The organism is Nocardia sp. CA-084685 (assembly GCF_050955785.1).
GTDB lineage: Bacteria > Actinomycetota > Actinomycetes > Mycobacteriales > Mycobacteriaceae > Nocardia.
Genome location: NZ_CP192094.1, coordinates 8156820 through 8387505, shown reverse-complemented (window position 1 = coordinate 8387505; position 230686 = coordinate 8156820). Strand labels below are relative to the sequence as shown.

Annotated in this window: 170 protein-coding genes, 3 tRNA genes and 1 pseudogene (2 of these 174 only partly in view); 98 read left to right on the top strand and 76 right to left on the bottom strand. The window is 65.8% G+C overall.

The window, feature by feature from the left end:
- A protein-coding gene (locus ACQP2U_RS36990; protein ID WP_433711793.1) for a peptidoglycan DD-metalloendopeptidase family protein crosses the window boundary here: on the bottom strand, nucleotides 1-788 show its start. The gene continues 1018 nt to the left of window position 1, outside the view; 788 of the gene's 1806 nt are visible here — the first part of the coding sequence; it begins with the start codon at nucleotides 786-788; its stop codon lies beyond the left edge, outside the window.
- A gap of 799 nt (nucleotides 789-1587) precedes the next feature.
- Entirely contained in the window at nucleotides 1588-2673 is a 1086-nt protein-coding gene (locus ACQP2U_RS36985) for a M23 family metallopeptidase (protein WP_433711792.1), read from the bottom strand.
- 712 nt (nucleotides 2674-3385) lie between these two features.
- On the opposite strand from ACQP2U_RS36985, the gene sucC reads away from it, so the two are divergent.
- Nucleotides 3386-4552: an ADP-forming succinate--CoA ligase subunit beta gene (gene sucC, locus ACQP2U_RS36980; RefSeq protein ID WP_433711790.1), complete on the top strand. Its 1167-nt coding sequence runs from the start codon at nucleotides 3386-3388 to the stop codon at nucleotides 4550-4552.
- Between the two features lie 11 nt (nucleotides 4553-4563).
- Nucleotides 4564-5478, top strand: a complete 915-nt coding sequence (gene sucD / locus ACQP2U_RS36975) for a succinate--CoA ligase subunit alpha (protein WP_433628498.1) — start codon at nucleotides 4564-4566, stop codon at nucleotides 5476-5478.
- Nucleotides 5479-5540: 62 nt separating this feature from the next.
- On the opposite strand, the gene ACQP2U_RS36970 is transcribed toward sucD, so the two are convergent.
- Complete coding sequence (locus ACQP2U_RS36970) at nucleotides 5541-6482, bottom strand: undecaprenyl-diphosphate phosphatase (RefSeq protein WP_433711789.1); 942 nt, start codon at nucleotides 6480-6482, stop codon at nucleotides 5541-5543.
- Between the two features lie 321 nt (nucleotides 6483-6803).
- Between ACQP2U_RS36970 and ACQP2U_RS36965 the strand changes: the two genes are divergently transcribed.
- The 5 genes from ACQP2U_RS36965 to ACQP2U_RS36945 all read left to right on the top strand — a co-directional run bounded on the left by ACQP2U_RS36965 (nucleotide 6804) and on the right by ACQP2U_RS36945 (nucleotide 12908).
- A complete protein-coding gene (locus tag ACQP2U_RS36965; RefSeq protein WP_433711788.1) occupies nucleotides 6804-7853 on the top strand; it encodes a DUF5336 domain-containing protein in 1050 nt (349 codons plus the stop codon).
- A gap of 83 nt (nucleotides 7854-7936) precedes the next feature.
- Entirely contained in the window at nucleotides 7937-9478 is a 1542-nt protein-coding gene (locus ACQP2U_RS36960) for a cell division protein PerM (RefSeq protein WP_433711787.1), read from the top strand.
- A gap of 59 nt (nucleotides 9479-9537) precedes the next feature.
- Nucleotides 9538-10227 carry a phosphoribosylglycinamide formyltransferase gene (purN, locus tag ACQP2U_RS36955; protein WP_433716709.1) on the top strand — a complete coding sequence of 230 codons (690 nt, stop codon included), beginning with the start codon at nucleotides 9538-9540 and terminating at the stop codon, nucleotides 10225-10227.
- Nucleotides 10228-10307: 80 nt separating this feature from the next.
- A complete protein-coding gene (gene purH, locus ACQP2U_RS36950; RefSeq protein WP_433716708.1) occupies nucleotides 10308-11888 on the top strand; it encodes a bifunctional phosphoribosylaminoimidazolecarboxamide formyltransferase/IMP cyclohydrolase in 1581 nt (526 codons plus the stop codon).
- 561 nt (nucleotides 11889-12449) lie between these two features.
- Entirely contained in the window at nucleotides 12450-12908 is a 459-nt protein-coding gene (locus ACQP2U_RS36945) for a group II intron maturase-specific domain-containing protein (protein WP_433711785.1), read from the top strand.
- Between the two features lie 472 nt (nucleotides 12909-13380).
- Here ACQP2U_RS36945 and ACQP2U_RS36940 read toward each other — a convergent pair whose 3' ends face one another.
- The gene (locus ACQP2U_RS36940) at nucleotides 13381-13836 is read right to left on the bottom strand and encodes a hypothetical protein (protein WP_433711784.1); all 456 of its coding nucleotides are present in this window, start codon (nucleotides 13834-13836) and stop codon (nucleotides 13381-13383) included.
- 243 nt (nucleotides 13837-14079) lie between these two features.
- Here ACQP2U_RS36940 and ACQP2U_RS36935 point away from each other — a divergent pair, with 243 nt between their 5' ends.
- Nucleotides 14080-14664, top strand: coding sequence for a LysM peptidoglycan-binding domain-containing protein (locus tag ACQP2U_RS36935; protein ID WP_433711783.1), 585 nt, complete (start codon nucleotides 14080-14082; stop codon nucleotides 14662-14664).
- 61 nt (nucleotides 14665-14725) lie between these two features.
- Here the strand turns inward: ACQP2U_RS36935 and rpsR are convergent, their stop codons facing one another.
- From rpsR to rpmB, 4 genes are read right to left on the bottom strand one after another with little or no spacing between them, the layout of a single operon-like run.
- Nucleotides 14726-14980 (bottom strand): 30S ribosomal protein S18, encoded by a 255-nt coding sequence (gene rpsR / locus ACQP2U_RS36930; protein ID WP_040695439.1) that lies wholly within the window; start codon nucleotides 14978-14980, stop codon nucleotides 14726-14728.
- Nucleotides 14981-15011: 31 nt separating this feature from the next.
- Entirely contained in the window at nucleotides 15012-15317 is a 306-nt protein-coding gene (gene rpsN / locus ACQP2U_RS36925) for a 30S ribosomal protein S14 (protein ID WP_433711781.1), read from the bottom strand.
- Entirely contained in the window at nucleotides 15317-15487 is a 171-nt protein-coding gene (gene rpmG / locus ACQP2U_RS36920) for a 50S ribosomal protein L33 (RefSeq protein ID WP_397037302.1), read from the bottom strand. The genes rpsN and rpmG overlap by 1 nt, the downstream gene beginning before the upstream one ends.
- A 10-nt stretch (nucleotides 15488-15497) precedes the next feature.
- Complete coding sequence (gene rpmB, locus ACQP2U_RS36915) at nucleotides 15498-15770, bottom strand: 50S ribosomal protein L28 (protein WP_433711779.1); 273 nt, start codon at nucleotides 15768-15770, stop codon at nucleotides 15498-15500.
- A gap of 163 nt (nucleotides 15771-15933) precedes the next feature.
- On the opposite strand from rpmB, the gene mrf reads away from it, so the two are divergent.
- The 3 genes from mrf to rpmF are packed head-to-tail and all read left to right on the top strand — an operon-like array spanning nucleotide 15934 to nucleotide 17700.
- Complete coding sequence (gene mrf, locus ACQP2U_RS36910; RefSeq protein ID WP_433711778.1) at nucleotides 15934-17253, top strand: ribosome hibernation factor-recruiting GTPase MRF; 1320 nt, start codon at nucleotides 15934-15936, stop codon at nucleotides 17251-17253.
- Nucleotides 17250-17525, top strand: a complete 276-nt coding sequence (locus ACQP2U_RS36905) for a type B 50S ribosomal protein L31 (protein WP_397037298.1) — start codon at nucleotides 17250-17252, stop codon at nucleotides 17523-17525. Before mrf ends, ACQP2U_RS36905 begins: the two co-directional genes overlap by 4 nt.
- A gap of 1 nt (nucleotide 17526) precedes the next feature.
- Nucleotides 17527-17700: a 50S ribosomal protein L32 gene (rpmF, locus tag ACQP2U_RS36900; protein ID WP_433711775.1), complete on the top strand. Its 174-nt coding sequence runs from the start codon at nucleotides 17527-17529 to the stop codon at nucleotides 17698-17700.
- 451 nt (nucleotides 17701-18151) lie between these two features.
- On the opposite strand, the gene ACQP2U_RS36895 is transcribed toward rpmF, so the two are convergent.
- The gene (locus ACQP2U_RS36895; protein ID WP_433711774.1) at nucleotides 18152-19156 is read right to left on the bottom strand and encodes a glycoside hydrolase domain-containing protein; all 1005 of its coding nucleotides are present in this window, start codon (nucleotides 19154-19156) and stop codon (nucleotides 18152-18154) included.
- Between the two features lie 125 nt (nucleotides 19157-19281).
- Between ACQP2U_RS36895 and ACQP2U_RS36890 the strand changes: the two genes are divergently transcribed.
- Nucleotides 19282-20094, top strand: coding sequence for a VOC family protein (locus ACQP2U_RS36890; protein ID WP_433711772.1), 813 nt, complete (start codon nucleotides 19282-19284; stop codon nucleotides 20092-20094).
- A 19-nt stretch (nucleotides 20095-20113) separates the two neighbouring features.
- Here ACQP2U_RS36890 and ACQP2U_RS36885 read toward each other — a convergent pair whose 3' ends face one another.
- The 5 genes from ACQP2U_RS36885 to ACQP2U_RS36865 form a co-directional block, all read right to left on the bottom strand.
- The gene (locus tag ACQP2U_RS36885) at nucleotides 20114-20950 is read right to left on the bottom strand and encodes an MHYT domain-containing protein (protein WP_433711771.1); all 837 of its coding nucleotides are present in this window, start codon (nucleotides 20948-20950) and stop codon (nucleotides 20114-20116) included.
- The gene (locus tag ACQP2U_RS36880; protein ID WP_040695543.1) at nucleotides 20943-21500 is read right to left on the bottom strand and encodes a GTP-binding protein; all 558 of its coding nucleotides are present in this window, start codon (nucleotides 21498-21500) and stop codon (nucleotides 20943-20945) included. The genes ACQP2U_RS36885 and ACQP2U_RS36880 overlap by 8 nt, the downstream gene beginning before the upstream one ends.
- Before the next feature lie 88 nt (nucleotides 21501-21588).
- Complete coding sequence (locus tag ACQP2U_RS36875; RefSeq protein ID WP_040695427.1) at nucleotides 21589-21963, bottom strand: DUF742 domain-containing protein; 375 nt, start codon at nucleotides 21961-21963, stop codon at nucleotides 21589-21591.
- A gap of 7 nt (nucleotides 21964-21970) precedes the next feature.
- Nucleotides 21971-22378 (bottom strand): roadblock/LC7 domain-containing protein, encoded by a 408-nt coding sequence (locus tag ACQP2U_RS36870; RefSeq protein WP_397037289.1) that lies wholly within the window; start codon nucleotides 22376-22378, stop codon nucleotides 21971-21973.
- A complete protein-coding gene (locus ACQP2U_RS36865) occupies nucleotides 22375-25179 on the bottom strand; it encodes an ATP-binding protein (RefSeq protein ID WP_433711770.1) in 2805 nt (934 codons plus the stop codon). The genes ACQP2U_RS36870 and ACQP2U_RS36865 overlap by 4 nt, the downstream gene beginning before the upstream one ends.
- Before the next feature lie 357 nt (nucleotides 25180-25536).
- Between ACQP2U_RS36865 and ACQP2U_RS36860 the strand changes: the two genes are divergently transcribed.
- From ACQP2U_RS36860 to ACQP2U_RS36820, 9 genes are all read left to right on the top strand, one after another.
- Entirely contained in the window at nucleotides 25537-26223 is a 687-nt protein-coding gene (locus tag ACQP2U_RS36860) for a response regulator transcription factor (RefSeq protein ID WP_397037287.1), read from the top strand.
- Between the two features lie 15 nt (nucleotides 26224-26238).
- Nucleotides 26239-27711, top strand: a complete 1473-nt coding sequence (locus ACQP2U_RS36855; RefSeq protein WP_433711769.1) for an ATP-binding protein — start codon at nucleotides 26239-26241, stop codon at nucleotides 27709-27711.
- Nucleotides 27712-27898: 187 nt separating this feature from the next.
- Nucleotides 27899-29323: a S1C family serine protease gene (locus tag ACQP2U_RS36850; protein ID WP_433711768.1), complete on the top strand. Its 1425-nt coding sequence runs from the start codon at nucleotides 27899-27901 to the stop codon at nucleotides 29321-29323.
- 80 nt (nucleotides 29324-29403) lie between these two features.
- Nucleotides 29404-29898 carry a MogA/MoaB family molybdenum cofactor biosynthesis protein gene (locus ACQP2U_RS36845; RefSeq protein WP_157187336.1) on the top strand — a complete coding sequence of 165 codons (495 nt, stop codon included), beginning with the start codon at nucleotides 29404-29406 and terminating at the stop codon, nucleotides 29896-29898.
- Nucleotides 29899-30084 carry a hypothetical protein gene (locus tag ACQP2U_RS36840; protein WP_397037495.1) on the top strand — a complete coding sequence of 62 codons (186 nt, stop codon included), beginning with the start codon at nucleotides 29899-29901 and terminating at the stop codon, nucleotides 30082-30084.
- A 494-nt stretch (nucleotides 30085-30578) separates the two neighbouring features.
- Nucleotides 30579-31247, top strand: a complete 669-nt coding sequence (locus ACQP2U_RS36835; RefSeq protein ID WP_433711766.1) for an MspA family porin — start codon at nucleotides 30579-30581, stop codon at nucleotides 31245-31247.
- 62 nt (nucleotides 31248-31309) lie between these two features.
- Nucleotides 31310-31978: an MspA family porin gene (locus tag ACQP2U_RS36830; RefSeq protein WP_433711765.1), complete on the top strand. Its 669-nt coding sequence runs from the start codon at nucleotides 31310-31312 to the stop codon at nucleotides 31976-31978.
- A gap of 310 nt (nucleotides 31979-32288) precedes the next feature.
- A complete protein-coding gene (locus ACQP2U_RS36825) occupies nucleotides 32289-32963 on the top strand; it encodes an MspA family porin (protein ID WP_433711764.1) in 675 nt (224 codons plus the stop codon).
- A 148-nt stretch (nucleotides 32964-33111) separates the two neighbouring features.
- The gene (locus tag ACQP2U_RS36820; protein WP_433711763.1) at nucleotides 33112-33783 is read left to right on the top strand and encodes an MspA family porin; all 672 of its coding nucleotides are present in this window, start codon (nucleotides 33112-33114) and stop codon (nucleotides 33781-33783) included.
- Between the two features lie 138 nt (nucleotides 33784-33921).
- Here ACQP2U_RS36820 and mscL read toward each other — a convergent pair whose 3' ends face one another.
- The 4 genes from mscL to ACQP2U_RS36800 form a co-directional block, all read right to left on the bottom strand.
- The gene (mscL, locus tag ACQP2U_RS36815) at nucleotides 33922-34329 is read right to left on the bottom strand and encodes a large conductance mechanosensitive channel protein MscL (RefSeq protein WP_433711762.1); all 408 of its coding nucleotides are present in this window, start codon (nucleotides 34327-34329) and stop codon (nucleotides 33922-33924) included.
- A gap of 108 nt (nucleotides 34330-34437) precedes the next feature.
- Entirely contained in the window at nucleotides 34438-35136 is a 699-nt protein-coding gene (locus ACQP2U_RS36810; protein ID WP_433711760.1) for an SAF domain-containing protein, read from the bottom strand.
- 111 nt (nucleotides 35137-35247) lie between these two features.
- Nucleotides 35248-35544 carry an FmdB family zinc ribbon protein gene (locus ACQP2U_RS36805; protein ID WP_433711759.1) on the bottom strand — a complete coding sequence of 99 codons (297 nt, stop codon included), beginning with the start codon at nucleotides 35542-35544 and terminating at the stop codon, nucleotides 35248-35250.
- A 69-nt stretch (nucleotides 35545-35613) separates the two neighbouring features.
- Nucleotides 35614-36201 carry a 5-formyltetrahydrofolate cyclo-ligase gene (locus ACQP2U_RS36800; protein WP_433716707.1) on the bottom strand — a complete coding sequence of 196 codons (588 nt, stop codon included), beginning with the start codon at nucleotides 36199-36201 and terminating at the stop codon, nucleotides 35614-35616.
- Nucleotides 36202-36287: 86 nt separating this feature from the next.
- On the opposite strand from ACQP2U_RS36800, the gene ACQP2U_RS36795 reads away from it, so the two are divergent.
- From ACQP2U_RS36795 to ACQP2U_RS36775, 5 genes are all read left to right on the top strand, one after another.
- Nucleotides 36288-37244 carry a UTP--glucose-1-phosphate uridylyltransferase gene (locus tag ACQP2U_RS36795; RefSeq protein WP_397037269.1) on the top strand — a complete coding sequence of 319 codons (957 nt, stop codon included), beginning with the start codon at nucleotides 36288-36290 and terminating at the stop codon, nucleotides 37242-37244.
- A 126-nt stretch (nucleotides 37245-37370) separates the two neighbouring features.
- Entirely contained in the window at nucleotides 37371-38630 is a 1260-nt protein-coding gene (glp, locus tag ACQP2U_RS36790; RefSeq protein WP_433711758.1) for a molybdotransferase-like divisome protein Glp, read from the top strand.
- Between the two features lie 12 nt (nucleotides 38631-38642).
- A complete protein-coding gene (locus tag ACQP2U_RS36785; RefSeq protein ID WP_433711757.1) occupies nucleotides 38643-39293 on the top strand; it encodes a GNAT family N-acetyltransferase in 651 nt (216 codons plus the stop codon).
- 326 nt (nucleotides 39294-39619) lie between these two features.
- Nucleotides 39620-40681, top strand: coding sequence for a divisome protein SepX/GlpR (gene sepX / locus ACQP2U_RS36780; protein WP_433711756.1), 1062 nt, complete (start codon nucleotides 39620-39622; stop codon nucleotides 40679-40681).
- 87 nt (nucleotides 40682-40768) lie between these two features.
- Nucleotides 40769-40844 (top strand) — tRNA-Ala (locus ACQP2U_RS36775).
- Between the two features lie 151 nt (nucleotides 40845-40995).
- Here the strand turns inward: ACQP2U_RS36775 and ACQP2U_RS36770 are convergent.
- The 3 genes from ACQP2U_RS36770 to ACQP2U_RS36760 all read right to left on the bottom strand — a co-directional run bounded on the left by ACQP2U_RS36770 (nucleotide 40996) and on the right by ACQP2U_RS36760 (nucleotide 43065).
- Complete coding sequence (locus ACQP2U_RS36770; RefSeq protein ID WP_433711755.1) at nucleotides 40996-41373, bottom strand: hypothetical protein; 378 nt, start codon at nucleotides 41371-41373, stop codon at nucleotides 40996-40998.
- Nucleotides 41374-41417: 44 nt separating this feature from the next.
- Nucleotides 41418-42362 (bottom strand): NAD-dependent epimerase/dehydratase family protein, encoded by a 945-nt coding sequence (locus ACQP2U_RS36765; RefSeq protein WP_433711754.1) that lies wholly within the window; start codon nucleotides 42360-42362, stop codon nucleotides 41418-41420.
- Nucleotides 42363-42423: 61 nt separating this feature from the next.
- On the bottom strand, nucleotides 42424-43065 hold the full coding sequence (locus ACQP2U_RS36760; protein WP_433711753.1) for a TetR/AcrR family transcriptional regulator: 642 nt from the start codon (nucleotides 43063-43065) through the stop codon (nucleotides 42424-42426).
- 69 nt (nucleotides 43066-43134) lie between these two features.
- On the opposite strand from ACQP2U_RS36760, the gene ACQP2U_RS36755 reads away from it, so the two are divergent.
- Nucleotides 43135-43785, top strand: coding sequence for a 2-oxoglutarate/malate transporter (locus tag ACQP2U_RS36755; RefSeq protein ID WP_433711752.1), 651 nt, complete (start codon nucleotides 43135-43137; stop codon nucleotides 43783-43785).
- Between the two features lie 199 nt (nucleotides 43786-43984).
- Here ACQP2U_RS36755 and ACQP2U_RS36750 read toward each other — a convergent pair whose 3' ends face one another.
- The gene (locus ACQP2U_RS36750; protein WP_397037240.1) at nucleotides 43985-44608 is read right to left on the bottom strand and encodes an antibiotic biosynthesis monooxygenase; all 624 of its coding nucleotides are present in this window, start codon (nucleotides 44606-44608) and stop codon (nucleotides 43985-43987) included.
- A 116-nt stretch (nucleotides 44609-44724) separates the two neighbouring features.
- Between ACQP2U_RS36750 and ACQP2U_RS36745 the strand changes: the two genes are divergently transcribed.
- Nucleotides 44725-45168: a hypothetical protein gene (locus ACQP2U_RS36745; protein WP_433711750.1), complete on the top strand. Its 444-nt coding sequence runs from the start codon at nucleotides 44725-44727 to the stop codon at nucleotides 45166-45168.
- 103 nt (nucleotides 45169-45271) lie between these two features.
- Here the strand turns inward: ACQP2U_RS36745 and ACQP2U_RS36740 are convergent, their stop codons facing one another.
- Nucleotides 45272-46075 (bottom strand): SDR family oxidoreductase, encoded by an 804-nt coding sequence (locus ACQP2U_RS36740; RefSeq protein ID WP_433711747.1) that lies wholly within the window; start codon nucleotides 46073-46075, stop codon nucleotides 45272-45274.
- 80 nt (nucleotides 46076-46155) lie between these two features.
- On the bottom strand, nucleotides 46156-47043 hold the full coding sequence (locus tag ACQP2U_RS36735; RefSeq protein ID WP_433711746.1) for an alpha/beta fold hydrolase: 888 nt from the start codon (nucleotides 47041-47043) through the stop codon (nucleotides 46156-46158).
- A 392-nt stretch (nucleotides 47044-47435) separates the two neighbouring features.
- Between ACQP2U_RS36735 and ACQP2U_RS36730 the strand changes: the two genes are divergently transcribed.
- Both ACQP2U_RS36730 and ACQP2U_RS36725 read left to right on the top strand, forming a co-directional pair.
- Nucleotides 47436-47942: a DoxX family protein gene (locus ACQP2U_RS36730; RefSeq protein ID WP_433711745.1), complete on the top strand. Its 507-nt coding sequence runs from the start codon at nucleotides 47436-47438 to the stop codon at nucleotides 47940-47942.
- Between the two features lie 32 nt (nucleotides 47943-47974).
- Complete coding sequence (locus ACQP2U_RS36725) at nucleotides 47975-48823, top strand: GNAT family N-acetyltransferase (protein WP_433711743.1); 849 nt, start codon at nucleotides 47975-47977, stop codon at nucleotides 48821-48823.
- Here ACQP2U_RS36725 and ACQP2U_RS36720 read toward each other — a convergent pair.
- Entirely contained in the window at nucleotides 48820-50070 is a 1251-nt protein-coding gene (locus tag ACQP2U_RS36720; RefSeq protein WP_433711741.1) for a KasA/KasB family beta-ketoacyl-ACP synthase, read from the bottom strand. The two genes, ACQP2U_RS36725 and ACQP2U_RS36720, sit on opposite strands and share 4 nt — an antisense overlap.
- 452 nt (nucleotides 50071-50522) lie before the next feature.
- On the opposite strand from ACQP2U_RS36720, the gene ACQP2U_RS36715 reads away from it, so the two are divergent.
- On the top strand, nucleotides 50523-51143 hold the full coding sequence (locus tag ACQP2U_RS36715) for a hypothetical protein (protein ID WP_433711739.1): 621 nt from the start codon (nucleotides 50523-50525) through the stop codon (nucleotides 51141-51143).
- 8 nt (nucleotides 51144-51151) lie between these two features.
- Here ACQP2U_RS36715 and ACQP2U_RS36710 read toward each other — a convergent pair whose 3' ends face one another.
- Entirely contained in the window at nucleotides 51152-51901 is a 750-nt protein-coding gene (locus ACQP2U_RS36710; RefSeq protein ID WP_433711738.1) for a uracil-DNA glycosylase, read from the bottom strand.
- Nucleotides 51902-52071: 170 nt separating this feature from the next.
- On the opposite strand from ACQP2U_RS36710, the gene ACQP2U_RS36705 reads away from it, so the two are divergent.
- The 7 genes from ACQP2U_RS36705 to ACQP2U_RS36675 all read left to right on the top strand — a co-directional run bounded on the left by ACQP2U_RS36705 (nucleotide 52072) and on the right by ACQP2U_RS36675 (nucleotide 61094).
- A complete protein-coding gene (locus ACQP2U_RS36705) occupies nucleotides 52072-52515 on the top strand; it encodes a GyrI-like domain-containing protein (protein WP_062986487.1) in 444 nt (147 codons plus the stop codon).
- Nucleotides 52512-52946, top strand: a complete 435-nt coding sequence (locus ACQP2U_RS36700; RefSeq protein WP_364341071.1) for an effector binding domain-containing protein — start codon at nucleotides 52512-52514, stop codon at nucleotides 52944-52946. Before ACQP2U_RS36705 ends, ACQP2U_RS36700 begins: the two co-directional genes overlap by 4 nt.
- A 256-nt stretch (nucleotides 52947-53202) precedes the next feature.
- The gene (locus ACQP2U_RS36695) at nucleotides 53203-53967 is read left to right on the top strand and encodes a hypothetical protein (RefSeq protein WP_433711737.1); all 765 of its coding nucleotides are present in this window, start codon (nucleotides 53203-53205) and stop codon (nucleotides 53965-53967) included.
- Nucleotides 53964-56111 (top strand): Rv1355c family protein, encoded by a 2148-nt coding sequence (locus tag ACQP2U_RS36690; protein WP_433711736.1) that lies wholly within the window; start codon nucleotides 53964-53966, stop codon nucleotides 56109-56111. The genes ACQP2U_RS36695 and ACQP2U_RS36690 overlap by 4 nt, the downstream gene beginning before the upstream one ends.
- A gap of 13 nt (nucleotides 56112-56124) precedes the next feature.
- Nucleotides 56125-57996 carry a putative bifunctional diguanylate cyclase/phosphodiesterase gene (locus ACQP2U_RS36685; RefSeq protein WP_433711735.1) on the top strand — a complete coding sequence of 624 codons (1872 nt, stop codon included), beginning with the start codon at nucleotides 56125-56127 and terminating at the stop codon, nucleotides 57994-57996.
- A 178-nt stretch (nucleotides 57997-58174) separates the two neighbouring features.
- Entirely contained in the window at nucleotides 58175-59302 is a 1128-nt protein-coding gene (locus ACQP2U_RS36680) for a glycosyltransferase (RefSeq protein WP_433711734.1), read from the top strand.
- A gap of 190 nt (nucleotides 59303-59492) precedes the next feature.
- Nucleotides 59493-61094 carry a dolichyl-phosphate-mannose--protein mannosyltransferase gene (locus ACQP2U_RS36675; RefSeq protein ID WP_433711733.1) on the top strand — a complete coding sequence of 534 codons (1602 nt, stop codon included), beginning with the start codon at nucleotides 59493-59495 and terminating at the stop codon, nucleotides 61092-61094.
- A 3-nt stretch (nucleotides 61095-61097) separates the two neighbouring features.
- On the opposite strand, the gene ACQP2U_RS36670 is transcribed toward ACQP2U_RS36675, so the two are convergent.
- Nucleotides 61098-61457, bottom strand: coding sequence for a GntR family transcriptional regulator (locus ACQP2U_RS36670; RefSeq protein WP_433716706.1), 360 nt, complete (start codon nucleotides 61455-61457; stop codon nucleotides 61098-61100).
- A gap of 7 nt (nucleotides 61458-61464) precedes the next feature.
- Nucleotides 61465-62781 (bottom strand): arginine deiminase, encoded by a 1317-nt coding sequence (arcA, locus tag ACQP2U_RS36665; protein ID WP_397037212.1) that lies wholly within the window; start codon nucleotides 62779-62781, stop codon nucleotides 61465-61467.
- Between the two features lie 110 nt (nucleotides 62782-62891).
- On the opposite strand from arcA, the gene soxR reads away from it, so the two are divergent.
- Nucleotides 62892-63377 carry a redox-sensitive transcriptional activator SoxR gene (soxR, locus tag ACQP2U_RS36660; protein ID WP_397037214.1) on the top strand — a complete coding sequence of 162 codons (486 nt, stop codon included), beginning with the start codon at nucleotides 62892-62894 and terminating at the stop codon, nucleotides 63375-63377.
- On the opposite strand, the gene ACQP2U_RS36655 is transcribed toward soxR, so the two are convergent.
- From ACQP2U_RS36655 to ACQP2U_RS36640, 4 genes are all read right to left on the bottom strand, one after another.
- Nucleotides 63346-64224 (bottom strand): SDR family oxidoreductase, encoded by an 879-nt coding sequence (locus ACQP2U_RS36655; protein WP_433711732.1) that lies wholly within the window; start codon nucleotides 64222-64224, stop codon nucleotides 63346-63348. The two genes, soxR and ACQP2U_RS36655, sit on opposite strands and share 32 nt — an antisense overlap.
- A 67-nt stretch (nucleotides 64225-64291) precedes the next feature.
- A complete protein-coding gene (locus tag ACQP2U_RS36650) occupies nucleotides 64292-65485 on the bottom strand; it encodes a hypothetical protein (protein ID WP_433711731.1) in 1194 nt (397 codons plus the stop codon).
- Between the two features lie 6 nt (nucleotides 65486-65491).
- Nucleotides 65492-65998 (bottom strand): hypothetical protein, encoded by a 507-nt coding sequence (locus ACQP2U_RS36645; protein WP_433711730.1) that lies wholly within the window; start codon nucleotides 65996-65998, stop codon nucleotides 65492-65494.
- 54 nt (nucleotides 65999-66052) lie between these two features.
- Nucleotides 66053-66304 (bottom strand): hypothetical protein, encoded by a 252-nt coding sequence (locus ACQP2U_RS36640; protein WP_433711729.1) that lies wholly within the window; start codon nucleotides 66302-66304, stop codon nucleotides 66053-66055.
- A 788-nt stretch (nucleotides 66305-67092) separates the two neighbouring features.
- Between ACQP2U_RS36640 and ACQP2U_RS36635 the strand changes: the two genes are divergently transcribed.
- The 3 genes from ACQP2U_RS36635 (at nucleotide 67093) to ACQP2U_RS36625 (ending at nucleotide 70254) form a co-directional block, all read left to right on the top strand.
- Nucleotides 67093-68226 carry a helix-turn-helix domain-containing protein gene (locus tag ACQP2U_RS36635; protein WP_433711728.1) on the top strand — a complete coding sequence of 378 codons (1134 nt, stop codon included), beginning with the start codon at nucleotides 67093-67095 and terminating at the stop codon, nucleotides 68224-68226.
- 330 nt (nucleotides 68227-68556) lie between these two features.
- Nucleotides 68557-69414 (top strand): 16S rRNA (cytidine(1402)-2'-O)-methyltransferase, encoded by an 858-nt coding sequence (gene rsmI, locus ACQP2U_RS36630; protein WP_397037209.1) that lies wholly within the window; start codon nucleotides 68557-68559, stop codon nucleotides 69412-69414.
- An 87-nt stretch (nucleotides 69415-69501) separates the two neighbouring features.
- Entirely contained in the window at nucleotides 69502-70254 is a 753-nt protein-coding gene (locus tag ACQP2U_RS36625; RefSeq protein ID WP_433711727.1) for an isocitrate lyase/PEP mutase family protein, read from the top strand.
- Between the two features lie 185 nt (nucleotides 70255-70439).
- Here ACQP2U_RS36625 and metG read toward each other — a convergent pair whose 3' ends face one another.
- Nucleotides 70440-72026 (bottom strand): methionine--tRNA ligase, encoded by a 1587-nt coding sequence (metG, locus tag ACQP2U_RS36620; RefSeq protein ID WP_433716705.1) that lies wholly within the window; start codon nucleotides 72024-72026, stop codon nucleotides 70440-70442.
- A 145-nt stretch (nucleotides 72027-72171) separates the two neighbouring features.
- Here metG and ACQP2U_RS36615 point away from each other — a divergent pair, with 145 nt between their 5' ends.
- From ACQP2U_RS36615 to rsmA, 3 genes are all read left to right on the top strand, one after another.
- Nucleotides 72172-72999, top strand: a complete 828-nt coding sequence (locus ACQP2U_RS36615; RefSeq protein ID WP_433711725.1) for a TatD family hydrolase — start codon at nucleotides 72172-72174, stop codon at nucleotides 72997-72999.
- Between the two features lie 205 nt (nucleotides 73000-73204).
- Complete coding sequence (locus tag ACQP2U_RS36610) at nucleotides 73205-74332, top strand: transglycosylase family protein (RefSeq protein WP_433711724.1); 1128 nt, start codon at nucleotides 73205-73207, stop codon at nucleotides 74330-74332.
- A 31-nt stretch (nucleotides 74333-74363) separates the two neighbouring features.
- A complete protein-coding gene (rsmA, locus tag ACQP2U_RS36605; RefSeq protein WP_433711723.1) occupies nucleotides 74364-75245 on the top strand; it encodes a 16S rRNA (adenine(1518)-N(6)/adenine(1519)-N(6))-dimethyltransferase RsmA in 882 nt (293 codons plus the stop codon).
- Between the two features lie 1052 nt (nucleotides 75246-76297).
- Here the strand turns inward: rsmA and ACQP2U_RS36600 are convergent.
- Together ACQP2U_RS36600 and ACQP2U_RS36595 are read right to left on the bottom strand one after the other, a co-directional pair.
- A complete protein-coding gene (locus ACQP2U_RS36600; RefSeq protein ID WP_397037199.1) occupies nucleotides 76298-76504 on the bottom strand; it encodes a heavy-metal-associated domain-containing protein in 207 nt (68 codons plus the stop codon).
- A 154-nt stretch (nucleotides 76505-76658) separates the two neighbouring features.
- Complete coding sequence (locus ACQP2U_RS36595; RefSeq protein ID WP_433711721.1) at nucleotides 76659-77264, bottom strand: TetR/AcrR family transcriptional regulator; 606 nt, start codon at nucleotides 77262-77264, stop codon at nucleotides 76659-76661.
- Between the two features lie 76 nt (nucleotides 77265-77340).
- On the opposite strand from ACQP2U_RS36595, the gene ACQP2U_RS36590 reads away from it, so the two are divergent.
- Together ACQP2U_RS36590 and ACQP2U_RS36585 are read left to right on the top strand one after the other, a co-directional pair.
- Nucleotides 77341-78105 carry an SDR family oxidoreductase gene (locus tag ACQP2U_RS36590; protein ID WP_433711720.1) on the top strand — a complete coding sequence of 255 codons (765 nt, stop codon included), beginning with the start codon at nucleotides 77341-77343 and terminating at the stop codon, nucleotides 78103-78105.
- Between the two features lie 76 nt (nucleotides 78106-78181).
- Nucleotides 78182-79117 carry a 4-(cytidine 5'-diphospho)-2-C-methyl-D-erythritol kinase gene (locus tag ACQP2U_RS36585; RefSeq protein WP_433711718.1) on the top strand — a complete coding sequence of 312 codons (936 nt, stop codon included), beginning with the start codon at nucleotides 78182-78184 and terminating at the stop codon, nucleotides 79115-79117.
- Between the two features lie 58 nt (nucleotides 79118-79175).
- On the opposite strand, the gene ACQP2U_RS36580 is transcribed toward ACQP2U_RS36585, so the two are convergent.
- Entirely contained in the window at nucleotides 79176-80024 is an 849-nt protein-coding gene (locus ACQP2U_RS36580; RefSeq protein WP_433711716.1) for an LLM class flavin-dependent oxidoreductase, read from the bottom strand.
- 271 nt (nucleotides 80025-80295) lie between these two features.
- On the opposite strand from ACQP2U_RS36580, the gene ACQP2U_RS36575 reads away from it, so the two are divergent.
- Nucleotides 80296-82158 (top strand): ABC-F family ATP-binding cassette domain-containing protein, encoded by a 1863-nt coding sequence (locus ACQP2U_RS36575; protein WP_433711715.1) that lies wholly within the window; start codon nucleotides 80296-80298, stop codon nucleotides 82156-82158.
- Nucleotides 82159-82307: 149 nt separating this feature from the next.
- Here the strand turns inward: ACQP2U_RS36575 and ACQP2U_RS36570 are convergent, their stop codons facing one another.
- Nucleotides 82308-83231: an Abi-alpha family protein gene (locus ACQP2U_RS36570; RefSeq protein WP_433711714.1), complete on the bottom strand. Its 924-nt coding sequence runs from the start codon at nucleotides 83229-83231 to the stop codon at nucleotides 82308-82310.
- Nucleotides 83228-84502, bottom strand: a complete 1275-nt coding sequence (locus ACQP2U_RS36565; RefSeq protein WP_433711713.1) for a DUF445 domain-containing protein — start codon at nucleotides 84500-84502, stop codon at nucleotides 83228-83230. Before ACQP2U_RS36565 ends, ACQP2U_RS36570 begins: the two co-directional genes overlap by 4 nt.
- A 380-nt stretch (nucleotides 84503-84882) precedes the next feature.
- Between ACQP2U_RS36565 and ACQP2U_RS36560 the strand changes: the two genes are divergently transcribed.
- Nucleotides 84883-85761, top strand: a complete 879-nt coding sequence (locus ACQP2U_RS36560) for an Abi-alpha family protein (protein ID WP_433711711.1) — start codon at nucleotides 84883-84885, stop codon at nucleotides 85759-85761.
- A gap of 99 nt (nucleotides 85762-85860) precedes the next feature.
- Nucleotides 85861-86415 (top strand): nuclear transport factor 2 family protein, encoded by a 555-nt coding sequence (locus ACQP2U_RS36555; RefSeq protein WP_433711710.1) that lies wholly within the window; start codon nucleotides 85861-85863, stop codon nucleotides 86413-86415.
- Between the two features lie 59 nt (nucleotides 86416-86474).
- Here the strand turns inward: ACQP2U_RS36555 and ACQP2U_RS36550 are convergent, their stop codons facing one another.
- On the bottom strand, nucleotides 86475-88118 hold the full coding sequence (locus tag ACQP2U_RS36550; RefSeq protein WP_433711709.1) for a peptide chain release factor 3: 1644 nt from the start codon (nucleotides 88116-88118) through the stop codon (nucleotides 86475-86477).
- A gap of 301 nt (nucleotides 88119-88419) precedes the next feature.
- Here ACQP2U_RS36550 and ACQP2U_RS36545 point away from each other — a divergent pair, with 301 nt between their 5' ends.
- Both ACQP2U_RS36545 and pth read left to right on the top strand, forming a co-directional pair.
- The gene (locus ACQP2U_RS36545; RefSeq protein WP_433711708.1) at nucleotides 88420-89028 is read left to right on the top strand and encodes a 50S ribosomal protein L25/general stress protein Ctc; all 609 of its coding nucleotides are present in this window, start codon (nucleotides 88420-88422) and stop codon (nucleotides 89026-89028) included.
- A gap of 24 nt (nucleotides 89029-89052) precedes the next feature.
- Entirely contained in the window at nucleotides 89053-89634 is a 582-nt protein-coding gene (gene pth / locus ACQP2U_RS36540; protein ID WP_433711706.1) for an aminoacyl-tRNA hydrolase, read from the top strand.
- 12 nt (nucleotides 89635-89646) lie between these two features.
- On the opposite strand, the pseudogene ACQP2U_RS36535 reads toward pth, so the two are convergent.
- Together ACQP2U_RS36535 and ACQP2U_RS36530 are read right to left on the bottom strand one after the other, a co-directional pair.
- Nucleotides 89647-91165, bottom strand: a pseudogene (locus ACQP2U_RS36535) (fatty acyl-AMP ligase).
- A gap of 125 nt (nucleotides 91166-91290) precedes the next feature.
- Nucleotides 91291-91971, bottom strand: a complete 681-nt coding sequence (locus ACQP2U_RS36530; protein ID WP_433711705.1) for a lysophospholipid acyltransferase family protein — start codon at nucleotides 91969-91971, stop codon at nucleotides 91291-91293.
- A gap of 114 nt (nucleotides 91972-92085) precedes the next feature.
- Here ACQP2U_RS36530 and ACQP2U_RS36525 point away from each other — a divergent pair, with 114 nt between their 5' ends.
- A complete protein-coding gene (locus ACQP2U_RS36525) occupies nucleotides 92086-92673 on the top strand; it encodes a TetR/AcrR family transcriptional regulator (protein WP_433711704.1) in 588 nt (195 codons plus the stop codon).
- Nucleotides 92674-92718: 45 nt separating this feature from the next.
- Here ACQP2U_RS36525 and ACQP2U_RS36520 read toward each other — a convergent pair whose 3' ends face one another.
- Nucleotides 92719-93651, bottom strand: a complete 933-nt coding sequence (locus ACQP2U_RS36520) for a ribonuclease Z (protein ID WP_433711703.1) — start codon at nucleotides 93649-93651, stop codon at nucleotides 92719-92721.
- Nucleotides 93652-94830: an aminotransferase class V-fold PLP-dependent enzyme gene (locus ACQP2U_RS36515; protein ID WP_433711702.1), complete on the bottom strand. Its 1179-nt coding sequence runs from the start codon at nucleotides 94828-94830 to the stop codon at nucleotides 93652-93654.
- 267 nt (nucleotides 94831-95097) lie between these two features.
- On the opposite strand from ACQP2U_RS36515, the gene egtA reads away from it, so the two are divergent.
- The 4 genes from egtA to egtD all read left to right on the top strand — a co-directional run bounded on the left by egtA (nucleotide 95098) and on the right by egtD (nucleotide 99745).
- On the top strand, nucleotides 95098-96429 hold the full coding sequence (egtA, locus tag ACQP2U_RS36510) for an ergothioneine biosynthesis glutamate--cysteine ligase EgtA (RefSeq protein WP_433711701.1): 1332 nt from the start codon (nucleotides 95098-95100) through the stop codon (nucleotides 96427-96429).
- Nucleotides 96430-96484: 55 nt separating this feature from the next.
- Nucleotides 96485-97825 carry an ergothioneine biosynthesis protein EgtB gene (egtB, locus tag ACQP2U_RS36505; protein WP_433711700.1) on the top strand — a complete coding sequence of 447 codons (1341 nt, stop codon included), beginning with the start codon at nucleotides 96485-96487 and terminating at the stop codon, nucleotides 97823-97825.
- A gap of 118 nt (nucleotides 97826-97943) precedes the next feature.
- A complete protein-coding gene (gene egtC, locus ACQP2U_RS36500; RefSeq protein ID WP_433711699.1) occupies nucleotides 97944-98777 on the top strand; it encodes an ergothioneine biosynthesis protein EgtC in 834 nt (277 codons plus the stop codon).
- A complete protein-coding gene (gene egtD / locus ACQP2U_RS36495; RefSeq protein WP_433711698.1) occupies nucleotides 98774-99745 on the top strand; it encodes an L-histidine N(alpha)-methyltransferase in 972 nt (323 codons plus the stop codon). The genes egtC and egtD overlap by 4 nt, the downstream gene beginning before the upstream one ends.
- A 28-nt stretch (nucleotides 99746-99773) precedes the next feature.
- On the opposite strand, the gene ACQP2U_RS36490 is transcribed toward egtD, so the two are convergent.
- The 6 genes from ACQP2U_RS36490 to ACQP2U_RS36465 all read right to left on the bottom strand — a co-directional run bounded on the left by ACQP2U_RS36490 (nucleotide 99774) and on the right by ACQP2U_RS36465 (nucleotide 104408).
- The gene (locus tag ACQP2U_RS36490; protein ID WP_433711697.1) at nucleotides 99774-100424 is read right to left on the bottom strand and encodes a DUF2461 domain-containing protein; all 651 of its coding nucleotides are present in this window, start codon (nucleotides 100422-100424) and stop codon (nucleotides 99774-99776) included.
- 111 nt (nucleotides 100425-100535) lie between these two features.
- Nucleotides 100536-101237 carry a hypothetical protein gene (locus tag ACQP2U_RS36485; RefSeq protein WP_433711696.1) on the bottom strand — a complete coding sequence of 234 codons (702 nt, stop codon included), beginning with the start codon at nucleotides 101235-101237 and terminating at the stop codon, nucleotides 100536-100538.
- A 31-nt stretch (nucleotides 101238-101268) separates the two neighbouring features.
- Nucleotides 101269-101529 carry a hypothetical protein gene (locus ACQP2U_RS36480; RefSeq protein WP_397037154.1) on the bottom strand — a complete coding sequence of 87 codons (261 nt, stop codon included), beginning with the start codon at nucleotides 101527-101529 and terminating at the stop codon, nucleotides 101269-101271.
- 218 nt (nucleotides 101530-101747) lie between these two features.
- On the bottom strand, nucleotides 101748-102728 hold the full coding sequence (locus ACQP2U_RS36475; RefSeq protein WP_397037153.1) for a ribose-phosphate diphosphokinase: 981 nt from the start codon (nucleotides 102726-102728) through the stop codon (nucleotides 101748-101750).
- Nucleotides 102725-104215, bottom strand: a complete 1491-nt coding sequence (glmU, locus tag ACQP2U_RS36470) for a bifunctional UDP-N-acetylglucosamine diphosphorylase/glucosamine-1-phosphate N-acetyltransferase GlmU (protein ID WP_433711695.1) — start codon at nucleotides 104213-104215, stop codon at nucleotides 102725-102727. Before glmU ends, ACQP2U_RS36475 begins: the two co-directional genes overlap by 4 nt.
- Nucleotides 104216-104337: 122 nt before the next feature.
- A tRNA-Gln gene (locus tag ACQP2U_RS36465) sits at nucleotides 104338-104408 on the bottom strand.
- 410 nt (nucleotides 104409-104818) lie between these two features.
- On the opposite strand from ACQP2U_RS36465, the gene ACQP2U_RS36460 reads away from it, so the two are divergent.
- The 6 genes from ACQP2U_RS36460 to ACQP2U_RS36435 all read left to right on the top strand — a co-directional run bounded on the left by ACQP2U_RS36460 (nucleotide 104819) and on the right by ACQP2U_RS36435 (nucleotide 113505).
- Entirely contained in the window at nucleotides 104819-105433 is a 615-nt protein-coding gene (locus tag ACQP2U_RS36460; protein WP_397037258.1) for a TetR/AcrR family transcriptional regulator, read from the top strand.
- A gap of 181 nt (nucleotides 105434-105614) precedes the next feature.
- Nucleotides 105615-106262 (top strand): TetR/AcrR family transcriptional regulator, encoded by a 648-nt coding sequence (locus ACQP2U_RS36455; RefSeq protein ID WP_364341149.1) that lies wholly within the window; start codon nucleotides 105615-105617, stop codon nucleotides 106260-106262.
- Nucleotides 106263-106479: 217 nt separating this feature from the next.
- Nucleotides 106480-110145 carry a transcription-repair coupling factor gene (gene mfd / locus ACQP2U_RS36450; protein ID WP_433711694.1) on the top strand — a complete coding sequence of 1222 codons (3666 nt, stop codon included), beginning with the start codon at nucleotides 106480-106482 and terminating at the stop codon, nucleotides 110143-110145.
- Nucleotides 110146-110303: 158 nt separating this feature from the next.
- Nucleotides 110304-110936 carry a MazG family protein gene (locus ACQP2U_RS36445; RefSeq protein ID WP_433716704.1) on the top strand — a complete coding sequence of 211 codons (633 nt, stop codon included), beginning with the start codon at nucleotides 110304-110306 and terminating at the stop codon, nucleotides 110934-110936.
- A 162-nt stretch (nucleotides 110937-111098) separates the two neighbouring features.
- Nucleotides 111099-112190 carry a glycerol dehydrogenase gene (locus tag ACQP2U_RS36440; RefSeq protein ID WP_433711693.1) on the top strand — a complete coding sequence of 364 codons (1092 nt, stop codon included), beginning with the start codon at nucleotides 111099-111101 and terminating at the stop codon, nucleotides 112188-112190.
- 364 nt (nucleotides 112191-112554) lie between these two features.
- A complete protein-coding gene (locus ACQP2U_RS36435) occupies nucleotides 112555-113505 on the top strand; it encodes a phosphodiesterase (RefSeq protein ID WP_433711692.1) in 951 nt (316 codons plus the stop codon).
- Here the strand turns inward: ACQP2U_RS36435 and ACQP2U_RS36430 are convergent.
- The gene (locus tag ACQP2U_RS36430; RefSeq protein WP_433716703.1) at nucleotides 113456-114898 is read right to left on the bottom strand and encodes a stealth family protein; all 1443 of its coding nucleotides are present in this window, start codon (nucleotides 114896-114898) and stop codon (nucleotides 113456-113458) included. The genes ACQP2U_RS36435 and ACQP2U_RS36430 overlap by 50 nt on opposite strands.
- Nucleotides 114899-115554: 656 nt before the next feature.
- On the opposite strand from ACQP2U_RS36430, the gene ACQP2U_RS36425 reads away from it, so the two are divergent.
- Nucleotides 115555-116040 carry a hypothetical protein gene (locus ACQP2U_RS36425; protein ID WP_433711691.1) on the top strand — a complete coding sequence of 162 codons (486 nt, stop codon included), beginning with the start codon at nucleotides 115555-115557 and terminating at the stop codon, nucleotides 116038-116040.
- 75 nt (nucleotides 116041-116115) lie between these two features.
- A complete protein-coding gene (locus tag ACQP2U_RS36420; RefSeq protein ID WP_364384267.1) occupies nucleotides 116116-116691 on the top strand; it encodes a TerD family protein in 576 nt (191 codons plus the stop codon).
- Here ACQP2U_RS36420 and ACQP2U_RS36415 read toward each other — a convergent pair.
- The 6 genes from ACQP2U_RS36415 to ACQP2U_RS36390 form a co-directional block, all read right to left on the bottom strand.
- Nucleotides 116673-117590, bottom strand: a complete 918-nt coding sequence (locus ACQP2U_RS36415) for a putative PEP-binding protein (RefSeq protein WP_433711690.1) — start codon at nucleotides 117588-117590, stop codon at nucleotides 116673-116675. The genes ACQP2U_RS36420 and ACQP2U_RS36415 overlap by 19 nt on opposite strands.
- A gap of 67 nt (nucleotides 117591-117657) precedes the next feature.
- Entirely contained in the window at nucleotides 117658-119064 is a 1407-nt protein-coding gene (locus ACQP2U_RS36410) for an MATE family efflux transporter (protein ID WP_433711689.1), read from the bottom strand.
- A gap of 150 nt (nucleotides 119065-119214) precedes the next feature.
- Nucleotides 119215-120246 carry a PLP-dependent cysteine synthase family protein gene (locus ACQP2U_RS36405; protein ID WP_433711688.1) on the bottom strand — a complete coding sequence of 344 codons (1032 nt, stop codon included), beginning with the start codon at nucleotides 120244-120246 and terminating at the stop codon, nucleotides 119215-119217.
- A 51-nt stretch (nucleotides 120247-120297) separates the two neighbouring features.
- Nucleotides 120298-121659, bottom strand: coding sequence for a Y4yA family PLP-dependent enzyme (locus ACQP2U_RS36400; RefSeq protein WP_433716702.1), 1362 nt, complete (start codon nucleotides 121657-121659; stop codon nucleotides 120298-120300).
- A 149-nt stretch (nucleotides 121660-121808) separates the two neighbouring features.
- Nucleotides 121809-122819: an ornithine cyclodeaminase family protein gene (locus ACQP2U_RS36395; protein WP_433711687.1), complete on the bottom strand. Its 1011-nt coding sequence runs from the start codon at nucleotides 122817-122819 to the stop codon at nucleotides 121809-121811.
- Nucleotides 122791-123984 carry a TauD/TfdA family dioxygenase gene (locus ACQP2U_RS36390; protein WP_433711686.1) on the bottom strand — a complete coding sequence of 398 codons (1194 nt, stop codon included), beginning with the start codon at nucleotides 123982-123984 and terminating at the stop codon, nucleotides 122791-122793. Before ACQP2U_RS36390 ends, ACQP2U_RS36395 begins: the two co-directional genes overlap by 29 nt.
- A gap of 301 nt (nucleotides 123985-124285) precedes the next feature.
- On the opposite strand from ACQP2U_RS36390, the gene ACQP2U_RS36385 reads away from it, so the two are divergent.
- The 9 genes from ACQP2U_RS36385 to ACQP2U_RS36345 all read left to right on the top strand — a co-directional run bounded on the left by ACQP2U_RS36385 (nucleotide 124286) and on the right by ACQP2U_RS36345 (nucleotide 133838).
- Nucleotides 124286-125803 (top strand): ABC transporter substrate-binding protein, encoded by a 1518-nt coding sequence (locus tag ACQP2U_RS36385; RefSeq protein WP_433716701.1) that lies wholly within the window; start codon nucleotides 124286-124288, stop codon nucleotides 125801-125803.
- On the top strand, nucleotides 125803-126726 hold the full coding sequence (locus tag ACQP2U_RS36380; protein ID WP_433711685.1) for an ABC transporter permease: 924 nt from the start codon (nucleotides 125803-125805) through the stop codon (nucleotides 126724-126726). Before ACQP2U_RS36385 ends, ACQP2U_RS36380 begins: the two co-directional genes overlap by 1 nt.
- Before the next feature lie 28 nt (nucleotides 126727-126754).
- Complete coding sequence (locus tag ACQP2U_RS36375) at nucleotides 126755-127612, top strand: ABC transporter permease subunit (protein ID WP_433711684.1); 858 nt, start codon at nucleotides 126755-126757, stop codon at nucleotides 127610-127612.
- A complete protein-coding gene (locus ACQP2U_RS36370; RefSeq protein ID WP_433711683.1) occupies nucleotides 127609-129201 on the top strand; it encodes an ABC transporter ATP-binding protein in 1593 nt (530 codons plus the stop codon). Before ACQP2U_RS36375 ends, ACQP2U_RS36370 begins: the two co-directional genes overlap by 4 nt.
- Before the next feature lie 209 nt (nucleotides 129202-129410).
- Complete coding sequence (locus tag ACQP2U_RS36365; protein ID WP_433711682.1) at nucleotides 129411-130136, top strand: lytic transglycosylase domain-containing protein; 726 nt, start codon at nucleotides 129411-129413, stop codon at nucleotides 130134-130136.
- Nucleotides 130137-130293: 157 nt separating this feature from the next.
- Entirely contained in the window at nucleotides 130294-131580 is a 1287-nt protein-coding gene (eno, locus tag ACQP2U_RS36360) for a phosphopyruvate hydratase (protein ID WP_397037127.1), read from the top strand.
- Between the two features lie 17 nt (nucleotides 131581-131597).
- Nucleotides 131598-132233, top strand: a complete 636-nt coding sequence (locus ACQP2U_RS36355; RefSeq protein WP_433711681.1) for an FtsB family cell division protein — start codon at nucleotides 131598-131600, stop codon at nucleotides 132231-132233.
- Nucleotides 132230-132760: a DUF501 domain-containing protein gene (locus ACQP2U_RS36350; protein WP_433711680.1), complete on the top strand. Its 531-nt coding sequence runs from the start codon at nucleotides 132230-132232 to the stop codon at nucleotides 132758-132760. Before ACQP2U_RS36355 ends, ACQP2U_RS36350 begins: the two co-directional genes overlap by 4 nt.
- 130 nt (nucleotides 132761-132890) lie before the next feature.
- The gene (locus tag ACQP2U_RS36345; protein ID WP_433711679.1) at nucleotides 132891-133838 is read left to right on the top strand and encodes an exopolyphosphatase; all 948 of its coding nucleotides are present in this window, start codon (nucleotides 132891-132893) and stop codon (nucleotides 133836-133838) included.
- Nucleotides 133839-133946: 108 nt separating this feature from the next.
- Here ACQP2U_RS36345 and ACQP2U_RS36340 read toward each other — a convergent pair whose 3' ends face one another.
- Nucleotides 133947-134759: a neutral zinc metallopeptidase gene (locus tag ACQP2U_RS36340; RefSeq protein ID WP_433711678.1), complete on the bottom strand. Its 813-nt coding sequence runs from the start codon at nucleotides 134757-134759 to the stop codon at nucleotides 133947-133949.
- A gap of 296 nt (nucleotides 134760-135055) precedes the next feature.
- Between ACQP2U_RS36340 and ACQP2U_RS36335 the strand changes: the two genes are divergently transcribed.
- The 3 genes from ACQP2U_RS36335 (at nucleotide 135056) to ACQP2U_RS36325 (ending at nucleotide 138258) form a co-directional block, all read left to right on the top strand.
- Nucleotides 135056-136522 (top strand): peptide MFS transporter, encoded by a 1467-nt coding sequence (locus tag ACQP2U_RS36335; RefSeq protein WP_433711677.1) that lies wholly within the window; start codon nucleotides 135056-135058, stop codon nucleotides 136520-136522.
- 42 nt (nucleotides 136523-136564) lie between these two features.
- Nucleotides 136565-138079, top strand: a complete 1515-nt coding sequence (locus tag ACQP2U_RS36330) for an amino acid permease (protein ID WP_433711676.1) — start codon at nucleotides 136565-136567, stop codon at nucleotides 138077-138079.
- A 105-nt stretch (nucleotides 138080-138184) separates the two neighbouring features.
- Nucleotides 138185-138258: transfer RNA gene (locus ACQP2U_RS36325), tRNA-Leu, on the top strand.
- A 323-nt stretch (nucleotides 138259-138581) separates the two neighbouring features.
- On the opposite strand, the gene ACQP2U_RS36320 is transcribed toward ACQP2U_RS36325, so the two are convergent.
- Nucleotides 138582-138872 carry an SDR family NAD(P)-dependent oxidoreductase gene (locus tag ACQP2U_RS36320; protein ID WP_433711675.1) on the bottom strand — a complete coding sequence of 97 codons (291 nt, stop codon included), beginning with the start codon at nucleotides 138870-138872 and terminating at the stop codon, nucleotides 138582-138584.
- A gap of 882 nt (nucleotides 138873-139754) precedes the next feature.
- On the opposite strand from ACQP2U_RS36320, the gene ACQP2U_RS36315 reads away from it, so the two are divergent.
- Entirely contained in the window at nucleotides 139755-157967 is an 18213-nt protein-coding gene (locus ACQP2U_RS36315) for an amino acid adenylation domain-containing protein (protein ID WP_433711674.1), read from the top strand.
- Nucleotides 157968-157973: 6 nt separating this feature from the next.
- Here the strand turns inward: ACQP2U_RS36315 and ACQP2U_RS36310 are convergent, their stop codons facing one another.
- From ACQP2U_RS36310 to ACQP2U_RS36300, 3 genes are all read right to left on the bottom strand, one after another.
- Entirely contained in the window at nucleotides 157974-158645 is a 672-nt protein-coding gene (locus ACQP2U_RS36310) for a hypothetical protein (protein WP_433711673.1), read from the bottom strand.
- A gap of 252 nt (nucleotides 158646-158897) precedes the next feature.
- A complete protein-coding gene (locus tag ACQP2U_RS36305) occupies nucleotides 158898-159866 on the bottom strand; it encodes a hypothetical protein (RefSeq protein ID WP_433711672.1) in 969 nt (322 codons plus the stop codon).
- Entirely contained in the window at nucleotides 159820-161313 is a 1494-nt protein-coding gene (locus tag ACQP2U_RS36300; protein WP_433711671.1) for a hypothetical protein, read from the bottom strand. The genes ACQP2U_RS36305 and ACQP2U_RS36300 overlap by 47 nt, the downstream gene beginning before the upstream one ends.
- Before the next feature lie 272 nt (nucleotides 161314-161585).
- On the opposite strand from ACQP2U_RS36300, the gene ACQP2U_RS36295 reads away from it, so the two are divergent.
- Nucleotides 161586-162137: a hypothetical protein gene (locus ACQP2U_RS36295; RefSeq protein WP_433711670.1), complete on the top strand. Its 552-nt coding sequence runs from the start codon at nucleotides 161586-161588 to the stop codon at nucleotides 162135-162137.
- Between the two features lie 80 nt (nucleotides 162138-162217).
- Here the strand turns inward: ACQP2U_RS36295 and ACQP2U_RS36290 are convergent, their stop codons facing one another.
- Nucleotides 162218-163096: a hypothetical protein gene (locus tag ACQP2U_RS36290; protein WP_433711669.1), complete on the bottom strand. Its 879-nt coding sequence runs from the start codon at nucleotides 163094-163096 to the stop codon at nucleotides 162218-162220.
- 636 nt (nucleotides 163097-163732) lie between these two features.
- On the opposite strand from ACQP2U_RS36290, the gene ACQP2U_RS36285 reads away from it, so the two are divergent.
- Both ACQP2U_RS36285 and ACQP2U_RS36280 read left to right on the top strand, forming a co-directional pair.
- Nucleotides 163733-164074 carry a hypothetical protein gene (locus tag ACQP2U_RS36285; RefSeq protein ID WP_433711668.1) on the top strand — a complete coding sequence of 114 codons (342 nt, stop codon included), beginning with the start codon at nucleotides 163733-163735 and terminating at the stop codon, nucleotides 164072-164074.
- A 138-nt stretch (nucleotides 164075-164212) separates the two neighbouring features.
- On the top strand, nucleotides 164213-164374 hold the full coding sequence (locus ACQP2U_RS36280; protein ID WP_433711666.1) for a hypothetical protein: 162 nt from the start codon (nucleotides 164213-164215) through the stop codon (nucleotides 164372-164374).
- A 14-nt stretch (nucleotides 164375-164388) separates the two neighbouring features.
- On the opposite strand, the gene ACQP2U_RS36275 is transcribed toward ACQP2U_RS36280, so the two are convergent.
- Nucleotides 164389-165102, bottom strand: a complete 714-nt coding sequence (locus ACQP2U_RS36275; RefSeq protein ID WP_433711665.1) for a DsbA family oxidoreductase — start codon at nucleotides 165100-165102, stop codon at nucleotides 164389-164391.
- A gap of 268 nt (nucleotides 165103-165370) precedes the next feature.
- Between ACQP2U_RS36275 and ACQP2U_RS36270 the strand changes: the two genes are divergently transcribed.
- The gene (locus ACQP2U_RS36270) at nucleotides 165371-165994 is read left to right on the top strand and encodes a hypothetical protein (RefSeq protein ID WP_433711664.1); all 624 of its coding nucleotides are present in this window, start codon (nucleotides 165371-165373) and stop codon (nucleotides 165992-165994) included.
- Between the two features lie 9 nt (nucleotides 165995-166003).
- On the opposite strand, the gene ACQP2U_RS36265 is transcribed toward ACQP2U_RS36270, so the two are convergent.
- Nucleotides 166004-166939: an alpha/beta hydrolase gene (locus ACQP2U_RS36265; protein WP_433711663.1), complete on the bottom strand. Its 936-nt coding sequence runs from the start codon at nucleotides 166937-166939 to the stop codon at nucleotides 166004-166006.
- Between the two features lie 46 nt (nucleotides 166940-166985).
- Between ACQP2U_RS36265 and ACQP2U_RS36260 the strand changes: the two genes are divergently transcribed.
- Nucleotides 166986-167366 carry a MerR family transcriptional regulator gene (locus ACQP2U_RS36260; RefSeq protein ID WP_433711662.1) on the top strand — a complete coding sequence of 127 codons (381 nt, stop codon included), beginning with the start codon at nucleotides 166986-166988 and terminating at the stop codon, nucleotides 167364-167366.
- Nucleotides 167367-167518: 152 nt separating this feature from the next.
- Here ACQP2U_RS36260 and ACQP2U_RS36255 read toward each other — a convergent pair whose 3' ends face one another.
- Nucleotides 167519-167851: a hypothetical protein gene (locus ACQP2U_RS36255; RefSeq protein ID WP_433711660.1), complete on the bottom strand. Its 333-nt coding sequence runs from the start codon at nucleotides 167849-167851 to the stop codon at nucleotides 167519-167521.
- Between the two features lie 401 nt (nucleotides 167852-168252).
- Here ACQP2U_RS36255 and ACQP2U_RS36250 point away from each other — a divergent pair, with 401 nt between their 5' ends.
- From ACQP2U_RS36250 to ACQP2U_RS36240, 3 genes are read left to right on the top strand one after another with little or no spacing between them, the layout of a single operon-like run.
- The gene (locus ACQP2U_RS36250; RefSeq protein WP_433711659.1) at nucleotides 168253-169302 is read left to right on the top strand and encodes a helix-turn-helix domain-containing protein; all 1050 of its coding nucleotides are present in this window, start codon (nucleotides 168253-168255) and stop codon (nucleotides 169300-169302) included.
- The gene (locus tag ACQP2U_RS36245; protein ID WP_433711658.1) at nucleotides 169299-170747 is read left to right on the top strand and encodes a pyridoxal phosphate-dependent aminotransferase; all 1449 of its coding nucleotides are present in this window, start codon (nucleotides 169299-169301) and stop codon (nucleotides 170745-170747) included. The genes ACQP2U_RS36250 and ACQP2U_RS36245 overlap by 4 nt, the downstream gene beginning before the upstream one ends.
- On the top strand, nucleotides 170744-171673 hold the full coding sequence (locus ACQP2U_RS36240) for a hypothetical protein (RefSeq protein ID WP_433711657.1): 930 nt from the start codon (nucleotides 170744-170746) through the stop codon (nucleotides 171671-171673). The genes ACQP2U_RS36245 and ACQP2U_RS36240 overlap by 4 nt, the downstream gene beginning before the upstream one ends.
- A 56-nt stretch (nucleotides 171674-171729) precedes the next feature.
- Here the strand turns inward: ACQP2U_RS36240 and ACQP2U_RS36235 are convergent, their stop codons facing one another.
- The 3 genes from ACQP2U_RS36235 to ACQP2U_RS36225 form a co-directional block, all read right to left on the bottom strand.
- Nucleotides 171730-172884: a permease gene (locus ACQP2U_RS36235; RefSeq protein ID WP_433711655.1), complete on the bottom strand. Its 1155-nt coding sequence runs from the start codon at nucleotides 172882-172884 to the stop codon at nucleotides 171730-171732.
- A 32-nt stretch (nucleotides 172885-172916) separates the two neighbouring features.
- Nucleotides 172917-174041, bottom strand: a complete 1125-nt coding sequence (locus ACQP2U_RS36230; RefSeq protein ID WP_433711654.1) for a metallophosphoesterase — start codon at nucleotides 174039-174041, stop codon at nucleotides 172917-172919.
- 118 nt (nucleotides 174042-174159) lie between these two features.
- Complete coding sequence (locus tag ACQP2U_RS36225; RefSeq protein ID WP_433711653.1) at nucleotides 174160-175008, bottom strand: esterase/lipase family protein; 849 nt, start codon at nucleotides 175006-175008, stop codon at nucleotides 174160-174162.
- Nucleotides 175009-175279: 271 nt separating this feature from the next.
- Here ACQP2U_RS36225 and ACQP2U_RS36220 point away from each other — a divergent pair, with 271 nt between their 5' ends.
- The 4 genes from ACQP2U_RS36220 (at nucleotide 175280) to ACQP2U_RS36205 (ending at nucleotide 180467) form a co-directional block, all read left to right on the top strand.
- On the top strand, nucleotides 175280-176476 hold the full coding sequence (locus tag ACQP2U_RS36220) for a lipase family protein (protein WP_433711652.1): 1197 nt from the start codon (nucleotides 175280-175282) through the stop codon (nucleotides 176474-176476).
- A 107-nt stretch (nucleotides 176477-176583) separates the two neighbouring features.
- The gene (locus tag ACQP2U_RS36215; protein ID WP_433711650.1) at nucleotides 176584-178605 is read left to right on the top strand and encodes an ArnT family glycosyltransferase; all 2022 of its coding nucleotides are present in this window, start codon (nucleotides 176584-176586) and stop codon (nucleotides 178603-178605) included.
- 164 nt (nucleotides 178606-178769) lie between these two features.
- Nucleotides 178770-179342 (top strand): TetR/AcrR family transcriptional regulator, encoded by a 573-nt coding sequence (locus ACQP2U_RS36210; protein ID WP_397037073.1) that lies wholly within the window; start codon nucleotides 178770-178772, stop codon nucleotides 179340-179342.
- A gap of 102 nt (nucleotides 179343-179444) precedes the next feature.
- Complete coding sequence (locus ACQP2U_RS36205) at nucleotides 179445-180467, top strand: medium chain dehydrogenase/reductase family protein (protein WP_433711649.1); 1023 nt, start codon at nucleotides 179445-179447, stop codon at nucleotides 180465-180467.
- An 8-nt stretch (nucleotides 180468-180475) separates the two neighbouring features.
- On the opposite strand, the gene ACQP2U_RS36200 is transcribed toward ACQP2U_RS36205, so the two are convergent.
- Entirely contained in the window at nucleotides 180476-180919 is a 444-nt protein-coding gene (locus tag ACQP2U_RS36200) for a hypothetical protein (RefSeq protein WP_433711648.1), read from the bottom strand.
- Between the two features lie 9 nt (nucleotides 180920-180928).
- A complete protein-coding gene (locus tag ACQP2U_RS36195; protein ID WP_433711647.1) occupies nucleotides 180929-181591 on the bottom strand; it encodes a DJ-1/PfpI family protein in 663 nt (220 codons plus the stop codon).
- 178 nt (nucleotides 181592-181769) lie between these two features.
- Between ACQP2U_RS36195 and ACQP2U_RS36190 the strand changes: the two genes are divergently transcribed.
- Entirely contained in the window at nucleotides 181770-182714 is a 945-nt protein-coding gene (locus tag ACQP2U_RS36190; RefSeq protein ID WP_433716700.1) for a GlxA family transcriptional regulator, read from the top strand.
- 344 nt (nucleotides 182715-183058) lie between these two features.
- Entirely contained in the window at nucleotides 183059-183385 is a 327-nt protein-coding gene (locus tag ACQP2U_RS36185) for a hypothetical protein (RefSeq protein ID WP_433711646.1), read from the top strand.
- A gap of 153 nt (nucleotides 183386-183538) precedes the next feature.
- Here ACQP2U_RS36185 and ACQP2U_RS36180 read toward each other — a convergent pair whose 3' ends face one another.
- The 4 genes from ACQP2U_RS36180 to ACQP2U_RS36165 form a co-directional block, all read right to left on the bottom strand.
- Nucleotides 183539-184081, bottom strand: coding sequence for a hypothetical protein (locus tag ACQP2U_RS36180; RefSeq protein WP_433711645.1), 543 nt, complete (start codon nucleotides 184079-184081; stop codon nucleotides 183539-183541).
- Between the two features lie 210 nt (nucleotides 184082-184291).
- Nucleotides 184292-184987, bottom strand: coding sequence for a DUF305 domain-containing protein (locus ACQP2U_RS36175; RefSeq protein WP_433711644.1), 696 nt, complete (start codon nucleotides 184985-184987; stop codon nucleotides 184292-184294).
- An 81-nt stretch (nucleotides 184988-185068) separates the two neighbouring features.
- Nucleotides 185069-185473, bottom strand: coding sequence for a DUF6153 family protein (locus ACQP2U_RS36170; protein WP_433711643.1), 405 nt, complete (start codon nucleotides 185471-185473; stop codon nucleotides 185069-185071).
- A gap of 64 nt (nucleotides 185474-185537) precedes the next feature.
- Nucleotides 185538-186116 carry an AMIN-like domain-containing (lipo)protein gene (locus ACQP2U_RS36165; protein WP_433711642.1) on the bottom strand — a complete coding sequence of 193 codons (579 nt, stop codon included), beginning with the start codon at nucleotides 186114-186116 and terminating at the stop codon, nucleotides 185538-185540.
- A 128-nt stretch (nucleotides 186117-186244) separates the two neighbouring features.
- Here ACQP2U_RS36165 and ACQP2U_RS36160 point away from each other — a divergent pair, with 128 nt between their 5' ends.
- The gene (locus ACQP2U_RS36160; RefSeq protein WP_433711641.1) at nucleotides 186245-187393 is read left to right on the top strand and encodes a class I SAM-dependent methyltransferase; all 1149 of its coding nucleotides are present in this window, start codon (nucleotides 186245-186247) and stop codon (nucleotides 187391-187393) included.
- Nucleotides 187394-187551: 158 nt separating this feature from the next.
- Nucleotides 187552-188397, top strand: a complete 846-nt coding sequence (locus ACQP2U_RS36155) for a Bax inhibitor-1/YccA family protein (protein WP_433711640.1) — start codon at nucleotides 187552-187554, stop codon at nucleotides 188395-188397.
- Between the two features lie 59 nt (nucleotides 188398-188456).
- Here ACQP2U_RS36155 and ACQP2U_RS36150 read toward each other — a convergent pair whose 3' ends face one another.
- Nucleotides 188457-189677, bottom strand: coding sequence for an acetyl-CoA C-acetyltransferase (locus tag ACQP2U_RS36150; RefSeq protein ID WP_433711639.1), 1221 nt, complete (start codon nucleotides 189675-189677; stop codon nucleotides 188457-188459).
- A gap of 69 nt (nucleotides 189678-189746) precedes the next feature.
- Nucleotides 189747-190601: an SGNH/GDSL hydrolase family protein gene (locus tag ACQP2U_RS36145; protein ID WP_433711638.1), complete on the bottom strand. Its 855-nt coding sequence runs from the start codon at nucleotides 190599-190601 to the stop codon at nucleotides 189747-189749.
- A gap of 642 nt (nucleotides 190602-191243) precedes the next feature.
- Between ACQP2U_RS36145 and ACQP2U_RS36140 the strand changes: the two genes are divergently transcribed.
- The 4 genes in view from ACQP2U_RS36140 to ACQP2U_RS36125 are tightly spaced (at most 40 nt apart) and all read left to right on the top strand, a layout consistent with a single transcriptional unit that may run on beyond the window.
- On the top strand, nucleotides 191244-192758 hold the full coding sequence (locus ACQP2U_RS36140; protein ID WP_433711637.1) for a hypothetical protein: 1515 nt from the start codon (nucleotides 191244-191246) through the stop codon (nucleotides 192756-192758).
- Nucleotides 192759-192798: 40 nt separating this feature from the next.
- Entirely contained in the window at nucleotides 192799-193140 is a 342-nt protein-coding gene (locus ACQP2U_RS36135) for a hypothetical protein (RefSeq protein ID WP_433711636.1), read from the top strand.
- Nucleotides 193137-193616, top strand: coding sequence for a YbaB/EbfC family nucleoid-associated protein (locus tag ACQP2U_RS36130; RefSeq protein WP_433711635.1), 480 nt, complete (start codon nucleotides 193137-193139; stop codon nucleotides 193614-193616). The genes ACQP2U_RS36135 and ACQP2U_RS36130 overlap by 4 nt, the downstream gene beginning before the upstream one ends.
- A gap of 8 nt (nucleotides 193617-193624) precedes the next feature.
- On the top strand, nucleotides 193625-230686 hold the beginning of the coding sequence (locus tag ACQP2U_RS36125) for a LacI family DNA-binding transcriptional regulator (RefSeq protein ID WP_433711634.1). The gene runs 63582 nt beyond the window's last position; 37062 of the gene's 100644 nt are visible here — the first part of the coding sequence; its start codon is at nucleotides 193625-193627; its stop codon lies off the right edge, out of view.

Below are 230686 nucleotides of genomic sequence, written 5' to 3'. Positions count from 1 at the left end.
TTGGCTGGGCGTGCGTCGCGGCTCGGGCGTGCGTCGTTCGCGGGGCGTGCGTCGTGGGCGGGGCGTGCGTCGTGGGCGGGGCGTGCGTCGTTGGCTGGGCGTGCGTCGTGCTCGGGAGTCGTGCCGTGCCCCAGGCTTGCGCCGTAGCTCAGGCGTACGTCGTATTCCAGACTGTCGTCGTAATCCTGGCGTGCGCAGTGGTCTTGGCTTGTGCCGTCGTTTCGGCTTGCGCTGTCGTTTCGGCTTGCGCTGTATTCCTGGTTTGGGTGGCTCAGCACGATGCCCTGAGCCTGGCCTGCGTCGTAGTTCCGGTCCCAATTCAAGTCTTGATCGCGGTTATCGCCGAGTTCGTGCCAACTGCGATTGCCTGGGCTGTCGATCAGGCTGTGGCTGTAATCGTGGCGGGCGTCGTGTTCTTGGCTTGTGCCGTAGCCCCGGCTTGTGCCGTAATCCTGGCTAGCGGCGCCGTTCCAGCCCAGGCTCTCGTCATGACCGTCGCCGAACTCGCGCCGGGCGCCCGCGCTGTGGTCCAGGCTGTGGCCGTAATCCTGGCTTGCGTCGAAGGAAGCCCTGCGAGTGCCGTCGCTCTGGATTTCGCCCGGATTCTGCGGCCCGTATTCGTGCCAGTCCACGCCCTGATCGCGGCCATTGGGCAACGCGTGCCAGTCGGCATTGTCCGTGCTGTAAACCAGGCTGTCGCCGTAATCCATGCCCGCGTTGTAGTCCTGGCCTGCGGCATAATCCGGGCGTTCGCCATTTTCCTGGACAGCGGGGCCGTTCCAGTCCAAGCTCTCATCGCGGCCGTCGCCGAACCCGTGCCAGCTTCCGAAGCCGTGCCAGTTGCCGTTGCCCCCGCTGTAAACCGCACTATCGTCATGATCCCGGTTTGCGACGTAAATCTGGCCAGCACTCTGATCGTGGCCTGAGCCGTAACCCTGGCCTGTGTCGTAACCCTGGCCCGTGTCGTAACCCTGGCCTGTGTCGTAACCCTGGCTCGAGCCGTAATCCTGACCGCCGCCGTAGCTCTGCCACGCGTCGCCCTGCTCCGCAGCGTAATTCCGGCCCCCGGGGGAGCCCTGACTACCACTATCGAACGGCGAATTCGCTTGCGACCCTGGATCATTCAGCTTCGGAGATTCGACGCCGCTGGACTGTCCTGAAGATTGCCAAGAATTATCTAGGTATTGCTGAACTGGCACTCCTCGCTCATCGGAGCCCGAGAGCCACTCTCGTGTCATCGCTGCAACCGCATTGAACCACTGGCATGCCCGAATTGTCCTGAACGCGAGGAAAGTTCGAAAGTTCCTGGTCTTCGAGTGTCGTGCAGGGCGCTCGGGGTGTTCGCAACGCGCATCGAGATCTACATCCTCAGGGCACAACTAGTGAAGGGGAACGGCTCCACCGACGGTAACGGATCGATTGCGGTCCCGCAACCAGTCGTTCAATGAATCCGATTGCTGCACTTCGAATTTGGAGCCGAACGCATGGAGAAGCATCGAAGCGAATGCCGCCGGCTTTTTTTACGCCCCGCCGACCGCTAGCCGCGATGCGTTCGTGCCCATATCCCGCTGTCCAGCGGTGGAGCACTCAGTCGCGCTGTGGACCCAAGCTGATACCGCGAGTAGCCAACCACGGCAACGGATCGACCTTGTCGACCCCGTTCAACCACACCTCGAAATGGCAGTGCGGACCGGTGGAGAAACCGCGGTTGCCGATGGTGGCGATCTGATCACCGGCCAGCACGCGCTGCCCCGCCGACACCGTGGCGGTGTCGATGTGGCCGTAGATGGTGATGGTTCCGTCGTCGTGCAGCAGTCGCACCCACATGCCGAAACCGGATGCCGGACCAGCTTCGACCACGGTGGCGTCGGCGACGGCGTAGATGGGTGTGCCGATCGGGCCCGCGATATCGATGCCGAGATGCTGTACACCCCAGCGAGCACCGAATCCGGAGGTGAAATTACCCGCGGCGAACTTGGTGAACAGCGGGCGGAGTTTCGAGGCTTCCTGCGCCGCCATATCGTCGGCGAACTTCTGCCCTTTTTGCAGCATGTCGCCGAACTGACTGAGATTCGTCGGGGCCGAAACATTCAGCACCTGAGGCGAATCCGGCGAAGTATTCGGATCGGCCACACTGACCGACTGCGCCGCGATTTCGTGAATCTGTCCGGCGGCCTCATAATCGACGGCCTGCGAAGGCTGTTCGGGCGAGGCGAAAGCTGCCTGTCCGGCGGCGACCACCGCACCAGCGGCAACGGCGACGACCGCGGCGCGGCCCTTGAGCGAAGCGGGGGGCGCGGGCATCCGATGTGCGCCACCATTACCGCGGTTCGCGCGGCGGCCCGGGATCACAGTGGGGCGGGCCGGACCTTCCGGCTCCTCGGACTCCCAGGGAGAGCACTGACCATCCCACGATCCGTCGCCATCCCAGGACTCCTCGGCGTTCCAAGACCCGTCCGCCTCCGGCGTCCATGACGCCTCGGAGTCGGCATCCCAGGTCTCGTTGCTTTCGGGAGTCCAAGAATTTTCGGACGCCCACGCACCGCCGTCGGACCAGGAATCGCCGTGCGACCAAGCCTGCGACTGCTCCCACGAATCAACTTGCGGCGACGAGTCGGCCCGCGACTGCCCCCAAGCGGAATCGGACTGTGCCCAAGAATCATTCGCACTCAACGAGCTGTCCTCGTGTCCACTGGCCGGGTACTGATGTCCACCGGCACGCCGTGACGAAGTTCCGAAAGGATTTACCGCAGCATTGGAATGTCCACCGAACGACTCATCGTCATCGGGCCGGTAACGCTGTCCGGAGCGAGCGCGATTTTCGGTTGCGAAGGTAGAGCGATGGTTCATCGGTGGTGCCACATCATCATCGTCGAGTGAGCGATCACGGTGTCGAACTGCCTGCTCAGAGGCGTTAAGGAGCGGCTCTCCGTATGCGGAGCGCTGTGCTGCGTCAAAGCTTGCCGTCCTCCTAGTCGTGACCGTGTTGTGACATCGACCGCAATGACGGTAACGAAACGATTGCGAGGTCCGCAAGCGCTACGTGCGATCAATCCAAACATGTGAGATTGATCACGGTAACGCACCGGAATAACTCACTGCGATCGGGGCACGCGGGTGAGGCTGAGCGACGACGAACCGTAGTAGAAGGCCCTCGGTCAACCGGTTCGGTGGCTCTACCTGGCGCGCCGTCAGCAACCTACTGGCGAGTAGCCTTGGCCAGGCATTTTCCCGCCCTGGGCAACAGCCCGTGACCTGCGCCACTTAGGATGAATGTGGCCGTTTGGCCCTCCATGTGACTGGTTAAAGTCCGACCCGACCCGCTTCCGACGTCGGGCCGCCAACAAAGACGTTGTCATCACAACGCAGACGAGACGGTGAGTACATGGATCTCTTCGAATATCAGGCGAAGGAGCTCTTCGTTAAGCACGGAGTGCCTTCGTCCGAGGGCCGCGTCACGGACACGGCCGAGGACGCCCGCGCCATCGCGGACGAAATCGGCAAGCCGGTGATGATCAAGGCTCAGGTGAAGGCCGGTGGCCGCGGCAAGGCGGGTGGCGTCAAGTTCGCCGCCACTCCGGACGACGCGTTCACGCACGCGCAGAACATCATCGGCCTGGATATCAAGGGCCATATCACCAAGAAGATCCTTGTCGCCGAAGCCAAGGACATCGCGGAGGAGTACTACATCTCCTTCCTGCTCGACCGCTCCAACCGCACCTACCTGGCCATGTGCTCGGTCGAAGGCGGTATGGAGATCGAAGAGGTCGCCGCGACCAAGCCCGAGCGCCTCGCCAAGGTGCCCGTCGACGCCGTCAAGGGTGTCGACCTCGCATTCGCCCGCTCGATCGCCGAGCAGGGCCACCTGCCCGCCGACGTGCTCGATGCCGCGGCCGTGACCATCCAGAAGCTCTGGGAGGTGTTCGTCGGCGAGGACGCCACCCTGGTGGAGGTCAACCCGCTGGTCCGCACCCCCGACAATGAGATCCTCGCGCTCGACGGCAAGGTGACCCTGGACGAGAACGCCGAATTCCGCCACGCGGACCACGAGGCCTTCGCGGACAAGGACGCCACCGATCCCTTGGAGCTCAAGGCCAAGGAGAACGACCTCAACTACGTCAAGCTCGACGGCGAGGTCGGCATCATCGGCAACGGCGCGGGTCTGGTCATGTCCACCCTCGACGTGGTCGCCTACGCGGGTGAGAACCACGGCGGCGTCAAGCCCGCCAACTTCCTCGACATCGGTGGTGGCGCCTCGGCCGAGGTCATGGCCGCCGGCCTCGATGTCATCCTGGGTGATGCCCAGGTCAAGAGCGTGTTCGTCAATGTTTTCGGTGGGATCACCGCCTGTGACGCGGTCGCCAACGGCATCGTGAAGGCACTGGAAATCCTTGGCGCCGAGGCGAACAAGCCGCTGGTCGTCCGTCTCGACGGCAACAAGGTGGACGAGGGTCGCAAGATTCTCGTCGATGCCGCGCATCCGCTGATCACACTTGCGCAGACAATGGACGAAGGCGCCGACAAGGCCGCCGAACTGGCAGCGGCCAAGTAAGGAAACCGGAAATGTCTATCTTCCTCAACAAGGATTCCAAGGTCATCGTCCAGGGCATCACCGGCGGTGAGGGCACCAAGCACACCGCGCTGATGCTCAAGGCCGGCACCCAGGTCGTGGGCGGGGTCAACGCGCGCAAGGCGGGCACCACCGTCGCGCACACCGACAAGGACGGCAACGCGGTCGAGCTGCCGGTCTTCGGCACTGTCGAAGAGGCCATCAAGGCGACCGGCGCCGACGTGTCCATCGCGTTCGTGCCGCCGAAGTTCTCGAAGGACGCCATCATCGAGGCCATCGACGCGGAGATCCCGCTGCTCGTGGTCATCACCGAGGGCATCCCGGTGCAGGACACCGCCTACGCATGGGCCTACAACGTGGAGAAGGGCAACAAGACCCGGATCATCGGCCCGAACTGCCCCGGCATCATCACCCCCGGTGAGTCGCTGGTCGGCATCACCCCGGCCAACATCACCGGCAAGGGCCCGGTCGGGCTGGTGTCGAAGTCCGGCACCCTGACCTACCAGATGATGTACGAACTGCGTGACTTCGGCTTCTCCACCGCCATCGGCATCGGTGGCGACCCGGTCATCGGCACCACCCACATCGACGCCATCGAGGCGTTCGAGAAGGACCCGGAGACCAAGCTGATCGTGATGATCGGTGAGATCGGCGGCGACGCCGAGGAGCGGGCCGCGGCCTACATCAAGGCCAATGTCACCAAGCCGGTCGTCGGCTACGTCGCGGGCTTCACCGCGCCCGAGGGCAAGACCATGGGCCACGCGGGCGCCATCGTGTCCGGTTCGGCCGGTACCGCCCAGGCGAAGAAGGATGCCCTCGAGGCCGCCGGTGTGAAGGTCGGCAAGACGCCGTCCGAGACCGCCGCGCTGGCGCGGGAGATCCTGGAGAAGGCAAGCGTCACCGCCTGATTCGCTGACTCGCACGAAGGCCGCCGTCCCCATTGGGGTGGCGGCCTTCGTCGTATTGCCGTTCAGAGGAAGTGGACTACCGAAGCGATCCCGAATACGAGGCTGTACACCGCGAAGGGCAGTAGCGAATTCGATGTGAAGTAGCGCTCGAGGAATCGGACAGCCAGATACGCGGCACCACCGGCGACGATCGATCCGACCAGCACCTGACCGAGGATGCCATCGCCCTGCGGACCGGCCAGCATGGGCAGCTCGAGCACGCCAGCGGCCAGAATGACCGGAGTGGCAAGCAGGAAGGCGAATTTCGCCGCGTCCTCATGGTCCAAGCCGCGCAACAGGCCGCCGATCATCGTCATGCCGGAGCGGCTGATGCCCGCGAACAGCGCGCCCGCCTGCGAGCCACCGATGATCAACGCGTCTTTGATCGATAGGTCGCCGAGGCCGGTCGGCTCCTCCACCGTCGCGACGAAATATCCCTCTTCGATGGCCTTGGCCCGTGCCTCGGCCTCGGCGAAGCGGCGGCCGTAATCCGATAGCGTCGGCTGGCCGCGGCGACGCATCACCTCGCCGGTGCCGAGCACGACTCCGTTCAACGTCAGAAATAGGCCTGCCGCAAGGGGGTTCGCGAATAAGGTGCGCAGCGGATGCTCCAGCAGCAACCCGAGCACACCGACCGGCACGGTTGCCAGCACCACCAGCCAAGCCAGGCGCTGCGTCGAAGTCTCGACCCGACGAGTACGCAATGTGGTGAGGAAGCCGACCACGATATCGACCCAGTCGCGCCGATAGAACACCAGCAGTGCGATCGCGGTCGCCACATGCAACCCGACCACGAACGCGAGATACGGTGTGCCGGAATCGGAATCGCCCTGGCTGACCAGTTCGTTCCAGGACCCACCCAGCCATGCGGGCACCAAAACGGAATGACCGAGGCTGGAAATCGGGAACAGTTCGGTTATGCCTTGCAGTGCGCCGATAACAACGGCTTGGGTATAGGTGAGCATCGCCTGACAGCTTGGCACGCCAACCCTGCCCCGACACTGCCCTGAAACAGACCTGTGTCCGTTTTGGAATTTGACGCTCGGGCAGCGCAGGAGGGGATTCGGCCCACAGCGACCTGCTCCTGGCCGAAGTGCGTTCCCATCGGAGGTGGTAGCGCCGAATTGTTATCGGTCGGCGCAGATCCACACAGGACCAGCGTAGACGCGGTTTTTCGGCCGCCGGGCCGGCTGGTTAAGGGTGACCTGAGCCAGCGAGTGCAGTAGCGTCGGGTAGAGATCCAGCCGTTCAGAATTACGTACGACTCGACCTAGGAGACGACGACCATGTCATACCCGACCGGGGGCTCCGGGTACAACGCACCCGCGACGCCGCCCGCACCTTCCAGCTCCGGCCAATCGGCTGGTACCGGTGCCGAGTCCACCGCGAAGGGCCTGCCGTACTTCCTGGTGGTCGGTGTCGCCGCGCTCGGTGTGCTCAACTTCCTGCTCGGCTTCCTCCCGTTCTTCGGTCAGAAGCCGCGCAGGGGTGCCTCGGTCGACGGTAGCGACACGCTCAGCCTCTTCCAATACTTCGGTGCCGCGGGCCTGCTGGCGATCCTGCTGCTCGGCGGTCTGCTCGCCGGACTCACCCTGCTGCCCAAGCAGAATTGGACCGGCGCTGCGGCCGCGGCATCCGCCGCCGGGTTCCTCGGCACGCTGTTCCTTTCTTTCACCACGCCCGACGATCTGAACGTCGAGCTGAAGTGGGGGGCGTATGTATTGCTGTTCCTGGCTTTCGTGCAGACGGCCGTCGCTATCGTCGCGGTGCTGTTCGAAACCGGCATCCTGACTCCGCCCGCGCCGAAGCCCGCGACCCCGCAGGGTCCGCAGGGCGGTTTCGGCGCCGGCGGTTACGGCCAGCAGGGTGCGTTCGGTCAGGGGCAGCCCTCGGCCTTCGGTCAGGGGCAGCCGGGCCAGTACGGTCAGGGTCAGTTCGGCCAGAGCCAGCCGGGTCAGTTCGGCCAGGGCGGGCCGCAGTACCAGCCGCAGCAGCCCTACGGTCAGAGCCAGCCGAGCCAGCCAACCTACGGTCAGGGCCAGCAGCCGTCCTATGGGCAGCAGCCGCCTTCCTATGGTCAGCAGCCCGGATACGGTGCGGCGCAACAGGGTTCGCCTTATGGTTCCGCACCCGCCGCACAGCCGCGCCCGGATGAGAGTGCCACCCAGCACTTCGGGACCCCGCAGTCCGGACAGCAGTACGGCACACCAGGTTTCGGCCAGAGCCAGCAGGGGCAGCAGGGCAATCAGGGCCAGAACCAGCCCTTCGGCGGTGAAACCGGTTCGGACCCGTCCTCGGACGCCACCCACGCATTCCGTCCGGACGAGAACAAGTAATTCTTCGGCTCTCCCGGCGCGTCCCAGACCGGGTCGGCGCGCCTGACCCGGTTGCGCCGGGGGAGCTGCCACGCTGAATTTTCATGAGCTCCTCGAGATCCTCTCTTGGTCGCCGGACCGCTGAGTCCCGCGGCGCGCCGCAACGTTCGGCACGGAGCGACCGATCGACGCCGCGCACATCCGCGGACGTTTTCGACGAGGCCGGATTCCTCTCGCTCACCCCCGAGCGCGCCCGCGTGCTGCTGTTGGTCGCGGCCAGGCCGACGACCTACGCGCTCGTCGCAGTCGTCGTTCTCATGCTGGCCGCCTTGTTGTCCTCGGGCAGCAACCTGGCCGGTACTTCCGGTGCGATCGCCGCGGGTTGGCTTGCGGCACATCAGGTTCCGCTGGTGATCGGCAAAACCCCACTCGAACTCCTACCGCTGCTGCCCACCGGCCTGCTGGTCTGGCTGACGGCCCGCGATTGTGCCCGCGCGGTCGAATCGGACAGTTCCCGTGCGGATCTCGGTTGGCTCGTCGGCGCGGCGCTGGCCGGACCGCTGCTGGTCACGGCCGTCTGTCTGGCGGTCGCCGAGGACGCCTCCGGTGTGGTCGCATTGCAGCCGCCGAATACGCTCGCCGCCTTCGGCTGGGTGGGCGCCGTACATCTGGTCGGTGCCGCTGGTGGCATCGCGAGCCGGAACCGGCGTCGGCTGTTCATCGCGGCACGGCTGCCGGATTGGGCGATCGCGGGCATCTTCGCTGCTGGCCGAACCGCGGTTCGCCTACTGGTCTGCGCTGCCGCGGTCGTCATCGTGTCGTTCTTCGCGCACTGGTCGCGCATCGGTGACACCTTTCACGCCGCGGGCAATGCGGCCGGGGTGCTCGGGCTGATTCTGCTGTCACTGGCGTATCTGCCGAACGTGGTGGTCGCGACGGTCGGTGTGCTCGTCGGCGCCGGCGCACAATTCGGGGACGCATCGATCAGCGTGTTCTCCGTTGTCGGCGGCCCGATTCCGGCTCTTCCGCTCATGGCGGCGGTGCCGACCGGTCCCGCCGAAGGCTGGTGGCCGGTGCTGCTGGTGATTCCGGCCGCGGTGGGTGTGCTCGGCGGGCTCGATATCGGACGGACCTCGCACGACCGGGCCGCCGCGCCGTGGGCGACGTTGTGCTCGGCGGCGCTGGCCACTGTGCTGTTTGTGGTGCTCGGCGTGGTCGCGGGGGGTGACCTCGGGAGCTTCGGCCACCTGGGGCTGGATCCGATCTTCGTGGTGGTGAGCTTCGTGTGCTTGGCCACAGCCGGATATGTGGGTCTGGTGTTCGCGCGCTGGTTCGTCGTTCCGATCGGCGCACCGATGCCCGCGCACGAAGACGATTACGACGACCACTACTACGAAGACGACTACTACGACGACAGTGATCACTACGACGATCATTACGAAGACGAATACGACGAATACGACGACGAATACGAGGACTACGTCGGTCCCGACTTCGAGGCGGAACTCGTCGACGGCGAACTGGTCGAGGAGCAGCCCGCCATCGCCACCTCACGCGCCGCGGGCAGCAATACCGTGCCCGACATCGTCGATGCCGAAGTGGTCGAGGCGGACCTGCCGGAAAGTGACCGGGTGGACGGTCGTTAGGCTCTACCCGGCGGCGTAACACCGCCCCAGCCATTCGACCGAACCGCAGGAGTGGACCGCTGAGCTCACCCACCCCGCCCGCTGCCGCCCCCCAGCCGTCTTCGAATGCCCCGTGGGTGCCGACCGCCACCCCGGCCACCGTTGTCGTGCTGGCTTCCGGCACCGGTTCGCTGTTGCGCGCCCTCATCGAGGCCGCCACCGCTCCGGAGTATCCGGCGACCGTCGTCGCCGTCGGGGTCGATCGCGTCTGCCAGGCCACTGAACACGCGGCCGCAGCGGGTATTCCGGCCTTCCGGATGGCGGTGCCGGACTTCCCCGACCGCGCCGCCTGGGATGTCGCGCTGACCGATGCGGTCGCCGCCTACGAACCCGATTTCGTGGTATCGGCCGGATTCATGAAGATCCTCGGCCCGGTCTTCCTGGCCCGCTACGGCGGTCGGATCATCAACACCCACCCCGCGCTGCTGCCCGCATTCCCGGGCGCGCACGGGGTCCGCGACGCACTCGCCTACGGGGTGAAGATCACCGGTTCGACCGTGCACCTGGTCGATTCCGGCATCGATACCGGACCGATCCTGGCTCAGGAGGCTGTACCGGTGCTCGACGATGACGACGAGGCCACCCTGCACGAGCGCATCAAGGTTGTCGAGCGACGGTTGCTGGCGGAGGTTGTCGCCGCCGTCGCCACCAGAGGCATTGTCTCCGACGGACGAAAGGCAGTTATTCCAGATGAGCGGGTACTTCGGTGAGTGAGCGCAGCGAACGGCCAATCGACTCAGCTGAGCGCAGCGAACGGCCAATCGACTCAGCTGAGCGCAGCGAACGGCCAATCGACTCAGCTGAGCGTAAGGGGATTCTCCGGGCGCTGATCAGCGTCTACGACAAGACAGGGCTCATCGAGCTCGCGACTGGACTGAACGCCGCGGGCGTCGAATTGGTCTCCACCGGGTCGACCGCGGGCAAGATCGCCGATGCGGGCATTCCGGTGACCAAGGTCGAGGATCTGACCGGATTCCCGGAGACCCTGGACGGCCGGGTCAAGACCCTGCACCCGCGCGTGCACGCGGGCATCCTCGCCGATACCCGCAAGGCGGAGCATGTCGACCAGCTGGTTGAACTCGGTGTCGAGGCCTTCCAGCTCGTGGTGGTTAATCTGTACCCGTTCACTCAGACCGTGGCCAGCGGCGCGAGCAATGACGAATGCGTCGAGCAGATCGATATCGGCGGTCCGTCCATGGTGCGCGCGGCCGCCAAGAACCATCCGTCGGTCGCGGTGGTCGTCGACAGCGGTGACTACGACGATGTACTGGCCGCGGTGCAGGCGGGTGGGTTCACCCTGGCTCAGCGGACCGCGTTGGCGGCCAAGGCTTTCCAGCACACCGCAAGCTATGACGTCGCGGTCGCGAGCTGGATGACCAGCGTGCTCGCTCCGGCGTCCGAGCCGAATGAGACTGTCGCGCGGCAGTTCCCGAACTGGATCGGCGGCTCGTGGCAACGTGCCTCGGTACTGCGCTACGGCGAGAACCCGCACCAGTCCGCCGCGCTGTACACCCAGAACGACGGCAGCCGAGGGCTTGCACAGGCAAAGCAGTTGCACGGCAAGGAAATGTCGTACAACAACTACACCGATGCCGACGCCGCGTGGCGCGCCGCCTACGACCATTCGGCACCAGCGGTCGCGATCATCAAGCACGCCAACCCCTGTGGCATCGCGATCGGCGCGGATCTCGCCGAGGCGCACCGCAAGGCGCACGCATGCGATCCGGTGAGCGCCTACGGCGGTGTGATCGCCGCCAATGGCGAGATCACCGTGGAGATGGCCGAACAGGTCGCCGAGATCTTCACCGAGGTGATCGTCGCACCGTCCTATGCCGACGGCGCCATCGAGGTGCTGCAGCGCAAGAAGAATGTGCGCATCCTGGTCGCCGAGCCGCCGCGCCGCGCCGGTGCGGAGCTGCGCCCGATCAGCGGCGGCGCGCTGCTGCAGAGCCGCGATATCCTCGACGCTCCTGGCGACAACCCGGAGAACTGGACCCTGGTCGCAGGTGAGGCAGCCGATGCGGAAACTCTCGCCGATCTCGAATTCGCTTGGCGCGCCTGCCGTGCGGTGAAGTCCAACGCGATCTTGCTCGCCCATGACGGCGCCTCGGTCGGTGTCGGCATGGGCCAGGTCAACCGGGTCGATGCGGTCGGTCTGGCGGTGCAGCGCGCCGGTGACCGGGCCAAGGGCTCGGTCGCCGCATCGGATGCGTTCTTCCCATTCTCCGACGGCCCCCAACAACTCATCCAGGCCGGTATCCGAGCCATCGTGCAGCCCGGCGGCTCGGTGCGCGACCAGGACACCATCGACTTGGCCCGCGAGGCTGGAGTCACTCTCTACCTGACGGGCTCGCGCCACTTCGCCCACTGAGTTGCCCGCCGAAGAGGGCGGGACCCGCCGGGTCCCGCCCTCTTCGTGGTGGTTTGCCCGGCATGGGCAGTTGCTTGGGGGTGTGAGTCCCGTGGAGGAAGAGGTGATGCTAACTCCGAGGCGGAGGCAAGGGCGTCGTGGTGAGGCGGGGTCTGAAGGAAGCCCGAGGCGAAACCCTGCACCGTGGAACACGAATCGCGTATGAGGCCGGATGGATCTGGGTGAGCCTGCCACGGAAGGTGAAGCCCGTCATCATCGACAGGATCGTCAGGTAGACGCGGCGGCGGCAGGGGGAAAGTGACTGTTCTTAACCGGGGAGGTCTGTTCGGGTGTCGGTTGTGCTCGAGGTGGTCGCCGCGCCGACGGTCGTGGTCGTGAGGTCGTGACTGGCCGGGCAGAAGTCAGCAGAGGTCGTAGTACCGGTGAGGGGAACGGACAATCAGCCGGGAAGGACCGAACGTGGAGTGGGACAGAGGAATTGGTATTGCTCGTGCTGGTCGCGATGATCGCAGCCATCCCGCGTGAACGCGGGCCCATGGTGGGAGGGGCTGGTGAATCCCGGTGAGTACCACGGTGGAGCGTAGCGGCCGGTCGGCGCATGCCGAGGAAGATGTTCTTCCGGGGCTGGAGATCTCGTTGTGGGAGCGGTTGCTTTCACCGGAGAACCTGTCGCGGGCGTTGAGGCGTGTCGAAGCCAATCGGGGCGCGTCTGGTGTGGACGGTGTGACCACGGAGGCGTTGCGGCCGTGGTTGCGCGAGCACTGGGCGGGTGTCCGGGAGGCGTTGGACGCGGGCACCTTTGAGCCCTCGCCTGTCCGCTGGGTGGTGATTCCCAAGCCCGGGGGCGGACAACGGTTGTTGGGGGTGCCCACTGTGCTGGATCGGTTGATCCAGCAGGCGATCGCGCAGATCCTGACGCCGATCTTCGGATGGATGGCCTACTTCCGGCTCGCCGATCTGTCACACCGGTTACGCGAGCTGGACAAGTGGCTTTATCGCCGGATGCGGCAGATCCGTTGAAAGGAATGGAAACGCTACTCGGCCAGACGCCGGAACCTGCGCCAGCTCGGCATCGGTGACCGCACCTCGCGGGAATGGGCTGCCAGCAGCAAAGGTTACTGGCGCATAGCCGGGTCGGCCATCCTCCAACGATCGCTGACCAAGTCCTACTGGGACGACCTCGGCTGCTGGGAATGCAAGGAACCTGGCGCAGGCTCAGAACAACGGCTTGACGAACCGCCGGATGCGGGCCCGCATGTCCGGTGGTGTGAGAGGGGGGCCGGGCAACCCGGCCCTCCTACTCGATTCAGCTCAACCGGTCGACGCCTACCTCGGCCTGATCAACTGGGGTGCCGTAATCGTGCGCACAGGCAAACGTCCGCGCATCTGGAACGCCGGACTACACACTCGCGCAGGAACCATCAGCGCCCACCGCGATATCATCGTCGACTACTGGATTCGCCGCCCCCGCTGCCGCGATCGCCGAACCCGTCTAGATCGCGCTGAGCACCTGTCGACTTCCGACGGGCGCTTTCAGTGGCACTTCGAGGGTGCCGAAAACAGCAATCATGGTGCACATTCGGCCGACGGCATCGGCGCGCGTGCCCGATCGAAGTTCCACGGTGACCGTCGAATCGGTCTCGGTCACGCTGGCATCCACGCCGTAGCACTCCGGCGATCCGATCTCGAAGTTGACCGCGATCCGGTCATCGGCGACTCGGGACCACGACGTGAACGGAATCGGGTGTGCGCCAACGATCGTCGGATCGGCGACGAACATCCGGCCCGCGTCGGCCGGTGTACCCTCGGTCGGCGTACTCTTCACCGCACTGGTGGTCGTCTTTTGTTGTGCCCCACCGTTATCGGAGCCACCGCATGCGGTGACGGCGAGGCCGACGAACAATGCGACGGCGACTGCGGCGGGCCGAACTCGCGACATCCGATACATACCGACCACCCTAAACGACGCCGCGACGCCTCGGTGCGAGCCGTACCAGCAAATCCCGAGACGCGTCGGTTAGATTGTGCGACAAGATGTTACCGCGATAGTGCCCACACAGTGAACATTCGGCTAAGCCTGCGCGTAATATCTACGCACCGCCCGCTCGCCCAGTAGATTCGGGGGCCGATGCGTGCGAGCGGTACGTATCGAGTCGAAATGCTCGGCACAGTAAACCTTGAAAGGAAGAACGTGGGCGACACGCTGCGCGTTGGTGAAGAACTCGGGCTCGGTCACACGCTGGTCGGCGGTGCGTACACACTTACCCTGCAGCCCGACGGCAATCTGGTGCTGTCGGAACCGGATGGAAATGTCGTGTGGTCCACCCTGACTCACGATCAGGGTGTCGAGCGGGCCGTCCTGCAGGAGGACGGCAACTTCGTGCTCTACAAGGGTGAGGGCGCCGCCTGGGCCACCGACACCAACGGCCGGGAAGCGGACCGGCTGACCGTACAGGCCGACCGCAATGTGGTGCTGTACGGTGCGGACGGCAGCGCGCTGTGGGCGTCGGACACTCGAACCGACAACCCGCTGCCCGCCCCGGAGCCCGAGCCGGTTGCCGAGCCGGTTGCCGAGCCGGTCGCCGAGCCCGCCGCCGAAGAGGTTGCGCCCCCGCCGCCGGCCGTGCAGAACTACACGGTCGAGCCGGGCGACACGCTGTGGGCCATCGCCGAGCGCTTCTACGGCGACGGCAACCGCTACCAGGAGATCGCCGACACGAGCGGTATCGACAACCCGGATGCCATCAACCCCGGCCAGGTGCTCACCATCCCGTGACGTGCTGACGACGAAGGGCCCCGAGGCTGATTCTCAGCTTCGGAGCCCTTCCGCGTGGTTGCTACCGGCTGGTGAACGGCAAAAGTGCCATCTCGCGGGCATTCTTCACCGCGACGGCGACCTGGCGCTGCTGCTGCGGGGTGAGCCCGGTGACCCGGCGGCTGCGGATCTTGCCGCGATCGGAGATGAAGGTGCGCAGCAGGTTGACGTCCTTGTAATCGACCGTCTCGACGCCCGCCGCGATCAGCGGGTTCTTCTTCGGGCGACGGGCCTGCTCGGCGCGAACCTTCTTCGAGGGTGCTCGCTTGACTGCCATGTGACGGTTCCTTCTCGAGATCGGTGGTTGTCTACCAGCTCGATTTGTGCACACCGGGGAGCTCACCCCGATGGGCCATCTCGCGTACACGTACGCGGGAGAGTCCGAACTTCCGGAGATGTCCGCGCGGTCGTCCGTCCGCGGCGTCCCGATTGCGCAATCGTACCGGACTGGCATCGCGTGGCAGCCGCTGAAGCGCCGACCGTGCCGCTGCGCGGTCTTCCTCGGAGGTGGTCGGCTTGCGGATCAACTCCTCGAGTTCCGCGCGCCGCACCGCATGGCGGGCGACGACCTCCTTGCGCTGCTCATTGCGTGCGATTTTCGACTTCTTGGCCATCAGCGTTCCTCACGGAACTCGACGTGCCTGCGCACCACCGGATCGTATTTGCGCAACACCATGCGGTCCGGATCGTTGCGCCGGTTTTTCCGCGTTACGTACGTATATCCCGTTCCCGCAGTGGATTTCAGCTTGATGATCGGCCGGATCTCGGTCGATTTCGAGGCCATGGCGCTCCTTTCAGATCTTGTCGCCGCGAGCTCGGCTGTGTCTTTTCGACCGCTTCGCTTCGCTCCCGCGGATCCGGGCCACCACGGCCTCGATCCCGTCCCGGTCGACGGTCTTGATGCCCTTGGTGGAGACGGTCAGCGTGATGCGCCGGTCCTCGCTGGGCAGGTAGTAGGTCTTGCGCTGGATATTGGGATTCCAGCGCCGGCTCGTCCGCTTGTGCGAGTGCGATACGGACTTGCCGAATCCCGGCTTGCGCCCGGTGACCTGGCAGTGTGCCGACATGCGGACTCCTTCCAGTATTTGATAATCATTTTCGACAACAGCTGTTCGACAATGTACCGTTGCTCGACGGCAAATGAAAATCGTTTCCGATATGAGCGGTTCTGCCTGCATAACGAGGTCGGGCAGCTGCTCATGCCGAACTGGATTCCGAAAGGGGTGCCGCGTGGAACCCGCCCTACTCCCGCCCGGGAGGCAGTCCGACCGGAGAGCGCCCGTCGTGGTGCTCGCCGGATGTTCCGGAGCAGCCGCCGCGGGCGTGGCGCGACTGGCCGCCGCGCTGCGCGAGACGCCGGGCACCGTTACCATCCGCCACGACCTCAGCGGGCTCGGTGAAGGCATCGTGCATCGCTCGGTGCGCATCGGCGAGCAGGAGACCACGACCGTGCTCGAATTGGCGCACGGCTGTGTCTCCTGCACGTTGCGCATCGATCTGCTGCCGCTGCTGTGCGTGCTCGCCGCCCGAGAATCGGTGGAACGCATTGTGCTGGAACTGGATCCGGCCTTCGAGGCGGAAGCGGTATGCCAGGCGATCGAGAATATTGTCGTCACCGGTGTGGTCGGTCGCGTCGACGGCCCGGCCGGTCGCGACGTGCGGCTCGAGGCCGTGCTCGCCTGTATGGACGCGCGAACCTGGTTGGCCGATGCCACCGGCGAGGACACCCTCGCCGAGCGCGGATTGGCGAACGCCGATGACGACCGAACTGTGGCCCAGGTTGCGGTTCGTCAAGCCGAATTCGCGGATGCTGTTGTGGCACAGGGTAATATCGGTGACCCGGTGGATCGGGCGCGGCTCGCCGCGGTGCTTTCCCGGCTCGTACCCGAAGCGCCGGTGGCCTGGATCGACGATATCGATCTGCTCGACTCGGCCGATGTCGAGGCATTGCTCGCGCGCATCCCGGCTGATGCGCGGCGCGGCCGCGTCTTCGATGCCCATGCGCCGCTGCTGCGTGGCCAGCCGCCGCTGGGCGCCGAATACGGTGTCGTACTCATCGAATTCGCCGCGAGCCGCCCGTTCCATCCGGCCCGCCTGCACGAGGCCCTCGACGTGCTCTTCGACGGAGTCGTCACCGCGCGTGGCCGGATGTGGCTGGCCACCCAGCCGAACGAGGTGGTGTGGCTGGAATCGGCTGGCGGCGGATTACGCGTCGGCGGCGCGGGACTGTGGTTGGCCGCGATGAGTCCGAGCGAGTTGGAACAGGCCGTCCCCGCGCGCCGCGCGATGGCCGCGCTGCGCTGGGACGAGCGGTTCGGCGACCGCGATATTTCGCTGGCCATCCTGGCCCACGACGCGGACCCGGCCGAGATCCGGCGAGCCCTGCACTGGGCCCTGGTCGAGGACGACGAACTGCGCCTGGTGGAACGCGCGCCCGAGCGGGTCGCGCAGTGGGAGGACCCGTTCGGCGAATGGCATGCCGACCCTTGCGAACCTACCGGCCTGCCGATCGACGGCCAGGCGAAAAGCCCGAGAGGAGAAGCGATATGAAAGTCGGCATACATCCGGACTACCATCCGGTGGTATTCGAGGATTCGAGTACCGGAAAGCGGTTCCTGACCCGATCCACCGCCACCAGCGCGCGCACCGTCGAGTGGGAGGACGGCAATACCTACCCGCTGCTGGTCGTGGACGTCACCTCCGATTCGCACCCGTTCTGGACCGGCGCACACCGTGTGCTGGATACCCAGGGCCGGGTGGAGAAGTTCGAGCGCAAATACGGCAAGCGGGCCTCGTCCCGGCTCTCACGAGGGGAGGGCTGATATGGCGGTGCCCAAGCGCAGGATGTCGCGGTCGAATACCCGCTCCCGCCGCTCGCAGTGGAAGGCGACCCCGCCGGACTTGGTGCCGGTCACTGTCGGTGGGGTCGTACACAAGGTGCCGCGCCGTTTGGTGCAGGCGGTGCGGCGCGGACTCATCGATCCGGAACGGATCTGATACGCGCTCGAACGAACGGCGGCCCGGCCGAAAGTATCTGCCGGGCCGCCGCGAAGCCATGCGAACTCCGTCGAACGAACCGGAATGTGCGAGCCGACGATAACTCGCGCGCTGCTGACGTGGGACCGAACGTAGGGGGCCGACGGTTGATCGACCGGAATGGCGCGTTGACGCCATCGCTGCGGTCTCGATCGAGACCCGCTCGGCACTGTGGCAATTACTTGGCTATCCATCTGGCGTGCACAACATGGTAATTTCGCAATAATCCGATTGCGTTGTGATAGCTCTCTCTTCAATTACGTACTGTGAGTTGGTTTTTCGTGTCCGTAAAAGTCCTGGCGCAGTGATGATTTCGTGCTCTCGCGCCGGTACCCTCATCCGGGAGGGCGGGTTCTCGGAACCCCGGTTCACCGGATCTCCGGGAACCCGCTCATCGCCAAACTTCCGGCAGCTAAGCCGATTTCCCCACTTCCCGGTTACCGGGCAAACCTGGCAAGTCCGATAAAACGGACTCCAGTCGGGCCAGTTGTTCGCCCACGAAATCGGCCGGACCCTCGATCAGTGAGAGCGGCCACGGCCAATGCGGCCCTTCCAACCGCTTGACCTCCTCGACCAGATCAGCGGTGGTCGCTTCGAGTTCGCTGATCTCTGTGCGCAATTCGCCGACTTGCGTACGCAAATCGGCCGATTCGTCCTCCAGCTCCTTGATCCGCTGCAGTGCCGCCGCCACACCATCGACCAGGGTGCGGTAGCGGCCCTGGGCATCGGTGCCGAGCTGCGGCCAACCGGACAGCTCCGGACCGCGCAGCTGGATCTGGATATCGCGCAGCACTGCCTCTTGTTCCGGGGTCACATCCGGTTCCTCCCGTACGAAGTCCCACTGGCCGAAATCTACTGTCTCGGATTCGTTTACATCGCAGAGCACGCCGCCGACGACCACCTGCCGCAATGTCTGACGGATATTGCGCCTGGCCTCCACATTGGTGCCCGACCAGGCATCGGTCTGCCACGACCAGCTCGCGACGCCCGCGTCCAGTGCCCGGCTGATCGACCAGAACCCGCCGTAGATACCCACATTCGCGGCGCCGAGCACGGTAGCCGCGCCTTCGAGATAGCCATTGATCGCCACCTGATCCTGCGGCGTCGAATCGAAATCCGCAGAGAAGTAGATCGGCCGATCCGAGCGCCCGCCGCAGCGCAGCACCTGCGCCAAACCCGCACGGGCATCAATGATTCCGGCGCCGTAGCCGTCCAGCATCCTGGCTGCGGTCGTCTCCCAGTTCGACACGATGGAGATGCCGTTGGCCCGCAGGTCATCGGCCTCGGCCGGGGTCAACTGCTTGCCGGGTAGGGCCGGACCGCCCTCGGAGAGGTAGCGCACGACGAAATCGAAACCGGCCGCTCGGATGGCCGCGCCGCCGGGACGGCCCGCCGCGTAGTCCAGCCCCAAACGCATATCTCTCACTGTAGGGGGTGTCGGCGGCCGAAATCGGCGGCATTGTCGAACCCGCCAAAACTGGCGGTGACCGGTGGTTGACTGGGTCCGTGGAGGTGCCTATTCACTAGAAACGGAGGTGACCGATGCCCATACGCAACGAGGCATGGCCCGAGGGAACACCGGCCTGGATCGACTGTCAGGTCGACGATCCGGGTAAGGCAGCGCAGTTCTACGCGGGTTTATTCGGCTGGGAGATCCAGGACACCGGGCCGGATTCGGGCGGCTATCTGATGGCACTGAAGGCCGGCGCGCCGGTGGCCGGAATCGGTCCGAAACCGGTGTCGATGCCAGGCACGCCGTCGGTCTGGACCACCTACTTCGCGGTCGAAGACGCCGATGCCACCGCGGCGAAGGTGCGGCAAGCAGGTGGCGAGGTGATCGTGCCGACGTTCGATGTCATGGAATTCGGCCGGATGTTCGTTGCGACCGATCCGGTCGGCGCGGTCTTCGCGGTATGGCAGGCGACCGGCCACAACGGCGCGGCCGTCTACAACGAACACGGCGCCTACGGCTGGAATGAACTGCATACCCGCGATTTCGAGGCGGCCAAGAAGTTCTACAGCGACGTATTCGGCTTCAGCTACACCGAATTCGACTTCGGCGACGCCGGGTACGTGATGTTCACCCCGCCGACCAGAACCGAGGGCGTCGGTGGTATCGCCGACGAGTCCGGTAAGCCCGCCGACGGTATGCCCTCGTACTGGCTGGTGTGGTTCCAGCACGACGATGTGGACGCGGGCGTCGCGAAGGCCACGGAACTGGGTGTCCGGGTGCTGCAGGCGATCGCGGATTCACCCGCCGGACGCTCGGCTGTCATCGCCGGTCCGCAGGGCGAGGCGATCGGCATCATCGATCCGAGCAAGACCGTCGGGCAGATGCCCGCACCCAAGGCCTGACCAGCGAGCTCCGGTCGGTTCAGCGCACCGACTGGAGCTCGGACCTCGGCCTGTCCGACCGCAGCTCGGCCCGGCGCTTGGCCTCGAGCGCCGCCGCGGTCTCGCGCCGATCCGGTGCGATCAGCACCGCGCTGATCGGGATCGTCAGCGCCAGCGATCCGATGACGAACATGGGGAAGACGAACTCGAACAGCGTGAGCCCGTCCGGTGCCTTCGTGGTGGAATCGATGGCCGGGTCGAGGGCCGCGATGCCCGCGTAATACATGCCCGCCACACCGGCGGCGAACAGCAGCACCGTCGCCGCTCGCGCGAGCAAGCCGTGCAGCGCCTGGAACGACCACAGCGTGCCCACACCGGTGAGCAGCGCGACCACCATCGCGACCGCCGCGAGCCACGGGGAGATATCGACCGAACCCTGGATCCGGATGGCCCCGAGTCCCAGATACAGGGTCAGGCCGATGCCGAAGCCCATGACCAGCCCGCCCGGGATGAGTCTGGCCAATTGCAACCGACGGCCGATGATGATCAGCGCGACGAATACCGCCACGAACGATGTCACCATGGCCGAGATCATCTTGCCGCCGTCGAAGCGCGCCGCGGTACCCGAAATATCGAGACCGAGCAGCGCGACCGAGGTCGACAGCCAGGCCCCGACCCCGCCGAGCGCCACCGCGGCCGAGGTCACCCACACCAACCGGAACCGGGACGAGCGCGCCGCGTGCAGTACGCAGGCCAGCCCGACCACGGCGCCGAGCACCGAAACACCGAAGGAAAGTGCGGCGACCCAGTACCCCATCGAGAACTGGTCCACCGCAGCGCCGTTGTCCGCCGCGGCGAACAACCGGACGTCATGCATGTCGGGCGGTTCCTTCCAATTCGAGCGCCTTCAGTTGGGCGATCGCGTATTCGGTGACGGCCGCCAGCGCTTGGCGGACCTCCATCGCATTGCGCGCGTCGATATCCACGATGGGCACTCCCTCGCGTACCGAAAGCGCCTCGCGCAGTTCGGCGATCGGGAAACGCGGTGCGTCCGGAAACCGGTTGACCGCGATCAGGAACGGCAGCTTGCGTGCCTCGAAGAAGTCGACCGCGGCGAAGCTGTCTTCCAGCCGTCGCGTGTCGATGAGCACCACCGCGCCGATGGCGCCGCGGATCAGGTCGTCCCACATGAACCAGAAACGGCGCTGGCCGGGCGTGCCGAACAGGTACAGCACCAGGTTGCCGGGCAGGATGATGCGGCCGAAATCCATAGCGACCGTGGTGGTTTCCTTATCCGGCGTATCGGCGAGATCATCGATACCATCGGAGAAGCGGGTCACCATGGCCTCGGTGCGTAGTGGGACGATCTCCGAGACCGCGCCGACGAAGGTCGTCTTACCCGCGCCGAAGCCGCCCGCGACCACGATCTTGGTCGAGGCGACCCGAGTGTCGGCCTCGGCGGGTCCGGTATTGCCGGATCCGGAGTTGCCGGGCTGCCCGTAATTTCCGCCTTGCCTATAGGGCACGGAGTCCACGCAAAGTCCTCTCCATAAGGGAACGGCGCTCGTCGAAGCTCGCCTCGTCGGTCAGGGTCGAATGCACGCGCAGGGCGCCGTCGACGACGAGGTCACCGACCATGACCCGGACCATGCCGAGCGGTCGATCCAGGTGGGCGGCGATCTCGGCGACCGACAACCGGTGCGTGCCCAGCCGCAGGATCTCGGTGCGCAGATCGCCCGCCGGCCAATCGAGATGCGCAGTGTACGACAGGGTTTCGATCACCGCTTCGAGCGGTAGGTCGACCGCGGGTTCGGTACGCCCGGAGGTCAGGGCGTACGGTCTCACGCGGGTGGTCGGCCGGTTCGGTCCGTGGCCGAATGGACTCGACATCGTTGGATCAGACGGCTGTCCGGGCGGTGGCCGTGACCACCGTGCCCACCCGGTCGACGAGCAGCGCCATTTCGTAGCCGATCCGGCCGATATCGTGCGACTTGTTGGCGAGCACGGCCAGGTGCGACCCGTTGCCGACGCTCATCACCAATAGATAGCCGCGCTGCATCTCCACGATCGACTGCATCACCTTGCCGCCGTCGAACAGCGATGCCGCTCCGGTGGACAGGCTGGCCAGACCCGCGGTAACCGCGGAAAGCTGTTCGGCGCGGTCCGCGGGTAGATTCGGGCTGGTCGCCTGCAGCAGCCCGTCCGCCGTCACCAGCACCGCATGCGACACTCCGGGCACATCCTTGGTGAAGCGGGCAACCAGCCAGTTGAGGTTCTCGTCCGTGGTGCCATTCGGGTTGGTCATACAAGCCCTCCGTCGTTGTACTGCGCTTCGGCCCGCCCGCTGCGGACCCCACTGAGATGCCTGGTCAGGTTGTTCCGGATCTCTTCCGGATCACGTATGCCGGGTTCCTCGACCGGCGCGAGGCCACCGGGCACCAACTGCGCTCCTGGCCTGCGGATCGGCAGTCCGCCGACGGTTCGGGCCTCGGCGGTCGGATGGCTGGCCTGTTCGGCGGCCGTCCAGCCCGCATCGGCGGGGGAGGTCCACGCCGACGGCGAGGTTTGCGACGTCGCGGGCTCGACCAACCACTCCGAGACCATCCGCTGATAGATCGGCGTCGGCGTTTCGCCCTGCACGGGCTGTAGTCGGGTCGAGGTGTTGGTCGCGGATTCGGCCGAGACCGGCTGTAGTCGAGTCGAGGTCGGCTCGGGTTCGGTTGCGGCGGCCGGCCTTCTGGTCGGCAGCGGCGGCCGCACGGCGGGCTGCTGCCCGGTCTGATGCGGTTGCGCGGGCTCGGGGGAGACGATCGGGTTCGACCCGGTGTGCATCGGTTCGTCGGGCTGTTCGGCCCACAGATCGGTGACCGCGCCGATAGGCGTCTGCGGTTCCACATCGACAACCGAATTCGGCCCGGTGACAGGGTCATCCGTCGGAGTCGGCGGCCCGAACGGTGCGATGCGGGAGTGGTCGTCCTCGCCGCGACGGCCGCTCGGATTCTCCGCGAATACGTCGACCGAGGTTTCGGTGTGATCGTCGCCGGGTACCGGTATCTCAGGCGCGTCGGCGACGCGCATGGTCGGACGACGTTGGGGCAGACCGGAACTGGTGACCGCGAACCGGGACGGCTCACGCTGCGGCAGGCTCGGCACCGGCACCAGCGTGCGCGGCGGCTGTTGTTGCGAGGGGGTGGGCAGCGCGGCCATGGCCTGCGCCTCGATAATGGCCCGCTGGTTCGGATCGGTCACATCGAGCGGAGGCGCGACCAATGCGCCGGGCAGGTGCACGCTTGCGGTGATGCCTGGCTGCTGTGCCATGGTCGAGGTGCGGCGCAGGCTCACCGTGATGGTGTGCCGCTTGGCGAGCCGGCCGACGACGAAAAGGCCCATGCGGCGGGCGGTTTCGACGGTGACCTCACCACCGGAGGCCAGCCGGTCATTGGTGAGTTGCAGATCCTCCAGCGACATGCCGAGGCCGCGGTCGGTGATCTCGATCAGGTAGCCGCCGTCGACCGCGCGCGCCACCATCACCGCGACCGGTGTGGTCGGCGGGGAGTAGCGCAGCGCGTTATCGATCAGTTCGGCCAGCAGATGTTCGATATCGACAGCGGGCTCACCGGCGACGATGCCGTCGGGTACCGCGCCGATTTCGACCCGCTGGTAGTCCTCTACCTGGGAGACCGCACTCCAGAGCATGTCCGATAGCGGCACCGGATGTAGTTGTCCGCGGCGTAGTGCGGTACCGGCGAGCACCAGGAGGTTGTCGCCGTTGCGGCGCATGCGGGTGGCGAGGTGGTCGAGGCGGAACAGGCTTTGTAGCCGTTCGGCGTTGTCCTCGTCGTGTTCCAGATCCTCGATCAGTGACAGCTGCTGTTCGACGAGGGATTGGCTACGGCGGGAAAGGGTTTCGAACATATTCCCGATCTGCAATCGCAGTCGGGCCTGATCGGCGGCGAGATTCAGCGCCTGCTCGTGGATTTCGTCGACGGCGCGGGCCAACTGGCCGACTTCGTCGGTGGTGTGCACGCCTACCGGGGTGATCTCCGGGGTCGCCCCACCGCTGCGCACTACCGCGAGTTCGTCGGGCAGTTTGATGTGCGCGACCTCGAGCGCGTCGCGACGCAGCCTGCGCACCGGGACGACCAGGGTGCGCGCGACGGCCAGGGCGAGCGCCAGACCGGCCAGCAGCATGCCGATGACGATCGTGGTCTCGCGCAGCGCGCCGGTCTGCGCCTCGGTGGTCCGGTGCGCCAGCGCCTTATCGATGGTGTCGGCGAGGGAATTGGTTGTCTTCTCGTAGGTGTCCGAGCTGACCTGTAGTGAATCGAGTACGGCCGGATTCGATGTCGGATCCCCGCCGTTTTGACTGAATGCGCCGAGGCGGACGCCGACCGCGTCCAGCAGTGGCCGCATATTCGGCGCATTGTCCGGCAGGATGATCCCGTAGGTATTGATCATGGTCATCTCGGCGCCGGCGGAGGTGAGCACCTTCGCGCGCACGCTCGGATTGCGGGCGGCATCGGGGGAGCCGATCATCATGCGCTGCTGGGTGAGCACGCGTCGCGCGTTCTGAATCGCGCCGATCTGCAGGAAGTAGCGCTGGATGACGAGGTCCTCGACCGAGGGCGAGAGGGCGTAGGCGTTGCCGATGCGCACCGCGATCTCATCGGCCTGCTCACCGACCATCATCGGCGATCCGTTGCGCAGGCTATTGCGCATGGTGGTGCCGGTGGCCACCGCCGAGGCCAATTCGGAGGTGACCCGGGTGCTCACCTTGGTCGTGCGCATTCCGGCCTCGAGATCGGCGAGTGCCTGATCGAATTTCGTCAATGCCGCGTCGGTCGCCGGATCCGAGGTGTTACCCCAGGATGCGGTCGCCGCGACCGCGAGTTGTTCGGTGGCCGTTCCGAACTTGACGATTGGGCGAATGATGATGACCTGTTCGGTCGCCGCGTCCAACTGGGACATGGTGCGCAGTTCGTTGTTGATACGGAGCACGGCGAAGACGGTGGCCAGCAGCACGGGCAGGACCAGCACGATGCCAACCTTGCGAGTGACCGACCAGTTGGACAGACTGAATTGCCAGGACCGCGGTGCAGCTTCCATCCGCTTCCGTTGCCTCCGCTTCACGAGCTTGCACGTGTGCCCCCGGATGGCGCGTGGCTGTTCGGTTTTGATTCAACCCGCTGAGAACCAACTAGAGGTCTTCTTTTTACCGCAGGGAACATACCGCGCAGAGTGACTAACGGCAATCTGGGGCAGTCGCTCTGTAATTCACTCGAATTTGGCTACTCAGAACGGCTTTCGGCGCCCAAATCGGTTGCCGGTTTCCATCGAGATCTGTACGTGATCACAAAAGTGCTGGTCGCTCGTCCAGCCCCTAGTGGCGGCATCGATGCTGGCGCGGCGTGTCGAACGGCGTGCTCTCAGTCGACTCTCAGTCGATGCGGTCAAACTGGGGGCATGCGCATTCTGGTGGTCGACGACGATCGTGCCGTCCGGGAATCGCTGCGCCGGTCACTGACCTTCAACGGCTACTCCGTCGATCTCGCGGTCGACGGTGTGGACGCGCTGGAGAAAGCAACCACGCAGCGACCGGATGCACTCGTACTCGATGTGATGATGCCCCGGATGGATGGGCTCGAAGTTTGCCGACGCTTGCGCAGCACCGGAGACGATCTGCCGATTCTGGTTTTGACGGCGCGGGATTCGGTTTCCGAACGGGTAGCCGGACTCGATGCCGGCGCCGATGATTATTTGCCGAAACCCTTCGCACTCGAGGAATTGCTGGCCCGATTGCGCGCGTTGTTGCGCCGTCGGGCCGCCGATCCCGGCGAGGTTTCCGAGACCATGAAGTTCGCCGATCTGTCGCTGGATCCGGTAACCCGCGAGGTGACTCGTGCGGACCGGTCGATCAGCCTCACCCGCACCGAGTTCTCACTGCTGGAAATGCTGATGGCGAATCCGCGCCGCGTGCTGACTCGCAGCCGCATCCTCGAGGAGGTCTGGGGCTACGACTTCCCGACCTCCGGCAATGCGCTGGAGGTCTATATCGGCTACCTGCGTCGCAAGACCGAGGCCGAAGGCGAGGCCAGGCTCATCCACACCGTGCGCGGTGTCGGCTACGTGCTGCGCGAAACACCCCCGTAGGCGAGTCGACACCCCATGGCCAGAACCAATCCCAAGCGACAAGTCGTCGCGGCGCTCGGCGCATATCCCCCGGAACCGCCGGATATGCGCCCGCCCATGCCCCTGACCAGATCGGTCTCCCTGCGCTGGCGGGTCACTCTGCTCGCGGCCTCGGTGGTCGCCATCGCGGTGGCCGTCACCTCGATCGCCGCCTATGCCATGGTGGCCCGCGCCTTGAACGCCGATGTGGACGCGCAACTCGAGGCGCGTGCGAACACCATGATCAACAATAACTTCGACAGTTTGGGTTTTCAGTCCATCGTGTTGGCGGGGCTGTACTCCAATGATGTCGGAGTTGCGCTGATATACGCGAAAGACAAGGCGTATATGCCACCACAGCAAACGATTCCACCGGTCGGCACCCAGGAACTCGCGGTCGCCAACGGTGAGTTGCCGTCATCACTGCGCACGGTGAGTAATCAGCGTGTGCTCGCGGTGCCGACGCATTCCGGTGCGACGCTGGTCGTCTCGCAGCGGTTACAACCGACCCGCGAGGTATTGGACCGGCTGGCGTGGTTGTTGTTCGTCGTCGGCGGTTGTGGCGTTGTGCTGGCAGCGGCGGCGGGTACCGCGGTCGGCCGCACCGGGTTGCGCCCGATCGGACGACTCACCGCGGCGACCGAGCGGGTGGCCCGCACCGACGATCTGACACCTATTCCGGTGACGGGTGACGATGAACTCGCAAGGCTCACCGAGAGCTTCAACACAATGTTGCGTGCTCTCACCGAATCGCGTGATCGGCAACGTCGATTGGTCGCCGACGCCGGACATGAATTGCGCACCCCGCTGACATCGCTGCGCACCAATATGGAATTGCTTATCGCCTCCAGCCGCCCTGGCGCGCCGCAGATTCCCGAGCAGGATATGGCCGAGCTGCGTGCCGATGTGATGGCTCAGATCGAGGAACTGTCGACCCTGGTCGGCGATCTGGTCGATCTGGCCCGCGAGGACGCACCCGAAACCGTTTATGAGCGAGTGGATCTCGGCGAGGTGGCCGAGCGTGCGCTGGAGCGGGCTCGGCGCCGGCGCGGTTCCATCGAATTCGCCGCGCAGTTGCAGCCCTGGTTCGTATACGGTCACGAGGCGGGCCTGGAGCGAGCGATTCTGAATGTCCTCGACAATGCCGCCAAGTGGAGTCCGACGGGCGCGCAGGTGAAGGTCACCATGCGCGAAACCGGTCGCGGGTTGCTCGAGCTGGACGTCGACGACGCCGGACCCGGCATTCCGGTCGCCGAGCGCGAGCTGGTGTTCGACCGTTTCTATCGGACCACGGTATCGCGTTCCATGCCTGGTTCGGGGCTCGGTCTGGCGATCGTCAAACAGGTGGTGACCAAGCACGGCGGCACAATCACCATCGAGACCTCCGAGCGCGGGGGCGCCTTGATCCGGATCGTGTTGCCGGGTGCGGCGACCATGCTCGACGGGGCCGTCGACTCCGTAACCGATTGACGCCCTTCGCGACCCGGCCGTGATACCGCAGCGCGATGCGTGTTGGCGCCTCGGTCCGTATGGTATTTCGAGTGAAGGTGGGAAGGCCGGTTCCGGTCCATTCGCCGATATCTCGGAAAACTGAAAGCGGGGTCTCAGTTCGCTCTCAGTCGTCGTCGCCAAGCTGGTCGGAGACGTAAGGAGAAAAATGACCGAGGATTCCAAGGAAGGCGTGACGCCGCAGCCGGATCACGCCGATACCGCGCCCGGTCCGCATCCGACCCAGGACATCCCGGTCGTCGCGCCGGGGCAGTCCTACACGCGGTCCGGATACCGGCCTCAGGAACCGACACCACATCCAACGATCTGGCATCAACGCATCTCGCAGAACCCGACTCAGCAGTTCCCGGGTCCCGAAGCCGGCCCGGAATACGCCCAGCCGTCCTACGCGCCGCCGCGCCCACCCGGCGGGCCGTATCCCGGCGCCGCATTCGCCGCCGAGCCCCAGCCCGAACCCGCCCGCCGCCCGGTCCGCACCGGCCTGATCGTCGGCGCGGTCGCGCTCGCACTCGTCAGCGGTGGCGTCGGTGGCGCGGTCGGCTCGCTGGTCACCCGGACCGATAACGGGCACGCCACGGTGACCAATGCGCTGGACGCACCGAAGCCCAATGTCAGCAATGTCGCCAACGCACCGGCCGGCTCCACCCAGGCGGTGGCACAGAAGGTGCTGCCGAGTGTGGTGATGATCAAGGTCGCCAGCAACCGTGCACAGGGCGAGGGCTCCGGTGTGGTGCTGTCCTCGGACGGTCTGATCCTGACCAATAACCATGTCGCCTCCGGCGGCGGCGCCAACGCCAAGATGGAGGTCGCCTTCGGCGACGGCAGCACCGCACCGGCCACCCTGGTCGGCGCCGATCCAGTCTCCGATCTGGCCGTCATCAAGGTGCAGGGCAAGGACGGACTGACCCCGATCGAGCTGGGCACCTCGTCGAATCTCGCGGTCGGCCAGCCGGTCATCGCCATTGGCTCGCCGCTCGGGCTGGCGGGCACGGTGACCACGGGCATCGTCTCGGCGCTCAACCGTCCGGTTTCCACCAACGGTGAGGGCACCCCGAGCCAGGTGCAGCCAGTCATCGACGCGATCCAGACCGACGCCGCGATCAACCCTGGCAACTCCGGTGGCGCGCTGGTCGACGCCAACGGCAAGCTCATCGGCATCAATACCGCCATCGCCAGCCTCGGCGGCAGCGAGGCGACCGGTCAGCAGAGCGGTTCCATCGGCCTCGGCTTCGCCATCCCGGTCGATCAGGCCCGCCGGGTCGCTGACGAACTGATCAAGACCGGTCACGCCACGTACGCCCAGATCGGCATCAAACTGCGCCCGCAAGACTCCGCGGCACGGGTGCTGGAGGCGACGCCGGACGGTCCGGCCGCCAAGGCGGGCATTCCGGCCAATGCCATCATCACCAAGGTGGACAGCCGAGCCATCGACTCGGGCGACGCACTCATCGCCGCGGTCCGTTCCCATCAGCCAGGAGACAAGGTGAAGGTCACCTACACCGATGAACAAGGCAACAACCCCAAGACAGTCGACGTGACGCTGTCCGGTGCGGCCGCGGACGGTGGCCGATGATGCGGGTGCTGCCCGGCGGATTGTCGGCACGACCGGGAGCCGACGCCCACCTCGTCGATCTGGACGCTACGGTTACCAACATGGAAATCGATGCTCCTGTGGCGGGGCGTGCTCTGGTGGTGGTCGTCGACGATCGAACGGCGCATGGAGGTGTGGACTCGCTCGGGCCGCTGGTCACCGAGCTGCTCACCGAGGCGGGTTTCCTGGTGGACGCTTCGGTATCGGTCCAGGCCGATGAGGTGGAGATCCGCAATGCGCTCAACACCGCGGTGATCGGCGGTGTCGACCTGGTCATCTCCGTCGGCGGCACCGGTATGTCCCCGCGCGATGTCACCCCGGAGGCCACCTCGCAGGTGCTCGACCGGGAACTGCCCGGGATCAGCGAGGCGCTGCGTTCCTCTGGTCGCGTCGCTGGTTCGCTCGATGCCGGTCTCTCGCGCGGTCTGGCCGGCATCTCCGGCAGCACACTGGTGGTAAATCTGCCGGGCAGCCGGGCCGCGGTCCGCGACGGCATGGCAACCCTCGGTCCGCTCGCCAGCCGCGTAATCGGCGAGCTGTCCGGATTGGCGGAATAAATTACCGCCAAGGACCCTTCCGACGACCCTCGTCCGGCGACACGCCGGGCGAGGGACTCGGCGCGTCTGGCAAAAATTTTCGGTGAGGTCCTCCCGGAGACAACCAGTGACGAGCGCGGTGACGATGCCGAATCGTTATCCGACGACTGGCTCCGGTCGCAGGTGCCACCCCATCACGGGTCATGATTCATCTACGGTCCCGTCACGTACGATCTCTCGGGCTCGCGCCTTCATCCACTGTGAATCCCTCACGCTTAAGTTCGCTCGACCTTCAAGTACGGGGCTGACCCGTAGTTACCAACGGCTTGGTTGTGACTATGGGTACGTTCGAGTGGCGCTTGCTTCGCGTTTATGCACGTCAAGCAATATGAGCATTTGAGGCGATGTGATCTAGATCACGTTGATCTTAACGAAAACTTACGTTGCCAGACCGTTACTGGTCGGTTTAATCTCGCCACGAGCCACCCACGCTGCTGGACCTCGCGGGCCCGGGTGCGGCACGTACGTTTGCCGACTCGGCGGAACCTGGCTCGGTTCCGATGCCAGCACTGACCGTTGCGCCGAAATAACAGCCGGTTACATACCGGCAACAATCGGGGCACAAACTGAGCTGGGCCTGAGAGGACCAACGTCCAGCCTCGATGGTCGAGGTTGACTGTTAGAACCTGATGAGGGGAAGTATGAGCGAGAACCGCACCCTGCGCCGCGGTGCCCGGATCGCGGGCGTCGGCGCTGCCGCGGCCGTGGCCATGGGCCTGCTTTCGACCGGTGCTGCCAATGCCGATACCTTCGTGCCGTTGCCGGACGGCCAGAAGAGCGGCCCCGATGTGACGCTTACCCGTACCGGTGAGCGCGCCCTGATTTCGCCTTCGTTGGCGGCCAACGGTGCCGGCCGTGTGGTCTGGGTTTCGGGTAACGCCATTGCTGATGTCAACGTCACGCCGGAGGGCGAGGTCGGCCCCAACAACGGCGCCTCCGGAGCTCCCGGCACCAACAACTCCTCGACCCACGGCGCATCGCAGCTGAGCACCGGCTACATCGTCGGCTGCCAGGTCAGTATCGCCAGCGACGCCATCTCCGCCGGACTTTCCGGCGGCATCAACCTCTCGGGCGGTTCGCTCGGCGGTTCGATCGGTCTGAACCTCGGCCCCGGTGAGGTGAAGTTCGTGCAGATCGATTACAAGGACATTCTGAAGCCGGGTCGTTACTCGGTCGAGTATCAGGATGCCGAGATGGAGATCCAGGGTTGCGCGGGTTATGCGCAGGCGCGTGCCTACACCGTGGTCGAGATCATCGGTGACCACTACTCGAAGACCACCCTCTACGGGCAGCCGTTCAGCATCGGCTGACATCGGTCAATCCACGAATATTCTTCTCGCTCAAGCGAATCAACCCTCGAGGGATTATCAGCATGATCAACCGTAAGAACGTGGCACGGGTGGCCGGTGTCGGCGCCGCTGCCACTGTCGCTCTTGGCCTGTTCTCCACCGGCGCCGCGAACGCCGATACCTTTGTACCGCTGCCGGGTGGCTCGATCACCAAGACGCTGTCCGACGGCACCGTGGTCACCATCAGCCTGACCGGCGAATCCGCCAACATCAACCCGTCCATGGGCTCCACCCCGCTGCACCGCAACGCGTGGGTTTCGGGTAGCGCTCAGGTCTCCGTATCCGGTGACGGCGGCGGCTCGATCTTCCCGGGCTACACCGTCGGCTGCCAGGTGAACATCTCCGGTGGCGGCGCCACCGGTGGTGTCGAAGGCACCGCGGACTGGAGTGGTGACACCGTCACCGGTGGAGTCGGCGCGACCAGTGGCGCCAACCTCACCCTTGGCCCCGGCCAGTCGCAGTCGTTCTACGTGCTCGACCTCGAGCAGGCCGACGACTTCGGCAATGAGTCGCACAAGAAGCGCAACAAGTTCAAGAACGGCAGCGGCTCGGTCACCTGGGCCGATGAGACCATCGGTCTGACCGGCTGCGCCGGTTACGCCCAGGCTCGTGCCTTCGTCAGCGTCGAGGTGGAGACCGACAACGTCATCACCTGGACCACCCTGTGGGGCCAGCCGTTCAGCCTCGGCTGATCGGCAGGGGCATCGAACCCTGAAAACCCGAGCGGGCTCGTCGCATTCGCGACGGGCCCGTTTTTCGTTGTCAAACCCTTTAGCATCCAGCGCAATTCGCAGATCGTAGCGGATCGCACGGTAACATGTGCGAAATCTCACAGGAATTCGGCGCAAACCACTAATATTGGGCGCACCCAAGATCGTCCACAGACGAGATTGTCGGCAAACCGCTTGCTGGCCAATGTCTTTCCAGCGAGTGGTGTCGGCATGAAAGGGTTTTCGGCCTCGGTACCCCGAGGACGACCGCTAGAATCCGATGAGGGGAAGTATGAGCAAGAACCGCACCAGCGGTCTGCGTCGAGGTGTCCGCATCGCGGGCGCCGTTGTCGCCGCCGCTGCTGGGATGGGCCTGCTTTCGACCGGCGCTGCCAACGCCGATGTTTTTGTGCCGTTGCCGGACGGCCAGAAGCTGGGCCCGGGCGTGACCGTCAGCCGGACGGGCGAACACGCCTTGATTTCACCATCTTTGGCCGCCAATGGCGCGGGCCGAGTCGTGTGGGTCTCGGGTAACGCCAATGCCGATGTGTCCATCACTCCCGAGGGCACCATCGGCCCGAATAACGGAGCCTCCGGGGCGCCGGGTACGAATAACTCATCTACGCACGGCGCATCGCAGCTGAGCACCGGCTATATCGTTGGCTGTCAGGTCAGCATCGCCGATAACGCCATCTCGGCCGGTGTTTCCGGCGGGATCAACCTCTCGGGCGGTTCGCTCGGTGGGTCGATCGGGCTGAATCTCGGCCCGGGCGATGTCAAGTTCGTTCAAATCGATTACAAGGACATTCTGAAGCCGGGGCGCTACTCGGTCGAATATCAGGATGCGGAGATCGAGATCCAGGGCTGCGCGGGTTATGCCCAGGCGCGTGCCTACACCGTTGTCGAGATCATCGGCGACAACTACTCCAAGGTCACCCTGTACGGAGCGCCGTTCAGCATCGGCTGACCGCGGTGTCCGATTCGCGGCGTTCCTGGGCCCTACGTGGTTGCGCATGCTGCCGCCTCAAGGCCTGACGGCAACGCCGCGGGGACTCTCGAATCTCCACTCGCCGAATCGAATTCATCGAACTCAATCGCTAGGGGTAGTACCAATCATGATCGATCGTAAGTTTGTGGCGCGCGTGGCCGGGCTCGGCGGCGCCGCCGCGCTGGCGCTGGGCCTGTTGTCCACCGGTGCGGCCAATGCCGACACCTTCGTTCCGCTGCCGGGCGGCCAAATAGTCAAAACGCTATCCGACGGAACGGTTCTCACCATCCGGCTGGTCGGCGAATCGGCCAATATCAATCCATCCATGGGCGCGACACCGGTGCATCGCAATGCGTGGGTGTCCGGTAGCGCGCAGGTCGAGGTGACCGATGGCTGGAACGGCGCGATCTTCCCAGGTTATGTCGTTGCCTGCCAAGTGAATATCGACGGCGGCGGTGCCGAAGGTGGCGTCAGCGGCGGCTTGGATTGGAGCGACAGCCAGAACGTCAAGCCAAAGGTGAGCGCCAGCAGCGGCGCCAATCTGAGTCTCGGGCCAGGCCAGGCGCAGTCGTTCTACGTGCTCGACCTCGAGCAGGCCGACGACTTCGGCAATGAGGCACACAAGAAGCGCAATAAGTTCAAGGGCGGAAGCGGCTCGGTCACCTGGGCCGATGAGACGATCGGTCTCAGCGGCTGTGGTGGCTACGCGCAGGCGCGTTCCTTCGTCAGCGTCGAGGTGGAGACGGACAATGTCATCACGTGGACGACATTGTGGGGTCAGCCGTTCAGTCTCGGCTGAGTCTTCCGCGCGAATATGTGAACGGGCCCGTCGCAATATGTGCGACGGGCCCGTTTGCCTTGTGGCACAGGGGATTACCCTATGCGATTGTGGCGCAGTCGAATTCGGTGCTTATATTGTCGGACAGGGGAATGCGATTCAGAATTCGTGACGCCCGCCTCCGCTGCTCTGGCTGTCGGCAAGCAGATCGCGGATCTCGATCAGCACCTCGGAATCGCTGAGTTTGGTATCCGGGGTGGTGCCGAACCGCTTCTTCGCGTGCAGTGCGGGGAGTACCAGCACGAAGTACAGCACCGATGCGATGATCACGAAATTGATGGCCGCGGTGATGAGCGGACCCACCTCCACGAAGGTCGCCGGTTTATCGGCAACCAACCGGAAACCGATGGTGATGTCGTCCCGCTCGCCGAAGACAGCGAGAATCGGATTGATGATGCCATTGGTGAACGCGGTGACGACCGCGACGAACGCGGTACCGATCACCACGGCTACTGCCAGGTCGACGACGTTTCCGCGGAGTAGGAATTCCTTGAAACCCTTGAGCATTGCCGATATCTCCTCTTCGGGTGGGAGCTGACAAGTTGTGCTCGGCGGTTCGGGCTGCCGTATCGACTGATGCTAGTTGACCTGATGGCAAATGACCGGCAACATTGGTCAATGAAAAACCACGGTCAGGGCGGTGCGCAGCGAGGCGGCCGCCACTGCGGTGGCGTGTTCGGCATCCATTGCCACCAACACCACGCGCTCGGGCGCTCCGCGCCGATCGCCGGGACCGGAGACCAACACGACCGCGGCATTGATCGCGAGCAGCCGGGCGGGCCGTGTGCCGGGGCCGTTCTGTTCCTCGGCGCCGATGACATCCACCCGATCACCTGCCCGCAGGATTTCCGCGACCGCGGTGTCGGCCAGCCGAATGGGCACAATGCGGGCATCGCCCGCACCGGCGGCGACCGCCGCCAGTCGCGGTCCGACAATGCGCAGATCGGTGAAGACCTCGCCGGTGCGCATTCCGCTGGTCAGCGTCGCGCCGACCAGAACGGCGATATCGTCGACCGCGCCCGCGGGCAGGGTCCCGGATTCGAGAGGTGTCGAGCGCAGATCGGTCGCTTCGAGCAGATGACCCGGCGGCAGATCGCGTCCGGCGACCACAACTTGTGTGCGTGCGCTACCGGGATCACCGCGCAGGAACAGGGCAATCGCGAGTGCCGTCAGGGCGGCGGCGAGCAGGCGTCGCGCGAGCAGCGCGTCCGCCCATGGCGGCCTATTCCAGCTGGCCGGGCGAAGCGAGTCGCCGCGGCCGAGATCGACGAACGATCGGGTCCTGACCGATGGAATGATGCCCAGGGGAGCCATGCCGGGAGCCTATGGTCACCAGCACCGCGACTCGCCCGAGAAACGCCTGCCCTGTGGATAAGGACAGCCCTGGGGATAACTCCCGCAGGGCTGCCGCTGTCCAGGCAGAACTCAGCTGGCGATGGCCGTGCTGGTGTTGCTGGAGCTGCTCGACGAGCCGGAATCCGAAGTCGATGTGGAGCTGCTCGCACCGCTGTCCGACTTCGCGGGCTCGCTGGCGGTCGAGGAGCCGCCGCGGCTGTCGGTGCGGTAGAAACCGCTGCCCTTGAACACGATGCCGACCGAGTTGAAGAGCTTGCGCAGCTTGCCAGAGCACTCCGAGCAGACGCTCAGCGCCTCATCGGTGAAGGACTGAACGATGTCGAAGCGGTTGTCACACTGGGTGCACGCATATGAATAAGTTGGCACTGGATCCTCCGCAGGGTTCGTCAATCTGGCACTCTACAGCCGACAGTGCCAACACCGCTAATCGGTATTTCATTCCGCAGCCCCATCGCTGCCCAAACGATGCAGTCCGCCATGCGGGGTGAGTGCCCAGCCCATGCGCAGATCGTGTGATTCCTCGGGGAGCCGGTCGAGCAGTTCGTCATCGCGGACCACCGCGATCAGCCGCGCTGTCGACCGCGCCGCGGGCAGGGTCCGGTCGTAGTACCCCGCGCCGCGGCCGAGCCGAACGCCGCGGCGATCGACCGCCAGTGCCGGGACCAGGATCAGTTCCGCCAGCGCGATCGCATCGGCGAGCACTTCGCCCGCGGGTTCCAGCAGTCCGAATCTGGCGCGCCGCAGATCATCGGTGCTGGCGAATTCGGCCCATTGCAAGGGTCCCGGTGGCCCGGTGACCGGCAGCAGTACCCGCGCGCCAGCCGCGCGCAGTGCCGTCAGCATCGCGGTCGATCCCGGTTCGTCGCGCATCGGTACGTACGCACACACCCATGCGGGGAGGTTGAGTCCAGCGACACTGTGGGCTAGCTCACGCGCCTCGGTTTCCTGGTCCGTCCTGGTCATCGCGGCCCGTCGAGCAGTTATTTCCGCCCGCCAGGCATGTTTGTCGCGCTCGCCGGGCATCTCCACAGTGATCACCTTAAGCTCACCGGGACCCGAGTCGGCGTGATGGCGACTTCGGGCCGGTGACGGATGGATAGGGTAGGCGTATGACAGCAAAGGCCGGACAATCCGCGAACGGAGCGGTCGTGTCGTGTTTCCGCACGGCCGTCGTGCCCGCGGCCGGACTCGGGACGCGGTTCCTGCCCGCGACCAAGACCGTGCCCAAGGAGTTGCTGCCGGTGGTGGACACTCCCGGCATCGAGCTGGTCGCGACGGAGGCCGCCGATTCAGGTGCGCAGCGGCTGGTCATCGTGACCTCGCCGGGTAAAGACGGCGTGGTCGCACACTTCGTAGAGGACTTGGTGCTGGAGAGCACGCTCGCCGAGCGCGGCAAGTTCCAACTCCTGGAGAAGGTGCGCAAGGCGCCCGCGCTGCTGGATGTCACCTCGGTGGTCCAGGACGAGCCGCTCGGCCTCGGCCACGCCGTCGCCCAGGCCGAGAGTGCCCTCGATGACGACGAGGATGCCATCGCCGTACTGCTGCCCGACGATCTGGTGCTGCCGTGTGGCGTGCTCGATGTGATGAGCCGGGTCCGGCGCAAGCGCGGCGGAACTGTGTTGTGCGCCATCGACGTTCCCAAGGATGAGGTCAGCGCCTACGGTGTCTTCGATGTCGCGCCCGTGCCGGATGCGGTGAACCCGAATGTGCTGCGGGTCAACGGAATGGTGGAAAAGCCCGCGCTCGCGGACGCGCCGTCGACCTATGCGGCCGCGGGCCGATACCTGTTGGACCGCGCGATCTTCGACGCGCTGCGTCGGATCGAACCGGGCACCGGCGGCGAGCTACAACTCACCGATGCGATCGCGCTGCTCATCGAGGAGGGCCATCCAGTCCACGTGGTGGTCCACCGTGGGTCGCGCCACGATTTGGGCAACCCGGGCGGTTATCTTCGTGCTGCGGTCGATTTCGCTTTGGAACGAGAGGAATACGGCCCCGCCCTGCGGGAGTGGCTCCAGCATCGGCTCAGTGCGGACTGGGACCCACAGCTGACGACCTACGACTGATAGGCGCGGGCGTCGGGTTTCGCCGATAGTGGACCGTCGGGTACGAATGATGGTTCACCTCGTCGCGCGGGTTCGGTTGTGCGGTTGCGGAATCGGGTCGGTGCGACAGAGATCAGGAAGGGCTGGATGCGCTCGGTTGAGGATCAGCAGATCAAGGTGACGGCCGCGGCGGTCGCGCCCCGGCCGGTCCGGGTCGCGATCTCCGAGGCGCAAGGCCTGCTGTGTGCTGAGGATGTCGTCACCGAGCGGCCGCTGCCGGGCTTCGATCAGGCCGCCATCGACGGCTACGCGGTGCGCAGCGTCGATGTGTCCGCGGCGGGCACCGATATCCGCGACGAGGACGGCGAATTGGTCGATCTGACGCTGCCTGTGGTCGGTGAGGTGGTCGCCGGTTCCAAGCAGCCGATCCGATTGCAGCCGCGCCAGACCGTGCGGGTCGATACCGGTGCGCCGCTGCCGACGCTGGCCGATGCCGTGCTGCCCTTGGATTTCACCGATGGCGGCCGGGCCAGGATCAAGGTGTACGAGCCGGTGCGATCCGGTGACTATGTCCGGCGCATCGGCGACGATGTGCAGCCCGGCGATGTCGCGGTGCGCGCGGGCACGATCATCGGTGCGCCGCAGGTCGGTCTGCTCGCCGCGGTTGGTCAGGACAAAGTGCTTGTGCATCCGCGTCCACGACTGTCGGTGATCTCGGTGGGCGGCGAGCTGATCGATATCGATCGCACGCCTGGACCGGGCCAGGTCTACGACGTGAATTCCTATGCGCTGGCCGCCGCCGCGCGCGATGCGGGCGCGGATGTGAACCGCGTCGGCATCGTGAGTTCGGATGCGCGGCGGCTGCGCGATGTGGTGGAGGGGCAGCTGGTTCGCTCCGAGGTCGTGGTGATCGCGGGTGCCGTCGGCGGGTGGGCTTCGGAGCAGGTGCGGGAAGCGCTCGAGGGGCTCGGCGAACTCGAAATAACCAGGGTCGCTATGCATCCCGGCTCCGTTCAGGGTTTCGGGCGACTCGGACGCGACGAGGTGCCGACCTTTCTCCTGCCGTCGAACCCTGTTGGGGCACTGGTGGTTTTCGAGGTCATGGTGCGACCGTTGATCCGAATCGCGTTGGGGCGCAGACATCCCATGCGCCGGATCATTCGCGCCAGAACGATCACGCCGATCACCTCGATGGCCGGACGCAAGGGCTACCTGCGTGCCCAGCTCATGCGCGACGAGGCCACCGGCGACTACCTGGTACAGCCGCTGGGCGGCGGCACCGGGGGTTCGTCGCATCTGCTCGCCACGCTGGCCGAGGCGAACAGTCTGATCCTGATCGACCCGGACGACACCGAGATCAGAACCGGTGACGAGGTCCGCGTCGCATTTCTCGCACAGCGTGGCTGAGGCGTGGAGACGATGAATGTGTTCCGGGCCACCCAGCATCCCGGTTGGCCCGCGCATCTTGGACCGGTGCGTGTCGCGGCCGGGGAGGTGACATTGCGTCCGGTGCGGTTGCGCGATGCGGCGGCATGGAGCCGGATCCGGTTGCGCGACAGGGCGCATCTGGAGCCATGGGAGCCGACCGGGCGCGGTGCGTGGGAGGCGCGCAACCACACGTCGAACTGGCCGTCACTGTGGTCGAGTCTGAAGTCCGAGGCCAGGCGCGGGGCGATGATTCCGCTCGTGATCGAGGTCGACGGCGCGTTCAGCGGGCAGCTGACCATCGGCAATATCGTGCGCGGCGCACTGCGTTCGGCGTGGATCGGCTATTGGGTGGCCAAGGATTCCGGTGGGAAGGGTGTGGCGACGGCCGCGTTGGCGCTCGGGCTGGACCACTGCTTCGGGCCGGTCGGATTACATCGGGTCGAGGCGACCGTGCGGCCGGAAAACCTGGCCAGTCAAGCGGTTCTGCGCAATGTGGGGTTTCGCGAGGAGGGGCTGCTGAAGCGGTACCTGGATGTGGACGGGGCCTGGCGTGATCACCTGCTGGTCGGCATCACCGTCGAGGAGCTGGCGGGGACCGTCATCGATCGACTTGTCCGCGATGGGCGGGTCACGCTGCCCTGAACTACCTGTGCGTCCGTGCTGTTTTAGACGCGCCCGGCTGTTTTCGACGCGCGGCGCAAATGGTGGAACTGTGACAGGTGTGGCGTATGTGCACGGCGCGCCTGACCGAACTTGGTGCGACACGGAATTAACCTACGGACGTCGGAGGTGCGTCGCGCGCCCCCGGCATCCAGCCTGTGAGGCAGTGCCGAATACACCTCACGGCGGCCGGGCGTCCGTCCGTCCGAGGCGTTTTGCGGCGAGCGAACGCACCGCGACGGGGCGCGGTGCGACCCGGTCGAAAGGCCGAGCGGACGATGCGGTGGGGACGGAGGTGCAGAGGCGGGATGCCGAATTCGATCCTGTGGATTGGCCTGGTCGTGCTCTGGGTCTTCGTGCTGTTCCCAATCCTCGCCGACCGGCACCCCAGGATCAGGCAGACGACCGACGCGGCGTTGGCGACCCGCGTATTGCACCGCGGAGGTTCCAAGCGGCGCACGAAGAGTGGCCCGGCCGCCGGACACGACAGTGATCCGGATTACCGGCCGACCCGAGTGCACAGAAAGCTTTCCCACAGCGATGATGCGGAGGACCGGATGGCCCCACCGGCCGACGAGCAGGTCACCGAGGACGACAATCCCGCGGACACCCCGCCCGAAGCCGAGTCGGCGATATCCGATGCCGAAAACGATGAATTCGACAGTGCGGAGGGCGAATTCGACGACGGTGCCGAAGAACTCGATTCCGCCGATTCCGATGATGCCGAAATCGCAACGGCCCGAACGGCTGCGAAGCAACGGGTGAGCGCCGATGATGACCGGGTGGCTTTAGAGCACACCGAATCGACCGGCGCCCGAATCCCCCCGGCCCGGACGGCGGCGCCCACTGGATTCGACGAATCCGGCTCCGACGATTCGGATTTCGTGCCGACCCGGCGCGGCCGCGGCGGCTTCGACCCGGAAGCCGACGCCATCGCGCGCGCGGCCCGCTACACCTTCCGTCAGCGCGCAGTGCTCGGCCTCGTCTTGGCTGCCCTCGCCTGCGGCGGACTCTCGGTGGCGCTGAGCCCGATGTTCTGGTGGGGCTGCGGCGGCTCCGCACTCGTTCTGGTGAGCTACCTGGCGTACCTACGCAAGCAGGTCCGCATGGAGGAGGAAATCCGCCGCCGTCGTCTCGCCCGCCTCGCCCGCAGTCGCGGCGAGCACATCGAGGCCGAACGCGAGGCCGAGCAGCGCGCCCAACAGCGCGTCATGGACCGCGACACCGCCCGCGCCCTGCGCCGCCGCTCCGTCCTCATCGAGGTGGACGACGAAGACCCCATGTTCGAACATCTCGAAACCTTCGACCCCGCCACCGCTCGCGCCCTGCGTCGCAGCACCGGCGACATTCGCCGCGCCGCCGGAGCTTGACATGTATTTTCCCAGATCAACGGCACGATTCGGAGTCTGCCCACCCCGCCTGATACAGTGTCACAGCGCGGTTCCCCGGAGCCGCACGGGGCTATAGCGCAGTTGGTAGCGCGTCTCGTTCGCATCGAGAAGGTCAGGGGTTCGATTCCCCTTAGCTCCACCAAAAGCCCGGCTCAGGCCGGGTTTTCTGCTTTCCGGTCACGCTTCGTGGCGGCCAAGTGACCCGTATTCGGCATACCGAAGCCGGAGCGGATCTGTGATCCGCCCGACCCCGTGTCGATCACCTCGATTCGATTCGTCCTGCGGATTCTCGATCAGATCGGGAAGAACAGGCCGATAGTGGCACCGATGGCAGCGCCGATCGCGCAACCGATAACGGCACCGACCAGGAAGAACCAGATGCCGATCAGAACGCCGACCGCGCAGCCGACCGACGCGCCCACGAACACCCCTACCAGCAGGGCGTTATGTAGCAGGCCCTCAACCTCGGGCGGGGTGTTGACCGCAGCGGGCGATGGCACGCCAGCTGCCGGCGTGAGCGTCAGCGTCCTCGCGGTGCTGCCGAGTGCAGGCGTGAGGGAGAAGTTCTGGCCGGTCTCCATACGCAGTGTCGTCGGGATTGTCTCGACGATGGCACCGTTGTCGGCGATGACGTTGATCGCATCCCCCGGGCGGGCGACGTTGACCGCCAACTATGATCTTCTCCCTCGACTCGATCGATGTCGATAGGTATCCGCTATGAGGATGCGGTAGTTCGCCATGCCTCACGGGCGCTGGGGTGTCTTGGGGTCCAGTCCGTGGTGGTGCGAAAGCGGTTGTTGCTCACTCGAAGTGAGCGGGTAAGTGAGGTGAGTCGGTGGCCGCCGAGAAGGGCGGCGCGGCCGGGAACGCGTAGCCAGGATCGTTTGCCTACAGCAGCGGCCAAGGCGGTGGCGTAGTCGCGTTTGGTGAGTGGTTCGTCGTCGACGATGTTGTAGGTGCCAGCTGCGGCGGTGAGTGCGGCTACGACCGCCGCGGCCGCGTCGGCGAGGTGGATCGTGGAGATGTAGCCGTCGGCGTCGCCGAGTACCGGTGTGATGTGATGGCGAGCGGCGCTGAGCATTTCTTCGCTGTGTGCAGCGCCGGTGCCGCAGAAGACGCCGAAGCGCAACACGATTCCGGTTCCGCCCGCAGCCGTGATGCGGTGGGCGTTGTCCTCGGCGACGAGGCTGCAGACGGCGCGGGGGTAGCGGTCGGCGGGGACGTCCTCGGTGATCCAGTCGGCGCCCATGTCGGGATAGATCATCGCGACCGATTCCTGGATGAATATGCCGACACCGGCAGCCAATGCGGCGTCGACGAGAGTTGTCGATCCGTCGATGCGGACGTGTTCGTTTCTGCGCCAAGCACGATCGGACATGAACTGCCGGGTGGATGGGAGAGCGCTGGCCATGTTGACGACAGCATCGTGACCGGCGAGGGTGGCGGTGAGTTCATCTTTGTCGAACAGCGCCGCAGTGGTGGGTGTTGCGCCTTGGGTTCGCACTGCTTCCGCTTTTTCCGCGGTGCGCACCAATGCTGTTACCGCGTGGCCGGAGCGGACCAGCGCGGGGACGAGGTAGCGGCCGATCGCGCCGGTAGATCCAGTGACGAAGACCTTCATGGGCTGGTTCGATTGAACGTCAGCGGCCGAATTATGCATCGTTGCTCCTGTTCCGGTATGCGCGTGGTAGCGGAAACACCGACATCGACGAAACGGCGACTCATCGGCGGGATTCGGGGTCGAACAGTTCGCGATCGAGTGCCCCGGTCCACCAGTCCGCGACCCGCTGCGGTGACCAGCCGCGTTCCACGATCAGCGTGGTGTAGACGTCGATATTGCACAGCGCGGCATAGATATCGACGGCCGTGGCCATGTCCAGTCCGTCCCGCAGGGTGTACTCGGGCCAGGAGGAGAAGACCTGGACCCGAGTCCGATCCGCGAGCTGGCGACCGTGCTCGTAGGCTGCGGCCAGGTCGGGCTCGAGCCGACCCGCCTCGCGCAGCAGGGCGATGAGATCCCCGGCGCGTTCGAACAACCGCCGGTCGTAGCCGACCATCGCGGCGAGCTGGCGCCGGGGATCTGCTGTCGACTCCAGTTCGGCGATCATGCGGGCGGGATCGGCGGACAGATCTGCGGCATCCACCAGCGCGCGTACCAATCCCGCCTTGTTCGTATACGCCGCGTACACGGTGGGCGCAGAAACGCCTGCCTCGCGCGCCACGTCACGCACCGTTGTCGCGACCCAGCCGCGGGCGAGGAACAATCGGCGCGCGGCCTCGGCGATCTCGGCATGGGTCTGCTTGGCCTGAGTCATCCGGCGCAGTGATTCGTAGCGGCGCCGTCCGGTCTGTGATTCCACCATTGCCCCAATAAGGCTACCAAACCTATATTCAATAGAGCTTGTGTAAAGCCAATTTGGGGAGGTCGTTTCATGGAGTTCACTGTGTGGGCGGGCCTGGCCGGGTTCGGATTCGTGCTGCTCGCGGTCGGGATCAACGTCGTCTACATGCGCGGCCGTTTGCCACTTCCGGTGTCGTCCGACGGGTTCGACGCTGTGTCGGAATCCTTCGCCGCTGTGGGCGAGGCGCTGAAGCGGCCGTCGGTCGCGGCGCCGGCTGGGTGGGTGTGTGCCACGGTGTTCGCTGCCGGAATGCTCTCGGTGCTGTGGGACGGTGGGTCGGGCACGCAGGCCTGGGCGTTGGTCGGGTTCGCCGGAGTGCTCATGCAGAACGTCACATTCACGGTCGTGGAGGCCTTGCGGTTCGGCATGGCGGAGGCGGCCACCCGCAACCGCGACGCACTGGCGGGACTGTGGAGTCTGAGCAATGTGCTGTTCGGCTTCAACCAGGTCTTCCTCGCGCTGGCGCTGCTCGGCTTCAGTGCCGCCGGAGCGAGCGCCGACTTCCTCCCCGCGTGGCATGTGATCCTCGGGTACCTGAGCGCCGCACTGCTTTTCACTTCATCCTCGATCAGCCCCTACAACGCCACCGGCGCCAACAGGGCCGCCCCGCTCGGCCTCGTCGGCTGGCTGGGCTGGGTCGCTTGGATCATCGCCTGCGGCATCACTCTCCTCCGCCATTAGGCGGTGGGATCAGGCCCATCGGTGGATGTGTCCGAGGTGGCTCGGCCGAGCCAGCGCAGCCGTCTCGGCAGGGATCCGCATATGTCAGGGGAGTCAGGCGTCCTAGGGAAATCGGTCCGACGTCGGTCGATGTGGCGGACGAGGCATGACGCCGACGGCTCCCGACCGATCAACCGATCGGGAGTCGCAGGCGTGCGGTTTACACCAATTCGGGGACGCGGAGGTGGGCGATGGCCAGCTCGCATTCGCACATGTCGACGACCTGCATACCGGCTTGGCGGGTGATTCGCTCGCGCAGGGCGGTGGCGTCTTCGCGGTTGCGCTCCATGGCGTCGGCGGTGTCGAAGGTGACGCAGGAGACGCCACGGCCGGATGCGCGGTCTACCAGCAGGCTCGCGCTGCAGAACCCCTCGAGGGATTCCATGCCGGCTACGGCTTGGGATTTGTAGGTCTCGATCGCAGCGTCCTGTCGATCCGGGTTCGTCTTGACCCAGACAACGCGGGCGCAAGCGCCCTGCTGTGCGCGGTGGTCACGATGGAGGGCAGCGATTTCCCATTGCTCGATTTGGGTGCCGCCGCCGCCGAACGCCGCGGCCGCGCGATCTCGAATGGGGCGGACCCGATCGGTGCTGTCGTTCATCGCGTCCTCGGTTTCCCATGAGGTAGTGACGATGCACCGGCCGGACTGGCGATCGACCAGCAACGATAGTCCGACACAGCCGGGTATGTCTTCTACAGCCGGCATTACCTCGTCACGTACGTGCGCAATCCCGGCATCGATAGCAGAGGGTTGCGCCTGAATAGTCGTAGAACGTGCGTACACGAGCGACTCCCTCGGTGTTCGTGGCAGCACCCCGGTGGCGCCACCGACATGTTCACACTGCCCCGCTGCGGCGCTCATGGCAATAGGTTCAGCACACTCTGTGCAACACCCTGTTCATGGCCGAACACCGCCGCTGTCGCCGCCAGGTTTGGGACACGGGATACGGGGTACTTCCGGCGCTGAACGAATTCCAGGCAATCGGCGGCCAGGGCGGTCAGGGGACCTGTCCGGCAAGAGGAATCATTATGTGGGACAAGCGGTTCGGCCATACCACGCATCGACAGCCCGATACCGGCGAATTGGACAGCAGTACAGTCGCTTTCGCGGAGATCGCGGATAACCTGGTGCGAAATCTGCTCGATACCGGTCTCCAACTCAACAAGATCGGCATCGAATTCGACCGGGAACCAGGCGCATCCGGGCAGGCGGATCGGACGCGAGATGCGATAAGCGATATCATCGACGACCTCGACCGCATCATTCGCGATGCGGGTCTGGCGGTCATGGCTGTGACTTCGGCGCTGCCGAGGGCAGAGCCGGGCGCGTCACGGCGCAGATGATCAAGGCAACGACACCAGCCGCAAACCGGATCCCATGCCGACCTCGGTCGGACCGATACGCTCGACCGTCCGCTACGGTGTCGCGGACCCTAGCCGCGGATGATCACCGAGACAGTCCGTAGGCCCTGGCGATGACCTTCTCCATGACCGTACGCGGCGACAGGCGACGCAGCGCGAACATGGCAGGTGCGTTGCTGCCGACCGCATACAGCGGCCGCGGCCGCCGCGCCTCGACGGCCGTGACGATGCTGTCGGCAACCCGTTGTGGCGTAATGCCTTTGGCTTGCTGCTGATCGAGTTCGGTCATGAAGCGGGTGAAATCGGCAGTGTGCGGGGAGTTCTCGTCGATGTACTTGGTGCGCCGCTCACGCAGGCCGGTATCGATCTGGCCGGGTTCGACGGTGGTGATCCACACGCCGAACGGCGACTCCTCGAATCGAGCCGCTGTGGCGAACCCCCGCACGGCCGCCTTGGTTGCCACATAAGAGGACCGGTACGGCATCGGGAAGCTGGCCAGCATGGACCCGACCATGACCACCCGCCCATAGCCACGGCTGCGCATTCCGGGGAGCACCGCCTGGGTCAGTGTGACCGGTCCGAGCACATTCAGCTGGAATAGTCGCTCGACCGCGGCGGTCGGCAATTCGGCCAGCGGACACGCCTGGCTCTCGCCAGCATTGTTGATCAGCACGTCGACACCGTCGAGCCCGTCGACGAATACGCGGATCGACTCGGCATCGGTCAAATCGAGCGCGCGGTACTCGACATCGGCCACTCGGTCGGCGGGCGGGATCGACTCCGGATTCCGGCTGGTCCCGATCACTTGGAAGCCGCGCGTGACCAGGGCTGCGGCCGTTGCCTTTCCGATACCGGACGACGCACCGGTCACGACTGCCGATCGGCTCATAATTCTCCTCGGTCTTTCGCGCCAAGCATGGGATTCCTCGGCGGCCAACGGTATGGGCGCGAAAGCCCGAGTGACAAGGGCTACTTCGTGTCCGCGGCCAGTTCGATCAGACGGGCGCGGACGAGTTCGGGGCGCTCATCGGCGACGAAATGTCCACAGCCGGTCACCGGTTCGAAGGTGTAATCGTCGGCGCGGGCGGTTTCGGCGGCGGCCAGGGAGCGGTGAACGGCGGGGTCGTCGACTCCGAAGAGGGCGCGGATCGGGATGGTGGCGCGGCGGCGTTCGGGATGACGTGCGGTTTCCGGAATTTCGCGCAGCCAGAAGGTGCGGTAGGTGTCGGTGGCGGCGCGGGCGCAGACCGGATCGCGGAAGCGGTCGGCGAATATGCGGATCACCTCGGGGCTGACCTTGCTGCGGTCGGTGATCGCCCCTCCGATGAGCCATTCGAGGAATCGGGTGCGCTGTTGGAGCGGTACGCCCACGGTGGCGACCAGCGGCTGGTAGGTGAGCAAGCGCCACATTTGTCGCATGACCGTCGTCGGCGGTACCCAGGGATGGGCCATATTCAGCACCAGATAGCCGTCGAAGCGGTCGGGTTCACGCAGCACCATGCGGTAGCCGATGTAACCGCCCCAGTCGTGGCCGACGAGTAGTACCCGTCCCAGGTCGAGCGCATCGATGAGGGCGAACACATCGGAGGCGACGTCCTCCTTCGACCATCGATGTGGCGGTGGTCCCGACCAGCCGTAGCCAGGCAGGTCGGGGGCGATGATCCGGAGTCCTTCGGGCGGGTCGGCGAGCAGATCGCGATAGGCGTAGTGGTGCTGTGGCCAGCCGTGCAGCAGCACGACTGGACGGCCGTCCTGCGGTCCGGATTCGGTCACGTGGAACTTGACATCGCGTGCTGTCACGAACGATCGGCGCACACCGGGGATGACTGGCGGTTCGGTACCGTCGGTAACAGGCATAACAGCCACGATAGTTCGCCGAGCGTGCGCCGAACCACCTTCCGCGGTCGGATTCGCACCACCACCCATGGTCGGATCAGGAGATGGCCAGCCGTCGCTGGCTCGCCGCTGCCGATACGGCAGCCGCGTCTGGCGTCGCCAGCGAAGCCGAAATCCGAGCTGGGCACTAGCGCATGAACTCACCGTTGCCGCTACCCACCACTAGGCGGATGTCCTCGGCCGCAGTGGTCATTCGGCGATCTGGGGTCGATCCATCGGCGCGACTGGCGAGAAGGCCGCCCGGCACGCCGACTGCTGGGTCCTCATCGCTCAGGACGGTCGCGAGTGAATCGAACACTGCGGGCGGGCAAGGCATTACAATGGCTGGTCACGGTGAGCGGGAGGCATAGCGCATGTCCCAGTTCAGAACCTGGTCGACTCGGCTGACCACAACCAACGCACCCGCGTCGACTGTCCTCATCCGCCTGTTCGTCGGCGTGGTGTTCTTATCCGAAGGCATCCAGAAGTTCGTTTATCCCGACGCACTCGGCACCGGCCGGTTCGAGAAGGTCGGTATCCCGGCTGCCGGCTTCGTCGCACCGCTCGACGGTGTCTTCGAAACCGCCTGCGGAGTCCTGATCCTGTTCGGACTGCTGACGCGGGCCGCGGCAGTTCCGATGATCGTCGACATGATCGGCGCGCTGCTCATCACCAAATTGCCCCTGCTGTGGGGCGATGCGGCATTGTTCCCGGGTAAATCCGGATGGTGGGCCTTGCTGCACGAGTCCCGGACCGATCTCGCGCAACTGTGCGGGAGCGCATTCCTGCTCATTGTCGGCGCGGGAACCTGGTCGGTGGACGCCGAGTTCGTTCGTGCCACCTCCGAGACGCCGAACCCGCTCGGCGCTAAAATCAGATGAATCCGTCGCTACCGACAAGGTAGTAATTCCCCATGCCAACCGAACTCGTCTCCGGTTTATTCGCCGGACAGGACCTCGCAGCGCGGGTCGAGCATGCCGAACGCACCCTGATAGAAGAGGGCGCTCGTGCGGCGGCCCGCCGGGACCCGCAGCAGCGAGTGCTGGTGCGCCCCATCGGCGGCGGTCTCGCGGTGTGGGCGGGCCCGGGTTCACCGCTGGACAAGGTGGTCGGCGTCGGAATGAACGGCGCTGCCTTCGATGACGCCGAGCTGGACGCGGTCGAACAAGCCTTCGCCGAGCGGGAAGCGCCGGTCCAGATCGAAGTCAGCACGCTGGCCGATCCCGCCGTTGTCGAACGCCTGACGCGCCGCGGCTATGTGCTGTTCGGGTTCGAGAATGTGCTGGGCTTGCGACTCGAGCCGGGGCGACGGGCACGACCGGCCGAGGGCATCGAGATCCGCGACGTCGGGCACGAATTCGAGACCTGGGTGAATGTCGTCGTGGACGGCTTCGCCACTCCGGACACCCAGGGCGTTGCCTCGCACGAGGAATTCCCGCGCGAGGCCATCGAACAAGCCGAACGAGACCTCACCGCGACGAACGGTTTCGTCGGCTCGCTGGCCATGATCGACGGTAAGCCCGTTGGTGGCGCCAGCCTGCGCCTCAGCGATGGCATTGCCCAATTATGTGGTGCGGCGACCCTTCCCGAATTCCGCCGCCGCGGCGTGCAGGGTGCACTGCTGTCGATGCGCCTCGCCGCCGCGGCGGCCGCGGGTTGTGACCTCGCGGTGGTTACGACCCTTCCGGGTTCGAAGTCACAGCAGAACGTCCAGAAGCTCGGCTTCCAACTGCTCTACCCGCGTGCCATCCTCGTCCGCTAGTACCGGCCGAAGGCGAGCGCGACGTTGTGCCCACCGAACCCGAACGAGTTGTTGATCGCGTACTCGATCTCCTGATTGCGCGCCTCGCCGTGCACCACATCCAGATCGACCTCGGGATCCTGGTTGTCGAGGTTGAGGGTCGGCGGGACGATGCCGTCGCGGATGCTGAGCACGGTCAGAATAGATTCCAGTGCGCCCACCGCACCGATCGAATGTCCCAACGCGGACTTCGGCGCGTAGACCGAGGCGTGGTTACCGACGGCCTTGTTGATCGCGTTCGCCTCGGCGGTATCGCCGATCGGTGTCGCGGTCGCGTGCGCGTTGATGTGGGTGATGTCCTTCGGGGTCAGACCTGCGATCTGCATGGCCCGGGTCATCGCGCGTGCCGCGCCGTCGCCATCGGGCGCGGGAGCGACCAAATGGTAACCGTCGGAAGTGATGCCGCCGCCGAGCAGGCGCGCATGGATGGTCGCGCCGCGGGCCTTGGCATGCTCCTCGGTCTCGAGGACCATCAGCGCACCGGCTTCGCCGAAGACGAAACCGTCGCGATCGGAGTCGAACGGACGTGAGGCGCCCTTCGGATCGTCGTTGCGGGTGCTCATCGCGCGCATCATGGTAAAGGCCGCGATCGGGAGAACATCGATGTATCCCTCGACGCCGCCGGTGACGACCATATCGGCGTCACCCATCGCAATCATGCGCCAAGCGTTGACAATTGCCTCGGACCCGGACGAGCACGCCGAGACCGGCGTGATCACACCTGCCTTCGCCTTCAATTCCAGGCCGACGACCGCTGACGGGCCATTCGGCATGATCATCTGCACGGCCAGCGGCGAAATCTTGCGATAGCCACCGCTTTTCAGCTTGTTGTTCGCATCGGTGATGGCATCGGCGCCGCCGATACCGGTGCCGATCGCCACACCCAGCCGTTCGGGATCCACCTCCGGACTGCCCGCATTGCGCCACACCTCACGTCCGAGGACCGTCGCGAGCTGTTCGACATAGGCCATCCGACGCTGTTCGACCCGGGTCAGCAGGGTTTCCGGGCGAACCTTCAGCTGACCGCCGATGCGGACGGGCAGGTCGTACTCCTCGACGAAGGGATCCTCCAGCACGTCGATTCCGCTCTCGCCGTTGAGCAGTCCCTTCCACGTCGCGTCGACATCACCCGCGATCGACGTGGTCGCCGCGAGACTCGTCACGACGACATTCGGGAATCGCCCGTCGGCGGTAAAGAGGTTTCGCACGAGAGTCACTCCTGGTTTGTCTTCCGATAACGCAGTTTTCGGTGTCCTGGCGAGTGCCTTATCCGAATTGGATAGGCGTTCGACGGACTGCGGCGGCCGGACATCGTTGTCGTGCGGCATCGTCGCAGGCGTTCTACTATGCCGCCGAATGCACCGAAATGCATTGCTGAGCTGGTATTTCCGCTGGACATCGTTTCCGGAAGAGCATACCGGCGCGGATTGATCATGGTATGCCCGTCATTACGAACCTTCGGCCCGGCGGTTGTGGGAAACCTCTAAAGTCGCAGGAAGCGCGCGCGGCCGCGGGCGGTGCGGACGTAGTGTGCTGGTCTATTGACCGATTCTGTCGGGCCCATTCTGTCGCCTTACCGACGCATTTATGCAATCTTGTTATTGCACAACGGCATTGAAAGGGTCGCCCCAGCGGCACGGTGAAGGGGTGTGGCGAGATCATGGTGCGCGGTAGTCGCTCGACCGATCCGCTGTGGCCGGGCATGCTCCCGTCCGGATCGGTACCACGTGTCCTCCCGCCGACGCGCCCACGCCGCCGCAAGCGGCGTCCGGCGCGTAGACCCTGGCTGGTCGGCAGTGCCGCGATCTTCGGGACATTGGCGGCGGTGGCATTGGTGCTCGTGTACACGGCCGAGGCGAGCAATACTCGGCGGTCGACTGCCACGATCATCGATCCGGTGCTCGGCGGCGGATCGAATTGTGAGCCGACCCGCACCGAAGAGTTGGTGCGCGGCAACGGAACCGGCTCGACTGATTCCGGACCGGATGTGATCCTGGCCTTCCAATACGCCTATTACGTGACTCACTCGGCCTCGAACGCTCGCGCACTGACCACACCGGATGCGGTGGTGTCGTCGGTGGCGTTGATCGACGCGGGTATCAAATCGATTCCACCCGGCACCCAGCACTGCGTAATGATCACCCCGATGCTCGACGGTCGCTTCGACGTCGTCATCACCGAATTCCGACCGGATGCGACGGTGCGCACCTATCGACAGTTCGTCAGCGTCGCGCCGCGCGAGGGCATCACCGTCATTACCAAGATCACCGCGCCGTCCTGATTCTCTGCTCAGCTCCGGCGGCCGGGAAGACCCGCGGCGGTCGCCGCGGCGGCCAGCACCGCCTCCAGCATGTCGTGGGTGAGCCGACCGGTGAAAGTGTTCTGCTGGCTGACGTGATAGCAGCCGAATAACTGCAGCGGCGCCCGATCATCGACAGTCGGCGGCAGCACAACGTGAGCGCCATGCCCGAACTTGGGACGTGGACGCGGCACCGTCCAACCCGATGTGGCAAGCACCGGAAGCAGCGCCTGCCAGCCGAACGCACCGAGTACGACCACGGCCCGCAATGTCGGTGTAAGCAGATCCAATTCGGTTTTCAGCCAGTGACTGCAGCGATCCCGCTCGTCGGGCGTCGGCTTATTGTCGGGCGGCGCGCAGTGCACCGGCGCGGTGACCCGTGCGCCGATCAGCCGCAGTCCGTCGTCGCGGTGCACCGCCGTCGGTTGATTGGCCAGTCCAACGTTGTACATGGCGGCATAGAGGAAATCCCCACTGCGGTCGCCGGTGAACATCCGCCCGGTTCGATTGCCGCCGTGGGCGGCCGGGGCGAGCCCGACGACGAGCAGTCGTGCGTCATCGGGACCGTATCCGGGAACCGGCCTGCCCCAATAGGTTTCGTCACGGTAAGCGGCGCGCTTCTCCTCGGCTGCCCGTTCCCGCCAGGCGACCAGCCGCGGGCAGGCGAAGCAATCCGCGACCGTGGCATCGAGTTCGGCGATGGTCTCGCACACGATCACATGGTGCCGCAGGTCACGCATCGATCGCCATCTGTTTGCGTACAGGTCGCTCGACCAGTTCAACGAGGGGATGAGGCGTGCATAACGACCCGGACATGTGAGCCGGACCACGCGGTCGAGTTGATAGCATGGCCTTTCTGACCGACCGGATGCGGGCAACGCCCCCGGGTTCACCTCGAAAGAGTCATTCCATGCAGTTTGAAATCGTCGAGCGAGACGAAACGTGGGTTGCCGGGCTCCCGGTGCGCAGCCCGAAACGTGCGCTCGGGGAACTGCGGGACCACGACCTCGAGGCCGCATGGGCGGCGGTACTGCATCAGGAACTCGGCGGTCAGCTGGCAAGCGCCTACACCGATTACTCCGGTGAACTCGGCACCTACAACACCCAGATCGTCGGATATGAGTGCGTGTCCTTCGATGAGGTCACCCGCGGTCATCTGGTGGCGCGGCTGCCGCGCGGCACCTATGCGAGATTCTCCTCGGTCGGTAACTTCCCGCAGGTGATGACCGACCTGTGGACGCAGATCGCCTACGCCGAGGAACACAACCAGATCAAACGGACCTATACCGGCGATTTCGAGTGTTATCCGCACGCCTACAAGATCGATCTCTACCTGGCGGTCGAGGCGCGATGACATACGCGATCGTGGTGCGCCGCGAGGCCATCTACGGCGGTCTGGTGGTGCCGCGGGTACGTCCGAGCTTCAAGGTCAGCAATAGCGATCTGATCGAATTCCTCAAGGATCGGCTGCGCGACCGCGCGGGCGCCGACCAGCCGATGTATACCGTGTACGTGCCGGATCCGGCCGGAAACTACAACGCCGTCGTGTGTTTCGAGTACTCCGCTCCCGGCGCGGTTCCGGTCGGTGACGTACTGGTCAAGGTGCCCAAGGGTGTCTACGCTCGGTTCGAACCGAACGGGGATTACCACGATCCGGTCGAGGATGTGTGGGCCCAGGTCGACGATGCGACGGCGTCCGCCGAGATCACCCGTGCGTACCGGGAGGAGATCGAGATCTGGCGTGGGCCGGAGTCGGTCGAACTGTTCATCTCTATCCTGGTTTAAGTTTGCCTCCCGTTAGCTGCGTCAGTACCGACTGGTCTCCACGATCTATTCGATGGCATGTTCGAGTGTCCTGACCTGCGGTGATTTCGTTGCGGACAATCAGTTTTCGGAAGATTAACCAGATATCTGGTCAAATATTGTCGTATGACGGATACTGCCCTAGGCAAACTCACCTGACCGGCGAGTCGTCTGGCGAGTCGGTCGGGCCGGCTCGATGACCGTGCGGATGTGCGGTAGCAAACGGAGTAGGAACACCATGACTGTCGAAACAATCGCAGTCGGCTCGGGGGGAACGCGCGATGCCGAGGTGTTGCGGTTTCGCGACATGCATTCTGGATATGTCTTTCATGTCGCTACTCCGCAGGCTCATCCCGATCTGTGGCGCCGCTATCTGCGCGGTGCGCTGCAGGTTTACCGGCACTACGGCGTTGATCACGCTTTGGAATACGACAGCGTTGTCGACGGCCGTTCGACTTCGCTGTTCTTCGCCGCGGTAGATCCCTCCGGAGCGGTGGTCGCGGGATTGCGGGCACAGGGTCCCTACGGTGTAGCCGACGAAGTGCACGCACTGCGCGCCTGGGCCGGTCGACCCGGTGCCGCCGAGTTGCGCGCGACGGTTGCCGATCGGATACCGGAAGGTGTGGTCGAGGTGAAGGCGGTGTGGGTCTCCCGAGTGGCAGAGAATCGCGCCGCGCTCGCCGCCGCGGTCTCCCGCTGTGTCGTGCACGCCGCTCGACTGCTCGATGCCAGGTTCGGTTTCGTCACCACTGCCACGCGAAATATCGGTCTATACCACTCGAGCGGTGGGTATGTCGCTGATCGGATTCCGGCCGTGCCCTATCCTGACCATCGCTATCAGACCATTCCGATGTGGTGGGATACCCAGACATATCGGTCATTAGCCACAAAATTGCAGAGTTCGTTGACTGTGCTGGAGTGTGCGGCCCTCGATGCCGGGCTGTCGCCGCATGGTCGAGCGCCCTCGAGTGAATCAGGGATCGGAGGATTGGCGCAGGGATGAACGGTGACTTCACCGCGGACCACCGCCCGCTGATTCTCGATGAAAATGCCACTGCAGACGCACCGATTCTCGTGCAATTACGGAAATCACCGCAGGTCCGCATTCTCGATCTGCGTGATGTGCTGCACGCCGAAATCGCCAAGGTGCGTCGACCGCCGCCGGATCTCGGGGGGCCGGAGACGGACCGATGGGTCTATTACCCGTGGCGGCGCACGCTCGTCGGGTTGCCCGGTGAAAAGACATTTCGGGCAATTCGCTTGGACCGCAACCAGAACAAGCTCACCCGCACCGAACAGGAACGCTGTGCCGGTCTTGCGGTCGGCGTCGTCGGACAGAGCGTCGGGCATGCCGTCGCTTACGCGCTGGCCCTCGAGGGCACCTGCGGCCTACTGCGCCTAGCCGATTTCGACGATATCGAGCTGTCGAATCTGAACCGGGTCCCCGGTGGAATCTTCGATATCGGCGTGAACAAGTCCATCGTGACCGCGCGCCGGATCGCCGAACTCGATCCGTATCTACCGGTCGAGGTCGCCACCGCGGGCATCAACGAGGACACCATCGACGCATTCCTGCACGGATTGTCGTTGGTCGTGGAGGAATGCGATTCGCTCGATATCAAGTTCGCCGTCCGAGAAGGAGCACGCCGACAGCGCATTCCGCTGCTGATGGATACCAGCGATCGCGGCCTGCTCGATGTCGAGCGCTATGACCTGGAACCGGACCGTCCACCGTTCCACGGCCTGCTCGGCGCGACCCTCGGCGCGGATCTACGCGGGCTGTCCACGAAAGACAAGGCGCCGCACGTCATGCGGATTCTCGACCCGAAGGAGCTCTCGGCCCGGATGGCCGCGAGTTTGGTCGAAATCGACGAAACCGTGACGACCTGGCCGCAGCTCGGCGGTGATGTCCAACTGGGTGCGGCCATCGTGGCGGCGGCGGTGCGCCGGATCGGGCTCGGCCAGAAGTTGTCCTCGGGGCGGACCCGGTTCGATCTGGAACGCGGTCTGGACGAGTTGGCCGAACCGGAGCCGGTGTGCGAGAAAGTGTCCGACGAATTTCCGGTGCCAGAATGCGGTGTGCCGGATCCGGGCGGATCCGCAGTCGAGAAGGTGCTCCAATCAGCGCAGCGAGCGCCGTCGGGCGGCAATACCCAGCCTTGGTACCTGCGCGTCGATGGCGATGAGCTACGCATCGACCTCGTCCGAACGCGCTCGTCGGCAATGGACATCGGCTATCGCGCCAGCGCGGTATCAATCGGCGCGGCGCTGTACAACGCGCGCGCGGCGGCCGCCGCACACGGCTTACTCGGCAGGCACGAGTTCGTCGAGAACAACTCCACTCCATTTTCGGCGGTACTACATCTGGGCAACGGCACCGATTCCGCACTGGCCGCGGACTATCCGTACACGCTGACCCGTGAGACGAACCGACACCTCGGCACTGGCACGCCGCTGGCGGATCATGTCCTGCCCGCTTTGGACGCGGCCGCCATCGATGCGACGGTCCACGCCATCACCGAAACCGACGACCTGGCTGCCGCGGCCGCACTGCTCGGCGAATCCGATCGCATCCGCTATCTGACCCCGCGTCTGCATCAGGAGATGTTCGGCGAGCTGCGCTGGCCCGGCGAGGATCCGCGCACCGGGATCGATATCCGGAGTATGGAGTTGGCCGCCGACGAGCAGGCCAAGATCCGCATCGGCGAGCGCTCGGATGTGATGGATCGGTTGCGCGAATGGTCCGGCGGCGCGGCGCTCGGCGAGTACACGCGCGACCGCGTGCTGTCGAGTTCGGCGTTGCTCGCGATAACCGTTCCGCGTCGATCCGGCGCAGAGTCGGTATCACTTGCCGATTACGCCCGCGGCGGCGCGGCCGTGCAGCGGCTCTGGATCGCGGCGCAACGGCTCGGTCTTGCGGTGCAACCGGTCTCGCCTTTGTTCCTTTACGCGCGGCACCCCGACGAGCTGAAAGGGATTTCCCCGGATTTCGCGGATACACTTACCTCACTTCAGGGCCGTTTCCTGGACCTGCTGGGAGTACCTGAGCATGAGATCATGGCATTGGTGCTTCGCCTGAGCTACTCGGTAGCAGCCACGGTCCGCAGCAGGCGGCTTCCAGTGCCGGGCGCGGGCAACCGCAGCTAGCGCGATCGGAGATATGGTGCCTCGGCGAACGCTCGACTCACTGGTGACCCAGGTCGCCTCGGAGTTGATGGGCGTCGACGCCACAACGATGGTGGCGGCGAGTGAACGTGTGCTGGCCAGGCTGGTCGAGCATTTCGATGTCGATTTCAGCTACTTACGCCATACCGATAGAGAGCAGCGGGCGACTGTGCTCATCGCGGAATGGCCGCACCGCGGTGACATACCGGATCCGGACCCGCTGAAGATCGTGCATTTCGAACATGCCGATTCGGTATTCCGGGAATTGGAACACGCCACCGAGCCGATCATCGTGCGGCCGTCTCAGCAATCCGCCGACTATCAGGAGACGATCCGGCGCTCCTCGGGCATCCCACAGGTCGCGATGGCCGCGGTGCCGCTGTTGTCGCGTGGCGAGTCGACCGGCGTGCTGGGATTCATCAAACAGGGCGATCGCGACTGGAGCACCCGGGAACTGAATGTGCTCAAGGCGATCGCCGCGCTCTTCGCCCAGCTGCAGGCGCGCGTGGTTGCCGAAGAACGATTGCGATATATCGCGCTGCACGACGATTTGACCGGGCTGGCGAACCGGCGGGCGCTGCTCGAACATATGGAACAGCGACTCAAACCGGGCAGTCCCGGCCCGGTGGCCGCCTTCTTCCTCGATCTCGACCGGCTCAAAGCGCTCAACGATTTTCTCGGACATACCGCGGGGGACAATTTCATTCGCACACTCTCCTCGCGACTGCGGGAGAATCTCGATCCCAATGACATGATCGCCCGACTCGGTGGCGACGAATTCGTCATCGTTCCGGCCAAACCGATGGATGCGGTGGCCGCCGAATTGGAGGCGACGCGGATCCAGCAGCTCATCGGACGGCGGGTCACTGTCGGCGGGGAATCGGTCAGCCGTGGCGCCAGCGTCGGAGTAGCGGTGGGTATCCCCGGGGAGACCACGGTCGCGGATGTGCTGCGCCGGGCCGATCACGCGCTGCTGTCGGCGAAATCGGGCGGCGGCAATGGGGTCGCGGTCTTCACCGACGCCATGCGCGCGCAGTTCGAATTACAGGACGATGTGGAGCTGAATCTGCGCGGTGCGGTCTCCGACGGCTCGCTGCTGCTGCACTATCAGCCCGAGGTCGATCTGCGCACCGGGCGGGTGGTGGCGCTGGAGGCGCTGGTGCGCTGGTTGCACCCGACCAGGGGGCTGCTGCCGCCCGGTGCGTTCGTCACCGTCGCCGAGGCCACCAATCTCGCGGGTGAGCTGGGGCGTTGGGTGATTCGGTCGGCCTGTGCGCAGTTCGCCGAATGGCGCAGGCGGGGGCTGGCGGCGAATGTGGTGATGCGGATCAATGTTTCGCCGGTTCAATTGGTCAGCCTGGATTTCGTGGAGCGGATCGAGGATATTCTGCGGCTGTTCGGGATCGATGGCAGTTCGGTCTGCCTGGAGATCACCGAACATGTGGTCGTGCAGGATTTGGCGCGCACCCAGGTCACGCTGCGCGGACTCAAGCGAATGGGCGTGCAGATCGCTATCGATGATTTCGGCACCGGATACAGCTCGCTGTCGCATCTGAAGGCGCTTCCGGTCGATGCGGTGAAGATCGACCGCGGCTTCGTGCAGCGGCTCGGCGCGAGCACGGACGATCTGGCGATCGTGAAATCGATCATCGGGTTGGCCGGGTCGTTCGGGCTCGGTGTGGTGGGGGAGGGCGTCGAGACGCCGGTCGCCGCGCGGACCCTGGTCGGGTTGGGTTGCTATCGAGCGCAAGGGTTTCTGATCGCGCGGCCGATGCCCGCCGATGAGGTGGAGGCGCATCTGGCGGTCGGGCGCATCCCGCTGGATCTGGATCTACCTCGGGCAGGCCGCGGCACCACACGCGGGTGACCGGTATGTCCGGTCCGGGGCTGCTGATCGAAACGCTCGGTCTCGGCGTCGAGGAGCGTCGCTTGCGACCTCCCGGGTGTGCGCCGTCGTACCCGTTAGCAGGGTCTTTCACGGGTGTTCATGCGGTGTTGGGCGCATCGGTTCCAGGGGGAACCCGATTGGCTGCACGATCGGCGATGTGCGCATCGTGCAACTGGCGAACTTCTACGGTCCGCGGTCGGGTGGGCTGCGCACCGCATTACATCATCTGGGCGAGGGGTATGTGGCCGCCGGGCACGAGGTGGTGCTGATCGTGCCAGGACCTCGCCGGACCGAGGAGATCCTGCCAACCGGTGCCGTGCGGATAACCCTGCCTGCCTTGGCGATTCCGTGGACCGGTGGTTATCGGGCGGCGGATCCGCGCCGAGTGGCCGATGTGCTGGCCGGATTGCGTCCGGACGTGCTCGAGGTTTCGGATCGGCTGACGCTGCGAGGGTTCGGACGCTGGGCGCGCACCAGGGACGTGGCGAGCGTGATGATCTCGCACGAGCGCCTTGACCGACTGCTGGGCCAGGTCATGCCAGGGCCGGTGGCCCGCCGATGCGCCGATATCGCCAACCGGCGCACCGCCGACGACTACGACATCGTGGTTTGCACGACGGAATTCGCGCGCGCGGAGTTCCTGCGCATCGATGCGCCCAATGTCGAACTGGTGCCGCTCGGAGTGGATCTGGAGCTGTTCAGCCCGCGCCGCCGCGACTATCGCTTGCGCGCCGATCTCGGCGTGCCCGGGCATCCGCTGCTCGTGCATTGTGGGAGATTGTCGGTGGAGAAGCGGGTCGATCGCAGCATCGAGGCCATCGGCGCGCTGCGCGAGGCAGGCGTCGAGGCGCGGCTGGTCGTCGCGGGGGAGGGGCCGCGGCGCGAAGCCTTGGAGCGTCGCGCCCGTGCGCTACCGCCACTGACCGGTGGGCTGCCCGCAGTGCACTTCACCGGATTCATCACCGACCGGGCCATGGTGGCGAAACTGCTTGCCACCGCCGATGTTTCGCTGGCACCCGGCCCGCACGAAACCTTCGGCCTCGCCGCGCTGGAGGCTTTGGCCGCAGGCACGCCGGTCGTGGCCAGCCGATCCTCGGCGCTCGCCGATATCGTCACCGCCGAATGCGGCGCGGTCGCCGCCGATCGCCCGTCCGCCTTCGCTCGAGCCGTCACCGATGTGCTCGCGATGCCGACCATCGGTCGTCGGAGGGCAGCGCGCAGCCGAGCGGAGCAGTTCACCTGGCCCAGGGCGGTCGCGGGGATGCTTGCGGTGCTCGGGCGGTAACTCCGAGCGTTCTTAGCCGGACTCCTCGGCCGCTTCGGCGGTAGTGGCAGTCATCGCATACTCCGACGCCACACCGAGACCACAGGCGATACTCACGGAAAAACCCGTGAATGCAGTTCAGGGTGTGATTCGCGCTGCGGCGCGCTCACCGGTGCGGGTCACGGCGGCGCGCACAGCATACGATCGGGGCGTGACCCAGGTGACCGACCAGCGCGCGACCATAGCCGGCGCCCTGCCCTCTTGGTCGAGCCCCGCGCCCCTGCGTCCATCGCCCGACTTCGGGCCGCTCGACAAGCTCCAGGGGTGGGTGGTCACCGCGGTACTCACCGCGATCGCGGCGTTGACGCGGTTTATCATGTTGGACTATCCAACCGACGCCTACACCCCGGTCTTCGACGAGAAGCATTACGCGCCGCAGGCCTGGCAGGTCCTCACCGGCGGCGGCGTCGAGGACAACCCCGCATACGGACTGGTGGTACATCCCCCGATCGGCAAACAGCTGATCGCGGTGGGCGAGTGGATGTTCGGCTACAACGGCTGGGGTTGGCGATTCAGCGCGGCGCTGGCGGGCACGATCCTGGTACTGCTGGTCATCCGGATCGTGCGCCGGATGGCGCGCTCCACCATGGTCGGCGCGATCGCGGGCATTCTGCTGATCGCCGACGGACTGACCTTCGTCTCCTCGCGCATCGGCATGCTCGACATCTTCATGGGGGTGCTGGTCACCGCTGCCTTCGGCTGTCTGATCGTGGACCGCGACGAGGTCAGGGCCCGAATCGCCGAGGTGGACTACGAGGGTCGCACCAATGCGAGCGAATGGGGTCCGCGACTAGGAGTGCGCTGGTGGCGTTTCGGCGCCGGGCTACTGCTCGGACTCTCCTGCGGCACAAAGTGGTCCGGGATGTACTTCATCCTCGCATTCGGACTCATGAGCGTCTATTTCGACGTCTCAGCGCGGCGCGCCTACGGGGTGCGACGGCCCTGGGTCGGCGCGGCGGTGCGCGATGTCGGGCCCGCGCTGTATTCGTTGGTGCTGATTCCGCTCGGGGTGTATTTGGCCAGCTACTGGGCCTGGTTCGCCAGTGAGGACGGTGTCTTCCGCTATGCGGTCGGCAATCAGGTCGGTCGCGACGGTCGGTGGTCGTTCCTGCCGAATGCGCTGCGCTCGCTGTGGTACTACAGCGGCGAAACGCTGCGCTTCCACGAGGGTCTGACCAATTCGGCCGGTAACCATCACCCCTGGGAATCCAAGCCGTGGACCTGGCCGATGGGGCTGCGGCCGATGCTCTACTACTACGCCGACACCGGCGTCACCGGCTGCGGTCAGACCCAGTGCGTGAAGGCGGTGATGCTGATCGGTACCCCGGCGATCTGGTGGATCGCCTTCCCGGTGCTGGGCTGGATGCTGTGGCGCAGTGTGGTCCGTCGCGACTGGCGCTATGCGGCGGTGCTCACCGGGTACGGAGCCGGGCTCATTCCCTGGTTCTTCACCCTCGATCGGCAGATGTACTACTTCTATGCGGTACCGCTGGCGCCGTTCCTGGTGATGGGGATCGCGCTGGCGTGCGGCGATATCCTCGGCCCGGCCCGATCGGTACGAATACCGCGAAGTCCGGCGGGCACCTATCTGCCCGCCGTGCCGAGTGAACGGCGCAGCCTCGGACTGCTCGCGGTCTGCATCTACCTCGGCCTGGTGATCGCGAATTTCATCTGGCTCTGGCCGATTCTGACCGCGCTGCCGATCACTCCCGGCAACTGGCACGACCATCTGTGGCTGCCCAGTTGGCGCTGATGACTAACCCTCCAGAGCCGACCTGACGTACTGCAGGGCCGCCTCGTCATCGAGACCGAGTCGTCGAATGGCGGCGACGTAATCGGTCGCGGCGCGGCCCGCCAGATCCTTGGTCGGATCACCGGAGGATGCGATGAAAGATCCTTGTCTGCCCCGGGTTTCGACCACCCCATCGGCCTCGAGTTCCCGATACGCCCGAGCGACCGTATTCGGCGCGAGTCCGAGTTGCGCGGCCAGAGCTCGCACCGTCGGAATCCTCGTCCCCGCCGTCAACTCACCCGAGCGCACCTGCGCGATGACACCGAGGCGCAGCTGCTCGTAGGGCGGTATCGAGGAATCGTGGGTCACGGTAATGGTGAACATCACACGCTCACACGTCATCGCGGGACAGCGGGCAGGACATGCAGCGCGGTCCACCACGGCCGGAACCCAATTCGGAGCCAGGTATGCGCAGCACCTCGATACCAGCGTCCTCGAGCCGCGTATTGGTCATATCGTTGCGCTCGTAGGCGACGACCACGCCGGGCGCGAGCGCCAGGGTGTTGTTGCCGTCGTCCCACTGCTCGCGTTCGGCGGTGACCCCGTCGAGTCCGGTATCGATGACCCGCAGTTTGCCGATGCCCATCGCCTCCGCGGCCGCCGCCAGAAACGGATCGGGGCCGCGCATACTCACCCGCGCCTGATCGTTGCGGCCGCCGCCGAAATCGGCATCCGACTCCGCGTCCTCGCGATGAATCGTGAACGCACACAGCGAATCCCGCACCGCCGGATACATCACGATGGCATCGGTGTCGACCATGGTGCAGACGGTGTCCAGATGCATGGTCGCGCGACTCTGGGCGATCGGGACGACCAGCACGGTGTGCGCGAGATTGTCGTCGAACAGACTGCGCGCCAACGCTTCCGCGCCCGCGGGCGAGGTGCGCTCACCGACACCGACCGCGACCACCCCCGGCGCGAGCAACAGCACATCACCGCCCTCGATCGGCGCGGTATGCGATTCGTAGGCCCGCCGCACGCCGAGGAAGCGCGGATGGAATGCGTAGATGAGATCGGTCAGCGAGGTCTCGCGCATCCGGGCGGGCAGGGCGAGTGAGGTGATCGCCACCCTCGGACCGACCCAGAATGACGAATCCCTGGTGAACAGCAGATTCGGCAGCGGATCGATGACGAAATCCGCGCCGTGGTGCATGCGCCGCACCAGTGAGGTGTTATCGCCTTCGAAGGGCAGTTCGTCGAAGGTCATCCCGGCCATGAGGATATTGGCAAGATCCCTGGCCCGAACGCCGCGCAGGAAGGCCGCGAGCTCGTCGGCCAGCATATGCCCGAGTTTGCGCGCGTCGACGGCGCCGGAGATGCCCTGGATGCGGGCCGCGCCGCTGACCGAGAGGGTTTCGGCGAGTAGATCGGCGAGTAGCAGCACCTCGACGCCGCGCTCACGCAGCACACCGGAGAAGATGTCGTGCTCCTGCTGCGCCCGCTCGACCCACGGAATGCCGTCGAAGAGCAGTTGATCGTTATTGCGCGGCGTCAGCCGCCGCAATTCGTCGCCGGGCCGGTGCAGCAGCACCGTGCGCAAGGTGCCGACCTCCGAGGTAACCGCCAGTCGACCGCCCGGCTCGCCGACACCATCGAACCCATCGTCGGCACCGCCATCGTGCCCCGCCCGCACCGCGTCTGCTGCCATGATCCGACCGTAGTTCGCCGAGGGCGTAAGAGCACGCAATTGGCTGTCTTCCGATTCCGACTCCAGCACACCCTAACCTGAAGTATTGTTCAGGTGAATGGAGGAGCGTGATGTCGACAACCGATTGGCGAGCGAAGGAGCTGACCCCCGGGCAGCTGTCCGAGCGTAGCGGAGTAGCGGTCTCCGCGTTGCACTTCTACGAACGCGAGGGTCTCATTTCGAGTCGTCGCACCAGTGGAAATCAACGCAGATACGCGCGCGAAACGCTGCGTCGCGTCGCCTTCATCCGCATCTCCCAGCGGGTCGGCATTCCATTGAGCGAAATCCGGGCGGCACTGGACAAACTCCCCGAGGGCCGCACCCCAACTCGGCGCGACTGGGAGACGCTGTCCACCGCATGGCAGGCCGACCTCGACGACCGCATCACCCAGCTGACTCGCCTGCGCGACAACCTGACCGGCTGCATCGGCTGCGGCTGCCTGTCACTCGGCAGCTGCCGTTTGGTCAATGAACACGACCGCCTCGGCGAACAGGGTCCGGGCGCCCGCGTGCTCGATGTGACGCTCAACTGCCCATCGAAGCCAGCAACCTGCTGAACCGATCGCTGGTGCGGCGAATCACGAATTCGTAGGGGTAGGCGAATTTGCGAGCCCACCAATAGCCGAAGCGGATATCGAAGGAGGTGTAGACGAGGAACCGATTGCGCTCGATACCCCGAAGGATCGCCGCCGCAACATGTTCCGGCGATGCGGCGTGCTTGGTGAACGCCGTGGTGAGTCGCTTTATCCTCGGGTCCTCCCTGTCCACGCCGACCAGCTCGACGCTCTGCACCAGCGGTGTGTTCACCGCGCCGGGCACCACCAGATGCACCGAAATATCATGGCGCCGCAAATCGACTCGCAAAACCTCGGAGACGCCGCGGATACCGAATTTGCCCGCGCTGTAGGCGGCATGCCATGGCAGCGCGAGGATTCCGGCCGCCGAAGAGACATTCACCAGTGCCCCACCGCGTTTCGCCCGGACCATCGGCGGCACGAAGTTCTCGATCACATGGATCGGGCCCATCAGATTGACATCCACCATTTTGCGCCAGTGGCGATGCTCGAGGTTCTCGACGGTGCCCCAGGCAGAGGTGCCCGCGATATTCATGACGATATCGAGGCTGCCGAATTCGGCGTGCACATCGGTGGCGAAGGCGGTGACCGCGTCGTAGTCGGTGATATCCAGGGCACGTGCGGCGAGCACGGTACCGCCCGCCTCCTTGATGGTGCGAACCGTATCCTCGAGGCCCTCGGCATTGATATCGGTCAGCACCAGTTCGGCATCCCCAGCCGCGGCCGCCAGGGCGGTCGCCCGGCCGATTCCACTCGCCGCCCCGGTGACAAGCACCTTCGCATCCCGCACTGTCTTCCTGCGCCCACGACCAAGCACACCGGATCCCATCTCGAATAGGCCGAATCGGTTGCACGCAGGGTACGCGGCAACAGTGACCTTCCGGCGCCTGACTCGCTTATGTCTGATGTGGATCGCGTCCCAGACCACGCAAACGTTCACGCTCGGCTACACGTTCGCGTTCCCTGCTAGCTTCTCGGGCGCGGTGCTCGTTGTGGTCGTGTTCGCGTGCTCTGGGCTGCTCTCCGGGCTGTATTCGCCCGATTTCCAGCACGCGCATGACTTCCCGCGGAACACCTTCCCGTACGGCACGCTCATGGACCTTGCGTACTTGTTCGCGCTGTTTCTCGATAGCCTCCCGTTCGATCCGCTCTTTGTCTTCACGGGCGAGGGTAGAGCCGATGTTTCCAAGCTCGTGCGTTACGTCTCTGCGCTTATCCTCGTGGTTCTGTTCTATGAGTCGTTCCGTTTCTTGGGCGTGTTCGCGCCCTAGTCCGGCGTCGCGAACCATATCCCGAGCCTTGGCGCGTTCTATTTCGCGGATATCTGCGAGGTCTTTGGTCAAGCGCGTGTGCGATTCGCGTAGCTTATCGATTTCCAGCGCCTGGCCTTTTTCGCGCGGCTCGGCAATCTTCCGCGCCTCTGTCACATGTTCGCGGAACTGTTCGCGTTTCTCGTTCAACTCTCTCGCGCTGACACTCCGCGCCAACGCTCTATCGCGTGCTCGTTGTTCTCGCTCTGCGATCCGCGCCCGGTCGTCGCGCGCTCTTTCTTGCTGTCGCTCCGCCCGTTTCCTCTCCTGCTGCTCGCGCGCTTGCTCGCGAACGCCGGGCAATTCAAGTTGTGGGGCCGATTCTCTTTCCAGACCTCGTGCCCAAATCTCGCGGGCATCACTGCGCGAGATAATCTGGTGCGTGAACTTATCCGGGAAATCGCGGGCCAGGCCATCGATCAATTCCCGGCATTCTTTCGAGATCGACTCGCCCTGAACCGAACGCAGTGTATGATGATTGATCTCGCCCCGGTCGAGAAGGTCCCGAACTCCTCTGAGCTGCTTTTCGTCCTTTCGTCCTTCGATTCGACCGGACTTTTCCTCGATTGAATCGGCGCGACTGCGATCATGCTCATTCCTGATCTTGTCGAACTGAATTCGTTCTACGCGCCCGCCTTTTTCTCGAAACTCATATTTGCGCGATCCCCGGGTGTATCCTTTCTCGTGGTCACGAAAGAATTTGTCGGTGCCGTTTTCGAAAATCCTGCCGCGCTCATGAGGTTCGAAATCGCCACGATCCCTGCCGTAGCCGTCACTCATTGGGGCCTACATCAGATTGTAGTATTTCCTGCGTAAGTCGTCGGTGATGTGAATGAAGCCGTCACCATACTCAACATTGTGATGAATCATCGAATCGATATACTCGAATACCGAAGACTCATCGTCGTCACCATCGTAATCCACGTACCGCAACGCCGGATTCACGCCGCCGTCATAAAACGATTTATCGGGACCATAGGCGGTGTGATCGACCCATTCGCCATCCACATACTTTTCGAAACATGCGCCTATAAAGCAGATGAACGCGTCGGTCATGTCCTGATTTTCCGGCAGGTACGGCGTGTCCGAATCCGGAAATAATTCCCGGCAAATATCGTTCAGTCGGTGCAGGTCCGGGGAATCAGCAGGCCACAACTTAGGCGGAAGGCGATCAACCCCCGCATGCAAGAGAAACTTACGCACCTGCGCCGCGCGTCGGTCCGGATCGACCCACTTGCCCCATGGGGTCTGTTCGACTTCGAAATCCAGACCCAGTTGTTCATCGTTCCCCATGCAGATGCCTCCGGTCTTCTCGTTCGCTGCCCGTATCCGAGTGAGTGTCCCATCTCATTGTTCGTCGATATCGTGAACACCCGTCGGCTGGATAGTGATTGAGTCGGCCTTGTCCAGCTCGGCGTCCGTATCGGAGACCCAGCCGTCCTCAATCCGGCTCAGTGACCCGTCCGCAGCTTGGTAGATCGGGTCACTGTCGGTGGGGGCAAGCGCGAGCTTGCATTGAGTGTCTTCGTGAAAGGCGGCGAGAAGCGCCCGCACAGACGGCGCGATTTTCTGCGAACGAGACGGAACGAGGTCGGACAAAGTCTACTCCCCCAACGGATTTGGAAGATCGATTGTACTGAGGAGAACGGCCCAGTAGTCATCGCGCACGACGTTCCACAGGTCTTCGTGCTGCGGAAGCATCTCCCGAGCGTCAGCCAAATCCGGATACGCGTCGAACATGATCGTTCCCGGTTGCGCTCCGTAGAGCGGCGTTTTCGATGGCACGCGGTAAGCAGTGAAATGCTCAGTAGGAAACTGTACGTGCAGGACACGCGGCATACGGCCTGCCAACTGCCACACAGCGATCTTGCGACCGTCCTCGGTTTGCGTTGTCCGCAGCCCATCTCGGCGCATTACGCGCCCCCGTTGGTGCGCCCGATGCCCGGGGACTCAACACTTCGGTAGCGGGGCGATTCATCTGGGTCCGTCGGGGAAGCCCACAAATTCATCGCCACAGAAAAGAGCGCGATCACTTCGACGGATGGCGGTTGCCAGCCTTCGACCTCGGGCCGGGGTGGGCCGACGAACGGGTTTCGGTGCGGAAGATCTTTCGCAGTCATGGTCTGGACCCCCTAGTTGCTGCGGTTTGGTAGGCACCCGATGACGGGGACTACGACGTGCCAGTCGGTTCAACCGGCACCGGGTACCGGCTTCAACCATGTCGTGTAGCGCCGCGTGAGGAGCAGTGGCAACGACCGTGGCATTTAGGTACCGGGCGTTGGTTCTCCTCGCAGTTGCGACACCGGGTAGTGGCATCGGGGGTGGCATCCGTGCCACGGGAGGGCATACGCCTTTCCTCTTAGCGCGGAGGCGGGAATGATCGAAGTATGAGCAGCGGGACCGGCGACCTGATACGCCAACTTCGCTTGGCCAAGGGCTGGTCTCAGGGAAGGCTTGCCGATGAACTGTGCAAGGCATCTGGTGCCAACATCAGCCGTGAGTACATTTCCCGGCGTTGGGAGTCCAACGCCATGGAGCCCTCAGCGTTTTGGTTGCGTCATCTAGCGGCGGTACTGGATTGCCCTCGCGAGTTGTTGGAGGCGAACGTGAACCGTCGCGAATTCCTCAGCCACTTAGCCGCCACATCGGTAGCGCCCGTAGTGGCATCTGACCTATTGGCACAAGGTTTCTCGGCGCGGTTGAGTCCGCACAGGCCAGGTATCGAGGCTTGGGAAGACAAGCTTGTCACGTACGGCCACGACTACATGAGCGTGGGAGCCGCTGAGATCCAACGTCGGTTGGCGGCAGACATGATCGTGCTTCAACAACAGTTGGACGCACCGGGGATGTGGTCCGTTGCTGCACGCCTGATGACGCTGTACGCCAAGACCTTCCCGGGTAGTGATGGCCGCAAGGCGATCAACTGGTATTCGATGGCAGCTGAAGCGGCTGACCGGTCAGAGGACACCGTTATCCGGGTTTGGGTCCGTGGTCGAGCGGCAATCGCGCTCGGCTATGAAGGTGCCGCTCTGCCAGTTGCTCATCGGTTCGCGAATGAGGCTCTAGCGATCAGCGACCGGCCGAGCTTGGGCCGGCTCAATGCTTTGTGGGGAAAGGCGCACGCCGCTGCGATCCAAGGTGATCGAAAAGCCGCGCGTGTACTGATCGATACGGGCCGAAGAGAATTCGACCGGTCCGGGTCGGATGACCAGGCCAGCGACTACGCGGTTCCCTGGTGGCGTGTGAACGTCTTCCTGTCGCTGCTAGCGGCCCGTATGGGCGACGAACGAACCGCCGTGGCGGCCCAACAGGCAGCCAGGGCCGATCTTCCGGATTCGTTACCACGGTTTCGCACACACCTGGACATGCACCAAGGGTTGATGCTGGTGCGAGATGGCGACCGGGCCGAGGGTGTGAAACTGGCGCGAGCGGCATTGGATACCCTACCACCGGAAAAGCACTCGCTCACGCTGCGGATGCTGATGGACGAGATCACGGGACCTGGGAAGCCCTGTACCTAACCGGGTAGCTGCCCCGCAGGCGCAGTGGTCAATCGCCTATGCCCGCAGCGGGAACCGGGCGCGGCGCACCGTGAGATTGCGCCAGCGTCATGGCGTAGGAGCGTAGCTGCGCTGACACTCTCATACTCCCTGTTAGGAAGATCGTTAGAAGAGGGGATGTAAAACTAGACAATCGAGTATGCGAGGGCTCGATGCCGAGATCGACCCGACACGGCGGCGCATTGTCCTAATCGGTATGGCGGTCGAACCCAGGGCATATCGGGTCCGGCCGCACTGTGCCGATACGCTGCGTTGGGAACGGGATGATGCGGTCAACCGGACAGGAGTCGTGTGGCGGACCAGGTGGGTCGATTGGTGCTCGCGGCGACGCCGATGGGTGAGGTCGGTGATGCCTCACAGCGGCTACGCGAGGCGCTCGGCTCCGCCGATATCGTCGCGGCCGAGGACACCCGGCGCACCCGTGCCCTGGCAAAGGCCCTGGACGTGGCGATCACCGGGCGGGTCCTTCGTTTCGATGACCACGTGGAGTCGGCGAAGATTCCCGCGCTGCTCGATGACATCGAAAGCGGCCGCACGGTACTGCTGGTGACCGATGCGGGCATGCCGTCGGTGAGCGATCCTGGCTATCGCATGGTGGTGGCCTGTGTGGAGCGTCAACTGCCGGTCACCTGCCTGCCGGGACCGTCGGCGGTGACCACCGCCCTGGCGCTGTCCGCGCTTCCGGTGGAGCGCTTCTGCTTCGACGGATTCGCACCGCGTAAATCCGGTCAGCGTCGAGAGTGGTTGCGCACCTTGCTCACCGAGCCGCGCGCCTGCGTATTCTTCGAGGCGCCGCACCGGCTCGCCGACTGCTTGGCCGATGCGGTCGAAGTGCTCGGCCCGGACCGGCGGGCCGCGGTCTGCCGGGAACTGACCAAGACCTACGAGGAAGTCGTGCGCGGCAATCTCGGCGAACTCGCCGCTTGGGCGGTCGATGGGGCGCGCGGTGAAATCACCGTCGTCCTCGAAGGCGCCCAACCTGTCGCGGCCGATCCCGCCGATCTGGTCGACCAGGTGGAATCGCTGACCGCCGAGGGTATTCGCCTCAAGGACGCGTGCGCCCAGGTGGCCGCCGCGACCGGTGTTTCCCGCCGCGAACTGTACGACGCGGTGCTGACCGCACGCCGCGACGGCGGTGACAGTTCCTAGCGCGACTCGCCATCGCCGACACTCCCGGGCAGCCGGATGGGGAGTGTCATAGTGCTATCGATCACGGGCGCGACGATGATCGATGTCATGACCTCTTTGGAAAGCAAGGCGAAGGCGTTTCTCGAATTGCACGTGCCGGGCGATCCCGGTGTCTTTCCGACGGTGTGGGATGCGTGGTCGGCGAATGTCGCTGTCGCGGCGGGATTCTCGGCGCTGACCCTGGGCAGTCATCCGGTCGCCGATTCGGTCGGGCGCAGCGATAAGGAAGGGATGACGTTCACGGAGCTGTTGACCCGCGTCCGGCAGATCACCGGCGCGGTCGACGTTCCGGTCTCGGTCGACATCGAATCCGGTTACGGGCTCGAGCCCGCGCAGCTGATCGAGGGGCTGCTGGATGCGGGTGCGATCGGCCTCAATGTCGAGGACACGGTGCACAGCGAGGGCGGCCGGTTGCGCACGCCGGAGGAGCATGCCGATTTCGTGCGCGGTTTGCGGCAATTCGCCGACGCGGCGGGCGTGCACGTGGTGATCAATGCGCGCACCGACCTGTTCATGCGTGAGGACGGTGACGCGAGCGACCGCGTCGATCGCGCCATCGCGCGCCTGCGGCTGGCCGCAGCGGCGGGTGCGGATTCGCTGTTCCCGGCGGGTCGGCACTCCGATACCGATATGCGCAGGTTGACCAGCGAATTGCCGCTGCCGATCAGCGTTGTCGGGCTGCCCGATAAGTCGGATAAGGCCGTCTTCGCCGAACAGGGCGTCGGCCGCATCACTTTCGGCCCCATGCTGCAGTGGGCGCTGACCGCCGAGATCAATCGGCTGCTCGACCGCTGGAAGTAGTTCCTGGAAGCTCGGCAGAACCTGAAGCGCTACCGCTTTATCGGCGGTAGCGCTTCAGTGATCTTCGTGTTTCAGCGGCGCCATTGAGCTCGGTCAGCAGATCGTCCGGGCACAACTCCTAGTGGTCACCCCAGCAGCAGTCTTGCTATCCCGGATGCGGTAGCTCATGCTACATCTTCTATTGATTACTTCTTCGGCTCCACGTAGCGGGGGTAGACCGCTTCGGGCTCCGGCAGCGGGGTGCCGGGGACCAGCGAGGTCGGGATATCAGCGAACGAACGGTTCTGCGTGGCAAGCAGATCCAGGATCTTGCCCGCAGATTCCGGCATGACCGGCTGCACCAGAATCGCCACGATGCGCAGCAGTTCTATGGTCACATACAGCACCGTCGCCTCGCGGGCCAGTGACTCCTCGGTGCCGGCCTTGGCCAGCGCCCATGGCGCTTCCGCGGAGAAGTAGCGGTTGGCCTCACCGAGCGTCAACCAGATCGCCTCCAGCGCCAAATGCATTTGCTGGGCGTCGAATTCGGTGCGGCAGTGCTCCAAAAGACCATTGGCGCGGTCGAGCAGTGCGCGATCAGCCTCGGTGAATTCGCCCGGCGTCGGCACCACGCCGCCGCAGTCGCGCGCGACCAGCTTCAGGCTGCGCTGCACCAGATTTCCGAATTCATTGGCCAGATCGGTATTGACCCGACCGACGATCGCCTCGTGGCTGTAGCTGCCGTCCTGACCGTAGGAGATCTCGCGCAGCAAGAAGAAGCGCACCGCGTCGACGCCGTATTCGTCGACCAGCGCGAGCGGGTCGACCACATTGCCGACCGACTTGGACATCTTCTCGCCCTTGTTGTACAGGAACCCGTGCACGAAAACGCGTTTCGGCAATTCGATCCCGGCCGACATCAGGAACGCGGGCCAGTACACGGTGTGGAACCGGGTGATGTCCTTACCGATGATGTGCACATCGGCGGGCCAGAAGCGCTGGAACGCAACCGATTCCGTCTCCGGGAAACCTACGCCGGTGATGTAGTTGGTGAGCGCGTCCACCCATACGTACATCACATGATCGGGATGGCCGGGTACCGGCACGCCCCAGTCGAAGGTGGTGCGTGAAATGGACAGGTCCTTCAGACCCGCCTTCACATAACTCACCATCTCGTTGCGAGCCGTTGCGGGCGCGATGAATTCGGGATGTTCGTCGTAGAGCGCGAGCAGCTTGTCCTGGTAGTTCGACAGCCGGAAGAAGTAGTTCGACTCCTCGGTCCAGGTGACCGGCGTCTTCGACTCGGTCGAGATCCGGGTGTCGTCCTCGAGCAGTGTCGTTTCTTCCTCGGTGTAGAAAGCCTCGTCGCGTACCGAGTACCAGCCCGAGTAGTTGTCCAGGTAGATATCGCCGTTGGCGAGCATCCGCTCCCAGATCGCGGCACTGGCCACCTGATGGTCGTCATCAGTGGTGCGGATGAAGCGGTCGTAGGAGATGTCGAGTGTCTTGTCCAACGCCTCGAACACATCCGAGTTGCGCGCGGCGAGCTCCTCCACCGGCACCCCCTCGGCGACCGCGGTCTGCTGCATCTTCTGCCCGTGCTCATCGGTGCCGGTCATGAAGAAGACGTCATAACCGTCGAGCCGCTTGAAGCGGGCGAGGGCGTCGGCCGAGATGTACTCGTACGCATGCCCGATGTGCGGCGCACCATTCGGGTATGCGATGGCCGTTGTGATGTAGAAGGCGGGGCGGTCAGCTGCGGTCATGGTGCATCTACTGTAATGCGCGTGGATTCTGACGCTCACGTGAATATCCCCCGAGGTGATGGCCGCCGTCGCGCGCCCGCGTTCTGGTGCGCCGGAGTCTGCCGATGAGCGAGCGAACGATATCTCAGCGCCCGGCGGGCGCGATGGAGCCGAGCGTCGGCGAGGCGGAGTCGTGAGCACCAAACGACCCGCGCCCGAGCTGCCGGAACCGCTCGCGCCGCTGGTGGACGCGCATACCCATCTGGATGCCTGCGGGGCGAGCGATGCGAAGTCGACCGCCGTGATCGTGGACCGGGCGGCCTCGGTCGGGGTCGGCCAGGTGGTGACTGTCGCCGACGATTTGGCCGCGGCACAGTGGGCCGTGCAGGCCGCGAACTGGGATCGACGGGTCTTCGCCGCCGTGGCGCTGCATCCGACGCGGGCGAATGCGCTCGATGACGTGGCCAAGGCCGAACTGGAGCGTTTGGCCACCGACCCGCGCGTGGTGGCGATCGGCGAAACCGGTCTGGATTACTACTGGCCGGGCAAGTTGGCGGGCTGCGCCGATATCGAGGATCAGGTCGAAGGCTTCCGCTGGCATATCGACCTGGCCAAACGGCTGCGCAAACCGCTGATGATCCACAATCGCGAGGCGGACCACGATCTGCTGACCGTACTGCTGGACGAAGGCGCTCCGGAAACCGTGATCTTCCATTGCTTCTCCTCGGACACCAATATGGCGATGGCGTGCGTGGCGGAGGGCTACATCCTCAGCTTCGCGGGCACCGTGAGTTTCAAGAATGCGCATGAATTGCGCGAGGCCGCCAAGGTGGTACCCGATGAGCAGATCTTGGTGGAAACCGATGCGCCGTATCTCACGCCGCATCCATTCCGTGGCGCTCCCAACGAATCGTATTGCCTTCCCTACACGGTGCGTGCCCTAGCGGAATTGCGCGAACAAGATGCTGTGGTCCTCGCCGAAATCACCACAGCCAACGCCCGCCGCATCTACGGCATCTGAATTCCGGACCCGGTCTAATCGCGAGTGGGTTCGCAATTTCACCTGATCTTGTTTCACATTTGGCCAGCGGGTGTGTTCTAGGTCACTCCGGTCGGCCTATTTTGTGATTTACCTGCGGCGTCGATATCCCTTTGTAATATTGATACCCGAGATTCGTAACACTACGGTTGTCGACCGCTGACCCCTTCGTTATCGTACTGTGATCATGTCTCCATTCTCGAGGATCAACCAGTCCCGCTCGCCGCTGCTGTACGCGGCGGTCGCGGCGCTGCTGGTGACGCTGATCGTCGGTGCCGCGATGGCAATCGTCAACCGCAAGACGGTCACGGTCGTCGTGGACGGTGAGCAGATGACGCAGACCACCATGTCACGCAACGTCAGTGGAGTGCTGAAGGCCGCGGGTTTCGATGTGAACGATCGCGACCTGGTCCGGCCCGCGCTGGCCGCGGCGATTACCGATGGTGCGACCATCACCTACAACCGGGCACGCGAGGTCGCGATCTCGCTGGACGGCAAGGCCGAGAAGGTGTGGTCGACGGGTCTGACCGCGGGCGATGTGGTCGACCAACTGCATCTGCCCCGCGAGGTATTCGTTTCCCCGGCGCGCAACGAGAGGTTGCCGCTCGAAGGCGCCGCGCTGCAGATCGCCAGCCCGCGTTCGGTATCGCTGCTCGATGGCATCGGCAATCCGGTCGATGTTCGCCTGGCCGCGCCGACCGTCGGTGAGTTCCTTGCAGTCGCGGGAATTCCGCTGATCGAGCAGGACAGCGTCTCGCCCGCCGCGACCACGCCGCTCACCGATGGGCTGCGGATCGTGGTCACCCGCCAGCGGGTCGAGAACAAGGTCGAGACGGTGCCGCTGGATCCGTCGGAGGATGTGATCGAGGATCCGACGCTGAATATGAGCCGGACCGTGGTGGAGAGCCAAGGTGCACCCGGCCTGCAGGACGTGACGTTCGCGGTCACCATGGTCAACGGCCAGGAGGTCAGTCGGCGGCAGATCGCCTCCAATGTGAAGGTGGCGGCTCAGCCGAAGACCGTCCGCAAGGGCGCCAAGCCCGGCACCGAGGTGCCGCCGGTGCGCGACGGCGATATCTGGGATGCACTGGCCCGCTGCGAATCCACCGGTAACTGGGGCATCAATACCGGCAACGGGTACTACGGGGGTATCCAATTCGACCAGGGCACCTGGGAACGCCAGGGCGGCCTCAAGTACGCCCCGCGGGCGGACCTGGCCACCCGCGAAGAACAGATCGCGATCGCCGAAGTGACTCGCGCCCGTCAGGGCTGGGGTGCATGGCCCGCGTGCACCAGTCGCCTGGGTATCGGCTGATAGCAGCGAGCGGGTTGATACCTTGTCGGGCGTGCCCGAACCCGATATTTCCGCTCGTGGGAGTGCTGCTTTGCTCGGACCCGCCGAGGTGCGGGCGCTGGCCGAGCGACTTGGCGTGCGGCCGACCAAGCAACTCGGACAGAACTTCGTGCACGACGGCAATACCGTGCGGCGGATTGTCGCGGCGGCCGGGGTGGGGCGCGGGGATACGGTGCTCGAGGTCGGGCCGGGACTCGGTTCGTTGACATTGGCGCTGCTCGATGTGGTGGATTCGGTTGTCGCGGTCGAGATCGATCCGGTACTGGCGAAACATCTTCCGGTGACCGTCGCGGATCGCGCGCCGGATCTGGCCGGGCAGTTGACCGTCGTGGAAGCCGATGCGCTCCGGGTTCGTGCGGACGACCTGCCCGCGGCACCAACGGCACTGGTGGCGAATCTGCCCTACAACGTCGCTGTGCCGGTGCTGCTGCATCTGCTCGCCGAATTGCCCAGCATCACAACCTCATTGGTGATGGTGCAGGCCGAGGTCGCGGACCGCCTCGCCGCCGAACCCGGCAGCCGCGTTTACGGCGTACCGAGCGTCAAGGCGGGCTTCTTCGGCACCGTGCGCCGCGCGGGCGCGGTGGGCACCCAAGTGTTCTGGCCGGTGCCCCGCGTCGAGTCCGGGCTGGTCCGCGTCGAGCGCTATGCCGAACCGCCCTGGCCAATGGATGAGGCGCATCGCCGCCGCGTCTTCGGGGTCGTCGATGCCGCCTTCGCTCAGCGCCGCAAAACCCTCCGCGCCGCCCTCGCCAATTGGGCGGGTTCCCCTGCCGAAGCGGAGCGCAGGCTGGTCGCCGCCGGAATCGCCCCGGCCGCCCGCGGCGAAACCCTGGACACCGCAGCCTTCGTCCGCCTCGCCGCCCAGGCGTAACTCGCGTCGCGGCGGCATGTTTCGCCAGGTTGCCATGAGATATCGACCCGCTCGGGTGCTGCCTTGCTTTCCCGCCGTAACTTCGCCCGGGCGGCGTCGACTGGCTGCCATCGGATTTCGGTCTGCCGCCGCTGTGAATGATCAGCTGGACTGGTCGGTTTCTGTTGCTGGTGAGGCGCGATCGTGCACCGCGTTATCCGGCCGGCTCGCTTGCCGGAGTATCGCCGAAGTGAAACAGATTGTGGATAACGAACTTTTGCCTTGTTGGGCCGCGAAACCGGATTCATGTGCTGCGGCAATCAATTCATGCGTGTCGTCACAGTCTGCGTGTCGAATGGAAAATGCAGGTCAACGCACCGAATGTCAGCTCGGCGACGCGCTGGTCGGCGTATGCGGTCAGGGGTGACCGCCAACCGAATGGTGTCCACCATCGGATGTGGATGGTGCTGTGGATGATTCGATGCGCGCGGTGAACTCGGCGGTATGCACCACGCCCCCGTGGGAGAAGTGTAGATACAGCCGAAATGCACCCGCACTCGGGGTCTGGGCATCGAAGCCGACCTCCGGACCCGCTGGGGTGCGACCGATTTCGTCCTGCGGATGATGTGCAGGTAGGCGAGGTCGTTGGCGGGCAAGAGCGCAGATGCGCGTACGCGCCGGGATACGGCTCGAGGTGTGCTACCGGCGCGCCGGTCACGGTGAAACGAGATCGCTGCTCGCAGTTCTCATAGCTCCCGCCATGCCTACTCGGTCTCCGTCCACCGCTGCCGTTCGGGATGCGAGTGGGAGTGGTTGCGGCTCAGTCCGTCCTGTAACTGTGACGGTGCGACTCGGAACCAGACCGCAGGGCCCCGCCCGGATTCGAATCCGCGGATGCGCTGAGGTCTGTCAGGGTGTAGCCGGATCGTGAATCCGGCAGCCCCGGTGCCCTTCGGGGGCGTGCCGTGGTTCGGTGTCGCCCCGTCGGATCCCCATCAGGGCTCGATACGGGATACGACACCGAACAGTGCGACGAGACCGCCGCCGACCGCGGCGAATCAGCCGGGCCTGCCTCAGACGGCGACTTCGTATCCCGCCTCGTCGACGGCGGCGACGATATCGGCGTCGGCGAGCGGGGCGGCGCTGTCCACCCGAACCGCACCGCTGGCGAGGTCGACGTCCACGCTGGTCACGCCATCGATCTTGCCGATCTCCGTCTTGACCGAGTTGACGCAGTGTCCGCAGGTCATCCCCGTGACGGTGTAAGTGCTCGTGGCCATCTCCGACTCCTTCGATCATACGGTGTGGGGGTATATCCCCGATGCATCGAACATACCCCCGCGGGGTATTGAACGCAAGTGTGAGTGCCCTGTCGTTCCGCGGGTTCGTTGACTAGTCGCTACGAACATCCGGATAGTTCCCGGCCCGGCTGACTCAGCCGCGAACGGCGGAAGGCCAACCGTGCATGGCCATTTCGGCAACCCGCTCCAATTCGGCGGGCCCTGCGCCGTCCCTGGCCGCCTGTGACATGCCCTGCATGACGGTGCTGACATACCGTGCGAGCGTCGCCGCATCGGTATCCGGTGGCAACAAGCCCGCATCGATATCGGCCTGGATGCGCTCGGTGAAAGCCGCCATATTCCGATTGCGAAGGGTGCGCAGCATTTCGGCGATCTCGGTGCTGGTGGTGTTGAGGCCCGCGCTGGTCACCAGGCAGCCGTGCGGGCAATCGGGGCGGGTGTACTCCGTCGCCGCCGCGCGCAGAATGCGGCGCACCACCGCTTCGGCGGTCGGCTCTTCGGTGAGCGCGCGTGGAATGAAGCTGCCATAGCGCGCACCGAAGACCTGCACCACCTCGTTGAACAGCGTCGCCTTATCGCCGAATGCGGCATACAGGCTCGGCGCGCCGATGCCCATCGTCGCGGTCAGATCGCCGATCGAGGTCGCCTCGTAACCGCGCTCCCAGAACAGCCACAGTGCCTTTTCCAGCGCGGCGTCGCGGTCGAACGAGCGGGGGCGCCCTCTGGCCGGTGCACTCATATCGTCATTTTATAGCGGTCATTAGAGAACGTGCTAACGTCCTTTCTGTAGTGACCGCTAGAGAAAGGGGCCCGTCATGGGTGCACAATCCAGCCGACTCGAGGGCAAGACCGCGCTGGTCACCGGTGCCAGCCGCGGCATCGGCCGGGCCATCGCGCAGCGACTTGGCGGGGAGGGCGCGCGCGTCGCCGTGCACTACAACGGCGACGAGCAGGCGGCGAAGGAAACCGTCGCGGCCATCGAGGCGGCGGGTGGTTCCGGCTTCGCGATCAAGGCCGAACTCGGTGTGTCCGGCGATGCGGCGGCGCTGTGGTCCGCATTCGACGCACACGCCGACGGCGTGGACGTCATTGTCAACAACGCGGGCATCGACGGCATCCGCGAACCGATCGGCGGCACCGATGAGGCCGCGTTCGACCGGGTCTTCGCCGTCAATGCGAAGGCGCCGTTCTTCGTCACCAAGTTGGGCCTGGATCGACTGCGCGACGGCGGCCGCATCGTCAATATCTCCACCGGCCTCACGCACGGGGCGAGAATGCCGCAGCTGATCGCCTACACGATGACCAAGGGTGCGATCGATACCTTCACCCAAACGCTGGCAAAGGAACTCGGCGCACGCGGTATCACGGTGAATGCCGTGGCGCCGGGTGTGATCGATACCGATATGAATGCCAACTGGTTGCGCAATAGTGAGACCGAGGCGTTGGTGGCGGGATGGTCGCCCTTGAATCGTGTCGGCCAGCCCGGTGATATCGCGGATATCACCGCCTTTCTCGCCTCCGACGATTCGCGGTGGGTTACCGGCCAGTGGATCGATGCCACCGGCGGGGCGCTGTTGTAACCGTCCGACGCATGGGCGGTGAATGTCTCATCTCGAGCTGAGCACCTGTCGTACCCACGGGATAGGCTTGAGCACCGTGTTGTCAGTTGTGCCAAGTCCCGTCATCGTGCGCGCGCCATCCAAGGTGAATCTGCACCTAGGCGTCGGTGACGTGCGGGCGGACGGCTATCACGATCTGACCACGGTGTTCCAAGCCCTCTCGCTCAGCGATGATCTGGAACTCGCGCCCGCCGCGTCGTTGACCGTGCAGGTCAGCGGCGAGGGCGCCGACGATGTACCGACCGATCGCACCAATTTGGTGTGGAAGGCCGCCGTGCGCGTCGCCCATCTGGCCGGCCGCGCGCCGCTGGTGGAAATCGCCATCAACAAGGGCATTCCGGTGGCCGGTGGCATGGCGGGCGGGAGTGCGGATGCCGCCGCGGCGCTGGTAGGCCTGAACGCACTCTGGGATGTCGGGTTGACTCGCGAAGAATTGTTAGCGGTCGCAACCGAACTCGGCAGCGATGTGCCGTTCGCGCTGCACGGTGGAACGGCGCTCGGCACCGGTCGGGGCGAGCGACTGCTTCCGGTGTTGTCCCGCAATACTTTTCACTGGGTGCTCGCGCTGGCCAAGGGCGGATTGTCCACGCCTGCGGTCTTCACCGAACTCGACCGACTACGCGAGCTCGGCAGTCCGCCCCGGCTGGGTGAGCCGCAGGCGCTGATGCAGGCGCTCGCCTCCGGTGACCCGAAACAACTTGCGCCCCTGCTGGGTAACGATTTGCAGGCCGCCGCGCTGTCGCTGAAGCCGGAGTTGCGGCGAACATTGCGCGCGGGCGTCGGTGCGGGGGCGCTGGCCGGGCTCGTCTCCGGCTCCGGTCCGACCTGCGCATTCCTCTGTGACAGCGAGGACGGCGCGGTGGCGGTCGCGGCCGAGCTCGCGGGTGCGGGCGTGTGCCGCAGCGTGCGCACCGCCAGCGGACCGGTATCCGGCGCTCGGGTCATCAGCAGCGGCACGCCCGGCAAGCGCTGACGGTTCGGCCTCGACCACTAGGTCGCGCCCGACCGTGACCGTCGGTGCGTTTCGCTGACTATGCGATCACGTCGGCGAGGCGGTCGACTTGGTCGGCGTCGCGGCCGTAGCAATAGAGCATGACCTCGTCCGCGCCCAGATCCGCGAATTGGCCTATGGCCGTGCGGATCTCGGCGGGTGTGGTGAGCATTCCCGCGAGCATGAACTCAGCGCGGCCACTGAATTCGTAGTACGCGCCCATCGAGGCGCGGGCATCTTCGATCAGGTCGGGTGCACCGAGCGCGACATTGACTTGGGCGACAATGCGGGGCGCGCCGTCGCGGCCGTGTTCCTTCCACGAGCGGCGAGCCAGGTCGAACAGGCCACCGGCCCACGACGGTGCGGCAGCCGCGAGAAAGCCACCACCCCAACGGCCAACGCGATCGATGGCGGCGGGCTGGAAGCCGCCGAAGAGTAACTCCGGTCCCTCCGGACGTAGCGGCGCGGGACCGATCGGTCCGCAGTCGCTGCCGTACGGCTGGCCCGACCACAGGCGGCGCATGATCTCCAGCTGTTCGTCCAGACGACGGCCGCGGGAGCGCAGCTCGGTGCCGGAGGCGATGTGATCGTCCTCGCGACCACCAACACCGAGGCCGAGCACCAGGCGGCCGCTGGACATGCGATCGAGGGTGGCGGCCTGCTTGGCGAGCAGCGCCGGCTCGCGCAGCGGCGCGATGAGCACCTCGGTCTGCACCTTGATGCGGTTGGTGGCACCGGCGATCATGCCGAGCGCGACCAGTGGTTCGGGATTGTCGTAGACGAGCCGGTCGAGCAGACCGAGCGTGGAGAACGGCCCCGCGTCGGCGCGGCGCGCCCAGTCGAGCAGGGCGGCGGGATCGGAGATGGGCAGACCGAGTCCGAGATGCATGAGAACCTCCAGGGGTAGTGGAAATCGTGCCGCCCACTCACCTCGGCTTCGAGGCGGGGCTCCCATTCTGCGGCTGTGTCTCAGGAGCGCCGTAACACCGTTCGTAACGAACGATGTTCGCTGAAGTCGACTGTAAACGAACGCCGTTCGTCACGCAAGTCGCGAAGTTCCCCGAATGGGCGATGCGTTCGGTGCGGCGGCAGTGGGTTCGGCGTGCTCGGTACGCTTGCGCGGGGCGAGTACTCGCCTGGCGCATGACTCGGAAGGATCCATGTCCAACCTGATCAATCTCGAACAGGTCTCCAAGAGCTTCGGCATCAAACCGCTCCTGGACAATGTTTCGCTCGGCATCCACGCGGGCGAGCGAATCGGTGTCGTCGGCCTGAACGGCGGCGGCAAGACCACCCTGTTGGAGGTGCTGACCGGGCTGGAGCCGCCGGACAGCGGCCGGGTGAGCCGGGTCGGCGGGCTGCGCATTGCGGTGGTCACCCAGCGCGGCGTACTTCCGGTCGGCGCGACCGTCGGATCCGTCGTGCTGGCCGGATTGGCCGATGACGCGATGCCCTCGGGCGCGAGCGACGGGCACGGAGGCGGTGGCTTGCGTGACGGCGGAGGGTCCGAGGAGCGCCGAGATGATTACGGCGTCGCCGAACACGAATGGGCCTCGAACCCCCGCATCCGTTCGGTAATGGCGGGCATCGGCATCGATGGCCTCGGTCTGGACACTTCGGTCGACAATCTCTCCGGTGGCGAGCGCCGCCGCGTCGCACTGGCCGCCGCGCTGGTCCGCGACCTGGATCTGCTCGTCCTCGACGAGCCAACCAACCACCTCGATGTCGAGGGCGTGCAGTGGCTGGCCCAGCATCTGCTCGAGCGCCGCAGCGCGCTGGTGGTCGTGACCCATGATCGCTGGTTCCTCGACACCGTCGCCACCAACACCTGGGAGGTCGTCGGCGGCAAGGTCGAAAGTTATGAAGGGGGTTATGGCGACTGGATTTTCGCACGCGCCGAGCGGGCGCGGCAGGCCGATGCCTCCGAGGCCAGGCGCGCGAATCTGGCCCGCAAGGAGTTGGCCTGGTTGCGCCGCGGTGCGAAGGCCCGCACCTCCAAGCCGCGCTATCGGGTGGAGGCGGCCGAGGAGCTGATCGCCGATGTGCCGCCGCCGCGCGATAGCGTCTCGTTGGCCGCATTCGCGCGAAAGCGCCTCGGTCGCGTCGTTATCGAACTCGAGGATGCCACCCTCACCACCCCGGACGGCCGCGAGTTGGTGCGCGATTTGACCTGGCGCCTGGTGCCGGGCGAGCGAGTCGGCCTGGTCGGTGTGAACGGCTCCGGCAAGACGACCCTGCTACGCACGCTGGCCGGTGCCGTCGAACCCGCTGCCGGCAAACGCATTCAGGGGCAGACGGTACAGATCGGTTGGCTACGTCAGGAACTCGACGACCTACCGACCGATCTTCGCGTGCTGGAGGCGGTACAGCAGATCGCTCAGCGAATCATGCTGGGCGATAAGGAAATCTCCGCTGGCCAGTTGGCCGAGCGTCTCGGCTTCACCCCGGCCCGTCAGCGCACCCCGGTCGGCGATCTATCCGGTGGCGAGCGCCGCAGGCTGCAATTGACCCGAATCCTGATGTCGGAGCCGAATGTCCTGCTCCTCGACGAGCCGACCAACGACCTGGACATCGACACCCTGCAACAACTGGAAGACCTGCTCGACAACTGGGCCGGCACGTTGGTTGTGATCAGCCACGACCGCTATCTGATCGAGCGCATCTGCGACTCCACCTGGGCCCTGTTCGGCGATGGAAAGCTCACCAATCTCCCCGGCGGCATCGATGAATACCTGAAAAAGCGCGCCGTGTCGAGCTCGGCCGCAACGCGATCCACCGACTCCAAGCCCGCCGAAGCTCCCGCCACCGACTCGGCCGCCTACCGCGCCGCCCGCAAGGAGCTGGCAAAACTAGAGCGCACCATCGACAAACTCACCGAACGCGAGCAACGCCTGCACACTGCCCTCGCTGACGCCGCCACCGAGCCCGACAAACTCATCACCCTCGGCACCGAACTGAAGCAGGTCCTCGCCGAAAAAGAAGCTGCCGAGGAGCGCTGGCTAGAACTCGCCGACGGCGCCTGACCAGGCCCGACAGATGGCGACCCGCGTTGCTCGACCTTCCAGCGACGGTAGTCGAAATGTCGTAGACATCGGCCTTTCGAGCCCGCATTTCGCTACGCCGACGGGGCCGGACAACCTTTGACTGCGCGGCGGCGGACTCGGTGCGGCGGCTAGTCGGTGCCGGAGGCGCGGCCGTCTTGGACCACAACCGGCAGGCAGGTTTGTACGAAATCGGCACCGAAGCCGGTGAGTGAGATGCTGCGGTAGTAGACCTTGGTGCCGAAACCGGAACGCTTCAATACTTCTCGGACCGGGGATTGGGCCTCGAGGAGTTGGTAGCGGTTCGGGTTTCCGACCGGTTCCTTGACGAATTCGATCAGGCCGAGGCGGCGCAGGTTGGGCAGATACTGCTGGATCCGATTGGGGAAGCGCAGTCCCGCGTGCTCGCCGATCAGGTTGAGTCCGGAGATGATTCGCTCGACACCGATGCCGCGCGGTCGTCCGGCGCGAATATCGATCGATGGCTGCGGACCGTCGAGGTGCAGGAAGCGCAGGATGCGTGCCTCATCGGGGGTCAGCTCCTCGAGCATGCGCGCGAAGGCCGGGTGGGTTTCGTGGTGCTCACCCTGCGTACTGGCCGACAGCCGCAGCAGTGCGGCTCCCTGCTCACGCAAAGTGGGAACGGCATCGGGCGCGGGCTGTTCGGGCGTCACGGGCAGACGCAATGCGCGCCGCACCGCGTCACGAACCTCGGCCTCCGCCTCGGCGAGCACTTCACGCGGGGGATTCCCCGCGATACTGCCGCGCACCACGGTGGCCCCGACGCCGAGGGCGGTGTCGATGCTCCACGCGGTCACCTCGGCCGCCGCGGTCACCGCGACGCGGGCGACCCCGGTGGTCGCGCGAACGGTTTTGCGAACCGAGCTCACCTGCCGCTTCCGCTCGACCGCGCCGAGCGGCAACCGGGCGATCTCGGTCGACTGCTCGGATATCGACGACTCGGAAGTTCTTGGGGTTTCGGCCACTTCGGACTGCTCGGTTCGCGCTGAGCCCTGCCCGGCGGCCCGCGGATCGTCGCCGTCAGCTTCCGTCATAGCCATGTTGTCGCCACTCCCGTTCCGAAGATCAGGATGTGAGCGTATCCGGCGAAGAGCCCCAACACGCCGCCATGCAGAAAAAGGAGCCATTCGTCCTGTTTGATGGCCGCTCGCAGCATATCCACGAAGTCGGGGGGCGATAGGGCCGACATCTGTTTGGCGATGTAGTCGTTGATTTGTCTGCCCTGCTGGATGTTGAAGTCCGGATCCGCGAAGGCGATCGGCGCGATGGTCATCGCCTCGGTGGTCAGCGTCGACTGCAGTGAGTCGTACTCCCTGCTGCCGAGCATGAACTTCACCGCTGGTCGCGCCGGCCCGAGTGCCCGGTCCGCGGCGGGGCGCAGCGTGTCCTCGAGCATCTGCATGGTCCGGTCCGAGCGCGGGCCGTTCAGCAGTTCGTCACCGATATTGGCGACGGTCATCACCTGGCTGGAGACCAATTCCGCGTAGCCGTCGGTGATTTCGAGCTGCCGCTTGATCAGCAGACCCTGCCGCCACGGGCACCACCACTTCGGGTAGGCGGGCGCGAAGATCATATTCAGGCCGATCCAGTTGACCACCCAACCGATGATGACGCCGCCGACCGGCAGCACCACCAGTGTCGACCAGCCGGTCACATGCAAGACAGCGACCAGCACCACACCCATCGGCGCGCCGAAGTAGAAGCCGAAGTTCTGCATGAAGCGCAGTTCCTTGGCCCCGAGCACCTGGAAAAGGGTGTTGAGCAGATGCGGACGCGCCTGGAAATAACGGATGACCATCTGCTTGACGTCGAGCAGCTGATCGATATTGGCGCCCAATTCCTCGGTCAGCTCGCGCAGAATATCGGGCAGTTGCTGGCGGACTCGCGCGTGAATCATGTCGCGCACCCCGGTCGGCAGGTTGTACCAGAGTTGCGGATGCTCGCGACGCAGGATTTCTTCGACTATGTCCTTGATCTGCGCATCGGCAATAGTGGCGAGGTGTTCGGCGAGCTTGTCGGGTTCGAGCTCGCGATAGAAGTCGGCGACGCTGCCGAGTTTCGCCAGCCCTTTGTCGACCGCGATGCTCGCCATTTTGTCCGCACGCGATGGCACGATGCCCTGCCAGCCGATTCGGCCGTCGTAGCTCAGCAGTGGCAGCACCTGAATTCGCTTGGGCAGGAAGGGAAACAATGCACGCAATCCGGGTAAACGAATACCGTGGAAGGCGACCGGCTTGAACAACATCAGGATGCCGGTCCAGTTGGTGATGTAACCGATGACACCAGTGAAAAGGGGGATAGTCACTAACTCCAGGAGGACCGTCGGATGTATCCCGAAAACACTCTCCAACACGACACCCTCCTGCCGATATACCGGTGACCGCCGCCTCACCGGCAACCCAAACTAGCACCCAGTCGGCAGACGGACCCTACTGTGCGGCCGAGATGCTGGTCCAACGCGAGTGTCTCGGGCCACAGTGGATTGTCTGAGACATCAGTCACACTGTGTGTCCAGAATGTCGTAGTGTCAACCAGCGGCGGAGACAATGGCGACCAGCGCGCGTCCGACAGCAGGGGTCGGCGTGTTTCGCTGGCCCAACCGGCTCACGGTATGGCAGACCTGGAAGGCTGGCGGGCAATAATCTGTGGGCGTATTCGTTCACTTGGCAATACATCGGAGAGAACGTGACAGACGACAGGACCGGACAGGACATAGCCCGGGCCGGTTCCCGCTCGGTGGAGCGCAGCTCGGATGTCGAACAGCGGCAGATCAGCAATGAGGCACGGCTGATTCGCGGTGTGTTCCGGGCGGCGGGGCTCGCGGCGGGCACCGTGGCGCGCGGCGGTCAGTGGGCCGTCGAGACGACCTACGAGGTGACCAAGGAGATCACCCAGGCCGCGCTCGACGGTGAGTCGTCGGCGGATATCGCCGAGCGCACCGGTAATGCGTTGCGCTCCATCGCGCGCAGCGCGCTCGGCGTCACCGAGGGGTCAGTGCGCGAAATCGTCAGCTATGTACCGACTTCCAACGGTGCGCCGCAGCCAGCGCCGGTCGGCATCGGCGCGCCGCTGCGCTCGGCCAGTAGCGAAGAGTTGCGCCGTCGTGGCGATGCGCTGCTCGCCCGCTCGGCCGATGTCTACTTCACCGAGGACGTGCACCCCGCCTACGACCGCATCCTCGACGAGTTGGCGCCGGACGAGGCGCGCATTCTGCGTTTCATGGCATTGAACGGTCCGCAGCCGACGGTCGATGTGCGCACCAACCGTCCGCTCGGTATCGGCTCGGAATTGGTGACCGGTGATCTCACTTCGGTTCCAGAACAGGCCGGTGTCCGTTATCCGGACCGCGCCCGCACCTATCTGATCAACCTCAACCGCCTCGGTCTGACCCAGGTTTCCGATGATCCGGTGGTGCTCAGCCGGTACATGGTGCTCGAGGTGCAGCCGGTGGTCGAGGCGGCGCTGAAGAAGGCAGGGCGCGCGCCCAAGATCGTGCGCAAGAGTCTGCGGCTGACCGAATTCGGCAGCGACTTCTGCCATACCTGCTTCACCATCGGGAACTGACCGCCCGGCAGACCGCCGATTTCGGCTCGAAGTGATAGCAATCTGATACAAATCTCCCAATCTCTGTAGCGCGGCGGCTTCGAATGGGATTGTTGAGATATGGACCGGGATGCTGTGTCAGCGATCAGTCGCCTGAAGTTCAGGTATCTGCGCACCCTCGACACCAAGTCGTGGGACGAATTCGCGGACACCATGATCCCGGACGCGACCGCCACCTACAGCGAGTACCTGTCGTTCGAGTCGCGGGATGCGTTCCTGGCGTTCATGCGCAACACCCTCGGTCCGCACGTCATCACCGAGCATCGATGCGACCATCCGGAGATCGATGTCGACGGCGACACCGCCACCGGCACTTGGTATCTCGCCGATACTGTGCTGATACCGGCGCACAATATGCTGCTGCGCGGCGCGGCGTTCTACACCGATCGCTACGTCCGGTGCACGGACGGTCGCTGGCGCATCGCGCACACCGGATATGAGCGCACCTATGAGGTGGTGCTTTCGCTCAGCGATCTGCCGAGCCTGCGGCTGACATCGAGTCGCTGGGGGCTGATCGCGCAGGAGGACGGCATCGCATCGGTCCAACGCGACCCCGGTATCGCCGAGCCGCGGCGGGAGTCCGCGCCCGAGGCGGCGGAGCCAGAGGCCGGGTGAGCGCATCAGCCTGAGCACCGACTTCGCCGGATTTTCCGAATCGGGCCGGGATCCTGAGGCTAATCCGCCGCAGCGACCAGGGGTTCGAGTGTGAGCTTCGGATGCTCCTTCTCGATGTACTGCAGCCGCCATTTATCACTGAACAGCGCCAACAGCGCACCATCGGAACGGGTGAACACCTCGACTCCGCGCTGCCGATCGAGTTCGACCATCGATTCCGCATCAGTGCGTCGGGCCAGCGTGTAGGGCAGGTGCTCCATATGGGTCTCGACATTGAACTCGGCGAGCATCCGCGCGGTCACGACTTCGAACTGCATCGGACCGACCGCCGCGAGCACGGGGGAGGCGTCACCGCGCGCGTCATTGCGCAAAACCTGCACCACGCCTTCGGAATCGAGCTGGTCGATGGCCTTGCGGAACTGCTTGTACTTACCCGCACTCTGTGCCCGCAGCACCGCGAAATGCTCCGGTGCGAAGGATGGGATCGGCGGGAACTCCACCTTCTTGTCCACGAACAGCGTGTGTCCGGGCGCAAGCGCGGTGGCATTGACGAGGCCGACCACATCGCCCGGGTAGGCGGTGTCGACGGTGGAGCGCTCCCGACCGAACACGGTGAGCGCGTATTTGGTCGCGAACGGCCGACCGGTCTGGGCGTGCGTGACGACCATCCCGCGCTCGAATTCACCGGAGACGATGCGCATGAACGCGAGCCGATCACGGTGTGCCGCATCCATTCCGGCCTGCACCTTGAATACGACCGCGCTGAACGGATCGGTGGTGTTGCGCGGTGTGCCGCCGATATCGGCACGCGAGCCGGGCGGGGGCGCGAGCGCGACCAGGCTCTCGAGTAGTTGTCGCACACCGAAATTCAGCATCGCGGATGCGTAGATGACCGGGGAGGTCTGCCCGGCCAGGAACATCTCCTGGTCGTGGTCCTGTCCGGTGGCCGAGAGCAGTTCGCTCTCCTCGGCAGCGGTCGTCCACGCCTCACCCTCGCGCGCCTCGGCCGATTCCGGATCGATCGATTCCTCTGGTGCGATGGTCGCGCCGCCCGCGGTCCGGGTGAAGTGGATATATTCGACGGCCGCGCCCTCCGGGCCACGACGCAGCAGACCGCGGAAGTCACCGGCGATGCCGACCGGCAGAAATAGCGGCGTAGGCGTGAGCCCGATCCGCTCGCTGATCTCATCCAGCAATTCCAGCGGCGCACGGCCGGGACGGTCCCATTTGTTGATTACGGTGATGACCGGAATGCCGCGATGGCGACACACCTGGAACAGCTTCAGCGTCTGCGGCTCCAGGCCCTTGGCGGCGTCGATGAGCATGACGGCGGCGTCGACGGCGGTGAGCACGCGATAGGTGTCCTCGGAGAAATCCGAGTGGCCGGGGGTGTCGACCAGGTTGATGACGTTGTCGATATCCGAGCCCGCGGCACGGTAGTTGAACTGCAGCGCGGTCGAGCTCACCGAGATTCCGCGCGCCTTCTCCATTTCCATCCAGTCCGACACGGTGGACTTGCGTCCGGCCTTACCGTGGATGGCGCCCGCCTCGGAGATCATTCTGGCGTGCAATGCCAGCGCCTCGGTGAGCGTCGACTTGCCCGCGTCGGGGTGGGAGATCACCGCGAAGGTGCGTCGCCGGGCGACCTCGGCGGGCAACCCACGCGGGGCGGGCGTGACGACACCCTCAGTGGAGGCGGTCAACTGCAACAACCTTTCAGACGGCCGATCGGCAACCGCTCCAGCGTACGCGACCGGGGTGAGGGCAATCCGGCCAGTCCGACCACCCGATTCAGCTGGACATAAACACTTGCGCTATGGTGTTCGGGTTGTCTCGGCGAGGGTGACCGCAGACGTAATGCGTTCACCGTGATCGACGCGGCTCGGCTCTCGGCCGTCCTCGTTCGGTCTTCGCCCGACGAGTAGACCAACCTTTGCCAGGGGGGATAACAGTCCCTGGCGCACTGTTGACAGCCCGGAAGAGCCGTAGGGAGTAGATCCAGTCATGTCCGACGCCAACGTTCTCGAAGCCGCCGTCCGCACGGAGTTCGGCAAGGGTGCCGCCCGCCGCACCCGTCGCGCGGGCAACGTTCCCGCCGTGCTGTACGGCCACGCCGCCGACCCGCAGCACCTCTCGCTCAACGCCCAGGCCTTCGCCGCCATCCTGCGCGAGCACGGCACCAATGCGGTGCTCAGCCTCGTCATCGACGGCAAGAAGCAGCTCGCGCTGACCAAATCCGTTGTGGTGCATCCGATCCGCCGTTACATCGAGCACGCCGACCTGCTGATCGTCAAGCGCGGCGAGAAGGTCACCGCCGATGTGAACATCGCGCTGATCGGTGAGGCCGGCCCGGCTACCCTGGTCACCCAGGACGTCACCACGCTGTCCATCGAGGCCGACGCGCTGAACATTCCGGAATCCATCGAGGTCTCGATCGAGGGCGTCGGAGCCGGCACCCAGATCACCGCGGGCGAGATCGCGTTGCCGAAGGGTGTCACCCTGGCCGGGGACCCGGAGGCCCTGGTCGTCAACATCATTGCGGCCCCGGCTTCCGCGCAGGAGACCGAAGAGGCTGCCGCGGCGGCCGCCGCGGAGTCCGAGAGCGCCGAGTAAGAACTCCCCGGCTCGGTTATCCGAATGACCGAATCCTCGACCGGGCCAGCGCTCGTGGTCGGACTTGGCAACCCAGGTCCCGAGTATGAGCGCACCCGGCACAATATCGGCTTTCTGGTCGCCGACGTGCTCGCGCAGCGCGTCGGCGGCCGTTTTGCTGTGCACAAGAAGTCCGGTGCGGATCTGTTGCAGGCACGGCTGGACGGGCGTCAGGTATTGATCGCCAAGCCGCGCTCGTTCATGAATCTGTCCGGGCGTCCGGTGGCGCTGCTGGCGAAATTCTTCTCGGTGCCGCCGACCGAGGTGATCGTCGTGCACGACGAATTGGATCTGCCATTCGGTCAGGTCCGGCTCAAGCGCGGCGGTGGTGAAGGCGGGCACAACGGATTGCGTTCGGTCACCAGTGCCCTGACCACCAAGGACTATCTGCGCACTCGCATCGGCATCGGCCGTCCGCCGGGTCGCCAGGACCCGGCGGACTATGTGCTCAAACCGTTTTCGTCGGTGGAGCGCAAGGAGGTGCCGGTGATCGTCGAACAGGCCGCGGATGCGGTCGAACTGCTACTGCGCGTTGGCCTCGACCCGGCCCAGAACCAATTGCACTGATTCGACCGGGGTTCACCGCAGATGGATCGCGGTGGCGGCGCGGCGCAGCTTGCCCGAGGAGGTTTTGGGCAGGGCGCCGGGGCCGAGGACCGCGACGGTGCGAGGGCGGGCCCCGACCTCGGAGAACACCGCGTGCACGATCTCGCGTTCGATGCGCTTGACCTCATCGGCATTCTGGTGGTCGTTGCTCTCCACCACGACGGCGAAGCTTTCGCGTTTCTCACCCGCGTCCAAGCGAACCGCGACGGCATTGCCGGGACGTACACCCCGCACGCGCATGGCGGCGCGCTCGATATCGGTCGGATAGATATTGCGACCGCCCATGATGATGACGTCCTTGATCCGCCCGCACACCACGATCAGGCCCTCGTCGGTGAAGTAGCCGATATCGCCGGTGTCGAGCCAGCCGTCGGCATCCTGCGCCGGACGGAACCCGTTGGCCGAGCGTCGGCATACGGCGGATATTGCCGTGATGATCGTGAGCGGGCACGGCCTTGCCAAGCGCCTCCAGCAGATCGCCATCGATGACATCGAGTACCTGACCGTGTCCGGGATCCGGAACCGATACGGCCAGTGTGGTTTCGGCCATGCCGTAGACCGGCGTGAGGGCCATCGGATTGAGCTGGAAGCGTGCGCCCGCCACGGCGAGGGCTTCCATGGTGTCCGGATCGACGGGTTCGGCGCCGTTCCACATGTAGCGCACGCTGCTGAGATCGAAGGCGCCGTCCTCGGCCTGCCTGAGTCGGCGGGCCAGTAGTGAGTACGCGAAATTCGGTGCCGCCGTGACGGTGCCGCGATACTTATCGATCAGCTCGGCCCACAGCAGTGGACGCATCAGGAAGTCGATCGGCGTCACGCAGACCACTTCGGCCCCGAATTGCATCGGGACGCTGAGGAATCCGACCATCCCCATATCGTGGAACAGCGGCAGCCAGCTGATCATCACATCCTCGTCGAGCTGGAACTTCACCCGATCGAACATGGCGTAGGCGTTGACGTAGAAGTTCCCGTGGGTGATCCGCACCGCCTTCGGCGATCCGGTCGAACCGGAGGTCAACTGCTGCAGCGCGATATCGGATTCGACGGTCGGCACCGGATCGGTCTCCGGGCTCTCGCGCAACTGATCGATGCGCACCACGGTGATGCCGCGCTCGCGCAGCAGTGGTTCGGCGGCCTCGAAGGGCGCGCCGACTACCACCGCGCGCGCGTCGATCATCGACAGCACGGTCTCGGTATCGCGCGCCCACACCATCAGATCCGTGCGCGGCGTCGGCTGATGCAACATAGTGATCGACGCGCCGCGCATCCAGATCGCCTGACAGGCCGGTGCGATATCGACCGGCATCCCGGCCAGCACGCCGACGGCGTCACCGTGTCCGATGCCGGCTTCGGCGAGTCCGCCCGCCATTCGTCGTGCGATGCGATGGATCTCACCCCAGGTCTGCCGAAACGGCGCGTTGGGCTCCCCGGTGACCAATCCGCGGTCCGAGGTTTGTGCCGTCGCGTACATCTCGTCGGTGAACCTGCTCAAAGTCCAACTCCCTTGTCACCCCGATGCGGTGGGCCGGACATGGGTGAACCGGCCTGCTCCCCAACTATCCCGCCAATTCGTCCCCGCGTTAACCATTACGAGGACGTGTCCGTGTCGCGGGGGCGTTATGGGCGATTCGAGAAGGTGGCCGCGTAGCGATCGACGTAGTGCCGACCGGATCGGGCGGCCAGTTCCCGCATCAGTTCGTCCGTCGCCGCGCGGACGTGGCAGGGGTCCGGCGCCGGGTGGGTCGGGGTGAGCTCGGGGTAGTAGCGCGGCGTGCCGAAGCTGATGCGCACCTTGCCGAAGCGCGGCAGGCGACGGCCGCGCGGATTCACCTTGTCAGTGCCGGAAAGCACCGCCGGGATGACCGGTGCGCCGGTGGCCATGGCCACGCGCAGTGCGCCGGTGCGGCCGCGGTAGATGCACCCGTCGGGGGAGCGGGTGCCCTCTGGGTGGATGGCCCAGACGTCACCGGATTCCAGGATTCTCGTGGCGGCGGCCAGTGCGTCCGCGGCGGCGGTGCCGCCGGTACGGTTCACCGGGACCTGACCCGCGACAGTGAAGAACCAGCGCTTGAACCGGCCCTTGAAGCCGGTCCCGGTGAAGTACTCCTGCTTGGCCAGGAAGGTGACCCGGCGCGGCAAGGCAAGCGCGAGGTACATCGAGTCGAGCATCGCCACATGGTTGGCGGCGATGATCACCGGTCCGGTGCGGGGTACGTGCCGCAGTCCCTCTACCTCGGGGCGGCCGAGCAGCCGCAGCAGTGGGCCGAGCAGAACGTACTTGAACAACCGGTACCACACATGAGCCTCCCGAAGAATTTGACGTAGACAATGTCTACCAAAGAGCGTAGACATTGTCTACGGCTGTCGGAAGGGTATTGCCACTTATGTGACGTAGTCGGAGGAAGTGATTCGATGGGCACCGTAGACAATGTCTGCATGGTCGGAAGTGAGCCGTTGCGGGAACGATTGGTCGGCGCCGGGGTCGACATGCTCGAAGAGGTCGGCGCGGGCCAGTTGGGGCTGCGTGCGATCACCCGTGCGGCCGGGGTCTCCCACGGTGCGCCGCGCAGGCACTTTCCGACGCACCGTGCGCTCTTGGCCGCCATCGCCGCGCGCGGTTTCGCCGATCTCATCGAGCGGTTCGCGAAGGTGGAGGTGGGCGCCAGCACGCCGAGGGAACATCTGGAACGGATGGCCGCCGAGTACGTCGAATTCGCCGGCGAGCGCCCGGAAATGTTCACGCTCATGTTCCGGCACGACCTACTCGAGGGCTCCGGCGAGAATCTCCGTGGGATCACCCTGCCGCTGTTCGAGCGCTTCGCGACCCTGGTCGCTGCGGCCGCGCCGACCGCCATCGACCCGAGAGCCGTCGCCATCGCGCTGTGGACCAACGTGCATGGCATCGCCGCCCTCCAGGCCAACCGCAGTCTGCGCCTGGTCGGCCCGGCGACGAGCACCCCCGCTCTCGTCTCCCAAATTCTTGCACTGCACCTGGCCTGACCGACGTAGGTCCGTCACCTGGTTGGGGTTCGGCAGTGCGACTAGTTACGCGACCCGAGCCTCAGGGTCGGGGCGGTAGGGGATTCTTGCCAGGTCTGTGGCGATGACGGTCTCGCCGGTGAAGTGCAGGGCCGCCTCGGCGCGGTGGGCCTCGAGGTCGCGGTAGCGCTGGGAGAAGTGGGTCAGTACCAGGGTGCGCACACCGGCTTCGGCGGCGACTCGGGCGGCTTGGCCCGCGGTCAGGTGGCCGTATTCCTCGGCGAGCTCGGCGTCGGCGTCCAGGAAGGTCGCCTCGATCACCAGCATGTCCACGCCCGAGGCGAGCGACAGCACGCCTGGACACAGGCGAGTGTCCATCACGAATGCGAAGCTCTGACCTGGCCTCGGCTCACTGACCTCGGCCAGCGTGATTGTGCGCCCGGCGTATTCGATACTGCCCGTGCGCTGCAGTTGTCCGACCGCCGGACCGTGCATGCCGAATGCGGCGAGCCGTTCCGGCAGGATGCGCACACCGCTCGGTTCGGTGAGCCGGTAGCCGAAGGTGTCGATCGGGTGCGATAGCGTGACCGCCTCGAGGACGAACGGCGCACCGGGCGCGTCCAGCGCACCGGGATCGGCGATCGGGTGCGGCCGGAGCTCGACAGTGCGATAGAACGAGCTGGCATTGCCCAGCCGATCGAAGAACACCTCACCCGAGGCGGGGTAGTACACGTCGACCGGGTGGGCGACCTTATCCAGATTGATCCGTTGGATGATGCCGGGTAATCCGAGGCAGTGGTCGCCGTGGAAATGCGTCACCGCGATCCGGGTGATATCGGTGACCGATACGCCAGCGTAGGTCATCTGTCGTTGGGTGCCCTCGCCCGGATCGAAGAGAATGCCCTCCTCGCCCCAACGCAGCAGATACCCATTGTGGTTGCGCCGCTTGGTCGGAACCTGACTCGCGGTGCCGAGGACGACCAGTTCGCGAGGTGACATCTACAGCGCCGCGACCGCGCCGACGAACCGGTCCAACTCCTCGAAACTCACAAAGCAGTGCGGCGAGGCGCGCACCACCGAATCCAGGCCACGGGCGGTCATATCCAGCAGCGTAGAGCTGGCATGGCTCGCCGTCACCGTAATATTCCGTTCCGCAAGACGATCGCGCACTTCGACGGCGGATTTCCCGTCGACGGTGAAGGAAACGATGCCGCTGTGCCGAATCCCGATGTCGCGCACGGTCACTCCAGCGATATCCGGCAGTGACTTGCGCAGATGTTCCGCGCGGACCGCGATCGCCTCGTAGACATCCTCGGGCCCGAGTTCGAGCAGATAGCGTACGGCCGCGCCGAGACCGAGTCGCGCCGCGACATCGCATTCCCAGAATTCGAAGCGACTCGCGTCCGGGACCAACGCGTACTCCTGCGGGCCGGTCCAGTGCGCGCTGTGCAGGTCCAGCCGCTGCGGCTCCATCGATGCGGCCAATTCCGGTCGCACATACAGGAATCCGGTGCCGCGCGGCCCGCGCAGCCATTTGCGACCGGTGACCGAGAGCGCGTCGACATCGAGTTCGGCCACATCGATCGGCAGCTGTCCGGCCGACTGGCAGGCGTCGAGCAGCACCAGCGCGCCGACCGAATGCGCGATCCGGGTGGCGTCGGCGGCCGGGTTGACCAGACCGCTATTGGTCGGGACGTGCAGCACCGACACCAACTTGACCCGTTCGTCGACCATGTCGGCGAGTGCGTCGAGGTCGAGCTGGCCGCTGCCGTCACTGGGAATCTGTTCGACCACCGCGCCGGTTGCCTCGGCCCGCTGTAGCGCCGCAATGGCATTGCTCGCATAGTCGGCGCCGGAAATGAGAATGCGGTCACCGGGTGCGAGTGGCACCGAATAGAAGAAGTCGGCCCAGGCGCGGGTCGCGCTATCGCTGAGCGCGATGCTGGCCGCATCGGCGTTGATGAGCCGGCCGATATCGGTTTTCACCGCGGCGAGGTCGTCGAGTCGCTCGTTCGCCGCACGGTAGCCGCCGATTTCGGCCTCGCGTCGTAGATGTGCCACAACGGTATCGACCACGACTCGGGGCGGTAACGAGGAGCCCGCGCTGTCGAGGAAGACCACATCGGATCCGGTGCCGTAGCCCGGTATGTCGGCACGTACGCGATTCTCGTCGAGCATGGCCTCGACAGTATCGCCGAAATCGCCGCATTGGGCCGTCGCACGAGTCGACGCAGGTCCCGGGCCGTGGTGCGCGAGGCCCCGCTGTGCATGACCACGAATTCAGATTCTTGTCATATTTCTTGTCGGTGCCCCTCGCTACGCTGGATCGGGTCGGTGCACTGGAATACGCCCGGCATGCACGGCGATACAGAACTACCTGGACAACGACCGGCAGCGCCACGCAGCACAGCCACGGTTACCTGGTTTCACATGGTGGAGGTTGGTATGGCAGTCACGCTCGAGCATCCGAAGCGCGTCATCGCGCTGGAAAATGGCGAGCTCTCCTCGCGGGCCGCGGCCGAGGCCTATCTCGAGAAAATCTGTTTCAAACTGGGCCCACCAACGCTCATCGGCGCCGAACTGGAATGGCTCACCGTGCAGGGTGAGTGTTCGTCGTACGGCCGCTTGGCCGCCCCCCGCCCGCAACTGGCTGCATTCGCAGATGCGCTCGGACCCTATGCACCGAGGTCCATCGCCCCCGATTCACCGGCACTTCCGCTGCCAGGGGGCAGTCGGGTCACCATTGAACCCGGCGGTCAGATCGAACTCTCCAGCGCCCCGTTCGCCGCTGCCGCGCAGTTGTGCGAGGGTTTGCACGCCGATGCTCGGATGCTGCGGGATCTACTCGAATCCCGATCCATCCGCACCGTCTCCGCCGCCGCCGATGCGGCCCGCCGCCCGAAACGGGTGCTGCGGTTACCGCGCTACCACGCCATGGAAGAGTCCTTCGCTGGTATCGGCCCCTTCGGCAAATTGATGATGTGCAATACCGCCGCGACGCAGGTCAGCGTCGATGCCGGTGCGCACCGTGCCGAGGTGACCGCCCGGTGGAACGCGCTGTACGCGGTCGGTCCCGCGCTACTGGCCGCCTTCGCTTGCTCACCCGAATTGCGCGGTGCGCCAGTGGGCGCGTGGGCATCACAACGCATGCGGACCTGGTTGCGTCTCGACCACGCCCGCACTCGTCCCACGGTGGAGTCCTGGCCGGATCCGGTCAGCGGCTATGCGCGCTGGGCCCTGGATGTCCCGCTGCTGTGCGTTCGTCGCCACGATGGCGTATCCGACAACGCCAGCGGTATCGGCTGGTCAGCGCCACCGGAGGCGTCCTTCGCGGATTGGTTGTCCGGTGCGCTGGACGACGAGATCGGTCGGCGTCCCGATGTCGGCGATCTCGACTATCACCTGACCACGCTGTTCCCGCCGGTACGAGCTTCCGGACACCTCGAGATCCGTTATCTGGACGCCCAGCCGGATAACGACTGGACCGTCCCGATCCATGTCTTCGACGCTTTGCTGTCGTCTCCGGCGGTGGTCGCCGAGGCGACGGCGCTCGCCGCGCCACTCGCGGGTCGCTGGATCGATGCGGCGCGCCGCGGGTTGGCCGATCCGGAGATCCGCGGCGTCGCGGTCGGGTTGCTGACCCTGGCCGCGGCACATGCGGTGACTCCGGTGGCGGCCCGCGAGATCGAATCCGCGGCCGAACGATGTCGCAGCGGTCGCACCCCGACCGATGAACTCGTTTCGCGCAGTGCGGATCAGCCGGAGGACCATCCGTGACCGCGGCACCGCAGCATCGAGTCGCCGACCAGAACGAGTTCCGGAGATACCCATCGTGACCATTCAGTACCCCGCAACGGATAATTCCGGCACCGAACAATTGCGTGACCGGATCGCCGAAGTGCTCACCCGCGCAAGGGATCGCACCACCGGCCTCACCACCCTCGATGAAGCGGAGCTGGTCGCCCAGCATTCGCGACTGATGAGCCCGCTCGTCTGGGATCTCGCCCATATCGGCAATCAGGAAGAGCTCTGGCTGGTGCGCGATGTCGGCCGCCGCGAAGCGGTGCGCGCCGATATCGACCAGCTGTACGACGCCTTCAAACACGCGCGCGCCAACCGCCCCGAACTGCCGCTGCTCAACCCCACCCAGGCCCGCGGCTATGTCGGCACGGTGCGCGACAAGGTGTGGGATGTATTGGAAACCAACGCTCTACGCGGCGATCCGCTGGTCGACGGCGGCTTCGCCTTCGGCATGATCGCCCAGCACGAGCAGCAGCACGACGAGACCATGCTCGCCACCCATCAATTGCGCACCGGCCCGGCCGTGCTTTCCGCACCGGACGCGCCCTCGGCGGCGACTCCGGTCGCTGGCGAAGTCGTCATTCCCACAGGCGAATTCGTCATGGGTACCTCGACCGACCCATGGGCACTGGACAATGAGCGCCCGGCGCATCCGGTTCACGTGCCCGCCTTCGCCATCGATGTCGCACCGGTCACCAACGCGCAGTACCAGGCTTTCATCGCCGACGGCGGTTACCAGCGGGCCGAGCTGTGGTCCGAACAGGGTTGGGCACACCGGCAGGAGGCGGGCCTGATGGCGCCGCAGTTCTGGGAGTGCGATCCGGCCGGACACTGGTGGCGTCGGGCATTCGGCGTGATGACACCGGTGCGTCCGCAGCAGCCGGTGGTGCACGTCTGCTGGTTCGAGGCCGAGGCGTACGCCAACTGGGCCGGTAAGCGCCTGCCTACCGAGGCCGAATGGGAGAAGGCGGCGCGCTTCGACCCGGCGACCGGCACGTCCCGGCGCTACCCGTGGGGCGATACCGAACCCGATTCCGCCACGGCGAATCTCGGGCAGCGGCACCTGGAACCCGCCGAGGTCGGTGCGTATCCGGCCGGTGCCTCCCCGACCGGTGTGCACCAGCTCATCGGCGATGTATGGGAGTGGACCGCATCGGGCTTCGAGGCCTATCCGGGCTTCCGCGCCTTCCCGTATGCCGAATACTCCGATGTGTTCTTCGGCGGTGACTACCGAGTCCTGCGCGGCGGCTCCTTCGGCACCGACCCCGTCGCCTGCCGCGGCACCTTCCGCAACTGGGACCACCCCATCCGCCGCCAGATCTTCTCCGGCTTCCGCCTGGCCCGCGACCTGCGAAAAGGCGAGGGCGAGTGAGGGTATCGAGTGCTGAGGCACAGTCGAATTCGATTGGCGCGCACTCGGCCGAGTCGTCACAACGGGCTACTAGCGGTCCGGCCCGCGTCCGACGCGCGATGGTGGGAGGTGCGCACTGATGTGTCGTCAACTCGGTTATATCGGGCCTCCCGTGCGCGTGGGCGACATGTTGACGCTCGGTTCGCATTCTCTGCGAACCCAGGCGTGGGCGCCGAAGGATATGCGCGGGGGCGGGACGATCAATGCGGACGGGTTCGGGGTGGCGTGGTGGCGTGACGAGGACGGGGTGTCCGTCAGCCGGTATCGCAACTCCGCACCCATCTGGACCGATCCGGCGGTGGAAGAGGTACTGCCGCAACTGGCGTCGTGGGCGGTCTTGGGGGCGGTTCGCTCGGCGACCATAGGTATGCCGGTCGAGCGGAACGCCTGTGCGCCGTTCACGCACGGTCGGTGGGCATTCAGCCACAACGGCGTGGTGCCGGATTGGCGGCGCGCCCTCAGTGCGGTCGCCGAGGAGTTCGCCTCCACCGCAACCGAACTCGACGCGAATCAGCTGTTCGACTCGGTGCGATTGCTGGAGGCCGAATCCGCGACCGATTCGGCCACGCTCTGGGTACTGCTGCGCAGTCTGCTCTCGACCGATACCCCCGATGGTTCGTGGGCGGCGGCACCGGCGGCATTGAATCTGCTGGTCGCGGCGGTACTGGCCCAAGCGCCAGGCGCCCGACTGAATTTCTTGCTGGGTGATGGCAAGCAGTTGTGGGCGACCACCGTCTACCACTCGTTATCGGCCCTGGTCACGGATGATTTCGCCATCCTGTCCTCGGAACCCTTCGACGACGACCCGCGCTGGCAGCCGATTCCGGATCGCCAGCTGGTCAGTGCCCGTCCCGGCGCGCTGTCCGTCACACCGCTTCTCGACGTTCCAAGCACGAAAGGCTCGCTCCTATGACCGCACCGACGCTGGAGATCCATCTATCCGACGACGACCTCACCTCGGCGTTGCGCAGGGATGCCGGGCTCGGCCTAACCGCGGACCCGAAGTGGCTGCCGCCCAAGTGGTTCTACGACGCCCGTGGCAGTGAACTATTCGAGCAGATCACCGAACTGCGCGAGTACTACCCGACTCGCACCGAACGCGCGCTGCTGGAGCGGGTCGTCGGCGAGATCGCCCGCACCGCACAGGCCGAGGTCCTGGTCGAACTCGGCTCGGGCTCGGCCGCCAAGACCCGGCTGCTGCTATCCGCACTGACCGCCGAGGGGCCGCTGAAAACCTATGTTCCGCAGGATGTCTCGGCCTCGGCGCTGCGGGCTGCCGCCGCGGAGATCGCGGTGGAATTTCCGGGCCTAGCGGTGCACGGCGTGGTCAGCGATTTCACCGACACCCTGCACAATCTGCCGCGCGGCGGCCGCCGGATGATCGCCTTCCTCGGCGGCACCATCGGCAATCTTGTTCCCGCCGAGCGGGCCGAATTCCTGTCCAGCATCTATGAGGTGCTGGAGCCGGGTGAGCAGTTGCTGCTCGGCGCAGGCCTGGTCATCGATCCGGCCGTGCTGGTCCCCGCCTATGCCGACGCGGCCGGTGTCACCGCCGAATTCAACCGAAATGTGTTGCATGTCTTGAACGGTCGCCTCGATGCCGATTTCGAGCCGGACAAGTTCGAGCACATCGCGATCTGGGATGCCGAACGCGAGTGGATCGAGATGCGCCTGGAGGCCACCGAAGATATGACTGTGACGGTCCACGAGCTGGACCTCACCGTCCAGTTCGCGCGCGGCGAACAGCTGCGCACCGAAATTTCGGCCAAATTCCGCATCGACGGACTCGACGCCGAACTCGCGGCGGCGGGATTCGAGACCGAACAGGTGTGGACCGATCCGGAAGACCGCTTCGCCCTGGTCCTGGCCGCCCGCGGCTGAGGTTGCCCGCCCCACCGCCTGCCATCCCCTAGGTCCGGGCGGGCGCACCACTGACCACCGCGCCGAGCCATTCGATGAAGGGCCGCATCGTCTCCCAGGCGGTGCGGACCTCCTTCGCGGCGCGGGGTTTGTCCAACCAGGGCGGTGCGCCGTATTCCTTACTGCAGGTCAACGATTTGTGCCGCAGCAGATCGATGCGCGGATGGTCGGCGTCGTACCCCTTCGGCCTGGTCTTCAGCTGCTCGCCGCCGATGGTGAATCCAGCCTTGGTGAGCTCGGCCAGAATCGCCTCGAGTTCCGGCCCGCGGACCTCGTCATCGATCGTGGCGCGCAACTGGGCGATCTGGGCGGGCGATCCCGCATAGAATCCGCCGCCGACGAAGAGTCCGGCCGCGCTGATCTGCACATACCAGCCCGTACCCGGTGCCACGCTCACCACCGCGCCCTGTGCCGTCTTGTAGGGCACCTTGTCCTTGGAGAAGCGCACGTCCCGGTACGGGCGGAAGATCTTGGCGGTCCCGAAGTCCGCCTCCAACTCCGCGGTCAGGGCGACCATCGGCGCCTTGACCGACTCCTCATAGACATCTTTGTGGGCGGTCCAGAAGGCTTTCGAGTTATCGGCTTCCAGATCCTCGTAAAAGTCCAGCCCTGCGAGTGGGAACCCACCGAATCGACTCATGCTGACCACGCTAGCCGTACTCACCCGGTTGGCTTCGCCGACTGCTGCCATCCCGCTAGCCTTGCCCACCCCGCCGGCTGCCGTTCGCTGGGACGCTTATCCAGCACATGGTCATTCGGTGTCCGGGATCATGCTCCCGCTGAAGACGGCGTAGAAAAGGATGATTCCGATGATCAGGGAAATGGCGGATGCGATGGCGGCCCATTTACCGAGGGATTCGCCCTTTTTGTGACCGATGATCCCCAGAATGATGCCGACCGGGCCGAACAGGTAGGGGCAGAAGAGCAATGAGATGCCCGCACAGACGAAGCCGATGATCGACAGCGGCTGGGAACCCGATCGCGGTCCCGGTGTGTACGACTGTGCGGAGTCTTGGGGGTAGCCGCCGAGCGTGGTCGGCGTGGTGGAATCGTTGATCGGCGGATAGACGGTGCCGGGCCGGTCTTGGTCGTAACGTGCCGCGCTCGCGTCATCCCACGGCTCCGGTTGCGCCCACTCCGGCGCTGGGTCACCCGACACCGGGTTCGACGGTTGCGGTCGTGCGACGAGATCGGGGGCGGGTTCGGCGGCCGCGCGCTGGGCCGGTGGTTGCGCGCCCGGCCCAGCACTCCATGGACGCGCCGAAAAATCCCCAACAGCGGGCTGGGCCGGCAGCGGCTCGGCGGGTTCGACGGGTTGCGCCTCCCACGGTCCGCTGGAGGCCGGGGCGGCCCAAGCGGTGCCCGAGGGTTCGAGCGACTCGGATTCGTTCGTTTTGTCGGCCGGTTTCTCGGGCGAAGCATCGTCTCGCTCGGGATGCTGCGGAGTGGTCATCGAACTCTCCTCGTATCGTCCGGTCGGCGAGCTATAGGTCCGAATCGTCGACGATCTCTATCGCGGCGACCTCGGCCGGCCGCTCGTCCTCCTCGGCGAGTTCGGATTTCTGACCACGCGGGGTCCACTCCTGTTCGAGTTCTTCACCGATGCCCAGTCGACCGTCATCGTCATTTTCGCGGTAGCGAATGCGCAGGTCATCGGGCGGATCCTCGACATTGCGCCGGTATGCGCGGATCTCGTCTTCCTGGTCGTCGTCCCCCATGTCCATATCGAGCGGGTCACGGTCCATACCCCCAGTATCCCCCTCGGCGTCGCGGGCAAACGGCAGCGGTAAGGCAATGGCGGCCCGGACCATGTCCGAGCCGCCATTCTTACAAACTTCCACGTAACGCCTGGTTTCCCGAGCACATGGCAACTCATCGAGCAAGCCCGAGAATCAGCCACCCAGTCGACACAGGGCCTGTATGCAGCTGGTGGCCTGAGTATCCGAGGAGACGGTCGAGCAATCTAGGCGTTGCCGTTGAAAAGTCCGGTAACCGAACCGTTCTCGAAGACCTCGCGAATCGTGCGAGCCAGCAGCGGCGCGATCGACAGCACGGTCAGCTGCGGGAACTTCTTCTCCTCGCTGATCGGCAGTGTATTGGTGACCACGACCTCCTTGGCGCCGCAGTTCGCCAAGCGCTCGGCGGCCGGATCGCTCAGCACGCCGTGCGTCGCGGCGATGACCACATCACCGGCGCCGGCCGCCTTGAGCACCTTGACCGCGCCGGCGATGGTGCCACCGGTGTCGATCATGTCATCGATCAGGATGCAGGTGCGGCCCTCGACCTCGCCGACCACGCGGTTGGCCTTGATCTGGTTCGGCACGAGCGGGTCGCGGGTCTTGTGGATGAACGCCAGCGGCGAGCCGCCCAGTGAGTCGGCCCACTTCTCCGCGACGCGCACCCGACCGGAATCGGGGGACACCACGGTGATGTGCTCGAGGCTGTAGTTGTTGCGCACGTACTCGGCCAGCTGCAGCTGCGCGTGCATGTGATCGACCGGGCCGTCGAAGAAGCCCTGGATCTGATCGGTGTGCAGGTCCACGGTGATGATGCGGTCCGCGCCAGCGGTCTTGAGCAGATCGGCGACCAGACGGGCGGAGATGGGCTCGCGGCCGCGGTGCTTCTTGTCCTGACGGGCGTACGGGTAGAACGGCAGCACCGCGGTGATCCGCTTGGCCGAACCGCGCTTGAGCGCGTCGATCATGATCAGCTGTTCCATCAGCCACTGGTTCAGCGGAGCCGGAAAGCTCTGCAACACAAAGGCATCCGAACCGCGCACGGACTCCTCGAACCGGACGAAGATCTCGCCGTTCGCGAAGTCACGCGCGGTCTGCGGTGTGACGTGGACGTCGAGTTCCTTGGCCACCTGCTCGGCCAGCTCAGGATGGGCGCGTCCCGAGAAGAGCATCAGGTTCTTCTGGTTGTCGATCCATGACGCGGTCACTGCTGTTTGCCATCCTTTTGCTCGATTGCCTGACCCGACATCTCTTTGGTCGCGATGGCTTCCGCCGCCGCCCGTGCCGCGTCCGTCCCCGGACGGTTGCGCTGCACCCAGCCCTCAATGTTTTTCTGCGGGCCGCCTGAAACCGCGAGTGCCCCCGGCGGAACGCTTCTACGCAGCACAGTACCTGCCGCCGTATACGCGCCGTCACCCACCGTCACCGGCGCGACGAACATGGTGTCGCTGCCGGTCCGCACATGCGAGCCGACCACGGTGTGATGTTTTTTCACACCGTCGTAATTGACGAAAACGCTGGAGGCGCCGATGTTGCTGTGCTCACCGATGGTGGCATCGCCGACATAAGTGAGGTGCGGCACTTTGGAGTGCGCGCCGATCGATGCGTTCTTGGTTTCGACGAATGCGCCGAGCTTGCCGGAATCGCCGACGACGGTGCCGGGACGCAGATAGCTGAACGGCCCGATATTCGCACCGGGGCCGATCACGGCCTGATCACCGTGGGTGCGAACAACGTGTGCGCCATTGCCGACGATGACATCGGTGAGTGTGGAATCCGGTCCGATCACCGCGTCCTCACCGATGACGGTGCCACCGAGTAACTGCACACCCGGCCGGATTTCGGCATCCCTTGCGATCCGCACGCTCGCGTCGACCCACGTGGTCGCGGGATCGATGATCGTGACCCCGGCGCGCATATGCCGTTCGAGGATGTAGCGGTTGAGCGTGCGCGCGGCCTCCGACATCTGCACCCGGTCGTTGACGCCGGTGACTTTGGCCGCGTCGAGCAACCGTGCGCCGTGCACCGGATGTCCAGCCTCGCGAGCCAGCCGCAGCACATCGGTCAGGTACAGCTCATGCTGGGCGTTGGCGGTGGACAGGCGGCTGATCATGGTGCGCAGCACGGTCGCGTCGAAGGCGTAGACACCCGAATTGACCTCGGTGATCGCCGACTGCGCCGGAGTGGCGTCGGTATGTTCGACGATTTCGGTGACCTGGCCGTCGGCATTGCGGACGATGCGGCCGTAGCCGTTGGGATCGTCCGGTTCGAAGGTCAGCACGGTGACCGCGGAACGTTCGGTGTAGCTGCGGTGTTCGTCGAGCAGCGCGGACAGGGTGTGTCCGTCCAGCAGTGGCACATCGGCCGAGGTGACCAGCAGGTCACCGGTGAAATCTTCGGGAACAGCGGCGAGCGCGCATTGCACCGCATGGCCGGTTCCGAGCTGTTGTTCCTGGATAGCGGTGGTGATCTCGCGGCCGAGGTCGGCGGCGACGGCGGCGACCGCGGCGCCGACTTGTTCCCGATCGTGTCCTACCACGGTGATGAGGAACGCGGGGTCGATCTCGTTGGCCGCATGCAGCGCGTGCGCGAGCATGCTTCGACCGGCCAGCGAATGCAGCACTTTAGGAGTCTTCGACCGCATTCGCGTCCCGGCACCGGCTGCGAGAACGACGACGGCGGTCTGCTGTGGCATGGATCTCCCTCGGCTGCCTGTCATCGTGCTTGGGGCTGTCGTCGTGCTTGGTCAGCGCGCGCGCTGTCGTCGTGCTTGGTCAGCGATGTGCGCGGCCAACGATAAGCCATCGTGCCGGTGTGCTCCGCCGCCAGGACTCGAACCTGAACTATCTGAACCAAAATCAGAGGTGCTGCCATTACACTACGGCGGATCGTCACACCGGCGGATCTGCGAAACCCGCCGCTGCGCCAGCGGCACGGCATGAATCCTCGCATGAAGACCTCCGGTTAGTCGAACTGCTTCGCCGAATTAGTGCATACCCGTCTCCGCAACCTGTTCACACCGGTCGCGTTATCTGGGCGAACGCTTCCCCGGAACTTTCGCCGGCCATTGGGTGCTCCGACAGTTCGTCGCGGGCCGGCGGCCAGGTAGGGGCTGGATTCTGGGCATATTCGACGAGTTACCCACGTTCATGCGAGATCAGTTGTCGCGCTGGCGAGACCGGGGGTGACGGCAGGGAACCAAGAGCTGTCTGGAACAGTTGGTATCGACGACTATTGGCATGCGCGAGGAGGCGGGACGGTGTCTTCCAGTGAGCCGCCCAAGGTGTCCCGGCCGCGGATGACGGGAACTCAGCGGCGGCAGCAGTTGATCGAGATCGGTCGCGCATTGTTCGCCGAGCGCGGCTACGACGCGACATCGATCGAGGAGATCGCACAGCGGGCCCAGGTCTCCAAACCCGTGGTGTACGAACACTTCGGCGGCAAGGAGGGGCTCTACGCCGTTGTCGTTGACCGCGAGATGTCGATGTTGCTGGACATGATCACCTCCTCGCTCACGCAGAACCGATCCAGGATCCGGCTCGAACGGGTCGCGCTCGCACTGCTGACCTATATCGAGGAACGCACCGACGGATTCCGAATCCTGGTGCGCGATCAGCCCGCAGCTACCGCGGAGGGCCGTTACTCGAGCCTGCTGAACGAGGCCACCAACCAGGTCGCGCATATTCTCGGCGGCGATTTCGAGCGTCGCGGTTTCGATACCAGTCTGACCGGTTTGTACGCGCAGGCATTGGTGGGCATGGTCTCGACCGCCGCCACCTGGTGGCTGGATGAGCGCACACCGTCGAAAGAGGTTGTCGCGGCACATCTGGTGAATCTGTGCTGGAACGGACTCAGCCATTTGGAAGCCCACCCGCAGCTGAGCTCGGAATGGCGCGCCGGTACGGGGGACTGACCGCATTGTTAGCCAATGAATTGCGCGGTATGCCGGTCCGAATGCTCGAATTCCCTGGCGGGCGCTCGCCTGGTGGTACGGTTCACCCATCCTCAGGGTGCTGTTCGAGCGGTAAGTCGGTCTACTTCGGGATGTCGGTCTACTTCAGGATGGCTGGTTTTAAGGATGACAGGCGGATCTGATGGCTAGGCAAGCGCGCGCGGAGATCACCCGCGATTCCGTCCTGGCGGGCGCTGCCGATGTCTTTCTGCGCTTGGGATATGCGAATGCGAGCCTGAGCGAGATCATCGCGCAGTCGAACGTGACCAAGGGCGCCTTGTACTTTCACTTCGGTTCGAAGGAAGAGCTAGCGCGCGCCGTGGTCGACCAGGGCAATGAACGCCTGGTCAGTTCGTGTCAGGGTTTCTTCGATCCCAGGGTGCCCGCACTCGAGGCATGTATCGGGATCACCTATGTCGTCGCGGACCTATCCATGAATGATCCGATGGTCGGCGCGATGCTCAAGCTGACCCATCAGATCGGCGACTACCGCGGTGCCCAGGGCGACAATATCGCCAAGACCTGGGGTGATACCTACCGTGTCCTGTCCGAGCGGGCTATCGCCCAGGGCGACCTGGAGGCCGACCTGGACGCGGAGGTGATCGGCCTGCTGCTGCAGGAAATGACCGCGGGCGTGCATATCACGGCGGTCGGCACCGATTCGATCGATCAGATGGCGACGCGGATGGAACGGGCCTGGTACTTCCTGCTCCCGTCGATCGTGCCCCCGGAGAAGCTCTCGTACTTCCGCGAATTCGCCGCCCGCCGCCTACGCCGCTACGTGCCATAAAACTTGTCACAGGGCGTTGGTAGGTTGTGACTGGTCGACTGATTTCGTGAGCGCATGGGTAACTCGTCGGGTACGCCCAGAACTCTACTTCCCGCGCGACCGCTGGCCCGCTACGACGGTGTCGTGGCAGCTGACGACCGGCAGCGGACTCGGGGAGGCGGGGGAGCCTAGACTCGGTTGGCTGTCCTAAACCCCGCCCGAGCTCAGGGAGTGTTCGATGTCCACCCACCGTCCACCTCTTGCCGGACTGGCCGCGGTGGCCGGGGCCGATTCGGCCCTGCGGACCGTCGCTGACCTCGTCGGGAAGTCGCCGGTCGAGTTGGTCGGGCCGTCGGCGGTGCGCCCGTTCGTCGCGGCGACGATCGCGGCCCAGCGGCCGCTGGTGGTGGTGACGGCCACCGGGCGGGAAGCCGATGATCTGACGGTTGAGCTGGAGGAAATCCTCGGCGCGGCGGTCGCGCAGTTCCCGTCGTGGGAGACGCTGCCGCATGAGCGGCTGTCACCGGGTGCCGACACTGTGGGCCGCAGGCTCGAGGTGCTGCGGCGGCTCGCGCAGGATTACGGCATCGCGAAGCGATTCGATGAGGGGCGGTGGTCGGGCGACGGACGGGCGGACCCGGTATTCCCGGAACCGCTGCGGGTCGTGGTGACGACCGTTCGTTCCCTGATGCAGCCGATGGCCGCGAGCCTCGGTGATATCGAACCGATCGTGCTGCGCGTCGGCGCGGAGTTCGACTTCGATGAACTGCTCTTGCGCCTGATCGAATTCGCCTACACCCGCGTCGATATGGTCGGTAAGCGCGGTGAGTTCGCGGTGCGCGGCGGCATCCTCGATCTGTTCCCGCCGACCGCGGATCATCCAGTGCGCGTGGAGTTCTGGGGCGACGAGGTGACCGAGCTGCGGCCCTTCGCGGTCGCCGACCAGCGCTCGCTGACCGATCTGACGGTGGATGTGGTCGTCGCGCCGCCGTGCCGAGAACTCTTGCTCACCCCGGCAGTTCGCGATCGTGCCGCCGAGGTCGCGGTGGCCAACGCCGCCGATGCGGCGCTGGTGGAGATGTTGGAGAAGCTCGCGGAGGGCATTCCGGTCGAAGGTATGGAGGCGCTGCTGCCGGTGCTGCAGCCCGGCGAATTGCGGCTGCTCACCGAGGTTTTGCCGGAGGGCACCCAGCTGCTGCTGTGCGATCCGGAGAAGATTCGCACCCGCGCCGCCGATTTGGTACGCACCGGTGAGGAGTTCCTGGAGGCATCGTGGACCGCGGCTTCGTTCGGCGGTGCGGCGCCGCTGGGCGGGCACGGACTCGATCTGGCCGCCTCGGGTTACCGTGCGCTGCCCGAAATCCATGACAGCGCAAACGCACACGGTCTGCCCTGGTGGACGCTGAGTCCGCTGACCTCCGGTGATCCCGCCGAGGTCGTGCTGCCGGTGCTGGCCGGTCCGGCCGCGCGCGGCTCCGATGAGCTGGTAGCGACGATCTTCGCGTCATTGCGCGCGCATGTGCTGACCGGTGGGCGCGCGGTCGTGGTCGTCGCGGGTCAGGGTACGGCGCAACGCATTCTGGAACGTCTCTCGGATGCCGAGGTGCCCGCGGCTGCGCTGGCAGCCGGTGCCGAACCGGCACCCGGACTCGTCGGTGTGCTGTGTGGTTCGCTGCACGACGGGTTGGTCTTCGATGACGCCGGTCTGGTTGTCGTCGCCGAATCCGATCTCACCGGCAACCGGGTCACCGCGCCGGCGGAGGGGAAGCGACTACCGGCCAAGCGCCGCAACCAGGTCGACCCGCTGGCGCTGAATGCCGGGGACATGGTGGTGCACGATCAGCACGGCATCGGCCGGTTCGTGGAGATGATCGAGCGCACCGTCGGCGGGGCGCGGCGAGAGTACCTGGTTATCGAATACGCGCCCGGTAAGCGTGGCCAGCCGGGTGACCGGCTGTTCGTGCCGATGGAATCGTTGGATCAGCTCTCGCGCTATGTCGGCGGTGAGATGCCGAGTCTGTCCAAGCTCGGCGGGTCCGACTGGGCGAATACCAAACGCAAGGCGCGCAAGGCGGTTCGCGAGATCGCCGGTGAGCTGGTGCAGTTGTACGCCGCGCGCCAAGCGGCACCGGGGCATGCGTTCGGTCCGGACAGTCCGTGGCAGAAGGAGATGGAGGACGCGTTCGCGTTCACCGAGACCGTCGACCAGATGACCGCCATCGCCGAGGTCAAGGCCGATATGGAGAAGGCGGTCCCGATGGACCGCGTGGTCTGCGGTGATGTCGGCTACGGCAAAACCGAGATCGCCGTGCGCGCCGCTTTCAAGGCGGTGCAGGACGGTAAGCAGGTCGTCGTGCTGGTGCCGACAACTCTCCTGGCGCAACAGCATCTGCAGACCTTTACCGAACGCGTCGCCGGATTCCCGGTGACCGTGAAGGGTTTGTCCCGCTTCACCGATCCGGCCGAATCCCGGGCTGTCCTCGAGGGGATGGCCGACGGTTCCGTCGATATCGTGGTCGGCACGCATCGGCTGCTGCAGACGGGGGTGCGGTGGAAGGATCTCGGCCTGGTCGTCGTGGACGAAGAACAGCGTTTCGGTGTCGAGCACAAGGAGCACATCAAGGCGCTGCGAACGCACGTCGATGTGCTGACCATGTCCGCTACGCCGATTCCGCGCACCTTGGAGATGAGTCTGGCGGGCATTCGCGAGATGTCGACCATCCTCACCCCGCCGGAGGAGCGGCATCCGGTGCTCACCTATGTCGGTGGGTACAACGACAAGCAGGTGACCGCGGCGATTCGACGTGAGCTGCTGCGCGACGGCCAGGTCTTCTATGTGCACAACCGGGTGTCGTCGATCGATAAGGCGGCCAAGCGGATTCGGGATCTGGTGCCCGAGGCACGGGTGCTGGTCGCGCACGGTCAGATGAACGAGGACATGCTCGAACAGACCGTGCAGGGGTTCTGGGAGCGCGAATTCGATGTGCTGGTCTGTACCACCATCATCGAAACCGGGTTGGATATTTCCAATGCGAATACGTTGATCGTGGAACGCGCGGATGCTCTGGGACTTTCGCAGCTGCATCAGTTGCGTGGGCGCGTCGGCCGCAGTCGTGAGCGCGGGTACGCGTACTTCCTCTACCCGCCGGAGAAGCCGCTCACCGAGACGGCCTACGACCGGCTCGCCACCATTTCGCAGAATTCCGATCTCGGAGCGGGTATGGCGGTGGCCATGAAGGACCTCGAAATCCGTGGTGCCGGAAATGTGCTGGGCGCCGAACAGTCCGGGCATGTGGCCGGTGTCGGATTCGACCTGTATGTGCGCCTGGTCGGTGAGGCGGTGGAGGCTTATCGGGCCGCCGCCGACGGTAAGCCGATCACCACCGAGGAGGTCAAGGAGGTTCGCATCGACCTGCCGGTGGATGCGCACATTCCACCCGACTACATCACCAGCGATCGGCTCCGGTTGGAGGCCTATCGCAAACTCGCCGCGGCGCAAGATGGTCCGGCGCTGGAGTCGGTTGTCGAGGAACTGGTCGACCGGTACGGGCCGCTGCCCGTCGAGGTCGGCCGGCTGGTGTCGGTGGCGAAACTGCGCCTGCTGGCCCGCGAATACGATGTCACCGAAATCGCGGTCACCGGAACCACATTGAAGGTTTCGCCGATGAGTCTGCCCGACTCCAAGCAGATGCGGTTGAAGCGCCTGTACCCGAGCGCGGGCTATCGCGCGGCAAGTGGGGTTGTGCAACTGCCGCTGCCTCGGGTGGAGGACAGTGTGGGGGCGGACCGGGTGCGCGACGTCGTCCTGTTGCAATTCGTTGCCGACCTGTTGCTGCAGTTGGATGGCAAGCCCAAAGGCTTCGTCGAGCTGCGGGTCGCCACCGAAGCCACGGCGGCTCGATGAGTTCGAACCGCGACGAGGCCGTGCTTCGGGCCGCCCGGCATGCGGCGGCGGAGGCTGGACGAATCGAGGATCACTCGGTGTCGGGGCGGGCGTCCACGGTATCGGGCCGCACCGATACCGCCGTGGTGGCGGCAGGGCTGGCGGGCGCTGTCGAGGTGATGGACCGGCTGTGGAATTTCGGCGGCTGGGAGGTGACGCAAACCCACGACTCGCTGCGTCCCTACCTGCTCGAGGAAACCTACGAACTGCTCGACGCCATCCAGCACAACGACGCCGAAACCATCAAGGAAGAACTCGGCGACCTGCTGCTGCAGGTGCTGTTCCACTCCCGGATCGCCCAGGCCGCAGGCGAATTCACTGTCGACGATGTCGCCGCCGCGCTGGTCACCAAACTCGTCAACCGCAGCCCGCACCTCGCCGACGAGCCCATCGACCCGTCGGCCACCATCGCCGAAAAAATCGCCGCCCAGGAAAAAGCCTGGGAGGAACGCAAATCCGCGGAAAAGTCCCGCCGCTCATGCCTCGACGGCATAGCCATGGCCCAACCTGCCCTCGCCTTGGCCGAGAAGATCCGCTCTCGCAGTCTCAAGGCGGGCCTGCCCGAAGACCTGATCCCCGGTACCCTTCGCACTGTCCAGTTGGGCGGTGAGGACAGCGCCGAAGAACGCCTTCGCAAGGCAACGTTGTCCTTCGCATCGGAAATCCGCGCCACCGAAGACGCCGCCGAAGCCGCCCGCGGCGAACGTGCTCCTTTGTCGGCTGCCGATTGGCGCAAGTACTGGTCGCAGTAGCCGGGGGCCGAGAAGCCCGGTGACGGTCACTTGGCATCGAGGCTTGATGGCTCAACCGCGGCCGGCGGGGTTATAGGGCGCGTAGCGTTTGCGATACGGAGTCGGCTGTCGGGCAGCCGGGGTATGGGCGAATCGGCGGTACCCGGGATCGGGAGGTGGCAGATGCTGAGTGTGTTTTCTTCGCCGGGGCACTATGTGCAGGGGCGAGATGCGACGAAGGCGCTCGGGGCGGAGATGACGCGGTTGGGGATCGGGGGGCCGGTGATGATCGTGGCGGGGGCGAGTGCGTATCGATTGTTGGCACAGACGTGGCGGGAGTCGCTGGCCGAGGCGAAGATCGAGTATTCGGTGCATCGGTCCGGGGGTGAGTGCAGTCGGGCGGAGATCGCGCGGGTGAGCGCGGCCGTGCGGGAGAGTGGGAGCATGGTGGTCATGGGGGCCGGTGGAGGCAAGGTGCTCGATACGGCGCGGGCGGTGGCGGATGACCTGGAACTGCCGATGATCAGTTGTCCTACTACGGCATCCAGTGATGCGCCGTGCAGTGCGTTGTCGGTGATCTATACCGACGCTGGGGAATTCGAGGCCTATCAGCTGGTTCGGCGCAATCCCGCCTTGGTGCTCGTCGATACTTCCGCTATCGCGCATGCTCCGGCGCGGCTGCTCACCGCGGGAATGGGCGATGCGCTCGCGACCTGGTTCGAGGCGCGGACCTGCAGTGCCGCCCGAGTCCGGAATATGCGCGGTGGCGCATCCACCCGCAGTGCCACCGCCTTGGCCGAGCTCTGCTACAACACCTTGCTCGCCGACGGAACCCACGCACTCGCCGCAGTGCGCAACCACACCGTCACCCCGGCCCTCGAACGCATCGTCGAAGCCAATACCCTGCTCTCCGGCCTCGGCTTCGAATCCTCCGGCCTCGCCGCCGCGCACGCCATCCACAACGGGTTGACCGCCGCCCCCGGAACCCACCCGTACCTGCACGGCGAAAAGGTAGCCTTCGGCGTCCTCACCCAGCTGGTCCTGGAAGGCGCTCCCACCGAAGAGATTTCAACGGTCCTCGAATTCTGCGCATCGGTCGGCCTACCAACCACCTTCGCCGCCCTCGGCCTGACCGACCCCGACAACCGAACCTTGACCGCCATCGCCACCCGTGCCACCGCCCCCGGCGAAACCATCCACAACGAACCCTTTCCCGTCGACACACCCATGGTCCTGGACGCCCTCCGCACCGCCGACGCCCTCGGTAGGAAGTGAGCGCCGACGTCTCAGCAGCGACGATCGGACCGTTGTCGAGGATCGCTGCTAAGGCCCCTCCGCACGGACTTCTCGGCTGAATCCGGCTCGACCTCGAGCGTGCCGACGAACCCCCAGTGCTCGACGACGAGGGTGCTCGCTCACGGAATCAGCGCGAGTCGAATTTCGCGCGGGATCCGTTGCGGGCTGCAGTCCCGGGTCCTCAGTCAACGGATTGCGGCGGGCTCCAATGACACCGAACTCTCACCTACCCGCAAGCAGTTTGTCACCGTGGGCTGGCGGTCTGTCAATACGGCTTCGCTATCCTGGCGATGGAACCCGAAGCCAATGGCGGGCGAATCCGCCGGGGAGGACGTTCGGTCCGGTGCCCACCAGCAGAGTCGCGGAGCACCCGCGACCGAATCACGTGCTGTTCCATTTCAGCGATACCCATTTGATCGGCGGCGACGACGCGCTGTACGGCGACGTGGACGCGAATCAGCGTCTTCGACAGTTGCTCGATCAGGCCGCGGCCAGCCGTATCCGCCCGACCGCGATTGTCTTCACCGGTGACCTCACCGATAGGGGCGAACCCGACGCATACGAGAAGCTGCGCGGCATCGTGGAACCGTTCGCGCGCCGATTGCGAGCGCCGATCGTATGGGTCACCGGCAATCACGACGATCGCGGCGAACTGCGTCGTACCCTGCTCGGTGAGCGTCCGTCGACGAAGCCGCTGGACCGGGTGCACATGATCGACGGCCTGCGCATCATCGCCCTGGACACCAGCGTCCCCGGCCACCACTACGGCGAAATCCGTGACGAACAGCTGGCCTGGCTGCGATCGCTACTGGCCGAACCAGCGCCCTTCGGCACGATCCTGGCGATGCACCACCCGCCGGTACCGTGCGTGCTCGATCTCGCCGTCACCGTCGAATTGCGCGATCAGCGCAGGCTGGCCGATGTGCTCGACGGCACCGATGTGCGCGCGATACTTGCTGGACACCTGCACTTTTCGACCAGCGCCACCTTCGCGGGCATCCCGGTCTCGGTCGCCTCGGCGACCTGCTACAGCCAGGATCTGGCCGTCGCCGAGGGCGGCCTGCGCGGCCGCGATGGCGCCCAGGCCTTCAACTACGTGCACATCTACCCGGACACCATCGTCCACTCGGTGGTCCCGATCGATCGCGGCCCGACCGTCGGCTCGCCATCCACCCCGGAAGAGGCGGCGCGCAAGCTCGCCGAGGAGGGCATCGTGATCCCGCCCGCCGCACGCATTCCGCGAGTCATGCGGCGCCAGGCGCAGACTCCGGAAGATGACGAGGCCGTGCACTGACCCGTTCCCACGGCGCGGGGTCCGGGAAATAGACGGCCAGGAACTCCGACACCACGCGCACCCGGTCGGCCTCCGCGACCTCCGGAAAACTGCCGTCGTTGAGGCAGAAGAAGTCGATATCCCGATGTCGCGCGAGTCCGTCGAGCAGCGCGAGCCCACGTTCACTGGTGGTGTCGACATAGCGCATCCGCGCCGTCTCCTGGGGCACCGCGCGCCCGGTGAGCATGGCGTAGTAGTGGTACAGCGAGTTGGTCACCGAAATATCGGTCGCCGCACGGAATCTGCTCGCCCTGGTCCGTGCGAATTCGGTCGCGAACTCCTGCTCCATTTCGAGTAGTACGCTGCGCCGCAATGGAACCGGTGTGTGTTCCAGATGCCGGGTGATGACATGTCCGAATCGCCCGGCGAGCAGTTCCCGGTTCACCCGCGCCGCATTCTCGAAACCACTGCGCCGCTCGTTATTTCGGCCGGGTCCGATGCGGGTGCCCGCCTCGATGAACCGACTCACCCCGGCCGGGCTGAAGAACATCGATGGACGCACCGGTCGGGCGAAGAACATATCGTCGTTCGAGTACAGGAAATGTTCGCTGAGCCCATCGATATGCTGCAGTTGGCATTCCACCGCATGGGAATTGAAGGTGGGCAGGCCGCTGGTATCGCTGAAGTGATCGACCGCACGCACCACCGTCACCCGCGGATGCTCGTCGAGCCATTCCGGTACCGCGGAATCGGTCGCGATGAAGATCCGGCGGATCCACGGCGCATTCTTGTACACCGAGCGCAGTGCGTACTTCAATTCGTCGATCTGCCGGATTCGAGCGTCCGCGCCATCACCCTCGCCGACCACTACCTGGGCGAGCATTCCGGCACGGCGCGCCCGGAATTCGGGATCGGTGCCATCGACCCAGGAGAACACCAGATCGATATCGAATCCGACATCGGTCGGCTGTGGCGCGAACATATCCGTCAGGGTCGGCCAATTGCGTTCGAACAGGCGGATTTCCGTGCGTTGGACATCGGCTAGGTCGAACACAGTGCGGGTGAAGGCGTTCGGCCGCGGGCATTCGACGGTGTCGCCGTGGTACTCCCACAGCTCCAGATCCACATAATGCGCCGGATCTGCATCGCGACTCAACCGAAAGACATTGTGCCCCACCTCGGCACACGCGAAACCCGCGGCGATCGCGGCGGCCGTGACTCGGCGCACCATCTTCTGGTGTGCGGCATCCGCGGCCAGTGCCAGCCGGTGTTCGCCATCGCGAATCAGCAGGAACGGCACCTCCGCTGCCGCCAACTCGCCCCGCAGATAACCCAGATCGTCCAGCATCGCGGGCGAGACGACGAGATTGCCCGCCGTCGGCCACGCCACCATATCGACCGCTTCGGAATCCATTGCCCCGATATCAACCATGTGTCTGCTCCCACGTCCGAATATGTGCCGAAATGTCCTGTGGTGCCGCGCTACACCCGAGCACCGCTGCGGACGACGCCGTCGGCGCCGTCCTCGGCTGCCGCGCCCGGCGCGGCCGAATTCAGAAGTTCGGGACGATGCCGTAGTGCAGGAACGAAGTGATCAGCCGAGTCTCAGACGATCGGTACACCATGTCGTTCTCACCTCACTCACGGCCGGACGCCATCGCGTCTGCTTGGGGTAGTGCTGTCGGTGCGGGCACGGCACAGCGGCCGAGCAGGACCGGAGCAGCACGCCGGGCCGGACAGTCGTCGGCCGGCGAAATGGAGAAGCATCTGCTGAACAGAGTGCTGTCAGAAATGATGCATCGACTTGTGGCGGCCCGTCAACCGGACAGGGCTGTGGTGTCCCGGACAGGTGCCTGGGCGGAATTGTCCCTTTCGGATGAGGATAGCCTCACCGCATAATCCTCGAGGAGCTGGCGTCGGGACGCTACGACACCGTATCGGTGTCCTGAGAGGTGGCTGAGAGCACTTCGGACAAAGGTCGCAGCGTCAGCGAACAAGGGACACAGCACCTTAGACTTGCGGGCAACGTGGCACAGCCCGCCGCGTTGCAGCGATCAAGAGGTGACGAACATGGCAGCCGGAGCGAGCCCCGTGCAACGTCAAGAGCACTCTACGGCCGATCATCCCGAACTGGACGTACTCCCGGAATGGCCCCAGGAGACGATCGCGGTGCTGGTCACCACCGATCCAGCGCCGCATGCGATTCCGGTGTCCTGGCCGGTGCGGGCGGGTGATCGGCGAATCCTGCTGAGCCTGAAATTCGATCGCGGTTCGCTGGCCCGCCTACGCGAACGGCCCGATGTCGCACTGCTGATTCTCGGCGGCGGCAATGTCGCGCTGTGCGCGCGCGGGCAGGCGAGTGTTATCGCCGAGGAAATGCCCGGTGCGACAGACTATGTCGCGGTCCAGATCGATGTCGAAGTCATTGACGACCACCGGCAGTCGGCCTTCGCGGTGGCGCACGGAATCGAGCGCACCGTACTGGACGCGAGCGAATTGCATGCGCTCGAAGGGCGCGTGCAGACATTGCGCGCCTGGGCCGATATCCAGAACTGAACCGGCACAACCAGTCCGGTACAGAGTAATAATCGTGATGAAAGGCGGCGCGAACGCGTCGAATGGAAGGGGATCATGAGCGTCACATTGGCCAAAGGCGGAAATGTCTCGCTGTCGAAGCAGGCCGCCAACCTCACCAAGGTTGCGGTCGGGCTCGGTTGGGATGTGCGAACGACCACCGGGGCCGATTACGACCTCGATGCGAGTGCGCTCGCCACCGGGTCGAACCAGCGCGTGCTGTCGGATCAGCACTTCGTGTTCTACAACAATCTGCGCTCGCCCGAGGGCACGATCGAACATACCGGTGACAATCTCACCGGCGAGGGCGAAGGTGATGACGAAGTGATCAATGTCGATCTGGCGGCGACGCCACCGACGATCACCAATATCTTTTTCCCGGTCTCCATTCACGACGCCGATGCACGCGGCCAGTCGTTCGGCCAGATCCGCAACGCCTACATCCGCGTGGTCGATGCGACCACGGGCGCCGAGCTGGCCCGGTATGACCTCACCGAGGACGCGTCCACCGAGACCGCCATGGTGTTCGGGGAGTTGTACCGGTACGGCAACGAATGGAAGTTCCGTGCCATCGGTCAGGGTTATGCATCCGGGCTCGCGGGTATCGCCCGCGATTACGGCGTCAACGTCTGATGGGCGTGCGGGTGGTCGGGATCGGATCCGGCCGCCCGCTCCGCCTCGTACAGCGTGATCGCGGCGCGGGTCTTGCGCTTGATCGCCTGTAGCACATCGAGATCCGGTAGGTCCGCGAACTGTTCACCCAGCACTTCGGGCAGATCGGAGTAGTGCAGCACGCATTCGTCGACGCCGAGGTCAGCGCAGGCCGCGAGTAGGTCCGGATGCAGATAACCCGCGACCGCGGTCCGCACGCCCGCGGCGGCGGCCACCATGGTGACGCGCTCGATCGCGCGCAGCAGCGGCGGTACGGGGCGAACCGGGCGCAGTGTGGCGCGGGCTTGGCCGAGCAGCAGCGAGGACAGATCGTTGCAGCCGATCACCACCCGTGACACTCCGGTGGTGACCACCCGGTCGACCTCGAGCAGCAGCGACGGTATCTCGATCATGGTGGCGACCGGGCAGTCGCCGATCACGGCCCTGGTTTGCTCGATAGCCCACTGCAATTCGTCGACATAGGTGACGAAGGGGAAAAGCACGCCGATATCCGCGCCCTCGTCGCGCACCTGCGCAATGCCCTCGAGTTCGGCGACGAATGCGTCGGGAAAGCGACGCGCTCGGCGAATACCGCGCAGGCCGAGCAGTTTATGCGGCTCGTCGATGATCTCTTCGACGCCGTCGAGGATATTGCATTCGGCGGTATCGGCTTCCATCGTTCGATACCAGATCGTGGTTCCGCTGGTCCGTTTCGCAATATGGCGCAGGTACGGCACGAGGTAACCCGAAACCGATTCGGGCGTCGGATATTTCCCGGCCGCGCGGAACACGTACTCGCCGCGCACCATCCCGACCCCGTCGAAGTGGTCGAGCAGTTCAGCGGAGATCCGCTCACAACTCAATGCCAGGCTCTGCCGCATTCCCCGCACGCTATCAGGTTGCTGCACAACACTTTTCCACCGCCCGTTGACTCCGGATTTCACGAGGTCAGGACGGGGTGGGTAGGGATTGTGGGAGCGGATGGGGGCGGGCGGAGGCGGCGGTATCGAGCAGGGTGAAGTAACGGCGGAGCATGAGGATGGCGGTGCTTGCCAGGCCCGCGGTCAGACCCCACCAGACCCCCGCGGCGCCGAGGCCCAGCGGGAAAGCCAGCAGCAGCGCGGTGGGCAGGCCGACGAGCCAATAGCCGACCAGGGACAGGCGGAAGCCTGCCTTGGTTTCCTTCAGACCGCGCAGCAGGCCGGTACCGATGTTCTGTGCGGCATCGAAGAATTGGAGCACGACGCCGATGAGCAGTAGCGAGCGGGCCAGCTCCACCGTCGCGGTGTCGCTCGGTTCGAGGAAGGGGCTCAGCACTAGCTTCGGCGCGGCGATATAGACCACGCCGGTGAGCGCGGCGACAATGCCCGCGTGTTGCAGCGCCAGCCATGCCAGCGCGCGGGCGTGGCCGAATTCGTCACGCGCGACGGCATGGCTGACCAGAATGGACGCGCCGTGCGACAGGCCGATCGCGACCTGGAAGACGATGTAGATGATCTGGTAGACCACATTGTGCGCGGCCAGCGCGGCCGGTCCGATACTGCCCATCGCCAGGGCGAGCACGGAGAACATGCCCGCCTCCGAACCGTAGGTGAGTGCGATCGGCGTACCCAGTCGGAGCTCGGCCTGGATGGTCTGTATGTGCACCGGCCACGGACGCCGCGGCAGCGTCGCACCGAGCGTGGCATCGGCGCGCACCATCGCCGAGAACACGGCGAAGGTGATCAGGTGGACCAATGAGGACGCGATGCCGATGCCGGTCAATCCCAGTGCTGGCAGTCCGACCCAGCCGTGCATGAAGATAAGGGCCAGTACGAGGTTCAGCGCCACCGAGCCGAGGGTGACCAGCAGCAGCGCTTGCGGACGCTGCATACCGACGGTGTACTGCCGCAGCACTTGGAACCACAGGCAGGGCAGCAGTCCGGGTGCGAGGGCGAGCATCAGTGGTCGCGCGTCGGCGAGTACGCCCGCGTCCTGGCCGAGCCACTGCAGCGACCAGCCGAGTCCGATCAGCACCGCACCGCCGATGATCCCGGCGAAGGTGGCGATCAGGAAACTCGACCGGACGATATCGCGGACCTCACCGTCCGCGGACTCGCCGCGCTTATCCGCGGCACTCACCGAGGACGCGATCTGATTGCCGGTGCCGGTGATCAGCCCGACGCACATGGTGCGGATTTGGTTGAACAGCACCATCGCCAGCCCGCCCGCGGCGACCTCGCGCACGCCGAGTGTGCCCATCAGCGCGATATTGGTCGTGGACACCGCGATCTGCGCGAGCTGGGTGAGCGCGATCGGTGCGGCCAGTGCGGTGAGCTGTCGCCCATCAGCCCGGAAGGTGGACAGATTCACCATCGCACCTCCACCGGTCGAATCGCTGAACCGATCGTCATGAGTCCGATCCCAACTCGTCGCTGAGCTTCCAAAACTTAGGTAACCCTAATCGGATGATCATTTCAGACGTGCGGGATGTCGCGCAACGGTGATCGAAAGCACGCATGTGCGTCATCGCGCCTCGACAAGCTGGTCCCGGTGGGCGGGAGCGTAGCGGCCGAGCATAGCGCGCACATCGCTTTCGGTGTCCGCGTCGAGTAGATCGCGCTCACGCATCCACTCGTCGTCGAAGACGGTGTCGAGATATTTCTCGCCGCCGTCGCAGACGATGGTGACCACGGTCGAGCCGGGCGGGAACTCCTCGAGCCGGGTGAGCGCTGCGTGTACCGAGCCGCCCGCGGAGCCGCCGATCATCAGACCGAGTTCGGCCGCCACCGCGCGGGCGGTAGCGAAAGCCGCGATATCGGAGACCTTGACGCCCTCGTCGAGCAGCGCGTAATCCACGGCGGTGCCGATGGTGGCGCCGGGCGGGGTGCCGGTGCCGGACTGCCAGTACGGGCCGCCCGGCCCACCGAAGGCAATCGATCCGACGGGCTCCACACCGATCACCCGTGGCGTGCAGCCGAGTTGGCGCAGTCGGGTCGCGGTGCCGAACAGCGAACCGCCGGTGCCCACCGCGGAGAGCAGGATATCGACGCGCTCCACGTCCTCCAGCAATTCTTCGGCCACGGCGTAGTACCCGACCGCGTTCGCGTCGTTGTTGTGCTGTTCGGTGAAGTGCGCCTCCGACTGTCCGGCCGCCATTGCCTCGGCCAGGTCTTCCCGCGCCGAGGTGGCCAGGTTGTCGTCGCCCTCATCGGCGACGAATACCAATTCCGCACCCATTGCTCGCATCGCGCGCAGCTTGTCCTTACATGCGTGGTGATCGACCACGGCGGTGAAGCGATACCCACGTTCGGCAGCTACTACCGCGAGGCCGAGCCCGGTATTCCCGGATGTGGACTCGATAATATGCCCGCCATTACTCAGCAAACCGCGACGCTCGGCATCGTCGATCATCGCGCGCGCCATCCTGATCTTGGCCGCACCCGTCGGATTGAACTGCTCGAGTTTGAGCAGCAGCCGGGTGCCGGTCGCGGTGGTCGCCAGTTCGAATAGCGGGGTGCGACCGATCAGATCCGTCACGCGCGTGACGAGCGGCATTGAGGTCTCCTCGTTCGGGCCGTAAGGGTATTGGTCGAATGGGGTGCCGGATCATCCGGCGTCGAGCGTCCAGCGGAGTCGATCGCCGGTGTCGTGCAGCACCACCTTCGGCGGAATCGGCAATTCATGGAAGGCCGATTCATTCGAATCCATTTGGTAACCAGCGGTATTGGGGTAGATCAGCAAATCGCCGACCTCGGCTCGTCGCGGTAACGGGATGCGCCGCCAGCTGAGCATGTCGGACTCCAGACAGCTGGCCGCGCCGACGCAGGTCGGGGTGAGCTCGCCCGGACGCGGCGGCCACAGTATGGGATCGGGGAGGTATTCACTGTCGAACCATTGCTCGGACAGGCTCAGGCTGGTTCCGTCCACGGTGAGCAGCTGGTAGGGGGCACCGTCGACGTGGCGGGTCTTGCTGCCCTGCACTCGAAAGACGCTGGACCCCGCGCGGTCGAGCAGCGCCCGACCGGGTTCGATGGCGAGCCGGATATCGTTGTCGCGCAACCGTTCCGCGAGCGAATTGTGTTCGAGAATGGCGGTGAGCATGGCCGGACCCGGTGCCGGGAAATGGTAGGGGTAGTACGAATCGAAGGACTTCCCCGCATGGAACCACCGGCTGTTGGCGTGTTCGGTGAACTTCGACCAGGCGCTCTCGGACACATAATCGACGCCGAATCCGCCGCCGATGGAGATGGTGCTGGCCGGATGCCCCAGTGTGCGGGCATCCAGACAGCGGGTGATCAATTCGTCGGCCTGGTCGGCGCGTGCGACGGCGTCGTAGCCGGAAAGGTGGAAGCTGAAGCCCTGCAGGCGGATCGATTCGTGGCCGACGGTTCCGGATGCGCCGATCACCGAGATCGCGCGGTCCAATTCCGCGGCGGTCATGCCGAATCGGCTCGCGGATCCGGTGGGCAGCACGCGAAGTAGCACCCGAGCCGCGGCGGCCGGGGTGGTGCACCCAGCCAACCTGTCGAGCTCGTCGAGGCTGTCCACGGCGATCAATGCGCGGTGCCGCACCGCCAACCACAGCAAGTCGTCGGATTTGGCGGGACCCGTGACCATCAGCTCGTCACCGCGAACGCCCTGCGACAGTGCGGCATTCAGCTCACCGACACTGGAAACATCGACGCCAGCGCCATATTCGGCGCAGGCGCGCGACACACATGCCGCCTTGTTGGCCTTCTTGCCGTAGTAGACAACGCCATCCACACCGGCCTGCTCGAACGCACGCTGGAATCCGTTGATATTCAGTGCCACTCGTGACGGATACATCACATGGAACGGCCCGCCGATCGCAAAGGCGATATCGCCGAGCAGATTCGGATCGGCGAGTAGCCTGCGCTCCAAGTCATCGGTGCGTGCGGGCAGGGCAGGAGCGCAAATGCTCAGCAGTCCCTGCACCGCCGCCAGCACGGCGGGGTCGGGGGCAGCGCCGGTGCTCGACGGACGGTCGCCGAGTTCGACCTTGTCGCGGATCGAGCCGTGGTCGAACAACAACGTGCCGTCGGGTTCGGCGGTGCCGGGGTCGCGGACCGTCTTGTCGAACTCGACGGCGCTGATGTCTAGTCCCACAGGGGCACCTCCGTGCCGCGGCCCTCGGCAATGGCTCGTTCGGCGAGTGCGTGTGCCACCGCGATATCGGTCAACACCAACCCGCTGTTGTAGACGAAGATCCGCTCGTCATCGGAACGTCGGGCGATCGCGCGGCGGCTCAGGATATGCGGCAGTTCGGCGTCGACGCTGCGCAACCTGCCGTCAGGACCGGCCATATCGGTGCCGGTCAGCGCCATTTGCTCGGCGCTGGTCGCGATTACCCGATCGGCGTCGACCAGGGTGGACGGGGCCAGGCCATAGCCGACGAGAACGACGGTGGAACCCGGTGCGAGATCATCGGATTCGATCGCTACTTCGGTACCCGGCCCCGCCGTCGCCAACACCACATCGGCGACACCGGCGGCCGCGCGCGGGTCCTCGACGGTCTCCAGCAATGCGTGCGGGTTGTATGCGGCGAGGTGGTCGCGCACCGCCGCCAGCCCCTCCGGATGGGTGCCGTAGAGCATCAGCTTGCGCAGCTGCGGATTGGCGGCGAGCAAGTGCGGCAGCGCATTTCGACCCTGAGTTCCGGTGCCGATCAGCAGCACGCTCTCCGCGCCACGGCGCGCGGTCTCGCGCACCAGCAGCGCCGAAACCGCCGGTGTGCGCAGTGCGCCGACCCTGGCGCAGTCCATCATGGCGATCGGTGCGCCGGTGCTGTCGTCGTAGAGCGTGATGGTCGTGTAGTAGCGCTTGGTGCTGCGGTCGTGACCGGGATCGAATTTGTAGGAGGTCTTCATCGCGACCACCCGGCGGCGGCCGTCGCGCCCGAGCATGGCGTAGGCCACCGACCAGCCGTCCGGATTCGCCACGCTGAGTTTGCGGGGATTATCCGAATCACCCGCGGCGAAGGCGAGATACGCGTCCTCTACCGCGCGCACGACATCGGCGGGCGTGATGGGCACGTCCGCGAGGTCGCTTCGGCTCAGCACACGCAGTGGTGTGCTCCGGTCACGGGTGCTCAACGGTTCCTCGATCATGTTGTGTCGTATCCAGCCTTACTGCGGTCCGGGTGTTGGCCCGGGCCGGTACACCGTCGATCGCGAGCGGGTTGCTTGCCGCTCGGAACGGGGCGACGATCCGTTGCCCATAACCATTTTCGTCGGCCTCGGCGGACCGCCGTCGGCGTTCGGGCAGGCGGACATTGACGCGCTTGAGCCAACGGTCGGTGCCGTCGTAGCGCGCGGTGAACGGTACCCGACCGTGTACGGCCACATCATTGTCCACCAGCAGGAGCTCACCGGGGGCTAGAGCAGCGGTGACGCAGACGCGTTCGAGTTCCGCGGTGAGCCGAGCGTATGCCAGCCGCAATTCGGTATCGGCATCGTCGAGCGGGGTGTATGCCGGATCGTAGCGAAGCGTCAAATCTGCTGTCTCATAGCCCGATTCGGTGCCCCACAGCGTTGGCAACGGCGGTGCGCAGTAGTGCTCGTGCCCGGTGCCGTAGGAGACGTCGGGCAGGATCGGCAGGGTCGGCGTACCGAGTAGTCGGCGTTCGTCCTCGGAGAGCTCGGTCCGGCGCACCGACGAGACGGTGGTGCCGACGCCGTCCGGATTGCGCAGACAGACCAGCATCAGCAGATTGGCGCGGTCCGGGTGGAATGCGTCCTCGGTATGCGGGCTGAGCAGGGTTTTACTACTCGCGCCGGATTGCTCGTGTTCGTGACCCGGCGATGGCACGATGTTATTGACCAGCCGTCCGCCCTGTTGCCCCTGCCAGCCGAACGGTTCACCGGCGCTGCGCGCCAGCAGCAGCATCGCCATATCGAGTTCGAATGAGCTCGCAGGGCGGTCCGATTCACCACTCCAGCGGGCCGCCTCGACCCAACTCGGTGGCGTCGGGCCGAATTCGGCATCGCGCAAAGGCAATTTGCCGACGATCGTGGCGCCCGCGGCGGTGGCGGGCGGTCGCATGGCGACGCGCACCGCGTCGGGCAACTCACCGACGCGCGCATCGATTTGCTCGAGTAATGCCGGATCGGTCAGCGTGCGCGCGATACCGGCCGTGCCATCGGGCCGGGTGTCGAGCGTGATACATATCTCACGGGCGAGCGCGCGCACCGCTTGTGCGGCGGTGGTCGGCAGCTCGCGCCGTTCGATATCCCGTGGGTGAAGCGTCTTACGTTCGGAGAGAACGCCTTTCACCAGGAATCCCTTCTTCGCATCGGGTCGAAAAGCGGGGTATGACGATTCGATCTGCGAAGCTAGTGGGTCTTGCCACCTAAAGCAAGGCTTACCTAAGCGAGTATCGAAAATAGCACATGCGCATGTCTGAGATCACGGCTTGTGGCTAATTTGCGGCATCGTCTTCGAGCTGGTGGCGGATAGCTGTGCTGCGGCAAAACTCAACGCCCGGAACTCTATTAGGCTAGCCTGTCCTAGCTAGATGCGCTAGGTTTCGCGGTCGCGCGAGGGTAACTCGTTGAGGTTCGAGGAAGGCAGCACCATGGAATGGAATCGACGACAACTCCTGCGATCGGGACTCGGTGTCGGCGCGGTGCTGGTGGTCGCCGCATGTTCGGACGGCGGCAATTCGGACGGCCCGGCGCGGCGCGGCGGCACCCTGCGGGTCGGTGCGCTCGGCAGCGCGGCGCGCATCGAACGCGATCCGCATGCGAATCTCAGCAATGACAGCGACTTCCTCATCACCTCGCTGGTGTACGACGCACTCACGGTACCGGGCGCGAACCCGAATGTTGCTGCGCGCCTTTCCAGTCGGTGGGAAGCCGATGCGCAGCGACGTCGCTGGAGTTTCACCATCGCCGACGGTGCCGCCTTCCACGACGGCACCCCCGTCACCTCCGATGATGTGGTGTGGTCGCTACGTCGACTGCGGACCGTCGGCGGTGCGTCGAAAATGCCTGCCGCCGTGGACGACATCACCGCAGACGGTCCGAATCGGGTGGTCATCGCGCTTCCGGAGCCGAACTCGCAACTGCCGCTGCTGGTTCGGTTGATGACCTTCACGGTCAAGAAGGACACCACCGATTTCACCAAGGCCATCGGCACCGGGCCGTTCCGGTTGGAGTCCTATCAGGGTGGCAATGCCCGGCTGGTGCGCAACGATAGGTGGTACGGTCCGGTGCCACTGCTGGATGCCATCGAGGTCACCATGTTCGACAGCGTGACGGCGCTGGGCAATGCGGTGCTCGGCGGGCAGATCGATCTGGCATCGAATGTCGGTGCGATCGCGGGACGCACCGCCGAGGGGCGCGGCGATCTGCGGGTGGTGCGGCGATCGAACGACACCATGGTCGGGGTCGCGATGCGGACCTCCGACGGACCGTTCGCCGATGCGCGGGTACGCGAAGCCATTCGGTTGGGCGTTGATCGCAAGGCCTTGGTCAATCAGGTGCATTCGGGTTACGGCACGGTCGCGAACGACATCCTCGGCACCGGTGATCCGCTGTACGACAACACGGTCGCGCAGCGGGTCCGCGATGTGGATCGGGCGAAGTCACTGCTGCGCGATGCCGGATTCGATACCGGGCGCAGCTACCAGTTCCTCACCAAGGCCGAGGCGCCGGGCGAGGTCGAATCGGCGAAGGTGATCGCGACCCAGTTGGCCGATATCGGGCTGCGCCTCGATGTCGTGACGCAGGAGTCGAATACCTTCTACGACCAGACCTGGTTGAAGGCGCCGCTGTACACGGTCTCCTGGGGCACCAATGATTCCACGCTTTTCTTCGCGACCAAGCTGATGTCCTCGGCTTCCAATCGCAACGAAACCGCATTCAAGGATGCGGAATTCGATGTCGCCACCACGAAAGCCCTTGCTGCTCCTGATGACTCGGCATACGCGATTGCCTGCCATGACGTGCAGCGGATCCAGTACGCCCGCGGTGGTTATCTGGTGTGGGGCATGGCCGACGGTATCGATATCGCGACATCCCGGGTGCGTGATGTGCCGACCCTCGGCGGCTTCGCCAGGGTGCAGTTGGAACGAGCCTGGCTCGCGGAGTGATGTCCTTCGCCCGACTCCTTATCCGGCGCGTCGTCCTGCTGGTCGCGCTGCTGGCCACGGTGTTCGCGGCAGTCGACCTGCTGCCGGGCAATTCCGCCCGCGCGGTGCTCGGCCGCGACGCCACCGCGGAGCAGATCGCGGCGAAGGAACACGAGCTCGGCCTCGACCGTGCGCTGCCGATGCGCTTCCTCGAGTGGATATCCGGTGTGGCGACCGGCGATTTCGGTCGTACCGCGCGTGGGCGTTCGATCAATGAGCTATTGGCCGACAAGTTTCCGCCGACGCTGCTGCTCGGTGGGCTCGCGTTCCTGGTGACGGTGGTCGCGTCGCTGCTGGTCGGCAGCTGGTGGGCGGCGCGGCGCGGGCCGACTACCCGGTTGTTGCAGCCGAGCACCACCGCGGCTGCGGCGATTCCGGAGTTCGTCATCGCGACCCTGTTGATCCTGGCGTTCTCGTTGGGCCTGGGTTGGTTGCCCGCCGTCACCATTACCGGGCGTTCCGGTTTTCCGGCCAGTCCGGACATGCTGGTGCTGCCGGTGCTCGCACTCGCTATACCGCAGACCGGCTGGAACACCCGGGTGGTGCGCGCAGCGCTACTCGATTCCGCGCGCTCGCCGCATGTGGAAAGTGCGGTGCTGGACGGGCTTTCGACAACCACTGTGCTGACCAGGCATGTGCTGCCGTTCGCTCTGCCGACGATTGTGGCGAGTTTCGCGACCACGGTCGGCATGCTGCTCGGTGGTGCGCTGGTGGTGGAGACCATTTTCAACTATCCGGGACTCGGTGCGGTGCTGGCGGGTTCGGTAGCCGACCGGGACACCTCCCTGATCGCCGCGGTGGTGGCACTGACCGGGGTGGTCATCATGGCCATGTTGGCGATGGCGGACGGGATTCGGGCCTGGGCGGTGCGGGGGCGGATATGACCGGATTCCGACGACCCGGAGGTCGCGAATGAAGCGTTTCCTCACGGTACTGCCCGCGCTGGTGGTGGTTATCGCTGCCGCGCTCGGGCCCAGCCTGGCGACTCGATCTGCCGAGGAGGCGGTCGGGATACCGTTCGCGCGGCCGGGTGCGGACACCTTGTTGGGTACCGACCGGCTCGGGCGGGATGTGCTGGCGCAACTGCTCTATGGCGGTTGGGGTCTGCTGTTGCTGGCGGGCGTGATCGCGCTCGCGGTGACGGGGTTGTCGTGCGTGCTCGGTGTGGTCGCGGCACTGCGTCCACGGGTCGGTGCCTTGATCGAGGGCGGCGCCGATTTCGCGATCCTGCTGCCGGCCGTGCTCGGGATCTTGTTGGTGCTGACGGCGTGGCCCGATGCGGGTGTCTACGGCCTTGTGGTGGTCGCGCTGCTCTTCGGAACTCCCTACTGCGCAAGAGTTTTCGCCGCGGCTGCCGCCGGAGTCGCGGCGAGCGGTTATGTCGAGGTCGCCCAAGCCAGCGGTGAAACTCTGCCGCACTTGGTATTTCGCGAGGTGATTCCGAATCTACGCGAGGTCTTGGCCGCGCAACTCGGTCTTCGCTTCGTAGAGGGCGTGTATGTGGTCAGCACCGCATCGTTTCTGCAGCTGCCGACCACGTTGGGCGCGAGCAACTGGGCGGTCATGGTGCGCGAGAACTCCTCCGGCATGCTCCTCAACCCCTGGTCCGTGCTGACGCCGAGCCTGGCGATCGCGGTGGTCGCGGTCAGTGTGAATCTCGCGGTGACCTCGTTCGATCAACATCGTCCGCGACGACGGGCTATCCGGGTAACGCGCGGGTCCGAGACACTGGCCGGTGCGGAGTCGCCGGTTGGGGAGGAGCGGGGATGAATCGATCTGTCGTCGTCGATGCGTTGACAGTATGCGGATCGAATGGTCGAAAGTTGTTCGAACCCATCAGTTTCCGCGTCGCAGCGGGTAAGGTCACCGCCCTGACCGGTCCGTCCGGATCGGGCAAGACCACGTTGATGCGGGCACTGCTCGGGCACTTGCCAGCGGGAGCGCGGCGATCCGGGGGTTCGGCCGTGGTGGCCGGGCAGGACGTATTTGCCTTGAATCCTGGTGCGCTGCAGCAGTTCCGACGTAATCATATCGCGTATGTCGGACAGGATCCCGGCTCGGCGCTCAATCCATTGATGCGGGTGCGTGCCCTGCTGAACGAGGTTCGCCATCCCGATGCCGCCGTGCCCGAAACCCTGGAGCTGGTCGGCCTATCCGATGAGCACTTGCGCCGTCGCCCGGGCGAACTCTCCGGCGGTCAGCAGCGCCGGGTGGCCCTCGCGCGTGCGCTGGTTCGCCATACCGGGATCCTTATCCTCGACGAACCACTGGCCGGGCTGCACGGATCCCTGCGCACCGAAATCGCCCGTGTGCTCGCCGATGTCGCCGCTCAGCGCGCTGCGGCGATCTTGCTGTCCGGGCACGACACCGCGACTATCCATGCGATCGCCGATGATGTGGTCGAGTTGGGTGCGGTGCATTCCGATGTGATCGGGCGCACACTCTTGCCGGCTCGTTTCGGGATGTCGATTTCATCGCAATCGAATGGGGGTCCCGCGTCGATCGTGCGGGTGGCGACGGCTCCGGAGCTTGCGCTCGACGTCGACACCGGAGGCTCGGCTCCGCAGCCGAGCGGCGGGTGGGCGGCGGTAGCGGTGCGCAGTAGGACGGTGGAATCGGCTGCGGGACCCACTCTGCGCGCGCAGGATATCGGCGCCTCGATCGGCGGGCACGAGGTGTTGGCGGACATCGATTTCGTGCTGCCGGGCGGCGCGGCGCTGGCGATCGTCGGAGCGTCTGGAGCAGGTAAGACCACTCTCGCTCGGGTGGTCGCCGGCCTGCACCCGGAAGCGACCGGATCGCTGGTATTGCGAGGTGAATCGATCCCGGTCGGACCGGGTCGTCGCACTCGCGACGGTCGCAACGGTATTCAGCTGGTTACGCAGAACCCCCGGTCCGCGCTCAACCCTCGGCGTACCGTCGCGCAGACCCTCGGCCGTCCGCTGCACCGAATCGGCGGGATTGCGAAACGACAGTTGGCGCAGCGCATTACCGATCTACTCGACTCGGTCGAACTCGCACCGGAACTCGCCACCCGCTACCCGCACGAACTCTCCGGCGGCCAACGCCAGCGAGTGGCGCTGGCCAGGGCGCTCGCGGCCGAGCCCGCCGTCCTGGTCTGCGACGAGATCACCTCGGCCCTGGACCACAACACCGCTGTTTCGATCATGACCCTGTTGGACCGTATCCGCGCCGAACACGACACCGGCCTACTCGTCATCACCCACGATATGACCCTGGTCACCGGGCACTGCTCGCACCTCGTCGTCCTCGACCACGGGCGCATTGTCGAATCAGGCTCGGCGACAGCGGTCCTCACCACTCCGGCACACACCGCGACCCACGAACTGCTCGGCTAGGCGTTTCCCGCACACACGTTGTGCGTGATGTGCGCTAGTTCTGCGAGCACGAATCGGTGGCTGCGTAATCGACGATCTGCTCGGTAATCTCGGTTCACGGAGCGCATGCTCCGGGCATGCTGGGTCTGCAGGGGGAGGGACATATGAATTCGGGCTTGCCGCGACGCATGCCTCGCGGGGGTGGTCGTTCGAATCCGGATGATGGAGGAATGCTCGCGAAGCTGACCGGCGTATTTGTCGCCGCTATGGTGACCCTCGTGCTCGCCGGCTGCGGTGCCGAACGCAATCTGCCGCCGATTCCCGAAGGCATTCCGCCCGGCCCTGGTACGCCGCTACCGCTGATCGATCTGGACGCGCCCGGCCGCACCGCAGCGCAGTTGCGCGACTGGGCCGACGAGCAATCCGACAAACTCGGCATTCCGAGTGTCGCGCTGGAAGCCTACGGCTACGCTGCGGCAATCATGGGCCGGTCCCGGCCCGACTGTGGCATCGCCTGGACCACCATCGCGGGAATCGCCAGCGTGGAAAGTAAGCACGGCACCCATCGCGGTTCGGTGGTCGACGCGAATGGCACCGTGCGCCCGCCGATCATCGGCATCCCACTCGACGGTGCGCCGGGAGTAGCACTGGTCGAGGACACCGACGGCGGCATGCTCGACGGCGATCCGGAGTTCGACAGGGCGCTGGGCCCACTGCAATTCATTCCGGAGACCTGGAAGCGCTGGGGTGTCGACGCGAACGGCGATGGCGTCGCCGATCCGCAGAATATCGATGACGCCGCACTGACCGCGGCTCGCTATTTGTGCGCGAGTGGTGGCGATCTGACCTCCGAGCGCGGCTGGCAACAGGCCCTATTGACCTACAACCAGTCCAATGCCTATCTATTGACCGTCCGCGATCGCGCTGCCGCCTACAGCGTCGGGCGCCGGGCATGAGCACTCGTCGGAGGAAGCAACGGGTGCTCGTCGCGACAGTGCGATGCGATTCGTCGGAGTGCCGGTTACTGCGCAATCGTCGAGGACGCTAGGCTCGCAGGCGCACGGCCCTTCCCGTCAGACCTACCGTGCCAACAGCCGAAGGAGTGTCGTTTTCGTGGCCATCATCGAACAGGTCGGAGCTCGCGAGATCCTCGATTCTCGCGGAAACCCCACTGTCGAGGTCGAGATCGCCCTCGACGACGGCACCCTGACCAGGGCTGCCGTGCCCTCCGGTGCCTCTACCGGTGAGCATGAGGCCGTCGAACTGCGCGACGGCGGCGAGCGCTACGGCGGCAAAGGTGTGCAGAAGGCCGTCGAGGGTGTGCTCGACGAGATCGCGCCCGCCGTCATCGGCCTGGACGCGGTCGAGCAGCGCACCGTCGACCAGGTCCTGCTGGACCTGGACGGCACACCGGACAAGTCCCGCCTCGGCGCGAACGCCCTGCTCGGCGTCTCGCTCGCGGTGGCCCGCGCCGCCGCCGAATCCTCGGGCCTCGAGCTGTTCCGCTACCTGGGCGGTCCGAATGCGCATGTGCTTCCGGTGCCGATGATGAACATCCTCAATGGTGGCGCGCACGCCGACAGCGGTGTGGACGTCCAGGAGTTCATGGTCGCCCCGATCGGTGCGACCACCTTCAAGGAGTCGCTGCGTTGGGGCGCCGAGGTGTACCACGCGCTCAAGTCGGTGCTGAAGGCCAAGGGGCTGTCCACCGGTCTCGGTGACGAGGGTGGTTTCGCGCCCTCGGTCGCGGGCACCAAGGAAGCGCTCGACCTGATCGGTGTCGCCATCGCGAAAACCGGCCTGAAGCTGGGCACCGATGTCGCGCTCGCACTCGATGTCGCCGCCACCGAGTTCTACACCGCGGGCAACGGTTACAAGTTCGAGGGCAGCGTCCGCTCGGCCGCCGAGATGGCGCAGTTCTACGCCGAACTGCTCACCGCATACCCGCTGGTCTCCATCGAGGACCCGCTCTCGGAGGACGACTGGGACGGCTGGGTCGCGCTGACCGATCAGATCGGCGACAAGGTGCAACTGGTCGGCGATGACCTGTTCGTCACCAACCCGGAGCGCCTGGAGGAGGGCATCACCAAGGGCGCGGCCAATGCGCTGCTGGTGAAGGTCAACCAGATCGGCACGCTGACCGAAACATTGGATGCCGTCGAGCTCGCGCACCGCAACGGCTACAAAACGATGATGAGCCACCGCTCCGGCGAGACCGAGGACACCACCATCGCCGACCTTGCCGTCGCGGTCGGCAGCGGTCAGATCAAGACCGGTGCCCCGGCGCGTAGCGAGCGCGTCGCCAAGTACAACCAGCTGCTGCGCATCGAGGACGCGCTCGGCGATTCCGCACGGTACGCGGGTGACGTCGCGTTCCCGCGGTTCGCGTTCGAAGGCTAGCCAGCTAGGGGAGCGGTATGACAGAGCGGCGTGCGCGTGGATCCAGTCCGGCCGGACGTGGGAATCGCCGCACGTCGCGCTCTGCCAGATCGCGCCCGGCCGCCGAATCGCCGGCGGCCGCACCGAAGCGGACGACCCGCAGGCGGTCCGAAGCCGCCGAGAAGGCCAAGCCGCAGAAGATAGGGCTGCGCTCCGGTGGACACGAGGACAAGCACGATCGCACCATCCTCGGCCTGTCCACCGGTAAGGCGGTCATCCTGGCCATCGTTCTGTGCGCACTCGCCTTGACTTTGGCTGTGCCACTACGCACATATTTCACCCAGCGCGCCGAGGCCGCGCATTTGGCGCAGGAGCGCATCGAACTCGAGGCCGATCTCGCAAAATTGCGGGATCGCCGCGCGCAGCAACAGGATCCGGCCTATGTGCGCTCCGAGGCCAGGGACCGGTTGCGGCTGGTGATGCCGGGTGAGACGCCCTATATCGTCCAGGTGCCGGGTATCGAAGCGCCCGCGCCGCCCGCCGCACCGACCCAGTCGAAGGCGCCCGAGCCCTGGTACACCGAACTGTGGCGCAGTATTTCGCAACCGCAGCAGGCCCCGGCGCCCGCGGCCGCACCCGCCGTGCCGCAGCCAGCACCGGAAGGACCCAGGTGACCGCACCGAACGACCGTGATCTCGAGATCATCGCCAAGCAGTTGGGACGCGAGCCGCGCGGTGTACTCGCCGTCGCCTACCGCACCCCGGACGGTCTGCCCGCGGTGGTCAAGACCGCGCCGCGGCTGCCCGACGGCACCCCCTTCCCGACCCTCTTTTACCTGACCGATCCGCGCCTCACCGCCGAGGCGAGCAGGCAGGAATCCGCGGGCGTCATGCGGGAAATGACCGACCGCCTCGCCGCTGACCCGAAATTGGCCGCCGCCTACCGCGCCGCCCACGAGAGCTACCTCGCCGAGCGCAATGAGATCGCATCCCTCGGCACCGATTTCACCGGCGGCGGTATGCCCGAACGAGTGAAATGCCTGCACGTCCTCATCGCACACTCCCTCGCCAAGGGGCCGGGCGTAAATCCCTTCGGCGACGAAGCGGTATCCCTAGCGGCTGATAGGGGCCTGCGCGGCACCGCCATCCCGGCGGACTGGCCGAAATACGAGCCGCCCCACGCCCCGACCGACGCGCAATGACATGACCGCCGCGAGTGAGCGGTGCGATGTGCGCGGCCGCTGACGCGGGCGGCGGAGGTGCTGGGATGAGCGGGCGCTCCGGTGAGCGCGAGTGGGAAATTGGCCGTGGCTGATAGGAGCGGAGCTGAGCATGAGTGATCGGGTAGCGGCAGTTGATTGCGGGACGAATTCGATCCGACTATTGATCGCCGAAGTGCTCGGCGATGGGCGGTTGGTGGATGTGCATCGGGAGATGCGCATTGTGCGGCTGGGTCAGGGGGTGGATGCGACGGGTGCGCTCGCGCCGGAGGCGATCGAGCGCACCAGGGTTGCGCTCGCCGATTATGTCGCGCTGATGCGGGAGGCGGGGGTCAGTCGGGTGCGGATGGTCGCGACCTCCGCGACTCGCGATGCCGCCAACCGCGAGGACTTTTTCGCCATGGCCCGTGCCGAACTCGGCACCGTGGTGGCGGGTGCGCAGGCCGAGGTGATCACCGGTGACGAGGAAGCGCGGCTGTCATTCAGCGGTGCGGTTGGTGAATTGGCCAGCGAGGCAGGGCCTTTCGTTGTCGTCGATCTGGGTGGTGGATCCACCGAACTCGTCGTCGGTGACAGCGATGGTGTGCGTGCCGCATTCTCCGCCGATATCGGCTGCGTCCGCATTACCGAGCGATGCCTGCCGGGCAATCCGCCGACCGCCGAAGAGGTCTCCGCCGCACGGGAATTCGCCACCGAACGACTGGATGAGGCCTTCGCCATGGTGCCGGTCGATGGTGCGCATACCTGGGTCGGCGTCGCGGGCACCATGACCACGATCGCGGCCGTCGCCCTCGATCTGCCCGAATACGATTCGGAGCGCGTCCATCTCACCACCCTCACCCTGGACCAGGTGCGCGAGGTCTGCGATCGTCTGATCGGCATGAACCACGACGAGCGCGCCGCTCTCGGCCCCATGCATCCCGGTCGCGTCGATGTGATCGGCGGCGGTGCCGTCATCACCGAGGTGCTTGCCTACGAACTGTCCCGGCGCGCAGATATTTCCGCTCTCGTCGTCAGCGAACACGACATCCTCGACGGCATAGCCCTGTCCATCGTCTGACGCGGCTATCGCAGCTGTCGCGCCACAGGTCCACTATCGTCGGCCGCCACGACGAGATTGAGACGGTGTACCCCCACTGGCCGCCCATCGGCCCCGCTCGGGCACCGGTCACTCCACCTCGGCGAGCGTGGCCGTCCAGGTATTGCACGACGATGTCGCGCCGCTGCGGTAACCGGCTTCGACCCAGCGCCGACTGTTCAACCCGGTGCCGTGGGTCGGATCCTCCTCGGTATCGGATTGGATATCGATCAGATCCGTGGCCTCGTCCGGGGGCAATATGCCCCCGGCCTGTGCTGCCGCCAGCATCACCCCGGCCAGGCACTGAGCTTGGAGTTCGATGCGTCGGCTGAGTTCCAGTCCGAGCGGCGACTTCGCGCCCGCGGTATCGATATCTCGATCGGCGGTGCGCAAGATGCCGGTGGAGGACTGTAGGTGGTGGCCGTATTCGTGCATCACGACGAATATGAGGTACTGCCCGAGTTGCGAACCCCACCCTCGATGGATGGGATCGTCGGTCGGCCAGTACACAGTGCCGCCGCAATAGAACGCCGGATCGGTGGACTGAACCTGTTTCGAGCATCCGGTCGTCACGTTGTCGACCACCACGAGTTGCAGCGGCGCGAGGGTCATACCCGCCACGTGCAGGGCCGGATCCCAGACCTTCGTCAAGCAGTCCAATTCGGTCTGCACGAATTGCCGTTGACCCGCCGCGCTCATCTCGATCGGCGGCAGCTGACACCGCAGCGGGGCCAAGCGCAACTCGGTATGCAGCGTATTCGCTGTCAGCGGAGGTTCCGGCAGCGCACCAACGACGGGCTCGGCGTCGACCGCGGAGACCGATGCGCATCCGGAGCCGAGCAGCGCAACCAGCGCCCCGATCACGGCGAACAGCAGCGCCGCATGGGCGCTCGAGCGCTTCATCAGGTTCCCCCGTCCAGCTAACAAACGAGGTTTCCCCGTCCAGCGAGGCGAACTTTACCGGGAAATTCTCCGGCGTTCTCGTCGAGTGCGACGCGTCACCGAGTCGCGGTCGACGAAATAGTCGATTGCTTCGGATTCGCTGAAAGAGCGCAACGAGCGGGTACTTTCACGATGGACGTACTGGTTAGCGGATTGCTCCGGCGGGAGTTCTGGCATGTCCTACCACACCGGCCGTGAACGGGGAAACTTTGTCAGGGCTGCCGGGCATTCACTGCTGATATGGGATTGTCTGACCTATGTCCGATGCAGCAATGGCGGAGCAACCAGTTCGGGAGCGAACCCTATTCGGTCACCCGATCGGATTGACCAACCTCTTCGGAGTCGAACTCTGGGAGCGCTTCTCGTTCTACGGAATGCTCACCATCCTCGGGTACTACCTGTACTACTCGACGACCGAGGGTGGACTGGGTCTATCGCAGAGCACCGGCGTCGGGATCGTCGGCGCGTACGGCGGGCTGGTGTATCTGTCGACGGTGCTCGGCGGGTGGATTGCCGACCGGTTGATCGGTATGGAGCGCACCGTCTTCTACGGCGGCGTTGTGGTCATGGCCGGGCATATCGCACTGGCGGCTCTGCCCGGGCTGAGCGGTGTCGGAGTCGGCCTTGTCTTGGTCGCGCTCGGCAGCGGCGGATTGAAGGCCAATGCCTCTTCGCTGCTCGGCACCCTCTACCGGCCGGGTGATCCGCGCTTCGACGGCGGCTTCACGCTGTTCTATCTGGGCATCAACCTCGGTGCGTTCGTCGGCCCGCTGCTCACCGGCCTGCTGCAACGGCATTGGGGCTTTCACTACGGCTTCGGTGCGGCCGCGGTCGGCATGGCATTGGGGCTGACGCAGTATGTGGTGTTCCGGCGCAACCTCGGCACCGCGGGCAGACATGTGCCCAACCCGTTGCCGCGCAACGCTGTGGGGCCGATTCTGGGCATCGTGGCCGGTGCGGCCATCGTGGTCGCGTTGGCATTGATCACCGGGCTGGTGAACCTGGACAACCTCTCCGAGATGACCACCGGCGTCATCATCGCGGCCTCGCTCGCCTACTTCGTGCTCATGCTGACCAGCGCCAGGGTGACGCCGGTCGAGCGCAGCCGGGTGCGTGCCTTCATTCCGTTGTTCATCGCGAATGCGGTTTTCTGGTCGCTGTTCCAGCAGGTCTTCACGGTGCTCGCGGTGTATTCCGATGAGCGGATGCGGTGGACCATCTTCGGCTGGACCGCACCGTCGAACTGGATCGGCTCGGTGGAGCCGGTGTGGATCATCTGCCTGTCCCCGCTGTTCGCGCTGACGTGGACCAAGCTGGGCAATCGCGCACCGAGCACACCGCGCAAATTCTCCTTCGGCGTCATCGGCATGGGCCTGGCGTTCTGGTTGTTCGTGCTGTTCTCGGGCAGCAGCGGCAAATCCGTTCCGGTGTTGGCGGTACTGCTCATCATGGGCGCATTCGCGGTCTCCGAGCTGCTGCTTTCCCCGATCGGTCTCTCGGTCACCACACAGCTGGCACCCGAGGCGTTCCGGGCCCAGATGATGGCGCTGTACTTCTTCTCCGTTGGCATCGGAACCTCGATGTCCGGTACTTTGGCTCGGTTCTATGACGCGGACCACGAATTCGCGTACTTCGGTATCACCGGAGCAGTAGCGATCTGTGCCGGTCTGATCGTCGTCGCACTCACACCATGGGTGAGCCGACATATGGCCGGTGTGCATTAGGAAATCGACGGAGAACCCGTCGACTACGGCAAGGAGACATTGTTGGCGACCCCAGGAACTCGATGGGGCGGTCTGTTCCGCACCAAATCGGTCGAGCAGTCCATCCAGGACACCGACGAACCCGATTCGAAACTGCGCAAGGATCTGACCGCCTGGGACCTCACCGTCTTCGGCGTCGCCGTGGTGGTCGGTGCGGGCATCTTCACACTCACCGCGCGGACCGCGGGCAATGTCGCCGGACCTGCGGTTTCTCTGGCCTTCGTCTTCGCCGCCATCGCCTGCGGACTGACAGCGCTCTGCTACGCCGAATTCGCCTCGACAGTTCCGGTGGCGGGCAGTGCGTACACATTCTCCTACGCCACCTTCGGCGAGCTCGTCGCATGGATCATCGGCTGGGATCTGATTCTGGAGTTCGCGCTCGCGGTGTCGGTGGTCGCCAAGGGGTGGTCGCAGTACCTCGGTGAGGTGATGGGACCGCATTCGCCGATCGCACATCTGGGGCCGATCGACTTCGACTGGGGTGCGGTACTTCTCATCGCGGTCCTTGGCATGCTGCTGGCGGTCGGCACCAAGGTGTCCTCGCGGGTTTCGGCCGTGGCCGTCGCCATCAAGCTGAGCGTTATCGCGGTGGTCCTCGTTGTCGGCGCCACCTACTTCGACAAGTCGAACCTGACGCCCTACATCCCGCCCTCGCAGTCCGGTGCGGAAACGGAGGGGCCGCACCAGTCGCTGTTCTCCTACTTCACCGGCGCCGGCCAAAGCACCTTCGGCTGGTACGGCCTGCTCGCGGCGGCCAGTCTGGTGTTTTTCGCATTCATCGGCTTCGATGTCGTCGCGACGACGGCGGAGGAGACGAAGAATCCGCAGCGCTCGGTGCCGCGCGGCATTCTCGGCTCGCTGGTGATCGTCACAATTCTGTACGTCGCGGTATCGCTGATCCTCACCGGCATGGTGCCCTACACCGCGCTATCGGGCGACAAAGCGACGCTCGCAACCGCTTTCGCGCAGCACGGCGCCACCTGGACCAAGAACATCATCTCCATCGGCGCGCTCGCCGGACTCACCACGGTCGTCATGGTGATGTTCCTCGGCCAGACCCGCGTGCTGTTCGCCATGTCGCGCGACGGACTGATGCCGCGCCAGCTCGCGCACACCGGTAAGAACGGCACCCCGGTTCGACTGACCGCCGTCGTCGGCGTCGTGTGTGCCGCGCTCGCCGGTTTCGTGGACTTCGGCACCCTCGAGGAGATGGTCAATATCGGCACGCTCTTCGCCTTCGTCCTGGTCGCCATCGGCGTTCTCATCCTGCGCCGCACCCGCCCCGAACTCCCGCGTGGCTTCCGTGTGCCCTTGGTCCCGCTCGTCCCCATCCTCGCCGTACTCGCCTGCCTCTGGTTGATGCTCAACCTCTCGGTCGAAACCTGGCTGCGCTTCCTCGTCTGGATGGCTATCGGCCTGATCGTCTACTTCGCCTACGGCCGCCGGCACTCCGTGCTAGCCAACACGCCAGGCGCGAACTCTCCTGACGGCACCGCACCGATAGCCGCCCACGACTAGGTCCCTGACTGCGCGCTGGCGGCATTACTCTGTCCACCACCGGAGATGCACTAGCCTGCAGAGGGAATTCCGGTACGGCTGTACGAGTCGGTACGCTAACCGGGCGCCCCTATAGCCCAATTGGCAGAGGCAGCAGACTTAAAATCTGCAAAGTGTCGGTTCGAGTCCGACTGGGGGCACGAGACGAATTCCACGCTGGGCAGGTCGGGGCAGATGGCTCACCGGCCGGGGCCAGCTAAACGGTGATGCGATATAGGTGTTGTCCAGCGTTGGACACAGTTCGCGGGGTCCGTCCCCGCAGGCTGGTCGATGAGTCAGACTGCGGGCGTGTGCCCTCCGGCCGCCACCGCGACGTCCTTCCATGCGGTCCAGGTCTCGAGCCGGTCGCGTAGACCTGCGGAACGATCTGGTTCTCCCGGAACCGAAGAACACCCGCATGGGCGGGTTGGCGGAGTCTGCGGTCTCGAGGAGCGCGCGGCCCGCAGCAGCCGGGTCGCCGGAATCAAGGGTCCGTGCGTCGGCCGCGGAGGCTGTCGTAGCGCGGGGCGTTCTTCACGATCAGGTCCAAGCGGGCGAAATGCTCGTCGGCGCGCTTCACGGTCTCGAAGACTTGTGCCCTGTCGGTCACATCCAGCTCGAGCCGAAGTACCGCATCGCCGTAAGCGGCGACCAGCTCCGTGAGGTGTTCGGTACTGCGGGCGGTCGCTGCCACCTTGTCGCCGCGGGCAACGCGGCCTCGACGAAGTTGCGGCCAAGCCGCGAGAGGAGCCGGTGACAAACCAGGCTTGCTCATGATGTCTTTCCGTTCTTTTCGGAGTGGCGAGCGCAGCGAGGAGTGATTCCATCGCCGCCGATGTCCCCGAACGAACACAAGATGCCGCCGACCCGCTTTCCGTAACGGTATCGCGGCGTGACGTGCGTCACTGCTGCCACGATTTCGCAAAAATCAGGTGAGCCTGCATCGGGTGTGCTAGATAAGCTATCGGACCAACTGGGGCGAATAAGAATTTGCGTTAGCTCTTCGCAATGCGGACCGCAGTCGGAAACAGCGGTTTCGCAGCGTAATTTCGGTGGTGTCTGAGGACTTGACCACACCGAGTCCTTGCTCACTCAGGGATAATTCCAACCGAATGCCGTTAACTATCGGCTTTCTACTGGTAGGGGGTTTGTTCCGGTGGTCGTGAACCCTGGGATCGCGCACTGATTCGACGTCTGGCCTGGTGCCGTAGTATTCGAACCCCGACCGTGCGGGGAGACTCTTGGTAGCCTAACCTAACTCGCTCGCGGCAAGATTAGCCAATTCATTGCTGTCATGCGCTCTGAGCTGCTAGTTTGAGCTCGAATGGCCTGTCATGTCACGTTATCTCCCTATCAACCGGGCGACGAGTGTCTGCGCCATATTTGCTGTAGGATTCCGAATGGCACCCACTCCTTGGTCCCCGGTCCCTGGACCTTGCGCGACGGGCGACTGGACGATGGACGATGACAGAGACGTCCACCGACGGGAACGCCGCGCATGTGTCGGCGGGGATCGGGTGTCGATCGCCATGACCGCGCCTTCTCAAATATGCGACCCGGTTCTCGTCGCTATGTTGCACATTCCAACAAGCCGATAACGGCAATCTGGCAGCAATATAACTGATTCCTGATATGAGCGGTATCAGTGGAGGTCGAGATGGACCAATCGAAGAGTGGTGCCGATGGTAATCCGAACTGGCCGAGAGCGCTGCAAAAAGGATCCCTCCACTTTTCCGGCAAGTATTCCGGAGACGGTTCCGGCGTGCGCTCGAACGGTAATGGAGGCGCGCGGCCATCGTCGTTCGACATTCTTCCACTGACCGCGGCTCAGCGGGGAATCTGGTTTGCCCAGCACCTCGCGGAATCGTCGCCGATATCTGTGGCTCAATTCGTCGAGATCGTCGGCGAGTTGGACACGGAATTGCTTGCCGAGGCATGCAGAACCGCCGCTCGTGAGTTCGGATCCGGACATATGCGCCTGATCGAGGTCGACGGAGAGCCAGGTCAGTTCGTCGACGAGGAACATCGGCCGCAGGTGTCGGTCATGGACTTGCGCGGGCAGGCCGATCCGGTTGCGGCTGCGCACGAAATCATGGTGCGGGACTACTCCGCTCCGCTGGACCTGCTGAACGACGACCTCATGACGAGCATTGTGTTCCAGGTCGGCGAGGACCATTTCCTGTGGTATCAGCGCGCGCACCATATCGCACTCGACGGATTCGCCGCGGTGACAATGCTGCACCGGATTACCGAGTTGTACAACGCTTGGGCGAGGTTCGAGGAAGCCGCGCCGTGCGTGGCGCAGGACCTGGCGGCCGTTGTCGAGCAGGATCTGGCATACCGCGATTCGGCGCGTTTCGAAAACGATCGCAGATACTGGCACGAGCACTTGACTGGCGCGCCCGCCGTCGTGAGCTTGGCCGGTCGCGTAGGCAAGCCCACCATTCATCCGGCGCTCGTCAGCGCAGAGCTGCCGGACGCCACCGCGCATCTACTGGAGAACATCGCAGCCCAGGACGGCCTGAGCGTGACTGCGACCACCGTCGCGGCGTTCGCCGCTTATCTCGCGCGGATGACCGGGAGCGATGAAGTATTGCTGAGCCTGCCGGTTTCGGGTCGGCACTCGGCCGTGCTGCGCCGTTCCGGGGGGATGGTGGCGAATGTGGTCCCGTTGCGAGTGCGGGTCGCCGGCCGCAGCGTCGGTGAGCTGATCTCCGCAGTGCAAAGCGAGTTGACCAGTGCTCTTCGGCGGCAGCGCTATCGCCAAGAGGACATATTCGGGGATATGGGGATTGCGCGCGACGAGGCGGCATCCTTCGGTCCGGCGGTGAACCTCATGATGATCGAGAACGAGGTTGTGCTCGGCAGCACGACAGGCCGCCTGCACGTCCTCACCTCTGGCCCTACCGCCGACCTTTTCGTCAATATCTACCCGGGCGCGGGCAAGCACACTACACATATCGACTTCCAGGGAAATCCGAACGCCTACAGCCCTGCCGAACTCGCCGGTCACCACCGCCGGTTTCTCATGTTTCTGCACGAGTTCCTCGCGGGGGGAGCGGGATGCCCGGTCAGCAGACTGCCCCTGCTCGAAGTGCAGGAGCGGTCCGCGCTGCTCCCGGTGCGGGGGCCCGGCGGGGGCGAAACACGGCTGCTGCCGGACCTGCTGAGCGAGAGCGCGCGCCGGAATCGAAGTGCGTGCGCGATCGCCTCGGCCGGGCAGACGATGACGTATGGCGAGCTCGATACCAGATCTTCCCAGCTGGCCAGGCATCTCATCGATCTTGGTTGCGGGCCGGACACGGCGGTGGCGATCATGCTGCCACGCTCGGTCGAATCCGTCGTGGCGACGTGGGCCGTCGCGAAATGCGGTGCGGCATTTGTCCATTTGTCCCCCGAGTACCCGTCGAAGCGGATAGCACATATCGTCGCCGACAGCGGTGCCGCGGTGGCGATCACGGTCGACGCCCTGCGCGGGCGACTCCCGCTGGCGATGCACCATGTGGTTCTCGACGACCCCGCAACCCTGCGCGAATGCGACGCCGGGCCGATTTCCGACAATGACCGTATCCGCCCACTGCGGCCGTCCAACGTGGCCTATATCACCTACACCTCGGGATCCACCGGCGCCCCGAAAGGCGTCCAGGTCACCCACACCGGCCTCGCGAATCTGGTTGCCGACCGCGCCGCCACGTACGGCATCGACAGCACCGCACGCGTGTCATACGCCCTCTCACCTAGTTTCGACGCCTCCCTGGAGCAGTTTCTGACCTGCTTCGCGCGCGGATCCACGCTGGTGATCGTGCCGCCCCAGGTGAGCGGCGGTGCGGAGCTCACGCAACTGTTGGCCGATGAGCACGTGACCCACCTGACCCTGACACCCATGATCCTGGCAACCGTGGACCCGCGTCCGACGACCGATTTGCGGGTGGTCGTGGTCGGTGGTGACGTGTGTCCACCGCACGTCATCGAGCGGTGGACACCGTCGGTGTCCGTCTATAACGAATACGGTCCTACCGAAACCACCGTGACCGCCGTCGGCGCCATGCTGAGACCCGGCCGCGCCCACACGGTCGGTGCCCCCATCCGCGGCGTTTCCGCGATGGTGCTGGACCGAACGCTGCAGCCGGTACCCAAGGGCACCGCGGGCGAGTTGTATCTCGCCGGACCGGGACTGGCCCGTGGATACAGCCATCTGTGCGTCGAAACCGCCGCCCGCTTCGTCGCCGATCCGTATGACGGCCCCGGCGAACGGATGTACCGCACCGGCGATATCGCGCGCTGGGCCAGCGACGACGCTGAGCCGACGCTGGAATTGATGGGGCGCAGCGACTTCCAGGTCAAGATCCGCGGCTACCGGATCGAACCGGGTGAAATCGACGCCGCACTTACTACACACGAGGACGTGGACCGGTCTGTCACCGTGCCGGTGCGCAACAACATCGGCACGACAGTGCTGGCGTCCTATGTCGTCCCGGTCAGCGGTCATCGGATCGATCCGCCCGAACTCCATCGCTTCGCCCGCGATTCGCTGCCGCCGCACATGGTCCCGGCGGTGATCCTCACGCTGGACAGCCTCCCGGTCAATGCCTTCGGCAAGCTCGATCGCAGCGCTTTGCCGAAGCCCGAATTCGGGACCGCACCGGTTGGGCGGGCGCCGGCGACGACCCAGGAGAAGGTGGTCGCAAGGCTGTTCACCGAGGTGCTCGGCGTGCCGGAGGTCGGGGCGGACGACAGCTTTTTCGCCCTCGGCGGCGACAGCATTCTGTCGATCCGGCTGGTGGCGCGGGCCAAGGCCGAGGGCCTGAGTTTCTCCACCCACGATGTGTTCGTGCACAAGACCGTCGCGGGCCTGGCGGCCACGGCGACGGAAGCTGGCGACATCCCCGAGTTGGCCGAATTGCCCGGTGGCGGTGTTGGGCCGATGCCGTTGTCGCCGATCATGCGCGCAATGCTCGATCGGGGTCACTACGACCGGTTCGCGCAGGCCGCGCTCGTGCAGCTGCCCGAGCGAGTCGATCGAGCGGATCTCGTGCGCGCATTGGGATCCCTGCTGGAGCGCCACGATATGCTGCGCGCGATTTTGCGCGGTGGCGACTCGGCCGACCAATACGTCGAGGTACTCGGTCGGGACGCGGTCGATCCGGAGGCCGTGCTCGTCGATGTACGGCTCGATCGACGTGTAGCCGCCGAAGTCGAACGGCACCTGCACAGCGCCGCGGATCGATTGGATCCGGGCAGCGGTGTGCTGGTTCAGGCCGTCTGGATTCAGGATCGCAACGGTTCGGGACCCGACCTGATGTGGCTGGTGATCCACCACCTCGCCGTCGACGCGGTGTCGTGGCGCATCATCCTGGCCGATCTGGCGCAGGCCTGGTCGCAGATTTCCGACGGCGGCGAACCGCACTTCGGCCCGCCCACCACCTCGTTCCGGCGATGGGTACACGGCCTGGTCGAGCAGGCACCGGGCAAGCGCTCGGCGGAGCTGGACCGATGGAAGGACGTACTCGCGGGGGGCGATCAGCTACTCGGATCGCGTCGTCTGCTCCCGGATCGTGATATCGGAGCCACGGCGAGCAGGGTCCAGCAGCGCATCCCGGCGGCGGTTACCGAGGCTGTTCTGACCACCATCCCGGACCGCTTCCACGGCAGTGCCAACGATCCGCTGTTGGCGGCCCTGGTACTGGCACTCGGTGAGTGGCGGCGCAGGCGCGGTGCGGCGGCGCCCGCCGGAGAGTTGATCTCGCTGGAGGGACACGGTCGCGAGGAGCGGACCGTAGCCGGCGCCGATCTCAGCGCCACCGTGGGTTGGTTCACCACCCGCTTCCCGGTCCGCATCGAATGCGACAACGTCGACCTCGATGACGCGCTGGCCGGCGGTGTGGCCGCCGGCCTGGCGATAAAGCAGGTGAAGGAGCAACTGCGCGCGGTGCCCGACAACGGCATCGGCTATCAGATGCTGCGTCACCTCGATCCCAGGGGCAGCGCGGAGCTCGCACACCTGCCAGAACCCCAGATCAGTTTCAACTACCTGGGGCGAGTGGGTGTGGGTGAACGCTCGGGGCCCTGGGCACCAACCACCGAATTCACCGCACTGACCGCGACGAGCGATCCAGATATGGCGCTGCCCGCCGTGCTCGATATCAATGCGATCGCCGAGGAAGGTCGCGACGGGCTCGAACTCCACGCGACCTGGGAGTTCGCTTCGCAGGTGTTGGCAGATGCGGAGGTCGACGAGCTCGCCGGGCTGTGGGCGAGAGCCCTGGCGGCCCTTGCCGATCACGTCCGATCCGAAACCGCATACGGCTTCACGCCATCGGACTTCCCGCTCACCGCGGTATCGCAGGACGATGTCGACCACTGGCTGCGGGAATACCCGTCGATGACCGATGTGTGGCCACTGACATCCCTGCAGGCCGGGCTGCTTTTCCACACCCTCTACGACCGCGACGGCGTCGATGGCTACATCGTGCAGGCGGCGCTGACGTTTGCCGGGCAGGTGGATGGGGACCGAATGCGACGGGCCGCGCAGGTCCTCATCGACCGCCACGACAGCCTGCGGACCGCGTTCGTCGGAAGCGCCGATGGGCCACGACAGATCGTGGTGCGCGACACCAGGGTCGAGTGGGTCGAGTCGAGCATCACCGATATCAGCGATGTCGGCGAGCAGGCAGCGGCACTTCGGCGACTCGCGACGGCGGCCGCGGCTCCGTTCGACCCCGCCCGCCCGCCGCTGGTGCGTTTCCACCTCGTGCGCACCGGCGTCGATGTGTTCCAGTTGCTGGTCACCAACCACCACCTCGTGCTGGACGGGTGGTCGATGCCCCTGCTGATCCATGAGTTGCTCTCGTTGTACATATCCGATTGCGATACCGCCGAGCTCGCGCCCGCGCGTTCGTACCGTGAGTATCTGCAGTGGTTACAGGCTCAGGATCGCGCCGCGGCGACCGCCGCGTGGCGGGAGATGCTCGCCGGAATCGACAGTCCGACGCGGGTCACGGGTGGGCCGGATCGGACCGTCACCGCGCACGCCGGTGAAGTCGGCCTGCACCTGGACGCCGCGACCACCGCTGCCATTCTCGATCTGGGCCGCTCGCACGGCGTCACCCCCAATACGGTCCTGCAGGTGGCGTGGGCATTGCTGGTGGCCGCCCTGACCGGACGGTCGGATGTGGTGTTCGGCAATACGATGTCGCAACGCCCGCCGCAGATTTCGGATGTCGAGCGCATGGTCGGGCTCCTGGTCAACACGCTGCCCGTCCGAGTCCGGCTCGACCCCGACGAAACCGTCGGCGGCCTGCTCGTCCGCGTGCAAGCCGAGCAGGCCGCGATGCTGGATCACCAGCACATCGGCTTGGCGGAGCTGCAACGGGCCACCGGTCTCACCGATATGTTCGATACGGCGACGGTGCTCGAGTCCTATCCGTTCGACCAGGAACTGTTGGCACGCAATCTCTCCGCAGCCGGATTGCGGCTCGTCGAGATCGACACACACGATGCCACGCCGTATCCGCTGAGTTTGCAAGTGAGCCCGCCGCGGTCGAATCGCGCCGAACGACCGGCCGCCGACGAGCCCGGCACCTACACGGTCGCGCTGAAATTCGCCACCGACCGATTCGGTTCCGACGATGCCCGCACGCTGCTCGAACGCTTCGAGTTGCTGCTCACGCAGATGGTCAGCGATCCCGCCAGCAAGGTCGCGGCGATCTCCTCCTGCCGGGATTCCGAACGCGCGGAACTGCTTTCGGTCGCCGGCGTGGAGCCGACCGCGGCGCTCGTACTGCGCGACATCCTGTCGGGGACCGCGCGCAGGTATCCGGATGCCGTGGCCGTCCGGTGCGGTGACATCACGTGGACCTATCGTGAGCTGGAGCGTCGCGCCGACGGGTTCGCCCGCCTGCTGGCCGGCCATGGTGCGCGCGCCGAGTCTATAGTCGCACTGGCCGTTCCCCGTTCGGCCGAGCTGGTCGTCGCGATCTGGGCGGTGGCGAAAACAGGTGCCGCTTTCCTGCCGTTGGATCCCGACAATCCCGTCGCGCGGATCGAGGAGTTGTTGTCCGACTCGCGGACCGGGCTGGGGGTGACGACCGGCATTGTGGCACCGCGACTTCCGGACACTGTCGACTGGTTGATTCTGGACGCTTCGGATTCGGATGCGCATGCGGATCTACCTGCACCGTCCGGGGCCGACATGCTGTCGCCCGACAATGCGGCATACGTGATCTACACCTCCGGATCGACCGGCAAACCCAAGGCGGTCCACCTCAGCCATCGAGGCCTGGCCGACCTTGTCGCGGCGCACGCCGACGCCTTCGGCGTGGGCACGGATTCGGTGGTGTTGCAGGTCGCGTCGCCGGGATTCGATGCCTGCTTGTCGGAGTTGCTGTTGGCACACGGCAGCGGCGCGTGTCTGGCGGTGGCGCCGCCGGAGGTATACGGCGGGGCCGACCTCGAGGAAATTCTTCGGTCACAGCAGGTTTCGCATGCGATCATCACCCCGTCCGTGCTGAACACCATGGATCCGGCCCGGACGCCGTCATTGATATCGCTCGCGGTCGTCGGCGAAGCGACCGGGCCGGACACCGTGCACAGGTGGGGCCCTGGGCGACGGCTGATGAATCATTACGGACCGACCGAGTGCACGATCTGGACGACGGGGTCGGATGCCCTGGTAGCCGGCGAGCCGGTGACGATCGGTGGCCCGATCCGAGGCGCGTCCGCGATGGTTCTCGACACGTGGCTGCGACCGGTGCCGGTCGGTGTCGCGGGCGAACTCTATATCGGTGGACCCGGACTCGCCCGCGGGTACGTCGACCGACCTGGCGTGACCGCGTCGCGCTTCGTCGCGGACCCCCGATCCAGCCACGGTGAGCGGATCTACCGCACGGGTGATTCCGTGCGCTGGGTGCGCGGACGCGCCGGGCTGACGCTGGAATACCTGGGCCGTTGCGATCAGCAGGTCAAGATTCATGGCCTGCGGATCGAGCCGGGGGAAATCGATGCCCACCTGGCCCGGCACCCGGACGTGGCGAGCGTCGCGACGGTTGCGGTGGAAGGGCCTGCCGGCGAGCCCATCCTGGTGTCCTATGTCGTCGCCGCGCCGGGGGCGGCCATAGATGTGGCGGCACTCGGCGACGATCTCGCGGGCATGCTACCTCGATATATGAATCCCGCCGCGATCGTGCGGCTCGAGCAGATGCCGTGCACGCCGACCGGAAAGGTTGATCGGAAAGCGTTGCAGCAGCGCGCCTTCGACTCCGACGCCGCGGGCGGCAGACCGCCGGCGACGCATACGGAGCAGGTCGTGGCGAAACTTTTCGCCGATGTGCTCCATCTGGACACGGTGTCCGCCGACAGCAACTTCTTCGCGCTCGGCGGGGACAGCATCGTCTCGATGCGGCTGGTGGCGTTGGCGAGATCGGCCGGGCTCACCTTCACTCCGCGAGATGTCTTCGAAGGCAAGACAGTTGCCGCCCTCGCCGCCATTGCGGGCGACGATGCGGCTCCGGTGGCAATCGAGCAGCCCTCTCGACTCCCGGCGTCGAATCGCGCCTCGGATTTTCCGCTCGTAGCGCTCAGCCAACCCGACATCGATCGGCTCGAGCGGCAGTACCGCGGCCTGTCCGATATATGGCCGTTGTCGCCGATGCAATCCGGTGTGCACTTCCACTCGACATTCGATCCGAATGCCGGGGACAACTACACCGTCCAGACGACGATCGGTTTTTCCGGCGCGGTCGACGGTGAGCGCTTGCGACGTGCCGCTCAGGCCGTGGTCGACCGGCACGATATCCTGCGGGCCGCCTTTGTGGAAACCTCGGCAGGTCCGTGCCAGATCGTGCTGGACCATGCCGAGATCGGGTTCCGGGAGATCGATCTCACCGATGGTGGTGATGCGGAATCCGCGGCCGACCCGGAATCGATTGCCGCAGCGGACGCGGCTGCCGGATTCGACCTGTCGGCTCCTCCGCTACTGCGCTTCACGCTGATCCGTCTCGATTCGGGTGCCTATCGGCTACTCGTGACGAATCACCATGTGATCCTGGATGGCTGGTCGATGCCGCTGCTGATGCGAGAACTGCTCGACTACTACGGATCTCCCGCGCACATCGACTCCGCTGGACCTGCTCCCTCCTACCGCGACTATTTGTCCTGGCTGAGTCGGCAGGACAGCGACGCATCCAAAACCGCATGGGCACAGGCCTTTTCGGATGTCGACGCACCCACCCGGGTCTCCCGTGAGGCCGGGGCGGGGGGTTCGATATCGGCCGCCGAGGTCGGGGCGGAGTTGACTGCGGATCGTTTCGCGCAACTGCGCCGAGCAGCGGCTGAGGCCGCCGTGACCATCAATACGGCCGTCGCCGCGGCCTGGGCCCTGAATCTGCGGGTAGTGACCGGTGAGACCGATGTGATCTTCGGCTCCTCCGTCTCGGGCCGACCCCCGGAGTTGCCGCTGGTCGATCAGACGCTCGGCATGTTTCTGAATACGATTCCCGTGCGAGTCCCGCTCGAACCCACCATGACGGTACGCGAGTTGCTGACCGGCATTCAGGCGCGGCACGCCCGCATGCTGGAGCATCACCACATCGGCCTACCCGAGATTCACCGCAGCGTCGGCGTGCCCGAACTCTTCGACACGGCCATCACCTTCCAGTCGTTTCCCGTCGACCGGGCGGCACTGCAGCAACTCGTCGATTCGGCGGGCCTGCGGGTGGACGAACTCAGCGGTGTGGACGCAACCCCGTACCCGCTGAGCTTGGTCGTGGAACCGAAGCAGTCCGAGCACGGTGCGGAACAGGGACTGCGGATCACCCTCCGATTCCACGACCGTGAATTCGACACCGTGTCGGCGCGCCGCATCCTCGACCGCTTCGTCGAGTTGCTGTGTCGGATCGCCGCGAATGCCGATGTGCGCCTGGGCCAGCTGCCGCTCGATGAAGAACCGGGACCGACGTGGCCGGCTTCGGCTGCGCACACCGCGATCCCGGACACGTTGGACCGGATACTGGCCGCTTCCGCTGTCGTCGAACCCGAAGCGATCGCCGTGCGGTGCGGCACCGCGACCATGACCTACCGGCAGCTCGACGAGCGATCGGCACGCCTGGCTCGGATCCTGCTGCGGCGCGGCGCCCGGCGGGGAGAGGTCGTCGCTTCCGTGCTTCCGCGATCGCTGGCGGCGACGGTCACCCTGTGGGCCATCGCGAAGACCGGTGCCGCATTCCTTCCGATAGATCCGACCTTGCCATCGGAGCGGATCGAATTTCTGCTGTCGGACTCGAGAACCGTGCTCGGGCTGACCGACTCGTCAGTCGGGAAGCATCTTCCCGACAGCGTCGACTGGCTGGTCATCGACGATGAGCAGACGCTCGGCGCGCTGGACTCGGTTCCCGCCATTCCGGTCACCGATGCCGAACGCGGCGGACCGATTCGGCGGGATCAGACCGCGTACATGAGCTACACCTCCGGGTCGACCGGAACGCCCAAGGGTGTACTCGTCAGCCATCGCGGCCTGGCCGTTATGGTCGCGGCGCAGCGGCGAATACTCGGCGTCGACCTGATGTCGGTGGTACTGCAACTCGCCTCGCCCAGCTTCGACGCCTCGGTGTTCGAGTTGTTGATGGCACACGGCTCGGGCGGCCGGCTTGTCGTGTCGCCTGCCGATGTCTACGCCGGTCCCGAGCTGGCGGATCTGATCGGGCGCGAACGTATTTCGCATGCCGTAGTGACTCCTTCGGCGCTGGCGACAGTCCCGTACGAGGGGCTCGACGGGCTGCGCGTACTGGCAACAGCCGGTGAACCGGTCGGCCCGGAACTGGTCGATCGGTGGGCGCCGGATCGGACCATGGTCAATCTCTACGGGCCGAGCGAAAGCACGATCTGGGCTACCGCAAGCGATGCACTGGCGCCCGGTGCCGCGATCACGATCGGCAGGCCCGTCGGTCCCGTCGCGGCCGTGGTCCTGGATACCTGGCTGCGGCCCGTGCCACACGGTGTCGCGGGCGAGTTGTACCTGTTCGGCGCCGGACTGGCCGATGGATACGTCGCCAGGATGGGGTTGACCGCCGGGCGGTTCGTCGCATGCCCGTTCGGGGAGCCGAGGCAGCGCATGTACCGCACTGGTGACGTGGTCCGGCGCAGCGCCGATGGCGAGATGGAGTTCCTGGGACGCAACGATTTCCAGGTGAAGGTGCGCGGCACCAGGATCGAGCTCGGGGAGATCGACGCGGTGCTCGGTGCCCGTGCCGATGTGGCGTACGCGGTCACCGTGGCGCGCAGCGATGTAGGGCGACCGGTGCTGCTGGTGTCCTATGTCGTGCCTGCGACCGGGATGGCTGTATCGGGCGAGGAGTTGCGCTCGGCGCTGGCCGCGGCGCTGCCCCGGTACATGGTGCCGTCCGCGGTGATGGTGCTGGACGAGGTGCCGCTCACCGCCAACGGGAAGCTGGATCGCGAGCGGTTGCCCGAGCCGATGGCCGCCGCGCGCGAATTCCGGGCGCCCGCACCGGGGATAGAGGAAGTGGTCGCGCGAATATTCGAGCAGGTGCTCGATGTGGACCGGGTGGGAGTCGACGACGACTTCTTCGCGCTGGGCGGCGATTCGCTGAGCGCCTCGCTGGTGGTGGGGCGCATCGGTGCCGCCCTGGACGTCCGCGTGCCGGTGCGGTCGGTGTTCGAGGCGCCGACCGTCGGCGGATTGGCCAAGCTCGCGGGGGCACTCAACGGTGGCGGCCGGTTGCCACTACTGCCGGGCGTGCGCCCCGACCCGGTACCGCTGTCGCTCGCGCAGCAGCGGATGTGGTTCCTGAACCGGTTCGAGCCGGACTCTGCGGCGTACAACATTCCGGTGATGCTGCGGTTGTCGGGACGGCTGGATACCGAAGCGCTGGCGACCGCGCTCGCGGATGTGGTCGCACGTCACGAAGTACTGCGGACGATATATCCGGAAACCTCCGGTGAGCCGCGACAGGTCGTTCTCGACGAACCCGCGGTGCCGGTGGAGCCGGTGCGCGTGCCGGCGGATTCGGTCCCGGATGTGGTGAGCGAGTTCGTACGACGCGGATTCGATGTGACCGCCCGCGTGCCGATGCGCGTGGGATTGTTCGAGCTTGGTGCCGAAAACGACAGTGACACAGGAGAATTCCTGTTGGCGCTGGTGGTCCATCACATCGCCGGCGATGGTCAGTCGATGGGCCCACTGGCCCGTGACGTGATGGTGGCCTATGCCGCGCGACTGGCCGGGCACGCGCCGGAATGGGAGCCACTCGCCGTGCAGTACGCGGATTTCGCGTGGTGGCAACGGCAGATGCTGGGTTCCCCGGACGATCCGGCGTCGTTGATGTCCGGGCAGCTGGAGTTCTGGCGCTCAACGCTCGCGGGCGCACCGGACCGGCTGGAACTACCCGCGGACCGACCACGCCCGGCTGTCGCATCGCTGTCGGGAGGGCGGGTACCGGTGCAGATCGGGGCGCGGCTGCACGAGCGGCTGCTCGCGCTGGCACGGTCGCGGGGGGTGTCGCTGTTCATGGTGATGCATGCGGCGCTGGCAACGGTATTGGGGCGGTTGAGTGCCAGCGATGACGTAGTGATCGGCACCCCGGTCGCGGGGCGGGGCGAGCCAGGTCTGGACGATCTGGTGGGCATGTTCGTGAACACGTTGGCACTGCGTACCCGGGTGGATACGGGCGAGTCGTTCGCCGAGTTGCTGATGCGCATCCGGGAGACGGATCTGTTGGCGTTCGAGCACGCGGACGTGCCGTTCGAGCGGATCGTGGCGGAGTTGAACCCGGTGCGATCGGCGGCGCGGCATCCGTTGTTCCAGGTGGCCTTGGCGTTCCAGAATGTGTCGACGGTCGATGTGGTGCTGCCCGATGTCCGGGTTGCCCGGGCGGATGTGGATACCGGGGCGAGCCAGTTCGACCTGCAACTGGTGCTCTCCGATTCAACGGGTAATGCCGGTGTCGCGCAAGGCATCTCGGGAATGATGACCTATGCGCGGGATCTGTTCGACGAGGCGACCGCGGCCGCAATCCTGCGACGGCTGGAGCGGGTACTGGAAGCCATCGCCGACGATCCGGCCATAGTGGTCGGGGATATCGACTGGCTGGAAGCCGACGAACGCTCGGCGCTCACCTCGCGGGTGGGGGAACACGCCGTGGCGGCGCTGGAGCCGGTCGGATTGCTGCCGGAGGTGTTCGCCTCCGCCGTCCGGGATAACGGCGACGGTATCGCTGTTGTCTCCGGGGACACCACGTTGTCGTATACAGAGCTGGACGAACGATCGAGTCGGCTGGCGAGGTTGCTGATCAGCCGCGGCGCCGGAACGGAGAGTCCGGTGCTAGTGGCGGCAGCGCGGTCGGTGGACTCCGTCGTCGCATGGTGGGCGGTGGTGAAATCGGGTGCGGTATACGTGCCGGTGGACCCGAGCTATCCCGAAGGCCGGATCGAGCAGATGGTGTCGGATTCGGGTGCGGCGCTGGGCCTTACGGTGTCCTCGGCGCGTGCCGAAATGCCCGATTCGGTGGACTGGATCGTGCTCGACGACGTGGCCGTCGCCGCGCGGATCGACGGGTTGGCCAGTGGCCCGGTCGGCGATGACGAGCGGCTGCGACCGTTGCGGACCTCGAACGTCGCCTATGTGGTCTTCACCTCCGGATCCACCGGGGTGCCGAAGGGCGTCGCGGTCACCCATTGCGGCATCGCCGACTTCGTCTCGGCGCTACGTGCCGATCACGAGCTCCGGCACACGTCCAGGGTGTTGCATTTCGCGTCGCCATCGTTCGACGCCGCCCTGCTGGAGATCGTGATGGCGGTCAGCCGTGCCGGGGCACTGGTTGTGGCGCCGACGCAGATCTACGGCGGCGTCGAGTTGGCAGAACTCCTGCGCGCGCAGCGGGTTACCCACGCCTTCATGACCCCTGCCGCACTCGCGTCGGTGGGTCCGGCCGGGTTGGACGACTTGCGGGTAGTGCTGTCCGGGGGCGACGAGGTCCCAGCGGATCTGGTGAATCGATGGGCGGGCACCGATGTCGCCGGCGCCAGGCAGTTCCGGGCGCTGTACGGGCCGACCGAGGCCACGGTCGTCGCCACGGCGACGGGTGAGCTGCGCCCCGGTGAGCGGCCGACGATCGGTGCCCCGCTGCCTGGCATGCAGGCGCTGGTCTTGGATGCCCGGCTGCAGCCGGTGCCGGTTGGGGTGGCCGGGGAGTTGTATTTGGCGGGGTCGGCGTTGGCGCGCGGGTACCTCGACAAGTCGGCGACGAGCGCGGCGCGGTTCGTGGCGCACCCGTTCGGGGAACCGGGACGCCGCATGTACCGCACCGGTGATGTGGTGCGCTGGAATTCCGATGGTGTGCTGGAGTTCCTGGGGCGCAACGATTTCCAGTTGAAGATCCGTGGTTACCGGGTCGAGCCGGGCGAGATCGACGCGGTACTGAGCGCGCGCGCGGAGGTGGCATACGCGGTCACGGTGCCATGGCGGGCGGGCGCGGGTCCGGTGATGCTGGTGTCCTATGCGGTACCCGAAACCGGGGCGAGCCTGTCCAGCGAGGCGTTGCGGGCGGCGTTGGCCGAGGTGCTGCCGTCGTATCTGGTGCCCGCCGCGGTAATGATCCTCGACGCGATCCCCCTGTCGCCGAATGGAAAGCTCGACCGCGCGGCCCTGCCCGCACCCGTCGTCCAGGCCAAGCGATTCCGGCCCCCGGCGTCACCGGGAGAGGAAATAGTGGCCAGCGTATTCGCCGACGTACTCGACATCGGCGGTCCGGTAGGCGCCGACGACGACTTCTTCGAACTCGGTGGCAACAGCCTGGCGGCCACCCGGGTAGCCGCGCGGATCGGTGCCGCGCTCGACGCGACCATCCCGGCGTCGATGATTTTCGAGGCGCCGACGGTCGCGAGGTTGGCCGCGCGCGCCGAATCGCGGGCCGATACCGGTCGGGTGGCGTTGGCCGCGCAATCGCGGCCACAGCGAATTCCCCTGTCGTACGCGCAGCAGCGGATGTGGTTCCTGAACCGGCTCGAGCCCGGCTCGGCCGCCTACAGTATTCCGATCCTGCTACGGCTGTCCGGACAGCTGAATCTCGACGCGCTGTGCGCGGCCATCGAGGATGTGCTGAACCGGCATGAGGTGCTGCGGACCGTATACCCGTATACCGATGGGGAGCCGTCGCAGGTTGTCCTGCCCGCCGCCGAGGTGATTGCGCCGATGACGGTGGCCTCGGTCGCGAAACCAGAACTGGCCGAGTCGTTGTCGGCGTTCGTCTCGACGGTGTTCGATGTGACGGTCGAGGCGCCGGTGCGGGTACGGTTGTTCGAAATCAGCCGGCACGAGCGGGTCCTGGCCGTGGTGGCGCACCACATTTGCTGCGACGGGTCGTCGCTGGGCCCGCTGGCACGGGACATGATGACCGCGTACGCGGCACACCTGCGCGGCGAGACGCCGAGCTGGCGATCGCTGCCGGTGCAGTACGCCGACTACGCGATCTGGCAGCGGAAGGTGCTGGGTACCGAAGACGATCCCGAATCGCTGCTTCGTGCCCAGATCGACTACTGGACAATGGAATTGGCCGAACTGCCGGTTCTGCTCGAGCTGCCGACCGACCGACCGCGTCCGCGCGTGCAGACCCGTGCGGGCGCGAGCGTACCGATAACCGTCGGTGCCGATCTGCATGCGGGATTGCAGCAGGTCGCGCGAGCACACAACACGACGCTGTTCATGGTCTTCCACGCTGCGCTCGCGGCCACGCTGGCCCGCTTGGCCGGTACGGACGATATAGCGATCGGCACTCCGTATGCGGGACGCGGCGAGCCCGAACTCGACGATCTGGTCGGGATGTTCGTCAACACCTTGGTATTGCGGACCCGGTTGACCCCGGAGATGACGCTCACCCAGTTGCTCGAGCAGGTGCGCGGGACCGATCTGGCCGCGTTCGGGCACGCCGATATTCCGTTCGAGCGGCTGGTGCAGGAGCTGAACCCGGCGCGGTCGCACGCCCACCATCCACTGTTTCAGGTGATGCTGGCATTCCAGAACCTCGCCGGGGCCCAGTTCGAACTTCCGGGGCTCTCCGTGTCGGCCGTGACGGCCGACAGCGACACCGCACTGTTCGATCTGCAGATCACGGTGTCGGATTCCTACGACTCCGCCGGTGCCCCGGCCGGCATCAGCGGCGCGGTGACCTATGCGAGCGGCCTCTTCGACGCGACGACAGTGACCTCGATCGTCGATCGGCTGCTGCGGTTGCTCGGCGCACTGGTGACCGATTCGGCGCAGCCGGTGTACGAGGTAGATCTGCTCGGCGCCGATGAGCGGGAAGCCGTGCTGAGGCAGTGGAATTCGACCGATCGCACGCTCCCTTCCGGCGAGACGCTCGCCTCGATCTTCGCGCACTCCGTGCAGGAGTATGCGGACCGGACCGCGGTGACATTCTGCGACCAGTCGCTGACCTATGCGGAATTCGCGTCCCGCGTATATCGGCTGGCGCGGTGGTTGATCTCGCGTGGAGTGGGTCCGGAGTCGTTGGTGGCGCTGCGGATGCGGCGTTCACTGGACCAGGTCACCGCCATGTACGCGGTACACGCCGCAGGCGGTGGGTACGTGCCGCTCGATCCGGACCTGCCGGCCGACCGCATCGCGTACATGCTGTCGATCGCCGCGCCGGTGCTGGAGCTGTCGTCCCTCGATGGGCTGGAGCTGTCCGGATTCGATGACGCGCCGGTCACCGACGCCGATCGACTCGCACCGCTGCGCCCGCACAACATCGCATACGTGCTCTTCACTTCGGGCTCGACCGGGCGACCGAAAGGTGTGGCGGTATTGCATGGTTCGGTGGTGAACCAGGTGCGGTGGGTCAACGGGATCTACACGCTGACGCCGAATGACGTTGTACTGCAGAAGTCCCCAGCCACGTTCGACATGTCGGTGTGGGAGTTGTTCGCGACACTGGCGATGGGGGCGCGACTGGTGATCGCGCGAGCCGACGGGCATACCGACCCGGCCTATCTCGCCGAAACCATTGCCACCGAAGGGGTCACGATCGCCGCGTTCGTCCCGTCCATGCTGGCGGTATTCGTGGATGCGGTGCCCGCGGAATCGCTGGAGTCGGTGCGGACGTTCCTGGTGGGCGGTGAGGCATTCGGCCCCGAGGTGGCGGCCGCGGTGCGGCGAACAGTGCCCGGGGTCGAGTTGCACAATCTGTACGGGCCGACCGAGTTCACTGTGTGCGCGACCGCGTATCGGGTGACCGAAGCCGACAGCGGGAGCATGCCGATGGGCGCACCGGTATGGAACGCGCGGGCCTACGTACTCGACAACCGGTTACATCCGGTACCACCCGGTGTCGCTGGGGAGCTGTACTTGGCGGGCGCCCAACTCGCGCGCGGCTATCAGTCACGTCCGGGCCTCACCGCGGAACGGTTCGTGCCCGATCCGTACGGTGACGGCCAGCGCCTGTACCGCACCGGCGACTTGGTGCGCTGGCGCCATACCGGCGACTTGGAATACCTGGGCCGCACCGATTTCCAGGTGAAGCTGCGCGGCCTGCGTATCGAACTCGGTGAAATCGAGGCGGTACTCGCCGAGCACCCCAGTGTCGCCAGAGCGATCGTGGTGGTGCACTCCACCGACGCGGTGCAGCATCTCGTCGGCTACCTGGTGCCCGCCGCGGGCGCCACGGTCGACACCGCGGCGGTCTCGGCGCACGCGGCAACCGAACTGCCCGACTACATGGTGCCCAGCACGGTGACGGTGATCGACGCGGTGCCCCTCACCGCGTCGGGCAAGCTGGACCGCACCCGGCTACCGGAGCCGATGCTCGCGGTAGGGGAGTTCAGGGAGCCCGCCTCGTGGTTGGAAGGGGAGGTCGCACGAGTCTTCGGGGCGGTACTCGGTGTGGACAGGGTGGGCGCGGATGACGACTTCTACGTATTGGGTGGTAACTCGCTGAAGTCGGTCCAGGTGGTCAGCGAGTTGCGGAAAGAACTCGACTACGAGGTTCCGATCAGCTGGATGCTGTCGGACCCCTGCCCGGCCGACCTGGCGAGGCGGATCGAATCCGGAATGCGCTCAGGTCCCGCCGTCGACCGGACCGATGTCGGCTTCGATGTGCTGCTGCCGATCCGGACCGACGGTGAGCGTGCGCCACTGTTCTGTATCCACCCGGCCGTGGGTCTGTCGTGGTGTTACCGCACACTCGACCGGTACCTGCATAACGGTCGACCGATCTACGGCATTCAGGCGCCGCAAGTCGGCGGCGAGGTTCCCGGTCCGACGTCGATCGAAGAGATGGCCGAACGCTACTTCGCCGAGATTCGCGCGGTTCAGCCACACGGCCCCTATCACCTTCTCGGCTGGTCGCTGGGTGGCGCGATCGCCCATACCATTGCCGTTGAAATGCGCGCCGCCGGTGAGCAGGTTGCGCTGCTGGCGCTATTGGACGCCGAGGTAGGCGGTGTCGACGTGTCGACGCTGTCCGCCGTCACGGCTGGCGAACTGATCAGCAATCTCGGCCCGGTCTTGGGCGTCGATTTCGTCAACGCCGATGCGACCGCCGAGGAGGCCGCTGATCTGATCGAACGGCACCTGGGGGTCGACCTCGGTGTCGACGCCGCAAGGATCGAGCGCCTGACCGACGCCTACAACCTGGCGATCCGGGCTGCCGGTGAGTGGCGGCCTGCGGTCTTGGACAGTGACATGCTCTATTTCACCGCGACGCGGGACAGGCGATCCGATGCCGAGGGGCATGAGGGATGGGCGCAGGTGGTCCGCGGGCGGATTTCGACCTTCGACATCGATGCGACCCACCTCGCAATGACCGAACCCGGTGCGATTGCCCAGATCGCCCGGATTCTCAACGCACGACTGGATCGATGACCACGTTTATTTCGGTGAGTTGGTGGCCACGCCGGTTCCATCGGTAAGGCCGTCCTCTTGTGGGAGGGGCGTGGTGATGCCCACTATCGCCCCGACCGACGCCCCGAGCGCACCACCGAGCACGGCGGCAGGTCCGGCGACGACGGCGGCGCCGACGCCCGCGCCGAGGAGCGGGCCTACAACCAAGCCGGTCGGCAGGAACGGGATACCGGCGACGAACCCGGCGGCCGCGCCGGCCATTCCGGCGCCTATCGCGACGGGCGCGGACACTCCCGCCGCGAGGCCCGCACCGATGGCCGCACCGATGGCCGCGTCGACGACAGTGACGACACATCTGCGGGGATCTACGGGGACGTACTGGCAGAACGCCTGTATCGGCTTCTGATCCACGGCGGGTGGTGAGTCCGGCGCGTCCACCGGCTCGACTCGGGTCCAACTGTCGGCGGCGATCGGATTCGTTCGGCCGACACCACGGCGCGTGTCGACCGCCGCTGCTATGTCGACCGGTGACCGGCCGAATAGATCGAGTAGGGCCGGCAACGGAAGTTCTTGTCCCTGCGCATACTGCACAAGTGTTAGCCGGTCCGCTGCCGCCGGTGGCGTGACGGGTGTCTGCGCGGTGTTGTCCGGGGATGCTTCGGCCACTCCGGTGCCGAGAAAGACGGCGACTGGCAACATACTGGCAATCAAGATCGGGCGTGATCGGCACCAACGACCGGCTTCCGGCATTCCGCACCTCCTGGACGAGCGCTTCTCGGCAATTTGTCGCATGTTGCGGCGCAAGTAGCTTAAGCGGCCGGGGTGGCCGGATCGGGGATAACGGTCGGTTCCGTGTCTCCAGCAAATCTTTGGCTGACCATCTTGGGTATGCGGTGCGCCGTGCTATCGGGAGGTTGAAGCAACGTTGGTTGAGCGGCGGCTGGCCCGGTATCAGGCCGTCAGCGTCACCTCGGTCCACAGGTCACCGTTCACGGCGATCTTGCCGGGCACGGCATCGGGTGCCTCGTCGGCTCTGATGACGATGTGATCGTGACTCACCAGCGAATCGACCAGCGACTTCTTCGGTATGGTCTTCGCCCACCGCTTGACGAGTCCGAACGGAATCATCGCGTAACCATCTGTCTGCCAATCAGTTTCGACGAAATGCCGGGGTGTGGCATTATGCGAACCGTGATGTCCGACCTTGTAGAAGGCCAGGCGGGAAACCAGATCGATAGTGCGCGGATCGGACAGGACGTGCTCCCATGCGCCCTGCTGCGCATTGCCCGGAAACAGCAGCCGGGTTCCAGCGATATCCAGCACGAAGAAGACGCTGGTGTTGTTGACCGCATTCTCCAGAATCGAGGCGGCGCGCAGCAGTCGATCGTCATCGTCGACGAGTTCGTCCAGGCCCAATGCCGCCTTCGCTTGGAGCAGGCGGTCCGGTAGGGGATTTCGCGCGATGTAGCGCCGGTTGAACAGCGGTGTCGGCCCGCCGTCGGTAGCTGTGGAGGCAGCCGCGCGTACCAGTGGCCATGATTGTTTCGAAGGCGGATCCATGCGCTTCAGAAATCGGGCATCGCGCGGCGGCCCGAGAATATGTGCGACGAGCCCGACCCGATCGACGGCGATCGTGTTCTCGGTTTCGTTCTTGCTCGGCAGGTACCGCACCCGGTGCGGTGCGGCGAATCCGCTGAAATTGCGGCCGAGGAGACGATCGGTCGCGGCGGCATTGCCCTGCGAGTTCACCGCGAAGGCCTGTGCCAGTTCGACCGATGCCGACATGCGATGCCCGTTGCCGCGCCGCTCGATGAGCGCCCGCAGACCGTTCGCGGCCTCGACCTGACCGCTGCGGATCCGGCGCGCGTCTTCGTCATCCGGATCCTCGATGAATGGCACCCACACCTCGTCCACACTCACCTGCTCCCATTCCCGGCAGGCGAATCCGGTGATGTGATCGGCGTGGTGATGGGTGGCGACCGTCCCGACCGGAAGTACCGTTGCCGTCGGGTACGGCGGGGGTACGCAATTCACCCGGAATGCCGATCGGGTCGAGATCCTTCGATGCGGACAGGATGACCCGGGACAAATCCACCGGGTGATCGCCGTCGCCCAGATTCAGCGGGGTATCCGGCCGCTGCCAGACCAGCGCTTCATCGGTCAGCGAGGTGACACTTATCGGCCAGATACCGCGCCGCCGCAGCGCCTCCACGAGAGTGCTGCGCAGGTGTTGGCGGTCCTCCGGATAGAGTCCGCGGTCCGCGGTGACGATCGCCCGGACGACATCGCCGAAATTGACGTCCAGTACCGGGAGATAATCGAAACTGCGCACCACCATCCCGAGCATCCGGTCCGCGGTCTTGACCGCCTCATCGGCGATCCGAGATACCAGATCCGGGTGTAGGCGCCCCGGCGGCAGCACTCCGGTGCCGCCACTGGCGATCCGCAGTAAGTCCGCGATCGAGTTCTGGTAAGCGTCCAAGTACGCGTCGAATACCGCTGCCACGAAACACGCACCGCGTTCGTGCGGCTCCTGTGCCGCGCGGAATCGGTCGGGCGTGCGACTGCGGTCCGCTATCGCCGAACGCAATGCCGCGCCGCGACCGGTGGACTCACCGAACTCTCTCGCCAAATCCAACAGGCCCGCGCTTTTTTCGAGTTCTCCCGACGTGGTCGCGATCGCGTTGAGCACCACGTCGCGGTGGGCGAAATGCTGGAACAGCGCGATCAATTCGGCGACGGCCTCGTGCCAAGCGAAGACGTCGCGGTTGGTGCATTCGTTGTACAGCCGCCGGATTCGATGCACGATCGCGTGCGTCACCTCGTGCGCGATGATGTCGCTCGACAGGCAGGTGAAGATGACCTGTCCGGGCAGATTCGCGCCCGGATTCTCGGTATCGGCCTGGTAATAGCCGAATAGCAAGGCGCGCCGCCGTGGATCGAAATAGGCGTTCTGCCCCTCGAAGGCGTGCGGGACCAGACGCAAAATCTGGTCGCGGTGCCACCGGAATCGACGTCCCATGAACCGCTCGAACCGCTCGATGACACTCATCGTGACCGCGTAGACGACCTGTTGATGCGCGCGGGGATCGGTTTCGGTCGGACGAATTCCGTCCTGCGCCAATATGTACGGATCGTCCAGGTCGACCGGCTCGTACCACGCATGACGACTGGCGTCGAAATCGACCACCTGCACCAGCGCGCCGTCGGGGCCCGGTCCCCGGATTCGCTCGAACGGGATATCGAGGGTGAGGAACTGCCCGGACAGACGCGTCGACATCGGATCGAAAGCGAAGGTGCGCAGCCTGCGCCGGGCCGGTGGACAGATTCCGCTCGAATACTCCACTAAATTCGCGGTTTCGTCCATTGCTCGTCCTCCCATATGACATCTCGGGGGATTCGTTTTCCATACGTCGTGTCGCTTTCGCACCGCGATCGCACGCTCGCGTGCACCCGAGCACTCGCCGGAACGACGAGAAACTCTCGATTGGAATCCGATCGCGCATCCTAGGGGGTGAAAACCGACTCCGATTACGGAAACAAGTTATCGACATCAATCAAATCGGCGGAGCATCATTGTAGCTATCGGGTGACGTTTGTCGGGAACGTCAATGGAAATCGGAAATGATTGGAAGTCCAATGTTCATCAAGAAATTGATAACGACCGCCTTTATGGCCGTCGCGGCGACCAGCATAGCCACTGCCACCGCACATGGTGAGGGGATGCTGACCGATGTCAGCCTCAACGCTGCGGATGGCCCGATCGCCTACACAACCACCCTCGCAGCCGACCACACCAGCGCCCTGGTGAGCCTGGCCTCCGGCAGATTCGTCGTCGCACCCGATGCTGTCACGGTCCTCGCGGACAATGGTGCGGTAATCGGTAGCATCCCGACCACACTGCGTACCGAGGCCGGTCAGAGTCTCGCGGTGACACCGTCGCTGGACAGCACCAGCACCCAATTGACCCTCACGCCGGTCGGCGGACCGACAACTGAGGCTGTCAACTCCCAGAATATGCCCGGCGTGCATCAGGCCTGGGGACCGATTTCGGTCGCTGTCGGCGCAACCATCGGTTGCCTGGTCGGCGTTGCGATCGGCATTTGGTTCTTCTTGGTCGGCGCCATCGTCGGATGCGCGATCGGCACGGCCATCGGCGCGGTGATCGGTTTCTTCACGCCGTTCCCGTGATCGGGCACGCATCGGAAGTAAATCGAACACAATGCAAACGGGCCGGGCGCCTATTGGCTGCCCGGCCCTCTCGTATGCCCTTACCTGCTCAGTGCCGTTTCGCGGGCCGGTGGGCGGCGGTCGGCCGTCCTGGTTCGGCGGACCATCCGGCGGCGGACCTGGGGGTCGTAGACGGCCAGGTCGTCGTCGAATGCGAGTTGTTCCCAGAGGAATACGTTGGTTTCCTGCTGGTTCGACGGCTCCGGGGCATTTTCCGTTGCGGTGACATCCGACTGGGGAGTGGAGATCAGGCGAACTGTGAAGCCTTGTTTGCGCAGGCTCATCGCACCGGCGGCCAACGCGGCACCGCATGCGGTAATGGCGGCGAGCGTCGCGGCGAAATCGAGGCCGGCGCTGGCGATTCGGTGCTCACTGCCCATGAGGTTCGATGCCGAATTATCGCCGAAGAGCGAATTACCGCCGAAGAGCCAGCTGAAAAGTCCGGTATGGTTCGCGGATTCGGTGATTTCGCGCAGTTCCGGCACCTTGCCGTTGAGGTAGGCCAATGCGGCGAGCACGAAAAGGGCTGCCGCAGTGCTGCAGCCGAGCGCCAAGTAGGAAAGCAGCCGGTTCCGAACCCGGAAATACATGACCGTCGAAACGACCGTGCCGGCGACCGCCAGGGTGGTGAGTACGGCCCAGGTGCTGCTGATGCTGACCACGGATTGGAATGAGCCGGTGGTGAATCCATCGATTCGGCCGAACGCATTCGAGGTGATCGTGCCATTGGGCCCGGTTGCCGAAATCCAGGGCTGGAACAGCAGTAGGAAGGTGAGCAGACCCAGACCCGGGGCGCAGAGATAGGCCCAGTCCGATCGTAGGTCGAAACGTGGTGCGGTCACCTCGCCGATGAGATCGTCATCGTTCTCGGAGCGACCGAGCTGAACATCTTTTTCTTGCCAAGGCGTTGTGTGTGCCATTTCTAACCACACCTGCTGTGCCACTTCCGGATTAGCGGAAGCGGACGCTGCGGGGCATGTCCTCCTGGGACGAATAATAGGAATTGGTACAGACGACATCGTCTGTTAACAGGAAGTTACGTTAGGACTCCTCGGTCTGCTGGGCAACGTGACCCCATGCACACGAAACTTGTGAAACAGCCGTGATCAGCCCATCGTCGAGAACGATGAATTCTATGAAATGTGCTCTCTCGTAGGTGTTTTCACGAGCTGTATCTCGCCAACGGCGCTGCGCGGGCACGGCCTCGACGATCACACCGGTTGTGACCCGATAGACAGACACGTCGGGATGCCTACCAGCGCATCGGGTTCGAACTACCGAGTGCGCGCCAGTAACCGGTACCGCCTCCCGAGCCCATCCAGCAGCGATTCGAGACCGACCTCGAATGCGTCCCGATCGATGCGCTGCTGCCGCTCGGCGAGCAGATGCGCCTCGTTCAGGTGGGGGTATTCCTCGGCATAGACTTCTGCGTCGGCGGGGAAGCCCGCGGCGAAGGAACCGAGTGATGAACCGGTGCCCGGATCAGCGCGGCGATTTCGCGAACATCGCCAGCGATGATCCCGCTGCGCACGGCGATCGCACCTACACTGGCCCGCATGTCTGTGCCACGGATGCTCGCATTGTCCGCGTTTGCCCTGCTAACGCCGCTTGCCGGGGCGGCTTGTTCGTCCGAAGGGGCCGGATACAAGTCCGAGTGCCAGGTCAGTGGCTGCACGGTCACCTTCACGCGTGGGGTGAATGCCAAGGCGAGTGTGCTGGGGATCGAGGCAGAACTCGTTGCGGTGAAAGGTAATACGGTCACGTTGAAGGTGGGCGGTCAGCAGGTCGATATTCCGGTCGGGCAGACCCAACCCGCCAATGGGCTCAGCGCCACGGTGCAGGAGGTCACCGATGACAAGGTCGTGGTTCGGCTCACCACGGGTGTCAACGGAAATTGATCCCCAGCCGCCGGTGACGGTGTCGCCGATGGCTTGGTCGAGGACGGAAAGGCCGAGGGCCGAGAGCCGAACCACGTCCTCTGGCGGACGTGCTTCTTCGGAAATTCGAGGCAAAACCGATAAGGCTATCGTCGAACTATGGGCGTTATGGGTGAACTGTTTCCTGGGCAGAAGCTGACCGATGAGGGCAGTGCGGACAGCGACGGTCAGGTGCACCGTCCGCGCGTAGAGATCGATCTCGAGGCCGGTGTAGCGCGGCTCGGTCCTACTGCCGAATCGACCGCGGAAGAAGCCGAATAGAACTGTCCCGCAAGTTAATTGCCTGCGGGCAACGCACATCCGTCGGGCCCGCAGACCGCGCCCCCGCCGATGGTTCGAATGACCGGTTCCCGATCGGCCCATGCCTGGTCCAGGGCTTGGGCGAAGACTTCGGGAGGTTGGGCGCCGGAGACGCCGTATTTGCGGTCGAAGACGAAGAAAGGCACACCTCCGGCGCCGAGTTGGGCGGCTTCCTGTTCGTCGGCACGGACGGCTTCGGCGTAGGCATTCGAGTCGTCGAGCACGGTGCGGGCGGCTGATTCGTCGAGTCCGGCGGTAACGGCGAGGCGTACCAGGCGCTCGTTATCGGCGAACAGGGACTGCTCTTCGGCGAAATTCGCGCGGTAGAGGGCATCGAGGAGGGCGTCCTGTTTGCCTTCGGCGAGTGCGAAGTGCAGCAGACGGTGCATATCGAAGGAGTTGCCGTAGTCGCGGCCCTCGGTCAGGTACGGCAGGCCGATCGCGGCGGCTTGTGCGCCGATGCCGCGTTCATTGGCGGACGCCTGCGCCTCGCTGATGCCGTACTTGTGCGCGATCTTGGTGATCACCGGACCGGATTCGTCGGCGGGCAGGGTCGGATCCAATTCGAACGAGCGGTGCACCACCTCGACGTCGGCGCGGTGCGGGAAGTCCGTCAGTGCCTGTTCGAACCGCTTCTTGCCCAGATAGCAGAAGGGGCAGTTGATATCGGTCCAGATCTCGACCCGCACGGTCGTCCTCGCTCTCGTTCGAATCCCCGCGATGGGGAACAGTTCTGTTATCGGATCTGTTCCCGCGCGTATGGTTCCCACTGGAGGTGAGTTCGCGTGTTCTTCGCCACTTTAAGCTGAGTCCATGGAGCAGCCGAACTCCTCCCGAGCCATCACATCTCGACACGGGACCGCTCCGACGAGGGCGAGACCGACACAAGGCCGCGCCGCGGAGCTGGCGGAGCTCCGGGCGCGGCTGGGACCGCTCCGATCTTATTGGGGCTACATAGTGGCCGCGGTCGGTAGTACGGCCACCCTCATCCTGCTGTTCCAATCGTGGATTACCGCACAGGGGCCCGACGGCAAGGTCGCCGCCAATGCCTTCGGTCGCCTCGAAATAACCACGAACTATCTCAACGTCTGGTCGCAAACCAAGCCCAAGACCCCGCCGGTCACCGGCCTCTGGGCCATTCTCGCCAGCGCCGCCATCATCATCGCGCTCTGCGCCATCGTGCTGAACATCCGTCTTCGCACCGAATTCCTTGCCCGCCTGACGACCTTTTCGCTGGCGTGTGCCGCACTTTTCGTCGTCTTCTGCCTGATCTATCTCAATGGCAAAGGCGCCGAACTCAAGGCGATGACCGGTCGCACCTATGACCTGGGCGGCCATATCGGACAGATATTGAACTGGGCCACCGGTAGAGGCAAACTCGTCGTCCCGGGCACCGGTACCTCCAACTACACATCCGCCGGCCTCACCCACTGGGGATTTCTCGCCGTGGTGACCTCGCTCGGGTCGACCATGGCCGCCGTCGCCCAATGGCTGCTGGTGCGTCGCGCGTCCGACAATCCGCTCCGCCTGTCCTGGCGGATGCCCATTGTCGTTTCCCGAGCATCCACGAACGACACCTGAGGCAATTGGCTACCGAGCGAATGCCTTCCGCAGCGCCGTCGCCGCATCGAGTCGGGCCCGTTTGCTGTCGTCGAAGGGATGCCGCACGAATTCGTGGATCATCCCCCGATAGCGGGCGACCGTAACCGGAACCCCTGCCTCCTCGAGTCGCTGACCGTACGCTTCGCCCTCGTCGCGCAGTGCGTCGTATTCGGCCGTGACAATCAGTGCAGGAGCTAGCCCGGCCAGGTCAGGGGCAAGCAGTGGGGACACCCGCGGGTCGAGCTTCTCCTCCGCATTGTTCAGGTAGCCGTCCATGAACCAGTGCTGGGCGTCGCGGCTGATATTGCCGTACTTGCCCGCGAACTCCGTGATGCTGAAATTCGTTCTGCGGAAATCGAGATCGGGATAGATCAGCAGCTGGAAAATCAGCGCCGGACCATCGTTATCGCGTGCCATGTGCGCGACAACCGCCGCCAGATTGCCGCCCGCACTGTCGCCGCCGACGGCAATGCGAGTGCCGTCGACACCGATGCTCGCCGCATGGTCGGCGACCCACTGTGTCGCGCTGTAGCAGGCCCCGGGTGCTGCCGGAAACTTGTGTTCCGGAGCCAAGGGATAGTCGACCGAGACCACGACGCATTCCGCACCGTTGGCCAGACTGCGACACAGTCCGTCATGGGTGTCCAGATCGCCGAGCATGAAGCCGCCGCCGTGGAAAAACACCAATGCGGGGAACGGGCCTTCGCCATCCGGGGTGTAAATCCGGAGCCCGCCTATGCCCGGGACCGTGCGGTTCTCGACATTCGCAACGGGTTCCGGTTCGCCGAGTAGGGCGATCTGTCGCCGCCATCCCTCGCGGGCCTGGGTCGGTGTGAAGGTGTGCACCGAGCCGAAATCGGCGCGGGCCAGACGGTCCAGATACGCCTGAACTTGCGGGTGCAGCTCTTCCTTTGTTTCGCTCATTGGCCTATCGTCTGACTTGAAGCATGCTTCAAGTCAAGGAGTGCTGATGCTCGATATCGCGGAAGTGGCCGCGCGGTCCGGATTGGCGCCGTCGGCGCTGCGGTACTACGAGAAGCGCGGGCTCATCGAATCCGACGGGCGCAACGGTTTGCGGCGCACTTACCGGCCCGAGGTCATCGACCGTCTGGCGCTCGTATCCTGTGCTCGCGCAGCGGGTTTCACCCTCGCGCAGATCGCGCGATTCCTCGTGGCCACGCCAGCAGATACCGAACTGCGCCGCCATATGGCGGACAAGGCCCGGCAGTTGGACGAGGACATCGCCCGACTCACTCGCATGCGCGACAGCCTCCGTCATGCCGCCATCTGTACCCACCAACCGCTGGTCGAGTGCCCCGACTTCAAGCAGACATTCGGTTCGGTGCGGTAGCGAGCAGGGGGCGCAACCCGAAATTCGCTGACAGGTGGGCGCCCTCGAGCGATTTCGCCATTTGTGAAACGGGGTCCGGCGAGTTCGACTCGCCGGACCCGGTTTCGGCGCAACGTCAGGTGGCGCCGACCCCTCCGCGCCGCCAACTGCCGTTACGCGGCCGGTGTGGTCGGTACCGCGATGCGGCAGTCGGCGCCGGCTTGCCGCCGGTCGCGTTCGACTATGCGGGCGTGCAGCAGCACGACCGCCTTGGCCAATTCGAGGCCGAGGTCGGCGGCCCGGATGGCGGCGATTTCCATGGCGAGCACGTAGTCTTCCGGATCCGGATCGCTCAGGGTCTCGTCGAGCACCATGCCGGTCATGGCCTGCTCCCGGGTCAGCATTCGGCCGGGCAGCCAGCTCAGAACCCAGCCGCAGCCGGTGTAGCGGGCTGTTTCAGGGGTGATGTCGCTGGTGATCAACCAGTCGGTCCGCCTCAGTGTCATGACCCCTCCCTTGGTCGATCGAAATCATCTGTCCTGGAAAGCGATCGCCGGACCAGATGTGACGCTGACAACAATGCTATGGATCGCCACTTCTGGATGTCAACTAAGCATAGAAGCTATCGAATGATATTTATTAGTCAATATTGCCTAGTTTCAGGCAGATTCGGACCGGTGTATCCCTAATATGCCCCGAGCGAGCAGCTTTGAGTGGCACAATGCGCAACCGCGTACCTTGGTATCGGAGCCGCTTCGCGCAATATCCGCCCGTCCGTGCGCATTCCAGCGATCGACCAGAAACCTCTCAATATTGCCATCGCTGTTTTGCGACGTAACGTGGCTATGATGTCGTCGGATGACACATCGTGAGCATTGAAGAATCCGAGCGCAAAAATGGAGGCGCAATGGCTGGCTCAGGGCCGGACGGTGAGCAGGTCGGGGATCTGGTCCGTCGGCTCCGCACGGAACGCGGGTTCACCCAGGCCGCCCTCGCGGCCAAAACAGGTTGTTCGCGCAGCCTGATCCAGCAGATCGAGAACGGGACTCGGGTGCCACCGCTACCGCTGCGCGAACGGCTCAGCCTGGCGCTCGGCCAGGAATTGCCCACCACCGACGGTGTCGCCGACGATCTCGTCGGCGGCGCGTATCACGATTTGCGCATGCGCTTCAATGTGCTGCTCGGCAAGGACCCTGAACTCGTCGAGCGGGCGCTCGGCATCGCGGGCAGTCTGATCGATGCGACCTCCGCGCGGGAGGAGATCGAACCGCTGCGCATGATCGCGGATCGGCAGTTGGAGCGTGCCGAGGAAATCCTGGCGCAGATCCCCTCGCGCAGCGCGACCGTCTGGGAATGGAATACCGTCAGCGACTGGTTGATCATCCTCGAGCAGGCCAAGGCGTCCGTGCGTGCGATCCACACCGCCGACCTCGGGACCATCGGCGGCGATGTCGGCGATGACTATCACGCCGCGATCCTGCGCCTGGCCGATACGACCCATCCACCCCGAATCGATGTGAGACGCATGTATGTCCTCGACACGATCGAGGATGTGTGGCCCTATGACGACAAATTGTGGAAGCAGGCGCGTTCCGGTGTGGAGAGCGTGCTGGTCAAGCGCGAGCACGCGCGCAATGCGCAGAGCATGCTCATCGTCGACGAAAAGTACGTCGCTGTCGGTGAATACGATTATTCCCGGCAGGCGCGTGTGGCGACCCGGTTCTCGGCCTTGAAGCACGATGTCGCATTCGCGGTGCGCCGGTTCGAGCGCCTCTATGAGCTCAGGATCGCCGGTTCGGGCATTGTCGTCAACGATATCGTCGCGTCACCGGCGCTGGCCGGTTACGAACGTCTCACCGAAGGTGATTGCCGCGTGCTGTTCCGTGCGGCGTTGGAACAGAGTTGGCGCGAGATGACCGCGCCGGGAGAGCCGTCTTTCGAAAGTGAGGTGTCGTGACTCGGCACGCTGACCACGATCGGCTGCCTTGGCGGACACCGGCACCCAGCCTGGCCGCCCGCACCAATCGCTCCGAGGAGCGCAAGCGGGAAGTGCGTCGGCATCTGGGTGCGCGACCGCAGTTTCCGGGGACGGGCGATCGGACGTATTCGGACGTGCTGGACGCATACCACGGCGAGACCGGGCTGCCGCTGGCCGACAGTGCCGTAGCCGCCCTGGATCTGGCTTGGCGCGAACTGATGTATACCCAGCCACCGGACGAATACGCCGACGGCACGCTGTATCACAAGCGGCAGCCGCTCGTCTTGCGAGAGTTGGCAGCGCACAAGCTGTTCGGACGATTGGCGCGGCCGATCGACGGGGTGCCTGGAGTGTGGGTGTCGGCGGAGGAGGTCATTGTCTGCCCGTACTCGAGCACCATGCTGCTGGAGGAGGCGGTCGCGACACTGGCCCGCCCCGGTGGTGTGATCGTGTACCCGGAAGGCCTGTACAAGAGTTCGGGCATTCACGTCGAGAAGTACGGCCTGCGGATGCAGGCGTGCCCGGTCGCGCCGGACGATTCTTTCAAGATCGACCCGGACCTGCTGGCATCCTGCTTGGACTACTTCGCCGAACGTGACGAACTGTGCGGGGTGCTGCTCACCCTGCCCGGGAATCCGGTATTCACCGACTATTCGGCCGAGGAGTTGCTGGCGATCGGCCGGGTGCTGGTTGCCAGTGGGGTACCGGTCATCTGCGATATGGCCTTCGATTGCATGGTGGAGCAGCACATTCCGATCGCCGCGGTGGCGGTCGAGTCCGACGACGGCGTGCGTCGGTTGTACGACCAAGTGCTCACCATTACCGGAAACTCCAAGGGCTACAACGCCTTCGGGCCGTGCAAATTGGGCGCGGCCTGCTCGGGCGACGCCGAATGGCTGGCCAGGATTCGCCAGCGGCTGACCATTTCCTTCCAGCGTGAGTCGACGCATCTGGCGCGGGCGGTTGTCGAGCACACACCCGAGAGTTATTTCGCGCAGAACCGCGTACGGATGCTCGACCAGTTGGATCGCGCGCACCGCCACATCGACGCGATAAATACTCGGCTGGGTGCGAAAGTTATTCGGCCGCTGGGCAGTCGGCATGGCATGTTTCTCACCGTGGTCTTCGACGAGGCGGTGCTCGGCAAGGCCGGCGTCGAAACCAGCGCGGAGATAGAGGATTTGCTGCTCGCCGGTGCCGGAATCGATAGTGTCGCGCTGGATCGGACCGGATCCGAGCGGCTCGGTGTCCGATTCAATGTGCTCGCGCCGCGCAAGGCGCCTGGGCGCGAGTCGGCGGATCTGGTCGACGAATTGTTCGACCGGCTCGAACAGCTTTTGTCCGCGATCCGGAATGGGCTTACCTACCCCAAGGTGCTGGCCGAGCGCGGTCTGCTCATTATCGAACATGCTGTGGGGCAATGATTGTCGGAGTCCTGCGGGAGACCGCAGCTGAGGAGCGGCGCGTCGCGCTGATACCGGAGGATGTGCGCGGACTCGCGGGCGTGCGGGTCATCGTGGAGCGCGATGCCGGCCGGTCCATCGGGTTCGACGACGCGGACTATGTTGCGGCTGGGGCTCAGTTGGGCGATCGCGCGAAGATTTTCGCGCGCTGCGATGTTGTGGTTTGGGTGAAACCTCCGGCCTACCAATTGGATTCGGTACGTCCCGGTATGACTCTCATCGGGTTCCAGGACCCGCTGCACCGCCGGGACGTAATTGCGGCATTGCGCGCACGCGGTATCGAATCCGTCGGCTATGAAACCGTTCCGCACTCGCGTCCCGATATCGATGCGCTCTCCGCGATGAGCCGGATAGCGGGCGAGATCGCCTATGAGCAAGCGCGCCAACTCCGATCGACCGAGGGACCCGTGCGCTCTTTGATCCTCGGCTGCGGACAGGCCGGACTCGCCGCGATCGCCGCGGCGGCCGCCCACGGCGACGAGCCGACCGCAATGGGCAACCGCAAGGAACAGGAATCCGCGGCAATCCTGCGCGGTGCGAAGGCATTCCTACCTGATCCTGCTGGGCTGCTCGCTCATCTCGCCGCCGAATCGCCCGCCCTCATTGTCTGCGCCGCCGTGCACCGCGGTTCCCGCGGCCCGATACTGCTGGACGCTCCCGCGTTGGACTCGCTCCGCCCTGGGACGGTGATCATCGACCTCGTCGCCAAATCCGGCGGCAATTGCGTCGCCACGGTCCCGGATCGCACCATAACTCTGCCCAACGGCGTGATCGTGACGCATCGGTCGAACTACCCGACCCTGCGTCCGGTGGAAGCCAGTCATGCCTACAGCGCGGCCACGGCAGCCCTGCTCAAAAGCCGGATTGCCTCGAGCGCCGAACCATGATGGGTGCGTGCCTCCCTCATGGATATGGCCGCCCAACTCGAACAGGCCTGGCGTCGCTACCTCATGTGATCGTGTTCGGTGTCGGGGGAGCCGCCCATCATGCGCAGCATCGGGATTCCGCCGGTGCGCACGAAGATCGTCCCCAAGACCGCGGCGAGGGTGAGGAAGGCGATATTGAGCCAGGTGGTGTAGTTCCAGCGGATGCCGTCCGCCATCACCATGGCGTCGCGCTCGGTGGGGATGAGATTCGCTGTGCCGAAGAGGATTTCGACTAGGTATCCGGCGCCGACCATGGCGGTGTAGAAGGTGCCCAGCAGGATCAGGGCCATGCGGGTGCCGTAGTACTTGCGGTAGATATTGAGGATCGGCAGGATCAGCAGATCGGCGTAGATGAAGGCGATGACGCCGCCGAAGCTGATGCCACCGTTCCACAGCACCGCCGCCAGCGGCACATTGCCGATCGAGCAGACGAACGACAGGATCGCCACCAGTGGCCCGATGATCGGTCCCCAAATGGCCGACCACAGTGGATGATCGGTGAGGAAGAAGTTCTGCCAGAACCTCTCCGGCACCCATGCCCCTATCGCGCCCGCGATGAGCAGTCCGATGACGAGGTCGCGCAGAATCGCGGCCCATTCCATCACGAATACGTGCGAGACTGCTGTCAGCCCTGGCCGCGAGAGCAGCCTTCGTATGAAGGAGCCTTCGGCGGCGACCGTCATATCCATGGCGGCATGGCCTTCCATTGATCCGGCGAGACCGCGGTCGGCTTGGCGACGCGCCTCCTCGACGATCCTGGACCGCACGAACAATCGGAAGAGCACCGCGAACAGCACGATCATGATCGGCCCACCGACGAATTCGGCCGCGGTGAACTGCCAGCCCAGCAGCAGCGCCAGGATGACGCCGAGTTCGATGACGAGATTGGTGGATCCGATTTCGAACGCCATCGCGGCGGTGAAATTCGCACCCTTGCGCAACAGTGAACGTGCCAGCGCCACGGCCGCATACGAGCACGACGAAGAGGCCGCGCCGAGTCCGGCGGCAATGGCGAGGGTGCGCGGCCGATCGTCGCCCATCAGGCGCGAAATGGTCGACTTGCGCACCGCTGCCTGCACGACGGCAGACAGCGCGAAGCCGAGAATGAGAGCCCAGAGGATCTCCCAGGTCATCGACCCGGCCAAGGCTAGCGCGTGCCCGATAGCGTTCATTGCGAAGCTATACCCGTACCGGGCGACTTCATTCAGGCGCTGCGCAGGACCAGGACGGTGATTTCGCTGGGCGCGAAGACCCGGAATTGGGGACCCCAGAACCCGGTGCCACGGCTGGTGTAGAGCTGGGTGTGCTCGCCGTGGCGGCTCAGACCGGCGACTACGGGTTGTTCGAGGCGGACCAGGTAGTGGAAGGGCCAGATCTGGCCGCCGTGGGTGTGGCCGGAGATCTGCAGGGCGACCCCCGCCGCCGCGGCTTCGATAACTTGCCTGGGTTGATGGGCCAGCAGGATCACTGGTGCGTCCGGGTCCGCGCCAGCGAGAGCGGCGGGAAGGTCGGGCCCGTGACCGGGCACGCTGACGCCGGTCGGGTCGTCGATGCCCGCCAGTACCAGCCGATCGTCGCCGCGGGTGATCGTCTCGTGTTGGTTGTGCAGCGGCTGCCAGCCGATCGAGGTCATATGCTCGATCCAGCCGGGCGCGTCGCCGAAGTATTCGTGATTGCCGGTGATGTAGAACCGGCCGAGCGGAGCGTCGATCTTGCCGAGCGGATCGACCTGCGGATGCCGCTTCTCGACCGAACCGTCGGCGAGATCGCCTGCGTGGCAAGCGATATCGGGCTGCTGGGCGTTCACCACCTCGACGACCCGCTCCGACCAGCGCAACCGGTCCAGCGCGGCGTAGTGGGTATCGGTGATGACCACCATGCGCAGTCCGTCGAGCGCGGGACCGAGCCCGCGGATCGCGACATCGACAGTGCGAACCCGAGGCACCCGGCGCGCCTCGACGACACCCCATACCGACAGTGCGGCGGCGATCACGAATACCCCGGCGGCGACGATCCTGGACCGCACCGGATCGTCCATGCCGCCGACGGCCAATCCGAGTCCGACCACATTGCCGATCACCGACCAGCTGAAAACCACCCACATCAAGCCGAGCAACGTGTCGCCGACAATGGACGCGGCATCATGCTGCCTCGGCCCATGACCGAGAAACATCGATGCGGGCAGACATACGAAACCGGCCAGAAAAGCCGCCGAGCCGAGCCAGAACAGCGGCCCGTCGGTGGTGGCGCCGATCAAGGTCCACCAAGGCACCAGGAACAGCAGGGCGGGAATCGCCAGAAACAGGACGATACGCGGAACGTATTTCACCAGAGTTCATTTCTCGCGGGGGACGGTGCGGCGCACGGTCCCACCACCGGAGCACCATGGGCGCTGTCGACGATAACAGCGTTAACGCGACTGCGTCGGGGCCGGTAATCCGCGCAGGTCAGCCCTGGCAGGGGCGGCCGCCGTACGACGGATCCAGTGCTTTCTGCACGACGTAGCCGACGGTCGGCGATTGCGGCAGCGCACCGTGGTCGAACTCGTCGTCCGGGCACAGGTCCTGCACCCAGATATTGTCGACCGTCGCCCCGATTCCGGCGGTGAGAAAGGTGGCCTCGGGTGGAGTGACGACCCGATCGAGATGGCTGGCGATAACCGTGTACTTGACTCCCGGCTCGGTATCGCCTCCGGCATTGAGGCTGCGCAGGAATTCACTATCGATCAGTTGTTGTGACGCCGCCGTGCCCAGATATCTCGTGATCAGGCCGAGGATCGGCGTTTGTGCACTTCCGGTGGGCAGCAGAAAGCCGAGCCCTTCCGCGGTGGTTCCGTGATTGGTCGCCGCGATGGTGACCAGATGGTCCACCTTGTTGTCCGCCGGATCCCGCTGATTCGCGCCGCCCTCGAAGCGCATGAACTGCCGCACCAGCGGGCCGCCCTGGGAATGGGCGACGATATCCACCTGCGGTGCATCGGTGGCCGCCCGCACCTCATCGACGAATCTCGCGATTTCCCTGGCCGAATTGCGCATATCCGCGGTGCCGTAGACGCCGGGTTGCGCACCTCGGATGCTGGAGATCGCGCGCCCGTAACTCAGCGAGAACACGCAGTAGCCCTGCGCCTTCAGCTGTGGTGCGAGCACATCCCAGGAGTTCTGATTCCCCCAGGTGCCGTGCACGAGGACAACGGGTTGTGGATGCGCCGCCGACGGACGGCAGGTCCAATCATTGGCACCGGCCGGTGGGACGCTGCCGTCCGGATGGGCATCCTCGGCATGTGCCGGAGTGCGCATGCCGAACAGAGTGCCGATGAGTACTGCGGGCAAGATAATCGGTAGGAGAAGACGCGAACTTTTCGCAAACACCGCAACGCTCCTTCGCTCACAAACCGGGACCTGCAAACGAAACACGCCATCGGCTCGGTTAGCTGGGCCGAAACGGCTGACAATTGCCTGGTTAATACCATGACAGCGAACTCTTAGCAAATATGCTCGATCGGTTGGCGAGTCGCTGAAACACCGATGGCACGATGGTGTGTGTGTTCGCTCGAGAGGAACCCGATTCATGCGCAACACACCGCATTCGGTAAGCGCCCTGCTCGCCGCGGCGCTGCTGGTTTTCCCGGCCTGCGGGTCCGATAACGCACCGGTGGTCGCGCGCGGCGAGGTGGTCAGCAGTACGCCGGTCGCACAGCTGTCGGAGGAACAGGCTGCGACCTATCTGGCCGACGCGAATATCAGCACTGCCGTACGCAATGGCGTCGACGCTTATCGCGTCGTCTACCGAACCGTCACCCCGGATGGCGATCCGACAACGGCGAGCGGGCTTGTCGTCCTGCCGCGTACCGATTCTCGGCGACTACGTGTGGTCACCTACGAGCACGGCACGCTGGTGCTGAAGAGCGACGCGCCCTCGATGAACGACACGCGCCCTGATCGAGCCCGCACCATCATGTTCGCGGCGGCGGGCTACGCGGCCGTCGCGCCGGACTACCTCGGCCTCGGCGAAGGCCCGGGCGCACATCCCTACACCCATGCGCCCTCGGAGGTCAGCGCCTCGCTCGATCTGCTGCGCGCGGCCCGCACCATGGCCGCCGGACAGCGGCACGACCTGGACCCGGCTGTCCTCGTCACCGGCTTCTCCCAGGGCGGTCAGGCCGCGACGGCGCTGGGCAAAGCGCTACAGGCCGGTGACGCACCTGGCCTCGGACTCGCCGCGCTGGCACCGATCAGCGGCCCCTACGACGTTCAGCGCGTCGAGACACCCGGCGCCATCGAGGGTCGGGTCCTCCCGGCGGCCGCGGTCTTCTTTCTCGCCTACTGGATCACCGCGATGAACCGGATCTACCACCTCTACGACCGGCCCGCCGACGCCTTCCAGGAACCCATTGCCGATCGCATCGAACAACTCTTCGACGGACAACACAATGAGATCACTATCGGCACCGCCCTACCCGTGCGCCCCGAGCTTTTGCTGACGCCGAAGTTTCTTGCCCTGGCACAAGATCCGACCGGACCCGCGCGCGACGCGGTATCCGCCAGCGACGGCACCTGCGACTGGACTCCGCGCGTTCCGGTCCGCCTCTACGCCGCCACTGGCGATCGAAACGTGCTCTATGCGAACGCTCAACACTGTCAGCAAGCCATGCGCACCGACCGGGCCACCCTCACCGACCTCGGCGATATCGACCACTCCGCCACTGCCCGCGTCGCGCTCCCGCAAATTCTCGACTGGTTCCAACGCGAAATTCCGGCCACTTGACCGCCGAGCCGGTCCGATCCCATGGTCACAGCGGGTAGGGACAGGCTCACAGCGGACTGCCAGGAAACGCAAAGGGGGTCCACCGGGACGGCTGTGATACTCCCCAGGTGACAGTGACCAGTGCTCCGGCGTCCCTGCCCGAAACCACCCCACCCGATACGACGCCGCCTGATAAGAACCCGCCCGCACCCGCGACAGCGTTGCCACCGATACGGCCGTGGGAGCGCGCTGGGTTGGCGGTGCTACTGATCGCGACGGCGGTGGCCTATCTGTGGAATATCACCGTCAATGCCATGGGCAATGGCTTCTATGCCGCTGCGGCCTGGTCGGGTTCGCGGGACTGGAAGGCGCTGCTGTTCGGATCGCTGGATCCCGGGAATTTCATCACGGTCGACAAGCCGCCGGTATCGCAGTGGGTGATGGGACTTTCCGGTCAGCTGTTCGGTTTCAGCAGTGCGAGCATGCTGATACCGCAGGCGCTCATGGCCGTCGCGACGGTCGCGCTGATGTATGGCGCGGTGACCAGGGCGGCGCAGAGCCGTGGTGCGGGACTGCTCGCCGGTACCGTCTTCGCGGTGACCCCGGTGGTCGCGTTGATGTTCCGGTTCAATAATCCGGATGCGGTGATGGTCCTGCTCATGACGGCGGGCGCGTACTGCACGATCCGAGCGCTGCGGCAGGCGAGTGTGCGCTGGCTGATGCTGGCAGGTGTCGCGCTCGGCTTCGCATTCCTGGCGAAGATGCTCGAGGGATTGATGGTGTTGCCCGCATTGGGCATCGCTTATCTTGTCGTCGCGCCGACCAAGCTGCGCACCCGGCTGTGGCATCTGCTGGCCGCCGCGGCCGCGCTGGTCGTCTCGTCCGGCTGGTTTGTGCTGCTGACCATACTGTGGCCGGAATCCTCCCGGCCGTATCTGGCCGGATCGACGAATAACACCTTCATGGATCTGGTGCTCGGCTACAACGGCTTCGCCCGCTTCCTCGGCCGTAACCACAAGGGCGGCAATCGCTTCGAGCTCCCATCCGGTTACGAAATGCCGCACAACACCGGCGGCGGCGGACAGGGCTTCGGCGGTTTCGGTTCGGGCCCGGACCGGCTGTTCACCGGCGAAATCGGCTATGAGATCTCCTGGTTGCTGCCCGCGGCAATCCTCGCCTTCGTTCTGGTGCTGGCATCGCGGTGGCGCGCACCGCGCACCGATCTGGTCCGTGGCGCGGCATTGACCTTCGGCCTATGGCTGATCATCGACGGCATCGCCTTCTCCACCATGAAGGGCGGCATGCACGCCTACTACACCTTGGCGATCGGGCCCGCCGTGGCCGGGATGTTCGCACTCGGTGCGCACGAAATGTGGCGTCGCCGCGCCGAGTTATTCGGTCGAATGGGTTCCGGAGCACTAATTCTCACTGCCGGTTCATGGGCATTCGTTGTGCTGCAGCGGAATTCGGAGTGGCAGCCGTGGCTGCGCTGGACGATTATCGTGATCGCGGTGCTCGCGGCGGTCGGACTCGTTGTCGCATCGCTTCCGGTCGCGGGGCGGCGGCGCCTGCGGGACCGGGTGGTCTCGGTGCTGGTGATCGCTGGCGTCATCGCCGGTCTGGGTGGTTCGACGGCATATGCGGTGGCGACGCTGCCGCAGTCGCATACCGGCGGCGGGCCGACGGTCGGTCCGGCGAAGGCACGCAAGCCCGATTCCCAGCAGCAATCCCCGATGGGCCGGATCATGGGCGGCAACTTCGCGGAGCCGCAAGTGGTGCGCATGCTGAGCGACACCACGACCCGCTGGTCGGCGGCCGTTGACCGCTCCTCGACCGCGGCGACCCTCGAATTGGCCAGCCGCACAGCCGTTATCGCGATCGGCGGCTTCACCTCCGAGGATCCGGTGCCAACCATCGACCAGTTACAGGAACTCGTCCGCACCCACCAGGTCCGCTACTACCTGGCACAGGAGGTCCAACTGCCCGATTCCTGGCGAGTGCACGACCAAGGCGATACCGCGCCGGCCCCGGAAGGCGAGCCGTGGCGACCCATCGGCCACAAGGACATCGGCGACTGGGTCGCCGCGCACTACCAGGCAGTTCACATCGGCAATGTCGCGGTCTACGACCTTGCCGCGACACCGAACTGAGGAAACCGTCGCCCGGGGCTCCAATTCCGGTCGCCCACGGTGGATTACGGTCCTTGCCGGCCCCACTCGTACTCGGCGCCCGCCGGAGCGGCTCAGGTGCAGCGCTGGTCCGGCGAATCTCGACGGTTGATGGGAATGGAAGGAGTGAGTGTATAGTCACTCACATGAGTAGGCGCGGTGTCGTTCTTTCTACGTCGGAGATCCGGCGCGAGGCGGTGGTCGATGCCGCGATCGCCGCATTCGCGCAGACCGGATATCACGGGACGCCCATCAATACCGTTGCGGCGCGGGCGAATATCTCGCCCGCGTACGTATTCAAGCTGTTTCCCGGCAAGATCGCGCTCTTCGTCGCGGCATTGGACCGGTGCTACGAGCTCGTCGAGCGGGCGCTGGCCGCGGGTGCCGCGCGGGTCGACGGCGCCGCGCCCGACGCGATCCTGCACGAAATGGGCGGGGCGTATGCGGAGTTGATCGCCGATCGAAATCTGTTGCTGCTGCAGGTACACGCGCAGTCGGCGGTCGATATTCCGGAGGTCGCCGATGCGGTGCGTCGCGGGCTCGAGCGCGTGACAACCTTCGCGAAAACGCGCTCCGGCGCCGATGACGCGGCGGTGCAGCGCTTCATCGCATACGGCCAACTGTGTCATCTGATCACCACGCTGGAGCTCGACGGTCTCGATGCCGACTGGGCGCGAATGCTGAGTGCCGGTATTCGGCATGTCGACCCGACGAAATGACGATTATCTGAGGTTGTCGCTGCCCTGACGTCTGCCCCTGCGGGGGCACTTTTTTCAACCCAAAGGTGACTGTTCAGTCACTCACTGCGAAAGGTCGAACCCATGAACACCCTGGCAACCCAGATTCTGCTGCCCGGCCCTGTCGACCCGGCGGGCTTGCAGGTCACCCACCGCGAGCTGCCCGCCCCGGCCGATGGTCAGGCCATGATCGCCGTCGAGGCCAGCGGCGTCTCCTTCGCCGAACAGCAGATGCGCCGCGCGAAGTACTACGACCAGCCGCCGTTCCCGTTCGTGCCCGGCTATGACCTCGTCGGCACGGTGACCGCGATCGGACCCGGCGTCGATCCGGCATTGCTCGGCCGACGCGTCGCCGCCTTGACGAAGATCGGTGGTTGGTCGAGTCATATCGTGCTGGCGGCAGCCGAACTGGTTCCGGTGCCCGACGGCCTGGATCCCGCGGCGGCCGAAACCTTCGTCGTGAACGGCATTACGGCATGGCAGATGCTGCATCGCGTCGCCAAGGTCCGGGCAGGCCAGACCATTCTGGTGCACGGCGCCAACGGTGGTGTCGGCTCGACGCTGGTGCAGCTCGCCCGCCACGCGGGTATTCGGGTTATCGGCACGGCGTCGGCACGGCATGCCGAGGCCGTGACGGCGCTGGGCGCGGAGCCGGTCGACTACCGCGGCGATGTGGCTGCGCAGGTTCGAGCGCTGGCACCGGAGGGGGTCGACGCGGTCTTCGATCATGTCGGCGGTCCGGGGATCGTCGACTCGTTCCGTCTGCTCGCGCCGCACGGCACGCTGGTCTCCTATGGCACCGCGGCCACCAAGAATGATCCGGGTAACTCGCGTCTCCCGGTGCTCGCGCTGGTGGGCCGACTGATCTGGTGGAACGTGTTGCCCAACAGGCGAAATGCGCACTTCTTCAATATCTGGGCTGGTAAGCGCAACCGCACCCGGTTCCGCGCCGCGATCGCGGCGGATCTCGGCGCGGTATTCGAGTTGGCCGCGGCGGGCAGCTTGCGTGCACAAGTGGCCGCTCGTATTCCGTTGACCGAGGCCGCTCGTGCGATGGAACTCGCCGAATCCGGCTCCGTCACCGGCAAGGTCGTCCTCGTGTCTTGAAATCCAGGTCATGCCCCGGTTGTCGAACCGGGGCGAACGATCATCAGGACGGCGACCACCGCCCACAGCAGATTGAAAATGCCGGTGAGCATGGCCAATTGGGCGGTGGCGGGGATGGTTTGCGGGAGGGCGGCGAGGATACGGGATTGGTCGGGCAGGATCGCCAGCGCGAGGATTCCGGCGGCCACACCGGTCAGGGCAATGGATGCGATGAGCCAGATATCACTGAGGACACCGAGACTGGCGGCGGTGGCCAGCCCGAAGACCGGGACGGCGAGACCGATAGTGGCGTAGACGCGGCAGATGCGATGCAGGTTGCGTGCGACGGCCAAGCGGTGCGGGTCGGTCTGGACCTGGCGGACGGTGGCGGGGAACATGCTGGCCGCCACCGTTACCGGGCCGATGGCGATTATGGCCGCCAGAACATGCAGGGAAAGGAGAAGTTTCGTCACGGGCGGCGCTCAGATTGCGATGGCGGGGGTGCGGCCGGTATTGCGCCAGACGGTGCCGCGGCGCTCGTGAGCGAGGAGTTTTTCCACCGCATTCGCGATGCGCGGACCGAGTTCGCGTTCCAGCAAGTACAGGCCGAGGTCGAGGCCGGAGGTGACGCTGGCACCGGAGATCAGATCGCCGTCGTCGACCACGCGGGCATCGATGGCATTGACGCCCGTGGCGGTGAGGGTGTCCATTGCCATGCGATGGGTTGTCGCGGAACGCCCTGTGATCAGGCCGGCCATCGCGAGAAGCAATGACCCGCCGCAGACCGTGGCGACCGTCGTATCCGTGCGCTCGATTGCTTGCCGCAGTAGTGCGGGGAGATCGGTGCCGAGGCAGCGGGCCAGGATCATCGCAATGGTGTCCGGCCGTTGATCATTCGGCCCATCGGGCAGCTTGCCGACCGCGCCGGGGACCACGACGAGGTCCGCTCGATCCGGATCCAGTCGGGCGGTTGCCGCGAGCGAGATCGCAGGGATGCCGCTGGTCACCTGGCGCGGGCCCTCGGCGGAGACGAATTCGACCGTCGATTCGCCGTCGGTCATGAGTCGTCCGGCATCGAGCACCTCGAATGGCGCGATGACATCCAGCGGGTCGAATCCGTCGAATAGAACGAACTGGGCGAGCACCGTATCGGCTCCTTCATGTTGTCGGTGCTGCTGACGGTAATGATCGCCCGGCCACGCCGGAACTGGCGAAATTGCCAGAGGTCAACGGATTCTCGCCAATGGCGCTGATCTGCAGGGAACAGCAATGTCACAGGTCACACCAGTTGGCGGAAACCTGTCGTTCGCCTACGGTATCCGCATGCACACCGTGGCAGTCCTCGCACTGGACCAGGTCCTGCCCTTCGACCTCTCCACGCCGATCGAATCCTTCACCCGCAGCCGCCTACCCGACGGTCGTCCCGCCTACCGGGTCCGCGTCTGCGCAGCCACGCCGACGGTGGAAACCGAACTGTTCACCATCAAGGCTCGCTGGGGACTGGAAGCACTGGCCGAGGCCGACACGATCATCCTGCCCGGCTGTGCGGACCCCACCGTTGCGGTTCCCGACGAGGTCATCGAGGCGCTGCGCGCGGCCGCCGCCAATGGCACCCGCATCGCCTCGATCTGCGTAGGCGCATTCATCCTCGCCGCCACCGGTCGGCTCGACGGACTGCGTGCCACCACACACTGGCTCGCGGCCCCCACCCTCGCCGCCCGCTATCCCGCCATTGACGTCGACCCCGATGTGCTCTACGTCGACAATGGTCAATTCCTCACCTCCGCGGGCGCTGCCGCCGGAATCGACCTGTGCCTGCACATGATCCGACGCGATCACGGTTCCGCCGTGGCCGCCGACGCCGCCCGCCTAGCGGTCATGCCATTGGAACGTGAAGGGGGACAGGCGCAGTTCATCGTGCACGACCAGCCGCCGACACCGCAGGGTGCGTCGATGGAACCGCTGCTGCGCTGGCTGGAGGAGCACGCCGCGACCGCACTCACCCTGGAAGATGTTGCGATCCAAGCCGGTATGAGCTCACGCACCCTCAACCGCCGCTTTCGCGAACAGACCGGTACTACCCCGCTGCAATGGCTGCATCGCGCCCGCATTCGCCAGGCGCAATACCTGCTCGAAGCCACCGATCATCCGGTCGACCGCATCGCCGCCCAGGTCGGCTTCGGTTCACCCACCGCGTTCCGCGACCGCTTCAAACGGGTAGTCGGCACCAGCCCGCACAACTATCGAACCGCCTTCCAGAGCCGCTAGCTCAAATCGCCCTCGGCGCAGTGCGACGTGGCCCGCTGCCGCGCACCAGGTTGCCGACCGTCTGCTTCTACCCCTTCCCGCGGTGGTGATCGAAGCGCGGGACCGGCCGGAGCAAGTCGGAATCACCGACGGCGGTGCACATCTTCGTGCGACCCGATCGGATCATCGTCTGGCGCGCAGATCACGCCGCCGGACCCGGCCGCCGAGCTCACTCGTGCGTTCGCACAAGTGCTCGGCCGCACCGTCGGCTAGCCGACCTGCCTGTTTCGGATCACCATGTCGGGGGCACCTTATAGGCATCAGGCATAAGCACCCAGCCTGACACCGAAATGTGAGGTACGACCATGACAGCGGAAGGGCCGTGGGAAATTCCCCCGCTCGACGACGCTCCGGATATCGCCCGCGCGACCGAGCCCCGGCCGGGAATTACGTTGGCGGACGCCAGGAATTGGCCGGGATTCGTCCTGCTGATCATTGGCGGACTCGTCGCCGTCGCCGCCGCGGTCATCGGTGCGGTCGGCTTTCCCGGCACCGCATTCATTTTCGCGCTCGTCGCCATGGCAGCCTCCCTGACCGGCATCGCCCTCGTGCTCGTCGAGCGCCGCCGCCCGCAGCCGCGCACCCCGGACCAGCCCGCACCCTGGCAACCGACCGTCCCACCCGGCGCTTGAGTCATCCCCGACATAATTCCTCGGCGACCATTGCCGCCGTTGGCATCTGTCGAATTTCGGCGCTCAGTGCCGCGGCCGCGCGCCGGAAGCCAACTCATCGCCGACCAACTCCTGGATCGGCCGGTGCATCTGGTCGGCACCGATCAGCTTGCGTCAGTACGCTTTACACGCGTCCTGGGCGATGTTTTTGGTGGCGTTGAACTTATCGATCGCGGCATTGAGGGTATCGGTCGGCGCGCGCCGATCGAGTGTGTCGGCCAGGGCGTTGGTGTCGTCGCGGTAGCTGCGCAGCGGACCCGCGACGGCCAGCGGAACCTCGGAGGTCACCTTCGAGTCGATGGTGCGTGCGTTATTGCGCAGCGCGGTGACGGCGTCATTGGCCTTGGCGCTGGTCTCCGGATCGTTGATGCCCTTGGCATTGCTCGCGTCGATGTAGTCGTTGAAGGTGTGGATCGAGCTGCTGTTCGCGCTGGTGAAGGTGTCACACGCGGTGCCTGCCGCGCGGTCGGCCGCCGCGGCGCGGGAGGAGGATGCGGCCACCGATGATGCCGTGACCTCCGAGGCGTAGGCGGCCAGTTCGGTCTGGTTGACCTGCGCGCTGCCGTGGACCTGCTTCGAGCACGCGCCGATGGTCAGGACACCGACCGCGGTGGCCGCCGCCGCGGCGACAAGGCCGGTCCGCTCTAGTCCTCGCATCTCGGTTTCCCCTCTCCCCTCCGAACATCCGGCCGCTGGAGGCGCGTGGAAAGCCGGACGTAAAGACCGTACTTGTTCGCGACCGTCGACGTCAGCCGACCGAACCGATATCGATGACCAACCGATATCGAAATGCCGTAAAAGCACTGGTCAGGGACCACGCGGGGCGCGCGGGAACGCAATGGTCCCCGCGTGCTCCGCGACACCGCGTCAGCGCTGGCCGAGCAACCCGCGCATGGTGCCGATTTCGGCCTGCTGGGCGGCGATGATGGCGGTGGCGAGCGCCTTCGCATCCGGATTGATACCGCCGGCGAGTTCGGTGTTCGACATGGTGATCGCGCCGTTGTGATGCTCGATCATCATCTGCAGCCATTGCCGGTCGAAATCGCCGCCGGAAGTCGCTGCCAGCGCGTTCATCTGCTCGTTCGACATCATGCCCGGCATATTCGAGGTGGTTGGCATGGCGGTCATGGGCATCGATGGCATGCCGGGCATGTTCATGGTGCTGGTCGTGCTCGGCATCTGCATGCTGTGTCCGCCGTGCCCCGCAGCGCTCGGCGCGGGCTTGCCGAAGCTCTCCAGCAACGCGGTGATCTGCGCCATCTCCGGGGACTGCGCCTGTTCGATACCCGCGGCGAGGGTGCGCACCTGCTCGTTGCGGGTGCGGCTCGGGACCAGTCGCGCCATCTCGACCGCCTGCGCGTGGTGCGGGTACATCATCTGCAGGAAGGTCACGTCGGCGTCGTTGAAATCGCTTCGGGCAGCGGGCTTTCCGGAGGTGGCCGGACTCGAGGACGAGCCGTGATCCATACCGGAGTTGTCATTGCTACAACCTCCCGCGAAAAGCGCTGCGGCGGTGGTCGTTGCGGCAATGGCGATGGTGATTCGACTACGGGTGATGAACATGTCTGTGCTCCTGATGAATTGCGAATGAACGGTTTCGGACAGGCGGCAGCCGCGTCCGTGGTTACGGGCGCGGTGGGTCTGTCAGATCCGCAGAATCGACAATTCGGCCAGTGACAGCACGGTCCACGGTGGTGCGCGCTCGCGCATCGGCCGCCACAGGCGCGGTTTCGACACACCGCCACCCGGTCGATCGAGGGTGATCCAGCAGAGCAGGACGAGCATCAGGGCAACCGCGACACCGGTCAGGATGAAGACACAGGCGTGCATGCCGCCGTGTGCGTGGCCGCAACCGTCCTCGGTGCAGGCAGGTCCGGCGGTCGCGTCGTGGTCGACGGGCAGCGCCATGGTCGCCATCGTGTGATGGTCGTCGGCGGGCGCGACCGCGAAAACTCCGGCATGCATGGCGACAATGCCCGCGAGCAGCACCAAGACGCCGAGCACCCGGACGAGTCCGGTGGTGCGCGAAGGCGGCTGCGATTCGACCACAGCGTCATTCTAGAGAGCGCCGCGACGGCAAGCCGCAATACCCCTGGGCCGTATCGGGCACCGGCTAGGTATTCGCGATATCGATGAGCAGCCGAGTGGGATTGGTCAGTGTGCTGACCTCGAAGGCTGGTCGATCGGCATGCACCCCGACGAACGACTGAGTCGTGCCCTCGAATACGCCACTTCGGTACACCCCCGCGACTACCGGCGCGCTGGGATCGGTGGCCGGATCGGGACCCGAATACGGCGTCACACCATTGTCGAACGGATATGCCGACCCGGTGATCTTGACCTCCAGAATCGAGCGTCCCGCGACATCGATGACCTTGCCGCTGGCATCCTGGGTGGCCTGCCCGGTGTACTGCACGATCCAGCCGGGCGTGCCCGCGCCGCCGAGTTCGTAGACCACCCGATCGAAACCCGCGTGGTGCCCGATCCGGATATCGGTCACGGTCACGCCCGCGTCGCCGGACGCAGTCCCGCGCTTGGGCAGCGCATCCCGCGGCGCGGTATCGGGCGCATCGGTGAATGTGCCGGTCGTGTTCGGCGCGGCGGTCGTGGTGTTCGCGCTGGATCCGCCGTCGCCGCAGCCGACGAGCACCGTCGCCGCGGCGGCGACCAACAGCACCATCCTGTTACGCATGTGGCTGATGGTATTGGCCGCGCTCTGCGCCGTCGGGGATTTGCGATGACCCGGTGTTTGGCATCGGGGTGTCGCCGACATGCCGGGGTGGCCGCGATCCGTCGGCAACGATCTAGCACACTTGAGGTGTGGGAAATGTCGAGGACGTACTTGGCCGGCTGCGGCGGTATCCGGATGTGGAGGCACTGAACCTCTACGCCGTGGATGCCGCCGACCGGCTGATTCTCGACGTCGCCGCCGAGGCCATCGATGCCGCTGGCAGCGGCCGGATCGCGGTGATCGGTGACGCCTACGGTGCGCTCACCCTCGGCGCGATCGCCGGGCACGAGCTGCGCGACGTGCGGGTCCATCAGGACCTGCTCACCGGCGAACTCGCCTTGGCGAACAATGCCCGCGCGCTAGGTCTCGCGGATCGCTATGCCGGCCACGCGCTTTCCAAGGAGTTGCTCGCCGACGCCAAGGTCGTGCTGTTGCGATTACCGCGCATGCTCGCCGGACTTACCGAGGTCGCCGACGCCATCGCCCGCTATGCGGATCCGGAGGTGGTCGTATTCGCCGGCGGGCGCGACAAGTATCTGACCAAGGCAATGAACGACGTACTGGCCGAATCGTTCTCGCAGGTGCGCGCCAGCCGAGGTCGGCAGAAATCCCGCACGCTATTGGTCAGCGGGCCGAAACCCGTTGCCGCGCCGCCATTTCCGGTGTGCGAGCGAATCGACGATATCGATATCGACGTGGTCGCGCACGGCGCCGCATTCTCCGGCGCCAAATTGGATATCGGAACCCGATTCCTGTTGCAGCACTTCAAATGGATGAAACCCGATGCCCGCGACGCCATCGATCTCGGTTGCGGTACCGGAATTCTGGCGGTCGCGCTGGCCAAGGCGCGACCAGGCATCCGGGTGGTCGGCACCGATCAGTCCGCCGCCGCGGTGGCATCGGCACGGGCGACTGCCGAGGTCAACGAGGTCGCCGATCGGGTCACCGTGGTGCGCGACGACGCCATGTCCTCGGCCGCCGACAACAGCGCCGATCTGGTGCTGTGCAATCCGCCGTTCCACGTCGGTGCCGCCGTGCATACCGGTTCGGCGATAAAGATGTTCGCCGAAACCGGCCGGGTCCTGCGTCCCGGCGGCGAGCTGTGGACGGTTTACAACTCACATCTGAACTATCGCGGCGTGGTCCAGCGGATGGTGGGCCAGACCGAGGTAATCGGCCGCAATCGGAAATTCACGGTGACGCGATCCGTGCGTGGACTGCGCGACGTCCAGCGGTAGTAGAGTCCGATTTGTCCGTACCGAAAGGTCGCTCGGGAACTCGGCCGGGTCGATACACGTTGGACAACTAGTTGGATATCGAGCGACCGGCTCGCATGAGACGGCTCGGGACTGACGGCCACGGCAACGTGAGCCACGACTCCAGAAAGGCATTCACGGTGCGCACTACTAGCAATCCGGTTTTCAGACAGCTCCCTCGGCAAGAGGGCAGTGGCTATGCCAACTTCGGGTCAGGGGTGACGGGCGCGGGCCAGACGACCCAGCAGTACGGCCAGTACCCGCAGTACCCCCAGTATCAGCAGGCCCCGACCACCCGGGCCATGACCATCGACGATGTGGTCACCAAGACCGCCGTCACACTGGGTGTGCTCGCGTTGTCGGCGATCATCTCCTATGGCCTGACCAACGCGAACACCTCGCTGGCGCCGCTGTTCGTCATCGGCGGTGGTCTGGTCGGCTTCGTGCTGGTGCTGATCGCGACCTTCGCCAGGAAGATGGACAACCCGGTCATCGTGCTCTCGTACGCGGTCTTCGAGGGTCTGTTCGTCGGCGCGCTGTCGTTCATGTTCACCAATATCGAATTCGGTGGCGTCGGCGGCAGTGCCATGATCGCCCAGGCGGTGCTGGGCACCTTCGGCGTCTTCGCCGGCATGCTCGTGGTCTACAAGACCGGCGCGATCCGCGTGACCCCACGGTTCACCCGGATGATCTTCGGCGCGATGATCGGCATTCTGGTCCTGATCGTCGGCAATCTGATCGCCAGCTTCTTCATCGACGGCGGCCTCGGCCTGCGCGACGGTGGTCCGCTCGCCATCGTCTTCAGCCTGGTCGTTATCGCGGTCGCCGCCTTCAGCTTCCTGCTCGACTTCGACGCCGCCGACCAGCTCATCCGCGCCCAGGCTCCGGAGAAGGCCGCGTGGGGCGTCGCCCTCGGCCTGACTGTCACCCTGGTCTGGCTCTACATCGAAATCCTGCGCCTGCTGAGCTACTTCAATAACGACTAGCCCGATCAACACGAAGGCGGCCACCGGAATCCCGGTGGCCGCCGTTCGTTGCGGGAAAACTAGCTCAGGCGCTCGATGACCATGGCCATGCCCTGGCCGCCGCCGACACACATGGTCTCCAGGCCGAACTGCTTGTCGTGGGTCTGGAGGTTGTTGATGAGGGTGGCGGTGATGCGGGCGCCGGTCATGCCGAACGGGTGGCCGAGGGCGATGGCGCCACCGGACACGTTCAGCTTGTCGAGGTCCATGTTCAGCTCACGGGCGGAGCCGAGGACCTGGACGGCGAACGCCTCGTTGATCTCGTACAGGTCGAGGTCATCGATGGTCATCTTGGCGGTCTTCAGAGTCTTGCGGACCGCCTCGATCGGGCCGAGGCCCATGATCTCCGGGGACAGGCCCGACACGCCGGTGGCGACAATGCGCGCCAGCGGGGTCAAGCCCAACTCCTTGGCCTTGGTGTCGCTCATGACGACCAGCGCGGCAGCACCGTCGTTGAGCGGACAGGCGTTACCGGCGGTAATGGTGCCATCCGGGCGGAACACCGGCTTGAGCTGCGAGATCTTCTCGTAGGTCGTGCCGGCGCGCGGGCCGTCGTCGGTGGTGACGATGGTGCCGTCGGGCAGGGTCACCGGGGTGATCTCCCGCTCGAAGAAGCCGGACTTGATGGCCTCCTCGGCGCGGTTCTGCGAGCGCACGCCCCAATGGTCCTGATCTTCCCGACTGATGCCGGTGAACTGGGCGACGTTCTCCGCGGTCTGGCCCATGGCGATGTAGATGTCGGGCAGGATCCCGGTCGCACGCGGATCGGTCCACACGTCCGCGCCACCTTCGGCGCGCTTGGCGGTGCGGGCCTCGGCCTCGGCGAACTCCGGGTTGTGGGTGTCCGGCCAGCCGTCGGCGGTGCCCTTCGGGAAGCGCGATACGGTCTCGACCCCGGCGGAGATGAATGCATCGCCCTCGCCGGCCTTGATGGCGTGGAAGGCCATCCGAGTGGTCTGCAGCGAGGAAGAGCAGTAGCGGTTCAGGGTGACACCCGGCAGGGTGTCGTAGCCGAGTTGCACGGCCACGCTGCGGGCCATGTTGAAACCGCCCTCACCGGCGGGCTGGCCGCAGCCCAGGATCAGATCGTCGATCTGGGTTGGGTCGAGCGCGGGAACCTTGTCCAGAGCCGCGCGGACCATCTGGGCCGCGAGGTCGTCCGGCCGCATGCTCACCAGCGAGCCCTTTCCGGCGCGGCCGATCGGCGAGCGAGCATAGGAAACGATGACGGCCTCAGGCATGAGGACTCCTTTGTTGGACGGTCAGGGCGCGCCAGGACTGTGTCCGAAACGCGGTCTTCGAACCGTTTGTTACTTGTGCGTTCGATTCGAATCTACGTCGCGTCCTGGTGGGCGGGAACCCGGGGTCGCCTCCGCGAGCGCCGCGATCAGCACCGGCAGCAACAGCGCCGCCGCCAGTTCGTAGCCTGCGGCCGATGGGTGGAATCCGTCCTCGGAGAACAGCTGCTCGGGTGCGGCCCGGAACTCCGAGGCGAGCCGATCGCCCATTGCCACCGGGATGCCACCGGCCACCCTAGTCGCGACGAATTGAGCCCGGGCCAAGCGGACGCTCCAGTTTCGCACCACGGTCCGCAGTGGCTGCGGGATTGCCGCGACAGTGCCGAGATTCGGACAAGTACCGACCACCACGATGCTGTCGGCACGGCGCAGCCGGGCCACCGCGGCGGCGAGCCGACGCGCGGAGGCGCGGATGGAGTGCTTCTTGGTGACGTCGTTGGCGCCGATGAGGATGACCGCGGCATCCGGCGGCGGCCCGGCGATGAACATGGCGTCGACCTGTCCGGACAGACCCTTCGAGGTCGCGCCGGATATGGCCTTGGTACTCAACCGGATTCGCTGTCCGGTGGCCTCGGCGAGGCCGCGGGCGATGCGCACGCCAAGAACTTCCTCGGATGATGTGCAGCCGACCCCGGCGGCGGTCGAATCGCCGAAGACCATCAGATGCACGTCGGCATGCAGCCCGGTGCGCCACGGCTGTGGCGCCAGGCAGCCCGCGGTGTAGATGCCGTCGGCCTCGGGCGGTTTCGAGGTATCGCGCCCGATGACCCCGCGCGCGACCCCCGCCTGTGCCATCAGCAGTCGATAGGTTGCCCACCATGCGGTCCCGGCGCCGGAACCGGCCAATACAGTTGCGGCACCGGTCACGGTCGCGGTCTTCCATGCTCCCCCGCCTCCCCGCGCCTTTTGCCGGTCGTCGGAAGTCACGGCAGTCGCGTTCCGGGCTGGCGGTTCGGTGCGCCAGAGTTTATGGGCGTAGCTTCCCCGCCTCCCCGGGGCTTTTGCCGACTGGTTGGTGGTGGCGCGGGTTTCGTCGCGGGCTGATGGTTCAACGCGCCACAGCTCTTGGGCGCACCCGAGGAGTTACCAGTGTGCTCTCTGAACGTATAGCCACTGGTCATGGTGCCGACAGTACCGTGTGTTCTGTGGCCAATTGCTATCGAGTCGTTAAGGATTCGGCTGACGTGTGTGTAGGGCTGTGCTGAATGACGCGGTGTGTTGGACTGGCCTAGTCGGGCGGGGGGCCAGCGGTAGGACGAGTCTGATAGCAGGGCAGTTCGACTCTGGTGCGATCTTCGCCGCAGCCGAATCGGGTTGCCCGACTTTTTCGTGATAGCGGTTCGCGGGTCGCGCGCACAAGATTTCGGACACAGGGGGTATCTACGGGCATACATTCCGGCGGAGCGTGACCGCGCCGAATCTTCCGACTTCCCCCTCCTGGGAAGTTTGCGTCGGAGATGCCAAGATTTGGGGAGGAATGCACACGATGAGGATCGGTGGAAGCGGACTGTGAGCGACAAGAACGGGAATCCGGACAAGGCCGACCACGGTGACGAGGCGCCCGATGTCGGGTTCAGTTTGTCTCCGGACGGCACAGCCGAACCCGAGGGCGTCGCTGCGGCAAGTGAGGATTCCGGCGCCGAGAGCCGGGATCGGGAACTGGCCCGCGAGATCGCCGATGCGCTGGGCGAGGCCGGCCCGTCCGGATGGCAGCAGCTCGACGCGGTTTTCGTACTGACCACCACCACCGGGGTTGCCGAGGTCGTCTACAGCGGAGCCGGCCGGACGATGCGGACCGAACCGGCCGCACCGGTGCTGGAGCGCGCGCGTGAGCATCGGGCACTGGTCGCCGAACTCGACGGTGAGCCGTGGTGGCGCCTGCTGGTGCGGTTGAGCGCCGAGGGTGAGTTCGAAGTCGACTACGACTTCGGCGACGAGCCTTTCCCGGACGGCCAGCTGTTCGATCCCGAGGCCTATCGCGCCGATCTGGAGGAGTATCCGCGCGAAACGCTGCCGGTGTGGCTCGCGGCATATATCGGTCACGACAACCGTCAGACCAGAACCCCACAGGACGCAGCCGCCGCCGCACGGGCGGATAAGGCCGCGAAGGTGTGGCCGGTCCTGGCGGAGAACGAATTCCCCGACTTCCCGGAGATGTGGGCGCGGTGGGCAGTCGTCTCCGCGGCATTCGTGGCCGCCGGATCCGACTGGGGCCCAAGGGTCCTGCCGGCGATGGGATGGTTCGAGAGCTCGCGCCGCGGTGGTAGCACGCTGTACTCGCTGCCGGGTGGCAGGGCGGTGCTCTCCGGTGGTGTGTGGGAGTCCCCGAACTTGGATGCCGCCTACAACGACGGTGTCGATATGCCGAAATTCTATGCGGGCGCGCCGGAATGGGTTGCCAATCCGGTGTTGAATCCACGCGCGGCGACCGGGCTGATGTCGTTCGTCTACTGGTGGGAAGGTGGCCGCTGGTATCGGGGCGAATCCCCGTCCGCGGAGCAGTGCGCCACCGCGGTGCCCGGCGTGTGGACCGCGAACACCGCGGTCGGCATCGTCGCCGGACTGGCCGCGCAGCCGCCGAGCGCCGAACAGCGTTCCGCCGCAGCGGCTTTGATCGCGGCCGCCGAAGTCGGTGTGGTCACCCGGGAGACCGTGGAGAACCTGTTCGACGACGACCGCTTCGATATCGACGGTGCGATGTACCAGCTGACGCTGGCCGGTGTCGTCGCGTCGCTGCCCGAGCAGATGCCGGAGGAAGAGGCGATCTTCCGAGTGCGCACGTACATCGAGGGACGCGGTCTCGACACGTCGGGATACCCCCTGGATCAGCTGACCGCCGACCGATTCAGTTGCGGCTGGATGGTGTACGTACCGGTGCCGCGCGGTGAGATCGCGATCGGCCGCGCCATCTTCTACATCGCGGACGACGGCGTGCTGGAGCATTCGTCCTCGTCGGTCGCTCCGACCACGTTCGTGAAGGGGTTCGAGCAGCGTTTCCAGGAACGACAGGGCGCGTCGGCGTAAGGCCGGTTTCGCTGCGACGGTGTGATGGACAGGGGACGGCATGGATGACGACAGGTTGAAAGTCGAATCCGACAATATGCGTAATTTGTCGGGTGATTTGACGGAGCTCGCGGGCAAGATTCGCGCGGTGATGAATAACCTCGAATCGGCAACAGAGCCGCTCATGGATCGGCCTGTCTGTGGGACGCATGAGCCGGGCGAGAATTTCCAGAAGGATTACGGCTCACAGCGCGATGCCATTCAGGATGTCGGCACCTCCTATGTGCGGATTCTGGAAGGCGACTTCGCTACCAACTTCGACGAGGGCGCAAAGCTGCTCGACAAGATGGAAGGCAAGAACAAGGCAGAGATCGACAAGATCATGAGGAGTTATAAAGCGTGAGCGCCGCTGATGAAGACCTATTGGCGGAGATGATGCAGACCGTCCAGGCGAATATGGCATCGCTTCGCGACGCGTATGAACAGCGCGCCCAGCTCACCGGGACCGGAACGGCCGCCGACAAGCAGGTTACCGTCGTGGTGAACGCGGACGGCGTCGTGATCGAAACACGGATGGACGACGAGATCACCGAACTGTCCCCGGAGGAGATCGCCGGGGCCGTGACGAAGGCGGCACAGCAGGCATTCGCCGAGATGAAGCGCAAAACCGAGGAATTGGTCGCGCCGATGCGGGAACGCAATGCCGGAATGCCGAAACTCTCCGATCTGCTGCCCGGCATTCCGGACGAACTGAACAGCCTCCCCACCCCCATCGCAGCACCGACGACGCCACGGGCTTCGGTCGAACGTGAGGAGCCCGGCGCCGCGCGCCGGAGCACTCGCGGCGCCGGGCCGGAGGTCACCCAACCGGGCTGGTAGGGATAGCTGTGATTCCGGACGGCCTCAGGCTGTTCATAGATATTTTCGGTGGCGTCGCGCCCAGTAAGGATCCCTGGACGTGGGATCTCGACGGCGTCGCCGAAGTCGGCAACCACTACGGCGCGGCTGCTGATTCCCTGACCGAACTCCTTCCCGAGTTCGAGCGGGTTATCAGGCAGACCAAAGGGTGGTATGAGGGGCACGGCGGCGAAAAGGCCGCCGAATCACTGGGAAAGCTCACCGACGGTAAGTACTCGATTCACCATCTCATCGATGCGATGAATGCGGTGCCCGAGTTCACTTCCAATAGCAACTCGGCCATTGTCGGCGACCGTATGACCGAAAGCTTGTTCGCCGCGTGGGGTCTTTTCGAATTCGAGAAGCTCGCCGTCGAATTGGCGGCATCCGGGGGAGTGCTGTCGGGTTTTGTGGCGGCCCAGGAGGCGGTGATCATCGCCATCGGGCGGTACACCTTCGCCGTGGCCCGCAGGCGCATGATGGAGCGAATCGGCCAGCAAGCCGCGCGGATGCTCGGCAAGCAACTGTTGTTGCGTGGGATCGGCCGGATGGGGATGGAGGGTCTCGAGAAATTCGTCGAGCTCGCGTTCACCGGGCTCGGCTCGGGGCTGAAGCTGGCCGGTGTCGGCGCGGGGCTCACCGGCGCGGTCCAGCTGGCGTCCGGTCAGGACCTCGATCTGGCCAAGATCGGTGATGCGGCGCTGGCGTGGGGCGTCGGCGGTGTGGCGGGGCATGCGGCCGGCGGGTTCTTCGGCCCTGCGGCTACCCGAATCGGCTTGGGCCGCATGGCGCCGATGGTGACCGGTTTTACGGCGGGTTTGACGACCGCCGTGGCCATCGGGGCGCTGCACAGCCAGTGGGACATGTTCTCCCTCGGCTACATGGGTGTTCTGGGTGCGGCGGGCGGTGCCCGAGGCGGTTTGGCCACCAGCCGGCACGCCGAAACCGGTGCGGTCCCGCTGGATTTGGCAGGAAAGACGGAGCTGGCCCAGCTCAACCGGCAGATCCAGGCCGACCTCGCCATTTCCGACGGCCTGCCGACCCACGACTTCACCGAGAAGGTCGACGCCGCGGTCGCGCACAACGATGTGGCGACCATGAGAGCCCTGCAATATCAGGCATACACTCACTCGGTCCGGTCCCCCAGTGATGGTGTCATCGTCGTGGAGTCCGGGGCGGCAACGGAATCGGCCGGCGCGCACGCGCCCACTGTCGATTTCCTCGGCTCGAAAATACCGGCCGCGCACGAACCCGCGGCAGGGTCTTCGGCTCCGCAGGCCACCGGCAGCGGGGCAGAGGCGACACGCAGCGCACCGGCCGCCGATACCGGGACAACTACGCGGCCGACCCCACGGGCGGGGACGGCGACCGGCCCCGACCAGGCCGCCGGTCGCAGCGCGAGCAACGGTGCGAGCCCTGAGCCGAGGGCGGGGGCCGCCGGGGCGGAGCGGGGAACCGGCAGCGTGGACGCCGGGGCGAAGGCGGAAGCCGCCACTCCCAGGGGAAGCGCCGAGCGCGGGACCGCTGCCGGTCCGGATGCCGGGGTGAAGCCGGAGGCCGCCACTCCGAAGGGAAGCGCCGAGCGGGGGGCTGCCGCGCCGGAAGCGGGCGTGAGGCAGGAAGCCGGCAGCCCGAAGACCGAGGCCGAGCGGGGGACCGCGGCGCCGGAGGCGGGTGCGAAAGACGGTACCGTCGCGCCGGAAGCGGGGGTCAAGCCGGAACCCGATGCGCCGCAGTCACATTCGGAGTCCCAGCCGGGTGAGCACACACCTTCGGGGGGACTGCGGCGCCGGTTGCGTGCGTTGTCGCGGATCCTCACCGAGCGCATACAGTCCGAGGCCGCGCTGCGTGCGCGGATGGATGTGCTGGCGCCCGAGCCGCCGGGGGCACCCGAGCGTCCGGCGGCGGAGCGGTTCCAGGAGTGGGTGGATGCGGAACGCGCCCGGCTGGAGCGTGTCGGGACCGAGGCGCAGGCGCAGCAGGCGCGCAGGATGCTGGACAGGATGGTCGCCGAATTCGGCGACCATCAGAAGCTGGTGGCCGAGTCGGAGGTCCGGCAGGACACGGCGAAAACATACGCTCGCGACGAGGTACTCGCGTCGCTGGGCCTCAAGCCGGACGCGGTGGATGCGCAGGGATGGATCAAGGTCGGCTCCGAGGATCTGGTGCACCACTACGTCAAGGTCGATCTTGTCGCTCACGCCGATGCCCAGGGTGGGTTGCGGTTCGGGGTGCAGCTCAACGAGTTCGACGTACTCAACGTCGAGGCGTACAACGCCGCTAGGCAGCCGCGTACCGAGGTCGAGACCGAGTATCGGGACCATGTGCGCGCCCGGGTCGGCGAGCGAACCGCCGAGCTGCGCAGTGAGTCCGAGCTGCGGCAGCGGCAGCTGCGGGCCCGGACACGTGACCTGGTCACGCAGGTGCGGGCCGAACTGCGTGACCGTGTGCGTGACCTGAATAACGCTGCGCAGCAAGATATTGCGCAGGAACGCTCGAGGGTGGCCGCAGCGGATAGCCGGCTCGATGCAGCCAAGCAGCGGCTCGACGCAGCGAAGCAGCAGCTCGAGGTAGCGAAGCAGCGGCTCGAGGTAGCGCAGGAGGGGCTTCGCGACGCCGCTCTGGTGGAGACGCAGGAGGCACGGGCCGCGGTTGCGCAGGCACGGACCGCGGTTGCGGAAGGCCGGACCGCTATTGCGGAGGCCCGGACGACGGTTCGGGAGGCCACGGCGGAGGCCAGGGCGACCGTGCGGGAAGCCGGGGCGAAGGTCGAGCAGCTGCGGGCTGAGTTACGTGCGCAGGTCGAGGCCGAGCGCGCGCGGGCGGAGACAGCGATCACCACGGAACGCGAGAAGCTGGCCGAGGAGATCGCTACCGAGCGCACCGAGACAGCGCGGGCCATAGCTGCCGAGCGGATAGCCGTCATCGAAGCGTTTCACCGCGAACGGGTGGACGCGTTGGAGTCACGGCAGCGTATGGAGGAGGCGCGGGCCGAGTCGAGGCGGCGGATCGCCGACCTGCGGGCGCAGGCGCGAGAACGTCTGGTGCGGTTGTGGGAGCAGGCGCGGGAGGCGGAAACCGGGACGGCGCGGCAGCAGGCTCGGGAGGAGATCGCACAGGTCCAGGATGCGCTGGCGCGGGAGGTGGCTCGCGAGCGTGCGGCGTTGGTGCGGGAAATTCAGGCGCTGCGTCCGGAGTTCCTGCGGGATGTCGCGCGGGAACGCATTATCGCGCAGGAAGCCATCGTGTCCGAGTTGGTGGCGGAGGCGCGGGCATCCTCGGGCGACCGTAAGACGGCCGTCGAGAACGCGGGGCGCGGGCTCGCGAAGTGCCACGAGGCATTGTTGGACCCGCACGCGCCGGACATGTTCGGCATCAGGACCGCGTCCCATGAAGTGCTGCACCACATGTTGCAGCACGGCACCCCGGTCGAGCAGCGGATGGCGGCGGCGGAAATTCTGCGCCGCAACAGCGTGTCGGAGAAGATCCCGGACGGGAAGTCACTGCGCTGGACGCAGTTCGCGGCGGGGGAAGCCATGCCCCACGGCCCGGTGAACCAGGACGCCGGCGAGGGCAAGTCGATGATGTACCACGCCTTCGTGGCCCGGCTCGCCGGCGAGCGGGGATCGGTGCAGTACCTCACCAGGGACAACCTCGTCGCGCGCGAGTTCGAAGAGCTGGTGGAGGCGTGGGGCCCCCTCGGGTACAAGGTGATTCGCATCAATCCAGACCAGGTGATGCCGGAGCCGGTCCCGGGCGAGCCGACGATCTATATCGGCTCGGTCGGCGATGTCATTGTGAGCCGGTTGCGCGGTCATCCGGTGCCGGGCCGGCACGCGGTGATCGACGAGATCGACGAGGCAGCCCACTATGCCGACACGAATTACATTATTTCCGAGGGTGTTCGCCAGCTGGCCCCGGCGAACGTCCGAGCGGAGGTCATTGCCGCACGCGACTTCTTGGACAACGTTTTCGGCAGGAAGAAGCTGTTTGTCAACGGGCGACGGATCGATAACCCGCTCCGGGGGCTGTTGACACATGAGGATTTCGGCCGCACACGTTTCCAGCGGAACGGTCCGGCACGGCTGACCGAGGGCGGCCTTGCCAAGATCGAGGCGGAGCTCGGGCGGGAGATGACCGCCCAGGAGATCCACCGGCTGAACAATGCCGCCGCCGCCCGCTGGGAGATGGTGCGGGGCAAGCACTACATCGTCAGCAAAGAGCGATTCACGCTGGATGAAAACGGCCAGCGGGTCACGCGTGGCGGCGACATCGTGATCATCGACCAGGTCGCCCACAAGTTGATGATGGATAAAGGCGTCACGAACGAGAGCCGGTGGAACAACGGTCTCGCGCAGGCGCTGGAAGCGCGGCATCGCATGGAGATCCGCGCCGACTCGGACCACTCGATCAGCCTGAGCTTCTCGGAGACGTTCATCCGGGAGAACTACGACCTGGTCACCGGCGCGTCCGGCACTGCTTGGTATGTCGCGGAGCCGTTGCAGAAACTCGGCATGGGCGAGACCACCCCGATCGACCGCTTCAGCAAATCCAAGCTGGTTTTCAAAGACATCTCCGGCCAGACGTACACAGACCGACTGTGCACGACCTTCTCGAGCACCGATGCCGAACGGCTCTACGCGATCACCGACGAAGTCGGCGTCGTGCACGATACCGGGCAGCCGATTGTCGTCCTGACCCACGACAACAACCTCGTCCGAAGTCTGTCGCGCCTGCTCGATCGCCAGCAGCTCGAGCACGTCATGGTCAATGCCGAACAGATTCTTGCCTGGGAGAAGGAGAGCCCGGGCAGCTCCGAGGCGAAGCTGGCGGAGATCTACGCCGAGGCGGGCCGCGAGGACAAGATCCTCCTCATCAACATGCAGGGTGCGCGTGGTGTCGATATCACGCCCACCCCCGCCGCGTTGATGCGTGGTGGCATGCACGTGATCATCACCGAGCACTCCGAGATCGCCGCCATCGACATCCAGGCGATGTACCGTGCCGCCCGCAGCGGTCAACCCGGTAGCGCCAGCTTCCACTCGCTGCGCGGCTCCGATCTCTTCAGCAACGTTCCGACCGACCACAAGATAGCGGTCGTCGTCGAGCGCTGGAAAACCGCCGAAGATCCGCTCGAGATGGCCACTTTCGAAGCACAGATCCGGGAGGCGATCCCGGAACTGCAACGCGTCGCGGAGGCGCGCAGGCAGCTGGTCGGCGCGGCCGCCAATGCGGCCATGCCCGGCCAGCCGGCCTTTGTCGGTGGGGCGGCCGAATATCTCGGGGGGCCGGGCCTCAACGGCGGAGTTCCGCAGGGGCTGGTCCAGCCGGCGGGGCCGGCGCAAGGCGGGGCTCAGCAGCCGGGTTCGGGGCAAGGGACGGCTCAGCCGTCGGGTCCAGCGCCGGGTGCGGTTCAGCCGGCGGGGCCGGGGCAGCCGTCGGGTCCGGCGCAAAGCGGGGGTCAGCAAACGGGGCAAGGGCCGGCTCAGCAGCCTGCTGCGACGGAAGGTGCCGGTCAGCCTGCTGCGACGGAAGGTGCGGGTCAGCCTGCTGCGACGGAAGGTGCCGGTCAGCCTGCCGCGGCGCAAGGCGCGGGTCAGCCCGCCGCGGCGCAGGATGGCGCTCAGCAGCCGGCTGCCACACAGACCCCTGTCGGGTCGGAGGCAGGCGGCCGCGCCGGAACGCCGGAACAAGGTTCTGCCACCCAGCCTTCCGGCGCGAGGGGGAGTGAGCAGCCCGCAGGTCAACCCGGCGCCACGGCTGCCGCGCAACCGTCTGCGAACAAATCCGGGGCCGACGCCGGCCCGCCGACGGCCGCGGTCCGATCCGACGCCGAGACCTCCGATGACGAGAGTTCCAGCAGCGGGCCGGATGCCGCGGCTTCCGAGGCGGAGCCCGCCGCGATGTTCGCCGGCCTGGCGAATGGCTGGGCCCCGGCGCAACAGCCGGCGACCACGCTCGATTCGCCACAGATGCAAAGGCGGATACAAAAAGACACTCAGACGCTGCAGTCCGTGCGACGGCGGTATGCGCTCGAGTTGCAGGCCCTGCGGAGACGTGCCCTGTGGGCGGGTCTGGACCCGACCGGGATGGATGCGCAGCAGATGGCGGCGGCCTGCGAAGCCTGGCTGCGGCCACAGATCGAGCAGTTTCTCGGCGAACTCCAGGGCGAATTGGCCGTGCCGGGCGAGCTCGGCGAGGGCATCGCCGGACTGCAGGCCGCGATCACCCAGGTCGTACTCCGATGTGGGTTCTTGCGGTCGGAGGCTACGAACCGGGGAGAAGTGCCATCCGGCGAGGTTTTGGCGGCGGAGCTGCAATCTGCCCAGTTCGCAGCGGATCTGAACGAGTTCGCCCAGGAGGTCTCGGGCATCGCGACTGCCGAGCGGCGGGCCGGACAGCTGCTGGGCCGGATGACGCAGGTTGCCACGGAGCATGTGCTCGGCACGCTCATCGCCGGGCCCGCCATGCCGCTCGGCGACGGCATGCAGCTACTTCTCGATGACAAAGTGGTGGTTGTCGCCGGACCACGTCCGGATCTGTTGGCGCAGCAGCTGCAGCCGTGGATGAAGGCGCGTTACCGGGTCGAAGCCAAGCAGATCGTCGTCGAACTCGACGGCCGGGTGTGGTGCCGGGATGTCGCGCAGGACCCCGCAACCGTCTCCCGCGACATCGATGGCGATATCGGCCAGCGCGGAGGTGTCGAGCGTCAGCGGACCGTGGCCATGGCCCTGGCGCGCGAGGGGGTCCAACTCGAGGAACTGGCGGCCGATGCGCGCGCCGGAGGGCGGGTGCTCGCCGGGTTGTGGGCACGGTTGGACGTCGGCGAGCGGGCGGCGTTCGTGGCGATGCATCCGGGCATCGTGCTGCTGGCCGAAGCGCTTGCCGACGATGTTCGCGCGGATGCGTGTGCGGTGTGGTTGGAGTGGGCACAGGGCGAGCTGGCCGCGGCGCAGGAGTTCGACACCCCGGAGAACCAGGCGGCGGATCCGGACGCCGATGATGCGAACAGCGAACGAATCGCGACGCTGCAGGGCCAGATCGAGATGGTCGAGAACATGGCGGCCGAGTTGTCCGCCCCCGCCGGCGGCTTCTCCGCGCACGATCGGCAGCGGACGGCTTCGAGACGCGAGCGTGCCTGGGTGGTGGCAAGGCGCGGGCAGGACAATCGCGCGCTGCTGGACGCGGCGTTGGAGCGGCTGGATGTGGCGATCGATGATCCGGCGTCGGCCGAGGCCGGCGTGGTCGTCCAGCTGTGGCAGCAGTTGAATGTCGATGAGCGAGAGGCATTCATAGCGGCCTACCCGGATGCGGTCATGGGGGCGCAGGGGCTGGCGGCCGATGTGCGCGAGCTCGCCTGCTTTGTTGTGCTGGAACGGAAGCGGGCCGAGCTCGCGCGGGAGCGGAATAACCCCGACGCCGATCCCGCACAGCTCACGGTGCTGCTGACCGAGATCGACGCGGTGGCGAATCTGGCGGCGGAGTTGGCGGGGGAGACCCGTGTCGCGGCTGTAGTCGGGGATGGAGATGTACCGAAGCCCGCCAGAGACTCCGCTGAATCCGGTGCGGCCGTTGACAATAGGCCGCTTCGGGGCGAGCCCGGGAACGGTGAGCCGGAGCCCGCGGTGTTGTCGCTGCCGGAGCATATCGAGACGTCGCAGCTGCAGGACGGGCTGTCCGATCTGGTCGGCTATCACGTTGCGCGCCAAGAGCTGTCGGAGGCCGCGGGCGAGGTGCGCGCGGCGCGTGAGCTGGATGAGTCCAGCTACGAAGACGGAATGGCGGATCGCCCCGAGGACGACGGCCCGGGTCCGGAGGAGCGGCGGGTGCGAGCGACCGCCGAGGCGGCGGTGGCGCGGCTCCAAGCCGCTCAACAGCGCGTCGACGCCTTCTTCGATCTGCTCGGAGCCGATCTGGCGCAAGGGATTCCGGCGCAGCAGCGACAGTGGCTACACAACTTCGCCGCCACGGTGGCGCAGTGGCGCGCCATCGATGACGAGATGGCGGATGCGGATTCTTACGCCGAGGGCCACGAGGCGTTGGCGCAGCGCCACGAGGCGGCTACTCGCCGGCTGCACGCCGCCGCGCAGCGCTTGGCCACCGTTGCCGAATTGCGCCCGGTCGCCGAGCTGGACGGCGGTTGGGGTCCGGTCGATTTGTCCGGCGAGGCCCTGTCCGGAATCGCCACGACCGCAGCCGATTCCACCGAACCGGTCGACCACTTCGCCGTCGATTTCGACACGATCGTCGGAGTCACCGACAAGGGCGCGAACGCGGACGAGCCGCACAACCAGGACTGGATGGAATCGGTGGTGGTCCACACCCCGAACGGGCCGGTCCGGATCTCGGTGGTGTGTGACGGCGTGGGATCGACGACCGACGGTCACCGTGCCGCACGGGTCGCCGCCGAGGCCGCCCGCGCACATCTGGCAGGCTTCGCGGCCCAGAACCAGGGCATGTTCACCGCGGAGGACGCCGATCAGGCGATGCGGGAAGCCATCGACGCCGCGCAGGCCGCGGTGGTGCACTTGAGCGAAACGGAATACGCCGACGCCCGCAAACCGCCGCGCACCACGATTGCCGCGGTGATGGCCACGCCGGAACGCGACGGCCGGCCGGGCCGGTACACGGCGGGTGGGGTCGGTGACACCCGAGTGCTCAGGCTGCGCGCCGACGGCCGGTCGGAGGCAGTGACCACGGACCACACCATGGCGGGGTACCTCCAGAAGACAGAGGAGGAGCTGCCACCCGAGGATCGCACTTCCCAGCGCGAGCTGCTCCGGGACCCGGAAGCCCATGGGATCATGCATTCGCTCGGCGTGGATGCCGGTCCGCCCGCGCCCGACGATGCGGTGTTCTCGGAGTACATCTTCCAGGGCACATTGTCGGCCGACGACGTCATGGTGATCTGCACCGACGGTCTGTGGAATACCAACCCCGAGGCCGACGAGATGGCCGTCTTCCTCGATGCCGGACGCGATACCGATCTGCTGCGGATGCGGACCCGGATGCTGAACCGGGCACTGCTCAACGGCGGAGCAGACCACACCACTGTGACGTTGATATCCGGCGCTCCCGCGGAGTCGACGCCCCGGCTGCTGCCCCCGCCGCCCATGGGCATTCCGGTCGGGTTCAGGCGCCACTACCGGGTCCTGGCCGACGAATACCAGCGCGCTCGCGCCGAGTTGTGGCGGCTCGCCGCGCAGACGGGGGCGAATCCGGAACTCGTGGCGTCGCGGGACGGGTTCCTCGGCGAAATACATCGCCTGGGCGACGATCCGGCCGTGGACCGGTTGGAGTCCGCGGCGCGGCATTTCCACGCGTTCCTCGAGCGGTTGGGTGAGCTCGGGCGGTGGCTCGACCGGGTCGAGGGCCGGGCACCGGCGCAGTGGACCGCCGATGATGCGGAATACCTTGCCACACTGTCGGTTTGGTCGGTGACGCTGCAGGAGTTGTGGGAGGCGACGCAGACCGCTGTCGACGAAGCATGGGCGGACGGGAATTCCGGCCAGGTGGCGGTGTTGCGCGAATTGCCCAACCCGGGCCTTGCCCCGGCCGTGGGCGATCGGGATGTGGTGGCCGCCACGCAGCGTTATACGGACGCGTTGGACGAAGTCCGCCGGACCGTGCGGCAACTCGATGACACTCGTTCGCGCGACGGGAGTGTGGAGATCCCGGCTGCGTTGCGGCGCGGGTACCGGGCGCTGGTCGCCGAACAGTGGAATGCGCAGGAGATCCTGGGCGAGCTGAGAGGATCGTTGCCGATCGCCGTCCAGCAGCTGGTGGGCGTCGAGGACCTGATGAGCGACGACTACCACAGCACACTCGGCGCGTTGCAGCAGATTGCGGCAGCGGAATTCGTCGACCGGGATGCGCTGCAAATCACCGTCGACTGGTTGGTCCACGCCACGCGGCGATTCCACCGGGCCGGCGACCGGATAGCGGCACTGGAACGGTTCGTCCGAACACATGGTGACGGGCTGGGGTCGGTGAATGCCCAGCCGCGACCACTGGTGGCCGCGGAGGTCTTGGCCGCGGAGGCCGCGCTCACCGATGAACAGCGTGCCGAGCAGCGCGCGCAGGCCGTGCGCCGGTGGCGGGCCATCCTGATGTTCGCCCGCGAACCCGCCGATTTCCAGGTCATGTGGGATATGACCGATCACCTGACCAGGCGGGCGCTGATCCAGCACCTGCCCGAGGCGCTGGCTCGCACCGAGGGGCTCCCCCGCGAAGTGCGCGACGAAGCCGCGAGGCTGAGCTTGCATCGCGAGCGGGAAACGTTGCGGCAGCGGGCCGATGCGGAGGCGAACCGGTCGGCACGAGCGAACTTCCAGGCGAATCTGGTGAACGCAGCGGAGCGGTGGGCGGCGCAGGTGCCGGGGCATCCGGTGGTGCAGATGACCGGCCGCGCCGGAACGCTGCTGGTGATCGGCGATCTGCACGCCGCGCAGGAGATCCGCTTCCACGCGGTGGACCAGAACGGCCGGGACACGGAGGGGACCGTGATGCAGGCGACGGCCGCCGCGGTCGAGGGTGTCGCGGCATCGCGACGGCCAGCCGCCGCGGTGGTGTGGATCGGTGCGGACGGTGCCGCCTTGGCCGCCGAGGTTGCCGGAATAGTGAAAGAACTTGCCGACAACGGACTTTCGGTGCCGGATATGGTGCTGGTGGGGCATGAGGACGTGGCCCCCGCGCGGGGCCCGCACGTCGATGGCATGCCACAGGCCGATCCGGATCTGGTGTTGCACGCGTGGGATGACGCGGCACTGGCCGAACATCGGGACCGGATCGATGTCGACGCGCCGGAGCCGGGCGTGGTGCGCTGGGAACTGTCGCATCGGGTGGAAGGCGTTGCCAACGATTGTGGCCAGGTAGCCGGCGAGGCCGGGTTGGGGCGGATACTGGCCGGCCTGGACGACAATCCCGCTGCCGATCCCGACGTGATCGACGAGCTGCGCCATCGGCTGTCGATGCTGCGGCTGTTCGGAGTGCCGGAGAATGGTCTGAGCGGTCCCTTGCTCGCCCAATTGCTCGGCGCCGGTTGGCATCCGGACGGATTCGCGGATTTCGACGCGATGGCCGCCGCGGTGCCCGAGGGCGGGGTGATGATCGGGGCGGTGGCGTTCGACGGCTTCCAGCAGCGGGGGGCGGTCGGTGCGCACGCGGTGATGCTCTTCCGGGAGAACGGCCGGGTCATGGTGCAGGACGGGACGGGGCCCGCGGTCACCTTCGAGTCGTGGCGGGCGGGACTGTCCGGTGTGATCGGATGGCACGGCATCGTCATCAACGCCGACGGGTCACCGGCCGTCGCACATGACGGCCGGGCGCCTGGGATGGCCGGCGTCGCATATCCGGTCGCGAACATCGGTGCGCGGCCGGAAGCCGTCGCCCCCCTTGGTGTTCCTTTCGACAATTCACCACCTGGGCCGGAACGTACGCGGACTCTGTTGCAGGAGACGCTGGACGACATCACAGCGCGCCGGGACGACGCCGGCCGGCAGATGGCCGCCGCGATCGACGCGCTGAACGCGGATGGTGTCGTCAGGGTGGACAATGCTTCGCGGGTGGCGCTGCAGTCGCAGGACTACGCCGGTGAACTCGAGCGTCTGCAGGCGTTGGCGCCCGATTCGCCGGACGCCGAGTTGCCCACCCCGCCGCCGCGCAGCCCGCTACCCGGATGGCACGAGCTGGTCGTGCACACCAACCACTACCACGAGCTGGACGGCATGGCCGCCCAGACGAAGGTGCTACTCCACGAGATGGGGAAGAAGCATCCCGGCGAGGCGAGGGACGGCAGGCGCAAGACAGACGAACAGCGACACCATTCGCCGGAGTGGCTCGCCGCGGCCGGGCGCTATGCCGCCGCGTTGCCGGCCTGGTCCGACGCGGTGCAGGATGTGCGCGACGCGGTGCTCGGCCGGGTCGACCCGGCGCAGGGACGCGCCCTCATCCGCCGGGTGAGCGCCGCGATCGATCCGCTGCAGGCGACATGGGCGCAACTCGCCAGGGAAACCCTGGATCTAGGATCGGTTGTCGGGGTGAGTGATCGGGGCCCGGAGTACCACGGCAATCAGGATGCGATGGCGGCCGAGGTCGTCATGGTCGGCGGCAGGCCGATCCGATTCGCGATCGTCTCCGACGGGGTGTCGGTATCGGTGGATGGCGAGCGCGCCGCATCCGTGGCAGTTACGGCGGCCCGCAAGAGCCTGCGCGAGGCGTTGCGATCGCACACCGGGTACAAACCGATCACCGATGAGCAGCGCCGGCAGATGGTCGCCGATGCCATCGCTGCCGCCCAAGCCGCCGTCATGAAACTGACCGACGATGAATACGCCGGTATCCGCGATCAGGCCCTCGCGGATCTCGACAACGGCGCGGACCCGCAGGCGATCAAGCGGCCGCCGCAGGCCACCATCGCAGTGGTACTGGTGGACCCCGGTCAGGACGGGGAGCCAGGTAAGTACACAGCGGGCTGGGTCGGTGACAGCCGCGTCGACGTGCTGGACCCGACCGACCCGAGCAGGTCGCGGACGGTGACCTTCGACCATACGCGGGTCGGCATGGACATGCTTTACGACGCGGTCGACGCAGCAGCGGTGATCGATCTCGGGAAGTCGAATGCCCAACTGGTCGAAGAGGTTTCGCAGGTTATCGGCGAGGCGGCGAAGAGCCGCGGCGCACTGATGAACGTGCTCGGGCTGGGCCTGCAGAACGCGGCCGGCTACGGCGCTCGTGGTGGCCCGCCGGTGAAAGGTGAACAGCGCCACTACCGTTACCTCACCGACGGCGAGGTTGCCGCGCACGAAGTCGTGCTCGTGCGCTCCGACGGCTTCGGCGGTGAGAACCGCCAGGCACAGGCGTTCGCCCGCGCCCTCGCCGCGCACCACGGTGACCTGACCGCCGCACTCCACACGCTGGCGGACACCGAACTCGACGACGGCACAAAGGACAATGCCACCGGTATCGCGGTACTGGGCGCCCCGCACGAACCCACGGATGCGCCCGTTCCGAGGGAGCAGTTGCACGAGGGACTGCAGACTCTGCGCGACTATCACCGGGCGCGACGTGCGATGGAGGCGGCCGCCGCGGACCTTTCGCAGGCACGCAAAGATGATGCGGAGGCACGTGAGCGTGCCGCGGAGCCGGGACATCCCGTCGACCCCAACCCGCGGGGCCCGGCGGAGCTGGCGGCCATCCCGGCGATGCGGCGCGCGGTGCAACGCTTCAGGCAGCAGGAACAGCAAGTCGGCGCCTTCGCCGACCAGCTGGGTGCGCTGCAGAACGAGCCGCTGTCGCCGCGACAGCGTCATGCGCTCGTGCGGTACGGGGCCGCCGTGGAGGAATGGCACGTCTGGTTCGAGGCGTTTCGGCGGAACGAAACAGCCCGGGAGGATCGGAAGGGGCCGAAGTGGTCTCCGATCTTGCACGGTGAGGAGGCTGACGTCTGGCGGCACTACATGGCTGCCAAGGACTCGGTCACCGAGACCATCCGGCTGCTGGCCGCAGACCTCGCACTGCGGCCGCTCGCGGAACTACGTGGTCTCTGGACGGGCGGAGTCAATCTGGATGATGTTCCTGCGCAACGTTTTTCAGTGGGAAATGACGGCACCGCGATCGATCGTGTCGAGCTCGATCTCGGTTCGGTCGTGGGGGTCAGCGAGCTCGGTGCGAGGAAATCTCGCAACGAGGACAGCATCGCCGCCGCGGTGGTGCAGACCCCTTATGGGCCGGTGCGGATCGCGATCGTGTGTGACGGCGTGTCCTTGTCGACGGACGCGCACCGCGCCGCCGAGGTAGCCGCGGCGGCGGCCCGCGCTCACCTGGAGGAATTCGCGCGCGGGCTCCCTGCGGGACTGTCGGATGACGAGGTCCAGCGGCGGATGCGCGATGCGATGCGAGCGGCGATCGATGCCGCCCAGGCAGCGGTGGTCGCGATGTCGGATCGCGACTATCCGGATGATGACCACCCGCCGGCCAGCACGATCGCGGCGGTCATGGTGATGCCGGGCCGGAATGGGCGCCCGGGCCACCAGGTCAGCGGCTGGGTGGGTGACAGCCAAGTTCAGCAGGCGCATGCGGACGGCACCGCGGAGCTGCTCACGACCGACCACACGAGGCTGAATTGGTATCGGCTGCAAGGCATGTCCGATGAGGAGGCGCGTCGCAAGGAGGACCGCCACAAGATCACCTTCGCGCTCGGCCGTCGCAATGGGCCGCCGCCGGAGAATATGCGAGAGCACCCGCTGGGAACCTACATCCAGTCCGGTCCGGTGTCGGCGACCGATGTCATCTACGTCGACACCGACGGGATCAGGTTGCTGGATCCCGAGAATCCGTTCGAGCTGGGACGGCTGCAGGACAACGGCCGTAATGGTGACTTGCGGTCGATGGTCGACTGGCTACTCCACCGTGCGCTGCTCATCGGCGGCTACGACAATGTCTCGGTGTTCGCGGTGTCGTGCGCGGAGTCCGAACCGCTGCCCCGCAGGCTGCCGGCACCGCGCGACAGGGTTCCCGCCGATGTGCGTGGGCACTATCAGCGTCTGGTCGACGACTACGACCGCGCCTGGTCACGGCTGCGCGAGCTGGTCGAGCGGCAACCGAGTGTGAGTCTGCACCATCTGGCTGTACCGGACCGGGTCGCCGACGAAATCCGGTTCGCCCACGAAACCATCACGGCCGTGGGCGCGAATGTACCGATCCTGCTGGACATTGCGACCAAGCACTTGCACCAATTGGGTGAAGGGCTCCTGGAATTCGGGCAGTGGTTCCACGAGATCAGCGACCGGTCCGAATCCCGGTGGACCGATGACGAGACGAATTATGTTGCCGCGATGGCGGATTGGTCCGCCGCCGTGCATCGGGCACAGGACGCCGAAGCGGCGAATTTCCGGTACCGGGAACATCCCGAGATCACCGCGGCGCACCGTGATCTCGCCGCCGCCGAGGCCGGCGTCCGATGGGCGAAGTGGACTCTCACCGATACCTACTCCCGTGATGGGTCGCTGGAGATCCCACCCGGCCTGCGCGTCGGATATCGCGCACTGACAGCCGAACTGCGCAGTGCCGGGCAGGCGGTGAGCGACATGCTCGGACAGTTGCCCGCTGCTGTCGTCGATGAACTGTCGGTCTCCGACTCGGAGCTGACGGGTGACAACTACCACGACGCCCTGGCCAGAGTTCGGCAATCTCTGGCCGAACTCGACCCCGATACGGATCCGGCTCGACGGTTGCAGTGGGTGATCGCCTCGACCGAGCGGTATCACAGCACCCGTGGCCGGATCGATGCCTTGGAACGTCGCATCTCGGAGCACGGACAGGGGGTGGATTCCGTTCGTGCGCAGCCGCGTCCGGCGCTGGCCGAAGACACGGGATACACCCAGGCGCAGGCGAATCGAGCGGCGGATCGGTGGCGCGATATCCGGTCGTGGGCGGAATCGGCAGACGATTACGCGATCGCTTGGGAGTGGACTGATCCGGGCCATGCCGATGGTACGAACAAGCAGTTCGGCGGCACGCGAGAGGCGATGATCCTGGCGACGCCCGAAGAGGTCGTCGTCACCGAGGGATTCCCGCGCGCGGCGCGCGACGAGGCGATGCGGGTGCTATTGCGCCGCAACCGGAATCAATTGCCCGCAACGGAGGATCTCACCCCCGAACAGCACGAACGATCGGCGTTGCTGACTGCCAGGGCCGATCTGCTGGCCGCCGCCGAAAGGTGGGCCGCGCAGGTGCCGGGGCATCCTGCGGTGCAGATGGTCGGCATCACCGGCACGGTGCTGGTGATCGGTGATCCGGACACTGCGGCACATATGAGTGTCCATGCGGTGGACGCGAATTCGGGCTCCCCGGAGGAGGCGCTGCGTCGGGCCACTGCCGCGGCGGTGAGCGCGGCCGCCTCATCCGAACAGCCGGCCGCGGCGGTGGTGTGCATCGGGCCGGCCACGACCTTGGCGCAATCGGTAGCCGGGCTATTGGACGCCCGGCCCGGCGCCGGATCTCCGGAATCGACGGTGCGGTTGGTCGGCTACCACGACGATGCCGCCGCCGCTGGCTTCGTGGAGGACGTCCGCGCCGATGACGCATTGGCCGGTCACCGCGACCGGATCCGGACCGAGCACCCGGACCAGGCTGTCCTGGCATGGCTGCCTTCGCATCGCGTGGAAGGTGTCGCCAACGACTGTTTCCCGCAGGCGGCTCGAGGTGCCTTGCGGCGTGCGCTGGCGGCACGATTGCGCATTCCGGGCGTGGATCCCGACACCGATTCGGTGGTGGCCGATCTGCGCAACCGGCTCCGGATGCTGGAGTTGATGTCCGCACCCGAGTTCGGGGTATCCGGCGACCACGGCGCGATGCTGGTGGGCGCGGCCTGGAATCGGATCCCGTTCGCGGATTTCGATGCGATGGCTGACGCGTTGCCCGACGAGGGCATGGTGATGATCGCGGCGGTGGCGTTCGAAGGCTTCCAGCAGCAGGGTGTCGTCGGTGCGCACGCGGTGGAGATCTACCGGGAGCACGGCCGGGTTATGGTGCGCGACGGAAATCGAGCGCCGGTCGATTTCGAGATCTGGCGCGAGCAGCAGGTCGGTGTGGCCGGGCTGCACGGCATCGTCTTCAAAGCCGATGGGACCGCGGCGGTTCCGCTCGTGGACAACAACAGCCACGGTGTCGCGGGTATGGCGTTCCCGATCGCGAATATGGGTAGGGCACAGATGCCCCGTGCGCCGAACGCCGCGTTCGGGCCCGGTGGAGGCGACTTCGGGGCCGGTGGAGGCGGCTCGGGGCCCGGTGGAGGCGACTTCGGCCCTGGTACGGGCAGCCTCGGGCCGCGGCTCATCCGGCTGCTGGATGAACCCCGTACCGTGGTGCCGGATTTGGCGCGCATCGTGCACGCGCAGATGATGGCCCACCGGTTGGACATGATCGTCCAGGACACCTGGTTGGACCCGAGGAACGTGCTGAAGCCGACTTCCGCGGCGCGCACGGCGTGGGACTCCCAGTTCGCCACAGCCCGTGAGCGGTTGGCCGAGTTGCTGCGGGTGTCACGCTCAGTGCTGGCCGATGACGTATTGGTTGCCCAGGAACTGGCGGACCTGCGAGACCGGACCGATAAATCGGCGGAACTCGCGGCAGCCGAGCAGGAATTCCGCTGGCGTTACGACACCACGCGTATTCTGCGGCGGATCGACCGGATTCGGATGCGAGCCGGGCAGATCACGCAGTTGCAGCAACAGTTGCGCGACGCCGCAGCTCGAGTTCGCAACGGCGGTGCCACCGACGAATATCGCCGGTTGGTATCCCAGCTGGCCCGGCTCGATGAACTCGCTGGAGACCGGGAACGGCTCGATGCGGATCCGGTGCTGGCGCACCCGCACCGGAGCCGAGCGGAACAGACCAGGCTGGAGACCGATCTCCGCGATTCCTACGACCGCACCGCCATGCTGTTGAACGCTCTGCTGGGTGGCGATATCCCGCCGACCCATATGCGCCGTGCCCAGTTGGTGGAACTCGCAGAGCACCCCCCAGAGCCCGGTGATCATTCGATCGAACGCGCCAGGCTGGCAAGCGAATTCCTCGAGGTACGCGACGAGCTCGAACGGAATCTGGACCTCGACGAGCACGCCACCACTGCACGGACACTCGACGAACTACTCGACAGCGGCCTGGCGGAGGCAGTGCGCGATCACGACCGAACACCGGTCACGCGGCGCGGTGCACTCGGCCCGGAACTGGTTCGCATCAGCCGTGCGGACGCCGCGGTCCGGGTGCGGTATCGGCAGGACGCGCCGGCAGCGAACGTGAACACGGACTTCGCCGCGATCAGCAGGGCGCGGCACCAGGCCGCCGGTGAGCGGATCGCCCGCCTCGAAGCGTTGTCCTCGGCCATACGTCAGGTCGGAATCGAGAATGACCGCGCGCGCGTGAAATTCGCCGATCTGTTGCGTACCGCGCACGCCGATCGGTCGGATGAACTCGGCCGAATCATCGGTACCGAGGACCGGACGAGTGAACTGACCCGAATCATCGGTACCAAGGACCGGACGAGTGCGATCTGGGCCCGTGAGCTGCGGGCGGCCGCGGAATTGTTCGCCGTGTCCACATGGGATTCGGAGCAACTGTGGCTGTCGCGCATCGTGCTCGAACTCGCCGACGCCGCCGAGGCGTGCGCGGCCGCCGCCCGGCGGGTCGCCACCCTGGAAAGCCACACCGAACTACTCGAACAGACCGCCTGGACGCTGCGTCAAGCCGAGGAACTCGCCGCACAGGCGCAGTCCGGCGATCACGAAGCAGCGGCCGTTCGCCGCCGTGAATTGACCGCGCAGGTAACGGAATTCGAGACGGCGCTGGCCGAGGCGCTGGACCGGGCCGCTGCCGATATCGACCACATCCTCGCCAACTCGCCGGAAGGCAGTGGCGGTGTGGTCACCGGCCCAACCGATGGGGTGCGCCGGTCCCCGGCACACGCGCGCCCGGTCGGCGATGCCGGCCGCACGCCACGCCCGCCGGTCGGCGGCGGCCGCGGTAGACACCGGCGTGAACCCGGTCGCCATGCCAAGCTGCCCGATGGCCCGGCTGTCGACGGCCTCACGATGCCGCGGCGCCCCACCAAGCCCCAGGCGCGGCACCTGCTCGGTGGAGTTCCGCAGGTATGCGTAGCGGAGAGCATGTCGTTCGGCGCGAATGTACTCGGCCTGCCGGTACAACCCCCGTCCATGCAGGACGGCTTGATGCAACTGCAGGGCACGAGCCCGAAAGATGCGGCGCTGGCGGCGAATGCCAAATGGTATCCGGGCGGGTTCTCCTCGCTCGATGAGATGTACGTGATCGCGGCACAGGGCGGCACGGTCTTCGGCGCGGTCGACTTCGGTGACATCGGTGCGCACATGTTCGTCGTGTACCAGGGCAGTGACGGCGAAGTCCGAGTGCACGAACTGGTCGCCGAACTCGATGGCGAGGTGACCGTCAACCGGGTCGACGATGTGCGGTTCGACGAGTGGGACAAGCCCGAAGGTCCCTTGTACGGCATCGCTTTCGGCAAAGACAAGCAACCGCTGCACAAGCTGGAGCAGGGTGAAATACCGCCCGACAACCCAGGCGTGGACCATCCGCGACGCAACCTCGGCCGGCGTTTCGAGTCCGAAGGCCCCGACAAGGAAGGCCCCCGCAACGAAGGCCTGGACGACTCGACGCCACCGGAACTTCCGGCCGATCCCGGTGCGGTGGGTGTCGGGCCGGTGCTGGCGCGACTGCGGTGGCAGCTCGGAAATGGTGTCGTGGCCTACCGCCACCCCGATACCGGTGAGTTGATCACCCCGCCGGGCTCGATCTCCGCACACGAACTGGCTCAGTGCGCGCAGCACACACTCCGTGATATCGCCGCTTACTACGGGCTTTCGATCGAAGACCTGTTGTCGGCGCTGGGTGAGCAGGAGCGTCCCCTGGCCGGATCGCTCATCAGCCAAGTCGAGGCGGCGCTGCCGCAGTTGCCGGTGGAAGGGCAGACCCGTTCCGACGATGACGAGCCCCTGCGGGCGCAGCATGTGGCCGATCTCGCCACGGTGGAAAGGATGTTGCGCGAGTGGGCCATTCAGCGCGAAGGGCAGCAGGCCGGGAGCGGCGATCGAGTCGGTGTCGTGGTCTTCGTTCCGAACCTGGGTGGCGATGACCGGCACGGCGGGCTCGGCCACACCTTCTGGCTGACCAGGTCGGTGGACGAGCACGGTGAGGTACACGTCGAGCGCCGGGACCTCGGCCTGCTGGTGCATCAGCCGGATCTCGTTGTGTCCCCAGACGAACAGGGGCAACCGGTACTCGTCCTGTTCCTGGACGACCAGGGCAGAGCGTGCCGGGTGGCCGATGGTGACCGGGCGCCGCGGGTACGTACCGACGACGAGAACTACCGGGTCGGTAAGGATTTCGACGAAGACGGTCGACCGCTGCGCGGGCCGGAGCCGAATGAGCAGGGACAGTCGCCTGCCGCGGCTGCCGTGTCGGCGTTCGGTCCGGACTTGGAACGGCTGCGTGCGCTTGCCCGTGAATGGCAGCGGGAGGCACAGCAGCGGATTGCGGACCGGTTCCAGGACGAGGACCGGGCGGCAGCGCTGCTGGCGGAGGGGGAGTCTCCCGAACGCGACGACGTGCTGCTCCGGTGCCGCGAAGCACAACAGAGGCTGAATGCGTTGGTCGACGCGGCGCCGCTGAGCGAGGAACAGCGCGCGAATTTCCGGCTGCCCGCAGATCTCGATGACGGCGTGTCGGTGGTACGGGTCTTGGCGAATCTGGCGCAGTGGACCGATAAGCCGCTCGAAGTGGTGCGGGTCGAAGAGACGTTCCATCACGCGTTCGAGCCGATGCGCTGGGTCGACGATGCTCGCACCTTCGCGACGTGGGAGCGTCGGATGGACGAACTGGGCATCCTTATGCAGTTCTTCCACAGTCGCCGTGGAGATTCGGGATCTTCCGAAGCGGAGTACGCCGCGCGGGCCGCCATGCTGGCGCGCCTCGATGACCGGGCTGCGGAGGTGCTGGCGGCGGCACGGCCGTTGGGCATGCCGATGGCTTTCGGACAACCGGTCAACCTGGATTACTGGGGTGTGACAGAGGAAGATCTGCAGGCGGGTGTGACGACGCGCAAGCGTGCCGAGCTGTACGAGCAGCGTGACCGGACCGAGCGACACCTTGCCCGGCTTCTCGGCCGGGATACCGCGCCGACCACCGCCGAGCCCGAGCAGCTCGACATTCCGCAGGCTCGGGAAGCGCTGCTGTGGTCCGCTGAACTGCGGGCTTTGACCGAGGCTCTCGACCGGCGCGAGGACCGGCTGAACAATATTCGCGCGGCAAGAGATGCCTTCGATCGGGACCTGGCCACCGTGTGGGCCGAGATGACCTCGGACACACCGGAAGTCGTGACATTGGTCAATGCCGCGATGCGCGGTCCCGACGGTCCTGTCATGCGGTCCCTGTTGACGGCCGGTGAATACGCTCCGGCCGATCCCGAGGCTGCCCGCGCGGTCGGCCGCGGTGTGCTGAATCTGTGGCAATCCGCGGAGCGGGCCGGGGTGAGCGCGGAGCTGCTGCGCGCATATCCGCAGTTGTATCGCATGGTCGGGGTGGTGCCCGAGGATGCGTCGCACGCGCACGTCCGGGGCCGGCTCGCTGATCAGCTGATGGGGCTGCTGCAGGTGCCAGGGGAGACACTGAGCCCGGACGAGCAGCTCCTGCTGCCGAAATTGTGGGCCGCCGACAAGGCGTTGACCGCGGTGGTCGAGGCCGCTGAGAATGCCATACCCGACACCGGTACATCGGTGCGATTGCTCGCGGGCGAGATGCTCACCGACGGCGATTTCGACGAAGTCCCCGACGGGTATGCCGGCCGCTACCGCATCCAGGTCGCCGTGGGTGATGTGCGCAAAGCCCGGACTCTGATCCATTACCGGGCGGGAACCGCATCCGATACCGAGGAGATAGCACCCGTCGTGCACGAGGCGGGAGAGTTCCTGCGCCTGCGGCGGGCCGGCACCGATCCCGATTCTGTGGCGATGGTCTTGACCCTCGACTACGATTTCGCCGCCATTGCCCGCCCGCCGATGTCCTGGCACGAAATCGTGGTCGGGCGCGATAACGACGACTCCGCGCATTTCTCGCAGCAGGTGGCCGCGATGAACGCGGTCTACGAGGCCCGGTGGGGCGAGCCGCGCGCACAGGTGTTGCTCGTCGGCCGCCGTGATGCCGCCGACGTCGTCCGGCGTGCTGCCGGAATGGCGAGTATTGCCGAGGAGTACCACGGCGACGACATTCGTGAGTTGTGGGACCCGGCAGCGCAATCCGAACAGCACCGCAACGATGCCGCTCCGGCCGAAATCGAACAGCTGGTCCAGCGGTTGCGGACGCTCGGGCTCGAACCCGCTGTCCAACAGGTCGTTTCGGTGCTGCTCCGACCCGGGAGCAGTGCGCACGATCTGGTGAAGGTGGCCCAGGCCCACCCCGAGCTGATCGCGGGCCTTCCGGGCGCCTCGGCATTGGCCCGCTACATTGCCACATTGCCGGGATATGTTGCCGCCCTGGAGCAGAACCCCGAACTTCATGCCACGCTGCGCACCTTCTTCCGGGCGGCCGATCGGCTGCCCGGTTCGCCGGCGCCGGCGCTACTGGCCCAGGACGGTTCGGTAGTTGCGATCGGTGAATTCGCCGATGCGACCCATCTGGAGTTCACCGCATCGCTCGGCACCGACATCGGTAAGCACGCTTCGCTGCACTATGCCGTCGACAACCATCAGACGGCGCTGTCGGCTGTCGCCGAGGAGGAGTCCGCATCGGTCCGGTTGGCTTCGGTGGCGTATCACGGAGACAGCCTCCAGGAGCTCATCGATGCCGTCACCTCGGTGTGCGAAGCACATGTGGTACGGGTCAACCTGACGGAGAACGGGACCTTCCCTTTCATCAACATCAAGACTCTCGAGCCGGTGCCGGAGCCCGCGTTCCATCCTGGCTTGATCTGGCGGGCGATCGCCACGGCGCGCCAGCGTGTCTACACCGCGAACGCGGTGCAGCGGGCGGGCGACGACGCCGGACTGGATGGGCATGGGCTGCTGCTGTCGGCCGGCCCGGCGCGGGTGGAGCTACAGGGCCATTACCGGCAAACCCGCGACGAACTCGCCGGGCTGCTGGCCCGCGACCGGCTCGGCGCGAACGCCACGGCGGAGCAGATCGAGGAGCAGACGCAACGCTGGTCGCAGGTGTTGACCGATCCGCTGCTGGCGCGGCAGGAGCTTCTCGATCTCGACGACAACGAGCGCTGGCAGCTGGATGCGGAGAAGGTGCGGGCATCGACGGAATTCCGCCGCTACCTCGAACTGACCGAGCTGGTCGCCGGACTCGACCGTCTCGAATTCCGGATCCGTCAACTTCTACTGCTGGACAAGGGATTACGCGCAGCCGAGCGAGGTGCCCGCACCGAGCACGACGACACCGTCGACCGGCTGGCCGCGCGAGCCGAGCGCTTGGCCAACCTTTCGTACGATCTGGCCGTCGTCGAAAGCCGGCGTGGCACGTTGACCGATAATGAACGTGCGTTGCTGGCCAAGCACGACGTCGGCACCGATACGTTGCGGCGCAGCCGCAGTGCGGTGGCCGAGTGGGACCGGCGGGGGGAAATCGCCGTCGCCGAGTTCATCTTCACCGGTGATATGCAGACAGCATCGCGCGCTGGGGAGATGCGGCAACTTTCGTCCATCGCGGAACGGGAAGCCGAAAGCGACACCAGCGCGCAGCTGCTGAACAGGGTGTTCGACAACCTGCTTGCCGACCTGGTCGACGACGTCACCGCACCCACGCAACGGACCCAGCCGCCGGTGGCGCCCACCGACGGGGTGCGGTCGGCGCCGGTGCAGCCGCCGCCGGTCGACCCGGTCGCCGCGATGTTCGACGGTGCCGCCGAATGGTCCGGGTCGCTGACCGAGACACAGGAAATGCACCTGGCCGGTGTGCCGAAACTTTGTGCCGTCGATGCGATGTGGTTCGTCAAGGATGTGCTCCGCGTCGCTATCGACCCGCCGTCGATGTTCGACACCGCGATCCAGGCCAACGGCATGCTGCCCTCCGACATCGCGCGGCGCCTGAACACGAAGTGGAAAGAGAACGGCTTCGCCGATTTCGAAGAGATGCGGGCGCTGGCGGCCAGCGGCGACATCGTCCTCGGCACCGTCACTCACGGAGCGGCCGGGGCGCATATGTTCGTGATGTACAGCGCCGCGGACGGCACAGTGATGGTGCATGAGCGCAAGGGCCACGAAGTCATCGACGTTTCGTTTGCCAAGTGGGACAAGCCGGGTGGGAAGCTGCACGGCATTGTGCTCGGGCCGGCGGGGCAACGGCGTCACCGGCTGGAGGAGGGGGAGTCGCCGGGCGAAATCGGGCGAGATATGCCCGGTGTGGTGGACGCCGAGGGGCGGTCGGTCGAGGCGGCGGTTGCCGGGGACCCGGATGGGAATGACAAGTGGTCGCGCGAGCGTCGCGCGCTTGTCGATGCCGCCGTGCGCGCCGCGCGCCTGGGTGATGTGGCGGAGCTGGCCCCGGACGGGACTCGCGTCGATGTCGCCGCGACCCGGGCCAAGGCACGGGGAGCGGTCCTTTTCTGGGATCGCGTCACTGCCCAGTATGCGGATCTTGATGTCCGCGCGGCCTTCTCGGGCGGATACCCGGCGATCTTCGCTGCCGCCGAAGTTGTGCCGAGTCGGTTGCAGAACAGGAACAACCGGCTGGCGGCGGCGGGAGAACTCCTGCAGCTGGAGGCGATGGCACAACAGCGCGTCCTCGATGCCGCGGGCATGGTTCGGCTCGAGGAGCTGCGCGACATCAAGAAGGCGGTGGAGGCCGCCGACGCCCGCGGTAAGGCGATGGGCATGCCGGTGCACCTGGTGTCCTACGACGACGGGGCGCTGGTTATCGAATTCGGTGACCGCAAAGCCACTGCGCAACACCAGGTCTGGTTCGTCGCGCCGAATGCCGCCGACTCGGGCGGGCTGACCGCGCGGGTGCACGAGGCGGCCGACATCGCGCAGGTGGAGAACCAGCCGGATCGGGTCACGGCCACGGTCGCAGTGCTGCGCTACGGTGCGAAGGGGAATGCGGCGCCGACCATCCACGCGGTTGGCGAGAACCTGGTGCACCGAATCGTTTCGACCCAGGCGATCCATGAAGCACGTGGGCAGCTGCCGCCGACTGTCGAAGTCATCGGGCGCGGTGACGGCGTCCGGGTGTGGGATGTCATGGCCGATCGTGTGCCACAGGCCGGAACCCACTTCGATGATGTGATGGCCAGGACCCGGCAGTGGACGCGGGCGCTGCCCGGCAATCCGGCATTCGATATGCGCTGGGCCGAGCACACCACCTTCGCTACCATCGGCGATCCGCGCACCGCCGACCGGGTGGTGGTGCTGGCGAGCGGGCAGTCGGATGCGCTGTCGTGTCGTAGCGGTCTGCGGGACGCGATCGGTGTGTATGCCGAAGAACAGCGCGCGGATCCCGGCGGGACCGTGGCGGTAGTGGTGGCGCAGGCCACCGGCCCGGACCTGCTGGCCGCCGATCTCGCGAACCTCGCCGAACGGACCGCGGCCGGCCCGATCCGGCTGCACACCGAACGCGGTGACCGTGCCCTGGTACGGGCCGCACTGGCCGGCGAGCAGCTGGCCGAACACCGCACTGCCTTCACCCGGCCGGTGCCGCTCGGCGCCCAGCAGCGCACCCGCCGGATCGGCGAACGGGTTGCCGCTGCGCACCGCAGAATTGCCGGTGACAGGGCGACGCGGCGGTCGGCCGCCACGCCCCGCCGGGGCGTCGACGTAGACGGGCAGGTCCGTGCCGTCCGGGATGCACTGCCCACACGCAGCGCGAAGATCGATCTGGTCGAATCCGCGGTACATCGTGCTGAAATAGGCCGCGAGCTGGGACTGACGACCCAGCGCCAGTATTTGGAGTTGGTCGACCACCTCCTCGCGTTGCGCCGACAGGCGAAGGCGATCGAGAGCGGCCGCCGCAGGGCGCGCACTGACGACGATGCGCTCGAGGAGCTGATGCGGCGCGTCGCCGAATTCGACGCCCGGTCGGATCAGCTGCTGGAAATGGCCCGCGAATTCGATGTGCTTCCCGGCGACGCTGCCTGGGCCCCTGCCACCGACAGTCCTGCGATACCCGCGTTGGCGCAGATGGTCGAGCAGCAGCGCGTCGACCTGCGCGTCCGGACCGGGGGCGAGTCTGTCACTTTCGACGACATCGGTGAACAAGAACTGGGTCTCGGGCGTTTCCGCGGCGAGCGGCGCCTGAATGCCGAGCAGCTGGCGCTTCAGACGGGTATTCCGGAGTCGCAGCTCACCCCGGCGCGTGTGTCGCAGCTGGCGGCTCTCTTTGCCGCCCAGCACGATGCGCCCGAACGCACGAATCCGGCGAATGCGTGCCGCGACGCCGATACCGAGATCGCGAAGCGGGAAGCGATCCTCGAGATCTCCCGGCGGATGCGCCAGGTGCACGAACTGCGTGCGGCACAGGCGCGGGCGCGGGCCCGGATGGCGGTGATCGGCGAGCATCTCGGCCGCCTCGCGGAGCAGTATCAGCAGGATTTCACCGGCCACGACTTCCAGCTGCCCGCGGGCCCACTCCAGGTCGCCGAGCTGACCGCGGCTTACCGAGCCGCCAAGTCATACCGGCGGCGGAGCGCCGAAGCGGCGACGGTCGCCCGGATCAGGCTCGCACTGCAGCACATGATCCGGTACGCCGAGCAACGGGACGCCGCGGCCGCACAGCTGCGCGAATTGCTCGAGCGCACCGAGCGGCTCGGGGTGCTCGCCGGGGAACGGCTGCGTGTACAGGACGAGCTCTACCTGGCCACTGCTGCGGCCATCGGATCGCCCGCCGCCGATATCGCCGCCGCACAGCTGGCCCGCATCGATACGGCGCTGGACGCCGGATTCGGCGGGCGGCTCACCGCGCGGTTCACCGACGATCGTCCCGGGGACATGTCGGCCTACGAACATCCGGATACCGCGACCCGGAACCACCTGCGGGGAACGGATCTCGCCAGCGGCGAGCGGCTGGGCATGTGCCTGCCGGACGCGACCGATGCCGCCTATCGCAAACTAGGCAAGCAGCCACCGAAGCGACCGGTCGACCTGAGCGGCCTGGCGGGCACCGATGCCCGGCTGGCGCCGCAGTTCGTCGGATCCGATTGGGAAAAGGGCGGTTTCGCCTCGTTCCAGGCGCTGCACGACCGGGTTCGTGACACCGGGGACGTCGTCGTAGCGGTGCTGGGTTATCGCGGTTTCGACAAATCCGACGAGATCGGTTCGCACGCGGTCGCAGTGTACCTGGACGGCGACACGGTAATGGTGATCGATGGGAATACCGAGACCGAGTTCGACGAATGGGCGTCGCGTCAGCGGGGCGTGGACAGCCTCGCCGGTATGGCGCTGAAAGCCGACGGATCCCCGGCGACGCGGCTCGGTCCCGATGGCACCTCGCGGGCGATCGACGGCCTGGACTTCAAGAATGTCCGCATCGGTGCTCGCAGGGACGAGATACCCGGGTATGTTCCGCCGCGTCCGGGATTGCCGACCATCGACCGAGCCGCTGTCGAACTCGGTATTCGGTTGGGCCCGGACGTATTGCGCGAGAGGTGGCAGGGTCTGCTCCGGCGAGCCGACGCCGCGGTTGCCGGAGCCGAGGCCAATGGCGAATTCGGTGACGTGGATCCCGGTGAGCGGGTGCATGCGCGCCGCAGAATGCGCCTGAAGCAGATCGAACGGCGGTGGAATTCACTCGATCTCGCGGAACAGGACGCGATCCTGCACACCATCGCCGATGAGATGGCCGGTGAAGATATGCCGGATACGTTGCGCGACAAGGTGAATCGGCTGCGCCTGGTTTTCGAGCGCGACCGGTTGCGCACCGCAGAACCGACTGCCGAAAATGTGGCCCGGCTCGCGGAACTCGACGTGTGGGCCGACCGGCTGACCGTCGCCGAACGCTGGGTCGCGCACGTGTCCGGCGATCTGGCGGTGCGACTGCTGGTGTTCCCGCGGCCGGGTGAGCCGGGGATCCCGATGATGTCGGTCGGCAACATGGCCACGACACCGAAACTGTCCGTACACGTCCGCGACAGGACGATAACGGTGCCGAGGCTGCCGGTCCGCCGGGCGGATTTCTTCTTCGGACCGGGCTTCCAACTGCTCGAGCGCAGAAGGCCCTCGATCACCGATCCCGAACTGGCGCTGCTGATCGACGAGCTGACCGGCTTCTTCGGTGAAGTCGAGCCCGTCACGGTGGTACTGGCTTTCCCTGGCGGTGACGCCGCCACCCTGCGCCGGCAAGTCACAGACCTCATCGTGACCAGGGACGAAACCGCCGAACCCTTGCAGAATGTCCTGCTGAGGGCCGAAAGCAACGATGCCCTGACCCTCGCCTTCCGCGCCTTCGAACTGACCGCACCCTCCGCCGACCTCCCCGGAGTCGACGACGGCGTATTCGAAACCGATCACGGCGCTTTCGGAACCCCCGATGATTCGTTCGAAACCGCCGACGACTCGCCCGAAATCCCCGATGACCCATTCGCAATCCCCGACGACCCATTCGCAAGCGCACCCTTGTCCGGCAGCTACGGGGAGTTGCTATCGGTTCCGTGTGCTTTGTTCGCAAGCCAGCCCGTAGACCAGGTCTCGGCGCCGCCACCTGTCCAGCAGCGCGGGCTGAGCGCATCGGAGGCGGTGGAGTTCACTCTCGCGAACAGTTCCGCCGCGCGACCGGATGTGGTGTCAACCGCGCTGGCGTGGGCCGGAATGGGCAGTCTGCAAGAACTTCTGGTGCCCGAAGGCGCCGATCTCGCCGAGATAGGCCGCCGCGCCGAGGCCAACGCTCGGCTATGGCGCACCTGGCCGCCGTACGTGCACTACATCCTGGTGAAAGACCATCCGGACATCATCGCCAATGCTCCCGGACTGCCCCTCGAGGCCTGCGACATAGCCCAAGAGTCGGTCCGGTCCAAGCGGGTCGCTTCGCTGAATACGGACGAACCGCGGTCGGTTCGCCAGGGCTATCGGGACATCGACTTTGCGATGGACACGATGAAGCGCGAAGCGGTACCGCGGACGCTGTCGCAGCGTGTGGACCCCGACACCGGGGAAGTAGAGGTCACCGTGGCGTTCGGTGACCCGGACACCGCGACTCGGGTTCAGTGGGCGGTCTTCGACAATGCCGAGCTGCTGACGGGATTGCGCGCGGCGAACGACCTGTTCAACGGTTTCACCGACTCCGGCATGGGGCCCGGTACCGCGCTGATCGCGGTGGTTCGTGGCCATGGGGACACCCCGGTCGCCTCCCCCGAGGACCGGGCCGCCGCGGCCGCGCAACGGTTGGAACGCACGATCGCCGAGCGCAACGCCATGCGCCGAGCGCTGCATCCGTACGGCTTTGGACCGGCAAACCACCTCACCGGCACGTCACGCGCGGTGACCCAGGTGCGGATGGCGGGCGCCGCGACAGTCCAAATCGCTTCCGCCCCAACCGGATCACAACTCGAGATCCGGGGGAAGCTCGAGGCCGCGCGTACCGACCGCGCCGCAGCCGCCGAGCGAGTTGCCGAGTTGATGAGCCAGTTGCCGGTTGACAGGGAAACGGACCCGGCCGACCTCGAACCCGGCCGGGTGCTCGAGACGATTCGTCCGCTGCCCACGATCGCCACTGATCTGGACAACTTGGCAACTCTGGCCGATCTGTTCGACAACGCCTCGAAACTGGTGCTCGCGGATGCGCAGGTGCGTCGATTCGAGCGGTATCTCGAAGCCGCCGGTCCGCAGCGGATGCCTGGGATCGAGGTGGAATCGGAGCTACCGGCCGCGCAGGCGCGGCATTTGGTGCAGGGCATGCAGTTCCTCGCCCGCGTCGAGGGTTTGGCCGCCGAGATGACCGAGCTCGTGGACGAAGACGACCGCGCCCAGGTGACCGAGGCCCTGGGGCTGCCGTTGAGTATGGACGACCTGTCCGCCGATCGGCTGCGCGACGTGCTGACCAACCTGCTCGGACGGGCGCGGTCCGCCGACCACGTCGCGCGGATCGCCCAATTCATCGAGGAGATACCGGATTTCGTCATCGCGGGTGCCGAAATCGCACACTTGAAGTGGTGGGCCGGTAGCGAAGGTATCGCCTCCCTGTCCGACCAGGTGAGCGAGGCCAATACCGAACGAGCATTCCTGCGCCTGGACCTTGCCGCCTACAACGTGAACGCCGACACTGTGGATCCTGACGCGGTGCGGCGGGCGCGGGCGCGCCGCGCCGAGCTGCTACGGGACGTGGCCGCGCGTCTGAAGAAACCGACGTCGGCATTGAATGAGAAGTACCTGCGCAAGCACCTTCGCGGGCTGGAGCTGACCCCCGATCGAGACGGTACGACGGCCGCGCTCCGGCAATATCTGGACCAGGTGCGGGTGACCGCGGCGATCGACGCGTACGTGCGTGCGGGTCACCGCTACGACCGTCTGGTCGAGCAGGCCGGACGGCTCGAGACGCTGGCCCGCAAACTCGGTGCGGATCTCGACGCCGAGGCGCGTGCCGACGCCGACGCCGAAATGCATGTCCTCGCTGCGGAAATCATCGGGCAAGTCGAGTCGAGCGATCCGACCGCGGTCGTACCGGACTTCCCGGGACACGTGCCGCCGCCGATCTGCGCTCCCGTGGCGGTGCGGCGGTTCCTGGAATTCCGCGCGGAGCGCATCCGGCGCAACGGCGGTGAATTCGCGGTACCCGAGTCTGTGCTGCCGAATGTCGGCCTCGCCGGGGTGAACGAGGACGAGGTGGCGAAGGAGGCCGACGGCGACTGGCAACGGTTCGCGTCGTTGAATGAACTCATCGCCCACGTAAGTGCCCATGGTGGTGCGATCGCGGGTGCCATCACCTACCGCAACGGCCGCCGGGTCGGCGGGCACATGTTCGAGGTGGAAGTCGACGACGACGGCCATCTGCTGGTGCACGAGTGGGTAGATGGGCAGCGCAAGGTCTTCCGCGATGGCGCGGTGCGGGAGTGGCTGACCGAGCGCAACAAGCTGAATGTCTTGCGGGTGCACGGCATCGTCGCCGACGCCGACGGTAATGCCCTGATCCCGTTCGTGGAAGAAACGCGCTTCGCGGCCGAGGACGACACACCGAATGTCGCGCTCGCCGGGCTGGCGCGCGACGACCGTGGCCCGCCGGGTCCCGTCGAACGGGATCGGCAGAACCGGAGCGACCTCCGCGCAGAGGACGTCGCGCTCGACGGCAGCGACGATCGGTCGCGCCTGGCCGAGGTCGAAGCGGTAGTCGAGGTCCTGCGCGATGCCGATCGCGCGGCCATCCGGCGTGAATTCGACCCGGTACTCCTGCTGGACTACAGCCGTGGCGATCGGGTCGATGGCCGGGGCCGCATGGTGCTCGAATACGGTGACACCGCCACTGCGGACACGGTGATCGGCTTGGTGGCCCGCACGGAAACCGACCTGAATCGGCTGGCGAAAATGGCCGGATCGCTCGTCGGCTATACCGCCGACCAGCAAGCGCGCGGATCGGTCGCGGTCATTGCGGTGCTGCGCTACGACGACGATCTGCTCCCCGAAGGCCGGGCCCACCATACGGCCGATCTGATCGGCAGCGATGCGGACGCGCTGACCCTGGAGTTGTCGCAGCTGTATGAGCGTCGTGCAGCGTCCTCGCGCAGTGGGGCGGATCTCCCTGTGGTCGAGATCGGCGGCATCGGTGACGGTGTCGAAGTAGCGCGCCTGGTGCACGCCCGGCTGGCCGGGCCCGCCGATAACACGCCCGGCGGCAGTGTGCGCTACATCGAGCTGGCCGATGTTGCGCTCGACAGCAACGTGCGGGAAATGCCCACGGACGTCTTCGATCTGCCGAACTATGAGCCGCGGCTGCCGACGGAGATCACCGACGCCGTACTGGAGGATCTGGCCGCCGTCATCCGCGGTGCCGAAATGGATGCCGAACTGGGCGGCTTCGCCGAACCCGGTTACGCCGACGCCTGGATGCGGTGGCTGGCGGCGACGGTGACCCGGCAACAGGCCACCGGTGTGCGCGCCGAGGTGAGCCGGCTGCAGGCGTTGGTGGAGTGCCTGAACAGGCTCAACCGATTCACCGGCACGCTGCAGGAGACTTCGGCGCCCGGCTTCGAGTTCACTACCCGCCTGTTGGCGCTGCCGGTGCGGGAGGAGCCGCGCGCACGGTCCTTCGTGTCGACCGGAGTGGCCGTCCCCGAAGAGATCACGGTATTCGTCAACGCCGTCGAGTCCACTCCGGAAGCCTTGCGGGCGGGGTTGGACCGCACCCGCCGGGAGCTCGAAAAACAAGTGGGGGATGGGGAACTCGAGCCGCAATCGGTAGCTCTGTGGCAGGGCACCGATTCGGAAAGGCTGGCCGAGGACCTGGCCAAGCTGGCTGCGGCTCACCCCGATAATGTGCCGATTCGGCTGATCAGCACCGCAACCGGTGACCTCGAGCTGGTGCGTGCGGCCATGACCGACGCCCGAATGGTCCAGTACCAGGATCGGTTCGACGCCGACGCGGCCCCGCTGGTCGACGTTGACTTCTCCGATGTCGTGCGGGATCAGGACCCCGGCGAACCGGAGCAGCCTGCTTCCACACCGGCCGGCCAGCGGCCTGCCAACCCGGTCCGCGGCACGGTTGAGCCGCGACCCACGCTGCCCTCATTGCCCAGCGAACCGCGCCTGGTCGAGCGCGCGCATGCGTTGTGGCGCTCCCTTTTCGGCGATGCCACGGTGATCGACAGCGGCACCTTCCAGGAGCAGTGGAAGAAGGTGAGCCGGGACGACCGGTGGTTGGTGGTGGTGGGGGCGCCGGAGAAGCTCGCCGAGCAGCCGGGGGCCCCGGCGCGGTGGCGCGACCGCGCCAATCGGATGCTGCTCGCCCAGCGACTCGATTACCTGTCGACCCTGCAAGCGGCTGGCCGGATCGACGAAATCTCGGGCGGGATAATTGAACTGGAGCAGCTGTACGACCGCCTAGACGCTTTGGAAGTGGCTGCGGAGAACGCCGCGAGCCTGCCGGGCCACCCTCCCGTGTATGTGCTGTCGCTGGGCGTGGATATCCCGTCGCTGGGGCTGGTCGGTAGCGGGCGTCCGCACCGGATGATCGCGGCCTACAACGATCCGGATACCGCGAGTGGGATCACGGTCACCGTGGCGGGCGAGTTGCCATCGGTTCCGGCGCGCCCGGACATGGTGTCGCCGATCGACGCCATGGAGGTCGCCGCGGCGGCATTCGATCCGAGCGGAACACAGGCCTCGGTTGCCTACATCGGTGCGAATGTCGGTGCGGTGCAAGCAGGTTCGGAGCTGGCTCTCGACCTGGAAGACATGACGGTGGTTCAGCGCCACCACCGACCGGCCAGCGGTCTGGCCCGGGTCGAGGTGCGGGCGATGCCCGCTGGAGCGAGTATCGCCGACTTCGCGCAAACGTATGCAGACCTGTTGTCGGACGAAGCCGAGGCTCTGCTCGAGTGGGAACAGTCCGGCCGCGAAATCGGGGATTCGTCGGGCGGTTACCAGCGACCGGACACCTTCGATCCCACGCGGTGGGACGATGTGCTGGAAGGTTTCAACGCCAACTGCACCACCTACGTATCCCACTCCCAACGCCGTAACCCCGACTGGCAGTTCCTGAACCTGCCGGTCGCAGAAGATATCGGTCCGGATGGCCGATCGGCGGACGAGTTCACCGAACTCCTGCAGGCCGGTTGGCATCCCGAGTCGTTCACCAGCGAAGTGATCGGCGGGCAGACCGCGCACGACCGGATCGCGGCGAGGCTGCTCGTGATGGGTCCCGGTGCAGTCGCGGTGGTGGTCGACGCGAACGCCCACTTCGACCCGAACAGCCCCAACAAGGTCGGCGCGCACACATACGAGATGTATGTCGACCGCGATCGTATTGTGCGAGTGCGTGATTGGAAGTACACCGAACCGGCGGACCACCGCCACGTCATTCAACGTCCCATCCGCTACGAGCTCGATCTGATCCATACATCCGACGGCACCCCCAAGGAGGGCGTCGAGGAAACCTTCGTCATCTTCCGCCTGCCCGACGGCACCCCGACCGTGGCCTACGACCCGGAAGCCACCGGTGTCGCCAAGCCGAAGACTCGGATCGGGCTTGCCGTGGATGTTGCCGAGGACGGCGGCACACTGAACCCGGACCGGCGGGCCATTCCATGGGTCGGTGACGGTGCGTCCGCAGATCGGCCGGCCGTTACCCTGCCATCCGCGGAACCCGATCCATTGCGCGCGCCGACCGGGCGGCGCACCCAGGTCAACACGACCGATGCGATGGGCCGTCAGCAATTGGAGCGGGAGAACGAGGCCGCTCAGCTGCTCGCCCAGCTCGGTTACGACGTCGAGCAGAACCCGGATGTGCCCGGCCCCAAGAACCCCGATTATCGCATCGAGGGCCGGATCTTCGACCATTACGCCCCCACCACCAGCAAACTCCGCAACGTCATGTACCGGGTGTGGGAGAAGGTGAACGAGGAGCAGGCCGACCGGATCATCGTCAACCTGTCCGATACGAGCGTCAGTGCGGAACAGATCGGTGACCAGTTGCGCCGCAAGCCGATCCGCGGCCTGCGTGAGCTGATCGTGATCGATCAGGCACACCACATCGTCCACATCGATGCGACCGTGCCGCATGCGGGCGCCGACGGTCCGCGCCCGTCGATACGACCGCCGGCCGGGTGGGTGCCGCGGCAGCCGATCGATTCCGTGATCGCCGACGCCGAGGTGGTCGCCAAGCCGCCAACCGTTCCTGCGCAGCACCACCTGGCAGGCGAAGGGCCGTTCAACTGCGGTCCGGCCGTGCTGCACTTCGGTCGCGAGCAGCTGGGGCACAAGGTGAGCCCGCCCGCCCTGGACGACCCGCGGATCGCGGTCGCCGGCATGGGCTGGGGTGAGTTCGCCGAGGCAGCGCACGCGGACTGGCACGCAGAGGGATTCGATTCCGTCGCCGCGATCGCCGAACACGTGCGAGATCACGGCGGCGCGGTGTATGGCGCGGTGCAGTACGCCGGGCGCAGGCGGCGCGCGATCGGCGGGCACGTCTTCCTCATCTACGAGGCCGACGACGGCCAAGTGATGGTCTACGAGAAGGGCGAGAACGGAATCGTCCACCGCGCCTTCGAGGAGTGGGACCAGCCACAGCATGTGACGGCCACCGAAGGCGTCGTCATGAAGCGCGTGACGGCCGGGGACGGTGTCGTCACGAAGGAGAGGCACACCGCCGAAACCTCGCTGGCTGACGGTGAGAAATCGGTGGTGGCGCTCAGGCGTGGCTTCGGCAAGCGCGGGAATCTCGGGTCTCGGGAACCCGAAGCACTCGACGCAGCCCTGGACCGAACCCATCGTGACCTGCAGCAGCTGGAACTCAGGAGCACACCGACACCCCCCGCGGAGGTGCAGCGCCGGGTCGAGGTACGCGCTGCGTTCCTGGCTTTCGGCGCGCTGACAACGCATCTCGACGCCAGTCACATGACGACGCCGGTGTACGTCCGGTCCTATGACGGGACGACCGAGGACGGTAGCCGCGGCCGGATCGTGCTCCAGTTCGGAGACCCGGCCACCGCCGGCACTGTCCTCGGCTACGCCGCGCGCACCGCGCACAACGATGGCGATATCGGCACGATTAGCCGGTCGCTCGTCGATTTCTTTGCCGCCGAACAGGTGTGGCGCGGGTCGGTGGCGATGATCGCGACCCTGCCCATCGATCACGACAATGCCGACCACGGCCGGGCGCTACATGACGTCGATCTGGTCGGCCTGGACGCGGACGCACTGGTAGCACACCTGACCGACACCATCGGTGACCGGCAGCCGCAGATCGTGCTGGTAGGCGACGGTGACGGGGCCGTCGTGACGCGGGAGGCACAGCCGCAGCTGGCCGGCAACGTCACCGTGGCGGAAGCGCCGCGCGGCGTGGACCCGGCGCCGGCAGCGTTCGTACTGTCGGACTACGAAGACGCCCCGGCCGACGCCGCTCCGATCGATCTGGCGATGGTGGGGCTGGAGCGCCACGGCGGTACACCGGATGTGGCGGCGGCACTGTGGCAGGACCTGCCATCGGCCCAACGCCGCGCGCTTGCCCAGGCCGCCGCGGAACTGGTCGCCGGCACCGACGGCATCCTGGATACCTTCCGTGCCGACGCGGTGATGCGGCTGTTCGCGCGCGCGATGAACGATCGGCTCGACGCATTCGAGTCGGCGCAGGTGGCACGTCTGCGCGCTTTCCTGGCGGCATTGAACCGAGGCGGCCGCCTGACCGAACCGGAACGGCCGATTCTGCCGATCGCGCTCCCGCTGGGTGAAAGTGCCTCGGACGAACGCTCATTCGTGTCGGTCGGCGAGGTGGGCACCGCCGACGAGATCACCGTGTTCGTCACGGCAGCGGATCCGACGCCCGAAGCGCTGCGCACCGGCCTGCGCCACGCCACTCATCAGCTCGACCTGCAGGATGGTTTGCCGCAGCGTCGCCCGGGTCTCCGGCGTGCCGCGGCGGTGTGGCAGGGAACCGACCCGCAACGGCTGGCCCGCGACCTGGTTTCGCTGGTCGAGGACGCCAGGGTTCGTGCGGGCCGGGGGAATACCGCCGAGCCGCAGATCCGCATCGTCGTGGTGGATGACGCCGACAAGGCCCTGACGCGTGCCGCATTCGAGCACGAGCGGTTCGACGGCTACCGTGACGAATTCGAGCAGGAAACACACCGGCGAGTCGAGGGATACCTGCGCCCAGAGGTACCGCGCCGGACAGATCGAACTCCACCGCTGGGCGGCGACACCGCGAATAGTGTTCCGCCACGGCAGGTCTTGCTGGATGACCTGGTGGATCCCACGGCGTCGTCGCGGTCCGATGCCATCTGGGAACAGTATGTCGGCGCCCCCGGCCGGTACCTACGGCCGCAGGAAATGGCGACGATCTGGCGGAAGCTGACCTGGGACGACCGCTGGACCCTGGTCGAAGAGCGGCCGGAACTGATCCTCGATCCACGGCACGAGCTGGGGGTCCCCGCGCGATGGCGCGACCGTGCCAATCGGAGGTTGCTCCAGCGCGAGCTGTTCAGGCTGGAGTCGTTGGCAGCGACGGAATCCGGGCTGTCCGCAAGCGATAGCGCCAGGTTGATCGAGCTGCGACAGCGGCTGGCCGATTTGATTCAGGCCGAAGAGCTTGCCGCAACGTTGCCCGGCCACCCACCGGTACATGTGCTTTCACTCGGTTCGACCGGGACCGACCGCCGGCTGATGGTCACGTTCGGTGACGTCGACACCGCCACCCGCGTCACCGTCACGGTGGCAGGACATTTCACCAGCGGCTCGCTGGCGGACGGGTTGCGCCACGCTGCGGCCAACTTCGACGAGAACGCGCGCGACAGTGACTCCCAGCGCAGGCATGCGACGGTCGTGTACTTCGGTGCGGACGGCGTCGACATTGCCACCTCGCAGAGGTTGCTCTACGACATCAACAGTCTGTTG

What these genes read in the sequence shown, in the direction of transcription:
- sucC (WP_433711790.1), top strand. Translation starts at nt 3,386, where the DNA reads ATGGATCTCTTCGAATATCAGGCGAAGGAGCTCTTCGTTAAGCACGGA.
- sucD (WP_433628498.1), top strand. Translation starts at nt 4,564, where the DNA reads ATGTCTATCTTCCTCAACAAGGATTCCAAGGTCATCGTCCAGGGCATC.
- ACQP2U_RS36970 (WP_433711789.1), bottom strand. Translation starts at nt 6,482, where the DNA reads ATGCTCACCTATACCCAAGCCGTTGTTATCGGCGCACTGCAAGGCATA.
- ACQP2U_RS36965 (WP_433711788.1), top strand. Translation starts at nt 6,804, where the DNA reads ATGTCATACCCGACCGGGGGCTCCGGGTACAACGCACCCGCGACGCCG.
- ACQP2U_RS36960 (WP_433711787.1), top strand. Translation starts at nt 7,937, where the DNA reads ATGAGCTCCTCGAGATCCTCTCTTGGTCGCCGGACCGCTGAGTCCCGC.
- ACQP2U_RS36940 (WP_433711784.1), bottom strand. Translation starts at nt 13,836, where the DNA reads ATGTATCGGATGTCGCGAGTTCGGCCCGCCGCAGTCGCCGTCGCATTG.
- rpsR (WP_040695439.1), bottom strand. Translation starts at nt 14,980, where the DNA reads ATGGCAGTCAAGCGAGCACCCTCGAAGAAGGTTCGCGCCGAGCAGGCC.
- rpsN (WP_433711781.1), bottom strand. Translation starts at nt 15,317, where the DNA reads ATGGCCAAGAAGTCGAAAATCGCACGCAATGAGCAGCGCAAGGAGGTC.
- rpmG (WP_397037302.1), bottom strand. Translation starts at nt 15,487, where the DNA reads ATGGCCTCGAAATCGACCGAGATCCGGCCGATCATCAAGCTGAAATCC.
- rpmB (WP_433711779.1), bottom strand. Translation starts at nt 15,770, where the DNA reads ATGTCGGCACACTGCCAGGTCACCGGGCGCAAGCCGGGATTCGGCAAG.
- ACQP2U_RS36905 (WP_397037298.1), top strand. Translation starts at nt 17,250, where the DNA reads ATGAAAGTCGGCATACATCCGGACTACCATCCGGTGGTATTCGAGGAT.
- rpmF (WP_433711775.1), top strand. Translation starts at nt 17,527, where the DNA reads ATGGCGGTGCCCAAGCGCAGGATGTCGCGGTCGAATACCCGCTCCCGC.
- ACQP2U_RS36895 (WP_433711774.1), bottom strand. Translation starts at nt 19,156, where the DNA reads ATGCGTTTGGGGCTGGACTACGCGGCGGGCCGTCCCGGCGGCGCGGCC.
- ACQP2U_RS36890 (WP_433711772.1), top strand. Translation starts at nt 19,282, where the DNA reads ATGCCCATACGCAACGAGGCATGGCCCGAGGGAACACCGGCCTGGATC.
- ACQP2U_RS36885 (WP_433711771.1), bottom strand. Translation starts at nt 20,950, where the DNA reads ATGCATGACGTCCGGTTGTTCGCCGCGGCGGACAACGGCGCTGCGGTG.
- ACQP2U_RS36875 (WP_040695427.1), bottom strand. Translation starts at nt 21,963, where the DNA reads ATGTCGAGTCCATTCGGCCACGGACCGAACCGGCCGACCACCCGCGTG.
- ACQP2U_RS36870 (WP_397037289.1), bottom strand. Translation starts at nt 22,378, where the DNA reads ATGACCAACCCGAATGGCACCACGGACGAGAACCTCAACTGGCTGGTT.
- ACQP2U_RS36865 (WP_433711770.1), bottom strand. Translation starts at nt 25,179, where the DNA reads ATGGAAGCTGCACCGCGGTCCTGGCAATTCAGTCTGTCCAACTGGTCG.
- ACQP2U_RS36860 (WP_397037287.1), top strand. Translation starts at nt 25,537, where the DNA reads ATGCGCATTCTGGTGGTCGACGACGATCGTGCCGTCCGGGAATCGCTG.
- ACQP2U_RS36855 (WP_433711769.1), top strand. Translation starts at nt 26,239, where the DNA reads ATGGCCAGAACCAATCCCAAGCGACAAGTCGTCGCGGCGCTCGGCGCA.
- ACQP2U_RS36850 (WP_433711768.1), top strand. Translation starts at nt 27,899, where the DNA reads ATGACCGAGGATTCCAAGGAAGGCGTGACGCCGCAGCCGGATCACGCC.
- ACQP2U_RS36845 (WP_157187336.1), top strand. Translation starts at nt 29,404, where the DNA reads ATGGAAATCGATGCTCCTGTGGCGGGGCGTGCTCTGGTGGTGGTCGTC.
- ACQP2U_RS36835 (WP_433711766.1), top strand. Translation starts at nt 30,579, where the DNA reads ATGAGCGAGAACCGCACCCTGCGCCGCGGTGCCCGGATCGCGGGCGTC.
- ACQP2U_RS36830 (WP_433711765.1), top strand. Translation starts at nt 31,310, where the DNA reads ATGATCAACCGTAAGAACGTGGCACGGGTGGCCGGTGTCGGCGCCGCT.
- ACQP2U_RS36825 (WP_433711764.1), top strand. Translation starts at nt 32,289, where the DNA reads ATGAGCAAGAACCGCACCAGCGGTCTGCGTCGAGGTGTCCGCATCGCG.
- ACQP2U_RS36820 (WP_433711763.1), top strand. Translation starts at nt 33,112, where the DNA reads ATGATCGATCGTAAGTTTGTGGCGCGCGTGGCCGGGCTCGGCGGCGCC.
- mscL (WP_433711762.1), bottom strand. Translation starts at nt 34,329, where the DNA reads ATGCTCAAGGGTTTCAAGGAATTCCTACTCCGCGGAAACGTCGTCGAC.
- ACQP2U_RS36810 (WP_433711760.1), bottom strand. Translation starts at nt 35,136, where the DNA reads ATGGCTCCCCTGGGCATCATTCCATCGGTCAGGACCCGATCGTTCGTC.
- ACQP2U_RS36800 (WP_433716707.1), bottom strand. Translation starts at nt 36,201, where the DNA reads ATGCCCGGCGAGCGCGACAAACATGCCTGGCGGGCGGAAATAACTGCT.
- ACQP2U_RS36795 (WP_397037269.1), top strand. Translation starts at nt 36,288, where the DNA reads ATGACAGCAAAGGCCGGACAATCCGCGAACGGAGCGGTCGTGTCGTGT.
- glp (WP_433711758.1), top strand. Translation starts at nt 37,371, where the DNA reads ATGCGCTCGGTTGAGGATCAGCAGATCAAGGTGACGGCCGCGGCGGTC.
- ACQP2U_RS36785 (WP_433711757.1), top strand. Translation starts at nt 38,643, where the DNA reads ATGAATGTGTTCCGGGCCACCCAGCATCCCGGTTGGCCCGCGCATCTT.
- sepX (WP_433711756.1), top strand. Translation starts at nt 39,620, where the DNA reads ATGCCGAATTCGATCCTGTGGATTGGCCTGGTCGTGCTCTGGGTCTTC.
- ACQP2U_RS36765 (WP_433711754.1), bottom strand. Translation starts at nt 42,362, where the DNA reads ATGCATAATTCGGCCGCTGACGTTCAATCGAACCAGCCCATGAAGGTC.
- ACQP2U_RS36760 (WP_433711753.1), bottom strand. Translation starts at nt 43,065, where the DNA reads ATGGTGGAATCACAGACCGGACGGCGCCGCTACGAATCACTGCGCCGG.
- ACQP2U_RS36755 (WP_433711752.1), top strand. Translation starts at nt 43,135, where the DNA reads ATGGAGTTCACTGTGTGGGCGGGCCTGGCCGGGTTCGGATTCGTGCTG.
- ACQP2U_RS36745 (WP_433711750.1), top strand. Translation starts at nt 44,725, where the DNA reads ATGGCCGAACACCGCCGCTGTCGCCGCCAGGTTTGGGACACGGGATAC.
- ACQP2U_RS36740 (WP_433711747.1), bottom strand. Translation starts at nt 46,075, where the DNA reads ATGAGCCGATCGGCAGTCGTGACCGGTGCGTCGTCCGGTATCGGAAAG.
- ACQP2U_RS36735 (WP_433711746.1), bottom strand. Translation starts at nt 47,043, where the DNA reads ATGCCTGTTACCGACGGTACCGAACCGCCAGTCATCCCCGGTGTGCGC.
- ACQP2U_RS36730 (WP_433711745.1), top strand. Translation starts at nt 47,436, where the DNA reads ATGTCCCAGTTCAGAACCTGGTCGACTCGGCTGACCACAACCAACGCA.
- ACQP2U_RS36725 (WP_433711743.1), top strand. Translation starts at nt 47,975, where the DNA reads ATGCCAACCGAACTCGTCTCCGGTTTATTCGCCGGACAGGACCTCGCA.
- ACQP2U_RS36715 (WP_433711739.1), top strand. Translation starts at nt 50,523, where the DNA reads ATGGTGCGCGGTAGTCGCTCGACCGATCCGCTGTGGCCGGGCATGCTC.
- ACQP2U_RS36710 (WP_433711738.1), bottom strand. Translation starts at nt 51,901, where the DNA reads ATGCGTGACCTGCGGCACCATGTGATCGTGTGCGAGACCATCGCCGAA.
- ACQP2U_RS36705 (WP_062986487.1), top strand. Translation starts at nt 52,072, where the DNA reads ATGCAGTTTGAAATCGTCGAGCGAGACGAAACGTGGGTTGCCGGGCTC.
- ACQP2U_RS36700 (WP_364341071.1), top strand. Translation starts at nt 52,512, where the DNA reads ATGACATACGCGATCGTGGTGCGCCGCGAGGCCATCTACGGCGGTCTG.
- ACQP2U_RS36695 (WP_433711737.1), top strand. Translation starts at nt 53,203, where the DNA reads ATGACTGTCGAAACAATCGCAGTCGGCTCGGGGGGAACGCGCGATGCC.
- ACQP2U_RS36690 (WP_433711736.1), top strand. Translation starts at nt 53,964, where the DNA reads ATGAACGGTGACTTCACCGCGGACCACCGCCCGCTGATTCTCGATGAA.
- ACQP2U_RS36685 (WP_433711735.1), top strand. Translation starts at nt 56,125, where the DNA reads ATGGTGCCTCGGCGAACGCTCGACTCACTGGTGACCCAGGTCGCCTCG.
- ACQP2U_RS36670 (WP_433716706.1), bottom strand. Translation starts at nt 61,457, where the DNA reads ATGTTCACCATTACCGTGACCCACGATTCCTCGATACCGCCCTACGAG.
- arcA (WP_397037212.1), bottom strand. Translation starts at nt 62,781, where the DNA reads ATGGCAGCAGACGCGGTGCGGGCGGGGCACGATGGCGGTGCCGACGAT.
- soxR (WP_397037214.1), top strand. Translation starts at nt 62,892, where the DNA reads ATGTCGACAACCGATTGGCGAGCGAAGGAGCTGACCCCCGGGCAGCTG.
- ACQP2U_RS36655 (WP_433711732.1), bottom strand. Translation starts at nt 64,224, where the DNA reads ATGGGATCCGGTGTGCTTGGTCGTGGGCGCAGGAAGACAGTGCGGGAT.
- ACQP2U_RS36650 (WP_433711731.1), bottom strand. Translation starts at nt 65,485, where the DNA reads ATGAGTGACGGCTACGGCAGGGATCGTGGCGATTTCGAACCTCATGAG.
- ACQP2U_RS36645 (WP_433711730.1), bottom strand. Translation starts at nt 65,998, where the DNA reads ATGGGGAACGATGAACAACTGGGTCTGGATTTCGAAGTCGAACAGACC.
- ACQP2U_RS36635 (WP_433711728.1), top strand. Translation starts at nt 67,093, where the DNA reads ATGAGCAGCGGGACCGGCGACCTGATACGCCAACTTCGCTTGGCCAAG.
- ACQP2U_RS36625 (WP_433711727.1), top strand. Translation starts at nt 69,502, where the DNA reads ATGACCTCTTTGGAAAGCAAGGCGAAGGCGTTTCTCGAATTGCACGTG.
- ACQP2U_RS36610 (WP_433711724.1), top strand. Translation starts at nt 73,205, where the DNA reads ATGTCTCCATTCTCGAGGATCAACCAGTCCCGCTCGCCGCTGCTGTAC.
- ACQP2U_RS36600 (WP_397037199.1), bottom strand. Translation starts at nt 76,504, where the DNA reads ATGGCCACGAGCACTTACACCGTCACGGGGATGACCTGCGGACACTGC.
- ACQP2U_RS36595 (WP_433711721.1), bottom strand. Translation starts at nt 77,264, where the DNA reads ATGAGTGCACCGGCCAGAGGGCGCCCCCGCTCGTTCGACCGCGACGCC.
- ACQP2U_RS36590 (WP_433711720.1), top strand. Translation starts at nt 77,341, where the DNA reads ATGGGTGCACAATCCAGCCGACTCGAGGGCAAGACCGCGCTGGTCACC.
- ACQP2U_RS36580 (WP_433711716.1), bottom strand. Translation starts at nt 80,024, where the DNA reads ATGCATCTCGGACTCGGTCTGCCCATCTCCGATCCCGCCGCCCTGCTC.
- ACQP2U_RS36575 (WP_433711715.1), top strand. Translation starts at nt 80,296, where the DNA reads ATGTCCAACCTGATCAATCTCGAACAGGTCTCCAAGAGCTTCGGCATC.
- ACQP2U_RS36570 (WP_433711714.1), bottom strand. Translation starts at nt 83,231, where the DNA reads ATGACGGAAGCTGACGGCGACGATCCGCGGGCCGCCGGGCAGGGCTCA.
- ACQP2U_RS36555 (WP_433711710.1), top strand. Translation starts at nt 85,861, where the DNA reads ATGGACCGGGATGCTGTGTCAGCGATCAGTCGCCTGAAGTTCAGGTAT.
- ACQP2U_RS36545 (WP_433711708.1), top strand. Translation starts at nt 88,420, where the DNA reads ATGTCCGACGCCAACGTTCTCGAAGCCGCCGTCCGCACGGAGTTCGGC.
- pth (WP_433711706.1), top strand. Translation starts at nt 89,053, where the DNA reads ATGACCGAATCCTCGACCGGGCCAGCGCTCGTGGTCGGACTTGGCAAC.
- ACQP2U_RS36525 (WP_433711704.1), top strand. Translation starts at nt 92,086, where the DNA reads ATGGGCACCGTAGACAATGTCTGCATGGTCGGAAGTGAGCCGTTGCGG.
- ACQP2U_RS36520 (WP_433711703.1), bottom strand. Translation starts at nt 93,651, where the DNA reads ATGTCACCTCGCGAACTGGTCGTCCTCGGCACCGCGAGTCAGGTTCCG.
- ACQP2U_RS36515 (WP_433711702.1), bottom strand. Translation starts at nt 94,830, where the DNA reads ATGCTCGACGAGAATCGCGTACGTGCCGACATACCGGGCTACGGCACC.
- egtA (WP_433711701.1), top strand. Translation starts at nt 95,098, where the DNA reads ATGGCAGTCACGCTCGAGCATCCGAAGCGCGTCATCGCGCTGGAAAAT.
- egtC (WP_433711699.1), top strand. Translation starts at nt 97,944, where the DNA reads ATGTGTCGTCAACTCGGTTATATCGGGCCTCCCGTGCGCGTGGGCGAC.
- egtD (WP_433711698.1), top strand. Translation starts at nt 98,774, where the DNA reads ATGACCGCACCGACGCTGGAGATCCATCTATCCGACGACGACCTCACC.
- ACQP2U_RS36490 (WP_433711697.1), bottom strand. Translation starts at nt 100,424, where the DNA reads ATGAGTCGATTCGGTGGGTTCCCACTCGCAGGGCTGGACTTTTACGAG.
- ACQP2U_RS36485 (WP_433711696.1), bottom strand. Translation starts at nt 101,237, where the DNA reads ATGACCACTCCGCAGCATCCCGAGCGAGACGATGCTTCGCCCGAGAAA.
- ACQP2U_RS36480 (WP_397037154.1), bottom strand. Translation starts at nt 101,529, where the DNA reads ATGGACCGTGACCCGCTCGATATGGACATGGGGGACGACGACCAGGAA.
- glmU (WP_433711695.1), bottom strand. Translation starts at nt 104,215, where the DNA reads ATGCCACAGCAGACCGCCGTCGTCGTTCTCGCAGCCGGTGCCGGGACG.
- ACQP2U_RS36460 (WP_397037258.1), top strand. Translation starts at nt 104,819, where the DNA reads ATGACGGGAACTCAGCGGCGGCAGCAGTTGATCGAGATCGGTCGCGCA.
- ACQP2U_RS36455 (WP_364341149.1), top strand. Translation starts at nt 105,615, where the DNA reads ATGGCTAGGCAAGCGCGCGCGGAGATCACCCGCGATTCCGTCCTGGCG.
- mfd (WP_433711694.1), top strand. Translation starts at nt 106,480, where the DNA reads ATGTCCACCCACCGTCCACCTCTTGCCGGACTGGCCGCGGTGGCCGGG.
- ACQP2U_RS36445 (WP_433716704.1), top strand. Translation starts at nt 110,304, where the DNA reads ATGGACCGGCTGTGGAATTTCGGCGGCTGGGAGGTGACGCAAACCCAC.
- ACQP2U_RS36440 (WP_433711693.1), top strand. Translation starts at nt 111,099, where the DNA reads ATGCTGAGTGTGTTTTCTTCGCCGGGGCACTATGTGCAGGGGCGAGAT.
- ACQP2U_RS36430 (WP_433716703.1), bottom strand. Translation starts at nt 114,898, where the DNA reads ATGGATTCCGAAGCGGTCGATATGGTGGCGTGGCCGACGGCGGGCAAT.
- ACQP2U_RS36425 (WP_433711691.1), top strand. Translation starts at nt 115,555, where the DNA reads ATGGCAGCCGGAGCGAGCCCCGTGCAACGTCAAGAGCACTCTACGGCC.
- ACQP2U_RS36420 (WP_364384267.1), top strand. Translation starts at nt 116,116, where the DNA reads ATGAGCGTCACATTGGCCAAAGGCGGAAATGTCTCGCTGTCGAAGCAG.
- ACQP2U_RS36415 (WP_433711690.1), bottom strand. Translation starts at nt 117,590, where the DNA reads ATGCGGCAGAGCCTGGCATTGAGTTGTGAGCGGATCTCCGCTGAACTG.
- ACQP2U_RS36410 (WP_433711689.1), bottom strand. Translation starts at nt 119,064, where the DNA reads ATGGTGAATCTGTCCACCTTCCGGGCTGATGGGCGACAGCTCACCGCA.
- ACQP2U_RS36405 (WP_433711688.1), bottom strand. Translation starts at nt 120,246, where the DNA reads ATGCCGCTCGTCACGCGCGTGACGGATCTGATCGGTCGCACCCCGCTA.
- ACQP2U_RS36395 (WP_433711687.1), bottom strand. Translation starts at nt 122,819, where the DNA reads ATGATCGAGGAACCGTTGAGCACCCGTGACCGGAGCACACCACTGCGT.
- ACQP2U_RS36385 (WP_433716701.1), top strand. Translation starts at nt 124,286, where the DNA reads ATGGAATGGAATCGACGACAACTCCTGCGATCGGGACTCGGTGTCGGC.
- ACQP2U_RS36380 (WP_433711685.1), top strand. Translation starts at nt 125,803, where the DNA reads ATGTCCTTCGCCCGACTCCTTATCCGGCGCGTCGTCCTGCTGGTCGCG.
- ACQP2U_RS36375 (WP_433711684.1), top strand. Translation starts at nt 126,755, where the DNA reads ATGAAGCGTTTCCTCACGGTACTGCCCGCGCTGGTGGTGGTTATCGCT.
- ACQP2U_RS36370 (WP_433711683.1), top strand. Translation starts at nt 127,609, where the DNA reads ATGAATCGATCTGTCGTCGTCGATGCGTTGACAGTATGCGGATCGAAT.
- ACQP2U_RS36365 (WP_433711682.1), top strand. Translation starts at nt 129,411, where the DNA reads ATGCTCGCGAAGCTGACCGGCGTATTTGTCGCCGCTATGGTGACCCTC.
- ACQP2U_RS36355 (WP_433711681.1), top strand. Translation starts at nt 131,598, where the DNA reads ATGACAGAGCGGCGTGCGCGTGGATCCAGTCCGGCCGGACGTGGGAAT.
- ACQP2U_RS36345 (WP_433711679.1), top strand. Translation starts at nt 132,891, where the DNA reads ATGAGTGATCGGGTAGCGGCAGTTGATTGCGGGACGAATTCGATCCGA.
- ACQP2U_RS36340 (WP_433711678.1), bottom strand. Translation starts at nt 134,759, where the DNA reads ATGAAGCGCTCGAGCGCCCATGCGGCGCTGCTGTTCGCCGTGATCGGG.
- ACQP2U_RS36335 (WP_433711677.1), top strand. Translation starts at nt 135,056, where the DNA reads ATGTCCGATGCAGCAATGGCGGAGCAACCAGTTCGGGAGCGAACCCTA.
- ACQP2U_RS36320 (WP_433711675.1), bottom strand. Translation starts at nt 138,872, where the DNA reads ATGAGCAAGCCTGGTTTGTCACCGGCTCCTCTCGCGGCTTGGCCGCAA.
- ACQP2U_RS36315 (WP_433711674.1), top strand. Translation starts at nt 139,755, where the DNA reads ATGGACCAATCGAAGAGTGGTGCCGATGGTAATCCGAACTGGCCGAGA.
- ACQP2U_RS36310 (WP_433711673.1), bottom strand. Translation starts at nt 158,645, where the DNA reads ATGTTGCCAGTCGCCGTCTTTCTCGGCACCGGAGTGGCCGAAGCATCC.
- ACQP2U_RS36300 (WP_433711671.1), bottom strand. Translation starts at nt 161,313, where the DNA reads ATGGACGAAACCGCGAATTTAGTGGAGTATTCGAGCGGAATCTGTCCA.
- ACQP2U_RS36295 (WP_433711670.1), top strand. Translation starts at nt 161,586, where the DNA reads ATGTTCATCAAGAAATTGATAACGACCGCCTTTATGGCCGTCGCGGCG.
- ACQP2U_RS36290 (WP_433711669.1), bottom strand. Translation starts at nt 163,096, where the DNA reads ATGGCACACACAACGCCTTGGCAAGAAAAAGATGTTCAGCTCGGTCGC.
- ACQP2U_RS36285 (WP_433711668.1), top strand. Translation starts at nt 163,733, where the DNA reads ATGTCTGTGCCACGGATGCTCGCATTGTCCGCGTTTGCCCTGCTAACG.
- ACQP2U_RS36280 (WP_433711666.1), top strand. Translation starts at nt 164,213, where the DNA reads ATGGGCGTTATGGGTGAACTGTTTCCTGGGCAGAAGCTGACCGATGAG.
- ACQP2U_RS36265 (WP_433711663.1), bottom strand. Translation starts at nt 166,939, where the DNA reads ATGAGCGAAACAAAGGAAGAGCTGCACCCGCAAGTTCAGGCGTATCTG.
- ACQP2U_RS36260 (WP_433711662.1), top strand. Translation starts at nt 166,986, where the DNA reads ATGCTCGATATCGCGGAAGTGGCCGCGCGGTCCGGATTGGCGCCGTCG.
- ACQP2U_RS36255 (WP_433711660.1), bottom strand. Translation starts at nt 167,851, where the DNA reads ATGACACTGAGGCGGACCGACTGGTTGATCACCAGCGACATCACCCCT.
- ACQP2U_RS36250 (WP_433711659.1), top strand. Translation starts at nt 168,253, where the DNA reads ATGGCTGGCTCAGGGCCGGACGGTGAGCAGGTCGGGGATCTGGTCCGT.
- ACQP2U_RS36240 (WP_433711657.1), top strand. Translation starts at nt 170,744, where the DNA reads ATGATTGTCGGAGTCCTGCGGGAGACCGCAGCTGAGGAGCGGCGCGTC.
- ACQP2U_RS36235 (WP_433711655.1), bottom strand. Translation starts at nt 172,884, where the DNA reads ATGAACGCTATCGGGCACGCGCTAGCCTTGGCCGGGTCGATGACCTGG.
- ACQP2U_RS36225 (WP_433711653.1), bottom strand. Translation starts at nt 175,008, where the DNA reads ATGCGCACTCCGGCACATGCCGAGGATGCCCATCCGGACGGCAGCGTC.
- ACQP2U_RS36220 (WP_433711652.1), top strand. Translation starts at nt 175,280, where the DNA reads ATGCGCAACACACCGCATTCGGTAAGCGCCCTGCTCGCCGCGGCGCTG.
- ACQP2U_RS36210 (WP_397037073.1), top strand. Translation starts at nt 178,770, where the DNA reads ATGAGTAGGCGCGGTGTCGTTCTTTCTACGTCGGAGATCCGGCGCGAG.
- ACQP2U_RS36205 (WP_433711649.1), top strand. Translation starts at nt 179,445, where the DNA reads ATGAACACCCTGGCAACCCAGATTCTGCTGCCCGGCCCTGTCGACCCG.
- ACQP2U_RS36190 (WP_433716700.1), top strand. Translation starts at nt 181,770, where the DNA reads ATGCACACCGTGGCAGTCCTCGCACTGGACCAGGTCCTGCCCTTCGAC.
- ACQP2U_RS36185 (WP_433711646.1), top strand. Translation starts at nt 183,059, where the DNA reads ATGACAGCGGAAGGGCCGTGGGAAATTCCCCCGCTCGACGACGCTCCG.
- ACQP2U_RS36180 (WP_433711645.1), bottom strand. Translation starts at nt 184,081, where the DNA reads ATGCGAGGACTAGAGCGGACCGGCCTTGTCGCCGCGGCGGCGGCCACC.
- ACQP2U_RS36175 (WP_433711644.1), bottom strand. Translation starts at nt 184,987, where the DNA reads ATGTTCATCACCCGTAGTCGAATCACCATCGCCATTGCCGCAACGACC.
- ACQP2U_RS36165 (WP_433711642.1), bottom strand. Translation starts at nt 186,116, where the DNA reads ATGCGTAACAGGATGGTGCTGTTGGTCGCCGCCGCGGCGACGGTGCTC.
- ACQP2U_RS36150 (WP_433711639.1), bottom strand. Translation starts at nt 189,677, where the DNA reads ATGCCTGAGGCCGTCATCGTTTCCTATGCTCGCTCGCCGATCGGCCGC.
- ACQP2U_RS36135 (WP_433711636.1), top strand. Translation starts at nt 192,799, where the DNA reads ATGGATGACGACAGGTTGAAAGTCGAATCCGACAATATGCGTAATTTG.